Annotated in this window: 218 protein-coding genes, 7 tRNA genes and 2 pseudogenes (2 of these 227 only partly in view); 95 read left to right on the plus strand and 132 right to left on the minus strand. The window is 59.9% G+C overall.

The genetic code is table 11. The features are described 5' to 3' along the window. Window positions 1-365: the 5' portion of a copper resistance CopC family protein gene (locus tag HW450_RS01360; RefSeq protein WP_232843290.1), read on the minus strand. 175 nt of this gene lie to the left of the window's left edge; the window shows 365 of its 540 coding nt (coding positions 1-365); its start codon is at window positions 363-365; its stop codon lies off the left edge, out of view. Between the two features lie 180 nt (window positions 366-545). Continuing rightward, window positions 546-617: transfer RNA gene (locus tag HW450_RS01365), tRNA-Val, on the minus strand. Window positions 618-811: 194 nt separating this feature from the next. Between HW450_RS01365 and HW450_RS01370 the strand changes: the two genes are divergently transcribed. From HW450_RS01370 to msrB, 9 genes are all read left to right on the plus strand, one after another. Further along, window positions 812-884, plus strand: a tRNA-Gly gene (locus tag HW450_RS01370). A gap of 26 nt (window positions 885-910) precedes the next feature. Continuing rightward, window positions 911-982 (plus strand) — tRNA-Val (locus HW450_RS01375). A 22-nt stretch (window positions 983-1004) separates the two neighbouring features. Then, window positions 1005-1077: transfer RNA gene (locus HW450_RS01380), tRNA-Gly, on the plus strand. 47 nt (window positions 1078-1124) lie between these two features. Further along, window positions 1125-1195, plus strand: a tRNA-Cys gene (locus HW450_RS01385). Window positions 1196-1203: 8 nt separating this feature from the next. Further along, window positions 1204-1275 (plus strand) — tRNA-Val (locus tag HW450_RS01390). Between the two features lie 22 nt (window positions 1276-1297). Then, window positions 1298-1370: transfer RNA gene (locus tag HW450_RS01395), tRNA-Gly, on the plus strand. Between the two features lie 180 nt (window positions 1371-1550). After that, window positions 1551-2192, plus strand: coding sequence for a dihydrofolate reductase family protein (locus HW450_RS01400; protein ID WP_182386260.1), 642 nt, complete (start codon window positions 1551-1553; stop codon window positions 2190-2192). Window positions 2193-2336: 144 nt separating this feature from the next. Next, window positions 2337-3488: a glycosyltransferase family 87 protein gene (locus HW450_RS01405; RefSeq protein WP_232843291.1), complete on the plus strand. Its 1152-nt coding sequence runs from the start codon at window positions 2337-2339 to the stop codon at window positions 3486-3488. Then, window positions 3466-3879 (plus strand): peptide-methionine (R)-S-oxide reductase MsrB, encoded by a 414-nt coding sequence (msrB, locus tag HW450_RS01410; protein WP_182386261.1) that lies wholly within the window; start codon window positions 3466-3468, stop codon window positions 3877-3879. Before HW450_RS01405 ends, msrB begins: the two co-directional genes overlap by 23 nt. A 50-nt stretch (window positions 3880-3929) precedes the next feature. Here msrB and hemQ read toward each other — a convergent pair whose 3' ends face one another. Continuing rightward, on the minus strand, window positions 3930-4634 hold the full coding sequence (hemQ, locus tag HW450_RS01415) for a hydrogen peroxide-dependent heme synthase (protein WP_182386262.1): 705 nt from the start codon (window positions 4632-4634) through the stop codon (window positions 3930-3932). Between the two features lie 152 nt (window positions 4635-4786). On the opposite strand from hemQ, the gene HW450_RS01420 reads away from it, so the two are divergent. Both HW450_RS01420 and HW450_RS01425 read left to right on the plus strand, forming a co-directional pair. Further along, complete coding sequence (locus HW450_RS01420; protein WP_182386263.1) at window positions 4787-5404, plus strand: DUF3000 domain-containing protein; 618 nt, start codon at window positions 4787-4789, stop codon at window positions 5402-5404. Beyond that, window positions 5405-6604: an HRDC domain-containing protein gene (locus HW450_RS01425; RefSeq protein ID WP_182386264.1), complete on the plus strand. Its 1200-nt coding sequence runs from the start codon at window positions 5405-5407 to the stop codon at window positions 6602-6604. On the opposite strand, the gene dxs is transcribed toward HW450_RS01425, so the two are convergent. From dxs to dut, 4 genes are all read right to left on the minus strand, one after another. Beyond that, complete coding sequence (dxs, locus tag HW450_RS01430; protein WP_182387240.1) at window positions 6601-8511, minus strand: 1-deoxy-D-xylulose-5-phosphate synthase; 1911 nt, start codon at window positions 8509-8511, stop codon at window positions 6601-6603. The two genes, HW450_RS01425 and dxs, sit on opposite strands and share 4 nt — an antisense overlap. Window positions 8512-8637: 126 nt before the next feature. Then, window positions 8638-9849 carry a class I SAM-dependent RNA methyltransferase gene (locus HW450_RS01435; RefSeq protein WP_182386265.1) on the minus strand — a complete coding sequence of 404 codons (1212 nt, stop codon included), beginning with the start codon at window positions 9847-9849 and terminating at the stop codon, window positions 8638-8640. Then, window positions 9846-10631 (minus strand): DUF3710 domain-containing protein, encoded by a 786-nt coding sequence (locus HW450_RS01440; protein WP_182386266.1) that lies wholly within the window; start codon window positions 10629-10631, stop codon window positions 9846-9848. The genes HW450_RS01435 and HW450_RS01440 overlap by 4 nt, the downstream gene beginning before the upstream one ends. A gap of 25 nt (window positions 10632-10656) precedes the next feature. Further along, window positions 10657-11100 (minus strand): dUTP diphosphatase, encoded by a 444-nt coding sequence (dut, locus tag HW450_RS01445; RefSeq protein ID WP_232843292.1) that lies wholly within the window; start codon window positions 11098-11100, stop codon window positions 10657-10659. 31 nt (window positions 11101-11131) lie between these two features. Here dut and HW450_RS01450 point away from each other — a divergent pair, with 31 nt between their 5' ends. Next, complete coding sequence (locus tag HW450_RS01450; protein WP_182386267.1) at window positions 11132-11635, plus strand: DUF3093 domain-containing protein; 504 nt, start codon at window positions 11132-11134, stop codon at window positions 11633-11635. Between the two features lie 145 nt (window positions 11636-11780). On the opposite strand, the gene HW450_RS01455 is transcribed toward HW450_RS01450, so the two are convergent. Together HW450_RS01455 and HW450_RS01460 are read right to left on the minus strand one after the other, a co-directional pair. Then, the gene (locus HW450_RS01455) at window positions 11781-12074 is read right to left on the minus strand and encodes a DUF4193 domain-containing protein (RefSeq protein ID WP_182386268.1); all 294 of its coding nucleotides are present in this window, start codon (window positions 12072-12074) and stop codon (window positions 11781-11783) included. A gap of 160 nt (window positions 12075-12234) precedes the next feature. Next, window positions 12235-13071, minus strand: a complete 837-nt coding sequence (locus HW450_RS01460; RefSeq protein WP_407926261.1) for an inositol monophosphatase family protein — start codon at window positions 13069-13071, stop codon at window positions 12235-12237. A gap of 67 nt (window positions 13072-13138) precedes the next feature. On the opposite strand from HW450_RS01460, the gene ppgK reads away from it, so the two are divergent. Next, window positions 13139-13891, plus strand: coding sequence for a polyphosphate--glucose phosphotransferase (gene ppgK, locus HW450_RS01465; protein ID WP_182386270.1), 753 nt, complete (start codon window positions 13139-13141; stop codon window positions 13889-13891). 198 nt (window positions 13892-14089) lie between these two features. After that, window positions 14090-15646 (plus strand): RNA polymerase sigma factor, encoded by a 1557-nt coding sequence (locus HW450_RS01470; RefSeq protein WP_182386271.1) that lies wholly within the window; start codon window positions 14090-14092, stop codon window positions 15644-15646. Between the two features lie 62 nt (window positions 15647-15708). On the opposite strand, the gene HW450_RS01475 is transcribed toward HW450_RS01470, so the two are convergent. The 6 genes from HW450_RS01475 to HW450_RS01500 all read right to left on the minus strand — a co-directional run bounded on the left by HW450_RS01475 (window position 15709) and on the right by HW450_RS01500 (window position 21182). After that, window positions 15709-16752 carry a DDE-type integrase/transposase/recombinase gene (locus HW450_RS01475; protein ID WP_182386272.1) on the minus strand — a complete coding sequence of 348 codons (1044 nt, stop codon included), beginning with the start codon at window positions 16750-16752 and terminating at the stop codon, window positions 15709-15711. 158 nt (window positions 16753-16910) lie between these two features. After that, entirely contained in the window at window positions 16911-17366 is a 456-nt protein-coding gene (locus HW450_RS01480) for a hypothetical protein (RefSeq protein ID WP_182386179.1), read from the minus strand. Between the two features lie 284 nt (window positions 17367-17650). Beyond that, a complete protein-coding gene (locus tag HW450_RS01485; protein ID WP_182386273.1) occupies window positions 17651-17791 on the minus strand; it encodes a hypothetical protein in 141 nt (46 codons plus the stop codon). A 136-nt stretch (window positions 17792-17927) separates the two neighbouring features. Further along, window positions 17928-19193 carry a DUF418 domain-containing protein gene (locus HW450_RS01490; RefSeq protein WP_182386274.1) on the minus strand — a complete coding sequence of 422 codons (1266 nt, stop codon included), beginning with the start codon at window positions 19191-19193 and terminating at the stop codon, window positions 17928-17930. Window positions 19194-19245: 52 nt separating this feature from the next. Beyond that, on the minus strand, window positions 19246-20946 hold the full coding sequence (locus HW450_RS01495; RefSeq protein WP_182386275.1) for a DEAD/DEAH box helicase: 1701 nt from the start codon (window positions 20944-20946) through the stop codon (window positions 19246-19248). Next, window positions 20943-21182, minus strand: coding sequence for a DUF3039 domain-containing protein (locus HW450_RS01500; protein WP_232843295.1), 240 nt, complete (start codon window positions 21180-21182; stop codon window positions 20943-20945). The genes HW450_RS01495 and HW450_RS01500 overlap by 4 nt, the downstream gene beginning before the upstream one ends. 58 nt (window positions 21183-21240) lie before the next feature. Between HW450_RS01500 and HW450_RS01505 the strand changes: the two genes are divergently transcribed. The 6 genes from HW450_RS01505 to galE all read left to right on the plus strand — a co-directional run bounded on the left by HW450_RS01505 (window position 21241) and on the right by galE (window position 26554). Continuing rightward, window positions 21241-21675 carry a DUF3099 domain-containing protein gene (locus HW450_RS01505; protein ID WP_232843296.1) on the plus strand — a complete coding sequence of 145 codons (435 nt, stop codon included), beginning with the start codon at window positions 21241-21243 and terminating at the stop codon, window positions 21673-21675. 12 nt (window positions 21676-21687) lie between these two features. Further along, window positions 21688-23178, plus strand: coding sequence for a DUF7782 domain-containing protein (locus tag HW450_RS01510; RefSeq protein WP_182386278.1), 1491 nt, complete (start codon window positions 21688-21690; stop codon window positions 23176-23178). 2 nt (window positions 23179-23180) lie between these two features. Next, the gene (gene dtd / locus HW450_RS01515; protein ID WP_182386279.1) at window positions 23181-23615 is read left to right on the plus strand and encodes a D-aminoacyl-tRNA deacylase; all 435 of its coding nucleotides are present in this window, start codon (window positions 23181-23183) and stop codon (window positions 23613-23615) included. 82 nt (window positions 23616-23697) lie between these two features. Continuing rightward, window positions 23698-24687 carry a sigma-70 family RNA polymerase sigma factor gene (locus HW450_RS01520; protein WP_269149332.1) on the plus strand — a complete coding sequence of 330 codons (990 nt, stop codon included), beginning with the start codon at window positions 23698-23700 and terminating at the stop codon, window positions 24685-24687. Window positions 24688-24864: 177 nt separating this feature from the next. Beyond that, window positions 24865-25545, plus strand: a complete 681-nt coding sequence (locus HW450_RS01525; RefSeq protein WP_182386280.1) for a metal-dependent transcriptional regulator — start codon at window positions 24865-24867, stop codon at window positions 25543-25545. A gap of 25 nt (window positions 25546-25570) precedes the next feature. After that, complete coding sequence (galE, locus tag HW450_RS01530) at window positions 25571-26554, plus strand: UDP-glucose 4-epimerase GalE (RefSeq protein WP_182386281.1); 984 nt, start codon at window positions 25571-25573, stop codon at window positions 26552-26554. A 7-nt stretch (window positions 26555-26561) separates the two neighbouring features. Here galE and HW450_RS01535 read toward each other — a convergent pair whose 3' ends face one another. Then, window positions 26562-27662, minus strand: a complete 1101-nt coding sequence (locus HW450_RS01535; RefSeq protein ID WP_182386282.1) for a DUF4192 domain-containing protein — start codon at window positions 27660-27662, stop codon at window positions 26562-26564. A gap of 216 nt (window positions 27663-27878) precedes the next feature. Between HW450_RS01535 and HW450_RS01540 the strand changes: the two genes are divergently transcribed. The 4 genes from HW450_RS01540 to hrpA all read left to right on the plus strand — a co-directional run bounded on the left by HW450_RS01540 (window position 27879) and on the right by hrpA (window position 36527). After that, a complete protein-coding gene (locus tag HW450_RS01540; protein ID WP_182386283.1) occupies window positions 27879-28817 on the plus strand; it encodes a PAC2 family protein in 939 nt (312 codons plus the stop codon). 62 nt (window positions 28818-28879) lie between these two features. Continuing rightward, a complete protein-coding gene (locus HW450_RS01545; protein WP_182386284.1) occupies window positions 28880-31420 on the plus strand; it encodes a DEAD/DEAH box helicase in 2541 nt (846 codons plus the stop codon). A 248-nt stretch (window positions 31421-31668) separates the two neighbouring features. After that, window positions 31669-32598, plus strand: coding sequence for a LysR substrate-binding domain-containing protein (locus tag HW450_RS01550; protein WP_182386285.1), 930 nt, complete (start codon window positions 31669-31671; stop codon window positions 32596-32598). Between the two features lie 29 nt (window positions 32599-32627). Further along, window positions 32628-36527 carry an ATP-dependent RNA helicase HrpA gene (hrpA, locus tag HW450_RS01555; protein ID WP_182386286.1) on the plus strand — a complete coding sequence of 1300 codons (3900 nt, stop codon included), beginning with the start codon at window positions 32628-32630 and terminating at the stop codon, window positions 36525-36527. A gap of 6 nt (window positions 36528-36533) precedes the next feature. Here hrpA and nrdR read toward each other — a convergent pair whose 3' ends face one another. Both nrdR and HW450_RS01565 read right to left on the minus strand, forming a co-directional pair. Then, complete coding sequence (nrdR, locus tag HW450_RS01560) at window positions 36534-36989, minus strand: transcriptional regulator NrdR (RefSeq protein ID WP_182386287.1); 456 nt, start codon at window positions 36987-36989, stop codon at window positions 36534-36536. 58 nt (window positions 36990-37047) lie between these two features. Beyond that, window positions 37048-37374, minus strand: a complete 327-nt coding sequence (locus tag HW450_RS01565) for a hypothetical protein (protein ID WP_182386288.1) — start codon at window positions 37372-37374, stop codon at window positions 37048-37050. Window positions 37375-37696: 322 nt separating this feature from the next. On the opposite strand from HW450_RS01565, the gene lexA reads away from it, so the two are divergent. The 3 genes from lexA (at window position 37697) to HW450_RS01580 (ending at window position 40329) form a co-directional block, all read left to right on the plus strand. Further along, window positions 37697-38392 carry a transcriptional repressor LexA gene (lexA, locus tag HW450_RS01570; RefSeq protein ID WP_182386289.1) on the plus strand — a complete coding sequence of 232 codons (696 nt, stop codon included), beginning with the start codon at window positions 37697-37699 and terminating at the stop codon, window positions 38390-38392. 252 nt (window positions 38393-38644) lie between these two features. Next, window positions 38645-39424: a DeoR/GlpR family DNA-binding transcription regulator gene (locus HW450_RS01575; protein ID WP_182386290.1), complete on the plus strand. Its 780-nt coding sequence runs from the start codon at window positions 38645-38647 to the stop codon at window positions 39422-39424. Further along, window positions 39421-40329, plus strand: a complete 909-nt coding sequence (locus HW450_RS01580) for a carbohydrate kinase family protein (protein ID WP_182386291.1) — start codon at window positions 39421-39423, stop codon at window positions 40327-40329. Before HW450_RS01575 ends, HW450_RS01580 begins: the two co-directional genes overlap by 4 nt. On the opposite strand, the gene ptsP is transcribed toward HW450_RS01580, so the two are convergent. Further along, the gene (gene ptsP, locus HW450_RS01585; protein WP_182386292.1) at window positions 40326-42023 is read right to left on the minus strand and encodes a phosphoenolpyruvate--protein phosphotransferase; all 1698 of its coding nucleotides are present in this window, start codon (window positions 42021-42023) and stop codon (window positions 40326-40328) included. The genes HW450_RS01580 and ptsP overlap by 4 nt on opposite strands. 199 nt (window positions 42024-42222) lie before the next feature. Here ptsP and HW450_RS01590 point away from each other — a divergent pair, with 199 nt between their 5' ends. Genes HW450_RS01590 through HW450_RS01605 form a run of 4 tightly spaced genes read left to right on the plus strand, consistent with a single transcriptional unit; the run spans window position 42223 to window position 46297 of the window. Continuing rightward, complete coding sequence (locus tag HW450_RS01590) at window positions 42223-43017, plus strand: DeoR/GlpR family DNA-binding transcription regulator (RefSeq protein WP_182386293.1); 795 nt, start codon at window positions 42223-42225, stop codon at window positions 43015-43017. Continuing rightward, window positions 43014-43979, plus strand: a complete 966-nt coding sequence (gene pfkB / locus HW450_RS01595) for a 1-phosphofructokinase (RefSeq protein ID WP_182386294.1) — start codon at window positions 43014-43016, stop codon at window positions 43977-43979. The genes HW450_RS01590 and pfkB overlap by 4 nt, the downstream gene beginning before the upstream one ends. Further along, complete coding sequence (locus HW450_RS01600) at window positions 43976-45973, plus strand: PTS fructose transporter subunit IIABC (protein WP_182386295.1); 1998 nt, start codon at window positions 43976-43978, stop codon at window positions 45971-45973. Before pfkB ends, HW450_RS01600 begins: the two co-directional genes overlap by 4 nt. Window positions 45974-46030: 57 nt before the next feature. Beyond that, window positions 46031-46297: an HPr family phosphocarrier protein gene (locus HW450_RS01605; RefSeq protein ID WP_182386296.1), complete on the plus strand. Its 267-nt coding sequence runs from the start codon at window positions 46031-46033 to the stop codon at window positions 46295-46297. 57 nt (window positions 46298-46354) lie between these two features. Here HW450_RS01605 and HW450_RS01610 read toward each other — a convergent pair whose 3' ends face one another. Both HW450_RS01610 and hflX read right to left on the minus strand, forming a co-directional pair. Continuing rightward, window positions 46355-47629, minus strand: coding sequence for a uracil-xanthine permease family protein (locus HW450_RS01610; protein ID WP_182387245.1), 1275 nt, complete (start codon window positions 47627-47629; stop codon window positions 46355-46357). Window positions 47630-47681: 52 nt separating this feature from the next. After that, the gene (gene hflX / locus HW450_RS01615; RefSeq protein WP_182386297.1) at window positions 47682-49220 is read right to left on the minus strand and encodes a GTPase HflX; all 1539 of its coding nucleotides are present in this window, start codon (window positions 49218-49220) and stop codon (window positions 47682-47684) included. Window positions 49221-49299: 79 nt separating this feature from the next. Here hflX and HW450_RS01620 point away from each other — a divergent pair, with 79 nt between their 5' ends. Together HW450_RS01620 and HW450_RS01625 are read left to right on the plus strand one after the other, a co-directional pair. Beyond that, the gene (locus tag HW450_RS01620) at window positions 49300-50043 is read left to right on the plus strand and encodes a hypothetical protein (protein ID WP_182387247.1); all 744 of its coding nucleotides are present in this window, start codon (window positions 49300-49302) and stop codon (window positions 50041-50043) included. A gap of 39 nt (window positions 50044-50082) precedes the next feature. Further along, on the plus strand, window positions 50083-50631 hold the full coding sequence (locus HW450_RS01625) for a hypothetical protein (RefSeq protein ID WP_182386298.1): 549 nt from the start codon (window positions 50083-50085) through the stop codon (window positions 50629-50631). Here the strand turns inward: HW450_RS01625 and miaA are convergent. Continuing rightward, on the minus strand, window positions 50591-51511 hold the full coding sequence (gene miaA, locus HW450_RS01630; protein ID WP_182386299.1) for a tRNA (adenosine(37)-N6)-dimethylallyltransferase MiaA: 921 nt from the start codon (window positions 51509-51511) through the stop codon (window positions 50591-50593). The genes HW450_RS01625 and miaA overlap by 41 nt on opposite strands. Then, a complete protein-coding gene (locus HW450_RS01635; RefSeq protein ID WP_182386300.1) occupies window positions 51511-52113 on the minus strand; it encodes a hypothetical protein in 603 nt (200 codons plus the stop codon). The genes miaA and HW450_RS01635 overlap by 1 nt, the downstream gene beginning before the upstream one ends. A 104-nt stretch (window positions 52114-52217) precedes the next feature. Here HW450_RS01635 and HW450_RS01640 point away from each other — a divergent pair, with 104 nt between their 5' ends. Together HW450_RS01640 and HW450_RS01645 are read left to right on the plus strand one after the other, a co-directional pair. After that, window positions 52218-53579 (plus strand): DUF349 domain-containing protein, encoded by a 1362-nt coding sequence (locus HW450_RS01640; RefSeq protein ID WP_407926262.1) that lies wholly within the window; start codon window positions 52218-52220, stop codon window positions 53577-53579. Continuing rightward, window positions 53580-54665: a GNAT family N-acetyltransferase gene (locus HW450_RS01645; protein ID WP_182386302.1), complete on the plus strand. Its 1086-nt coding sequence runs from the start codon at window positions 53580-53582 to the stop codon at window positions 54663-54665. A 387-nt stretch (window positions 54666-55052) separates the two neighbouring features. Here HW450_RS01645 and HW450_RS01650 read toward each other — a convergent pair whose 3' ends face one another. Together HW450_RS01650 and miaB are read right to left on the minus strand one after the other, a co-directional pair. Then, entirely contained in the window at window positions 55053-55700 is a 648-nt protein-coding gene (locus HW450_RS01650; protein ID WP_182386303.1) for an Rv2732c family membrane protein, read from the minus strand. 45 nt (window positions 55701-55745) lie between these two features. Continuing rightward, the gene (miaB, locus tag HW450_RS01655) at window positions 55746-57266 is read right to left on the minus strand and encodes a tRNA (N6-isopentenyl adenosine(37)-C2)-methylthiotransferase MiaB (protein ID WP_232843297.1); all 1521 of its coding nucleotides are present in this window, start codon (window positions 57264-57266) and stop codon (window positions 55746-55748) included. A 165-nt stretch (window positions 57267-57431) separates the two neighbouring features. On the opposite strand from miaB, the gene gluA reads away from it, so the two are divergent. The 4 genes from gluA to HW450_RS01675 are packed head-to-tail and all read left to right on the plus strand — an operon-like array spanning window position 57432 to window position 60688. Continuing rightward, a complete protein-coding gene (gene gluA / locus HW450_RS01660) occupies window positions 57432-58160 on the plus strand; it encodes a glutamate ABC transporter ATP-binding protein GluA (protein ID WP_182387249.1) in 729 nt (242 codons plus the stop codon). Between the two features lie 9 nt (window positions 58161-58169). After that, window positions 58170-59048, plus strand: a complete 879-nt coding sequence (locus HW450_RS01665; protein WP_182386305.1) for a glutamate ABC transporter substrate-binding protein — start codon at window positions 58170-58172, stop codon at window positions 59046-59048. 15 nt (window positions 59049-59063) lie between these two features. Next, on the plus strand, window positions 59064-59747 hold the full coding sequence (locus HW450_RS01670; protein WP_182386306.1) for an amino acid ABC transporter permease: 684 nt from the start codon (window positions 59064-59066) through the stop codon (window positions 59745-59747). After that, window positions 59747-60688: an amino acid ABC transporter permease gene (locus HW450_RS01675; protein WP_182386307.1), complete on the plus strand. Its 942-nt coding sequence runs from the start codon at window positions 59747-59749 to the stop codon at window positions 60686-60688. Before HW450_RS01670 ends, HW450_RS01675 begins: the two co-directional genes overlap by 1 nt. A gap of 56 nt (window positions 60689-60744) precedes the next feature. On the opposite strand, the gene HW450_RS01680 is transcribed toward HW450_RS01675, so the two are convergent. Both HW450_RS01680 and recA read right to left on the minus strand, forming a co-directional pair. Then, the gene (locus HW450_RS01680; protein ID WP_182387251.1) at window positions 60745-61314 is read right to left on the minus strand and encodes a regulatory protein RecX; all 570 of its coding nucleotides are present in this window, start codon (window positions 61312-61314) and stop codon (window positions 60745-60747) included. 23 nt (window positions 61315-61337) lie between these two features. Beyond that, on the minus strand, window positions 61338-62447 hold the full coding sequence (gene recA, locus HW450_RS01685; protein WP_182386308.1) for a recombinase RecA: 1110 nt from the start codon (window positions 62445-62447) through the stop codon (window positions 61338-61340). A 212-nt stretch (window positions 62448-62659) separates the two neighbouring features. Here recA and HW450_RS01690 point away from each other — a divergent pair, with 212 nt between their 5' ends. Both HW450_RS01690 and HW450_RS01695 read left to right on the plus strand, forming a co-directional pair. Beyond that, complete coding sequence (locus tag HW450_RS01690; protein WP_182386309.1) at window positions 62660-62878, plus strand: transposase; 219 nt, start codon at window positions 62660-62662, stop codon at window positions 62876-62878. An 83-nt stretch (window positions 62879-62961) separates the two neighbouring features. Further along, window positions 62962-63885, plus strand: a pseudogene (locus HW450_RS01695) (IS3 family transposase); the annotation flags it as partial. 75 nt (window positions 63886-63960) lie between these two features. Here HW450_RS01695 and HW450_RS01700 read toward each other — a convergent pair. After that, entirely contained in the window at window positions 63961-64167 is a 207-nt protein-coding gene (locus HW450_RS01700) for a DUF3046 domain-containing protein (protein WP_182386310.1), read from the minus strand. Between the two features lie 132 nt (window positions 64168-64299). Between HW450_RS01700 and HW450_RS01705 the strand changes: the two genes are divergently transcribed. The 3 genes from HW450_RS01705 to HW450_RS01715 are packed head-to-tail and all read left to right on the plus strand — an operon-like array spanning window position 64300 to window position 66167. After that, a complete protein-coding gene (locus tag HW450_RS01705; protein ID WP_182386311.1) occupies window positions 64300-64863 on the plus strand; it encodes a biotin transporter BioY in 564 nt (187 codons plus the stop codon). Window positions 64864-64866: 3 nt separating this feature from the next. Next, on the plus strand, window positions 64867-65556 hold the full coding sequence (locus tag HW450_RS01710; protein ID WP_182386312.1) for an energy-coupling factor ABC transporter ATP-binding protein: 690 nt from the start codon (window positions 64867-64869) through the stop codon (window positions 65554-65556). Beyond that, the gene (locus HW450_RS01715) at window positions 65556-66167 is read left to right on the plus strand and encodes an energy-coupling factor transporter transmembrane component T family protein (protein ID WP_208767345.1); all 612 of its coding nucleotides are present in this window, start codon (window positions 65556-65558) and stop codon (window positions 66165-66167) included. Before HW450_RS01710 ends, HW450_RS01715 begins: the two co-directional genes overlap by 1 nt. A gap of 193 nt (window positions 66168-66360) precedes the next feature. On the opposite strand, the gene HW450_RS01720 is transcribed toward HW450_RS01715, so the two are convergent. From HW450_RS01720 to pgsA, 4 genes are all read right to left on the minus strand, one after another. Then, on the minus strand, window positions 66361-67191 hold the full coding sequence (locus tag HW450_RS01720; RefSeq protein ID WP_182386313.1) for a PspA/IM30 family protein: 831 nt from the start codon (window positions 67189-67191) through the stop codon (window positions 66361-66363). A gap of 89 nt (window positions 67192-67280) precedes the next feature. After that, window positions 67281-67580, minus strand: coding sequence for a helix-turn-helix domain-containing protein (locus tag HW450_RS01725; RefSeq protein ID WP_182386314.1), 300 nt, complete (start codon window positions 67578-67580; stop codon window positions 67281-67283). A gap of 28 nt (window positions 67581-67608) precedes the next feature. Then, complete coding sequence (locus HW450_RS01730; RefSeq protein ID WP_182386315.1) at window positions 67609-68127, minus strand: CinA family protein; 519 nt, start codon at window positions 68125-68127, stop codon at window positions 67609-67611. Next, on the minus strand, window positions 68120-68707 hold the full coding sequence (gene pgsA / locus HW450_RS01735) for a CDP-diacylglycerol--glycerol-3-phosphate 3-phosphatidyltransferase (RefSeq protein ID WP_182387255.1): 588 nt from the start codon (window positions 68705-68707) through the stop codon (window positions 68120-68122). The genes HW450_RS01730 and pgsA overlap by 8 nt, the downstream gene beginning before the upstream one ends. 19 nt (window positions 68708-68726) lie before the next feature. Here pgsA and HW450_RS01740 point away from each other — a divergent pair, with 19 nt between their 5' ends. Beyond that, on the plus strand, window positions 68727-69017 hold the full coding sequence (locus tag HW450_RS01740; RefSeq protein ID WP_182386316.1) for a YciI family protein: 291 nt from the start codon (window positions 68727-68729) through the stop codon (window positions 69015-69017). On the opposite strand, the gene HW450_RS01745 is transcribed toward HW450_RS01740, so the two are convergent. The 11 genes and pseudogenes from HW450_RS01745 to HW450_RS01795 form a co-directional block, all read right to left on the minus strand. Beyond that, window positions 69014-70063: a TerC family protein gene (locus HW450_RS01745; RefSeq protein ID WP_182386317.1), complete on the minus strand. Its 1050-nt coding sequence runs from the start codon at window positions 70061-70063 to the stop codon at window positions 69014-69016. The two genes, HW450_RS01740 and HW450_RS01745, sit on opposite strands and share 4 nt — an antisense overlap. Window positions 70064-70267: 204 nt before the next feature. Further along, a complete protein-coding gene (locus tag HW450_RS01750) occupies window positions 70268-73048 on the minus strand; it encodes an FtsK/SpoIIIE family DNA translocase (RefSeq protein WP_182386318.1) in 2781 nt (926 codons plus the stop codon). Window positions 73049-73288: 240 nt separating this feature from the next. Beyond that, window positions 73289-73888, minus strand: a complete 600-nt coding sequence (locus HW450_RS01755) for a TIGR03085 family metal-binding protein (protein ID WP_182386319.1) — start codon at window positions 73886-73888, stop codon at window positions 73289-73291. A 45-nt stretch (window positions 73889-73933) separates the two neighbouring features. Beyond that, window positions 73934-75793, minus strand: a pseudogene (locus HW450_RS01760) (ribonuclease J); the annotation flags it as partial. Window positions 75794-75954: 161 nt separating this feature from the next. Continuing rightward, window positions 75955-76851, minus strand: coding sequence for a 4-hydroxy-tetrahydrodipicolinate synthase (gene dapA / locus HW450_RS01765; RefSeq protein WP_182386321.1), 897 nt, complete (start codon window positions 76849-76851; stop codon window positions 75955-75957). A gap of 17 nt (window positions 76852-76868) precedes the next feature. Beyond that, complete coding sequence (thyX, locus tag HW450_RS01770) at window positions 76869-77621, minus strand: FAD-dependent thymidylate synthase (RefSeq protein ID WP_182386322.1); 753 nt, start codon at window positions 77619-77621, stop codon at window positions 76869-76871. 21 nt (window positions 77622-77642) lie between these two features. Next, the gene (gene dapB / locus HW450_RS01775; protein ID WP_182386323.1) at window positions 77643-78392 is read right to left on the minus strand and encodes a 4-hydroxy-tetrahydrodipicolinate reductase; all 750 of its coding nucleotides are present in this window, start codon (window positions 78390-78392) and stop codon (window positions 77643-77645) included. Between the two features lie 270 nt (window positions 78393-78662). Next, complete coding sequence (locus HW450_RS01780) at window positions 78663-80891, minus strand: polyribonucleotide nucleotidyltransferase (RefSeq protein ID WP_182386324.1); 2229 nt, start codon at window positions 80889-80891, stop codon at window positions 78663-78665. A gap of 486 nt (window positions 80892-81377) precedes the next feature. Next, the gene (gene rpsO / locus HW450_RS01785) at window positions 81378-81647 is read right to left on the minus strand and encodes a 30S ribosomal protein S15 (protein ID WP_182386325.1); all 270 of its coding nucleotides are present in this window, start codon (window positions 81645-81647) and stop codon (window positions 81378-81380) included. 131 nt (window positions 81648-81778) lie between these two features. Beyond that, window positions 81779-82714, minus strand: a complete 936-nt coding sequence (locus HW450_RS01790; RefSeq protein ID WP_182386326.1) for a nucleoside hydrolase — start codon at window positions 82712-82714, stop codon at window positions 81779-81781. After that, on the minus strand, window positions 82711-83667 hold the full coding sequence (locus HW450_RS01795; protein WP_182386327.1) for a bifunctional riboflavin kinase/FAD synthetase: 957 nt from the start codon (window positions 83665-83667) through the stop codon (window positions 82711-82713). The genes HW450_RS01790 and HW450_RS01795 overlap by 4 nt, the downstream gene beginning before the upstream one ends. Window positions 83668-83696: 29 nt before the next feature. Between HW450_RS01795 and truB the strand changes: the two genes are divergently transcribed. Beyond that, window positions 83697-84587: a tRNA pseudouridine(55) synthase TruB gene (truB, locus tag HW450_RS01800; RefSeq protein WP_182386328.1), complete on the plus strand. Its 891-nt coding sequence runs from the start codon at window positions 83697-83699 to the stop codon at window positions 84585-84587. Here truB and HW450_RS01805 read toward each other — a convergent pair. The 9 genes from HW450_RS01805 to rimP all read right to left on the minus strand — a co-directional run bounded on the left by HW450_RS01805 (window position 84584) and on the right by rimP (window position 93795). After that, entirely contained in the window at window positions 84584-85240 is a 657-nt protein-coding gene (locus tag HW450_RS01805; protein WP_182386329.1) for a 4'-phosphopantetheinyl transferase family protein, read from the minus strand. The two genes, truB and HW450_RS01805, sit on opposite strands and share 4 nt — an antisense overlap. Continuing rightward, on the minus strand, window positions 85230-86042 hold the full coding sequence (locus tag HW450_RS01810; RefSeq protein WP_182386330.1) for a metallophosphoesterase family protein: 813 nt from the start codon (window positions 86040-86042) through the stop codon (window positions 85230-85232). Before HW450_RS01810 ends, HW450_RS01805 begins: the two co-directional genes overlap by 11 nt. Window positions 86043-86069: 27 nt before the next feature. After that, window positions 86070-87368: an MATE family efflux transporter gene (locus HW450_RS01815; RefSeq protein ID WP_182386331.1), complete on the minus strand. Its 1299-nt coding sequence runs from the start codon at window positions 87366-87368 to the stop codon at window positions 86070-86072. Then, a complete protein-coding gene (locus HW450_RS01820; protein ID WP_232843298.1) occupies window positions 87368-88327 on the minus strand; it encodes a DHH family phosphoesterase in 960 nt (319 codons plus the stop codon). Before HW450_RS01820 ends, HW450_RS01815 begins: the two co-directional genes overlap by 1 nt. 3 nt (window positions 88328-88330) lie before the next feature. Then, on the minus strand, window positions 88331-88759 hold the full coding sequence (gene rbfA / locus HW450_RS01825; protein ID WP_182386332.1) for a 30S ribosome-binding factor RbfA: 429 nt from the start codon (window positions 88757-88759) through the stop codon (window positions 88331-88333). Window positions 88760-88875: 116 nt separating this feature from the next. Next, on the minus strand, window positions 88876-91710 hold the full coding sequence (gene infB / locus HW450_RS01830) for a translation initiation factor IF-2 (protein ID WP_182386333.1): 2835 nt from the start codon (window positions 91708-91710) through the stop codon (window positions 88876-88878). 127 nt (window positions 91711-91837) lie between these two features. Continuing rightward, on the minus strand, window positions 91838-92125 hold the full coding sequence (locus HW450_RS01835; RefSeq protein ID WP_182386334.1) for a YlxR family protein: 288 nt from the start codon (window positions 92123-92125) through the stop codon (window positions 91838-91840). A gap of 129 nt (window positions 92126-92254) precedes the next feature. Further along, the gene (gene nusA / locus HW450_RS01840; RefSeq protein ID WP_182386335.1) at window positions 92255-93244 is read right to left on the minus strand and encodes a transcription termination factor NusA; all 990 of its coding nucleotides are present in this window, start codon (window positions 93242-93244) and stop codon (window positions 92255-92257) included. Beyond that, a complete protein-coding gene (gene rimP, locus HW450_RS01845) occupies window positions 93241-93795 on the minus strand; it encodes a ribosome maturation factor RimP (protein WP_182386336.1) in 555 nt (184 codons plus the stop codon). The genes nusA and rimP overlap by 4 nt, the downstream gene beginning before the upstream one ends. A 42-nt stretch (window positions 93796-93837) precedes the next feature. Here rimP and HW450_RS01850 point away from each other — a divergent pair, with 42 nt between their 5' ends. Next, window positions 93838-94620 (plus strand): hypothetical protein, encoded by a 783-nt coding sequence (locus HW450_RS01850; protein WP_182386337.1) that lies wholly within the window; start codon window positions 93838-93840, stop codon window positions 94618-94620. A gap of 520 nt (window positions 94621-95140) precedes the next feature. Here the strand turns inward: HW450_RS01850 and HW450_RS01855 are convergent. Further along, the gene (locus HW450_RS01855; protein ID WP_182386338.1) at window positions 95141-96877 is read right to left on the minus strand and encodes a proline--tRNA ligase; all 1737 of its coding nucleotides are present in this window, start codon (window positions 96875-96877) and stop codon (window positions 95141-95143) included. A 23-nt stretch (window positions 96878-96900) separates the two neighbouring features. Between HW450_RS01855 and yaaA the strand changes: the two genes are divergently transcribed. Both yaaA and HW450_RS01865 read left to right on the plus strand, forming a co-directional pair. Then, window positions 96901-97608, plus strand: a complete 708-nt coding sequence (yaaA, locus tag HW450_RS01860) for a peroxide stress protein YaaA (RefSeq protein WP_182386339.1) — start codon at window positions 96901-96903, stop codon at window positions 97606-97608. A gap of 42 nt (window positions 97609-97650) precedes the next feature. Further along, a complete protein-coding gene (locus HW450_RS01865; protein ID WP_182386340.1) occupies window positions 97651-98154 on the plus strand; it encodes a thiamine biosynthesis protein in 504 nt (167 codons plus the stop codon). A 24-nt stretch (window positions 98155-98178) separates the two neighbouring features. Here HW450_RS01865 and pdxY read toward each other — a convergent pair whose 3' ends face one another. Then, window positions 98179-99060, minus strand: coding sequence for a pyridoxal kinase PdxY (gene pdxY / locus HW450_RS01870; RefSeq protein ID WP_182386341.1), 882 nt, complete (start codon window positions 99058-99060; stop codon window positions 98179-98181). A 24-nt stretch (window positions 99061-99084) separates the two neighbouring features. Continuing rightward, window positions 99085-99531 (minus strand): alternative ribosome rescue aminoacyl-tRNA hydrolase ArfB, encoded by a 447-nt coding sequence (gene arfB / locus HW450_RS01875; RefSeq protein ID WP_182386342.1) that lies wholly within the window; start codon window positions 99529-99531, stop codon window positions 99085-99087. A 32-nt stretch (window positions 99532-99563) separates the two neighbouring features. On the opposite strand from arfB, the gene HW450_RS01880 reads away from it, so the two are divergent. Together HW450_RS01880 and HW450_RS01885 are read left to right on the plus strand one after the other, a co-directional pair. Next, window positions 99564-100232 (plus strand): alpha-ketoglutarate-dependent dioxygenase AlkB family protein, encoded by a 669-nt coding sequence (locus tag HW450_RS01880; RefSeq protein ID WP_182386343.1) that lies wholly within the window; start codon window positions 99564-99566, stop codon window positions 100230-100232. Between the two features lie 3 nt (window positions 100233-100235). Continuing rightward, on the plus strand, window positions 100236-100544 hold the full coding sequence (locus HW450_RS01885; protein WP_182386344.1) for a hypothetical protein: 309 nt from the start codon (window positions 100236-100238) through the stop codon (window positions 100542-100544). Between the two features lie 175 nt (window positions 100545-100719). On the opposite strand, the gene HW450_RS01890 is transcribed toward HW450_RS01885, so the two are convergent. Beyond that, window positions 100720-100893 carry an antitoxin VbhA family protein gene (locus HW450_RS01890; RefSeq protein ID WP_182386345.1) on the minus strand — a complete coding sequence of 58 codons (174 nt, stop codon included), beginning with the start codon at window positions 100891-100893 and terminating at the stop codon, window positions 100720-100722. A gap of 306 nt (window positions 100894-101199) precedes the next feature. Here HW450_RS01890 and HW450_RS01895 point away from each other — a divergent pair, with 306 nt between their 5' ends. From HW450_RS01895 to HW450_RS01910, 4 genes are all read left to right on the plus strand, one after another. Beyond that, entirely contained in the window at window positions 101200-103167 is a 1968-nt protein-coding gene (locus tag HW450_RS01895) for a class I SAM-dependent DNA methyltransferase (protein WP_182386346.1), read from the plus strand. Beyond that, entirely contained in the window at window positions 103167-104381 is a 1215-nt protein-coding gene (locus HW450_RS01900; RefSeq protein WP_182386347.1) for a restriction endonuclease subunit S, read from the plus strand. Before HW450_RS01895 ends, HW450_RS01900 begins: the two co-directional genes overlap by 1 nt. Before the next feature lie 3 nt (window positions 104382-104384). Beyond that, window positions 104385-107648 carry a type I restriction endonuclease subunit R gene (locus HW450_RS01905; RefSeq protein WP_182386348.1) on the plus strand — a complete coding sequence of 1088 codons (3264 nt, stop codon included), beginning with the start codon at window positions 104385-104387 and terminating at the stop codon, window positions 107646-107648. Window positions 107649-107717: 69 nt separating this feature from the next. Continuing rightward, window positions 107718-108839: an AAA family ATPase gene (locus HW450_RS01910; RefSeq protein ID WP_182386349.1), complete on the plus strand. Its 1122-nt coding sequence runs from the start codon at window positions 107718-107720 to the stop codon at window positions 108837-108839. A 218-nt stretch (window positions 108840-109057) separates the two neighbouring features. Here HW450_RS01910 and cobA read toward each other — a convergent pair whose 3' ends face one another. The 6 genes from cobA to mqo are packed head-to-tail and all read right to left on the minus strand — an operon-like array spanning window position 109058 to window position 115098. Further along, window positions 109058-109786 carry a uroporphyrinogen-III C-methyltransferase gene (gene cobA, locus HW450_RS01915; protein ID WP_232843299.1) on the minus strand — a complete coding sequence of 243 codons (729 nt, stop codon included), beginning with the start codon at window positions 109784-109786 and terminating at the stop codon, window positions 109058-109060. Between the two features lie 11 nt (window positions 109787-109797). Next, complete coding sequence (locus HW450_RS01920) at window positions 109798-111141, minus strand: cobyrinate a,c-diamide synthase (protein ID WP_182386351.1); 1344 nt, start codon at window positions 111139-111141, stop codon at window positions 109798-109800. Continuing rightward, on the minus strand, window positions 111135-111740 hold the full coding sequence (gene cobO / locus HW450_RS01925) for a cob(I)yrinic acid a,c-diamide adenosyltransferase (protein ID WP_182386352.1): 606 nt from the start codon (window positions 111738-111740) through the stop codon (window positions 111135-111137). The genes HW450_RS01920 and cobO overlap by 7 nt, the downstream gene beginning before the upstream one ends. A gap of 46 nt (window positions 111741-111786) precedes the next feature. After that, on the minus strand, window positions 111787-112551 hold the full coding sequence (locus HW450_RS01930; protein ID WP_182387259.1) for a vWA domain-containing protein: 765 nt from the start codon (window positions 112549-112551) through the stop codon (window positions 111787-111789). Window position 112552: 1 nt separating this feature from the next. Further along, window positions 112553-113593: an ATP-binding protein gene (locus HW450_RS01935; RefSeq protein WP_182386353.1), complete on the minus strand. Its 1041-nt coding sequence runs from the start codon at window positions 113591-113593 to the stop codon at window positions 112553-112555. A gap of 5 nt (window positions 113594-113598) precedes the next feature. Next, the gene (gene mqo, locus HW450_RS01940) at window positions 113599-115098 is read right to left on the minus strand and encodes a malate dehydrogenase (quinone) (protein WP_182386354.1); all 1500 of its coding nucleotides are present in this window, start codon (window positions 115096-115098) and stop codon (window positions 113599-113601) included. Window positions 115099-115335: 237 nt separating this feature from the next. Between mqo and mtr the strand changes: the two genes are divergently transcribed. Next, the gene (mtr, locus tag HW450_RS01945; protein ID WP_182386355.1) at window positions 115336-116724 is read left to right on the plus strand and encodes a mycothione reductase; all 1389 of its coding nucleotides are present in this window, start codon (window positions 115336-115338) and stop codon (window positions 116722-116724) included. Between the two features lie 1025 nt (window positions 116725-117749). On the opposite strand, the gene HW450_RS01950 is transcribed toward mtr, so the two are convergent. The 5 genes from HW450_RS01950 to HW450_RS01970 form a co-directional block, all read right to left on the minus strand. After that, window positions 117750-119165: a cobyric acid synthase gene (locus HW450_RS01950; protein WP_182386356.1), complete on the minus strand. Its 1416-nt coding sequence runs from the start codon at window positions 119163-119165 to the stop codon at window positions 117750-117752. Further along, window positions 119166-120038 (minus strand): type I methionyl aminopeptidase, encoded by an 873-nt coding sequence (gene map / locus HW450_RS01955; RefSeq protein ID WP_182386357.1) that lies wholly within the window; start codon window positions 120036-120038, stop codon window positions 119166-119168. A 21-nt stretch (window positions 120039-120059) separates the two neighbouring features. After that, a complete protein-coding gene (locus HW450_RS01960; protein WP_182386358.1) occupies window positions 120060-121871 on the minus strand; it encodes a penicillin-binding transpeptidase domain-containing protein in 1812 nt (603 codons plus the stop codon). 87 nt (window positions 121872-121958) lie between these two features. Beyond that, window positions 121959-122597, minus strand: coding sequence for a response regulator (locus HW450_RS01965; RefSeq protein WP_182386359.1), 639 nt, complete (start codon window positions 122595-122597; stop codon window positions 121959-121961). Next, on the minus strand, window positions 122590-123735 hold the full coding sequence (locus tag HW450_RS01970; protein WP_182386360.1) for a sensor histidine kinase: 1146 nt from the start codon (window positions 123733-123735) through the stop codon (window positions 122590-122592). The genes HW450_RS01965 and HW450_RS01970 overlap by 8 nt, the downstream gene beginning before the upstream one ends. A 113-nt stretch (window positions 123736-123848) precedes the next feature. Here HW450_RS01970 and HW450_RS01975 point away from each other — a divergent pair, with 113 nt between their 5' ends. Together HW450_RS01975 and HW450_RS01980 are read left to right on the plus strand one after the other, a co-directional pair. After that, window positions 123849-124790 carry an ABC transporter permease family protein gene (locus tag HW450_RS01975; RefSeq protein WP_182386361.1) on the plus strand — a complete coding sequence of 314 codons (942 nt, stop codon included), beginning with the start codon at window positions 123849-123851 and terminating at the stop codon, window positions 124788-124790. Between the two features lie 11 nt (window positions 124791-124801). After that, a complete protein-coding gene (locus HW450_RS01980) occupies window positions 124802-125494 on the plus strand; it encodes an ABC transporter ATP-binding protein (RefSeq protein WP_182386362.1) in 693 nt (230 codons plus the stop codon). On the opposite strand, the gene ispG is transcribed toward HW450_RS01980, so the two are convergent. From ispG to dxr, 3 genes are all read right to left on the minus strand, one after another. Continuing rightward, entirely contained in the window at window positions 125484-126644 is a 1161-nt protein-coding gene (gene ispG / locus HW450_RS01985; protein WP_182386363.1) for a flavodoxin-dependent (E)-4-hydroxy-3-methylbut-2-enyl-diphosphate synthase, read from the minus strand. The genes HW450_RS01980 and ispG overlap by 11 nt on opposite strands. A 61-nt stretch (window positions 126645-126705) precedes the next feature. After that, window positions 126706-127890, minus strand: coding sequence for a M50 family metallopeptidase (locus HW450_RS01990; protein ID WP_182386364.1), 1185 nt, complete (start codon window positions 127888-127890; stop codon window positions 126706-126708). A gap of 19 nt (window positions 127891-127909) precedes the next feature. Beyond that, window positions 127910-129064, minus strand: coding sequence for a 1-deoxy-D-xylulose-5-phosphate reductoisomerase (gene dxr / locus HW450_RS01995; protein ID WP_182386365.1), 1155 nt, complete (start codon window positions 129062-129064; stop codon window positions 127910-127912). A 165-nt stretch (window positions 129065-129229) separates the two neighbouring features. Between dxr and HW450_RS02000 the strand changes: the two genes are divergently transcribed. Continuing rightward, window positions 129230-129643 (plus strand): DUF2631 domain-containing protein, encoded by a 414-nt coding sequence (locus HW450_RS02000; protein WP_182386366.1) that lies wholly within the window; start codon window positions 129230-129232, stop codon window positions 129641-129643. Between the two features lie 544 nt (window positions 129644-130187). On the opposite strand, the gene rlmN is transcribed toward HW450_RS02000, so the two are convergent. Continuing rightward, window positions 130188-131282 (minus strand): 23S rRNA (adenine(2503)-C(2))-methyltransferase RlmN, encoded by a 1095-nt coding sequence (gene rlmN, locus HW450_RS02005; RefSeq protein ID WP_182386367.1) that lies wholly within the window; start codon window positions 131280-131282, stop codon window positions 130188-130190. Window positions 131283-131358: 76 nt separating this feature from the next. Here rlmN and HW450_RS02010 point away from each other — a divergent pair, with 76 nt between their 5' ends. Then, window positions 131359-131700 carry a LapA family protein gene (locus HW450_RS02010; RefSeq protein WP_182386368.1) on the plus strand — a complete coding sequence of 114 codons (342 nt, stop codon included), beginning with the start codon at window positions 131359-131361 and terminating at the stop codon, window positions 131698-131700. Here HW450_RS02010 and HW450_RS02015 read toward each other — a convergent pair. The 4 genes from HW450_RS02015 to tsf all read right to left on the minus strand — a co-directional run bounded on the left by HW450_RS02015 (window position 131697) and on the right by tsf (window position 134894). Further along, a complete protein-coding gene (locus HW450_RS02015) occupies window positions 131697-132542 on the minus strand; it encodes a phosphatidate cytidylyltransferase (RefSeq protein ID WP_182386369.1) in 846 nt (281 codons plus the stop codon). The genes HW450_RS02010 and HW450_RS02015 overlap by 4 nt on opposite strands. Before the next feature lie 75 nt (window positions 132543-132617). Further along, complete coding sequence (gene frr, locus HW450_RS02020) at window positions 132618-133175, minus strand: ribosome recycling factor (RefSeq protein WP_182386370.1); 558 nt, start codon at window positions 133173-133175, stop codon at window positions 132618-132620. 43 nt (window positions 133176-133218) lie between these two features. After that, window positions 133219-133950 (minus strand): UMP kinase, encoded by a 732-nt coding sequence (gene pyrH, locus HW450_RS02025; RefSeq protein WP_182386371.1) that lies wholly within the window; start codon window positions 133948-133950, stop codon window positions 133219-133221. 125 nt (window positions 133951-134075) lie between these two features. Beyond that, window positions 134076-134894 carry a translation elongation factor Ts gene (gene tsf, locus HW450_RS02030; RefSeq protein WP_182386372.1) on the minus strand — a complete coding sequence of 273 codons (819 nt, stop codon included), beginning with the start codon at window positions 134892-134894 and terminating at the stop codon, window positions 134076-134078. 284 nt (window positions 134895-135178) lie between these two features. On the opposite strand from tsf, the gene HW450_RS02035 reads away from it, so the two are divergent. After that, window positions 135179-135808: a hypothetical protein gene (locus tag HW450_RS02035; RefSeq protein WP_182386373.1), complete on the plus strand. Its 630-nt coding sequence runs from the start codon at window positions 135179-135181 to the stop codon at window positions 135806-135808. Between the two features lie 20 nt (window positions 135809-135828). Then, on the plus strand, window positions 135829-136011 hold the full coding sequence (locus tag HW450_RS02040; RefSeq protein ID WP_182386374.1) for a hypothetical protein: 183 nt from the start codon (window positions 135829-135831) through the stop codon (window positions 136009-136011). Window positions 136012-136092: 81 nt separating this feature from the next. Here HW450_RS02040 and rpsB read toward each other — a convergent pair whose 3' ends face one another. Then, a complete protein-coding gene (gene rpsB / locus HW450_RS02045; RefSeq protein ID WP_182386375.1) occupies window positions 136093-136905 on the minus strand; it encodes a 30S ribosomal protein S2 in 813 nt (270 codons plus the stop codon). Window positions 136906-137220: 315 nt separating this feature from the next. On the opposite strand from rpsB, the gene HW450_RS02050 reads away from it, so the two are divergent. Continuing rightward, a complete protein-coding gene (locus HW450_RS02050) occupies window positions 137221-137685 on the plus strand; it encodes a M23 family metallopeptidase (protein ID WP_182386376.1) in 465 nt (154 codons plus the stop codon). Here the strand turns inward: HW450_RS02050 and HW450_RS02055 are convergent. The 9 genes from HW450_RS02055 to HW450_RS02095 all read right to left on the minus strand — a co-directional run bounded on the left by HW450_RS02055 (window position 137648) and on the right by HW450_RS02095 (window position 146396). Then, window positions 137648-138526: a tyrosine recombinase XerC gene (locus tag HW450_RS02055; RefSeq protein WP_182386377.1), complete on the minus strand. Its 879-nt coding sequence runs from the start codon at window positions 138524-138526 to the stop codon at window positions 137648-137650. The two genes, HW450_RS02050 and HW450_RS02055, sit on opposite strands and share 38 nt — an antisense overlap. Window positions 138527-138769: 243 nt before the next feature. Further along, the gene (dprA, locus tag HW450_RS02060; RefSeq protein ID WP_182386378.1) at window positions 138770-139933 is read right to left on the minus strand and encodes a DNA-processing protein DprA; all 1164 of its coding nucleotides are present in this window, start codon (window positions 139931-139933) and stop codon (window positions 138770-138772) included. Further along, window positions 139923-141407: a YifB family Mg chelatase-like AAA ATPase gene (locus HW450_RS02065; RefSeq protein ID WP_182386379.1), complete on the minus strand. Its 1485-nt coding sequence runs from the start codon at window positions 141405-141407 to the stop codon at window positions 139923-139925. Before HW450_RS02065 ends, dprA begins: the two co-directional genes overlap by 11 nt. Further along, on the minus strand, window positions 141394-141735 hold the full coding sequence (locus HW450_RS02070; protein ID WP_182386380.1) for a YraN family protein: 342 nt from the start codon (window positions 141733-141735) through the stop codon (window positions 141394-141396). The genes HW450_RS02065 and HW450_RS02070 overlap by 14 nt, the downstream gene beginning before the upstream one ends. A 154-nt stretch (window positions 141736-141889) precedes the next feature. Then, window positions 141890-142195, minus strand: a complete 306-nt coding sequence (locus HW450_RS02075) for a DUF2469 domain-containing protein (RefSeq protein ID WP_182386381.1) — start codon at window positions 142193-142195, stop codon at window positions 141890-141892. Beyond that, window positions 142192-142818, minus strand: coding sequence for a ribonuclease HII (locus tag HW450_RS02080; protein WP_182386382.1), 627 nt, complete (start codon window positions 142816-142818; stop codon window positions 142192-142194). The genes HW450_RS02075 and HW450_RS02080 overlap by 4 nt, the downstream gene beginning before the upstream one ends. Beyond that, entirely contained in the window at window positions 142815-143540 is a 726-nt protein-coding gene (lepB, locus tag HW450_RS02085; RefSeq protein ID WP_182386383.1) for a signal peptidase I, read from the minus strand. Before lepB ends, HW450_RS02080 begins: the two co-directional genes overlap by 4 nt. Before the next feature lie 153 nt (window positions 143541-143693). Continuing rightward, a complete protein-coding gene (gene rplS / locus HW450_RS02090) occupies window positions 143694-144035 on the minus strand; it encodes a 50S ribosomal protein L19 (RefSeq protein WP_182386384.1) in 342 nt (113 codons plus the stop codon). Between the two features lie 129 nt (window positions 144036-144164). Beyond that, complete coding sequence (locus HW450_RS02095) at window positions 144165-146396, minus strand: Tex family protein (RefSeq protein ID WP_407926263.1); 2232 nt, start codon at window positions 146394-146396, stop codon at window positions 144165-144167. Window positions 146397-146923: 527 nt separating this feature from the next. On the opposite strand from HW450_RS02095, the gene HW450_RS02100 reads away from it, so the two are divergent. From HW450_RS02100 to HW450_RS13205, 4 genes are all read left to right on the plus strand, one after another. Beyond that, entirely contained in the window at window positions 146924-148030 is a 1107-nt protein-coding gene (locus HW450_RS02100; RefSeq protein WP_182386385.1) for an asparaginase, read from the plus strand. Window positions 148031-148091: 61 nt separating this feature from the next. After that, entirely contained in the window at window positions 148092-148811 is a 720-nt protein-coding gene (locus tag HW450_RS02105) for an ASCH domain-containing protein (RefSeq protein ID WP_182386386.1), read from the plus strand. 82 nt (window positions 148812-148893) lie between these two features. Beyond that, entirely contained in the window at window positions 148894-149331 is a 438-nt protein-coding gene (locus tag HW450_RS02110) for an SDR family NAD(P)-dependent oxidoreductase (protein ID WP_407926288.1), read from the plus strand. A gap of 83 nt (window positions 149332-149414) precedes the next feature. Further along, window positions 149415-149525 (plus strand): SDR family oxidoreductase, encoded by a 111-nt coding sequence (locus HW450_RS13205; protein WP_407926264.1) that lies wholly within the window; start codon window positions 149415-149417, stop codon window positions 149523-149525. On the opposite strand, the gene HW450_RS13210 is transcribed toward HW450_RS13205, so the two are convergent. From HW450_RS13210 to rimM, 3 genes are read right to left on the minus strand one after another with little or no spacing between them, the layout of a single operon-like run. Continuing rightward, window positions 149522-149770 (minus strand): helix-turn-helix domain-containing protein, encoded by a 249-nt coding sequence (locus HW450_RS13210; protein ID WP_407926289.1) that lies wholly within the window; start codon window positions 149768-149770, stop codon window positions 149522-149524. The genes HW450_RS13205 and HW450_RS13210 overlap by 4 nt on opposite strands. Further along, the gene (trmD, locus tag HW450_RS02125) at window positions 149770-150567 is read right to left on the minus strand and encodes a tRNA (guanosine(37)-N1)-methyltransferase TrmD (protein WP_182386389.1); all 798 of its coding nucleotides are present in this window, start codon (window positions 150565-150567) and stop codon (window positions 149770-149772) included. Before trmD ends, HW450_RS13210 begins: the two co-directional genes overlap by 1 nt. After that, on the minus strand, window positions 150567-151052 hold the full coding sequence (gene rimM / locus HW450_RS02130) for a ribosome maturation factor RimM (protein WP_182386390.1): 486 nt from the start codon (window positions 151050-151052) through the stop codon (window positions 150567-150569). Before rimM ends, trmD begins: the two co-directional genes overlap by 1 nt. Before the next feature lie 218 nt (window positions 151053-151270). Between rimM and HW450_RS02135 the strand changes: the two genes are divergently transcribed. The 4 genes from HW450_RS02135 to HW450_RS02150 are packed head-to-tail and all read left to right on the plus strand — an operon-like array spanning window position 151271 to window position 157027. Then, window positions 151271-152254 carry an ABC transporter permease gene (locus HW450_RS02135; protein ID WP_182386391.1) on the plus strand — a complete coding sequence of 328 codons (984 nt, stop codon included), beginning with the start codon at window positions 151271-151273 and terminating at the stop codon, window positions 152252-152254. 8 nt (window positions 152255-152262) lie between these two features. Further along, window positions 152263-153303 carry an ABC transporter permease gene (locus tag HW450_RS02140; protein ID WP_182386392.1) on the plus strand — a complete coding sequence of 347 codons (1041 nt, stop codon included), beginning with the start codon at window positions 152263-152265 and terminating at the stop codon, window positions 153301-153303. Then, window positions 153304-155325, plus strand: a complete 2022-nt coding sequence (locus HW450_RS02145; protein ID WP_182386393.1) for a dipeptide ABC transporter ATP-binding protein — start codon at window positions 153304-153306, stop codon at window positions 155323-155325. Between the two features lie 31 nt (window positions 155326-155356). After that, the gene (locus HW450_RS02150; RefSeq protein WP_182386394.1) at window positions 155357-157027 is read left to right on the plus strand and encodes an ABC transporter family substrate-binding protein; all 1671 of its coding nucleotides are present in this window, start codon (window positions 155357-155359) and stop codon (window positions 157025-157027) included. A 58-nt stretch (window positions 157028-157085) separates the two neighbouring features. Here HW450_RS02150 and rpsP read toward each other — a convergent pair whose 3' ends face one another. Continuing rightward, the gene (gene rpsP / locus HW450_RS02155) at window positions 157086-157592 is read right to left on the minus strand and encodes a 30S ribosomal protein S16 (protein ID WP_182386395.1); all 507 of its coding nucleotides are present in this window, start codon (window positions 157590-157592) and stop codon (window positions 157086-157088) included. Between the two features lie 146 nt (window positions 157593-157738). Between rpsP and HW450_RS02160 the strand changes: the two genes are divergently transcribed. After that, a complete protein-coding gene (locus HW450_RS02160; protein ID WP_182386396.1) occupies window positions 157739-158323 on the plus strand; it encodes a class I SAM-dependent methyltransferase in 585 nt (194 codons plus the stop codon). A gap of 60 nt (window positions 158324-158383) precedes the next feature. Here HW450_RS02160 and HW450_RS02165 read toward each other — a convergent pair whose 3' ends face one another. Continuing rightward, entirely contained in the window at window positions 158384-159265 is an 882-nt protein-coding gene (locus HW450_RS02165) for a CPBP family intramembrane glutamic endopeptidase (RefSeq protein ID WP_182386397.1), read from the minus strand. Window positions 159266-159376: 111 nt separating this feature from the next. Between HW450_RS02165 and HW450_RS02170 the strand changes: the two genes are divergently transcribed. Beyond that, complete coding sequence (locus HW450_RS02170; protein WP_182386398.1) at window positions 159377-160501, plus strand: sensor histidine kinase; 1125 nt, start codon at window positions 159377-159379, stop codon at window positions 160499-160501. Further along, window positions 160498-161115, plus strand: a complete 618-nt coding sequence (locus tag HW450_RS02175) for a response regulator (protein ID WP_182386399.1) — start codon at window positions 160498-160500, stop codon at window positions 161113-161115. Before HW450_RS02170 ends, HW450_RS02175 begins: the two co-directional genes overlap by 4 nt. Window positions 161116-161181: 66 nt before the next feature. Here HW450_RS02175 and ffh read toward each other — a convergent pair whose 3' ends face one another. The 5 genes from ffh to HW450_RS02200 form a co-directional block, all read right to left on the minus strand. Beyond that, window positions 161182-162783 (minus strand): signal recognition particle protein, encoded by a 1602-nt coding sequence (gene ffh, locus HW450_RS02180; protein ID WP_182386400.1) that lies wholly within the window; start codon window positions 162781-162783, stop codon window positions 161182-161184. A gap of 182 nt (window positions 162784-162965) precedes the next feature. Beyond that, a complete protein-coding gene (locus HW450_RS02185) occupies window positions 162966-163304 on the minus strand; it encodes a P-II family nitrogen regulator (RefSeq protein ID WP_182387264.1) in 339 nt (112 codons plus the stop codon). Window positions 163305-163307: 3 nt separating this feature from the next. Continuing rightward, entirely contained in the window at window positions 163308-164609 is a 1302-nt protein-coding gene (locus HW450_RS02190; protein ID WP_182386401.1) for an ammonium transporter, read from the minus strand. A 106-nt stretch (window positions 164610-164715) separates the two neighbouring features. Continuing rightward, on the minus strand, window positions 164716-166245 hold the full coding sequence (ftsY, locus tag HW450_RS02195; protein WP_182386402.1) for a signal recognition particle-docking protein FtsY: 1530 nt from the start codon (window positions 166243-166245) through the stop codon (window positions 164716-164718). Between the two features lie 48 nt (window positions 166246-166293). Continuing rightward, on the minus strand, window positions 166294-167238 hold the full coding sequence (locus HW450_RS02200) for a cation diffusion facilitator family transporter (RefSeq protein WP_182386403.1): 945 nt from the start codon (window positions 167236-167238) through the stop codon (window positions 166294-166296). Window positions 167239-167380: 142 nt separating this feature from the next. On the opposite strand from HW450_RS02200, the gene HW450_RS02205 reads away from it, so the two are divergent. Beyond that, complete coding sequence (locus HW450_RS02205) at window positions 167381-167773, plus strand: ArsR/SmtB family transcription factor (RefSeq protein ID WP_182386404.1); 393 nt, start codon at window positions 167381-167383, stop codon at window positions 167771-167773. Between the two features lie 31 nt (window positions 167774-167804). Here HW450_RS02205 and HW450_RS02210 read toward each other — a convergent pair whose 3' ends face one another. The 8 genes from HW450_RS02210 to HW450_RS02245 all read right to left on the minus strand — a co-directional run bounded on the left by HW450_RS02210 (window position 167805) and on the right by HW450_RS02245 (window position 179924). Next, window positions 167805-171131, minus strand: a complete 3327-nt coding sequence (locus HW450_RS02210; protein WP_182386405.1) for a hypothetical protein — start codon at window positions 171129-171131, stop codon at window positions 167805-167807. A 24-nt stretch (window positions 171132-171155) separates the two neighbouring features. Further along, window positions 171156-174590 carry a chromosome segregation protein SMC gene (smc, locus tag HW450_RS02215; protein WP_182386406.1) on the minus strand — a complete coding sequence of 1145 codons (3435 nt, stop codon included), beginning with the start codon at window positions 174588-174590 and terminating at the stop codon, window positions 171156-171158. A 720-nt stretch (window positions 174591-175310) separates the two neighbouring features. Next, complete coding sequence (locus tag HW450_RS02220) at window positions 175311-175577, minus strand: acylphosphatase (RefSeq protein ID WP_182386407.1); 267 nt, start codon at window positions 175575-175577, stop codon at window positions 175311-175313. After that, on the minus strand, window positions 175574-177013 hold the full coding sequence (locus tag HW450_RS02225; protein ID WP_182386408.1) for an alanine/glycine:cation symporter family protein: 1440 nt from the start codon (window positions 177011-177013) through the stop codon (window positions 175574-175576). Before HW450_RS02225 ends, HW450_RS02220 begins: the two co-directional genes overlap by 4 nt. A 109-nt stretch (window positions 177014-177122) precedes the next feature. Beyond that, the gene (mutM, locus tag HW450_RS02230; protein WP_182386409.1) at window positions 177123-177956 is read right to left on the minus strand and encodes a bifunctional DNA-formamidopyrimidine glycosylase/DNA-(apurinic or apyrimidinic site) lyase; all 834 of its coding nucleotides are present in this window, start codon (window positions 177954-177956) and stop codon (window positions 177123-177125) included. After that, window positions 177956-178687, minus strand: a complete 732-nt coding sequence (gene rnc, locus HW450_RS02235; protein WP_182386410.1) for a ribonuclease III — start codon at window positions 178685-178687, stop codon at window positions 177956-177958. The genes mutM and rnc overlap by 1 nt, the downstream gene beginning before the upstream one ends. Then, on the minus strand, window positions 178684-179154 hold the full coding sequence (locus HW450_RS02240) for a YceD family protein (protein WP_182387266.1): 471 nt from the start codon (window positions 179152-179154) through the stop codon (window positions 178684-178686). The genes rnc and HW450_RS02240 overlap by 4 nt, the downstream gene beginning before the upstream one ends. 53 nt (window positions 179155-179207) lie before the next feature. Then, entirely contained in the window at window positions 179208-179924 is a 717-nt protein-coding gene (locus HW450_RS02245) for a DivIVA domain-containing protein (RefSeq protein ID WP_182386411.1), read from the minus strand. A gap of 201 nt (window positions 179925-180125) precedes the next feature. Here HW450_RS02245 and HW450_RS02250 point away from each other — a divergent pair, with 201 nt between their 5' ends. From HW450_RS02250 to rbsD, 6 genes are read left to right on the plus strand one after another with little or no spacing between them, the layout of a single operon-like run. Beyond that, a complete protein-coding gene (locus HW450_RS02250; RefSeq protein ID WP_182386412.1) occupies window positions 180126-181142 on the plus strand; it encodes a LacI family DNA-binding transcriptional regulator in 1017 nt (338 codons plus the stop codon). Between the two features lie 9 nt (window positions 181143-181151). Then, window positions 181152-182687, plus strand: a complete 1536-nt coding sequence (locus HW450_RS02255; protein ID WP_182386413.1) for a sugar ABC transporter ATP-binding protein — start codon at window positions 181152-181154, stop codon at window positions 182685-182687. Then, entirely contained in the window at window positions 182684-183649 is a 966-nt protein-coding gene (locus tag HW450_RS02260; protein ID WP_182386414.1) for an ABC transporter permease, read from the plus strand. The genes HW450_RS02255 and HW450_RS02260 overlap by 4 nt, the downstream gene beginning before the upstream one ends. Before the next feature lie 27 nt (window positions 183650-183676). Next, window positions 183677-184600 (plus strand): D-ribose ABC transporter substrate-binding protein, encoded by a 924-nt coding sequence (locus HW450_RS02265; protein WP_182386415.1) that lies wholly within the window; start codon window positions 183677-183679, stop codon window positions 184598-184600. Continuing rightward, the gene (locus HW450_RS02270; protein WP_182386416.1) at window positions 184600-185484 is read left to right on the plus strand and encodes a ribokinase; all 885 of its coding nucleotides are present in this window, start codon (window positions 184600-184602) and stop codon (window positions 185482-185484) included. Before HW450_RS02265 ends, HW450_RS02270 begins: the two co-directional genes overlap by 1 nt. A 15-nt stretch (window positions 185485-185499) precedes the next feature. Further along, window positions 185500-185874 (plus strand): D-ribose pyranase, encoded by a 375-nt coding sequence (rbsD, locus tag HW450_RS02275; protein WP_182386417.1) that lies wholly within the window; start codon window positions 185500-185502, stop codon window positions 185872-185874. A gap of 52 nt (window positions 185875-185926) precedes the next feature. Here the strand turns inward: rbsD and gdhA are convergent, their stop codons facing one another. Then, window positions 185927-187273 (minus strand): NADP-specific glutamate dehydrogenase, encoded by a 1347-nt coding sequence (gdhA, locus tag HW450_RS02280; RefSeq protein ID WP_182386418.1) that lies wholly within the window; start codon window positions 187271-187273, stop codon window positions 185927-185929. A gap of 358 nt (window positions 187274-187631) precedes the next feature. On the opposite strand from gdhA, the gene HW450_RS02285 reads away from it, so the two are divergent. Continuing rightward, window positions 187632-188711 (plus strand): glycerate kinase, encoded by a 1080-nt coding sequence (locus tag HW450_RS02285; protein ID WP_182386419.1) that lies wholly within the window; start codon window positions 187632-187634, stop codon window positions 188709-188711. On the opposite strand, the gene HW450_RS02290 is transcribed toward HW450_RS02285, so the two are convergent. Beyond that, the gene (locus HW450_RS02290) at window positions 188698-189051 is read right to left on the minus strand and encodes a hypothetical protein (RefSeq protein ID WP_182386420.1); all 354 of its coding nucleotides are present in this window, start codon (window positions 189049-189051) and stop codon (window positions 188698-188700) included. The two genes, HW450_RS02285 and HW450_RS02290, sit on opposite strands and share 14 nt — an antisense overlap. Before the next feature lie 31 nt (window positions 189052-189082). Between HW450_RS02290 and HW450_RS02295 the strand changes: the two genes are divergently transcribed. Together HW450_RS02295 and HW450_RS02300 are read left to right on the plus strand one after the other, a co-directional pair. Beyond that, complete coding sequence (locus tag HW450_RS02295) at window positions 189083-190447, plus strand: DUF4921 family protein (RefSeq protein WP_182386421.1); 1365 nt, start codon at window positions 189083-189085, stop codon at window positions 190445-190447. A gap of 13 nt (window positions 190448-190460) precedes the next feature. After that, on the plus strand, window positions 190461-191723 hold the full coding sequence (locus HW450_RS02300) for an amidohydrolase (protein WP_407926290.1): 1263 nt from the start codon (window positions 190461-190463) through the stop codon (window positions 191721-191723). Here the strand turns inward: HW450_RS02300 and HW450_RS02305 are convergent. The 16 genes from HW450_RS02305 to hisD form a co-directional block, all read right to left on the minus strand. Then, window positions 191704-192375, minus strand: a complete 672-nt coding sequence (locus tag HW450_RS02305; RefSeq protein ID WP_182386423.1) for a GntR family transcriptional regulator — start codon at window positions 192373-192375, stop codon at window positions 191704-191706. The genes HW450_RS02300 and HW450_RS02305 overlap by 20 nt on opposite strands. Window positions 192376-192401: 26 nt before the next feature. Further along, complete coding sequence (glgP, locus tag HW450_RS02310; protein WP_182386424.1) at window positions 192402-195005, minus strand: alpha-glucan family phosphorylase; 2604 nt, start codon at window positions 195003-195005, stop codon at window positions 192402-192404. Between the two features lie 51 nt (window positions 195006-195056). Further along, complete coding sequence (gene pyk / locus HW450_RS02315) at window positions 195057-196484, minus strand: pyruvate kinase (RefSeq protein WP_182386425.1); 1428 nt, start codon at window positions 196482-196484, stop codon at window positions 195057-195059. Window positions 196485-196517: 33 nt separating this feature from the next. Then, window positions 196518-197378 (minus strand): prolipoprotein diacylglyceryl transferase, encoded by an 861-nt coding sequence (gene lgt / locus HW450_RS02320; protein WP_182387268.1) that lies wholly within the window; start codon window positions 197376-197378, stop codon window positions 196518-196520. Between the two features lie 55 nt (window positions 197379-197433). Continuing rightward, window positions 197434-198243, minus strand: a complete 810-nt coding sequence (gene trpC / locus HW450_RS02325; RefSeq protein WP_182386426.1) for an indole-3-glycerol phosphate synthase TrpC — start codon at window positions 198241-198243, stop codon at window positions 197434-197436. A gap of 81 nt (window positions 198244-198324) precedes the next feature. Further along, entirely contained in the window at window positions 198325-198951 is a 627-nt protein-coding gene (locus HW450_RS02330; protein ID WP_182386427.1) for a TIGR02234 family membrane protein, read from the minus strand. Then, window positions 198939-199301 (minus strand): phosphoribosyl-AMP cyclohydrolase, encoded by a 363-nt coding sequence (gene hisI, locus HW450_RS02335; protein ID WP_182386428.1) that lies wholly within the window; start codon window positions 199299-199301, stop codon window positions 198939-198941. Before hisI ends, HW450_RS02330 begins: the two co-directional genes overlap by 13 nt. Further along, the gene (gene hisF / locus HW450_RS02340) at window positions 199298-200062 is read right to left on the minus strand and encodes an imidazole glycerol phosphate synthase subunit HisF (RefSeq protein WP_182386429.1); all 765 of its coding nucleotides are present in this window, start codon (window positions 200060-200062) and stop codon (window positions 199298-199300) included. The genes hisI and hisF overlap by 4 nt, the downstream gene beginning before the upstream one ends. Before the next feature lie 18 nt (window positions 200063-200080). Beyond that, window positions 200081-200866, minus strand: coding sequence for an inositol monophosphatase family protein (locus HW450_RS02345; protein ID WP_182386430.1), 786 nt, complete (start codon window positions 200864-200866; stop codon window positions 200081-200083). Between the two features lie 11 nt (window positions 200867-200877). After that, on the minus strand, window positions 200878-201615 hold the full coding sequence (gene priA, locus HW450_RS02350) for a bifunctional 1-(5-phosphoribosyl)-5-((5-phosphoribosylamino)methylideneamino)imidazole-4-carboxamide isomerase/phosphoribosylanthranilate isomerase PriA (RefSeq protein WP_182386431.1): 738 nt from the start codon (window positions 201613-201615) through the stop codon (window positions 200878-200880). A gap of 23 nt (window positions 201616-201638) precedes the next feature. Further along, on the minus strand, window positions 201639-202271 hold the full coding sequence (gene hisH, locus HW450_RS02355; protein WP_182386432.1) for an imidazole glycerol phosphate synthase subunit HisH: 633 nt from the start codon (window positions 202269-202271) through the stop codon (window positions 201639-201641). Between the two features lie 23 nt (window positions 202272-202294). Then, entirely contained in the window at window positions 202295-203599 is a 1305-nt protein-coding gene (locus HW450_RS02360; RefSeq protein WP_182387270.1) for an MFS transporter, read from the minus strand. A 60-nt stretch (window positions 203600-203659) separates the two neighbouring features. Beyond that, the gene (locus HW450_RS02365) at window positions 203660-203866 is read right to left on the minus strand and encodes a hypothetical protein (RefSeq protein WP_182386433.1); all 207 of its coding nucleotides are present in this window, start codon (window positions 203864-203866) and stop codon (window positions 203660-203662) included. Window positions 203867-203869: 3 nt separating this feature from the next. Further along, window positions 203870-204466, minus strand: coding sequence for an imidazoleglycerol-phosphate dehydratase HisB (gene hisB, locus HW450_RS02370; protein WP_182386434.1), 597 nt, complete (start codon window positions 204464-204466; stop codon window positions 203870-203872). Then, window positions 204466-205545, minus strand: a complete 1080-nt coding sequence (locus HW450_RS02375; protein ID WP_182386435.1) for a histidinol-phosphate transaminase — start codon at window positions 205543-205545, stop codon at window positions 204466-204468. Before HW450_RS02375 ends, hisB begins: the two co-directional genes overlap by 1 nt. Further along, complete coding sequence (gene hisD / locus HW450_RS02380) at window positions 205545-206849, minus strand: histidinol dehydrogenase (protein WP_182386436.1); 1305 nt, start codon at window positions 206847-206849, stop codon at window positions 205545-205547. Before hisD ends, HW450_RS02375 begins: the two co-directional genes overlap by 1 nt. A 175-nt stretch (window positions 206850-207024) precedes the next feature. Here hisD and HW450_RS02385 point away from each other — a divergent pair, with 175 nt between their 5' ends. Beyond that, a complete protein-coding gene (locus tag HW450_RS02385; protein WP_182386437.1) occupies window positions 207025-208068 on the plus strand; it encodes a YbjN domain-containing protein in 1044 nt (347 codons plus the stop codon). A 5-nt stretch (window positions 208069-208073) separates the two neighbouring features. On the opposite strand, the gene nadC is transcribed toward HW450_RS02385, so the two are convergent. Genes nadC through bioB form a run of 5 tightly spaced genes read right to left on the minus strand, consistent with a single transcriptional unit; the run spans window position 208074 to window position 211906 of the window. Next, window positions 208074-208946, minus strand: coding sequence for a carboxylating nicotinate-nucleotide diphosphorylase (nadC, locus tag HW450_RS02390; protein WP_182386438.1), 873 nt, complete (start codon window positions 208944-208946; stop codon window positions 208074-208076). Next, window positions 208946-209998, minus strand: a complete 1053-nt coding sequence (gene nadA, locus HW450_RS02395; protein ID WP_182386439.1) for a quinolinate synthase NadA — start codon at window positions 209996-209998, stop codon at window positions 208946-208948. Before nadA ends, nadC begins: the two co-directional genes overlap by 1 nt. A 33-nt stretch (window positions 209999-210031) precedes the next feature. Further along, window positions 210032-210619 carry a hypothetical protein gene (locus HW450_RS02400; RefSeq protein WP_182386440.1) on the minus strand — a complete coding sequence of 196 codons (588 nt, stop codon included), beginning with the start codon at window positions 210617-210619 and terminating at the stop codon, window positions 210032-210034. 12 nt (window positions 210620-210631) lie between these two features. Further along, window positions 210632-210892: a biotin synthase auxiliary protein BsaP gene (bsaP, locus tag HW450_RS02405; protein ID WP_182386441.1), complete on the minus strand. Its 261-nt coding sequence runs from the start codon at window positions 210890-210892 to the stop codon at window positions 210632-210634. A gap of 6 nt (window positions 210893-210898) precedes the next feature. Then, complete coding sequence (gene bioB, locus HW450_RS02410) at window positions 210899-211906, minus strand: biotin synthase BioB (RefSeq protein WP_182386442.1); 1008 nt, start codon at window positions 211904-211906, stop codon at window positions 210899-210901. 146 nt (window positions 211907-212052) lie between these two features. Between bioB and HW450_RS02415 the strand changes: the two genes are divergently transcribed. From HW450_RS02415 to HW450_RS13130, 7 genes are all read left to right on the plus strand, one after another. Then, complete coding sequence (locus HW450_RS02415; protein WP_182386443.1) at window positions 212053-212601, plus strand: TetR family transcriptional regulator; 549 nt, start codon at window positions 212053-212055, stop codon at window positions 212599-212601. 14 nt (window positions 212602-212615) lie between these two features. Further along, complete coding sequence (glgX, locus tag HW450_RS02420; RefSeq protein WP_182386444.1) at window positions 212616-214820, plus strand: glycogen debranching protein GlgX; 2205 nt, start codon at window positions 212616-212618, stop codon at window positions 214818-214820. Window positions 214821-214867: 47 nt separating this feature from the next. Continuing rightward, window positions 214868-216202 carry an exonuclease domain-containing protein gene (locus tag HW450_RS02425; protein WP_182386445.1) on the plus strand — a complete coding sequence of 445 codons (1335 nt, stop codon included), beginning with the start codon at window positions 214868-214870 and terminating at the stop codon, window positions 216200-216202. Between the two features lie 87 nt (window positions 216203-216289). Beyond that, window positions 216290-216928, plus strand: a complete 639-nt coding sequence (locus HW450_RS02430) for a hypothetical protein (RefSeq protein ID WP_182386446.1) — start codon at window positions 216290-216292, stop codon at window positions 216926-216928. A gap of 45 nt (window positions 216929-216973) precedes the next feature. Beyond that, window positions 216974-219382 (plus strand): malto-oligosyltrehalose synthase, encoded by a 2409-nt coding sequence (treY, locus tag HW450_RS02435; protein ID WP_182386447.1) that lies wholly within the window; start codon window positions 216974-216976, stop codon window positions 219380-219382. A 1-nt stretch (window position 219383) separates the two neighbouring features. Continuing rightward, window positions 219384-220382 (plus strand): GTP pyrophosphokinase, encoded by a 999-nt coding sequence (locus tag HW450_RS02440; RefSeq protein WP_182386448.1) that lies wholly within the window; start codon window positions 219384-219386, stop codon window positions 220380-220382. 50 nt (window positions 220383-220432) lie between these two features. Further along, window positions 220433-220561, plus strand: coding sequence for a hypothetical protein (locus HW450_RS13130; protein WP_256435297.1), 129 nt, complete (start codon window positions 220433-220435; stop codon window positions 220559-220561). A 645-nt stretch (window positions 220562-221206) separates the two neighbouring features. Here the strand turns inward: HW450_RS13130 and HW450_RS02445 are convergent. Genes HW450_RS02445 through HW450_RS02460 form a run of 4 tightly spaced genes read right to left on the minus strand, consistent with a single transcriptional unit; the run spans window position 221207 to window position 222911 of the window. Further along, window positions 221207-221572 carry an RNA-binding S4 domain-containing protein gene (locus HW450_RS02445; protein WP_232843300.1) on the minus strand — a complete coding sequence of 122 codons (366 nt, stop codon included), beginning with the start codon at window positions 221570-221572 and terminating at the stop codon, window positions 221207-221209. Between the two features lie 5 nt (window positions 221573-221577). Then, on the minus strand, window positions 221578-221811 hold the full coding sequence (locus HW450_RS02450) for a hypothetical protein (RefSeq protein WP_182386449.1): 234 nt from the start codon (window positions 221809-221811) through the stop codon (window positions 221578-221580). 10 nt (window positions 221812-221821) lie between these two features. Next, entirely contained in the window at window positions 221822-222466 is a 645-nt protein-coding gene (locus HW450_RS02455; RefSeq protein ID WP_182386450.1) for an IMPACT family protein, read from the minus strand. Beyond that, a complete protein-coding gene (locus HW450_RS02460) occupies window positions 222459-222911 on the minus strand; it encodes a hypothetical protein (RefSeq protein ID WP_182386451.1) in 453 nt (150 codons plus the stop codon). Before HW450_RS02460 ends, HW450_RS02455 begins: the two co-directional genes overlap by 8 nt. 53 nt (window positions 222912-222964) lie before the next feature. Here HW450_RS02460 and treZ point away from each other — a divergent pair, with 53 nt between their 5' ends. Next, window positions 222965-224674 (plus strand): malto-oligosyltrehalose trehalohydrolase, encoded by a 1710-nt coding sequence (treZ, locus tag HW450_RS02465; protein ID WP_182386452.1) that lies wholly within the window; start codon window positions 222965-222967, stop codon window positions 224672-224674. Here the strand turns inward: treZ and ilvA are convergent. Both ilvA and dnaE read right to left on the minus strand, forming a co-directional pair. After that, a complete protein-coding gene (gene ilvA, locus HW450_RS02470; RefSeq protein ID WP_182386453.1) occupies window positions 224667-225971 on the minus strand; it encodes a threonine ammonia-lyase IlvA in 1305 nt (434 codons plus the stop codon). The genes treZ and ilvA overlap by 8 nt on opposite strands. A gap of 72 nt (window positions 225972-226043) precedes the next feature. Then, window positions 226044-229601, minus strand: coding sequence for a DNA polymerase III subunit alpha (dnaE, locus tag HW450_RS02475; protein WP_182386454.1), 3558 nt, complete (start codon window positions 229599-229601; stop codon window positions 226044-226046). 230 nt (window positions 229602-229831) lie between these two features. Between dnaE and HW450_RS02480 the strand changes: the two genes are divergently transcribed. Then, window positions 229832-229984: a hypothetical protein gene (locus tag HW450_RS02480; RefSeq protein WP_182386455.1), complete on the plus strand. Its 153-nt coding sequence runs from the start codon at window positions 229832-229834 to the stop codon at window positions 229982-229984. A 39-nt stretch (window positions 229985-230023) separates the two neighbouring features. After that, window positions 230024-230686 carry the 5' portion of an EamA family transporter RarD gene (rarD, locus tag HW450_RS02485; RefSeq protein WP_182386456.1) on the plus strand. 195 nt of this gene lie beyond the right edge of the window, so the window shows 663 of its 858 coding nt (coding positions 1-663); its start codon is at window positions 230024-230026; the stop codon falls past the right edge of the window.

A 230686-nucleotide genomic window follows, 5' to 3' on the forward strand; every position in this document is an offset into this window, starting at 1 on the left:
GTAGTCATGCCACGAGTAGCGTGACCATCTGACGAGGTGATCTGAAATCCGATTTTGTAGTGGCCCGGGCCAAGGTCCACATCCTCCGGCACCGCAGCTCGAATAATCGGCCCATCAAGCGTGGGGGTGGCCGTGAACAACACGGTTCCAGAATCTTGGTTGCTCAAGGCAACTGTATTGAAGGTTTCCTTCGGAATACCCGAAAACTCAAGTTCCAACTCCGTCGGGGCTTGGCTAATAATTGCCCCATCTCCGGGATTGGCGCGCATGACCACGTCATGCGCCTGAGCTTCCGGTAAACCGCCCATGACCGGGGCGAAAAGGATTCCGGCACTAGCTACGAGTGCAGTGAATTGTTTTTTCACTTCCGTCCTTCCCTCTCCTTAAACATGGCAACATTGGCAGCCCCTCAATAAAAGGGCTACCAAAGTAACGGTCTGGGTAATAGTCGGAGAGGAGTTTAGGTTAGTTCCCAGCGCCTTTTGAGTGTACCCCCGCCCGGCGTAAGCGAAAAGCCCCTGCAGCATGTGCAGGGGCTTTAACTGTGGTCCTAGCTGGGATCGAACCAGCGACCTTTCCGGTGTGAACGGAACGCTCTTCCACTGAGCCATAGGACCGGTGTACGACTGCGGGAAGCAATCTGCGGATAACACTAGCACCGAGCTAACCAAAAAAGAAAATCGCCCCCTAGGCGCGTGAGTTACACAGCCGTAACTTTAAAAAATGCCCTTTAAGGTGGCGATTTGTGTTGGCCCGCCATTTACCGCTAATGTTTGTGTTCGCACCAAGCAACACAGGTTGCACGGAGCATGCGGATGTAGCGCAGTTGGTAGCGCATCACCTTGCCAAGGTGAGGGTCGCGAGTTCGAGTCTCGTCATCCGCTCTGGTTTATTTTCAAACCATTATTTCGCGCGTTTAGCTCAGCGGGAGAGCGCTTCCCTGACACGGAAGAGGTCACTGGTTCAATCCCAGTATCGCGCACAGATTCCTTCGGGAATCGAATGCGGATGTAGCGCAGTTGGTAGCGCATCACCTTGCCAAGGTGAGGGTCGCGAGTTCGAGTCTCGTCATCCGCTCTGGTATTTCTTTCCAGGAAATACTCGAGGCGGGAATTTCCTGCCACGGTGGAATGGCCGAGTGGTGAGGCAACGGTCTGCAAAACCGTGCACACGGGTTCGATTCCCGTTTCCACCTCACAGTTAGCGCGTTTAGCTCAGCGGGAGAGCGCTTCCCTGACACGGAAGAGGTCACTGGTTCAATCCCAGTATCGCGCACAGATTCCTTCGGGAATCGAATGCGGATGTAGCGCAGTTGGTAGCGCATCACCTTGCCAAGGTGAGGGTCGCGAGTTCGAGTCTCGTCATCCGCTCTCTGTGAAAGCAGGGCCCCGGTTCGTTTTGGACCGGGGCCCTGTGTCGTACCTACCCCGGTCAGCCCCATGCCCTACTTTTTAATCCCGTGAAACCCGGGAAATGCTTCCCGGGTTTTAGCAAAAACAATCCACCCAGCAGATCAATCCACCCCACACTCCCCGGTATGCTTAGCTGCCATGTTGTCTGAGATGATTGGTCCCCTCCGCCAGCCGGATGAATTCGAAGTGCGGATGATTGCTGTGGTGACTGCGGATGGCCAGATTTCCCATGAAGGGACGTCGGCAAGCCTGGGCAGCGCACTTGATGCTGAGCTGCTGTTGGCGCTGCGCGAGTGGGCTGATGTGGTGCTGGTGGGGGCCGGAACAGTGCGGGCGGAGGATTACGGCGGGGTCGGCGGAGATGATCCTTCCCCATTGGCTGTGGTATCGAGTTCGTTGGACTTTCAGGCATCGGCGAGGGTGTTCCGGGAAGCCCGAGTCCAGCCGTTGTTTTTGACGACCAATGACGATCCATCGGCGCACCACCGGATCGAAGCAGCGGGCGGCACGGTTGTGCCTTGTGATGGGGATTTCATCGACGTTCTTCGCGCCCGGGGCTTTCGCCGCATCGTGGTGGAAGGTGGCCCTTCGCTCTATCGGCAGGTGCTCGCTCGCGGTGAGGTGGATGTGATCCATTTGACTATTGATCCATCTCTGAGCTTGGCGTCCACTGCCCCGCTCCTGCCTAGCGACTCTCCGGATCGGGTCGCGTTAGACCTGGAGCACTGTGTCCACGATGATGAGGGCTGTGTTTTTCTACGCTACCGGGTACGCAACTGAGTGTTGGTAGCTCACCGGCTGCGCCCGGTTAGTTACTGTTAGCGGGTGATCACTGCGCTAACCACGAAGCTAGAAAATGTTTGGGTGTCTTCTCCCCCGGCTGTGAGCCGACCGACGGAGATTCGTCGTACTCCGTTTGATCGGGTGGCGAATCTCGCATTGTGGCCGCTTGCGGTGATGTTGGTGCTTCACCGTGTGTTCGTGCTTGCGGTCAATGGCAGTGTCACGGATGATTTTTCCACGGTGTACTACGCCCTGCGCCGGTTCCATGATGGTGTTCCGGTGTATAACGAGACCTATTATTTCGTGGACCCGCACTATTTGTATAGTCCTGGCGCCACGCTGTTTTTGTCGCCGTTAGGTTTGCAGACTGATTTCGAAACTGCGCGCACAATCTTCATTATCGCTAATGCGGTGGCGATCATTGTCGCGTTGGGCATTTTGACTCGGTTGTTTGGGTTTAGTTTGCGTAGTGGCGTATTTCCTGCTGCGGTGGCGCTCGCCTATTTGACCGAGGCGGTACACAATACGCTGATTTTCTCCAACATTAATGGTCTTTTGCTGCTTGCGCTGACTGGTTTTCTGTCCCTTTTTCACGCCGATAAGCGGTGGGCTGCGGGCGTTGTTCTGGGGCTGGCTATTTTGATTAAGCCGATTTTTGCACCGCTGTTGTTTTTACCGTTTGTGAAGGCTAATTGGCAGACTATTGTGTCGGCGTTGGCGATTCCGGTGGTGCTTAACGTCGTGGCGTGGCCGATTGTTCCGCAGGCCAGTGATTATGTGACTCGCACGATGCCGTATTTGGGACAGGTCCGCGATTTCGCTAATTCCTCCCTTCCTGGTATCGCAATTTATTTCGGGATGCCAGGTTGGCAGGAAAAGTTCTGGTTTTTCACGTTCGCCGCGATTGTGATTGCAGGGCTGTTGGCATTGTTGCGTTATCGCTACAGTGATCCTTTGCTATGGCTGACGGGGACGTCGTCGTTGCTGTTTGCGGGCGTGTTTTTCCTTTCTTCGCTGGGCCAAATGTACTATTCGATGCTGCTGTTCCCGCTGCTTTTTACGGTGTTATTGCCCCGCTCCCCGATGCATAATTGGCTAGCGTGGCTGGCAGCATACGGGTTTTTGTCCTATGACGATTGGAATTCCGTCGAATGGATTGATTCCAGCCGGTGGTTCAATTTCTTGCTTCCTACCGTGGGCTGGGCGCTGACGGTGGTCGTGATTTCGGTGTCCGCGGTAGTGTGGGTGATCATCGATGAAAGGATCGCTCATGACAGACTTCGCACTGCTTAACGACGACCAATGGCGCGCACGCCTCTCCCCGGAAGAGTTTCGGGTTCTCCGACGCGCTGGTACGGAAGCTCCCTTTACTGGCGAATACACCGATACCACTGCGGCGGGAGTGTATTCTTGCCGGGCCTGTGGCACAGAGTTGTTTCGTTCTGACACGAAGTTTGCGGCTCACTGTGGCTGGCCGGCGTTTTTTAGCCCACTCGCCGGGGATCGGATCATTGAGCGCGAAGATAATTCCTTAGGTATGCGCCGCGTAGAAGTGCTCTGTGCTAACTGCAAGTCGCACCTGGGACACGTCTTTGAAGGCGAGGGCTATGCTACCCCCACGGATCTGCGCTATTGCATCAATTCTATTTGCCTGACGTTTGAGCCTGATCAAATGGAAGAGTAAGGAAAACGGCGCCACTCCTGCTGGAGCGGGCGCCATTTTTCGTGTCATGGTTATGGCATCACGTCGATGATCTCTGCGATGTCAGCGACGCGGCGGCCGGAGAAGAACGGTACTTCTTCGCGGACGTGGAGGCGTGCTTCGGTGTAGCGCATTTCGTGCATGAGGTCGACGATGCGGTGCATCTCCGGTGCTTCGAACGCCAGGATCCACTCGTAGTCGCCAAGCGCAAACGCTGGGACGGTGTTAGCACGGACGTCTGGGTATTCGCGGGCTTGCATGCCGTGCTCGGCGAGGATGCGGCGACGCTCCTTCGGATCCATCAGGTACCAGTCGTAGGAGCGGACGAATGGGTAGACGCAGATCCAGGCTCCTGGCTCTTCACCCATGATGAACGATGGGAGGTGGGAGCGGTTGAATTCAGCTGGGCGGTGCAGCGAGGTGCCGGTCCAGAACACCTCGGAAACCTGGCCGAGGACAGTGGTGCGACGGAAGTCGTTGTAAGCCTTTTGGAGGTCTTGGAGCTCTTCAGCGATCCACCAGATCATGAAATCAGCTTCTGCGCGGACTGCGGAGATGTCGTAGATACCACGCACGGTGACAACTCCGGCCTGTTCCAGGTTGGCGAAAAAGGCGCGTGCTTCTGCGACGATGTCGGCGCGTTCTTCACCCAAGGCGCCGGTGAGCACCTTGAAAGTAACGAACTGGGAGTAGCGCTGCATGCTGTTGAGCTTGTCAAAATCCAACTTCTCAGCCATGGATACTGATGTCCTTTCTCAAATGAGTATTCTCGCCAACTATATCAATCTTTAGTTGGATGAGGATGACGACCCACGGCGTCGATAAGCCCCCGCCTTCCCTCGGCGCGCCTTCACCACTGTGCTAATTCCGGTGGCTAGCTTAATTGCTTGTGAGCGACTCCGAAATTCGAACCCTATCGTCCGCTAACTCCCAGCAGGATGCCACCCCGGTGGCGTTTCGGGATGCGGTCGACTCGATGCATCGTGCGAGCCTGCGATCCGAACTGTCGCTCGGGACGATTCGCCCGCCCCAGCGTCTTGCCCCGTTTAGTCACGCCATCGGTATTGAAGTGCTGCACCCGGAGACGGACTATATCTCCGAAACCAGTGACGGCGATGCCTTCGGGCGCCTCATTTTGCTCCATGACCCCAGCTCCGATGACACCTGGGACGGCGACATGCGTCTCGTCGCGTACATCCAGGCCGATATGGATGACGCTGTAGCAGGCGATCCCCTGCTGCCAGATGTCGCGTGGGAGTGGCTCAAAGAGGGACTCGACGACATCAATGCTTCTTACAGCAACCTGGGTGGTACCGTTACTTCCACCGCATCGGTGCGCTTCGGGGAAATAGGCGGCCCACCACGCGCGTTCCAGCTGGAACTGCGAGCCTCGTGGACCGCTAAGACTAATGACCTCACGCCACACGTGGAGGCCTTTGCGCAGGTTCTCGCCAACGTTGCTGGTCTGCCACCCGAAGGTGTTGCCGGGATCCCAGGTAGGGCTTAGGTGTCTGCTACCCCGCTGCTACGCCCTACCGACGGCATTCCCGAGGTTGCGCATACCCCAGCGGGCTTTCACCGCGCCGCGCAACAGATCGCCGCCGGCCGAGGCCCCATCGCGATCGATACCGAGCGTGCGTCTGACTACCGCTTCGATGATCGCGCGTTCCTCATCCAGCTTCGACGCCGCGACTCTGGGACCGTTCTCATCGCCCCCGAATCCGATCGCGGTGCGTGTACCGACGCACTAGCACCCGTTATCAATGGTCACGAGTGGGTTCTCCATGCCGCGCCGAGCGACCTACCTTCCCTGCAGCTGCTGGGGCTACACCCCGGCAACCTTTTTGACACCGAACTTGCCGGCCGGCTCCTGGGCTTGCCCAAGGTCAACCTCGCGGCCCTCACCGAGCACATATTGGGCGTCCTGCTGGAGAAAAACCACGGCAACGAAGACTGGTCCCAGTGGCCTCTTCCGGAATCCTGGCGCAACTATGCCGCTCTCGATGTCGAGCTGTTGCTAGAACTCGCCGAAGTGCTCGCTGAGCTTCTCGACGACGCCGGCAAACTTACCTGGTTGGAACAAGAATGCGCGCACATCATGCGCTCAGTAACCATCCCAGAGCCGCAGTGGACCGACATGAAGGGAATCGGCCGACTGAAAACCTCAGAGCAACTCATGGTGGCGAAGGCCCTTTGGGAACGCCGGCAACAGATAGCCCGCGAATCCGACCGGGCACCCCATAAGGTGTTGGCTACCAAGGCGCTAGTGGAGCTGGCCTACACACTGCCTACTTCTCGGCAGCAGATCCGGAGCGTCCTGGGTAGGCGCAGCAATACCAGCCAGGTCACCCGGCTATCCCGAGTACTCGGAAAGGCACGAGCTACCCCGAAGCTGCAGTGGCCGAGCAAACCGCGCATTGATTTCAATGACTTCCCAGCCCCACGCTCGCAGTGGAAGTCCGGGTTCCCAGAGGCGCAGGAAGCGCTCGATCGTTGCTGTGAACTGCTCTCGGAACTGAGCGAGAATTGCCACACTCCGGTAGAAAACCTCCTGCAACCAGCGACGCTTCGTCACCTGGTGTGGGACGTGACGGTGACCCGGAAACTCACCACGAGCGCGGACGTGGCGCAGTACCTTGCGGAAAAGGGCGCTCGGCAATGGCAGCGAGAACTTACTACCCCGCTGCTTGCCTCCGCACTGTTTTAGCTTTCTGCCGGTTCAGTGAGCTCTGCTACCCACCCGGTCACTTGCGCGATAATACCTGGGGCATCAAGCTGCAGTTCCGCCATGATCTGGCCACGAGAGGCGTGGTCCAGGAATTTTTCCGGTACGGCAATGTGCCTGACGGGAACGTCGATGCTGGCGGATGTCAACGATTCTGCCAGCAGCGCGCCCACACCGCCGTGCATCACGCCGTCTTCCACGGTAACCACCAGGTCATGGTCCGCGGCCATCGCAACGAGCGACGGCGCGATAGGAACCACCCACCGCGGATCAACCACGGTCACATTACAGCCGTCCGCCACCAGCTCCTCTGCCGCGACGAGCGCCTCCTTGGCCAGGGATCCGACCGCGACGATCAAAACGCTCGGGGTGTCCTCTGAGTCGTCCGCGTCGGCGTAGCGTAACACGTCGACGCCGTCGCCAAGCTGCTCCACAGCCTCGATTGGTTCTGGCAGATTGCCCTTAGGGAACCGCACCACCGTCGGGCCATCGTCCACGGTGAGGGCCTCAGCGAATTGTTCTTCCAGCTGTACCCCGTCGCGTGGTGCGGCGATGCGAATGCCGGGAACGATGCTGAGTAGCGATAGATCCCACACGCCGTTGTGGCTAGCGCCGTCATTGCCGGTGATTCCAGAGCGGTCGAGCACGAACGTCACCGGCAGCTTAGTCAAAGCAACATCCATGAGGACCTGGTCAAACGCGCGGTTCATGAACGTGGCGTAGATGGCGACCACAGGGTGCAGTCCGCCGAGCGCGAGGCCCGCCGCGGAAGCGACGGCGTGTTGTTCAGCAATGCCTACGTCGTAAAAGCGGTCGGGGAACTTCTCTCCAAATGCAGCCAATCCGGTAGGACCCGCCATAGCGGCGGTGATCGCCACGATGTCTTCGCGCTCTTCGGCGGCGGCGATGACAGCGCGAGAGAACACCCCGGTCCAGGATGGCCCGGATTCAGAGAGCGGATCGCCGGTGCGGGGATCGATCACGCCGGTGGAGTGCATCAGGTCGGCAGTGTTAGCCTCGGCGGGCGCATAACCACGCCCTTTTTCCGTCACCACGTGGACAATCAGTGGTCCCTCATATTCCTGCGCATATTCGAACGCGTTCTCCAGGGCTTTGAGATTGTGCCCGTCCACGGGCCCCACGTATTTCATTCCCAGCTCTGGGAACATTTCCGTGGTTATGACAGTGTTTTTCACTCCTTCTTTGAAGGCGTGCATCACGTCGAAGGTGCGGCGCCCCACCCACCCCATGGAATTTAGGGTGGATTTGCCCTGCTCCATGACGCGGTCGTAGAAAGGCTGCATCCGCAGCTGAGCGAGGTTGTCTGCGAGGCCTCCGATGGTTGGAGAGTAGCTCCGCCCGTTGTCGTTGACCACGATAACCACGTTGCTGTTTTTGTCCGCCGCAATGTTGTTGAGGGCTTCCCAACACATGCCGCCGGTGAGGGCCCCGTCACCGACCACGGCGATCGTTTTGGTCCCGATCTTACCGCGTCGGGCTGCTGCCTTGGATAGGCCGTCTGCTACCGAAAGCGCCGCTGAGGCATGGCTGGATTCCGTCCAGTCATGTTCGCTTTCCGCCCGGCAGGTGTAACCGGACAACCCACCTTGTTGGCGCAAGGTATCGAACTGGTCGTGGCGACCAGTGAGGATCTTGTGCACATAGCTTTGATGCGAGGTATCGAAGATAACCGGGTCCTCGGGCGAATTGAAAACCTTGTGCAGGGCGATGGTGAGTTCCACAACGCCGAGGTTTGGGCCCAAGTGCCCGCCGGTGGCCGATACCTTGTGGACCAAGAAGTCACGGATCTCAGCCGCTAGCTTCTGGAGTTGCTCAGGATCCAGCGCCTTCACATCAGCAGGCGACGAAATCCCTGCTAATAGCTTCATCTCATCCATAAAGACACCTCAGTCTCACCAATTTTTCCTGTTTGACGCTCTCGCAGTGGTGGCGCGGGCAGCGTAAAACCGTTTCTCGCAATGGTACGCGGTTGTACCGCACAGGTTCCAACTCCCCTAGATGCGTGTTAGAAATCCGAAGGTTTCGCTGTGATGCGTACCGGGGAACGCATTGAACAATCGCAAGCGCTTGAGCTGGTATCCCTGTTGGTTCCACGCGGCGACGTCGCGTGCGAACGTGGCCGGGTCACATCCGACATGAACGATGGCGGCTGGCTCTCGTGCAGCGATGGCTGCCGCAACGTCGGCGCCGGCGCCTTTACGTGGCGGGTCTAGGACCACAACGTCCGGAGCAGGCAGCTTATCGACGACCCGTCCCACATCACCCGTCACGAACTCGACTGCCTTGCCTGCCAACGCCTTCGACCCCGTCCGGGCCGCTGCCGGCCCGAGTTCCACCGAGATGACGTGCGCTCCAGCTAGCGCTCGAAGGATCGCTGGGACGAAGAGGCCAACGCCACCATAGAGGTCCCAAACTGTCGGTTCGCTGAGTGCGAGGGGCTCGAGCCAGTCAGTGACCGTGTCCGTGTATGCCTCGGGCGCTGCCACATGGGCTTGCCAAAATCCGAGCGGGTCCAGACGGAATTCGGTGTCTGCGACTCGTTGCGTCAGTTTCTTCGGCCCGGATACGTGCCTGATGACGCGCGATACGCTCCGCCCGCGGGCAGCTCGTTTCGTCTCTAGAACAGCGCGCTGCCCATCAGAATCAACGGCAACGACGAGCTCCGCGCCCGGGGTAAACCGCGCATCGGGCGCCAGGATATCGTCAAGAACACCCTCTGGGGCCTGCACACACTGCGCCCCCACCACGATGTCCGTGGACTGGGGTTTCCGAAATCCAGCGCGGCCCTGGGAATCGACGCCGAGGCGTAGTCGGGTGCGCCACCCATCTGCGGGCGCAAGGTCGACATAGTCGATATCCGGCAGGTCAGTAAGCTTGCCGATGCGACGCAGCTGATCCCGCAGCACCTCCTCTTTGAGGCTGCGTTCCAGCTCTGGGCTGGCGGTGGAGTAGTCGCAACACCCGGCGCCCTGCGCCGCTGCCGGGCAACGGTGGGAAACGCGACCAGAAGCGGGGTGTACGACATCCGTGATGGTGGCACGAGCAAACTTCTTCTTGGCGTCGTAAAGCCGTGCGGTGACGGTATCGCCAGGAAGCCCGCCCCGCACGAACACAACGCCGCCCTCGTGCCGGGCAATGCCTTCCCCGCCGTGTGCTGGCGCGGTGATGGTGAGGGTTAGTTCCTCCCCCACGGTGAGTCCTGTCATGGGTGTTCTGGGTTATCGGAGCGTTGCTGCATCTGTTCCAGCGCGGAGCCTTCGTCGTGGCTAAGGTCAGTGGTGTTCGGGGTCGGTGCCACTGGCGCGACGGGTTCCGGCGCTGGGGTCGGCGCCGGTTTTTGCGCTGCCGCAGCGCGTTCGGTCATGGCCTTTTGCACCTGTTCGACCAACGGCGCCGGCATGACCACGGGAAGCACGGTACCCGCCATCATCGGTTGTTCACCGCGGTACACGAAGGTCCGGGCGACTATTTCCCTACCCAATTCGGCGAGGTCAGTGGCAAATTCGTTTGGAGCAGCTAGGGTGACCCGCAACGTCCAGCGGTCGCCCTCCACACCGATCATCCGAATCGTAGCGTGCTCTGTGACGCCCACGACCTCTTCACCCCAAGGGCCTTGTTCGGTGGTCGCTTCCAAGCCATCGTTACGCATACCCGCGATGATGTCGGTCACCGACTCTTGCCACAACCCGCCGGAAGCGGTAGACGCGAACGCCACGGGGGTGATGCGTCCGACCTTCGTCACAATGTGAACCATGCGGGGGCCATCCGGCCCCATCTCCACTTGCACTTCGGAAGGGCGCGGCATTGGCACCTTGATCGAACCGAGGTCGAGGGTGCCGTCGGAAAAGTCTGAGAAGTCGAAGTCGGTGATCTCGACGCTATCGCCATTAAACGGCCCGTGGTCGGGCGTAGGGTCGGGCTCGGGGGTTAATGGTGCCTCTACGTCTGGTTCTTCCTCGGTTGCTGAGTTCTTTTTAAACGGCCACATTGAGCTCTCCTTCTTAAGTTACCTGCTACACGCCCGTTGAACCGTAGCCACCGGAGCCACGGACCGTCTCATCCAGCGAATCAACTTCTTCAAAGTCCACAAGCTCCACGCGCTGCACCACGAGTTGAGCGATGCGGTCACCACGCTCGACGGTGAAGGGTTCCCGCGGATCAAGATTGATCAGGCATACCTTCAGTTCTCCACGGTAGTCGGCATCGACCGTCCCCGGTGTATTAACGATCGAAATGCCGTGCTTAGCAGCTAGCCCGGACCGCGGGTGAATCAACCCCACGGTGCCGAGCGGCAGGGCGATAGCAATACCGGTACCAATGAGGGCACGCTCACCGGGGGCGATGGTCACTGATTCCGCAGCGTGCAGGTCTGCTCCCGCGTCGCCACGGTGCGCGCGCCGAGGCAGGGGCAGCTCGGGATCGAGGCGTTTGATTTTTATCGTTTCTGGGTAATCCACGGTCTCCACCCTAGCTTTCTTCGGTCTAGTAATGTTATTAGCCGTGAGTACTCCAGGATCTAATGCCACCGACAATGCCCCCAACGTTATCTACCGAGAGCAACAGTGGGTTCCCTGGTATTGGTGGCTCGCCGGCATCGGCGCCTCCTTGCTGACAGCCGCTCAGCTCGGCCACAACCGCTCCGTTTTCTGGTTCTGGATCCCACTCATCATCTTCACCACGTTGGCGCTGTGGGCGCTGTGGCAGCTGTCCAGCACGGTCATCACCGTGGAGAAGGACGCCGACGGGGTCACGTGGCTCACCGCGAAGGGCGCAAACTTACCGACGACCGTCGTCTCCCGTACCCTAGCCGTCCCAGCCACCGCGAAACGCAACGCGCTGGGACGTCAGTTGGATCCGGCTGCCTTCGTCGTCGCGCGCAGCTGGGTGCCAGAGATGGCTATGTTCGTTATCGACGACCCCGAGGACCCCACCCCTTATTGGCTGGTCTCCTCTCACAACCCGACCGAGCTCCTGGAGGCGTTCCACAGCTAGGTTCTACAGGTAGCCGAAATCGAGTGTACCGATGGGACGTTGCAAGTGGCGAAAAAATCCCAACCGTACGCTCGATTTCGCTTCCTCAACTAACTAAAGCCCTGCCAGAGGATTCCTCTGGCAGGGCTTTGTCGTGCGGTGCTTTCTATGCGCAGTCGAGACAGATGATGGTGCCGTCTGGTTCCACGTGAGAGATGCGATTGCGACGCTGCACTAGGAAGCAGCTGCCGCAGGTGAATTCGTCATCGCGACGTGGCACCACGGTCACGTTGAGCTCTTCACCGGAAAGGTCCAGTGCTGGCAGGTCGAATGGTTCGACGATGTCACCATCATCGTCCATATCGTTGACGGTGTTTTCCGCAGCCTTCAAACCTTCCAGAGAGTCGGTTTCCAGGTCGTCGTCGATGCGGCGGCGGGGAGCGTCGTAATCGGTAGCCATGACTGTTTGAGTCCTTGAGATATTCGTCAACCGCTGAGGTTGATTTTGTGCGTTATGTCGTGGCGGATATTAAAACAGATTTTTTGAATTGTCATCTTGCCACACCAAATTTTTTCGACACTACCCGTGACCAGGCGTTTTACTGCGAGTTTTTTGCCCCTCAGTGCACCCGAAACGGCTCGGTTCCGCCCGCCTGTGCCACAATTTCCCATAGCTGATCGAAAATCCCAGGCGCGGCGACAAATACGAGCTCCCCAAGTGCACCTGAGCTGGACAGTGGCGGCACATGAACTTCCGCCCCTGCTTCCGCAGCGATGAGGGCTCCGGCAGCATAATCCCAGGCATTGAGCCCATGTTCGAGGTGAGCATCGACCTGCCCGGAGGCGACGGCACACAGGTCGAGGGCAGCGCTGCCCATCCTGCGAATATCGCGCACTTGTGGCAACAGCTTTGCGACGAACTGTGCCTGCTGTGCTCGACGCGCAGCCGAATACCCAAACCCGGTCGCGAGCAGCGCCTTCGCGGGGTCCGTCACGGAGTTGCACGCGAGCTGCTCGGTGCCTCCGTCGCGCTGCACCATGGCCCCCTGCCCTTTCGCGGCACTAAACAACTCTCCCGTGGAGACATTAATCACAGCCCCCGCGATGACCTCGCCGTCCATGGCTGCCGCGATGGATACCGCGAATTGCGGAATACCGTACACAAAGTTCACGGTGCCATCGATGGGATCCACAATCCATGTCACGCCAGAGGTGCCTGCGGTATCGCTGCCTTCTTCTCCGACCAGCCCATCATCCGGCCGTAGCTGGCGCAACCGCTGCGCAATGACTTCTTCGGCATAGGTGTCCACCACCGTGACCGGATCGACAGGCGTGCTTTTGGTTTGGGTGTACCCCGCGATATCACCGAGTTCGGCGCGTTTGTTGCGGATCGCGGTGGCAGCTTCCAGTGCTACCTGTTCCGCAACGTCTTTCAGAGCAGCAAGGTGTGTAGTCATAGCTTTCATTGTGCTTGGTTTGCTGCCCGCGCGCCGAGCACCCGCAAATTTTCCTAGAATGGACGGCATGACTCAGCAAGGATTAGGTATCGATGTTGGAGGTTCCGGAATCAAAGGTGGGCTGGTCAATCTAGCCACCGGCGAACTAATCGGAGACCGCATCAAAATTGCTACCCCGCAGCCTGCGACCCCAGACGCTGTCGGTGAAACCGTTGCCGAAATCGTCCGCCAGGCAGAGTGGGACGGCCCCGTCGGCATCGCACTGCCGTCGGTGATCAAAAAGCAGCACGCCCTCACCGCCGCCAACATTGACCCAACCTGGGTCAACACCGACGTTCAGGAGCTTTTCGGCAAGCACCTGGCCGCCCGCGAAGTTTACGTGCTTAACGACGCCGATGCCGCCGGAATCGCAGAAGCAACCTTCGGCACGCCAGAAGCGTCCACCGGCTCCGCTATTTTGTTAACCCTGGGTACCGGCATCGGATCTGCCTTCCTGTTGAACGGTGAACTGTTCCCCAACACCGAGCTCGGGCACCTGATCATTGAGGGTAAAGAGGCCGAAAAGCGGGCCTCCTCAGCGGTCAAGGAGCGAAAGGATCTCTCCTGGGCACAGTGGGCCAAGCGCCTGGACAAAGTCTTGCGCGAATACGAGCGACTCTTCCAACCCGACGCATTCATCGTGGGCGGCGGCGTATCTCGTAAACACGAAAAGTGGGTGCCACTGCTTTCCGTCGACACTCCTGTTATCCCAGCACAATTGCGTAATCAAGCGGGAATCGTGGGGGCGGCAATGGCCGTCGAAAAGCGGCTTGCCCCTTAAAAACGTGGGGCGCTGACACACGGCGAGCACAAGTTGCTCTATACTGGCGTGTTGACCGTTGACTTCAGGTATGCATCGGCACGGACATCCCCACATCGCCCACAAGACGGCGACAACCTAACTGATAAGACACGATGTCCACGATGCGCTTGATTTCTGCACTAGCGCTAACGCCGTGGCAATAGCGTTTGGCGAAAGATGAATCATCAAGGTGAAAGGGCGTACGTGGTAGCCACTGACTCTCCTGATTCGGCGCAACCTGAAGGTGCCGCTGAGAAGAAGACTGTGAAGAAGACCGCAGTGAAGAAGGTCGCTAAGAAGGCGGCCCGCAAGGCAAGCCCGCGCGTGGCTAAAACAGCAACTGAGCCAGTCGCGGCTGCTCCTGTGGCGACTGCTCCTGCGCAAGATACCGAAGCAACCGACACCCCAGTGGCTGCTGCTGCTAAGAAGGCTGCCAAGAAGACAGCCAAAAAGGCCACTAAGAAAGCCGCTAAGAAGACTGCCAAAAAGGCTGCGAAGAAAACAGCTAGAAAGACAGCCGAGAAAGCAGCAGCAAAGCCAGCTCCAGAGACCAAGGACGAAGACGAACTCCTCGAGGATGATCAACTCGAAGACGACGACCTCGACCGTGACATGGACGGCGACGACCTCGACGGCGACATGGACGAGGACTTCGACGGCGACTTCACCGAACTCGGCGAAGAAGACGACGAAGACGACACCGAAGAGGAAGAAGACGAAGACGACGGCTCCTCCGTCTGGGACGAGGACGAATCTGCTGCGCTGCGCCAGGCCCGCAAAGACGCCGAGCTGACCGCCTCCGCAGACTCGGTGCGCGCCTACCTGAAGCAGATCGGCAAGGTCGCCCTGCTTAACGCGGAACAGGAGGTGTCCCTGGCAAAGCGCATCGAAGCCGGCCTTTACGCCACCTACAAGCTTGAGCAGCTAGAAGAAGCCTTCGCTGGCGGTGACAAGGATGCCAAGCTCACCCCTGCCGTGAAACGTGATCTGCGCGCTATCGCCCGCGATGGCCGCAAGGCTAAGAACCACCTCCTCGAGGCCAACCTGCGTCTCGTGGTCTCCCTGGCTAAGCGCTACACCGGCCGTGGCATGGCGTTCCTTGACCTGATCCAGGAAGGCAACCTTGGCCTCATCCGCGCCGTAGAGAAGTTCGACTACACCAAGGGCTACAAGTTCTCCACGTACGCCACCTGGTGGATCCGCCAGGCCATCACCCGCGCGATGGCCGACCAAGCACGCACCATCCGTATCCCAGTACACATGGTGGAGGTCATCAACAAGCTCGGCCGTATCCAGCGTGAACTGCTCCAGGACCTCGGCCGCGAGCCAACCCCGCTTGAGTTGGCGAAGGAAATGGACATTACCGAGGAAAAGGTCCTGGAGATCCAGCAGTACGCTCGCGAACCAATCTCCCTCGACCAGACCATCGGCGATGAAGGAGACTCCCAGCTGGGCGACTTCATCGAAGACTCCGAAGCAGTCGTCGCCGTCGACGCAGTCTCCTTCACCCTGCTGCAGGATCAACTGCAAGACGTGCTGCAAACCCTGTCCGAACGCGAAGCTGGCGTGGTGAAGCTCCGCTTTGGCCTCACCGACGGCATGCCACGCACCCTCGACGAGATTGGCCAGGTCTATGGCGTGACCCGTGAACGCATCCGCCAGATCGAATCCAAGACTATGTCCAAGCTGCGCCACCCTTCACGATCCCAGGTGCTGCGCGACTACCTCGACTAGATTCCAATACAAAAACCCGGCCGGTCGTTTGTGACCGGCCGGGTTTTGTATTGGGAATGGGTCTAGCGGCAGCTGAAACCCGTGAAACGATCGTTGTCAACTAGTTGTGAATCATTGAGGGTAAATGGGGGGTAGGTAGTAGTGGCTGTTAGGTCATCACTGTGTCGAATATTGTTTGGGTTGTGTGACTTTCGGGGGTATTGGTGATGTTGAACCTCACTTCTGTTGGTGGGGTGGGTGTGATCGGTGGCTTGTGCCTGTAGCGGGCGGGGTTGTTGTTGAAAAGTTTTTCTTTGGTGGCTTTCCGGTTTCTGCCAGACTGGTGCCCATGTACCGGTCAACACGTCATGCGGGGTGAAATACGCCAACCCGGAATGGACACGGGCAGTGTTATAGAACTTCACCCAGTCAGTCACCCATGCGGCTGCTTGGTCGATATCGTCGAAGACGTCTGGGTAGGTCAGATCGTTTTTCATCGTGGAAAACGATGATTCCATGTGAGCATTGTCATCGCTGACCCGTGGACGGGTAAAGGATTGAGTAATCCCGTGGGAGGCAAACAACTCTTTCAACACGTGTGATTTCATGGTCCGCCCGTTATCAGAATGGACGGATTCTACTGTGTGCCCGTGCTCATGGGCGAGGGTGATCACATCGTTAAACAGTGCTTTGGCTGTGGTAGCGCACGGGGATTCAGCCAGGATAAACCCAACAATGGCTCTGGAGTACAAATCCAGTGCCATATGCAACGCCACTGACTGCCCACGGTAAAGCAACGGCAGAATCGTAATATCCCACACGATGACTTGGAAGGGGCGGGTAGCATGCAGCTGCGGTGGGCGGGATGTGCTCTGGCCACGACGGACACGTCGTGACGGTTGTTGCGGTGCCCCTGCCAGACGGCCAGGACAAGCAAACGGGTCTCTAGCGATCCGGTAATACGATGACAACGATGCCACCACCTGACCTGTATCTAACGCTTCGTGATACGCCTGGAGTACTGTTTTACTGCAACCATCAGACAGTTGGGTGACAATCGTCGCTTTTTCTTCAGGTATCAAGGCCACGTCACCACGGCGTTGATCATAAGGGGTGGGGTTATCCACCGTTCGGTATCCAGGGTGAAGGCGTTGATACCGACTCGAAGACGCCAACCCCGTCAACCGGGAGACCTCCCGGTGACTAAAACCAGCATCTACTAGTTCCTGATACAGGCGTAGCTCATTGTCAACGAAAGAATCGAACTCTTCCTGCTGGTCGTCGGTTAGTTGTTTCCCGCCTCGCCGCGTGCCCCGCCAAGGTCGTGCAAGACGGTGATAGCTTTTCCCAACGCATCAGCCGCCTTGTCCAATTTGATGATCTCTGCGTCTTTATCAGCTAATTTCGCCTCGTATGCTGCGACAAGTTCTGCGTGTTTCTGCTCCTGTTGAGCTAACGCTTCAGCGTGTTGGGCATGTTGGTCATCTAGAAGCTTTTTCAGCCGTGTGATCTCAGCGACATCATCAGTAGTCATCTTTCCAGTCTTGCGTGGAATCAACCCGTTGTCGAGATCACCATCAGCACACGCAGCTACCCACGACCGGAGCGTATCTCCTGAAATACCGAGACGCTGAGCAAACGGGCCTTTCTGACCCCACGGCAAACCGGCATACTTCAACGCAATCTCACGCCGCTGCTCGGGGGTAAACCGGCTAGCCGAGTAATGAACTTTCGTACTCATGAATCCTCCTTAAAAGGCGTTTCACAAGTAGTCTGACAATTAACGAACCCGGGAAGCATAACCCGGGTTTCGGAAGAAAATCAGCTAAATAGCCCCTCTGCAGCCCGATTTTGTGCCGAGATCCGGGTTATGCTTCCCGGGTTTCACACGATAACTAATGCCCCTAGCAAAGACCCAGACCTCGAGGTAAAGCAGGCAAAACGTGTTGTCTAGTTTCCGTGGTAGAACCATGGTGGCTTATATTGCTTCGGATCGTATAACCGCACCTGTGCTAGCAGTTGCGGTTACCTATCTCCGGTGGCCCGGAACTTCACTATGTACAGACGCCACAATGCCCGGCCAGCGGCGACAGACTTTTCCTCCTCCAGGTCAGCGTCATCACGGTTGGTAGAGAGTGGTTGGTAGAGAGTTCGAGTGGAAAACAACCTCAACCCCATTGTGGCGCCACTTTCTCTCGAATTCTCTACTAACCATTCTCTACCAAGCGGCCTTAAGCCAATATCGTATTTCCTTCAACACCCAGACCTCGCCCCTCATACACCGAGGCGATCCCGCAAGGGGCTACGACTGAGCCCCCGCGGGTTGCTGATAGATACCAAGGGACCCGCTTGGCCCATAAGACAGGCGACGGTGCAGTGCCTCGAGTGGGCCCCGCTTCCCTGCTCGTTCGAGACCGTATGCCCCTACAACGCTGACCAGCCACACCACCACAGCGATGCCGGTAGTCTCTGCCGCGCCCAGGCCCTGGCCTAAACCGAGCCCGTAAGGCATAACGAAGATCATGAAGGCCACCGACTGGAACACATAGCCGGACATCGACCTTTTGCCCAGCGCTTGGATTGCTACGAGCGGCTCAGGGACCTGTCCTCCATTGGAGACGGCACGCTGCAGTCGCTGCACGGCAAGAGCAATCATTGCCACAATGCCAGGGCCGGTAAGTACTCCGACGCCCGAATTGATAAGGAAGAGTCCAGGTTCCCAGCTAGTAGGAAGCACACCTATACCAGACAGGCCAAGAGGCACGCCCATCCCGAGCATCACGATCACAGAAATAACCGCCCACCACACCAACATCCGCCGGTGCTTATCGACGTCCCACAGCACGCCACGGCGGGCAGCAACAAAGCCGACAATCATCAGCGGGCCGATCATAGGGATCAGCATTGGAAGGGAAAACGGCAGGGCAACCGCCGTGATACCGCCCACAATTAGCTGCCCGAGGTACGATCCGGTATCGAATGATCCAAAACTTGCGCCGATACCAGAGTTTCCAGACATGGCTTGCCCCATGATTTCAGAGTTCCCGAAAACCACGGCAAGGATTCCTAGCCCCGTCATCGCGAGGGCATTCAGTGCGAACAGCACTGCGGCGATGATGAGCAGAGTTTTATCTTTTAGAGTGAGACACAACGCAAGGATTATTGCCAGCACTCCGTAGGTGAGCATGATGTCGCCGTGGAACATGAAGACGCAGTGCACCAGACCAAAAAGCGCCAAGTAGCCGTAGCGTTTCATCAGCTTCTTCCGTGCATCGGATAGTGGGTATCCGCGTCGGTACAGGCTTAAGGAAATCAAACCCACACCAAAGCCCAGCATGGTAGCGAACATCGGGAGGCCACGGACGTGGAACAGCACTGCGCCGACCATGATGGCTATCTTGTCCCACACACTGTCATCGACGACGCCACCCATGAGCTTGCCAAGTGGCGCGTCCGAAACATTAGCCCATGTCGTGGTGATGTTTGCTCCTGCGATACCGAGCAAGGTTAAACCTCTGGCAAAGTCGGGAGCTAGCATTCGTCCTGTGCGTGGAGCAGGTGCAGTCATATTCGACGATAATCCTCACAAACCAATACGTAAACGTTGAACGGTTCCTAAGCTACCATTTACGCAAGTAGGCGATACGGTCGCGCAGCTGCTCCGCAGTACATAGCGCCGTCGGCGGGCCACCGCAGGCATTGCGGGCCTCGGTGTGGATCGCTCCATGCGGGCGACCGGTACGTCCCGAGGTGATTGAGACCAACGCGTTCAATTCCTTACGCAACTGTGGTATTTCATCAGCAGCGAGTTCCGAACGCTGCACAACCTTCGGTTTGTTCGCCTCAGCTGCCTGGTGTCGCTTTTCCTCGGCGGCCCGGGCTTCAATCTGCTCAGCTTGCCGTTGGCGCAATAAGGCGCGCATCTGATCGGCGTCGAGAAGCCCCGGCAACCCTAGGTAGTCAGCTTCCTCCGCCGACCCAGTGAATGCTCCCGTGCCGTAGGTGGAGCCGTCGTAGATGAGCGAGTCTAGTTCCGCCTCAGCGCCCAGAGATTCGTAGGACGGCACATCGTCCTTCTCGTTTTTCTGCTTGTTGGCGTCTGCGAGTAGCTCATCATCCCAACCTTCCTTCGGCCGGTCTGGCTTCCCCAGCACATGGTCACGGGAGGTCTCCAGCTTGGAGGCTAACTCCAGCAGGACCGGGACCGACGGCAGGAACACCGACGCCGTCTCCCCTGCCGCGCGCTTACGCACGAAACGCCCAATGGCTTGCGCGAAAAACAGCGGGGTCGACGCCGACGTCGCGTACACGCCCACCGCTAGGCGAGGCACATCCACGCCTTCCGACACCATGCGAACCGCGACCATCCACTCGTCGGTCCCTGCGGAGAAGCTCTCGATGCGTTCGGAGGCGCCGACTTCGTCAGAAAGAATCACTGATACCGGGGTTTCTGACAGCTGCTCCAAGATACGCGCATAGGCACGGGCCGTGGTTTTATCGGTCGCGATGACGAGGCCACCGGCATCGGGGATGGATTGCCGCAGCTGGCGCAGCCGGATGTGAGCTGCTTGCAGCACCGCCGGGATCCATTCCCCTCGCGGATCGAGGGCCGTTTTCCAGGCACGCGCTGTCTGTTCCGCATTCAGTGGCTCCCCCAGCCGTGCTGCGTACTCATCGCCCGCACTGTCTCGCCAGCGGGCTTCACCCGAATAGGCCAGGAACACCACGGGGCGCACCACGCCGTCTTTGAGTGCGTCGGAGTATCCGTAGGTGTGGTCAGATTGGGACACCAGGTGCCCCTCCCCGTCCTCCACGTAGCGCACGAAGGGGATTGCGGAGTCGTCGGAACGAAATGGTGTACCCGTGAGCGCCAGGCGCCGCTCGGCATCTTCGTATGCGATTCGAATGCCATCGCCCCAGCTGCGGGCGTCACCACCATGGTGGATCTCATCGAGGATCACCAGCGTCCGTCGCGCAGTGGAAATGGCGTGATGCTTGTAGGGGTGCATTGCCACCTGCGCATATGTGACACAAATGCCCTGGTATTGCGGGTTCACCACACCCGAACTGTTGCTAAAGTTCGGGTCCAAAGAAATGCCAAAGCGCGCCGCGGACTCCGCCCACTGCACCTTCAAGTGCTCAGTAGGAACCACCACGATGACCCGATCCACGGTTCGGTTGCCGAGCAGTTCGGAAGCCACCGTGAGCGCAAAGGTCGTCTTACCGGCTCCCGGCGTTGCTACTGCGAGGAAGTCCTGGGGCTTTTGGTCAAGGTATTTATCCAGCGCTGCTTGCTGCCAAGCGCGAAGCTTTCTACTCACTTCTTGCGCAGACCTCGGTAAATGCGTTCGCAGTCTGGGCAAACAGGGCTACCTGGCTTGGCTTGCTTAGTCACTGGGAAGGTCTCACCGCACAACGCTACAACCACGCGGCCGTTCACAGCAGAATCGAGGATCTGGTCCTTTTTGACGTAGTGGAAGAACTTCGGGGTATCGTCGCTAGTTCCGGTATCTTCCCGGACGTCGGTCTTTTCGATGGTCTTCGTTAACGTACTCACGTTACCTATCATGCCCCATCGTGCATGCAGATGTAGCAACGGGATTATGGTTGACGGTATGAGCAGGGATTCAAAGCAAAAACGGCGCCGCTTTGCTTTTCGACGCCCTAAAGCCACACTCATCACTGACGCACAGCGCTCTCCGCTGGAAAATTGGGAGCACCGTAAGCGCGTCTACAACTGGATTCAATTTTCCCGTATTCCGTTTCTCCTAGCGGCTGGAGCTGCTTATATGTGGCTACACAGTTGGATTCTGGCAACAATACTGTTCATCATTTCCATCCCGCTGCCGGGAATTGCCGTGATCATCGCAAATGGGGCTGGCGAGCCGAAAGATAAGCGGACCAAACAGGTATACAAGCCGCAGATGGCTCGGCACCACCACCAGCAGCTACAGGCCTTGTCAGAGCAAAAGCCGCAACGGCACCAGCTTGAAGCTGGGACGAACACCAACTCCGATCCCGAACCCCCTACCATCATCGACCACGACTAATCAGGAACCCTAGTGACCTTTTCCCCTTCTAACCTCGCCAGCATTGCCCCTAACCTGCGCGAGCTGTTTCGCACGCACAATTTCACGGTGAGCGGCATCTCGGATTACCTGGGCCCGGCAGCTACCGACGCGTGGCGGCGCGGCGAACCGGAAGCAGTGCGCCGCAAACTCGGTTCAGACCCACTCGGGGTGTTGATCGCTGCATTTATCCTGAAAGATCCTGTCACCGCGGCCACGGCTCAGCTAGTGGGTGAGGACGTTCTAGCGCAGCTCACAGATAACGGACGCGTGGCAGCGGACATCATGCCGCACGTCATTAATGACACCGACCACTGGGTGTTCTCCGACGTGGATGCCTCCCTCATTCAGCATGTGCCGGGCCCAGATCATGTTCTCGGGGTGGGGGCAGCGTCGTTGTCGTTGCTGGGTACGGTCCCACTCACTCCGGTTCAGACCTTGTTGGATTTAGGGACCGGGTCCGGGGTTCAGGTATTGGGGCAGCTGGGCGTCGTGAAGCAGCTCACCGGCACCGACGTTCATGGCCGCGCCCTCGACTACGCCCGGGCCACCCTCGCGGGCCACTCACATGTTGAGCTGTTGCAAGGGTCGTGGTTTGAGCCGGTTGCGGGACGACGCTTCGACCGCATCGTCGCCAACCCACCATTCGTGGTGGGCCTTCCCGAGGTCGGGCACGTGTACCGCGATTCCGGCCTCAACCTCGATGGGGCGAGCGAGCTGGTGATTTCGCAGCTCGTCGATCATTTGGAACCCGGAGGCACTGCTCACGTGCTGGCGGCGTGGGTTCATACCGATTCCGAGCGTTGGCAGCAGCGGGTAGCCAGCTGGTTACCCGATAACGGGGTGTGCGCTTGGGTCATCCAACGCGACGTGGTTGACCCCGAGATGTATGTGGGCACCTGGCTACGAGATGAGTCGATCGACCCCCGCTCCGAAGAAGCAGCGCAGCGCACCCGCGTGTGGCTCGACCACTTCGACCGGCACGGCGTGACCGGCATTGGCTTCGGCTACGTCGCCGTGCAACGCCTTGACGACGCCACCCCCTCCGATATCGTGGCCGAAGAAATGCCCCAGGCGTTCACCGACCCTCTCCGCGACGAAGTCACCGAGCATTTCCTTCGCTCCGAGTGGCTACGAACCGTATCCCCGCAGGACATCCTTGATTCTTTCTATCTGCTGCGACCGTCGGTGGCTACCGAATCCGTTGCCGTTGCCAACACAGACAGCGGTATGGGGCTCACAGACACCGTTCTTCGGCTGGTCCGCATGGACGGGCCGCGGTGGAGCCACGAAATTGACCAGCACTTGCTCACCATCATCTCCGGATTGCACCCCGCAGGCCTCAGCCTGGGCGACGTGATTGGCCTGTACTGTATGGCTAATGACCTGGATGAGGGGACTCTCACCCCGGCCGCACTGGGAGCGTGCATAGATTTGATTCGCCACGGGTTCCTCATCCCCGCCGCACTCATAGAAACGGAGTAACGATGAAAGCAGTGCTCACCCGCGTGACATCCGCCAGCGTCACCGTGGACGGCGATGTCGTCGGTGCCATCGACTGCCCCGAGACCGGCGGGTTGTTGGCGCTGGTAGGCGTCGGGCGGGACGACGCCCCGGATGCCTGGGAGACGATGGTACGCAAAATCGCGGAGCTACGGATCCTTGCCGGCGAAACCTCCGTCGAGGATGCGGGAGCCCCTGTGCTGCTCGTCAGCCAATTCACACTGCACGGCCGGACCGCGAAGGGGCGCCGGCCGTCGTGGTCGGACGCCGCGCCGGGCGATATTGCGGAGCCGGTGATCCAGAAGATTGCCGCGGGTTTGCGGGCGCGGGGCATCACTGTTCAGGAAGGCAAGTTTGGGGCAATGATGCAGGTAGCAAGTGTTAACGACGGCCCGTTCACCGTTTTGGTCGAAACATAAAAAACTTTTTTAGCGATTCGGGAACTATCCCGCAGCCTCGGCCGTTAGGAAGGATAGAACCTACGACGAGCAGGAGGCACTTATGACTCAAGCGTCCGCAGACTTTATGGATGACACGGAAGTTGACCGCGGTAGCCGTCGTGGTCATACGAATGATAATCCGTCCGCGGACTTGGTTCGCGTGTACCTGAACGGTATCGGCAAAACCCCACTGCTCAACGCGGAGGAAGAAGTCGCCCTCGCTCAAGATATTGAAGTGGGCCTGTATGCGGAGTATCTGCTTAAGCACGAGGCTGATTCCCTCACCCGCGCCAAGAAGCGTGACCTGAAGGTCCTCGCCAAGGAAGGTAAAAAGGCTCGCGCTCACCTGCTTGAGGCCAACCTACGCCTGGTGGTGTCCCTAGCCAAGCGCTACACCGGTCGGGGCATGCCACTGCTCGACCTCATCCAGGAAGGCAATCTTGGACTCATCCGCGCGATGGAAAAGTTCGACTACTCCAAGGGCTTTAAGTTCTCCACCTACGCCACCTGGTGGATTCGTCAGGCCATCACCCGCGGTATGGCCGACCAGTCCCGCACCATTCGTCTCCCAGTGCATCTCGTAGAACAGGTGAACAAGCTCTCCCGCATTAAGCGTGAGTTGTATCAGAACCTGGGACGTGAGGCGACTAATGAAGAGTTGGCAGCCGAGTCCGGTATCGACGAAGCAAAAATCGAAATGCTACTACGCCAGTCTCGTGATCCAGTGAGCCTGGATATGCCAGTCGGCGCAGACGAGGAAGCCCCGTTGGGCGACTTCATTGAGGACTCTGAAGCCACTGACGCAGAGACTGCCGTCGTTGCCTCATTGCGTCATTCTGATATCCGCTCCGTGTTGGACACCCTTGAGCAGCGGGAACAGGATGTTATCTGTCTGCGTTATGGCCTCGATGATGGCGTGCCACGCACGTTGGATCAGATTGGCCGCAAGTTCGGGCTCTCCCGTGAGCGTGTCCGGCAGATAGAGCGTGAAGTGATGGCAAAGCTCCGTGATGGTGAGCGTGCCGACAAGCTTCGCGACTACTCTCTGTAGCCCAACTCTTCCAGCCCCTTGTGGTGCCAGTTCCGCGCACGCACAAGGGGCATCAGTGTTTAGTGACTCACAATCGAAAATCATGCGCTAGGATAAGCCTACTGACGACCGGCACATTTCCTGGATCGCCGTGTGATACTGGCCACTTTCTGGGCCCTCAAAGAAAGGTCATCGTTCGTGAAGGACTTGGTTGATACCACCGAGATGTACTTGCGTACCATCTACGAACTGGAAGAGGAGGGTATCGTTCCGCTGCGTGCCCGTATCGCAGAACGACTCGAACAGTCCGGTCCTACCGTAAGCCAGACCGTCGCCCGCATGGAACGCGACGGCCTCGTCGTCGTCGCTAGCGACCGCAGCTTGCAGATGACTCCCAAAGGACGATCCCTCGCCATCGCCGTGATGCGCAAGCACCGTCTCGCGGAACGCCTCCTCACTGACATCATTGGCTTAGACATTGAAAAGGTCCATGCCGAGGCCTGCCGGTGGGAGCACGTGATGAGTGATGAGGTCGAGCGTCGCCTGGTGGAGGTGCTTGGCGAATCCACCACGTCCCCGTTCGGCAACCCCATTCCCGGCCTCGCGGAACTGGGCGTTTCTGATCCGGATGCTCCGCTGGGCCAACGTCTCATTGACCTTCCACGTGACCTCACCGTCACAGCGCGCGTGACCCAGATCAACGAAATCATCCAGGTCGAGGAAGAACAGATTGTTCGCCTGCGCGAGGCCGGGATCCGGCTAGGCGCGGAGGTCGTGGTAACTAACCGTGCCGACGGCGCCCACATCATTCACGGCGATCACGAGCTCACCCTTCCAGAGGACATCAGCCACGCGATCCGCGTGGAAGTCCACAAGTAACCCACAGTTGAGAAGGAAAATACCGATGAAGGTTTTGGTGACCGGCGGTGCCGGTTATGTCGGCAGTGTCTGCGCCCATGTTCTTGTGGAACAGGGGCATGACGTTACTATCCTGGACAACCTCACCACTGGTAACCGCGAGGCCATCGCGTCCGGAGCGCAGTTTGTGGAAGGCGACGTCAAAGACATGATCGACTCCGTACTCGCGGCTGACAGCTTTGACGCAGTGCTGCATTTCGCGGCTCGTTCGCTCGTCGGAGAATCCGTGGAAAAGCCCGACGAGTACTGGCACGACAACTTCGTCACCTCATTGGCGCTTCTCGACGCCATGCGCGCGCACGGCGTGAACAACCTGGTGTTCTCCTCAACCGCAGCCACCTATGGCGAGCCTGAGGTAGTCCCCATCACCGAAGACATGCCCACCTCCCCCACCAACCCCTATGGAGCCACTAAGCTCGCCATCGACTACGCGATTACTTCCTACGCCAACGCCTACGGTCTCGCTGCGACGAGCTTGCGCTACTTCAACGTCGCTGGCGCCTACGGCTTGGTCGGCGAAAACCGCGAAGTGGAAACACACCTCATTCCCCTCGTACTCCAGGTTGCTCTTGGGCACCGCGACAAGATCATGATCTTCGGCGATGACTGGCCCACCCCGGACGGCACTCCGGTACGCGACTACATTCATATCCGCGACCTCGCCGACGCGCACCTGTTGGCTATGGAAGCAAATGTTGCTGGCCAGCACCGCATCTTCAATCTTGGCTCCGGGGATGGCTACAGCGTTCGCCAAGTCATCGACGTCTGCCGTGAAGTCACCGGTCATCCGATCCCCGCTGAAGTTGCCCCACGCCGTGCCGGCGACCCCGCGACGCTGATCGCGTCCTCCCGCAAGGCACAGGAGGAGTTGGGCTGGCAGCCGCAGCGCACAGACCTAAAGACGATCGTGTCTGATGCGTGGGCATTCACCTCTCAGCTTGGTGATGCGGCGCATAGCGCGCGCCGTTAAGAGCTTGTCACGGGTTTTTCAGCGCCGCCAAGGCAAGCTCGGATCCCTCCCGGCAAGCCTGGTGGACCAGCTGCAGCCCGCCGCACTGCAAAGCTTGCATCATCAGATGGGAAAGCCGGTGGGCTGGATCTTCCTCGAACGCACACTGTAGCGCCTGTGGCACCCGGTGGCCCCGTTCCGAGAAGGACGCCGCCAAAGCTGCACAACACAACGCATTCACCCTGGTGACCCCAATGGTTGCGCGTGCAACAGCCACGCACAGCCGGAAGAACCCTTCGGCGTTATCTGACACTGCGAACTCAAGCAACGGATCGCGCAAGGCGGACCGCGCGAAAAATGGCGCTATTTGTTCGACGTGTTCCAGCTCGGCCACGAGATCCCGCACCGAAATGTCCTCGACTAGGATCTGGTCAACCAGTTCAAAGAGATCGTCATAGAGGTTGTCCACCAGGGTCTCTGCTTCCGCCGGCCCACTATTGGAGATCGCCCGCAGCAAAGAATCGGCGTGTTGTGTCGCGGCGGCTCCCAGCTGAGCGGCTTCCTCCACACTCACCAGCTTGTCATCGCGGGCGAAGAACTCCAACGCGTCATCCCTGCTGGCGTCGGGGAGCTCACCACGGCGTCGGAAAGCTGCCATGGCTGGTGCGGCAACAATCTCCCCGATGGTGCCCTCGTCCCAAAACGCCTTGCCACTGGTGTACGGCCCAAGGCTATCGGCGGATTCCCCACCAATTCGCACGTAACGAGCACCTGAGTACAGCTCCGGGACATGCCACATCGCCACCAGCGGAACTTCCAACTCGCAGCATTGCCGTTCGAATTCCAGAGCAGTGGCTTTGGTCCTCTCATCACCAATGACTGCTGCCATCACCAGATCAGGGTCCCAAGCGGCAATATATTCAGCGAATTCTGAAATAGCTTGCAGGTCTGGCATGTCCACCCGGAACATCGGGCCGAGGTGATACTCGCCTCGGCATTCGTCGGCGCAGTGGAGCTCGAGGAGGAACACCACCAGGCAATCGTCGGGATGGTATCCCAGAGCGCCGGGAATGTTGGACATCAGGAAACCTGGACTTACTTGTTGCATATTTTTTTGAGTGTTGGTCATGGCGCACAGTATGAAAGGCACATCCTCTGGCTGCACCAGGCGTATTTCGGATGTGGGCAAAAACTGTGGAATTTGCCAGTTATCCACAACCTGATCCGCGTCTTGCCACACAGCAACAGCAGAACATGGAATAATCGGGAACCTATACCTGTTGGAAGCAGTACGCGGAACATAGTCCGTATCCTGCTCCGCAGCAGTAATGAGGAGGTTAAAGAGATGAATCGCCGCGAAGCATCCATGTACGAACTTGAGTACCCGGCTCCCGAAGTCTCTCAAGAAGGGCCCCACGGTCCCACCCTCGTCGTTGCTTTGCAAGGCTACGCCGACGCCGGTCAAGCAGTAGAATCCGGTGCCCGGCACCTCCTTCAGGCCCTCGACCACCGCCCCCTGGCGACGTTTAACACCGATGAGTTGATCGACTACCGCTCACGTCGCCCCGTAGTGACCATCGAACACAGCGAGGTCATCGACGCGGACGAGCTCGAACTCAACCTCAACGTACTACGCGACAGCGCCGGCACCGCTTTCCTGCTGTTGTCCGGTCCAGAACCAGACCTGCGCTGGGAGGCCTTCACCACCTCCGTCGCTGACCTGGTGGAGCGGTTCGGGGTGCAACAAACCATCTGCCTCTACGCGGCGCCCATGGCAGTTCCCCACACCCGCCCCCTCGTGGTATCCGGGCATGGTAATTCGAAAGAGCTGCTCAGCCACCTGTTTTCCATTGATTCCCGGATTAATGTCCCTGGGTCTGCATCATTGCACCTTGAGCGGTTACTCAACAAGCAGGGGCGCAACGTGGCTGGCTTTACTGCCCACGTGCCCCACTATTTGGCGGCCTCGGACTACCCGGAGGCTACGTTCCGGCTGCTGGACGCGGTAGCACACGCAGCCGGGCTGCAACTGCCACTCGCAGCATTGGAAGCCGATGCGGAAAAGGTGCGCGAGCAAATCGAAGAACAAATCCAGGACTCGCACGAAATCCAAGCGGTGGTGCACGCCCTGGAAGGGCAATACGACGCAGAAATGGAGCGTTACCGCACCGAACATCGGGGCGAGATCCTCCCAGGGGAATCCAGCATTCCTTCCGGTGAAGAACTGGGCGCCGAGTTCGAACGTTTCCTCGCGGACTTAGACAGCGACCAAGAAGAGGACTAACAACTACCCCGGCGGGACCGTTTCCCACCCCTGATGGCGTGGCGCCTACTACTGTGGAGTAGGTGAACCTTAGCCAGATGTTGCCTGACCTTAGTGAAGTACCAGAGTCCCTATTTGACGAGTCGATCTTCGATTCTTTCCTGTCCTGGACTCGTGACAAGGGGATCTCCCTCTATCCGGCTCAGGAAGAGGCAGCTCTCGGGATTCTTGCTGGCGACAACGTCATTTTGGCCACGCCCACTGGGTCTGGAAAGTCCATGGTGGCCATTGCGGCGCATTTCATCGCTATGGCCCGTGGGCAACGCTCGTTCTACACCGCCCCAATTAAGGCGCTGGTGAGCGAAAAGTTCTTCTCGTTGTGCGAGATCTTCGGCCCGGAAAACGTTGGGATGATGACGGGCGACGCCACAGTCAATGGTCGCGCGCCAATCATCTGCGCTACCGCTGAGATCGTAGCGAACATTGCGCTCCGCGACGGCGCAGAATCGGACATTGACCAGGTGGTGATGGACGAATTCCATTACTACTCCGAGCCGGATCGCGGCTGGGCGTGGCAGGTTCCCCTCCTCGAGCTACCCAAAGCGCAATTCCTACTCATGTCCGCAACGTTGGGCGATACGACGTTCTTGGAAAAGGATCTGCACCGACGAACTGGACGAACCAGCAACGTCGTCTCAGGGGCCGAGCGCCCGGTTCCCCTTGAATTTTCTTACGTCTACTCCCCTGTGCATGAGACCATTGAGGATCTTCTTAAGTCCGGGAAGGCGCCCATCTACGTGGTGCACTTTACGCAGCGTGAAGCGACGGAACGCGCTCAGGCACTCACCTCCATGACGTTCCTCAACGCCGAGGAAAAAGAACGCATTGCTGCAGAAATCGGAGATTTCCGCTTCACCACGGCGTTCGGTAAAACCCTCTCCCGCCTGGTGCGGAAAGGAATCGGTGTGCACCACGCGGGCATGCTGCCTAAGTACCGGCGCCTGGTGGAAAAGCTGGCGCAAACCGGCTTACTCAAAGTCATTTGTGGCACGGACACGTTGGGCGTTGGTATTAACGTCCCGATCCGTACCGTCCTCATGACCGGCCTGACCAAGTTCGATGGTGCGAAAATGCGCATGCTCAAGTCCCGCGAATTCCATCAGATTGCGGGCCGCGCCGGTCGAGCTGGCTTTGATACCGTGGGGACCGTCGTCATCGAGGCCCCTGAGCATGAAATCGAAAACTACCGGCTCCGGCAAAAGGCGGGAACTGACCCGGCGAAGTTGAAGAAAATTCGCAAGAAAGTCGCGCGCCAGGGTGAGGTCACGTGGACCGCGAGCACCTACGAGCGACTCATCTCGGCAGATCCGGAACCAATGGTGTCGCAGTTCCGGGTCAGCACATCCATGCTGCTCAACGTGCTCTCCCGGCCTGGTGATGGATACGAGCACATGCACAAGTTGCTGCGTGACAATCACGACACCCGGGCCAAGCAGAACAAGGATATTCTCACCGCTATCGAGTTGTTCCGCGGATTGATGGCAGCGGGGATCGTCGAAAAGGCGCCTGCAGGGCGGGACGACGCCGGCCGCCGCTATCACCTGACCCAGGAGTTGCAGCGGGATTTTGCACTCAACCAGCCGCTCGCTCCCTTCGCGCTCGCCGCATTGGAGCTGCTGGACAAAGAGTCCGAAACCTTCGCCTTGGACGTGGTCAGTGTTTTTGAGGCGATTTTGGACGATCCGCGGCAGATCCTCATTGCGCAGCAAAAGGCCGCGCGAGGTGAGGAAATCGCGGCGCTAAAGGCCGAAGGAGTCGATTACACCGAACGCATGGCCATCGTTGAGGACATCACCTGGCCTAAACCTTTGGAAGATTTGCTGGAGGACGCGTACGAGACGTATGCCCAAGGCCATCCGTGGGTCCTTGAGTTCCAGCTGTCGCCGAAGTCCGTGGTGCGCGACATGATCGAGCATGCCATGACGTTCTCCGACCTCGTGTCCACCTATGGCGTGGGCCGTAGTGAAGGCGTGGCGCTGCGCTATCTCACTGACGCTTGGCGTACCCTGCAGCATTCCGTACCGCGGGAATACCTCACCGAGGAGCTTGAGGACATCATCGTCTGGCTTGGCGAGCTCGTGCGCCAGATCGATTCCTCGCTAGTGGATGAGTGGGCGCAGCTGGCAGATCCTGATGCCCCGATTTCGGCTGATACCGTTGCCCGGGAGCTGGCCTTCGGTGTGGAAGATCCTACTGCGCTGTCCGCCAACCCGCGGGCGCTGAAGATCATGATTCGCAATGCCATGTTCCGACTGGTGGAGCTGTTTGCGTACGAGAAGGAAGATGAACTCGCGGAGTTGACGTCCTATCTGGATGAGGTGCCAGATTTCGGCGCCGCGATGGACGATTACTTTGATGAGTACGCGGACCTGGATGTGGGCCCGGCCGCCCGCGGGCCCCAATATTTCACCTTGCGTACCACGGGACGGATGTGGCAAGCGGAACAAATCATCAAGGATCCAAATGATGACAATGCTTTCGCATTCGAGGCGACAATCGACCTCGATGAGTCTGACAAGGACGGTGAAATTCGCTTCGCAACTCTGAACATCCGTCAGAGTTAACCGTAAATTAATTCAATAGGCAGTTATAAAATCCGAGGTAGAACGCTATAAAACTGCAGTTACCCCCGGTTAGAGGGCATTCCTATGTGACTAGTAACTTAAAAAATGTTTAAATTGCAAAAGGAAACTCTGTAACTGAATCGTTATATATGAGAGTTCCGTGGGGTGGAGGTCACCCCTGTGTTCGATCATTTTCGGCAGGAAACCTCCCATCCACTGACCACCATAAGTTTGATGAGGAATACACCATGGCATCTCGCGGATACCGCCCTACCCTGGCACAGCTGCGAACCTTTGTAACGATCGCTGAAACCAAGCACTTTGGCACTGCGGCAGCAAAACTGTCGATTTCACAGCCTTCGCTGTCTCAGGCTCTTGTTGCTTTGGAGTCCGGTCTGGGAGTCCAGCTCATCGAACGCTCCACCCGTCGCGTCATCGTCACCCCGGTGGGTGAAATGCTGCTGCCTGAGGCAAAGGCCACGCTCGACGCCGCTGACAAGTTCCTCATGCACGCCCAGGGCGCGGACGGTTCCCTCTCTGGTCCCCTCACCATCGGCATGATCCCCACGGTTGCCCCATACATCCTCCCGAACTTCCTTCGGCTCATGAAGGAGCAGTTCACCGATCTTGAGCCCCGCATCGTTGAGGCTCAAACCGAGCAGCTCGTCGCCCAGCTCCGCGACGGCCACCTGGACGTCATCCTGTTCGCCATCCCATCCGGCAAGCAAGGGTTGGTTGAGGTGCCGCTCTACACCGAAAAGTTCGTCATCGCGCTACAGGAAGGCCACCCGCTCGCTGGCCGCACTGATCTCGACCTGAACGCATTGAAAGAGCTCAACCTGCTGCTCCTTGACGACGGCCACTGCCTCCGCGACCAAGTTGTGGACCTGTGCCGATTGGCTGACGTTCACCCCACCACCACTCGGTCTGCCGTGGCACAGGCCTCCAGCCTGGCCACCGTCATGCAGTGCGTGGCCGGTGGCATGGGCGCCACACTCATCCCAGAATCCGCGGTGGAGTGGGAAGCTCACCGTCCGGGGATCGCGATCGCAGAATTTTCCCCTAAGGTGCAGGCCGAACGCACGATTGGCCTTGCGTTCCGTTCTTCTTCGCACCGTGCGGAGGAGTTCAAGGAATTCGGCAGCGTGATTGCCAAGGCCTTCGAAGCAGCGCGCTAGTCACCTAGTACTACACTGGTGGGTTAGCTATGAATACCCCACAGTCCCCCACCAAGCGAGAGCTGTACGAGCGCCTCAGTGAGGTCTCTCTCACCGCCGAAGCAGCTTTCCGACGCCGCTTAGCCAAAGCTAAGTCGCCACGCGCTTTCACAGCCATTGCCCGCGATATCGATGAGGCTCAGATTGCGGTGGCAATGCGTCGTGAAGCTGTGCCCACTATCACCTACCCAGAGCAGCTTCCCGTTAGCGCACGTCGCGACGACATTATCTCAGCGATCCGCGACCACCAAGTGGTGATCATCGCTGGTGAAACCGGGTCTGGCAAAACCACGCAGATCCCGAAGATGTGTCTGGAACTCGGTCGCGGCACGCGGGGACTCATTGGGCATACTCAACCCCGCAGGCTCGCCGCGCGCACGGTTGCGGAACGCATCGCCGAGGAACTGGATCAAAAGATCGGCGAGAGCGTTGGCTACGCCATCCGCTTTGATGATCGTGTCTCCGACACCACTTCCGTCAAGTTGATGACAGACGGCATTCTGCTTGCCGAAATGCAGCGCGACCGCCTACTTCGCGCTTATGACACCATCATTATCGATGAGGCGCACGAACGCTCCCTGAACATCGACTTCCTGCTGGGATACCTTAAGGCGCTGCTTCCAAAGCGTCCGGACCTCAAGGTCATCATCACCTCCGCGACGATCGACCCGGAGCGCTTCGCGGAACACTTCACCGAAGCCGATGGCTCCCCTGCTCCCATCATCGAGGTGTCCGGGCGCACCTATCCGGTAGAAATTCGCTATCGGCCGCTGGAAGTCGTGCATGGTGATCGCGTCACGGACATCGACCCCATTGACGGCGTCATCATGGCGCTGGAAGAACTGATGAGCGAAGGCGACGGCGACATCCTCTGTTTCTTCTCCGGCGAACGCGACATCAGGGACGCCATGGAGGCCCTCGACAAGCGTCGCTTCTCCGGGGTCGAGGTCATGCCCCTGTTTGGCCGGCTTTCTAACGAGGAACAGCATCGGGTGTTTGCCCCGCATTCCCGACGACGCATTGTCTTAGCCACCAACATCGCAGAGACCTCGCTGACCGTGCCCGGGATCCACTACGTGGTGGACACGGGCCTGGCCCGCATCTCCCGCTACTCCACCCGGACCAAGGTGCAACGTCTGCCGATCGAGCCCATCTCGCAGGCCAGCGCCAATCAGCGCTCTGGCCGATGTGGCCGTGTCGCTGACGGCATCGCCATTCGGTTGTACTCCGAGGAGGACTTTCTCTCACGGCCGGAGTTCACCGATCCGGAAATTTTGCGTACCAACCTCGCCAGCGTCATCCTGCACATGGCGTCGTTACGCCTGGGCGATATTTCCGAATTCCCCTTTATCCAGCCGCCGGACCCGAAAGCGATCCGTGATGGCCTGCTGCTACTCCACGAATTGGGCGCGATGTCCCAACAAGAGAAGAATGCAGCGCCGGTGTTGACTGATATCGGACGCAAGCTCGCCCGCATTCCCGTCGATCCGCGGTTAGCACGAATGCTGGTGGAGGCGGATCGCAATGGCTGCTTGGACAAGGCGCTGATCATCGTCGCAGCCCTCACCATCCAGGACGTGCGCGAACGCCCTCTCGAACACCAGGCACAAGCTGACCAACTGCACGCCCGCTTTAAAGACACCACCAGCGATTTCCTTAGCTACCTCAAGCTCTGGGACTATCTTTCGGAGCAATCCCGAGACTTATCTGGTAACGCCTTCCGCAAACTGGTTCGCAAGGAATACCTGCACTACCTACGTATCCGGGAATGGCAGGATCTCGTCCGGCAACTCCGCGGGATCACGAAGGATCTCGGCTGGGCAACAGAGACCACACCTATCAACAGTGATGCTCTCCACCAGTCCCTTCTTGCTGGTTTGCTCTCCCACATTGGACAACGGGAAGGTGACTCCAAGGAATTCATGGGTGCCCGCGGCGCTAGGTTCATGGTGTTCCCGGGCTCAGCCCTGGCAAAGAAGCCACCCCAGTTCGTCATGGCTGCGGAGCTGGTGGATACGTCGCGGCTGTGGGCCCGCGACGTGGCAGCGATTGACCCTGCGTGGGTAGAAAAACTCGCCGGTGATCTGCTCCGCCATCAGTATTCGGAACCCCATTGGTCAACGAAGCGTGGCGCTGCCATGGTGTATCAAAAGTCCACGTTGTTCGGGGTGACGATTGTCGTCGATAAGCTTGTGCCCTATCACCGCGTGGACCCGGTGGCCGCGCGAGAGATGTTCATCCGCAACGCGCTCATCGAAGGCCAGTGGAACACCCACCACACGTTCTTCCACCACAATGCACAACAGCTCGCAGAGGCCGCGCGGCTGGAGGAAAAGGCACGCCGTCGCGACCTGGTCGTAGATGAGAACACCTTGTTTGATTTCTACGACAAGAAACTGCCGGAACGCATAACGACGGCCCGTCACTTTGATTCCTGGTGGAAAAGCGAGCGCCAGCGCAACCCCGAACTTCTCAACTTTGATCCAGCGAAACTGCTCAGCGCAGAGGCCGACACTATCGCCGAGGAGCAATTCCCGGACGTTTGGCGCCAGGGCTCACTCGAGTACGAGCTCAAGTACCACTTCGAGCCGGGGCACAAATTCGATGGCGTCACAGTCCATATTCCTATCCCGCTACTCGCAGGCATCACCGATGAAGGCTTCGATTGGCTGGTGCCCGGGCTTCGCCACGAACTGGTCACGGAATTGATCCGCAGTCTGCCAAAACCACTCCGCAGAACCGTTATCCCCGCGCCGGATTTCGCGGCGCGGGCCCTTCCGGAGCTCAAGCCTCACTTTGGGGATCTGCTGCAGCAACTCGCCACAGTCTTGCGTGGATTTGGAGCGATAGGAATTGATCCGAGCGATTTTGCAATCGACAAACTCCCACCGCACCTGCGCATCACCTACGCTGCGATTGACCGACGCGGGAAGATCGTCGACTCCGACAAATCTTTGGCGGCGCTCAAGAGCCGTAGTACGGAGAAAGTTAAGGCCTCCGTCAACAAGGCGGTACGACGTGGAAAGCAAGTGAGCGACACCGCGTTGACGTGGGATAACGACGCTCTTGGGAGCCTCCCTACAGAGGTAGTGACTAAGGTCGATGGTCAGGACATTGTGGCCTACCCTGCCTTAGTGGTGAGCTCGGATGGCGTTGCCGTGCATGCGCTACCAACCCAGGCGGAAGCCGACGCTGCGATGCTCACCGCCACCCTTGCTTTACTGCTCAAGGAGATTCCGACGCCAGGCAAGAACATGCTCAATGGTCTGCCACTGAAACAACGCGTGGGAGTAGAGCACTATCCGCACGGGAAAATGACCGGCCTGTTGGAGGACGCAAAGGTTGCGGCGGTGCGCGATCTGCTGCTGGCCCACGGCGGCCCCGTTCGTTCACCGGAGGCTTTTGCTGACCTGGTAACGAAGATCAAGCCGGAGGTGCCCGGAAAAGTCCGTGCGACAGTGGTCACGCTGGCACCGGCGCTGGTGGATTATTTGGCGGTAAAAGATGAGCTAGACCAGTGGACTGGCGAGGCTATCGACGACATGCGAGAGCAGCTAGCGTTCTTGCTGCCGCAGCACGCCATTAGCATTCATGGGATGGACCATCTGCGTCACTTGCCCCGGTATCTGCGGGCGATGCTTATTCGTCTGGATGCGATGGACAGGGATCCCGACCGGGATGCGGATCTGCAGGATGAAGTCACTGCCTGCCAGGACTTGCTGAAGCAGAAGCTCCGTAGTTTGCCTCGAGGCAGGGAAAAGACTGCTGCAGTCAAGGATATTAATTGGCAGCTGCAGGAGTTGCGGGTTAGCTTGTTCGCTCAGCAACTGGGAACCGCGCATTCGGTGTCGGTGCGCCGGATCGAGAAGGCGATCGCTAAGTTACGGTAGCGGGAGCTAAGCGTTTCGGGCTCGACGACGCATGAGACGAATTTCGGACTCAAAATCGTCTGCGCTTTCGAAGGACTTATACACCGAGGCGAAGCGCAGGTAGGCCACCTCGTCCAGTTCTCGGAGCGGTTCCAAGATGGCTAGGCCAATGTCGTTAGCGTTGATTTGACTGCTGCCGTGGCTGCGTACCGACTCTTCTACTTCTTGAGCTAGTCGCTTAAGGGCATCGTCGGACACGTCGCGTCCCTGGCATGCTCGTCTCACACCAGTGATGACTTTTTCACGACTAAACGGTTCCGTCACACCGTTTCGCTTAACAACCAAGAGCACCGCCTTTTCTACGGTGGTGAACCGGCCCTCGCATTGAGAGCATTCTCTTCTACGCCGAATTGCGGCGCCGCCATCGATGACGCGGGAATCAATCACGCGGGATGTCGTGTGATGGCAAAAAGGACAGTACATAGGATCAGGTACGCTCCGGGCAATAGTCGTGGCGGGAACGTTTCTGATTCTAGTGCCCTTACTTCACATTCATGGAAGCGAAGTGCGTGGTGCCCGTGGCTGGCGTTACTACGTCATCAGCCGGATCTACCGCCAGCATTCCAATCACAGCGGTGAGCCCTAAGACCGCGCCCATTGCTAGCTGCCCAAGAGCAAACCGACGCGGGGAAGCGCTGCGCCGAGTGCTAGTCACTCCCTGTGGCAGTAGCGCGCGCCCTTGAACAACGCGAGTATGGCTCGCTGTAAACCGGGAATCTCCCCCATTCCAGGTTGCCGCAGGAGGTACTACCGCGTGAGACGCGAAGCTGTTGTGAGCGTAAGAGCGTGGAGTGCTGACGGTGGTCATCGGGTCTACCTTCCTTTCTTAGTGGACTGGTTGTGCACTCTAGGAGATCGTGCCGACACGGCAGCCCTCCCTCGAAGCATTTTTCATAGCCCACATGTTCGAAATTCGTTGCTATGTTCGATTTGTAGCACGATCATTTTCGAATGTCTAGCGTTGGCCCACATTTTCGAAAGAAATTTTTTCTCAACACTCGAAAATTAACATGACACCACGTGTTTTAGCTGGTACTGTGTGTGGCAACAACACAGCCACTACCATTATTCGAAAACAACAACGTCCGTTCCTAAGTTAATTTTCGAACAAGCACCATAAGGGACTTACCATGTCACCAGCTAAGAAAAATTCGCCACAGCCGAAGCTCACCGAACGCCAGCGACGAATCCTAGAAGTTATCCGCGATGCCGTGGTACTTCGGGGCTACCCTCCGAGCATTCGCGAGATTGGCGACGCCGTAGATCTGCAGTCCACCTCCTCTGTGGCATATCAGCTACGCCAGCTTGAGGAAAAAGGCTTCTTGCGCCGAGACCCCAACAAGCCACGCGCGGTAGATGTCCGCCACCTACCGGAGGTCACTAAGTCAAAGGCCGGTCCAAAGCCTGGGCGAAAGAAGCAAGTGGAAACCCCGGCCCCTTCGGAGGCGGTAGCTACCAACTTTATCCCGGTTGTGGGCAGCATTGCCGCCGGCAATCCCATTCTTGCCGAGCAGAACATCGAGGAGTACTACCCGCTGCCCGCCGACATTGTTGGCGACGGCGAGCTGTTTATGCTGCAAGTGGTCGGCGAATCCATGCGAGATGCAGGCATCCTCAACGGAGACTGGGTTGTTGTCCGTTCCCAACCAGTTGCAGAGGAGGGTGAATTTGTTGCAGCCATGATCGACGGCGAGGCAACGGTCAAAGAGTTCCACTCAGACTCCACTGGTGTCTGGCTCCTTCCCCACAACGATGCCTTCTCCCCAATCCCTGCCGAGCATGCGGAAATCATGGGAAAGGTGGTCTCCGTCCTGCGCAAGTTGTAGCTAGGGGCCTGCTATGGGGTAACCACAACCAGGCATTGTTTCCATTACAAAACTTTCCTCCTCCCAAATCGGGGGTAGTTTCGGTAGCTTTTGCGACACATTTTGTTTGCTTTGCCCGATCGGACACCAACTTTGTGGGATACTGGACTGGATTTATTCAGATACTCTGCAACAACAGTGACTCCAGTTATAACCGAATGCTGGGGTCACGTTTTAGTGTGGTACACCGCTGCTTTATCCCTAGGAGTATGAATGTACGCAGAAGAACGCCGCCGCCAGATTGCGTCCCTCACCGCTATTGAAGGCCGCGTCAATGTCACCGACCTGGCGCAACGTTTCGATGTCACCGCCGAGACGGTACGACGCGACCTCGCCGTACTCGCTCACGAAGGAATCATCCACCGCGTCCACGGTGGTGCAGTAGCCACCCAAAGCTTCCTCACCACCGAGTTCACCCTTGACACGCGTTCAAAGTCCGCCTCTGGCGCCAAAAGCGCTATTGCTCGAGGGGCGCTGGAGTTCCTTCCAGATCGGCACGGTGGTATTTTCCTCGATGCTGGCACAACGGTCGCGGCATTGGCAGATATGTTGGCTGAAGATCCACAGGCGCACCACTGGTCCATCGTTACCAACTGCCTGTCTATCGCACTGAGCTTGGCCAACGCCGGACTAGACGAGGTTCAGCTGCTGGGAGGCACGGTCCGCGCTATCACCCAGGCGGTAGTCGGCGATACCGCATTACGCACCTTGGCCCTGATGCGTGCGGAAGTCGCGTTCATCGGTACCAATGCTCTCACCCTGGACCACGGCCTGTCTACCGCCGATTCCCAGGAGGCCGCGGTGAAGCGCGCCATGATCACCAATGCTCAGAAAGTGGTCGTGCTGTGTGACTCCACCAAGCTCGGCAATGACTACCTGGTGAGCTTCGCCGGGATCGACGACATCGACGTGGTAGTCACTGATGCGGGCGCCCCAGAATCCATCGTCGAAGCCCTGCGCGAACGCGAGATCCAGGTAGTTATCGCATCATGATCCTTAACGTCGCAACCACGCCCGAGCTGTTCCGCACCTCGCGGCTGTCCGAGGAACTGTCCTGGGAGCACACCAACGCCCTGTCCGAAGTAGCCGTGGTACCAGCAGGAGGCGGGGTCAATGTAGCCCAAATGCTCTACTGCGCAGGCCAGGATACCCGCGTGCTGGTCCCAGCCCCCGAGGTCAGCCAGTTCATCCGCATGCTATCGCTGCAGGGGCTGCCCTACGAGATTGTTGACGTCCCCGGCCCCATCCCCGTGCGGTACCTCATTGATTCGCCCGCTGGTCGCCAGCTGCAATTTGTTGACCCTCCGATGGAATTGAAAGTGTCGGAACTGGCGATCCTGCGGGATATGTGCGTAGCGGCAGCAGAAACCGCCGAATGGGTCGTCCTCGCCGGTGTGCTTCCTGACATCGCTCATGCCTCCTGGTACGTCGATGTCATGCGCGCACTTCGCCTCTACCACCCAGGTGTGAAGATCGCGGTCTCTACGTCGGGCCAGCCCCTTGGCGCGGTGCTACGTCAGGTGTACACCACCAAACCAGATGTGCTCGTGATTGACACCGCAGAGTTCGACAGCACCGAGCAGCGCGACACAGCGATAAGCACGCTTACCGACGCAGCAGTCCCCCACATCTTGGTGTGCCACAGCAGAACCCATTTTGAGCTGTTTTCCGGCGCCACTGGCGCAAGTTACTCCGCTGAGTTCGTCGGTGATCCAGGCAAACAGTGGTTGCCCTGGCAGGATGCTGCCCTCGCGGGACTGCTCCTAGCGGACGTGGCAGCTGATCCTCAAGCTGCGCTGATCTCGGCGCTTGCGTATGCCAACGCCCCGATCGGCGATCCGGCCCGTGCCGTTCCGACTCCAGATGTTCTGCAGCCGGAACTGGTTCAGGTTCGTTAGGACTGGGCGTCGAAAAGCGCCTGTACGGCGGCCCGGGCTTCCTGAGCCCCGGAAGCGCACATCGCAGCGTCGGCCGCTGCCAGGCAGAAATTAATGTCCACCTCAGCCAAGTGCGCACCCACTGCGGCTACGGAGTTCGACGCCGCAGACAACGAAGACACGCCCAGCCCAGTCAACACGATAGCCAGGTTTGGATCTGCTGCGGCTTCGCCACACACGCCGACTGGAGTTTGCGTGGTCTTGGCTACTTCACAGGTGTGCTGGATCAGACGCAGCACTGCAGGCTGCCATGGATCCGTGAGGTAAGCCAGCTCTGGGGAGAGTCGGTCGGCAGCCATCGTGTACTGGGTGAGGTCGTTGGTGCCGATAGACACAAAGTCGAGGTGAGGCAGCAGGTGGTCAGCCATGAGTGCCGCGGCTGGCACCTCGATCATGGCACCAGCGGTGAGTCCGCGTTCGCGACACAAGCCTGCGAACCACTGGGCCTCGTACGCCGTTGCCACCATCGGGGCCATCACCCAAGTTGGGACGTCTGGTCCGCGACCTGCTTGCTTGGATGCCAGTGCAATAGCGTCGAGCTGACGGGTGAGTAACTCTTCGTTTTGTCGAGCAATGCGCAGACCACGCACACCCAAGGCAGGATTGTCCTCGTGCGCGAGCGAGGCGAATGGGACGGGTTTATCCGAGCCGGCGTCCAGGGTACGCACCACCACTTTGGAGTCCGGGAAGGCTTCAAATACCTTTTGGTACACCTCAGCTTGGTTTTCCACCGAAGGTTCTGACGTTGCGGACAGGAAGCACAATTCCGTGCGGAACAAACCGATGCCTTCCGCCTGGGTTTCCGCTGCTTTCTTTGCCGCGTTACCGTCCTGCACATTGGCGAGGAGTTGCACGCGGTGGCCGTCCTTGGTTTGGGAAGGCCCGCGCCAGCTCTTGATCTTCTCTGCCTTGGCGCGCGAGTCTGCCACCAGCCGACCAGCTTGCTCTGGGTCTACCCCGGTGGTTACGGTGCCGGCGCCACCGTCGACGAGGACTGCGGTGCCTTCGCTGATGGTCTCAAGTTGTGAGCCAGCTGCTACGATGCACGGCACGCCGAGCTGTCGCGCGATGATCGCAGTATGGCTGGTGGGCCCACCAAGGCGGGTGACGAGCGCCGTGAAGATGGAAGTATCCAGGACTGCGGTGTCGGCGGGAGAGAGATCGTCGGCGAGCAGAACAACTTCACGGTCGGCCTGTGGCAGCCCTGGTTCCGGTTCGCCTCGCAGTTCAGCGATAACGCGGTCACGAATATCGCGCAGGTCAGTGACGCGTTCCGCCATGAGTCCGCCAGCCTTTTCGAACATGGCGATGAAGCTGCCCGTAGCTTCGACCACAGCGAATTCTGCGGTATGGCCGGCATTGGTAGCCTTGCGTACTGCCTTGCGCCAACCACGGTCGCGCACCATTCCTGCGGTGGCTTTGAGCACCTCCGCAGCATTGCCCGTGACAGCGGCTGACCGCTCTTCCAGCCGGACTGCAACGGCATCGGCGGCGACGGTAAAGCGCTCTAATTCTTCGGGTCGTTTGTCCTCCGGTAACGGTGTGGAGGAGGTGGGCAGTGTTGGGCGCGGAGCCACCCACACGGCCGGGGCGAATCGGACACCATCTACCACCGCGGTGCCTTTAACTGTCACTGATTGTGCTGCGTCGGTCACTACTTCTCACCCGTCTTTACGATTGCGATTGAGCTTACTTAAAGCCTAACACCTCGATGTTGTTTTATGTCTGGAATCCTGGTCACACCTGTTGACATTCCAACACCGCGTGGTATTAAGCTGTTACTTAGTACTAGCTGGTAACAGCTTATAGCTTAAGTCACTTTATTTCCTTCACTAGCAGTCAGAGCGAGGCATCATGCTTTCTGCACTTGAACGCCAAGCAGAAATTGCGCAGACCACACAATCGGCTGGTCATGTGAGCGTTTCTCAGCTGTCATCACACTTTAATGTCACGCCAGAGACAATCCGGCGCGATCTTAAAGCGTTGGAGAAAAGAGGGCGGCTGGTCCGGGTACACGGTGGCGCGGTGTCTGTTTCTCCCAACCACAACGTGGAGATGGAGTATGACTCCAACACCATGGTGAACATCGACAAGAAAAAACGGATCGCGGCGGCGGCGTGGAACCGGCTGCAACAGTTACCACAGCTCAATGCCATCACCATCGATTCTGGCACCACCACGTTGGAATTCGTTCGCGCGCTGGCCAGTGGCGGTAAGACATCCCACACGTCATCCATGACGATGATCACCAACTCTCTTCCGGTGGCAAACCTCACCACTGATTACGGGCTCACGGGGGTTCACCTGGTGGGTGGACGGATCCGACCGATCACCCGAGCTATCGTCGGGGACCAAACCGTTCGCGAGCTGCAACAGCTTCGTGCCGACGTGGCCGTGCTGGGGGCAAACGGGTTGTCCCTTAATCACGGTTGTTCCACCCCTGACCCGTCAGAAGCCGCGGTGAAAGCAGCGATGGTTCAGAGCGCGCACAAGGTAATGGTGCTGTGTGATTCCACCAAGTTCAAAAAGGACTTTTTGGTTACTTTCGCCCCGCTGGATTCGATAGACATTGTGGTCACGGATTCCGGGGTGATCCCGCAGCATTATGAGATCTTGGAGTCGTTGGGGATCGAGGTAGTGGTCGCATGATTTTGACCTTCACCCCCAACCCGAGCATCGACTGCACGATGGACCTGTCAACTCAGCTCCGCCGGGGCGCAGTCCACCGCCTGAACACCGTCACTCGCGCGGCTGGTGGCAAAGGCATCAATGTTAGTGTCGCGGCTCATCTGGCGCGCCGACCGACGCTCGCAGTGTTCCCTGCCCCGCACAATGATCCGTTCATCCGGTTGCTGCTTAAGAAGGACGTCAACTACGAGTTCGTCACGAATGACGACGCAGTACGCACGAACGTCACCATCACGGAGCCTGACGGCACTACCACAAAGTTAAATGGTCCGGGCCCTCAGCTCACGGAATCGGCCCTGCAACAGTGCGAGCAGCTCCTTGTGTCTAAAGCCAAAGGCGCATCCTGGGCGGTTCTCGCGGGGTCTTTGCCGCCGGGGGCACCAGTCGATTGGTATTCGCACCTGGCAGAGCTGCTGCACACCGAGAACCCCGAACTGCGCATTGCTATTGATACCTCTGACGCTCCCCTGCGCGCTGTGTTAGAAAACATCGATCGTGCCCGCCCGGCTCTGATCAAACCCAACGGCGAGGAACTGGGGCAGGCCGTTGGTGTGGATGGAGCGGCCTTGGAAGCGGAGGCCAAAAGTGGCGACGTTACGGCCGTCGTTAAGGCAGCGCGTCAACTGCAGGAACGCGGTGTGGACAATGTGCTGGTGACGCTGGGCGCTGCCGGCGCAGTCCTGGTGCGCGCCGATGGCGCCTGGTCTGCATGCCCGCCTCCTATCACCGCAGTGTCCACGGTGGGCGCGGGAGATAGCTCCCTCGCGGGCTTCGTCATGGCATCGTGCACTGATGTTTCCCCTGCTGAAGCGCTGCGTCACGCCGTGGCATACGGCTCCGCCGCTGCTTCCCTGCCCGGCACCCAATTACCGACCCCCGAACAACTCCAACTCAGCAACGTCACTGTTAAGGACATTTCATGAGTACTCCCGTCATCACTCCGGAGCTCGTCAGTCTCGACCGCAATCTCGGCCACAGCTCCAGTGAGGTCATTGAACGTCTCGCCGCGCTGCTCGCCGAGGCCGGCCGTACCAGCGACCCCACGCAATTGCTTCACGACGCCAAAGCCCGCGAAGCCACCTCCCCCACCGGTTTCAAGGGACGCATTGCCATTCCGCACTGTCGCACCGCCGCTGTCGAGGATCCGACACTGGGATTTGCGCGGCTGGAACCAGCCGCTGATTTCGGTGGCCCCGACGGGGACGCTGACTTGGTGTTCCTTATCGCGGCCCCGGAAGGAAGTGGCAAGGCACACCTAAAGATCCTGTCAACGCTGGCCCGCGCGCTGGTTAAGGATGAGTTCGCGTCAGCGTTGCGCGCTGCCACTAGCGAACAAGAAATCGTCGACCTCGTCCAAGGCATTCTTAATCCAGCACCGAAACAAGCCACAGCGGCCGAAGAAAAGAACAACGGGGCCGTCAGTATCGTCGCCGTCACCGCCTGCCCGACCGGAATCGCCCACACCTACATGGCCGCTGATTCCCTCACCCAAGCAGCCGGGAAGCGCGATGACGTGACCATCCAGGTGGAAACCCAAGGTTCCTCGGCAGTCACCCCGCTTCCATCGGCTACGATTGCCGCGGCGGACGCCGTTATCTTCGCCACCGACGTGGGAGTGAAGGAACGCGAACGCTTCGCCGGTAAACCTGTGATCGAATCCGGGGTCAAACGCGCGATTAACGAGCCAGACAAAATGCTGGACGAAGCCATCAAGGCGGCCCACAACCCACACGCCCACCGGGTCTCCGGAACCGCCGCGGCCACGGATACGGAAGAAGAAAAAGGCCAACTTGGTTGGGGCAAGCGGATTCAACAAGCTGTAATGACCGGCGTGTCCTACATGATCCCCTTCGTCGCGGCTGGCGGTTTGTTGCTCGCCCTCGGATTCCTCTTCGGCGGCTATGACATGGCCAATGGGTGGGAAAACATTGCCACGGAGTACTCGCTGACCAACCTGCCGGGCAACACTATCTCTGTCGATGGCGCTGAAGTTACGTTCGAACGCGCTGGACTGCTCCTGTATCTGGGCGCTGTGTTCTTCGCCATTGGACAAGCTGCGATGGGATTCATCGTCGCCGCACTCTCCGGCTACATCGCCTACGCTCTCGCCGGTCGCCCTGGTATCGCCCCAGGTTTCGCCGGTGGCGCTATCGCAGTGACCCTCGGCGCGGGCTTCATTGGTGGCCTGGTCACCGGCATCCTGGCCGGTTTGATTGCCTACTGGATTAGTAACTGGAAGGTCCCGCGCGTGGTGGCATCGCTCATGCCTGTGGTGATCATCCCGCTGGTGACCACCTTGCTTGTTGGCGTGTTGATGTTCCTGGTGCTCGGACGCCCGCTGGCCGCGATCATGATGGGGCTACAGGACTGGCTGACCGGAATGAGCGGGTCTTCCTCCATCCTGCTCGGCATCATTCTTGGCCTGATGATGTGCTTCGACCTCGGTGGCCCGGTGAACAAGGCAGCGTACTTGTTTGCCACCGCTGGCCTGTCCACCGGCGACGAAGCCTCGATGAAGGTGATGGCCGCTGTCATGGCTGCCGGTATGGTGCCACCGATCGCGCTGTCCATCGCTACCTTCCTGCGCAAGCAGCTGTTTACCCCTGCAGAGCAGGAAAACGGCAAATCGGCCTGGCTGCTGGGGCTTTCCTTCATCTCCGAAGGCGCCATCCCATTCGCCGCAGCAGACCCGTTCCGTGTCATCCCGTCAATGATGCTCGGCGGCGCAGTAACCGGTGCAATTTCGATGGCGTTCGGCGCCGGGTCCCGCGCGCCACACGGTGGTCTATTCGTATTCTTCGCTATCAGCCCGTTCTGGGCATGGTTGGTGGCCATCGTCGCCGGGTCGCTGGTGTCTGCTTTCGCTGTCATCGCGGTCAAGCAACTGTGGCCAAACAAGACCCTTCACACCGTCTAAGCACAGTTTTCACTACACTGGGACACTACGTTCCACCAACAGAAAAGGATTGATCTTATGTTCTCCACCACCGTCACCGTAGGTTCCGCAGTCGGCCTGCACGCTCGCCCGGCAACCATCATCGCAGAGGCTGCAGCAGAGTACGACGAGGACATCTACCTCGCTCTCGTTGGTGAGGAAGACGACGAGCCTACCGACGCCGCCTCGTCCCTGATGATCATGGCGCTCGGCGCAGAAAAGGACGACCAGGTTGTGGTCTCCTCCGAAAACGAGGCCGCAATGAAGAAGATCGCCGAGCTCATTGAGAAGGATCTCGACGCTTAAGGTCTCTTAACCAAAAATGGCCGGCAGGTATCAACCCCTGCCGGCCATTAGTGCGTTTTAAAACTTTCCAGCCAAACGTCCTTCACCAACGTGCGTGTACAACCACCGCAGGATCGGATACACCACGATGATGCCTGCTGAACCCCAGGCGATGCCTTCCAGCTCCACTCCGAATACGGTGAGCGTCAGGTTGCCGATACCCGCAACCAGGGCCACCGCTGCTGCGGTGAGGTTCACTGGGTCATTGAAATTGATGTTGTTGTCTTGCCAGATGCGCACGCCGAGCATACCGATCAAGCCATAAAGCACGATCGTCGCTCCGCCCAGCACCCCGGTAGGAATGGTGAGGATCAAGGCGCCAAACTTAGGGATAAACGCAAGCGCAATCGCGGTGCACGCTGCGACCCAGTAGGCCGCCGTCGAGTAGACCTTGGTTGCAGCCATCACGCCCACGTTCTCGGCATAGGTGGTAGTGCCGGAGCCACCAAAACCACCGGCCAGTGTCGTAGCCAGACCATCCGCGATCAAGGCGTCGCCGGCGAGATCATCGAGGTTACGGCCCGTCATCGCGGACACCGCCTTCACGTGCCCGACGTTTTCCGCCACCAGCACAATAATCACCGGCAGGGTGACCAGGATGACCGAGAGTTTAAACTCCGGAGCGTGGAAGGTCGGGAAACCAATCCAGGCAGCCTGTGCGATGGTGTCAGCCGCACCTTCCTTCAAATTGCCCGTCACGGCAGCAAACACCCAACCAACGATAACGCCGATGAGGATCCCCAGACGTGCCACCATCCCGCGCCCGGCAACAGTGGCCACCAGGATCGCAGCCAACGTCACGCATGCCACCAGCGGCTGGGTGGCAAAGTTCGAGGCGGCCACTGGGGACAGATTCAGACCGATCAGGGCGACGATTGCACCAGTGACCGTCGGTGGCATCACCGCATCGATCACGCGACGCCCCGCCACCTTGACCACCACACCGATGAGTGCCAACACCAGGCCGGCGACAACAATGCCGCCCAACTGGGTGCTGATACCTTCGCCTTGGGTGGCGACGAGCGGTGCGATGAACGCAAAAGAACTGCCCAGGTAGGACGGCAACCGGTTCCGAGTCAGCAGCAGGAACAACATGGTTCCGAGCCCGGAGAACAACAGTGTGGTGTTCACCGGGAAACCGGTCAGGGTGGGGACCAGCAACGTCGCACCAAACATAGCGATGACGTGCTGCATACCGATGCCAATGGTCCGGCCCCAGCTCAAGCGCTCTTCCGGAGCAACAACCGCCCCAGGCTTAATAGTTTTACCGTCTCCGTGGACAGTCCAGCTCATGCTTTTGATCACGGTTAATCATTATCCGTGCCCAGGCCCTACACACCAAACGCTAGACGTCAGGCTCTACCACAAATTCGGCCAATTCCGCGGCCAGGGATCCGGGCAGTCGGACGTCGAGAAGCGTGCCGTGCTCGTTGTACTTCTCCGACAACACCGTGGCGTGGCTGTGCAGGCGTGCCACCACGTCGCCGCGCGTGAATGGAATAAGCATGTGGACGTGCGCATCGAGGGAATTGAGGAACAGCTCGATGCGGGCTTCCAGCTCCGGAATACCCTCGAGGGTGTGAGCGGAGACGAACACCGCATCATCGAGCGCGTGACGCAGTTCCGCGAGGGTGAGCGGATCAGCTTTATCGATCTTGTTCACCACGATGATCTCCGGTGGCGCCTCCTCGCCGGTTTCCCGGACGATCTCCAGGATGACCTTGTTCACCGCCTCGATCTGCTTGAGCGGGAACGGGTCGGAACCGTCCACTACATGCAGCACCAAGTCCGCATCCACCACTTCTTCCAGGGTCGAGCGGAACGCTTCCACGAAGGAGGTCGGTAGGTGGCGCACGAACCCGACGGTGTCGGTGAAGGTCACAGCACGGCCATCAGCGAGTTCCGCGCGGCGTGTCGTGGGATCCAGGGTGGCAAATAGCGCGTTTTCCACCAGCACACCCGCGCCAGTCATCGCGTTAATCAGCGAGGACTTGCCCGCGTTGGTGTAGCCGGCAATGGCGATCTGTGGTGTGGTGGAGGCGCGTCGCTTCGCGCGTTTGGTTTCACGCGTCGTCTTCATCCCTGCGATCTCTTTGCGCAGCCGAGCCATGTCGGCGCGGAGACGACGTCGATCCGCCTCGATCTTCGTTTCACCGGGGCCACGCAGGCCTACACCACCATTAGAACCGGCACGGCCGCCCGCCTGGCGGGAGAGATTGCCACCCCAACCACGAACGCGGTTGAAGAGGTACTCCATCTGCGCTAATGCGACCTGAGCTTTACCTTCTTTGGATTTGGCGTGCTGGGCGAAGATATCCAGAATCAGCATAGTCCGGTCAATAACCTTGACTCTAAGGGCTTCTTCCAGCGCGATCATCTGGCTGGGGGTCAGCTCACCGTCACAGACGACCGTGTCCGAGTCGGTCGCTGCGATGATGTCCGCCAGCTCCCGGACTTTGCCCGACCCAATGTAGGTACCGGGATCTGGTTTGTCGCGCTTTTGGTACAGCACTTCCGTCACTTCCGAACCGGCGGTCTCCGCTAGCGCTTGGAGCTCGGCCATGTTCGCTTCAATTTCGGCGGTGGTCCCTTCCGTCCACACACCTACCAACACAACACGCTCCAGACGTAGCTTGCGGTATTCGACCTCGTAACCTTCGCGGTGCTCGGTGTCACGCACGGTACCGCCACGGCTGAGTTTACGCAGCGAGGACCGCGCCTCCAGGTCAAGTTCGCCGACTGTCGGAGCGTCTTCTGAAGGGGCGAGCAGCCCCGATTGATCGATCCCGTTTGAGTTAGCAGCAGGTGCTGATGTGTGATCCTTAAAAACCTCAGAAAGGAGGTCATCATGATTGTTTTTCGTCATTAGCTGCCATTGTGTCATGCTCACCGCTTCCACCACTAATAACGCGATTATTCTTAGCTCCAGCACCGCACTAAACTAAGAAACCATGACTGAAATCATGACCCGGGATTTGCTCAGCATTGGCATGAATTTTCCGCGATGGCAGGACGCCGTGGAGGCCGCTATCGCTTCAGAAAAGCTCCAGGTGATTGGAGAGGTGCGCGGCGGGCAGCTCATCGAATTCACCGATCCTTCCGGCGCACAGATGTTCATTTTGGCAGCTGAACCCTTCACCACGTTCGCCGGTTTCAATTCCAGTACGGTCCATGACGCCCACGTCAGCATGATCAACGACGTATTAGCGCTGTGTGACCTGGTCAATGATGAAGGCTTCCACGTGGCTTCTGTGGCCGCCAACTTGGCGCAGGGCCCCCTGCTCGTCGATGAGCCGACGCAGCAGTGGCAGCACCTCAAGCTCAGCGCTATCAGCATCGACTCCCAGGTGTTCGACAACGCCGCGCAGGCAGAGGCCGCTGGTCTGACAGTGGGAACTCTGGTGAGCCACGGCGAGCGGATCGTCAACTCCGGCGCCGCCCAGACCCCTGACGCCTCTGCCACACTGGCCGTAGAAATCCACGACGCCACCGTGCTCACCAACGAGCTGACCGGCACCAAGTTCATCCGCACCCGCGTCAACGCACCCGTTGCTTTGGATTTGTGCCTGCCGCTTACCGACGCCGTCCCCGCCGATGGTGCCGTCGTCGCCGGCACTTTCCTGCTCGCCGCGGAAATCAAACCACCCGCAGGTTGCGGTGGCGATGGCGGCTGCGGTTGCGGGTCCGGCGGCTGCGGTGGCCACTAAAGTGATTCTCGCTACACTAGGCTGTAAAAATTCGAGGAGGTGAGCGCGCTCAGTATGCCGGAGTACCCAGATTTTTCAGTGCCGCGTCGCAACTCGTCACTGCCGTGGTGGCTCATCGCGCTCTCCCTTCTCGGCTGCATGTGGCTGATATTCACCCTCAAAACCGTGGGTTTGCTGCTCAGCCTCGGTATCATCGGCATGCTGATGGTGGCGAGCAGGCGTCGCCCGGACGCGGTCGAGATCGATGCGCTTCGCGCCTCCATTTTGCTCAGTGCCCAAGACATCACCGATGTGTTGGACGAATTCGACCAGTTTTGCACCAGCCCCGACGCCCAGCACCTGGAAGACCGGACGCTTCTTCGACCAGCGTTGCTGGAGCGCGACAGCGTCAATCCTGACATTGCTGGCTTCCACGAAGACTGTGCGAACGCCCAACGTTTCCTGCACCGGCTTCCCGCGAGGATCAACGCTCCCCTGTCGGTGTCTCAGGCTGAACGGCTCCTCGCCATTACCGATGACCGGGCCGCGAGTTTGCGGGAGAGCTGGATTACGGCTCGTCGTGTCGCTCGCGGGCTGCCAGGATCTTAAGCGCCTGGGCTAGCGTGTCACCCGCAGCATCAATCCAGTGGATGCGCGGGTCTCGGTTGAACCATGCCCGCTGTCGGCGCACGTAACGACGCGTCCCAGTGATCGTGCGTTCCACGGCTTCGTCCCACGTGAGCTCCCCCGCCTGCGCAGCGAGCACCTGGGCATAGCCGATCGCCCGTCCAGCGGTGGAATCAGCGACAAGCCCCTGCTGTTGCAGGGCCGTCACCTCCTCTACCAGTCCACGTTCAAACATCAGCTTTGTGCGCAGTTCGATTCGGGGGTTCAGCCAGTCACTGGTTGTGCGCAGCCCTAGCAGCGTGGCTCCCCACCGTGGGGGCTGGTTAATCGGTGGTTGGCTCGCCGCGTATGGCTTACCGGTCAGTTCGATGACTTCCAACGCCCGCACGGTACGACGCGGATCTGCGTCTTCGATGATCGCTGCGGCTGCTGGATCGATCTCCGCCAATTCGGCGTGCAACGCCGCAACTCCGATCTGAGCCAAGCGGTCTTCGTACTTGGCCCGCACCTCGGGTGATGTCGGCGGAAATTGCCAATCGTCCACTAAGGATTGCACATACAGCATGGAGCCGCCTACGAGGATCGGCACATTACCGCGCGTCATGATCGCTTCGACATCAGCCACCGCATCCCGCTGGTAGCGCGCCACTGACGCAGTTTCGGTCACATCCCACACATCCAACTGGTGATGTGGAATCCCCTCCCGTTCCGCTATCGTCAGCTTCGCGGTGCCGATGTCCATCCCCCGATAGAGCTGCATGGAATCGACGTTGACGATCTCCCCACCAAAGTGGTGCGCCAATGCCACTCCCAGCGCAGACTTGCCCGAAGCCGTGGGCCCCACAACCGCGATCGGTCGCATCAGTGCATTTCCTTCCATTGGGCAACATATCGCCCTACTCCGTGTTCTTCTTCCACTGCCACCAGCTCGGCACCGACTACCTTCGATCCTCGCAAGGCCCACCAGGGGTCGGGGTCGATGATGCCGTCGATACGCAGCTGTTTCAGGTCAGCTGGCCAGTGGACGTCTTCGCCGCGCAGCAGTTGCTGGCACCATTGGTGCCGCAAAGGGGCCCCGGGAACCTTGGCGAGTGGAGCCTTATCAATCAGTCCCGCTGGACCGTCGAGCGGATAAATCACTAGTTCGCCATCATACGGTGGGTGCCAGGTTCCCGAGGTGATGGGCAGGGGGCACGATCCGAGCAGGTAGCGTGCCACCAATTCAGGAAGGTGATTGCCGCCTCCTACTGAGACATCCGCACCCCATGCGCGAAAGCTCCCTGTGTGAGCGGTGTACGAGTCAGGATCGGTGCTGCCCACTATGGTGACCTGGGGGCAACGCGGATCGGACAGGGCAGCGTCGATGAGCGAGCGCGCCGCGTCGCGCAGCCGTACGCTCGACGCGTCACCTATCCCAAGTTCTGGGACGAGCGCTGGAGAAGCTGGAATAAAAATCACGGGCACGCGCTTAACTCTAGCCTGGGATAGTGCCCACACTCATCCAGTGTTCCGGCTAGAATGTCTGTTTAGCGTTCATTCACCGTGAACCGCAGCTTTTATTGGCAGCCGTGTCGCGCGGCACAACACCCGAAGGACGTCCCATGACCACTCCAACTCCGAAGCCAGGCCCACGCCCAGGACCTCGTCCGGGACCTCGACCAGGAGCGCAAGGTATCAAGCCAGTTGTGCCGGCCGCAGCACATGCGGTGCACAATGACCCAGCACAATGGGGCCGGGTCGCGGACAACGGTGACGTTTTTGTCAAGACCGCTGACGGTGAACGACTCATCGGTTCCTGGCAGGCCGGAACCCACGCGGAGGGTCTCGCCCACTACGGTGCCCGCTTCGACGACCTGGCTACCGAGGTTGAGCTTCTCGAATCCCGCCTGGTCGCCCACCCGGAAGATTCTGGCAACATCCGCCTCTCCGCTGTTGACCTGAAGAAATCTCTTACTGAAGCCGCGGTTATTGGCGACCTCGCCAGCCTGGAGCAGCGCCTGGACGGCATTATCAACTCGTCCGAGCAGGCCGGCCTGGCCGTCAAGGAAGCCAAAGCAAGGGCGCGTGCCGAAGCAGTGGCCCGAAAGGAAGCCCTGGCCGCCGAAGCCGAAACCATCGGCGAATCCTCCACTGATTGGAAGGCTGCCGGCGACAGGTTGCGCGCCATCTTGGATGAGTGGAAAACCATCCGGGGCATCGACCGCAAGACTGACGACGCCCTGTGGAAGCGCTACTCCCGCGCCCGGGATGCCTTCAACCGTCGTCGTGGCTCCCACTTTGCTGAGCTCGATCGTGGCCGCGCAGCAGCCCGCAAGGCGAAGGAAGCCCTGGTTGCCCGCGCCGAGGAACTCAAGGATTCTACCGACTGGGCGGAAACCGCCCGCGCCTTCCGTGATCTGATGACGGAGTGGAAGGCCGCCGGCCGCGCCCCACGCGAGATCGACGACAAGCTGTGGGCAGCGTTCAAAGCAGCTCAGGACTTCTTCTTCGACGCCCGCACCGCCGTCAATAACGAACGTGACCGCGAGTTCCAGGGCAACGCGGAGGCGAAGGAAGCGCTCATCGCCGAGTACACCCCGCTGATCGACCCAGACAAGGACCTCGACGGCGCCCGCCGTAAGCTCCACGAGCTGCAGGAAAAGTGGGAAGAGATCGGCTTCGTTCCGAAGAACCGCGTCCGCGAATTTGAGAACAAGATTGGTGCGCTGGAGAAGCTCGTCGCTGACGCCACCGACGCGCAATGGCGCCGCACCGACCCCGAAGCTCAGGCCCGCGCCGCCCAGTTCACCGCGCGAGTAAAAGACTTCACCGAGCAAGCGGAAGCTGCGGAGGCAGCGGGTAAGAACAAGCAAGCAGAGGAGCTTCGCGCCCAGGCCGCCCAGTGGCAGGAATGGGCAGACGCAGCGCTGGGTGCGGTGGAAGACCTGTAAATGTTTGTTTATCAGTGTGCGGGGCCCGTCGTCGGTGAGGAACCATCAGACGCGCTCCGCACGTTGGTCTTTATGGCCAACCTCGCCGCGCAGGAAACCACCGGCAGTGCCGACGCCTCACGGGGGATTACTGAGCTTATCGACGCCCTAGCCACCCCGTCCCCCACTGCCCACACTCACATCTTCGCCGTCACCACCGATCCGTGGGCCGGTGCCCTCGGCGACTCCCAGTTCGGGTATCCCCAATTCTCCGCCACCGGGGATGAAGCAGAACCGCCCGCTGTCGGGTGGCTCATCGTGACGCAACCGCTCGCTGACAACATCCATAGCCTCGATATTTCCCTCGTCCTGGATGCCGACTTCCAACCCATCCCAGGCACCCCGCCAAGCGATGCTGCCCGGGAACTGGTCGTCGATATGCTCGGCATCAGCGACGACATCGCCCGTCGCTTTGGCCGCAGCGTCATCCACCTATGGGACCAGCACGCCCTCGGCGCCGCCTCCCCGTTTGCAGCCACCTTCCGGGACGCCGGCTACACCCGCGCCCTCGCACAAACCGAATACGTTATCCCCGCGCGCCTGGCAGACCTCCTCGCCCGCCCCGACATCGAGGTATTCGCCAACACCGACTTCCCCGAGGATCTCCTTCCCGGCGTTGCCGAACTCTACACCGCGGCCTCACTAGACCAACCACTCGGCGCCCTCGACATTCGACGCGCCGAATGGGACACTGCCCGATTGGCAGAAAGCACCGCACACTTCCGGGCCCTGGGCACCGAAAACTACCACGCCATCGCCACCACAGACACGGGCGACGTTGTCGGAATCTCCGAGATTTGGATCCACGAGGGATTCTCCCCAAAAGTCGCCATCCAAGGACTAACCTACGTCCGCTCTGAACACCGGCACCGCGGCCTCGGCACAGCCCTCAAATCACACGCGCACAACGCAGCGCTCACTGCACACCCCGAACTAGCACGCATCTATACCAGCGTCGCTGACGACAACACCGCCATGATCGCCCTGAACAAAGAACTAGGTGCCACCGCTATCAGCCACGTCACCGCCTGGCAAAAGCAGGTGTAGGTTTTTCGGAAGGCCGCGGCATTGACCTTGTACTGCCGCATAGGTTTCTAAGGCAAGGTAACCGCCCGCGTTTTCTCCCCGACATTACCCTCCCGAAGTTCGGGGTTTTTGGGGTGATTTTGGGGTGATTTTGGTGCATTGTCGGGGGCATAATGTCGGGGGGCGTAATGCTTACCATCGCAGCATTCTCAACTGCCTCACTGGTCTCAAAGGTCGCTTTATCGCAACGTGGCCGGAGCCGTCCCACGTTCACCCCGACATTACCCTCCCGAAGTTCGGGGTCAACAGGGCATTTTTGGGGCAACCTCGGGGGCGTAATGTCGGGGGCGTAATGTCGGGCCAAAGCCCACCAGTCCCTCACCGCGGGAATCGGGGTCACCCTGTTGCTTAGGAGTCTTGCTGCCGCTGCTGGGCGCGACGCTGCGCATTTCGGGCGCGACGGTCGTCGATAGGCCCGCGTTCATCGGCGCTGTGGGCATTCTTGCCTTCGAAAGCCTCAGCCTGTTGCTGCGCCACCGGGTCGAGGTACACCTCTTTGCGGCGCAGTTCGGCGATTTCTTCCTGTTCTTCGGTGCGCATGGTCACCACGTTGTACAGGCCATACACCACGAACAGAACTGCGATGGCTGCGAGGATGAGGCCGACGCCGGCCCCGGAGCCTTGGTCGCGGGTTTGTCGCATCCAGATGGCGAAGATGGAAAAGAACATCGCGATGCCGGACAGCGCCCAGGCCAGCTGCGCAAGCATGGTGGACTTTCGGAAGTAGGCGATGAGGGTGAGGGCTACGGGGCCGAGGACGCACAGCCAAACGAAGATGCGTTCTGGAGTGGAGATTCCGTAGTCGAAGGATCGCTCGGTGAGGAAGGCGATGTCCAAGGCCGTCATGTTCCCGGTGTAGGGCAGCAGCCAGCTTGCCACGATAGCGAGAGCACCTCCGATGAGCGGGGCTCGGTAGCCGGACATGTCGATTCGGCGGGCCGCGTGTCGTTCGCGTTGGGCTAGCTCGTGGGCGGTGTGCTGGGATGTTTCACTCACGGTCTGTCGTTCTTCCTTGGGGCTCGCTAAGTTCTTTCACCTAATCTAGTGGGTCGTGCAGCAGCCGTCGGTATTGGCTGCCGGTGCCCCCACGGAAAGGGTCGGTTTGCCGATCTTTGGCAGGCCAAGGCCAACGCCGATCGGTGCGGTCGTAGGCACCTTGCCGATTTCGGACATGTCTCCTGCCTTGGTGCGTCGGTGGGTACCGACGCCGGAATCAGCGAGGAGGAAGAAGGGTGCGGCTGCGGTGATGGTGACGGTGATGACGTCGCCAGGCCGAATGTGTTGGTCAATGTTTCCGGTAGGGGCGAAGTGGACCAGACGGCCATCGCGGGCGCGACCGGTCATCCGGTGGGTCTTGTCGTTCTTGCGTCCGCCACCCGCCTGGACGAGCAACTCAACCTCAGTACCGACTAACTTGTTGTTTTCCTCCAGGCAGATGCGTTCTTGCAGCGCGAGAAGGCGATCGTAGCGCTCTTGGACAACTTCCTTTGGAATTTGGTTGTCGTAATCTGCGGCCGGCGTGCCTGGGCGCGGGCTGTACTGGAAGGTATAGGCGCTGGTGAAACGCGCTTTTTCCACCACGTCGAGGGTGGCTTGGAAGTCTTCTTCGGTTTCACCCGGGAAGCCGACGATGATGTCAGTGGTGATCGCTGCATGAGGGATTTTCGCCCGCACTTCGTCGAGGATGCGAAGGAATTTTGCGGACCGGTAGGAGCGCTTCATTTCTTTGAGCACTTTGTCTGAACCAGATTGCAGTGGCATGTGCAGCTGCGGGCAGATGTTTGGGGTTTCCGCCATGGCGTCGATGACGTCGGAAGTAAATTCCGCTGGGTGTGGGCTGGTGAAACGCACACGCTCGAGGCCTTCTATGGTGCCGCAGGCGCGCAGCAGCTTAGAGAAAGCGCTGCGGTCGCGTTCGAGTTCCGGATCGGCAAAGTTCACGCCGTAAGCATTAACGTTCTGACCGAGTAGCGTCACCTCAGACACGCCCTGATCGACGAGGGCCTGCACCTCAGCGAGGATGTCGCCAGGCCGGCGGTCGACTTCCTTGCCGCGTAACGACGGCACAATGCAGAAAGTACACGTGTTGTTGCAGCCCACGGACACACTAACCCATCCGGCGTAGGCTGATTCTCGCTTCGCCGGCAGGACGGACGGGAATTGCTCCAGGGAGTCAACGATTTCCACCTGGGCTTTCTTGTTGTGCGAAGCGCGGTCAAGCAGGGCAGGCAGCGACCCGATGTTGTGGGTGCCGAACACAACGTCCACCCAGGGCGCTTTCTTAACGACAGCGTCCTTGTCTTTCTGGGCGAGGCAGCCGCCAACAGCAATTTGTAGGTTCGGGCGCTGCTCTTTCACGCTCCGCAGGTTCCCGAGGGTGCCGTAGAGACGCTGATCTGCGTTGTCGCGGACTGCGCACGTGTTGAAGACAATGAGGTCTGGTTCCCCGTTTTCGGGCACAGGTGAGTATCCGGCTTCCTCTAAGAGACCGGAGAGTCGTTCGGAATCGTGCACGTTCATTTGGCAACCGAATGTGCGAACTTCGTACGTCTTGTTTTTCATTTTTTCCTCGACCACGATTGCACAGTCTATCCCCCTCATTTGCGGTTCCTAAATCGTGCCTCTTCGCATTATTCGCATCACAACTTTGCAAATTTAGACTGAGAGTTTTAAATGTGACCCTGGTTACCTTATAGTGTGCTTATGACTAGTGACGCGAACCACACCATGATTTCGATTCACGGCGTGAACAAGTACTTTGATGACTTCCATGCTCTCAAGAACATCAACCTGGATATCCCTAAGGGCCAGGTCGTTGTAGTTTTGGGCCCATCCGGCTCCGGCAAATCAACCCTGTGCCGAACCATCAACCGCCTCGAGACCATCGACGAGGGCACCATCCACATCGACGGCAAGCTGCTCCCAGAGGAAGGCAAGGATCTTGCCAGCCTCCGGGCCGACGTTGGCATGTGTTTCCAATCTTTCAACCTCTTCCCTCACCTGACCATTAAACAAAATGTGACGTTGGCTCCGATCAAGGTTCGCAAGCTTTCCAAAGCCGAGGCAGACAAGCGCGCCATGGAACTGCTCGACCGCGTCGGCATCGCGAACCAGGCCGATAAGTACCCAGCACAGCTGTCTGGTGGTCAGCAACAGCGCGTCGCCATCGCCCGCGCCTTGGCCATGAACCCCAAGGTCATGCTGTTCGACGAGCCAACCTCCGCACTGGACCCGGAAATGGTCAACGAAGTGCTCGACGTCATGACCAGCCTGGCTAAGGAAGGCATGACCATGGTCTGTGTTACTCACGAAATGGGCTTCGCCCGCAAGGCAGCTGACCGCATCCTGTTCATGGCTGACGGCGAACTCGTCGAAGATACCGATCCAGAGTCCTTCTTCACCAACCCACAGTCCGATCGTGCCCGCGACTTCCTGGGCAAGATCCTGGGCCACTAGGGGGACGCCATGAAGAAAGCTCTAAAGAAGATCGCGGCAGCGGTCCTGGTTTCGGCGGGCGTGGCGTCGTTAAGCGCCTGCGGAAGCAGCGAACCCCGCAGCCTCCTCGACAGCATCGAATCTGGCGAGGTTATCCTCGGCACCAAATATGACCAGCCGGGCCTCGGGCTGCGACACCCGGACAAATCCATGGCCGGCCTCGACGTGGACGTTGCCACATATGTGGTGAATTTCATCGCCGAGGAAAACGGCTGGGCCTCCCCTAAGATCAAGTGGCGCGAGACGCCCTCTGCGCAGCGCGAAACGCTGATCAAAAACGGCGAGGTGGACATGATCACCGCGACGTACTCGATCAACGCGAGCCGCGCGAAGTCTGTGAACTTCGCCGGCCCCTACCTCGTTACTCACCAGGCGTTGTTGGTGCGCCAGGATGACACCACCCTGCAACAACTCTCCGACCTGGAAAACGGCCGCAAGCTGTGCTCGGTGACCGGCTCTACCCCAGCACAGAAAATCAAGAAGGAACTGCCTGGCGTACAGCTCCAGGAATACGACTCTTACTCTTCCTGCGTGGAAGCCCTTCACCAGAAGAAAGTCGACGCCATGACCACCGACGCCACCATTCTCTACGGCTTCGCATCCCAGTACGAGGGTGAGTTTAAGGTTGTCGAGATGACCAAATCCGACGGCAAACCGTTCACCAACGAACGCTACGGCATCGGCCACGCCAAGGGAGACACCGAATCCACCGAGGCTATCAACCGCGCCCTGGAAAAGATGTACTCCGACGGCTCATTTGAACAATTCCTCACCGCAAACCTTGGCGACGACGCCCAAGTTGTGGAACAGGGAACTCCCGGCGATTTGTCCTTCCTGGACGCGAAGTAGAAACGGAGCATTCCCATGAACGAAATGTGGACTGAACTACAACCCGACCTCCTGGGCGCGTTCTGGGTCACCATCAAGCTGACCTTCTTCTCCGCGCTCGGTGCAATGATCCTCGGCACCATCCTCACCGCGATGCGTGTCTCCCCGGTGGCGTTCTTGCGCAGCGTAGCGACGCTGTACATCAACACCGTCCGCAACACTCCCCTGACGCTGATTATCCTGTTCTGCTCGGTGGGTCTGTACCAGAACCTGGGGTTGACCCTGGCACCTGAGAACGACAACTTCATCAAGAACAACAACTTCTGGATCGCCGTCCTCGGCTTCGTGCTCTACACCTCCACCTTCGTGGCGGAGTCCCTGCGCTCCGGTATCAACACGGTGCACTTCGGACAGGCAGAGGCCGCCCGATCCCTGGGCCTAAGCTTCCCACAGATCTTCGGCAACATCATTTTCCCGCAGGCATTCCGCGCCGCGATCGTGCCACTGGGCAACACCCTGATCGCACTTACCAAGAACACCACCATTGCATCCGTGATTGGTGTGGCGGAAGCGTCCCTGCTGATGAAGTCCACCATCGAAAACAACGCCAACGAGCTCTTCCTCGTCTTCGGCATCTTCGCCCTGGGCTTTGTCATCCTCACCCTGCCGATGGGCCTCGCCCTCGGCTCACTGGCTAACCGATTGGCGGTGAAGAAGTAATGTCCGCAGTACGCGCAACAGTACTTTATGATGCTCCCGGCCCGAAGGGTCGACAGTTCAACACCATCGTCACGGTGGTCTCCCTGCTCATTGCTGCGCTCGCCGTGTTCTGGGCAGTGAAAATCCTCGGAGACAACGGCCAGCTGGTCGCTGATAAATGGACCCCATTCTTAAAGGGCACCACCTGGACCACGTACCTCCTGCCGGGCCTATTCGGCACGCTGAAAGCTGCTGTGTTCTCCGTGATTCTGGCACTGGTGATGGGTGTGGCGCTTGGCCTGGGCCGCCTGTCCGAAATCGCGCCCGTGCGCTGGGTGTGCGGCGTGATCGTCGAGTTTTTCCGCGCCATCCCGGTGCTGATCCTGATGATCTTCGCGTACCAGATGTTCGCCCAATACGCGGTGTTCCCGTCCTCTCAGCTGGCGTTCGCCGCGGTGGTGTTCGGACTCACGATGTACAACGGTTCGGTGATCGCCGAGATTCTGCGTTCTGGTATTAACTCCCTGCCGAAGGGACAGGTAGAGGCCGCCCGTGCACTGGGTATGACGCACCGTCAGACGATGTGGTCGATTTTGCTGCCGCAGTCGATCGCAGCAATGCTCCCGGCTCTGATCTCTCAGATGGTAATCGCGCTGAAGGACTCCGCTTTGGGGTACCAGCTGGGTTATATCGAAGTGGTCCGCAGTGGCATGCAGTCTGCGTCGTACTACCGCAACTTCTTGGCTGCGCTGGTGGTTACCGCGATCATCATGATCATCATCAACTACGCGCTCACTGCATTAGCTGAGCGTATTGAGCGTCAGCTCCGTGCTGGCCGCGCCCGGAAGAACATCTTGGCGAAGGTTCCTGAGCACCGCGATCAGGGCCTGGAGACCAAGGACCAGGTTAACGTTGACTGGCACGATCCTTACCACAAGGATCTGCGTTCTACGGCGGAGTAATCCTTTAGATAAGGGCCTGACACCGAGCTTTGTACTCGGCGCCAGGCCCTTTCGCGTTAGAGCTGGCTGATGCGCTGGTCTAGCGCCTGCTTTGCGACGCCATAGCTCATCGATTCCCCGTACCCTCGCCGGGCTAGCACTCCCACTACTTTCCGGAGCATTTTGGTGTATTCCGAGTAGTTGGCCGGTGCGTGTGTGATGGTGCGGGCTTTCTTTTCCGCTAGCGCGGTGGCTTGCGACTCTTCCGATTCGGCGCTGATGCTCGCCAGTGCGTCGGCGGAGACTGCTGAGCTTATTCCTTTTTCCCGGAGTTCGTGCTCCAAGGCCCTGCGGGATTTTCCGCGGTGGGTGTGCCGTTGGCGGACCCATTCGGCGGCGAAGGTTGCGTCATCAATGAGGTCACAGCGCTTGAGGTCCGCCACAACGTCCGCCACGATGGGTGGCTCGAAATCGGCGTCGAGCAATCTGGTGGTGATTTCGTGTTCGGAGCGAGCACGCTGGTCCAGGAGTAGGAGCGCCCGGTGGCGGACTTTGGCTTTGCGTTTTTCGTACTCCACATCGATTTGGGGCGCTGCGTCGAGGCTCGCGAGGCTTTCGCGCAGCGCCGCGATCTTTGTGGCTCGGATGGAGTCAGGGGCCGGGGTGGCCACTACTTTTCATCCAGGTCGATGTCGTCGAAGTCGACGTTCGGTATCACGTCGATGGGTTCGTCGGGTAGCTCCGTGTCCTTGTTGGCGTATTTGCCAAACCCGATCTTTTGGTAGATCTTGTCTTCCAGTTCGTCAGCCAGGTCAGGGTTTTCTTTCAGGTTGATGCGGACCTTCTCCTTGCCCTGGCCCAGCTGTTCCCCTTCGTAGGTGAACCAGGAGCCCGATTTCTTCACCACACCGTTTTCTACCGCGAGGTCAATGAGGGAGGATTCGCGGGAGATACCTTCGCCGTAGATGATGTCGAATTCTGCGACCTTGAATGGTGGGGAGACTTTGTTCTTGACCACTTTGAGGCGGGTGCGGTTGCCGATCGCGTCCTGGCCGTCTTTCAGGGTTTGGATGCGACGCACATCGCAGCGCACGGAAGCGTAGAACTTCAGCGCTTTACCACCGGTGGTGGTTTCTGGGGAGCCGAACATGACGCCGATCTTTTCGCGCAGCTGGTTGATGAAGATCGCGGTGGTGCCAGAGTTGTACAGTGCACCGGTCATCTTGCGTAGCGCCTGAGACATCAGTCTCGCCTGGAGGCCGACGTGAGAGTCACCCATTTCACCCTCGATTTCTGCCTTCGGGGTGAGGGCAGCGACGGAGTCGATCACGATGATGTCGATGGCCCCGGAACGCACCAGCATGTCGGCGATTTCCAGTGCCTGTTCGCCGGTGTCAGGCTGGGACACCAGGAGTTGGTCGGTATCGACACCGAGTTTGCGGGCGTAGTCCGGATCGAGGGCATGTTCGGCGTCGATAAATGCAGCAATGCCGCCGTTGCGCTGCGCCTGCGCGATAGCGTGCAGAGCAACGGTTGTTTTACCGGAGGATTCCGGTCCGTACACTTCCACGATGCGGCCGCGTGGGAAACCACCGAGGCCGAGGGCGATGTCGATCGCGGTGTTGCCGGAGGAAATGACCTGGATAGGTGGGCGGGTATCGTCGCCCAGCCGCATAATCGCGCCCTTGCCAAAGTCCTTTTCGATCATGGACATGGCGGCTTCAAGGGCCTTCTCCCGATCGTTGCCAGCGGTGGCTGTCTTTGATTTCTTGGTTGCCATTGTTGATCTTCCTTGAGCTAAATAACTGAAAGGGGTCTATTAAGTTAGACTGGCGAACCCGCCCAAAAGGTTGCACCTAAAGCGGAAGTTCTTGGTTGCCACACTAACTGGCACACCCGACACTGTTCGATAATACACAAACAACTGTTCGATAGCTGAGCTGTCATGATTCTTGTTGACGGTGAAACCCTCAACGACAAGGATGTGTGATTATGCCGAAGGCTTATCCAAAAGAATTTCAACAGCAGTGCGTGGATGCGGTTCTCGTGTTGGGCAAGACACGCGAGGAAGTCGCTGCCGAGTACGGGATCTCCTCCTCAGCTCTGGGCCGGTGGGTGGCCAAAGCCAAAGGCACCCAAGGCACCGGCCGCGGCTCTCACCTGCGCAAAGCAGACCCCAACTCCCAAGACCCAGCTGAAATGACCAAATGAATCCGGGAGCTGGAGCTTGAAAACGAGTTCTTAAAAAAAGTCAGCGCCTTCTTTGCCAAGGAGCAGTAGAAGACGACTTCTTCCGCGTCATCTACCACTTCGACAAAGAAGGCACGACCAAGCCCAGATACTCGGTCACCATGATGGCACGCGTCCTTAACGTCAGCAGAGCCGGCTACTACGCCTGGAAGAAACGCCACCACACCCCTGTGGCTGCATCTTCTCCCAGGGGGCGCAGGCTTGCCATCAGTGCCCGCGTCACAGAGCTTTTCACGACCAAGCACAAAGGGTTTGCCGGTGCTCGCACCATTTTTGCTGACCTGGTCGCTGAAGGTATTGACACCACGTTGTACGCGGTGCGCACCATCATGGCGCAGAACAATTTAGTCACGAAGTACCGACGCAAGAAGGTACGCACCACCATTGCGGATCCTGACGCTGACCTGCGCAAAGACTACCTGCGGCGGATGTTTTATCCCCCAGTGCCCACCACGGTCTTGTGCGGAGATATTACGTACCTGCGCACCCGTGAAGGCTGGATGTACCTGGCCACAGTCATGGATCTGGGCACCCGGATGGTGGTGGGCTGGTCGATGGCCGATTCCATGCGCTCGAAGCTTGTGGTGGATGCCTTGACCATGGCCCATGATCGAGGCTTCGTTGCTGGTGATGCGATATTCCACTCGGATAGAGGCAGTCAGTACACCTCAAAGGTGTTCGCTGACTGCGCCGAAGAACTCGACGTTCGCTTGTCTGTCGGCTCTGTTGGCGTGTGCTTGGACAATGCGGTGGCGGAATCCTTCTTTTCCACGCTGAAACTTCACCTGCTGCATGAGCGCAAACAATTCGATTCCAAGCAGCACGCCCGCCTAGAGACACTGTCGTGGATTGAGACGTATTACAACCGACAGCGCCGCCATAGTGCGACCGGCCTCATTCCCGCTGAGGCGATGGCCGATTTCCTGACCCCCAGCCCCGAATTACTCCCCGAGGCCCTTGCAGCCTAACCAAAACAAACGGGTCTAACCGTCAACAAAACTTGACACAGCCCAAGCAGTACGAAACGCAGTTACGGGGAAATTTTAGTAATCCTCACCCAACCAGCGACTTTCTGGCACGTCAAAGTCACGACATAGCTGCCACCATACCTCCCGAACATCAACCCCCTGTTCGATTAGTTCGGCGGGGGTCTTTCCAAAGCCCGTCAGCACGTGTGATTCGATGTGCATCCGCCCCAACGCGGGACCGAATTCGTCGCTGACCAACTGGTGAAACTGTGCTAACCGCATGTCTTCCTACCCTAGCGAACGCCCCCATTTTGGAAGCGTTAGCAACGCCATATCCTTTCCAGGGATTTGCCAGTGTTAAGGTGAAGTCCTAAACATTGTTCATTCTCCCTGCTTGAAGGAGCACCTGTTCCCGTGTCTGCTACCTCTGCCCACAATCCCATGCGCGATGTGGCCTATGTTGCGGTGTTCGCCGCTTTGATCATCGTGTTCGCATTTTTCACCATTCCTGGTGCCGCGGGCGTGCCGATTGTGCTGCAAAACGCCATCGTCATTCTGACGGGCTTGGTGTTGGGCCCAAAGCGTGGCACTGCAGCTGCCGTGTTGTTCCTGCTGCTGGGGTTGTTAGGCTTCCCGGTTTTGGCTGGTGGGCGTTCGCTGCTGTCTGCGCTCGCCGGACCTACCGTGGGCTACATAGTCGGGTATGTGATCAGCGCTTTTGTTGCCGGCGCGATTGCTTACCAGGCTAAATCCGCAAGTTCTCGTTACTTACTACTGATTGTCGGAGCGTTCGCTGGCCTTGCGGTTCAATATGCATGCGGCGTGGTGGGTCTGATGTTGGTGGCGTCCATGGATTTGGTAGGGGCGCTCGGCGTGCAGGTGCCGTTTTTGATCCCTGATGCGGTTAAGGTGGCGATCATGGTGGCCATCGCTTCTGGCGTACACGCTGCGTTCCCCGATTTGATGCAGCGCAAGTAGCCGATGTCTCGTATCCAGTTTGACCAGGTCGCGGTGGAGTTCGGCGACCGCACCGTCCTCCGAGACATTTCCCTCACCCTCACCGAGCGCCGCATCGGCATCATCGGTGCAAATGGTGGTGGCAAGTCGAGTTTGATTAGGCTGATCAACGGCCTGGGCGCTCCCACCTCGGGGCGCGTGCTTATCGACGACCTGGACGTCGATAAGCACGCCCGAGCCGTGCGCCGAAAAGTCGGGTTCGTCTTTTCTGATGCGGAAAATCAGATTGTGATGCCAACGGTCGCGGAAGACGTCGCATTTTCGTTGCGACGATTGAAGCTGTCCAAAGCGGAGCGCGAGCGCCGAGTAACTGAGATGCTCGAGCGCTTCGACCTTGCCGGCCACCGCGATGCCTCGCCGCACACACTGTCGGGCGGGCAGAAGCAACTGCTGGCACTCGCCGCAGTCCTTGTCATGGAACCCGAGGTGATCATTGCAGACGAGCCCACGACCCTGCTCGACTTGCGCAATCGCCTCAAGATCGCCGAGGTGTTCCGCAAGCTGGAGCAGCAACTGATAGTGGTCACGCACGACCTCGACTTCGTGCGTGACTTCGACAGGGTGCTGTGCCTGGATGGGGGCGCCGTCGTCGCCGATGGAGACCCAGCCACAGTGATCGACCACTACACCGCATTGATGTTGGAGCAGCCCTGATGCTCGCTGTCCCCCTCGGTACCTACGTGCCTGGCACCACTGTGCTCCACAGAATCCGACCAAGCTGGAAGCTCAGTTTCCTCGTCGTGTTCATCATCGGCACCTCAATGCTCGTAGACACCGTGCCAGGTGCCCTTGTGACCTTGTGCGTCCCCCTCATCGGTTACGTGATCGCCCGGGTCCCGATTCGCATCGCTTGGCAACAGCTCTGGCCAGCAGCCCCCGTGCTGTTGGCGTTATTTGCCTTCCAATGGTGGCAGCTCGGCCTCACCCGAGCAACAGTCATCGTGTTGGTAATCTACGCAGCCATCGCCGCCGCTACCCTTCTCACCCTGACCACCCAGATCAGCGAAATGATGGACTCCCTAGAACGAGGCCTGGCACCCACCCGCCGCTTCGGAGTCCCCGTAGACACCATCGTGCTGGCCATCAGCCTCACCATCCGCCTGATCCCCCTCCAACTAGCCACAGTTTCCGAAGTCCTGGACGCCAGAAAAGCCCGAGGCGTGGATTTTTCCATCCAAGCCCTCGGCACACCAGTACTCATTCGTTCCATCAAGCGCGCCCGCAACATCGGCGATGCCTTAGTCGCTCGAGGCGTGGGAGATTAGGCGTGACCTAGGTGCCTTTTACTGAGAAACCCGGGAAGCATTCCCCGGGTCTCGGCGCAAAAACACCCACAACCCACCCGGAAAGCCTATTTCTCACCCGAGACCCGGATTTCACTTCCCGGGGATCCGCACAGCCCCAACCAAAAATCCCCGAGCACCAACGTGGTGCTCGGGGACGAATGGCTACAGGTGGTTACTCGCCACGCAGTTCGCGCATTTTCTGCGCGACGGCGTCGTCAGCTGCGGCGGATGGAGCTCCGGAGCCAGCTTCCAGGGACTGTTGTGGGTTGCCGCTGGTCAGTTCGCCGGACATTTGGGCACGGATTTGTTCGAGGCGGGAGTGGCCGGCCATTTGGATTCCGGCTTGCTCGATTTCTACCATGCGACCCTCGACAGAGTTTTGTGCGAGTTCTGCTTGGCCGAGGGCGTTGGCGTAGCGGCGTTCGATCTTTTCGCGCACCTGGTCCAGGTTCGGGGTGTTGCCGGAGGCGGTCAGGGAGTTCATGGACTTGATGGACTCGGAGACCTTTTCCTGCATCTTGGCCTGTTCCAGCTGGGACAGCAGCTTGGTGCGCTCGGCTACCTTCTGCTGCAGGGACATGGCGTTGCGTTCCACAGCCTGCTTGGCCTGTGCGGCCTGCTGGAGGGCTTGGTCGTGGAGCTGCTTGGTGTCTTCGACGGACTGCTCTGCGGTAACGAGCTGCGCTGCGAACGCTTCGGCAGCGTTTTCGTATTCGACTGCCTTGGCGTTGTCGCCGGCGGCGCGGGCCTTGTCGGCAAGCTGCAGCGCCTGGCGGGTGTTGCCCTGGAGCTTTTCGATATCGGCGAGGCGACGGTTGAGCTGCATTTCTAGCTGGCGCTGGTTGCCGATAACCGCTGCTGCCTGTTGGGACAGCTCTTGGTGCTGGCGTTGTGCGTCCTCAATTGCCTGCTGGATTTGGACCTTTGGGTCGGCGTTTTCTTCGATCTTTGAGTCGAAGAGAGCCATCAGGTACTTCCATGCCTTGACAAATGGATTAGCCATCGTGAATTAACCTTCCAAGTTTTGTTGTGTCAGCGGCCGCTAACTTTTTCAATACTCCCAGTGTACAGGTGACGCGTGGAAGTGCAGGGCTAAAAGTGTACGAACTCTTGATCGGCGGACTGGATTGCCATGGATCCGGCAGCTTCGATGAGGACATCGGCGACGCTCACGCCAAGTGCGTGACACACTGAGGCGAGGAGTTCGGAGGACACTTCCTTCCGGCCGCGTTCCAGTTCGGAGAGGTAGCCGGGGGAAACGCTCGATTTTTCAGCCAGTTCGCGCAGCGTAATGCCACGGTCGGCACGGAAGGCGCGAAGTGCGGCGCCGAGGGCCTCGCGCAGTAGCGGTTCAGCTACTGGCTTTTCTAGTAGTGCAGTTTGAGTAGCCATCACTGTTTATAACGCGTGGGGGACGTTTTTAGTTCCCGGCGAGGATATTTTCCAGCGTTTCGATCGCAAAATTGGCGCTGTGCTGGCAAATTTCTACTCGATCCCCGTCCACGACCTCTTCTGGTTCTGTGGCTCCAGGGCGCAGCGCCCAGCGAGTGTGTCCTTCTGGGAGCACCCGAATGCTTTTGGATCCCTCGGGCCCTGCAATGCCAAGCCACACGACACCCACCGGGTTGTCTTCCTGCAGTGCTGGCCCCGCCACACCCGTCAGGGCGAGTGCCCAGTCAGTGCCGAGCTTTTCTCGCGTCCCCACTGCCATGGCTTCGGCACACTCCGGGGAAACGGCGCCATGGTCGTCGATAAGCTGCGCTGGCACGCCCGCCAGCTGCGTCTTCAGCTCGCTGGAGTAGGTGACGAAGCCGCCGACGAACAGCTCGCTGGCGCCGGGCTGCGCCGCAATTAACGACGCCAACCTGCCCGCCGTCAAGGACTCACAGGTGGAAAGCGTTTGCCTGCGTTCGGTCAAAGTGGTGAGGAAATTAGCCACGGTTTTCCTTTCGCGAGTCCAACAAGTACTGCACGCCGGTCACCACGGTGACCGCCACTGCTGCCAGCATAACCAACCACACCGGCAGATCGGCCCACGAAGGTAGCGGCATGAGGTACAACGCGATAGCGAGCGTTTGCAGGGTCGTCTTGATTTTCCCACCCTTGGACGCCGGAACCACCTTGCCATGGCGCAGCTGGATCATCCGCCAGAAGGTGATGCCAAGCTCTCGGAAGATGATCACGACGGTGACCCACACGGGCAGTGCCCCGACGATGTTCAGCGACACGAAGGCGGCGATCATCAGGGCTTTGTCCGCGATCGGGTCGGCGATCTTGCCGAAGTCGGTGATCAGGTTGTGTTTGCGGGCAATATCGCCATCCAGTTTGTCCGTGATCATCAACGCGACGAAGCACCCGAAAGACCACCACATCCATTTGTGGTCTGTGTTATCAGCGCGCAGAACTAGCCATACAAATACCGGCACCGCGATAATGCGCAGGCTGGTTAGCACATTGGGCACATTCCAATTGGACGTCTTTTGATCACCACTCACAAGGCAACACCATACACGGGTTATTCCACCTAGACTAAGGGCTATGAAATACTTTGCCGTTCACTACCGCTACCCCGCCGACTCCGAAGACATCGCCCGCGTGCGTCCCGTCCATCGGGAATTCCTCGCTACGTTGAAAGAGCAAGGCGCTCTCGTTGGCTCGGGCCCCTTCCTCGACAATACTGGTGGCGCGTTGATCATCATCCGGCTCCCGGAGCCAGCTACCTGCGCCGACGCCGAGCAGCTCATGGATAAGGACCCCTTCACATTGGAAGGGGTCCTTGATGGGCGCGAGATCCGGGAGTGGAACCCGGTTCTCAATGTGTTTAGCTAACGCTCGTCCTCGTAAACCTGCTTTGCCGGGTTCCAGTTTGGCATGACGCCACCTTGGGCTTCGTCACGCTTCGTCTTGAGGATGGAGGCGCCCGCGGTGATCGCGAGGACGCTGACGATTACCAGCAATGACGCCAGCGTTGGAATTTCTGGCACGTGCACGTTTTCGCCACCGTTGATGAACGGCAGGTTGTTTTCGTGCAGCGCGTGCAGGACAAGCTTGACGCCAATGAAGCCGAGGATGATGGCCAAGCCGTACGGCAGGTACACCAGGCGGTCGATGAGGCCATCGAGGAGGAAGTACATCTGACGCAGGCCGAGCAACGCGAAAGCATTGGCCGTGAACACAATGTACGCCTCCTGGGTGATGCCGTAGATAGCTGGGATGGAGTCTAGCGCGAACATCACGTCGACCATGCCGATAGCAACGAGGCAGACAAACAGCGGGGTGAGGGCACGCTTTCCGTTGACCCGGACAGACAACTTGTCGCTCTCGTAGCTTGGGGTGACATGGATGACCTTGCGCAGGGTTTTGATCACCCACATATCGGAAGGGTCCGTCTCTGGCTGATCAGACATCTCATCGATGATCAGCTTCACGGCCGTGTACAGGATGAACAGACCAAACAGGTAGAACACGTCCGACCACGCGTTGATTACCGCGGCACCCAGCAGGATGAACACCAGGCGGAAAATCAGCGCCAACACGATACCGATCAGCAGCACCTTCTGCTGGAACTTACGGGGCACCTTGAACGAGCCCATGATGAGAGCGAACATGAACAGGTTATCCACACTGAGCGCCAGTTCCGTGACGTAGCCGGTGAAGAATTCCATGCCGTGCTGATGCGGGTTGCCCGGTTCGCTCCAGGTGAACCACAAGAAAATGCCAAAGATGGTAGACAGCGCCATGTAGAACGCCATCCAGTAGGCGGACTCTTTCATCGTCGGCTCGTGCGGCTTGCGCACGTGTGAATAAAAGTCGAATACGAATAGCCCAAGCACCACCAGTCCGGTGATGCTCCAGGTAAGCAAATTAACTTCCATGCAAAAGACCTCCGGTCTTATCGGTTGAACGAAAATGACCGGAGGTCTCCCCCGCCCGCTCAGCGCGCTGTAGCGGGTGGCACGACCGGGAGCCCGCGAGAGGGGCTGCCGTGCTGACGATCTGTGCCGACTAGGGTGGGGTACTCCCCTCCAAGACAAAGCCCTACTTTAGCCTATTGAGGGTCCCAGAGCACAACACACGCTCTAGAACACGCCACCGTTAGGGTTTGCCTCGACCACGGTGACGTCGTCCTCCTCCTTCGGGGCTTCTGCCGGGTCGGCGCCCTTGAGCATCCAGAGAATAGTGTCCAGCTCTTCCGGTTTCACCAGAACCTCACGGGCCTTGGAACCTTCGGATGGGCCAACCACGCCACGGGTTTCCATGAGGTCCATCAGGCGGCCCGCCTTGGCAAAGCCGATGCGCAGCTTGCGCTGCAGCATGGAGGTGGATCCGTGCTGCGAGGTGACCACAATTTCCACTGCTGCCAGGAGGTCTTCCAGATCGTTGCCGATTTCCTCGTCGATCTCCTTCTTCTCGCCTGCCTTCTCCTCAGTCACGCCTTCGGTGTAGTTCGGCTCCGCTTGGTCCTTAGCCGCTTCAACCACCGCTTGCACTTCTTCATCCGTGACGAAGGCACCCTGCATGCGCACCGGGCGGCCACCCTGTGGGATGAACAGCCCGTCGCCCATGCCGATGAGTTTCTCTGCGCCACCCTGGTCCAGGATGACTCGGGAGTCCGTGAGGGATGAAGTGGCGAAGGCGAGACGGGAAGGCACGTTGGTCTTAATCAGACCGGTAACCACATCCACAGATGGGCGCTGGGTTGCCAGCACCAGGTGAATACCGGCTGCACGCGCCTTCTGGGTGATGCGGACGATGGATTCTTCAATTTCCTTCGGTGCCGTCATCATCAGGTCGGCGAGCTCGTCTACCACACACACGATGAATGGGTACGGACGGTATTCCCGCTCAGAGCCTGGAGGTGCGGTGATCTCACCCGAAGCGACCTTGCGGTTGTAGTCCTTAATGTGGCGCACACGCGCGGACTTCATGTCCATGTAGCGCTGTTCCATCTCCTCCACCAGCCAGTTCAGTGCGGCAGCGGCTTTCTTTGGCTGGGTGATGATCGGCGTGATCAGGTGCGGGATGCCTTCGTATGGGGTCAGTTCCACCATCTTCGGGTCCACTAGGATCAGGCGCACTTCGTCCGGGGTAGCGCGGGTGAGCAGCGACACGAGCAGAGAGTTGACGAAGGCGGACTTACCGGAACCCGTGGAACCTGCGACGAGTAGGTGTGGCATTTTCTGCACGGAGTGGGAAATGAAATCGCCTTCAATGTCCTTACCGAGGCCAATGAGCATCGGATCATGGTTGGCCACGGTTTCAGGCGCATTGAGGACGTCGGCAAGCCGCACCAGTTCGCGGTCGGAGTTCGGCACCTCGATGCCGACGGCCGATTTACCGGGGATCGGTGCGAGCAGGCGCACGTTGTCGGTCGCCGCTGCGTAGGCCAGGTTGGACTGCAGGTTCGTGATCTTCGAAACCTTCACGCCAGGCCCGAGCTCGACCTCGTAGCGGGTCACTGTCGGGCCACGCGAGAAGCCCGTGACGACGGCGTCAACATTGAATTCCCGGAACACGTCAGTGATCGCTTCGATCATGCGATCGTTCGCAGCGGACCTCGTCTTCGGCGGCTCGCCACCAATAAGCAACTCTGCAGCATTCGGGAGGACGTAGTTGGAGTCCACCTCACGTGGCGCCGGCGGCGGAACGTCCTTCTTCAGCTCGCTCTTAGGTACGCTGGCCTGCACCTTCGCGGGGTCAATGCCGGAGCGGGCGATGATGGCTTCGCGCATGGCCTCCCGGCTGGCGGCGACGGCATCGGGCGCCTTATCGACGGCTGATGGCACCGAACGAAGCTGGACAGTAGCTTCGGGCTCCGGCTCGTCCACAACCGCGGGGAACTCGTCGGTATCGGCTGGCGCTGGTTCGTCGTAGAGATTTGCAGCGCGTGCGGGCTTCTTTGGTTTGCTAAACAGCGATGGCTGCGGATCGTCCTCTGGTTCTTCGTCCAGCGGGTAGTTATCGATCGGACGCGACGGACGGGGTTGGCGTGGCCGCGGGCTGCGCGCCATGGACTCGATTTCCTGGTCGGCGGAGCTGTAAATATCGTCGTCATCGTCGTCTTCTACGTCCACGTTGTCGCGGAATCCGACCGCGCCGATGATGTAGTCCACGAATTCCCGCACTGCAACGCCCGTGACCTGCAGTGCGCCGTAGATAATGACGAGTGCCAAGATCGGGATAGCCAGGTAAGCACTAAAACCGGCTGCCAGCGGACCACCGACGATATAGCCCAACGCACCGCCAGCGGTCTTTCGGGCAGCCCAGTCAACAGGAGTTCCCGCGAAGATGTGCACGAGGCCGAGCATGCTCAGCACGATCAGCAGCGTGCCCACCACGACGCCGGTTTCCCGTTCTGGTTCTGGCTTGACACCCAGCATCAGGGTGATGGCCAAGGCAAACAGCGCGACCGGAAGCACTAAGGCACCTGCGCCAATGGTCAAGTGGGCGACATTGGCAATCCACTCCCCGACGGGCCCCGCGATATCGAACCAGACCGTCGCACCGAGCACCACAGAAAGCCCAATAAGGGTGAGGCCGATGCCGTCGGCGTGCTCCTCAATCCCCAGACGCCGTGGCGATTGCTCCTGAAGTTGAGGTGCGTCTTGATCGGGATCTTTCCGAGCAATCATTCGCGCTGTACCTCCAATGCCTTTAGCCGTAGCGCCGAACATCGCTCCCAGACCCGAACCCACAGCACGAAATGCGCTGCCGGTGCGTTCGTGGGACGTATCGGCAGCGCGGGAAGCGGTTCGCGAGGAAAGGTTCGCTGAGGATGGTCCTCTTCGCGAACCAGACTGCGGACCAGTGTTCTTCCGGCGCGCCCGGTTAGACGACTTCGGCTTGCTAGAGACAGACATGCCTCAAACTCTAGTCGCTATTAGCACTCCAGTCACATGCGCCACACCGATACCAGGCGGGTTTTGTGGCACTCCTGCCGAAACCCGGGAAGTGAAACCCGTATCTCGGCACAAAAACACCCAAAAAGCACTTCTGCAGCCCTATTTCCACCCGAGATCCGGGAAATGCTTCCCGGGGATTCGCCCGATAGGAAACCTACTGTGCACTACCCAACTAGAGGCACAAGAACGTAGCCACCCCTATAAGGAAGTGAGTTTGATCTTCTCCACATCACCCACAAAATCAAGCCCCTGAGCTGGACGCCCGTAGAGGTAAAGGAGGATCTCTCCCACCTGGCCACTTATCACCACGCGTTCCTCACTATCACGCTGACCAGCGGCAATAGCCGGGAACCCTTCGGGGCGCAGTTCTACAGCCACCCGACTAGCACGCAGCAAAACTTTAAGGTTCCGAAGAGCGTCATAGAGTTCGCGGGATTCGGCCGTCGTGAAGCTGCGTGGGCCAAGGCCCTGCGCCCGCCTAACGTCCTCGTGGTGCACGAAATGCTCGGCCACATTTGCCTTACGGTCCAGCAGGCGCCACAGCCCGCGCGGTCCCCTCCCCCACTGCGCCACAACCTCCGCAAAGGGCCGGTCGAGCTGGCGCTGCATCGCTTTGTCGGTCACCCCAGCAAGCGGCGATAAGAACATGCCTGCTGTCGCAAGCGGTGAGGTTTCCCGCAACAACAGGTGCGCGGCCAGGTGGTGCGCCGTCCACCCTTCGCACTCAGTCGGGGCGTGCGGCCCCACTTCACGGAAAGTGTCAACCAGGCGGGCGCGTTCTGTGCGTGAAAAAGACATAAGCCCAAGTGTAGGAGAAATGTCCTACCCTTGGGCTCGTGGTGGTTACAGGCTTGGGCGCGTGTTCTCGACGTCCGTGTCTTCCACCGGCTGGGTCTCCGCCGTCATCGGGACCACCGTCGGCATGACCAGCGGCTTACGACGCCACTTCTGCTCCACGAAGCGCGCCACCTTACGACGCACCTGCTGCGCAATACGGTACGGATCATTCTCACCCTCACCGGCCTGCTCGATCATGATGTTCTCCACCAGGTCGGCAACCTCAGGCATCATCGCGACGGCATCCTCGGAGAAACCGAGCGCACGTGCCGTCGGGCGCTCCAGCAGGCGTCCGGTGCGGTTGTCGATGACCGCGGTGATGTCAATGACGCCGCCTTCGCCCATGGAGGTACGATCCTCCAGGACCTTCGCATCAATGTCGCCCATGGTGACACCGTCCACGTACAGGTTACCCACTGGGATCTGGCCCACGACCTGCGCGCGACCATTGACCAGTTCGACCACCACACCGTTCTGTGCCAGCACGACGCGGTCACGCTGAACACCAGTGGAGATCGCCAGTTCCTTGTTCGCACGCAGGTGACGCCACTCGCCGTGCACCGGCATCGCGTTGCGCGGGCGCACCGCGTTGTAGAGGAACAGCAGCTCACCGGAGTAACCGTGGCCGGAGGTGTGGACCTTGGCGTCGCGGCCGGTGATCACGGTGGCACCAATCTGGGCCAGCATGTTGATCACGCCAAAGACAGCTTCTTCGTTACCTGGGACCAGTGAGGAGGACAGGACGATCAGGTCGCCATCGCGCACCGTGATCTGGCGGTGCTCGCGACGCGCCATGCGGGACAGCGCAGCCATCGGTTCACCCTGTGTACCCGTGGTGATCAGCAGCACCTTGTGTGGCGCGAGCTTCGCAGCCTCATCCATCTGCACAATCGTGCCACGAGGCGCCTTCAACAGGCCCATCTTCTCCGCGATCTCCATGTTACGGATCATGGAACGGCCGTTGAATGCGACCTTACGGCCAGAGGCCACGGCGGCATCGATGGCAGCCTGGACGCGGTACACGTTTGAGGCGAAGCAAGCGATGATGACGCGCTGCTTAGCGTCCATGACCAGGCGCTTGAGCGTCGGGCCGATCTCGGATTCAGAGCTGGATACACCAGGGGTGGTGGCGTTGGTGGAATCGCACAGGAACAGGTCAACGCCTTCGTCACCCAGACGAGACATCGCAGGCAGGTCAGTTGGTCGACCGTCCGTTGGGGTCTGATCCAGCTTGATGTCGCCGGTGTGAACAACCAGGCCAGCTCCGGTCTTGATCGCGATGCCGAGGCACTCAGGGATGGAGTGGTTCACGGCGAAGAACCGCAGGTTGAATGGGCCGTGATTGACATCGGACTTTTCGTTAACCTCGATCAGCTTCGGGCGCTGACGGTGCTCCTTGGTCTTGGCCGCGATGAGGGCCAGGGTGAAGCGGGACGCCAGAATCGGAATGTCATGGCGCTGCTTGAGCAGCCATGGGATGGCACCGATGTGGTCTTCGTGGCCGTGGGTGACCACGAGAGCCTCAACCTTGTCCCATTTGCCTTCCATGTAGGAAAAGTCTGGAAGGATCAGGTCGACGCCTGGTTCGCCGGAGGATGGGAATAGGACACCGCAGTCGACAATGAGCAACCTGCCCTTGTATTCGAACACGGTCATGTTGCGGCCGATTTCGGAGATACCGCCCAGGGCGACGATACGGAGGCCGTCCTTCGGTGCCTTCGGTGGCTCTGGGAGACGCTCGGTCAGGTCGGCGCCCTGCATGGACTTCACGACGTTGCGGCGCCCCCGGTTGTTACCGCCGTTGCCGCCGTTTCCGCCTCGGCCGCGTCCACGGTTGCTGCGTCGGCTATTCCCCGAACGACCGCGGGAGCGCTGTTCGCCCTCACCGCTGTCGTTGCTGCGCTGCGCCGGCGCGGAATCGCTGTCCGCGGTAACCTCTGGGGCTTGGAATTTCATTGCTTCCACGGTCTCTGGTGGGCCAGCCTTACGAGTTACCTTGCGGGCACGATTGCGTGGTTCGGTCATATCTAAAGGACTCCAGCCTTCTCTAAGTCGGTACGGAGTTCCTCCACCTGGGCAGCGTCTGCTGCTACTTGTGGCAGGCGGGGATCTCCTACATCTATGCCCTGCAGTCGCAGAGCAGCCTTACTCATGCTGACCCCACCGAGTCGAGCTTGTGCTTGAAACAGCGGGAACAGCGTGGCGTTGATTTCCCGCGCGCGGGCGAGGTCGCCTTCCTCGAAGCTTGTGTAGAGCTCACGCAAAGCGCGTGGAGCTGCATGTCCTACCACTGAGATGAAACCGGAGGCGCCGAGGGTGAGCCACGGCAGGTTCAGGGGATCATCTCCCGAATACCAGGCGAGACCGGTTTGAGCGATCAAATCGGTGGCGGCACAAAGGTTGCCCTTGGCGTCCTTCATCGCATGGATATTCTTATGGTCGGCTAGACGTCTGATCGTATCAGAACTCATCTCAATCGACGATCTACCTGGAATATCATACAGGCACACGGGAAGGTCTGTCGCGTCGGCAACAGCATTGGCGTGTTGCACCACACCTTCCTGTGATGGCTTGGAGTAGTACGGAGTGACTAGCAGCAGTGCGTCGGCCCCAGCTTTTGCGGCGTCTCGGGCGAGCTGAATAGAGGCGCGGGTGTTGTTGGTTCCGCAGCCGGCGACGAGCTTCGCACGGTCCCCTACCTCGGCGCGCACCTCAGTGATCAGGGTGCTCTTTTCTTCGTTTGTGGTGGTGGGGGCTTCGCCGGTGGTTCCGGAAAGAATCAGGCTGTCAATGCCGTTTTCTACCAGGTAGGCTGCCAGCTGGCGCACAGAGGCTACATCTAGATCCCCGTTGGCGTCGAACGGCGTCACCATGGCGACGCCCACTGTGCCGAACATGTTGGCACCAAGTTTGGTTACGTTCATGACTACTCCTTGTTTAGTTAAAAGTCTGTGACGTAGGGACTCGTGGCCATCTGCGTACCATCATGCAGCGTGGCGATGTCAAAGTCACCGAACACGACGGGAGCTTGCTGCTGCAGTACCTTCAAGCATTCCACTGCAACCCGCCGGATTTCCACATCGGCGTGTTCGGTGGCACGCATCCCGATGAAGTGTCGCCAGCTCCGGAAGTTTCCCGTGACTACGATGCGGGATTCGGTGGCGTTCGGTAGGACGGCGCGGGCGGCCTGGCGGGCTTGTTTTTTCCGCAGCAGTGCGTTCGGTTCACCCGCGAGTTTTTCTTCGAGTGCGTCGAGCAGTTCGTCGAAAGCGAAGCGGGCTTCGTCGATGCTGCGGTTGAACAGTCGCAGCAGGTCTTCATCTTCGGCGATGAGGCCGGGCACCACCACGTTGGATTCTTCGGGGTGGACGAACCGTTGGGACAGTTGCGAGAAGGAGAAATGACGGTGGCGAACCAGCTCGTGAGTGGCGCTGCGGGAGATGCCACGAAGGTACAGCGTGGCGGTGGCGTGCTCAAGCAGCGCGGTGTGCCCCACTTCCAAGATGTGCCGCAGGTAGGCAGCATTGGTAGCGGTGCGCGGGTTGGGCTTGTCAAAGCTTTCGTAGCAGGCACGACCAGCGAACTCGATCAGGGCTTCCCCACCGCGAGCATCGGTGTCCCATTCAATGTCGCTGGGCGCATGAAATTGCGAGCACGCAATCAGCGTGACACTTAAGGGTACGGCTTTCGCCATGACATTCTCCGCTTCTAATTGTTAAATATCGAGGTAGTGTTCCAAGCCGACAGTCAGTCCCGGCTTGTTTTGGACCTCGCGCACTCCCAACAACACACCTGGCACGAAAGACGTGCGGTCGTAGGAATCTTGGCGGATGGACAGCGACTGCCCCTGGGTACCGAAGATCACCACTTCATGGGCGACGGTGCCCTGCATGCGGACGGCGTGGACGGGTACGCCGTCGACAAGCGTGCCACGCGCGCCCTCCAGCGACTGTTCGGTGGCGTCGGGCTGGGCGCCCATACCTGCTTCACGACGCGCATCCGCAATTCCCTGTGCCGTATGAATTGCGGTTCCCGACGGTGCGTCCAACTTGTTCGGATGATGCATCTCAATGACCTCCGCGGACTCAAAGAACCGGGCGGCCTGCTTAGCAAACTCCATGGTCAACACGGCGGAGATCGCAAAGTTTGGGGCAATCAACACACCCACCCCAGGGTTGTTTTCCAGCCATTGACGCACCTGGTCCAGTCGCTCCTGCGTGAAACCCGTCGTACCAACCACACAGGAAATGCCGTTGTTGATGCAGAACTCCAGATTCCCCATCACCACCTGTGGCGCCGTGAAGTCGACCACCACCTGCGCACCACTATCGACGAGCAGCTGCAGGCTATCGCCTTTATCCACCTCAGCGACCAGCTCCAGCCCAGTCGCTGCGGTTACCCCCTCAACTACAGCTTGGCCAACACGGCCCTTAGCTCCCAGGACACCTACTTTAATGTCAGTCATGGTTCCATACCTTTCACACGGGGTTGAGGGTTCCAATTTTAGGCCGATTTTCGCCACCACAGGCGCAGGCTCGACTAACGAATCATCATAGCGCACAGAGTGAAGGAATACTAAAGGGGGTTTAGGGGGGTTTAAGTAACCGACGCCGGATTTAGCGTACGGATGGGACGATTCGAGCCGTGAAAATCCCATCGGTACGCTAAATCTCCGGCGCTGAGAAAACTAAACACCCCGCAACACTGTGCGGGGTGCTTAAGCAACGGCTGGAGCTTAGGCTTCGTCGCCTACTGGGACCAGGGAGATCTTGCCACGGTTGTCGATGTCGGAGATTTCGACCTGGATCTTGTCACCAACACTCACCACGTCCTCAACCTTTTCGATGCGCTTGTTGCCACCGAGCTTGGAGATGTGGACCAGACCGTCGCGGCCTGGCAGCAGCGAGACGAATGCACCGAAGGCGGTGGTCTTGACCACGGTGCCCAGGTAGCGCTCGCCTACCTTTGGAAGCTGTGGGTTTGCGATCGCGTTGACCTTTTCCAGTGCGGCTTCTGCTGCTTCGCCGGTACCGGAGACGTAGACGGTTCCGTCTTCCTCGATGGAGATGTCTGCGCCGGTTTCCTCGGTGATGGCGTTGATGGTCTTACCCTTAGGACCGATCAGCTCGCCGATCTTGGACACTGGCACCTTCACGGAGGTAATGCGTGGTGCCAGTGAGTTCATCTCGTCTGGGGCGTCGATGACCTCTGCCATGGTGTCCAGGATGGTGATACGGGCGTCGCGGGCCTGTTCCAGAGCTGCGGCGAGTACCTCGGATGGGATGCCGTCAAGCTTGGTGTCTAGCTGCAGCGCGGTGACCAGTTCGCGGGTGCCGGCGACCTTGAAGTCCATGTCGCCGAAGGCATCTTCTGCACCGAGGATGTCGGTGAGAGCAACGTAGCGGGTTTCGCCGTCGATCTCATCGGAGACCAGGCCCATGGCGATACCAGCAACAGGGGCCTTCAGTGGCACGCCGGCGTTGTACAGGGACAGCGTCGATGCGCACACCGAGCCCATGGAGGTGGAGCCGTTGGAGCCCAGCGCCTCGGAGACCTGACGGATGGCATATGGGAAGTCCTCGCGGGAGGGGATCACTGGGACCAGTGCGCGCTCAGCAAGGGCGCCGTGGCCAATTTCACGACGCTTCGGGGAACCAACCCGGCCGGTTTCACCGGTGGAGTATGGCGGGAAGTTGTAGTGGTGGATGTAACGCTTCGACTTCTCTGGGGTCAGAGAGTCAATCTGCTGCTCCATCTTGAGCATGTCCAGGGTGGTCACGCCCATAATTTGGGTTTCGCCGCGCTCGAACAAGGAGGAGCCGTGCGCGCGTGGGATCAGGTCGACCTCAACGCCCAGGTCACGGATGTCGGTGACACCGCGGCCGTCGATACGGAAGTGGTCGGTGAGAATGCGGTGGCGGACCACAGACTTCATCACGGCGTTGTAGGCCGCGCGCACTTCCTTTGCCTCGTCCTCGTCGAACTTCTCCACGATCTCTTCCATGTGGGAGTTCGTGGCCTCTTCGCGTTCCTGCTTGCCCTTAATGGACATCAGCTTCTGGATCTTTTTCGAGGCCATCTTCTCAACATCCTTGTAGATGTCGTCCGAATAGGCCGGGAACAATGGAAACTCTTGGGTTTCCTTGGCAACGGCGTCGGCAAGCTTGGCCTGGGCGCGGCAGAGCACCTCAATAAACGGCTTGGCTGCCTCAAGGCCCTCAGCGACGACAGCCTCCGTCGGAGCCGGAGCGCCCGCCTTGACGCGGTCGATGACGCCCTCGGTGGCGCCTGCCTCAACCATCATGATGGCGACATCGTCGACGGTCTTGCGGCCGACCTTCTTGGACACGATGCGACCAGCGACAACGATCTCAAACAGCGCCTGCTCGTGCTGCTCATGGGTTGGGAATGCCACCCACTGGCCCTTCGGATGCGCCTCGTCCGCGATCAGCGCCATGCGCACACCACCGACCGCACCGGAAACTGGCAGGCCGGACAGCTGAGTCGCGGCGGAAGCGCCGTTGATGGCGAGGACGTCGTACATGTCCTTCGGATCCATCGACAGCACCGTCACCACAACCTGAACCTCGTTACGCAGGCCCTTGACAAAGGTCGGGCGCAGCGGGCGGTCAATCAGTCGGCAGGCCAAAATTGCCTCGGTAGAAGGCCGGCCTTCACGACGGAAGAATGAGCCCGGAATGCGACCCGCAGCATACATCCGCTCTTCCACATCCACGGTCAGCGGGAAGAAATCGAAACCTTCCCGAGGCTGATTCGACGCCGTCGTCGTCGCAAGCAGCATGGTTTCTTCATCAAGGAAAGCAGTGACCGCGCCATCAGCCTGACGAGCAAGCTGGCCAGTCTCCAGGCGAATCGTGCGGGTACCGAAATCGCCGTTATCAATGGTGGCAGTTACGCCGTAGACGCCATAGTCAGGTTCAGAATAAAATGCAACATCGCTCATCTAAGCGAGTTCTCCTCAAATACTTCTTTGTTTAGCGACGGTCGTCGGTGCCGTCATCTCGAGGTCCAGTTGTCAGACTGTGCTACATAATATCAGATCTGCGCACGTCAACATCGGTGTCACCGGGATTGTGATGGGGTTGCTCGCAAACTCGAGACCTGGAACTCGAGTCTCGGTGAATAAAACCCACTTTTTGCCCGAAACGAGCCCGCTCTACTCCCAGTCTCGAATTCCAGGACTCGCACTTATGAGAAAACCCGCCCGTACCCCACCCCTCAGATGCCACAGCCACCCACTTCCCCCGCAAACTCGAGACCTGGAACTCGAGTCTCGGTGAATAAAACCCCCAAAACCCCCGAAACTAGCCCGCACTACTCCCAGTATCGAATTCCAGGACTCGCACTCAACCCCAAAACCCAGGCCCCGCAAACACAACGAACCCCACCTGCCAATAAATCAGCAGGTGGGGTTTGCCGTGAAAAAGTCTTATCGACGCAGGCCGAGGCGACCGATCAGGTCACGGTAACGCTCGACGTTGTTGTCAGCGAGGTACTTCAGCAGGCCCTTGCGGCGACCAACGAGAAGCAGCAGGCCACGACGGGAGTGGTGGTCGTGCTTGTGGAACTTCAGGTGCTCGGTCAGGATCTGGATGCGCTTGGTCAGCATTGCAACCTGAGCCTCTGGGGAGCCGGTGTCGGTCTCGTGCAGGCCGTACTCGGCCAGGATTTCCTTCTTCTGCTCAGTGGTAAGAGCCATGGAGTGTTCTCCTCGTAGTTATTTCAGTCCGCATGAAAAATCGCCTTGCTGCTCAGAAAGCCAAGACGGGTTGAACTGCTGCGAACCGCAGTACAGACCACGGTGCAATCTACCACGTGCAGGCCGGAAAATTAAAATCCCGCCACTAAATTTCGGAGACGAGTTACGAAGGTGGTGTGGAATCGCTCTGATTCTACGCCGACGGCAACGCGCGAGGTGGCCCCTTCTGGCCCTACTCGATCCCCAGCGCCGATGGTGCGTCCTCGGGTGGGTTCAGTGAGATCCACTGTCAGGTGAAGTGGCAGGCACATGACCAGGGTGGGGTCTACTGCTACTGCTGCTGCGAGGGGATCGTGCAGCGCGCAGCCTCCGAGGTGGGGCGCGGTGGTTGCGTAGGCGCCGATGTAGTAATCGGCGATGTCTGCGAGCAGGTCACCTGGAGTTGATAGCCCACGCCACTCTGCGGTGTCTGCGCGGGTGAGCACGGCTTGGTGAGTGACGTCGTGGCCGATCATGGTCACATCCATTTCGGATCGGAAGACTATGTCAGCGGCTTCTGGGTCTTGGTAGATGTTGGCCTCACTCCACGGGGTGACGTTTCCGGGGACGGTGAGTGCTCCTCCCATGACTACTACTTGAGCGCGGGTGAAGTCGGGCGCGAGCTGTACCGCGTCAGCGATGTTGGTCAGGGGCCCTGTGGCGACGATGATCAGGTCCGGGTGCTCGCGCGCCGCCTCGACCAGGAATGGGGCGGCCTCCCCCGCTGCGTCGGATTCGGCTGGTGGCAGGACGACGCCGCCGACGCCGTTGTCGCCGTGGATGAAGCGGGAAATCGGTAGCACCTCAAACGAGGTTGCGGTCAGGGCATGGGGCCTGCCGGCGTACACCGGGATGTCGCTGCGCCCAAGCATTGCGAGCAATGCCCGGGTATTGGCCACGCCTTCTTCGACCGTCACATTGCCAAATGTGCCAGTGACAGCGAGAAGTTCCACTTCCGGTGAGGCCAGAATGTAGGCAAGGGCGAGGGCGTCGTCAATGCCGGTGTCGAGGTCGAGGATTACTTTCATTTCAGGATCTCGCGGGTCCGGGCGACGTCGTTATGCATTGCCGCTAACAGTTCATCAACAGACTCGAACTTCTTCATTCCTCGCACGCGCTCCACAAAGAGCACGGTGCAGTCGTGTCCGTAAAGGTCAGCGTGTTGGTCGAGGATGTAGGTCTCCACGCTGCGTCGGGTGTCGCCGAAGGTAGGGTTGGTCCCCACCGAAATTGCGGCTGGGTAGCGGACTCCGCGTTCCATGTCCCCTTGGATCGGCGCGGTGGAGCCGATAACAAACCAACCTGCGTACACACCGTCCGTGGGCAGCGCTCGCTTTTGTGGGAAATACATGTTGGCCGTCGGAAAGCCCAGCTCTTTGCCGCCGCGACCGGCGCCACGCACGACAGTTTCGGTGACAGAGTACGGCCGGCCGAGCACCTTGGCAGCTGCGGCGACGTTGCCTTCGGACAGGAAGCGGCGCACGGTGCTGGAAGAACAGCGAACTCCAGAGTCCGTCAGCAATGGCATAACAACCACGTCAACGCCGTACTTCGCGCCCAGCTCCTGCAGGGTATCCGTGTTACCGGCGGCGCGCTGGCCAAAGGTGAAATTAGCACCGACGATCACGACGGCCGCCTTCAGAGTATCCACGAGCACGGAGGTAAAGAACTCTTCCGGGGTGAGCTGCGCTAGGTCGCGGGTGAATGGCAGGGCCAGCATGGCGTCAATGCCGAGGTCGGAGACCATCGCTGCCCGTTCTTCCATGGTGCCGAGCATCGGTGGCATCTTGTCAGGGCGAATCACAGCCGCCGGGTGCGGGTCGAAGGTCATGAGCACGCTCGGCAGGTTCAGCTCCCGGGCCCGCGCGGTTGCCTCCGTGATCAGGCTTTGGTGCCCACGGTGTACGCCGTCGAACACGCCGATGGTGACCACGCTGCGGGTCGCTACTGACACTTGCTCTAGTCCTTGCCAAATATCCACTGCACTAGATTACGTCATATGCTTGAGCAATGACTGACTTGCTCGACCGTTCTGGACTTGTGATCGTGGATAAGCCCGCGGGGATGACATCGCATGATGTGATCGCGCGGCTGCGGCGCTTCTTTGGCACCCGGAAAGTGGGCCACTCCGGCACCTTGGATCCGATGGCTACTGGTGTGCTTGTGGTCGGCTTGGAACGTGGCACCAAATTCCTGGCGCACCTGGTGACGGACACCAAAACGTATCAGGCGACGATCCGCCTCGGCCAGTCCACAACGACTGATGACAAGGAAGGCGAGGTCCTTACCACTACCCCATCCCACGCCAGCGTCGAGGATATTACGGCCGAGGTGGCGAAACTGACGGGCGAGATCATGCAGCGCCCCAGCTCGGTGAGCGCGATCAAGATCAACGGCAAGCGCGCCCACGAGCTGGTACGCGCCGGTGAGAAGGTGGAGATCCCGGAGCGTCCCGTGACGGTGCATCGCTTTGACATTCTGGATATCCGCCAGGAGGGCGACTTCCAAGATATTGATGTGGAGGTGTTCTGCTCCTCGGGCACGTACATCCGTTCGCTCGCCCGCGATCTGGGGGCGGCGCTGGGCGTCGGTGGGCACCTGACGGCGCTGCGTCGCACGACGGTGGGTCCGTACACCTTGGACGACGCACAGACGTTAGAGCAGCTGGAGGACACTCCCCGCCTGTCGCTGTCCCTGGATCAGGCGTTGGCGAAAGGGTTCCCGGTGCTTGAAGTGACGCAGCAGGAGGGCGCGGATTTGGCGATGGGTAAATGGCTCGCCCCGCGTGGTGTGAAGGGGGTGCATGCGGCGGTCACGCCGGAGGGGCATGCGGTGGCGTTGGTGAAAGAAAAAGGCAAGCGCTTATCGACGGTCTTTGTCGCCCGACCCTCGACCCTCTAAGACACCGCGGTGGTGGCGATCACGTAGCCGTCCTTGATCGCCCAACGCCCGGAGATAAATGGCACCGGTGTCGGCCTGACCAGCAGGTATGAGACGAAAGTACCGTCGTCCCGCAGGTCAATCTCGGCCTGCTCAAAGCCGAGCCAACGGTGCGTCAACGGGAACCACGCTTTGTAGGTGGCTTCCTTGGCGCAGAACAGCAGGCGATCGGCGCAGTCCACGCCGTTGCCTTTCAGCCGTTCGAGTTGGGCGTGTTCCCCATCGCGCGCGATCGAGCCCAGCACCCCGGTGGGTAGGGGTTCGGCGGGTTCGGCGTCGAGTCCCATGGAACGCACCAGCAGCCGCGGTGCGACGACGGCCGCCCGGAATCCATCGGTGTGGGTCAGAGATCCGCTGACTGAGGCCGGCCACAGCGGCATTCCACGTTCACCGCGCAGGATCGGCGCGCCGGTATCACGACCGAGCTCTTTGAGGGCTTGGTGGGCGCACCAGCGGGCATCGCCAAATTCAGCTTTCCGCACGTCCAGGGAGTGCGCCACCAGCGCGCGCTCCAGCGGGTGCAGGTGGTGGAAGTGATCCAGGGCGTGTTCCGGTTCCCCGGTGCGGAACGTGCAGAATTTCGCCGATGGTGGAAACAGGGAGCTATCCAGCATGTTCCACCTCCAGCACTGGGTATGGCCACGGGCGGTCCGGCGGGTAGGACTCCCATTCCCGCGGATAGCCGAGGGAGACCTCAATGTGGGGAATCCCAGCGACTTCGGTGATGCCCGGCATGTGCAGGTGCCCGAAAATGACCTGTTCAGCGCCGTAGCGCTGCGCCCAGGTTCTGGTGTGGCGGGTACCGCACCACAACCCGATTTCCGGCCACGGCATCTTCCCAATCGGTTCGTACACCAACGGCCAGTGGTTAATCAGAATGGTGGGTCCACTGACGCGACCGAGTCGCTTGATGGAATACGCGAGCCGGTCCCAGCACCAGGCCCGCACATCCACGAAGGGTTTGATGGCAAACTCGTCCGTCATCACCACTTGGACGTCGTGGGCGGCCTGGACGGCCTGCTCCACGGTGCGACCTGGCGCCCTGAAGGAGTAGTCGTACAGTGTGAACAGCGGAACGATGGTGCGACCCGCAAAAACCGGGTACGGGTCTTCGGGGGTCAGGACGTCGATAAGCCGGCAGCCCTCCACCAGCTCGTCGTACTTGTCGCGGCCTTTCGCGCGGTCGCCGCTGCGGCAGAACAGCTCGTGGTTCCCCGGCACCCAAATCACGCAGGCAAACCGACGCCGCAGCTTGGTTAGCACCTCCAGCACCAGCTCGGTTCGTTCCGCCACGTCGCCCGCCACGATCAACCAGTCGGAGGGGTGCCGCGGCTGGATGGAGTCAATCTCCGGGCCGTTCGCTTTCACAGCGGCGTGCAAGTCAGAGACAGCCCAAAGCGTTTGGGTGTATGCCATGGGTGTCTCCTTTCCTGCCAAGTGCTTTTAAATAGTAGCCCACTTCATACTCTGGAAACGTAGTAGCACCGCGATGGCGCGCAGAACTAGGAAGCTCATCAGGCCGCACCACACGCCCAGCAGCCCCCAGCCGAACGCCAGCGACAGCCACACCAACGGCAGGAAACCCGCGACAGCTGCCAACATGGTGGCGTTGCGCAAAAACGCGGCATCCGACGCACCAAGCAGCACACCATCGAAAGCGAATACCACGCCGCCGATCAAGACCATGGCGCACATCAGCCACCACGGGCCGTTGATCGTCTCCCGCACGTGCGGATCCGTAGTGAACAGCGCCGGGATCACGGTGCGCCCCAGCAGCAACGCCAGGGCCAATCCCCCAGCAAGCAGCATGGAGTACTGCACTACCTTCACGCCGACCCGTCGCGCCATTGCCACCGAGGACGCGCCAAGCGCCGAACCGATGAGTGCCTGCGCCGCGATAGCCAGGGAATCCAGCACGAGCGTGAGGAAAGACCACAGTTGCAGCATGATCTGGTGCGCCGCAAGCGAGACCTCACCAAACCGCCCCGCCACCGCCGCGGCCGAGACAAAAGACACCTGCATCAGCGCGGAGCGAGCGATCAGATCCTTACCCAAGCCAAGCTGGCGCTTGATCACCGCCAGGTCAGGCCGCCAACTACCGCGGTGCGCGCGCACCAAGGCGAGGAAAAAGCCCAGGAAGGTGATCGTTTCCCCGATCAGGTTGGCCCACGCCGAACCGACGATGCCGAACCGATGCACCAGGATCGGAACCAATATCGCGCTCGGGATCACCCCGGCCAGGGTGAAGAGCAGCGGTAGTCGGGTGTTGTGGAGCCCGCGGAGCCAGCCGTTTCCGGCCATCGTCGCCAGAATCAGCGGAATACCGAGCGAGGCGACCCGCAGCCACAGCGCAGCTTCCGCCGCCACCGTCGATTGGCCGGAGAGCCACAGCGAGAGCGTCGGGGCGCTCAGCCACACTGTCACGGCTAGCAGCAGACCAACGGCGAACGCCACCCAGGTGGCCTGGACTCCTTCCGCGACGGCTTCCGCCCGCTTCCCCGCCCCGAACAATCGGGCGGACCGGGCGGTGGTGCCGTAGGACAGGAACGTCAATTGCGTGGTGACCTGCGCCTGGATCGTGGTGGCCGCTCCGAGCGCCGCGAGGTCGGTGGCCCCCAGCCTGCCCACGACAGCCGTGTCGAGCAGCAAATACAGCGGTGTTGCGGCGAGCACGCCGAGCGCAGGCAGTGCCAACCCGAAGATGGTCCGGGCGTCTACCCGCACCTGCTTTTCGACGGCCATCAGTTCAGAACCGCGCCCACCGCAGCGAGCAGTTCCTGATGAACCTCGGCAACGGTGCCAGTAGTGGTGTAACCGGCGGCGCGCACGTGTCCCCCACCACCTATGCGCGCAGCGATGGCGGAGACGTCGATGTCCTTGGTAGTGCGCAGTGATACCGCGAACCAGCCCGGTCGGTATTCCTTGAACACGGCCCCGACGTCCGCAGCGCCCACGCCACGGACGTAGTCAACGAGGCTTTCCACTTCGTTCATGGCGCAGCCTTGGATGAGGTCGTGGGTGGCGGTGAGGATTGCGACTCGATGTCCGTCGATCTCCGGTACAGTGATCGCAGACAGCACCTGCCCGACCATGCGTAAACCGGGGATGGAGACATCATCCATGAGTGCGCCGGCGATGCAGCGGGTGTTGATGCCAGTGGCCACCAGTTCGCCGGCCAGCTCATGCATCGCGGGGCGACCCCAGCGGAAACTTCCCGTGTCCGTAACCAGGCCCGCGTAGATGCTGTGCGCGATGCTAGTGGTCAGCTCCACACCGAGGTCGCGCAGCCACGCCCTGAGGATCGTGGTGGTGGATTCCGCGGTGGGATCCAGCAGCTGCCAGGTGCCAAAGCCGGTGTTGGAGGCGTGGTGGTCCACCATGATGATCGGAGTGTCGGTGTCGCTGAGCGCGCTGGAGAACGCGCCGGTGCGATCCAGGGATCCGCAGTCTAGCACCACGTAGAGGTCCGCTTTGGGTAGTTCGGTAGCACAGGTGATCTGGTCTGCCAGCGGGATGCTGAGCAGATTCGCGGCAAAGGCCTCCGGCTGACCGATCCAGCCGGAGGCAGTTTTCCCAAGCTGGTGCAGTGCCTGCAGCACGGTGGTCACGCTGCCGATGGCGTCGGCGTCTGGCCGGATGTGGCCCATCACGGCGATGGTGCTGGCCTCAGTTACCGCTGCGGTGGCTGCACGAAAATCCACGGTTTACTCGTCCTTATACGGGTTGGCGTCACCGGCAGGAGTGGCGTTTTCGGCGAGCTTGCGCAGTTCTTCGTCGCGCTTGCGGGCCTTGGCCAGCAGGTCTTCCATATGGGCGGAGCTTTCCGGCACGGTGTCGAGCTTAAAGGTGAGGGTGGGGGTAAACCGCACACCGAGCTGATCGCCGACGATCTTGCGGAGCTGGCCGCGGGCGCGGTGGAGGGCTTCCGCAGCGGCGGCGGTGTCTGGTTCATCATCGATGGAGGCACCGCGGACCGTGTAGTAGACGGTGGCGTCGTGCAGGTCGCCGCTGACGGTGCAGTCAGTGATGGTGACGTATTCGAGTCGGCGGTCCTTGATCTGCAGTTCGACGGCGGACGCGACGATCTGCAGGATGCGCTTGGCCAGTCGTGCCGAACGGGCGTTGTCAGCCACGTGAGGCCTCCTTCAGTTGGGTATTACTTGTGCGGTACCAGCTTAACTAACATGCGTGTGAGACGAAAACAGGCACCCAAGTTTTCCCTGGGTGCCTGCGTTTCACTTTCGCGTTTTTAGGTGCGTGGAATTTCAACCATTTCGTAGACCTCGATGATGTCGCCTACCTGGATATCAGGGTAGGACAGCACCATACCGCACTCGTAGCCTGCGGAGACTTCCACCACGTCGTCCTTTTCACGACGCAGCGAGTCGATGTTGGTCTTGTCCGCCACGACGTTGCCGTCGCGGATGAGACGGGCCTGGGCGTTACGACGCACCTTGCCGGATTCCACCATGCAGCCTGCGATGAGGCCGACAGCGGAGGCCTTGAAGATCGCGCGGATCTCAGCCTTACCCACTTCGCGCTCTTCGTAGATCGGCTTGAGCATACCCTTGAGGGCCTGCTCGATCTCTTCGATGGCGCGGTAAATGATGGAGTAGTACCGGATTTCGACGCCTTCGGCGTTTGCTTCCTCGGTGGCCTTGCCTTCAGCGCGAACGTTGAAGCCAATGATCACGGCGTCGGATGCAGCTGCCAGGGAGACGTTGGTCTGGGTGACGGCACCAACACCACGGTCGATGATGTTGAGCTGTACTTCGTCGTCCACCTCGAGGCCAAGCAGCGCTTCTTCCAGTGCTTCCACGGAACCGGCGTTGTCGCCCTTGAGGATGAGGTTGAGGGTGCTGGTTTCCTTGAGCACTGCGTCCAGGTCTTCCAGGGAGACGCGCTTGCGTGCCTTCGCTGCCAGTGCGTTGCGCTTGCGAGCGCTGCGCTGGTTAGCGATCTGGCGTGCCACGCGGTCGTCTTCCACCACGAGGATGTTGTCGCCCGCGCCTGGGACAGCGTTGAGGCCCTGGACCTGGACTGGGCGGGATGGGCCTGCCTCTTCCACGTCCTCACCGTATTCGTCGACCATGCGGCGGACACGACCGAAGGCGTCGCCAACCACGATGGAGTCACCGATGCGCAGCGTACCGCGCTGAACCAGGATGGTGGCCACTGGGCCACGACCACGGTCGAGGTGGGCTTCGATGGCCACACCCTGTGCGTCCATGTCTGGGTTGGCGAGCAGCTCGAGGGAAGCGTCGGCGGTGAGCAGCACGGCTTCCAGCAGCGCTTCGATGTTCTGGCCCTGCTTTGCGGAGATGTCCACGAACATGGTGTCGCCACCGTATTCTTCTGGGACCAGGCCGTATTCGGTGAGCTGGCCACGGATCTTCTCCGGCTGAGCGCCTTCCTTATCGATCTTGTTCACTGCAACAACGATCGGCACGTCTGCTGCTTGAGCGTGGTTAATTGCTTCCACGGTCTGTGGCATAACGCCGTCGTCAGCTGCGACAACGAGGATCGCGATATCGGTGGACTTGGCACCACGGGCACGCATAGCGGTAAACGCCTCGTGACCTGGGGTATCCAGGAAGGTGATGGTGCGGTCCTGGTCTTCCAGGTGGACTTCCACCTGGTAAGCGCCGATGCCCTGGGTGATGCCGCCGGCTTCACCCTTACCCACGTTGGCCTTACGGATGGTATCCAGCAGGCGGGTCTTACCGTGGTCGACGTGACCCATGACGGTGACCACTGGTGGACGCTGGGCGAGATCTTCCTCGTCACCTTCGTCTTCACCGAACTGTAGGTCGAAGCTCTCCAGGAGCTCGCGGTCTTCGTCCTCTGGGGAGACGACCTGAACCTTGTAGTTCATTTCCTCACCGAGCAGCATCAGGGTCTCTTCGGACACGGATGCGGTTGCGGTGACCATCTCGCCGAGGTTGAACAGTGCCTGGACCAGAGCTGCTGCGTCGGCACCGATCTTCTCAGCGAAGTCGGACAGGGAGGCACCGCGGGCAAGACGCAGGGTTGCGCCACCGCCGTCGGGCAGGCGTACGCCACCAATGACGTTTGGTGCCTGCATTGCCTCGTATTCGCTGCGCTTCTGACGCTTCGACTTACGACCCTTGCGTGGTGCGCCACCTGGGCGTCCGAATGCACCGGCAGTACCGCCGCGACGTCCGCCGCGACCGCCACCGCCGCCACCGCCACGGTTGAAGCCACCTGGGCCACCGCCTGGACCGCCGGAGCCACCACGACCGCGTCCGCCACCAGCTGCACGGGATGGCATCTGGCCTGGGCTTGGGGCGTTGTGTGGCATCATCGCTGGCGATGGACGACGTCCGCTGCCCTGACGCTCCTCGGAACCGCCCTGTGGGCGTGCGCTGCCGCCACGGTTCTGGCCTGGGCGTGCGCCACCTGGGCGTGGGCCACCCTGGCCTGGACGTCCGCCACCTGGGCGTGGACCGCCCTGACCTGGGCGTGGACCGCCCTGACCTGGGCGTGGTGCTGGTCGTTCGGAGCCACCGCCGGTGGAGAATGGGTTGTTAGCTACGCGTGGTGCTCGACCACCTGGCTTCGGACCAGGCTTGGCCATTGGGCGTGGCATGGCCTGCTCGCCCGGCTTGGCACCTGGCTTCGGGCCTGGCTTTGCGCCGCCCTGCGCTGGGCCCGGCTTTGGGGCACCAGGCTTCGGCGCGCCAGGCTTTGGTGCACCTGGCTTCGCGACGCCAGGGGTTGGAGCCTGGAACTGTGGTTTTGCGCCTGGCTTTGGCGCTGCGGGCTTAGCTGGCTCAGCAGGCTTCGCTGCAGCTCCCGGCTTTGGTGCGCCAGGCTTTGGCGCAGCTTTAGGAGCTGGCTTTGGTGCAGCTTTGGGGGTTGGTTTTGCTTCTTCGGCAGGCTTTGCGGCTTCGCCACCGTTCTTCTTTTCGTAGAACTGGGTCATCTTCTTGACCACAGGTGGCTCAATGGTGGACGAAGCCGTCTTAACGAATTCGCCCTGTTCCTTCAGGGTTGCGAGCAGTTCCTTGCTGGTAATACCGAGCTGTTTTGCCAACTCGTGTACACGTAGCTTTCCGGGCACTTTTCTCCTCTATGTTTTCTAGAAGTCTCCAAGGCCCTTGCCAGCAAGGTGCTTGAAGCTTCTAGGTGTCTACTGTGACGTTCATCGCTGATGCTTCATCGTGTGCTCATCAGTGTGTAGTCTTCCTTTAACTTTCTTCGGGTCCAGCAACAAGTGCTGTGAGGTACTTACGTACAGGACCTGTGTCTGGCGTGCCAGACACCCTAAGCGCCCTCCCGAAGGCTCGGCGCTGTTCAGCGGTGTCCAACGCAGTGAGCGTTGGGGTAATCCATGCGCCCCGGCCTGGACGTTTCCGTTCCGGGTCGGGTACCACCACGTCGCCTGCTTCCCTGCTGAGCACGACTCGGAGGAGCTGTGTGTCAGGGAGAACCTGTCTTGTTGCTATGCATGTCCGCAGCCGGATCGCTTTGGTCATGCATCACTACTTTCTGGTCTGTTGCGGTTGTGGTGGCGGAAAATGGCAACACAAAATCGCCGCCCCGCACACGGGCCGTCATCCACTCTACGCGAAGAGGGCTAAAAAGTTAACCCAGGGTTCACCCTTTTACTGTGCGTCGGAGCGGATATCGATCTTCCAGCCGGTCAGTCGCGCGGCCAAGCGGGCGTTTTGCCCTTCCTTTCCGATAGCCAAGGACAGCTGGTAGTCCGGCACGGTGACCTGGGCATGCTGTGCTTCGGCATCGATGATCTGCACATTGACCACCTTGGATGGGGCCAGGGCATTGCCGACGAACTTCGCTGGATCCTCGTCGTAGTCGATGATGTCGATCTTCTCACCGCGCAGCTCGTTCATGATGTTGTTCACACGCTGTCCGCGAGGGCCAATGCAGGCACCCTTGGCGTTGAGGCCTTTCACCGTGGCGCGAACGGCGATCTTGGTCCGGTGACCTGCTTCGCGAGCGATACCCATGATTTCGACGGCGCCGTCGGCGACTTCTGGGATTTCCAACTCGAAAAGGCGCCGCACGAGTTCGGGGTGCGTACGAGAGAGGGAGATTTGGATCTTACGGGACTGGCGGGCGACCTCCACGATGAAGGTCTTGACGCGGTCGCCGTGGGCGAGCTTCTCGCCGGGGATTTGTTCGCCGGGCAGCAGGAGGCCGTCTTGACCTTCGAGTTCGGTGCCCAGGTTGATGACCACGATGCCGCGTTCGTTGGCGATGGCGTCGGCTTCAACGACGCCGGAGACGATGGTGCCTTCGAGGCCGGAGTACTGGTCGTATGCTTGGGACGCTTCGGCTTCGCGCAGCTTCTTCACGATAGCGTCGCGCACTGCGAGGGCGCCAACGCGTCCGAAGTCTGCGGGGGTGTCGTCGAATTCGCTGGTGACGTTGCCGTCTTCATCAAGTTCGGAGGCGATCACGGCAACATTGCCGGTGACCTGGTCGATATCGATGCGGGCGTCGACACCTTCGTTGCCGGGGGTGGAGCGGTAGGTGTCGAGCAGCGCCTGCCCGATCGTGACGATTAGGTCCTGAACTGGGACTTTCTTGTCCTTTTCGATGGCCTCCAACGCCTTGATGTCAATATTCACTTGTTGTCCTCTCGCCATGCGATGGCTTCGTCATAGGTCAGGCCGGCGAGTTCTTTTTCGTCGGCGGGTACTGTTGAGAATTCAATTTCTACCACCGCGACCGCACCTGAGGCCAATTCCAGGTTCTGAATGCCCAGCTTTTTCCCATCGCGGGTGATGAGGATTACGTCGGTTTCGGCGTCGTTAAGCGCGCCAATGCGTGCGAAGCTGCGCTGCCCGTCGCGAGTGACGGCCACCTTGCGACCACGGTTGCGGCGCCAGTGGCGAGGTTGCATGAGCGGCTTGTCGACGCCAGGCGTGGTGACCTCGAGACTGTAGCCAGGACCGAAGCTGACGTCGCCCCGAGATTCCGCCTGGTCGAGGGCGGCGCCGATGTCGTTGGAGATGACTTCGAGGAGGTCGAGGTCGGGGCGCTCGTCGCGGTCGACGGCGATGGCGACGACGGACTTGGCGCCCGCCTTCGTGATCTTCATGCCCTCAAGATCCATGTTGTAGCTGCTCAGCACGGGCGTGATCAGCTCGGTGATTTTATCTTCGGTCGGAAAAGCCATGGCTACCACAATAGCGCGCCCAGGTCGGTAGACTAACCCGCTGTGAAACTACGTCTGCTTGCCGTCGCTTCCCTGTTCGCGTTGACCGGATGCTCCATCATCCCACCCACTCCAAACGCCACACTGGTAACGCTCGGCGAGGCAGCGCTCGGCGACGCCGCCGGCTCCCCAGACTCCGACTACGCGACACTGCGCTCCGCCCAGGCACAAGCCCTCTTCGCCGAGGTCGCCCGCCTGTGCGGAAACACCTCCGACGGCACCGTACCCGACGCCTGCATCTACCCCACCGCCGACGCCACCCCTAGCTCGAACAGCCCTGCGGAAGCGATGGCTAGCGTCCGCGACGTATTCAGCAAAATCCCGGCGGAATCCCAGCCCCGGCTCGCCGTGATGTACGCCCAACTCGCGATGCTCTCCCCCGCCACCACCTTCGCCGCCACCGATTCGCCCCCTTCCGGAATGCGAGATTGGGAACAAGGCGTCCTCTTCGGCCTCGACCACGCCCACGCCTACACCGGCGAACCCATCACCCGCCTGATCAGCGCGCACTCGGAAGTACTGGCAGCACTACCCGCCGGGTCCACACCCAGCCCCATCGCCTTCGACCTCAGCAACTACCCGCAAGTAAGCTCCGCGGACACCGCACGCGAGTTCGCCCTCGCCATCGAATCCGACAGCGCACAACGCTGGCTCATCGCAGCCACCGAAAACCCAAATGACCCCTTTGCCCTCATCCAGGCAGGTAACGCAGCCTCCAGGTACGCCGACCTCGCCCGCGAATCCGGACTGGACCCCATGGCAGCCGAGTTTTTGCAGCTCGGGTAAAGGGTGCGGGGGTTATCGGTGATTTAGTGGCCACGCTCCCGCCCCAACGCAAAACTCGAGTCCTGGAATTCGAGACTCGGTGAATAAAACCCTGGATTCCAAGCTTTTGGACCCGGCCTACTCCCAGTCTCGAATTCCAGGTCTCGCACTTTACTCAGACCGTGGCTGGGAGCACACTCAAAGATTGAATGCGCGCGTTGCCCCAGCCAGAAATATCCCCAGCGCGTATTCGCCAGTCAAATTTGCCCCATGTTAGGAAAAGTACTCTTCCCACGACCAGGCATTTTGATGTAGCACTGTGTCTAACATGGGGCAGATTATCTGAAGCATGTCCTCAATAGGGGATGGACCCACGCAGACAAACCAATCGACACCTGGAATTCGAGACTCGGTGTATAAAACCCCCAAACCCCCGCAAAACACCCACATCTACTCCCAGTCTCGAGTTCCACGTCTCGAACTCAAACCCAAAACCCCATCAAAAAAGCCCCCACCCAACAGGATGGGGGCCGACTAGAACTTAGCCCAGCAGCTCTTGCACCTTAGCTAGTGCGGAGTCGTAGGCGATTTCGAGGGTTTCGCCGCCGCGGATGCGGATTTCTACGTTTCCGTCGGCGAAGCTGCGGCCCAGGATGACGACCAGTGGCATGCCGAGGAGTTCGGCGTCTTTGAATTTGACGCCTGGGGATACTTTTGGACGGTCGTCGAAAAGCACGTCAATGCCAGCGTTGGAGAGCGAGGCGGCGAGGGACTCGGCGGCTTCGCCCGCGGCGGCGTCCTTGTTGGCGACGGCGATGTGGACCTGGAATGGCGCAACTTCTGCCGGCCAGACGAGGCCCTTGTTGTCGTGCATTTGTTCTGCGAGCACTGCTACCAGGCGAGAGACGCCGATGCCGTAGGAGCCCATGGTCGGGATGGCGGTTTTTCCGTTTTGGTCGAGGATCTGCACGTCCATGGCGGTGGTGTACTTGCGGCCGAGCTGGAAGATGTGGCCGATTTCGATGCCGCGTTCCAGGGTGAGGGTGCCCATGCCTTCCGGCGCTGGGTCACCTTCGCGGATTTCGGCGACCTCGATGTACGCGTCGATGGTGAAGTCGCGGCCACAGACCATGTCCACGGCGTGCTTGTCGCGGGCGTCGGCGCCGGTGATCCAGCGGGTGCCTGACACAACACGCGGGTCGGCGAGCACGCGGACATCGTTTTCTTGCAGTGCCCGTGGCCCGATGAAGCCCTTGACCAGGAATGGGTACTTGGCAAAGTCCTCCTCTGACAGCAGCTCAACCTCGGCTGGTTCGAAGGAGGCTTCGAGGCGCTTCATGTCGGCCTCGCGGTCGCCTGGCAGGAGCACGCCGGTGAGTTCCCAGTCCTCGCCCGGCTGGCGAACCTTCACCGCAAGACACTTGAGGGTGTCGGCAGCGGTCACATCAAGGTCTGCGGATTGCGCCCAGTCCACCAAAGCTGCGATGGTCACGGCACCGGGGGTCTCGTGTACGACGGCCTCTGGCTGCCCGTCGATGGGTTGCTCCACGCCCGGCTGCGTCACCACGGCCTCGACGTTCGCGGCGTAGTTACCTTCGGTAGCGGACACAAAGGTGTCTTCGCCGTTTTCGGAGATCGCGAGGAATTCCTCGGAGGCGGAGCCGCCCATGGCGCCGGAGGTTGCAGCGCAGATGGCGTACTTCACGCCCAGGCGGTCGAAGATCCGCTGGTAGGCCTTGCGGTGCGCCTGGTAAGAGGCCTCGAGCCCCTCATCGGACATGTCGAAGGAGTAGGAGTCCTTCATCACGAATTCGCGGCCACGGAGGATGCCGGCGCGTGGGCGCTCCTCGTCGCGGTATTTGGTCTGGATCTGGTACAGCGTGACCGGGAAGTCCTTGTAGGAGCTGTACAGGTCTTTGACTGCCCAGGTGAACATCTCTTCGTGGGTGGGGCCGAGGAGCATGTCTGCGTCCTTGCGGTCCTTGAGGCGGAAGAGGGAGTCGCCGTATTCGGTCCAGCGGTTAGTGATTTCGTAAGGCTCGCGTGGCAGCAGAGCCGGGAAGGCGAGTTCCTGGGCGCCGATGGCGTCCATTTCTTCTCGCACGACGGCCTCAATGTTGCGGAGGACTTTCAGTCCGAGCGGCAGCCAGGAGTAAATGCCGGGGGCGACGCGGCGGATGTAGCCGGCGCGGACGAGCAGCTTGTGGCTTGGGACTTCGGCGTCTGCCGGGTCTTCGCGCAGGGTGCGAAGGAACAAAGAGGACATGCGAGTGATCATGGAACGCTATTCTATACGGCGTCATGATGATTATTCTTCCGCCCTCCGAAACCAAGGCGCATGGTGGCGTCGGCAAGCCACTGCTTCTCGACGCCCTATCCTTCCCTTCCCTGAACCCGACCCGCTCGGCGATTGCCCGCGACCTGTCTGAGCTGGACGTTGATACCGCATGTCAGGCGTTGAAGCTGTCCGATAAGTTGCGCCCCGAGGCGGAGTTGAACCAGCAGCTATTCACCTCCCCCACGATGCCGGCGATCCAGCGCTACACGGGCGTGCTGTACGACGCCCTCGATCCCACCACCCTGCCCGCCACAGACTCGCTCTTCATTTGTTCCGCCCTGTTTGGTCTGGTGCAGGCAAGCGACATGATCCCCCACTACCGACTCTCGGGCGGCACTAAACTCCCCACGGTTGACGGAGCAGCTCCGACCATGAAGGCACGGTGGGGTTCGCTGATTACGGATGCGATCACGAGCCACGATGGCCTGAAAGTTGACCTGCGCAGTGGCACATACCAGCAGTTAGGACGCGTCAAAGATGCTGTAACGGTGCGGGTGGAAAAGGACGGCAAGGTCGTCAGCCACTTCAACAAGCATTATCGCGGGCTGGTGGCTCGGGAGCTGGCGCTGGCGGAGCCGTGCGGCTCCATCGCTGACGTCATGCGGACGCTCAACACCGCTGGGATGCAGGTCGAGCAGCGTTCGGAGACGGAGCTGTGCCTCATGGTGTAGCAATTACCCGCAGCCGCTTAGCTTAGACTAACCTATCTAACTATGACTAAAACATCACGCATCGTCCGGGCAGCTAGTGTGGTGGCAATGGGCGTCGTTACGCTCGCGCTTGCTGCTTGCGGCACTGACGCCCCAGAACCCGCACCGACCACCACCCCGGCCACGCCAACCCCCCAGGTAGCCGAACCGGCCGTCACAGCGGACAAGACCGAGAGCCTTAGCGAGGGCGACACCATCACCGCGAAGGCCACCGGCCTGAACCCGAAGCGGGGCTACTACGCCGCGATCTGCGCCACCTCCGGCCCAGCCGGCGCTCCCCCGCTGTGCACCGGCGAGCGCGCCGATACCGCAGCGCAGCAGTGGCTGACCAACAAGCCGGGTGGCACCGTCCCGCTTCACGACGATGGTTCCGCCGAATTCACCCTCAAAGCCGTATCCACCGGCCCTGACCTGGACTGCAAGGCCACCGAATGCGTGCTCAAGGTGTTCGGCGACCACACCGAGGGCTTCACTCCGGTAGCTGAGGTGCCGGTGTCCTTCTCTTAACCGCCCTGTGCGGACGCCCAGCTCTTACGCGATCTTGGTTACCTCGAAGCGGCACTGTGGGTACGCGAACGCTTCCTGGGCCTTGATCAGCTCCAGTTCAGCGGAGCCGGATTCGTAGGTCACCTTCAGCAACTCGTACACGCTGGCGGCAGTGTTGCCGAGGGCGATAGACAGATCACCAGCGATGCCAGCTCCGCGTACCAGGTTGCCTGCAAACAGGGCCGCGGTCACGTCGCCCGACCCGTTGCGCTTGAACGGAAGGTACGGCGTGGACACCAGCCAGGCGCCCGCGCTGTTCACGGCCAGCATCTCGATGGTGTCCTCTGGGGCTTCTGGGCGCAGCACGCTGGTGACCAGCACGGCCTCCGGCCCCATCTCGCGGGCGGCGTGAGCTGCTGCGATGGTGGATTCCAGGTCAGAAACCTCGCGGCCGGTTAAGTATCCGAGCTCGAACTGGTTCGGGGTAATGACGTCCGCGACTGGCACCACCTTGTCGCGCAGCAGTGGCGGGATGTCGTCGGAAACGTGGCAGCCACTCTTGGCGTTGCCCATCACTGGATCGCAGGAGTAGATGGCCTGTGGGTTGCGCTCCTTGACCAGGGCGACTGCCTCAACGATGGCGTCCGCGATGTCGCTGCCACCCTGGTAGCCGGAGATGATGGCGTCGGCGTCGCCCAGGCGGCCAAGCTCGTCGATGCCCTGGATCACAGCGCGCACGTCAGTGGCAGGGATCAGCGGGCCGCGCCACTTGCCGTAGCCGGTGTGGTTAGAAAAGGCGACGGTGTGGACGGGCCAGACTTCAAAGCCCGCGCGTTGCAGCGGGAATACGGCAGCGGAGTTGCCAACGTGGCCGAAGCTCACGTGCGACTGGATGGACAGGATCGACGGGGTGTGTTGTTCGTTCATTCGTCTATTGTGCACCGCGGGCAGTTAGAAGCCCGACATAGGCCTGCGTCTATTCGCTTTTATTTCGGATCGACGTTGCTTTGCTGCTTTACGACGCCGCAGCGCCGCCCGCGTCGGCCTCGTCGGCCGGCGTTTCGGAGGTGGCGGAGCGACAGCCTCACGCAGCAGCTCCCCGAGACGCCGCCGGGCTTCCGCGCGGTTGCGGACTTGGGAGCGTTGCGCGGCGACCGAGACTGTGAGGACCGTGCCGTCGAGGCGCGCCGCGAGGTTGCGCAGGGCGCGGCGGCGGTGGGCGTCGGAAAACACGGTAAGGGTTGCGAGGTCTACGGAGAGCTGCACCTTACTGTCGGTGGTGTTCACGCCCTGACCGCCGGGGCCACCCGAGCGAGCGAAGCGTTCCCGCAGCTCGGCGGCCGGGATGACCAGGCCACGCGGGAGGCCCGGGCCCGGTGCGATAGTCAAGGGGTCCATGGGGACCAGTGTAAGGGGCTACACTTGGCCCCATGCTTTTCGACGCCCTCCCCCGCACCAACACCCAGGTCACCCCGGGCGTCGTTCACTTGCCCAATTGGTTGCCGATTGATCAGCAGGCAGACATTATCGGCCAGCTGCGAGCCATTGCCCGTGCGCTCTCCGGCACGCCGTTGGCCATGGCACGCCCACAGCTGAAAAGTGGCCGCATGCAGGTGTTTATGCTGCACCTGGGTCGCTATTGGGCGACCAATCCGTATCGCTACGTCACACACGTCGCAGGCCAGCCCGTGCCGCCGATCCCCGCGAATCTGACGAAGCTCGCCATGGACGCGCTTGACGAAGCCTCGCACTACGACAGCTCACTAACCACCACGTCCTTCCGCCCCGACATGGCGCTGGTGAACTACTACCCGCCCGGCGCCACCATGGGCTTGCACCAAGACCTGAACGAGGATTCCCCCGCACCCATCGTGTCCCTCTCCATCGGCGACGAAGCACTGTTTCGGATCGGCGGCACCGAGAATAGGAATAAGCCCTGGGACGACGTCACCCTGACCAGCGGCGACATCATCGTCTTCGGCGGCCCGAAACGCCTCGCCTTCCACGGCGTGCCACAAACCCGACCGGGCACGCTCCCCGAAGGCTGCGGGCTTAGCGACGGCCGGATCAACATCACCTTTAGGCAAGTGGAGGCATAGACGATGAGTAACGATTTTAACGCCGATGCGACATGCAAGCCCTCTCTCACCGAGGCCGCTTTACGGTACCCCAGGCGGTTCGGTTGGGGTTTTACAGCGCTGGCGGCAATCGCGTCGTATGTGCAACTGCTCCTTCCCTATCGCTGGAGGAACGTAACCGAGGTTGTTCTGGGCATTATTGTCGTTGCCACATTCGTCGCGAATTGTTATTTGGCTGCTAAAACGAAGCGCGCGGAACTCTGGTTCGCTGCAGTACTGGCTTTGGCATCGCCATTGTTAGTGATAATCATCGCGATGCTGATTTTCCTTTAAAACCGCAGCACGTCTATCCCATTGAACCACGAATCAGAATCTCCGAGCTGAACGGTACGTGCATTAACGAGGTCAGCCTCAGCTGCAGCAGGGTCCCGCGAATCACGTAATCCAAGAAGATTCTTCAGCGTCGAAGTTCCTGGCTCGATATACGGGTCAAGAGGCGCCACATTTTCTAAGCCAACCCGAATCGTGCGCGAGTGCGTTCCACTAACTGCGTCGCTGAGATTTCGCCGACGACATAGCGCTCAGCGTCTTCGTTGTAGGCCCTACTTGTGATGAGACCCTCCAACATATTTGAATGTTTTGCCTGTTCAACGCTATCTTTGCGCAGTTGTTGCAGATTCATTTTGGGCTCCTTTACTTCCAAAACTCTACCCACATCGTCGTTGACGATGGCAGTACGTACACATGGGAGCACTCAAGCAGAGGTCAATGTGGGGTCATCGTGATCTAAAGCAGTTCCCCAAACAGGTGCACCACAGCTTCCATGTCGCATGGTTCGTCTTAGCTTTTCTGTTCGACGTGACAGTTACGTGTCCTCCCCGGATGTAATGCTGTGTTCAGCAGAGCAAACGCCGCGGAAAACACCGAAAAATTGGCTTTTACCTGCTACGATATTGAATTTGCAAGATTGTTGATTGAACGGAGAGCCATGTCCCCTACCCCTGAGCAGATCGCCCAGGCCCGCAGCACTACAGCCAACGCAGTGTGGAATACGGCGGATCGTTATTTGCGCAGCGTGGTCGAACCGGAGGAATACGGCGACTACATCATCCCGTTCGCAGTCCTGCGACGCATTGAGTGCATGTTGGACGCCAAACGTGAAGCGTTCAACGAACTGTACAGCAGAATGTCTCAGGGCGGCACTAAGGACATCAACCCGCGGATGCTGAGCTTGCGCGCGTCCCACGAGCTGCAGCTGTCCTTCTATAACACGTTCCCGCTCGATTTGAAGGCCATCGGCAGTAATGATGACAACGTGGATGTGGCCCTCAAGAGCTACATCGATTCTTTCTCCGACAACCTGACAGACATTTGGCGCGCATTTAAGTTCCACGACAAAATCGACACTTTGCATGCCGCTGGCCGTCTGTTCGGCGTGGTCCAGCACTTCGCAGGTATCGACATGCACCCTGACCTGCTGCCCGACACCGCGATGGGCGACATGTTCGAGGACATCATGTACCGCGCGTTCAACACCAAGGGCAAGAGTGCGGGTGCGTTCTACACCCCGCGTGACGCAATCTCCCTCATGGTGGACATCTTGTTCTCCTCTGATGACGAGGGCTTATCCGGTAAATCTCCCAGCCGTACGATTTACGATCCGTGTGCCGGAACGGGTGGCATGTTGCTCGTGGCGAAAAATGAGCTGCAAGCATTCAACCGGAACGCCCAAGTTTCGCTCCACGGCCAGGAGTTGATGGATTTCGCGTACGGTATCGGTAAAGCAGACCTGATTATGCTCGGCAACAAGCCGGAGTCCATTCTCCAGGGCGATACGCTGGTCAACGACCGTTTCGAGGGCCAGACCTTCGACTACATCCTCACCAACCCACCGTATGGTTCCGACTGGTCTGCGGTCTATGACGATGTGGCTCGCGAAGCAGCCCGGGAGGGTTCCCGCTTTAGCCACGGGCTGCCCGCCAAGTCCGATGGCCAGATGTTGTTCCTGTCCCATGTGATACACAAGCTAACGGATCCACACGGTGAGACCGGTGGTGGGCGTGCGGGCATCGTCCTCAACGGCTCGCCCCTGTTCACGGGCGCTCCCGAGTCCGGCCCTGACCGTATCCGTGCATGGCTGCTTACCGACGACCTGGTGGACGCGATCATCGCCCTGCCCACCTCCATGTTCTACGGCACCGGCATTGCCACCTACATCTGGATTCTGGATAAAAATAAGGAGCCGCACCGCCGGGGCAAGATTCAGCTCATTAACGCAGCCGACCAGTGGTCCCCAATGCGTAAAGGTATGGGTGACAAGCGACGTGAGCTTTCCCCGAAGGATCGTGAGATCATCACCAAGGCGTACGCAGCTTTCGAGGAGTCCGATATTTCCAAGATCGTCACCGCAGACGACCTTGGGTTCAAAGACGTGCCGGTCTACCGCCAGGAGCGATACATCACGGTGTTTTCCGACGAGGCGGTGGAGCAAGCCCGCGCCCAAAAGTCCTTCACCGACGCACACGTCGAGGTCATGCGCGAAGCAGACGGCACGACGTGGAATGACCTACCTGACCTACTAAAAACCAAAGCTAAGGTACGCGGGCTCAAAATGCCCGTCGGCCTCATCACAAAAATCATGCAGGCCATGGCCGTGCATGACGACGCCGCCCCCGCCGCAGTCGATCACAAGGGCCAGCCCGTCTCCGTGGCGGGTTGGAAGATGACCGAGCGTATCCCGCTGACGGAGGACGTGGACGAGCACATGCGCCGCGAGGTTATACCGTTCGCGCCGGACGTGACCTGGGACGAGTCCGCGGCCAAGATCGGGTACGAGATTCCGTTCACCCGTCTGTTCTACGTGCCGGAGGAGGTACGTCCGCTGGCCGAGATCGACGCCGATGTCCAGCGTGTGATGGGCGAGCTGATGGACATGTTCCAGGAGGTGAAGCGGTAATGGGAACAGTGCAGAACAAGTGGCTGCGCAAGGTTAACCCGGATTGGAAAATCGTCCCGTCCTACCTGTTATTTTCTGATCGGCAGCAGCAATGTCTGCCAGGTGACGAACACCTCACCCCATCACAAAAGTACGGAGTAGTTCGTCAAAGCGACTTTATGGAAACTACAGGTAACCGTGTAGTCCTCAATCTGTCCGGTGCTAACAAAATGAAGCACGTCGAGCCGGGCGATTTCGTAATTCACCTGCGTAGTTTTCAGGGCGGGATTGAGTACAGCACTCTACGGGGAAAGGTAAGTAACGCTTATACTGTGCTATCACCGAGCGAAGATGTCCACCACGACTTCTTCCGATGGTTCATGAAGTCCGACCTGCTAATTTCCGGCTTGGAAACGCTGACTGACCAACTACGGGACGGTCAAACGATCAATTTTGCACGATTCTCCCGCTTGTCTTTCCCCCTCCCACCGCTCGACACTCAGCGTGCCATCGCGGACTACCTCGACCGAGAGACGGGCGAGATTGACGCGATGCTGGACAAGCTCAATGGTCTGGGCCGGTTGCTGGAGGAGCGACGGAAAAACGAAATCACCCAATCGTTTTTGTCTGAAAACACAGCCGAGCTTTGGCATTTTTGTGAGGTCAACCCTGTTACACCTGAATTTCGGAGCCTGACTGACGGTACTCAAGTCACCTTCATGCCCCTCGAAACAATTTGGTCGGACAAGCGAGCTGACTTTTCTCGAACAATTGAATGGTCGAAAAAGGTTGGTTCGTACACTGAATTTCGTTCCGGGGACGTGCTCATTCCTAAGATCACCCCGACTTTCGAGGCAGGTCGTTCAACGGTGGCGGACATTCCACTTCCTATCGGCCTGGCAACCACAGAAGTCCACATTGTGCGTACAAGGCCAGAAAGAGCCCTTTCCCAATGGCTAAGTTATGCTTTCCAAACTTCCATGTTCCTCAAAGAAGGCGAATCAGTACTCCAAGGGGTGGGAAATCTCCGGCGTATTAGCCCTCAGTGGTTGCAGTCGTTTAAGGTTCCAGCTTTGTCGCTAGACGAGCAGGAGCGCATCTCCCAGCACCTGGACGAGACCACCGCACGTATTGACGCGATGCTGGCTAAAACCCAGCAACTCAAAGATTTGCTCACCGAGCGTAGGTCTGCCCTGATTACCGCCGCCGTCACCGGACAGATAAAGGTGTACTAAGCCATGAACCACACACTTGAGCACGGGTTTGAAACCGCTATCTGCCAGCATCTTGCCACCTCGGGATGGACGTACGTGGACGGGGCGCGCGACACCGGGTTCGACCCCGACCTCGCCCTGTTCCCTGGGGACGTGCTGGACTGGCTAGCCACCCAGTACCCGACTGAATACGCCAAAGTCTGCCCACCGGACTTGGGAGAGGTAGCGACCAAGGCCGCGCAACACCGGCTGCTGATCTACCTGTCCAAGTTGCTGGGTAAGGCGCCGCAGAAGAACCATACCAAGGGTGGCACCATCGGCGGCCTGCTCGGCGTGCTGCGCGACGGGTTCAGCTACATGTCTGCAGCTCACGGTAAAGCCACCTTCGGCCCCATGGCCGGGTTCTACCCCACCAACCCACTGCTCACCGAGGTGACCGAGCGTGCTGACGCGAACCGACTGCGTGTTATCCGGCAAGTGCATTTTGACACCCGCCCGGGCAACAACGAGACCATCGACCTCGTGCTGCTACTCAACGGAATCCCAGTGGCCACGCTGGAGCTTAAGACAGACAACACCCAAACCATTGAGGACGCGATCCGCCAGTACAAGAAGGACCGCAAACCTGGCAAAACCCGCACCCTGCTGCAACCAGGACGATGCCTCGTGCACTTCGCCGTGTCCAACACCGAGGTGCAGATGGCAACTGCACTTGCAGGAGACAAAACATTCTTCCTCCCCTTCAACCAAGGCAACGGCGAAAGCGCAGGCAACCCGCCGTGTGCGGACGGCTCCGAGACCTCGTACCTGTGGCGGGACGTCCTCGCACCCCGCAGCCTGCTCCAAATCTTGTCCACCTACGCCATGTGGCAGCCCTCGGACAAGGGCGGATACTTGGTGTTTCCCCGCTTCCACCAGCGCCGCGCGGTGGAAAACGTCATCCGCGACATTGAGGTCGCGGGCGTGGGCCAGCGCTACCTGATTCAGCACTCGGCGGGCTCGGGCAAAACCAAAACCATCGCGTGGCTGGCTCACCGCCTGGCCCGGCATTTTAGCGGCGAGATCAAAACTTTTGACTCGATCATCATTATCTCCGACCGGCAGGTGCTCGACCGCAACCTCGCGGACGAAATCAAACTCCTGCCCGCGTCGGCTGGCCTGGTGGTGAACGTTGATGCGAAGCAGGGCGCGAAGTCGCCGCAGCTCTCGAAAGCATTGCGGGAAGGCGGCCATATCATCACCTGCACATTGCAGACCTTCCCCGTCGTGAAGCAGCTGCTTGATAGCGATTCGAGCCTAGCCAATCGCCGTTGGTGCGTGATCGTGGACGAAGCGCACTCTTCCCAAAGCGGCAGTTCCAGCTCCGCATTAAAAGAGCTGTTGGCGCAGGTCACAGGCGCTGATGTTGCCGATTTGAACGAAGCTGATGACTCCGACTCTCCAGTCGAGGCACGTTTGGAAGAAACCCTGGCTGCACACCGCTCGCCAGTGGAACAACTCATCGAGGCAAAGCTAGCTGCGCAAGACCAGGCGGCCAGCGCAGCCACCAACATCACCTTTGTTGCGTTCACCGCCACGCCGAAGCCAAAGACGATGCGCATTTTCGGCACCTACGATCCAGAGACGGACACGTGGAACGCCTTCGATCACTACACCATGGCTCAGGCTATCCAAGAGGGCTTCATCCTGGATGTTCTGACCAACTACACCACGTACAGCAATTACATCCGTATCGCGGACTCCATGAGCCGCGATGAAATGGTGAACAAGGGTGAGGTTGTGGGTGAAATCGTGCGCTACGCCCGCGAGCACCCCACCAATATTGCCCAAAAGGTGGCGGTCGTGGTTAACCACTACCGTGATAATGTCGCTGGGCTTCTTGGCGGGCAGGCACGAGCCATGGTGGTGGCGGCCACGCGCGAGTCCGCGTTCCACTGGTGCAACGAGATGAACAAATACATTGCCAAGAACAACTGGCAGGACGAATTCAAGACTCTCGTAGCATTCTCCGGTTCGCTCGATGTTCCTGCCCCCAAAAAGCCAGTGCGTACACCTGAGATGACGGATGAGCAGTTTGCCCAGCTAGTGGAAGATTACGAACTCGATCTTGCCCAGCGCGAGGGACGCGCCACCGCCGATGGAACGTACACAGAAGCCTCGTTTAACGGACTATCCGATACGGAGGGCGCTTACAAAGATTCGGATAGTCCGTACCGGGTGCTGATCGTGGCCAATAAATTCCAGACCGGCTTCAACGAGCCACGCCTGTGCGCGATGTACGTGGACAAAAAGCTCTCGGGTGTTGCAACCGTGCAAACCCTGTCTCGTCTCAACCGCACGTTCCCGGGTAAGACAGACCCGATGGTGCTGGACTTTGTCAACGATGCCGATTCGATTCTGGCTGATTTTCAGAAGTTTTACACGGCCGCCACCTTGTTCGGCGATGTGGAACCGTCAGCATTGTTCGAGGTTGCCGAGCGTATCGACGGTGCCGGTTTTTACACCGCTTCCGACATCGAGGCAGTTGCGGTAGCTGCCACCGGAGATGAGGTAGACCACGAGGTGTTCCGCTCGACCATCTCCCCGATTGTCCATCGCTGGAATGAGGGACTGCGTCAAGCGCGACTAAGCGGAGATGAAGACGAAGTCAACCGCCACAAGGCCTTCCGATCTGACCTGCACACCTATGTAAAGTCCTGGGAATTCTTGTCGCAGATCGTCAATTTCCAAGACACCACCATGCGCAAGCGCGCCATTCTGGCATCCTATGTGTTGCGTAACCTTCGATTGGGCCTGTCCGATGTCATCGACGTGTCCTCGGTAGACATCATTGGCATTGCGGTGGCCCCGAAGTCAGTGTCCGAAAACCTGGGCCTGACTGACGGTGACGGTCAGCTGGAAGTACCGACCTTAGGAGGAGGAACCGCGCCGGCCGATTCTTCCCTGGGTATCGCTTTCACTGAGGCCGTGGATGAGGCCAATGCGATTCTCACCGCTGCGGGCATTCCTGCATCTAACAAGGCAGTGCGCGGGTTCGTCATGCAAGTGTGGGGCACCTTGGCACCTAATCAGTCAGTGGCGAAAATGGCTGCTGAGAACACAGCTAGCCAGCTGGAGCACGCTCCTGCGTTTGAGCAGGCAGTGGTCGGTGCTTTGATCGAGGTCATGAACGAATCGCGGGAGATCCAAGAACTGTTCCTCAGCGATGATGTCTCCCTCAAGGGCCTGAAAAAGGTACTGGCAGGACTCGCCCACAATGCAGTGCGGCAGGAGGAGTCACAGAGATAAGTCTCGAGCCAGACAATTATCAATTTATCAACCCGTGCATTTTTATCAATTTATCAATACACTTGCGGTATGTCTCACAACCCGTTCCGCCCGACCTTCGGCGCTTCGCCACGCTTTTGGGCTGGCCGCCGCACGGCTCTGACCCAGTACCACGACGCCATCCAGGGCCCTGCCGGCCACCCGGACCGCTCGATTGTCATTTCGGGTTCTCGTGGCATCGGCAAAACGGTGCTGCTCACGGAGCTAGAAGACATTGCCCGCAGCCACGGCTGGCTGGTGCTGCGCGTCCCCAGCGCCCCTGGTTTGGTTGATCGCCTGGTCAATTCGATTATCCCCACTGCCCGCCAGGAGTTCCGCGGCCGCCAGTCCAACACCCGCGTCACTGGGGTGAAGCTGCGCATGCTGGGGGTGGATACCGAAACGTCCTTTGAGGACGCACCAGTGCCCACCCTGTCCTCTGAACTGCGGGGACTGCTCGCGGAGCTCACTCCGCACGGCACGGGCGTGGTTATCTCGGTCGATGAAATCCAGGACTGCGACCCCGCTGACCTGCGCGAACTCGCCACCGCCTACCAGGATCTCATTCGCGATGATCTGCACGTCAGTCTTATCGTTGCGGGGCTCACCCATGGCGTCGATAAGCTGCTTGACTTGCCCGGCACCACCTTCATGCGGCGTGCGCGCCACTTCGAGCTCGGCCCGCTTACCGACGACGATTCCCGCGCCATCCTCGTCGAATCCGCCACCGGCACCTCCCACGAATTCACCGCAGCTGCTGCCGACGCCGCCGTCGCCCTTGCGAAAGGCTACCCCTACCTGCTGCAACTCGTCGGGTCGCTCGCCTGGGAACGCGCTACCGGCAGCATCATCGAAGACGACGTCGCCGCAATCCGCACCGAAGCCATCGCCACCATGGGTCGCCAAGTACACCAGCCCGCCGTCAAAGGCCTCCCGGAACGACAGCTCGAATTCCTCCACGCCGTCGCACACCTCAGCAACGACGGCGCACCCGTACGAACCGCAGAAGTAGCCTCACTCTTGGGACGCCCCATCACCGCGCTCAGCGATACACGCGCCAAACTCATCGCCCGCGACCTGCTCGAATCAGCGGGCTGGGGCAGCCTGCAATTCGTCCTCCCCTACTTCCGGGAATTCCTGCACACCGGGTCCCGGCCGACCAGAATTCAGTGACCATTTTTTGATGAGGGTTCGCCGGCTAGGGAAACCTCTTCCCTGGGTGCAGGCCTAGGTGGGTAAAAAGCTAGGCCCCGACATTACGCCCCCGAGAATGCCCCAAAAGCACCCCAGAAACCCCGAACTTCGGGAGGGTAATGTCGGGGACAACGCGGAACAGCCATTCCGCTACCGCCACAATTTTCTCCAGTGAAATGATCCCAGCCAGTTCCCTACTACAGCCCGGCCACATCCCCGATCACGATGACGGCTGGTGGCTGCACGCCTTCTGAGACCAGCGAGGCTCCCAGTTCTCCCAAGGTGGTGCGAAAGCCCGTTTGCGCAGCTGTGGTGCCTTCTTGGATGACGGCTACGGGGGTGGATTCGGGGCGGCCGGCGTCGATAAGCGCGCTGGCGATGGCGCCGCCGTTCTTTACGCCCATGATCACGACGAGGGTGCCGCCCGTTTGTGCGAGCGCCTCCCAGTTGTTCAGGGAGGTCGGGTGTCCGGGTGGGACGTGGCCGGAGATGACGGTGAAGGAATGCACCATGCCTCGTTGGGTGACCGGTACACCGAACACGGCAGGGACGGATATGGCAGATGTGACGCCAGGGACTACCTCGACGGTGATGCCAGCCTCCGCGCAGGCTTGGATCTCTTCAAAACCGCGGCCAAAAACGAACGGATCCCCGCCTTTCAGTCGCACCACCTTCTTACCCGCCTGGGCGTGTTCCACCAGCATGGCGTTGATTTTCTCCTGCGCCACCTGCCGCCCGTAGGGCAGTTTGGAGCAGTCGATCACTTCTTTGGCGGACAGGTCGCAGAGCTTGTCCAGTTCGGCGGTGGGACCCAGGTGGTCGGCGAGGATCACGTCGGCGTTTTGCAGCGCGTGCATGCCACGTACCGTGATGAGGTCCCACGCTCCGGGACCGCCGCCAACCAAGACAACTGGGTGTTTTTCCATAGCCACTAATTTTACTGCGCGGTTTTCGCCGCCACGCATTGGGCAACGAAACGCTCGATTGCCTGCGGGCAGGACGCCGGGTGCACGTGCAGATAGGAGGCATGGATCGTCTCCGAGACGAACCCTTCCGCCCGGTTGGATCCGTCCCAGGCGCGCCAGCCCCACGCCGGGGCGAAACCGGCTACCGATTCCTCGGTGAGCGCGGTGTGGTGGAACTCGTGCCCGGTGACGCGCTCCCCCGCCTGGTACAGCACGCTGTCGGTCAGCGCGACGGCCTCCCGGTACCCGAGGGTGAGTCGCCGACGCATCGCGGCGTGCGTGGGGATCAACCCGACCATGGGGTGCGCGTCGAGGGTCTCTACCAGCCACAGCAGTCCGGCGCATTCGCTGTGAATAGGCTTGGTGCGGACGTGCGCGCGGACAGCGTCGCGCAGGTCAGCGCGAGCACTGAGCTTTTCGACGTGCTCTTCCGGGAATCCACCCGGAATGATCAGCCCGTCGCATTCCGGGAAATCATCCACCAGCGGGTCAAAGTCAATCACGGTCGTCCCAGCGGCGGCGAGGATCTCCCGGTGCTCGGCGTAGGCGAAGGTGAAGGCTGGGCCCCCGGCGAGCGCAATGCGCGTCTGTTCAAAGGTGCGCACTCCCGGAGTCCAGGCTGGCCCCTCATAGCTGCAGGCGGCAAGTTCCACAATCGCGCCCAGGTCGCAGTGTTCGGCCACCAGGTCGGCCATGCGATCTACCGCGTCACGGGCTTTTGCCCCGTGTTCCTCGGCAGTAATCAAACCTAGGTGTCGGGAAGGAACCTCCACCTTGTCTACCCGCGGGATGGCACCAACGACGGTAATGCCCGCTGCTTCCACAGCGTCACGGCACACGGCGGCGTGCCGCTCCGAACCGACCTGATTCAGGATCACGCCTCGAATCGCGATGTCGCTGCGTTCCTGGGTAAATCCCCGTACCAGGGCCCCGACGGACTGACTCATGCCGCGCACGTCCACGACCAAAATCACTGGCAGGCCAAGCTCGGCGGCGATGTCGGCTGATGACCCGGCGGGGTGACCGCCGATCCGGCCGTCGAAAAGCCCCATGACGCCTTCCACCACGGCAATGTCCTTGCCGGCAGCGCCGTGCGCGTAGAGCGGTCCGATGAGGCCGGGGCACATGACCATGTCTAGGTTGCGGCCGACCTGCCCGGTAGCGAGGCTGTGATAGGACGGGTCGATGTAGTCCGGCCCGACCTTGAACGGCGCCACGGTGCGGGTCCGGGCCAGCGCCGCCATCAGGCCGGTCGCGATCGTGGTTTTGCCCGTCCCGGAGCCGGTGGCGGCGATGAGGATGCCCGGTGTTACCACTCGATGCCCTTTTGTCCCTTGCGTCCCACGTCCATGGGGTGCTTGATCTTTGTCATCTCGGTGACCAGGTCCGCGACCTCGATCAGCTTCGGGTCTGCGTCCCGGCCCGTGATCACCACGTGCTGCGTGCCCGGACGGTTGCGCAGTGTCTCCACCACATCGTCCACGTCGATCCACCCCCACTTGATCGGGTAGGTGAACTCGTCCAGCACATAAAAGTCGTGTTCCTCGGCCATGAGGCGGCGTTTGACTTCCTCCCAGCCATCGCGCGCATCCTGGGCGTGGTCCTCATCCGAGCCCTGCTTCTTGGCCCACGACCAGCCCTCGCCCATCTTGTGCCACTCGACGCTGCCGGGCTCCAGCTCACCAAGGCGCCTAAACACCGCCTCCTCGCCCACCTTCCATTTCGCGGACTTCACAAACTGGAACACGCCCACCTTCATGCCCTGGTTCCAGGCACGCATGGCCATGCCGAACGCTGCGGTGGACTTGCCCTTGCCGGGGCCGGTGTGCACGGCCGTGATCGGTAACAGTCGGCGCTGCTTGGTGGTTAATCCGTCATCAGGGATGTTCGCGGGATCTACTTTTCCTTGCGGCATGGCCACACTCCTTTTCGTTAGTAACGCTCGAGTTTACCGATACCCGCTACAAGGCATCGATCACGCCGACCACATTGTCGGCGCTGAGTTCAGACAGGCGCAGGCACACTGCGTTCATCTGCTTCGCCAGTTCCCGCGCCAGGCCCAGCTGCACGCGACCTGGTTTCTCGCAATCGATCACCACGGGCGCGGCGAGCCGGCGGGCCGCGATGGTGTGCGCGGCCTGGCGAGCTCCCTCGAGGCCGGAACCGCCGGTGGCGCGCCCATCCGAGATCACGATCAGGATCGGTCGCCTCCCTGGTTCCCGCCGGTGCTCACGTTCCATCAATTCATGGGCTTTGAGCAGGCCCTCACCCAATGGGGTGCGCCCGCCGGTGGGGAGGCCATGCAGCCGGCGCACTGCCACATCAATGGACGAGGTAGGCGGCAGCACCACTTCGGCGTCCGCGCCACGTACCGTGATCACGGCGACGCGATCTCGGCGCTGGTAGGCGTCGCGAAGCATGGAGTGCACTGCCCCGGTGACGGCTGCCAACCGGTCCTGGCCCGCCATCGACCCGGAGGAGTCCACCACGAACACAATCAGGTTCGCCTCCCGGCCGCGCCGCAGCTGCCCGCGCAGGTCCTGGGGCCGGAAATCAATGAGGCCTTCCACCACCCGGCCACCGCGGTTCGCCGCGGCGAGCACCGTGCCCACCACGTGTAGCCCATGGCCGCCCTTGACCGCGCGCACGCTCGCGCCCTGCGGAGTGTACGCATAGGAGCGACGGCCCGGCACCCCTTCCGCGCCGGTGCCGGCGCGACGCACCAGCCTAGGAGCGAAACTGAGCGCCAGTCTCGGCGCTACCTACCTTCCCATCCGACGGCGGTTCCTCGGGTTCCTTCTCGGGCTGCGCTGGTGGCTCGTTGGGTTCCGGTTCTGGCTCCTCAGGTGTGTCCTCGCGGGCGTCATCCAGGGCTTGGTCCAGTTGCTCCTCGTCCAGGCCGGGCTCATCAAACGGGTCACGGCGCTTGCGATGCGGCAGCGTGAGTTCGGCGGCGGCCTTGATGTCCTCCTCGGCAACCTCAGTCGCGCCACGCCAGGCCGCGTGGGCCTTCGCTGCCCGGGCAATGACCAGGTCAGCGCGCATTCCGTCCACATCAAACGCAGCACAGACATGGGCGATGGTGCGAAGTGCCTCATCGCCGAGCGTGACCTCCAGCGACTTCGCCTTAGCGATCCGCGCACTCAGCTCCGCGGTCTCCTGCTGCCACTGCGCAGCAAACGCCACGGGGTCTGCTTCAAAAGCGAGGCGCCGCCGCATAATTTCAGCACGCTTGTCGACGTCCCGAGACGCCACCACCTCTACCGCCAGGCCGAACCGGTCCAACAGTTGCGGGCGCAGCTCCCCCTCTTCCGGGTTCATCGTGCCTACCAGCACAAACGACGCCGGGTCAGAGTGGGAAATTCCATCGCGTTCCACTGTGACGCGGCCGGTAGCGGCGGCATCGAGCAGGGCGTCGATGAGGTGATCTGCCAGGAGGTTCACCTCGTCCACGTAAAGCACACCGCCATGAGCTTGGGACAGCAATCCCGGCTGGAATTCGGTGTGGCCGGTGGTGAACACCTTTTCCACGTTGAGGGACCCCACCACGCGATCCTCGGTAGCGCCGAGCGGCAGGTTGACTAATGGGGCGCCTTCCAAGAGGGCAGCGAAAGCGCGGACGGTGGTGGTTTTGGCGGTTCCTTTTTCGCCGCGAACGACGACGCCCCCGATCCGGGGGGAAATCGCGTTGAGGATCAAGGCCAGCTTGAGCTGATCTTGTCCAACAACTGCCGCGAAAGGGAACCCCGGATCAGGGGTGAGAGTCACTGTGATTAGTCCTCCAGCTTCAGGGTCTTCTGGGTGCGCTCCCAGACCTCGTTGAACAGCTTCGGATCACCGGAGAGCTTCACACCGTAGGTAGGAACCATTTCCTTCAGCTTTGGACCCCACTCGATCATGCGGTTGCCGAAGCAGCGCTCCAGCACCTCGATCATGGCGGATGGGGCGATGGAAGCACCTGGGGATGCGCCGAGCAGGCCGGCGATGGTGCCCTCTGGGTTGTTGATTAGTGCGGTACCGAACTCCAGGGAACCGAATCGTGGGAAGCCGGCAGGCTTGATGATCTGGACGCGCTGACCTGCGATAACCAGCTCCCAGTCCTCCGCCTTCGCGGTTGGCATATACTCGCGGAGGGACTCCAGGCGAGCAGCCTCATCCTTCATCACTTCGGTGACCAGGTACTTGGTCAGGCCCATCTCCTGCACGCCAACGCCCATGTAGGACGGCAGGTTGCCTGGGCGGAAGGACTTGAACAGGTCCAGGTAGGAGCCCTGCTTCAGGAACTTCGGGGTCCAACCAGCGTATGGGCCAAACAGCAGGCCCTTCTTGCCGTCGATCACGCGGGTGTCCAGGTGAGGAACAGACATTGGTGGGGTGCCCACGGAAGCCTGGCCGTAGACCTTCGCGGCGTGCTGCTCAATGAGCTCCTCGTTGGTGCAGCGCAGCCAAGCGCCGGACACTGGGAAACCGCCGTAGCCCTTGATCTCCTTGATGCCGGACTTCTGCAGCAATGGCAGTGCCATGCCGCCAGCACCGACGAACACAAAACCAGCCTTCACGGTCTGGATGTCACCGGTGTGGACGTTCTTGACGGTCACCTTCCACTTGTCGCCGTCGGCCTTGATGTCCTTGACCTCGTGGCCGTAGCGGACCTCAGTGCCACCCTTTTCAGCTGCGGCCAGGAACTGCTTGGCCTGGGCACCGTAGTTAATGTCGGTGCCCTCGTCGAACCAGGAAATGTTGACCTTTTCAGCGTCAAAGTCACGGCCCTTAGCCATCAGTGGCAGGAACTCGGCGAACTTCGAGTCATCGTCGGAGTACTGCATTCCCTGGAACAGGGTGTGCTTGGAGAGCTTTTCATAGCGCATCTTGATGTACTTAACCTGGTCATCACCACGGCCGAAGGCGACGTGAGGAACCGGGTTAATGAACTCGCGAGGGTCGGTCAGGATGCCATTCTCAACCTGGTGAGACCAGAACTGACGAGAGACCTGGAACTTCTCATTGATGTTCACAGCCTTGGAGATGTTCACTTCACCGTGCTGCAGTGGCGTGTAGTTCAGCTCGCAGAGCGCGGAGTGACCGGTACCCGCGTTGTTCCACGGGGAGGAGGACTCCTGAGCTGGGACATCCAAGCGTTCAAAAATGATCTGAGACCAGGTTGGCTCGAGTTGTTTCAGCATCGCACCCAGCGTGGCGCTCATGATACCTGCGCCGATGAGGACAACATCCGCCTCGTCAGTTACCTTTGCGCTTACTTTAGCTTCGGACACTGTAACTCAACTTCTTTCATCAACTGTGCGTATGTATAGAAACCCCGGACTACTAGTGCCCTGAGGTGGACTTCCCATTCGTGTTGCCAGCCCAAAAGCCGGACAAACAAGTCCGTTACCAAACAAGCTTACGCGCAAAAATTGCAGCTTTGGTAAAACTTCCCCCACAAATTGGGAATTTTCACCCCAATGGGAATATGCAGTCCGGTCCGTCATTGCTAGGCAAATCTCACTACTATGCCTACCAGGACCCCAACACTTAAGAAGGAGCGCTACGTGGGCAAGCACTACGACATCATCATCATCGGCACTGGTTCCGGCAATTCCATCCCCGGCCCCGAATTCGATGACAAGTCCATCGCGATCATCGAGAAGGGTACCTTCGGCGGCACCTGCCTCAATGTCGGCTGCATTCCCACCAAAATGTACGTCTACGCGGCGGATATTGCCCGCACCATCGAGGAATCCGGCCGTTACGGAATTAAGGGGCAGTTCGAGGGGGTGGATTGGGCGTCGATAAGCAAGCGCGTCTTCACCGACCGCATCGACCAAATCGCCGCAGGTGGCGAGGCTTACCGACGCGGACCTGAAACCCCCAACATCGACGTCTACGACCAACACGCGCGTTTCATCGGCCCCAAAACCATCCGCACCGGATCTGAGGAAATAACCGGCGACACCATCATCATCGCCGCGGGGTCGCGCCCCCAAATCCCCGCGGCTATCGCCGAATCCGGGGCCCGCTATTACACCAACGAAGACATCATGCGCATCCCTTTGCTCCCTAAGCGCATGACCATCGTCGGCGCCGGCTTCATCGCCTGCGAATTCGCGCACGTCTTCTCCTCCCTCGGCGTATCCGTGACGCAACTGGTGCGCAGCGACCGCATGCTCCGCGGCCTCGACGACGACATCGCCGCCGCCTTCCAACGCGCCGCCGAAACCCAATGGGACGTCCGCTACGAAGTCGAAGTCACCGCAGCCACCGACACCGGCGTCACCCTCAGCGACGGCACCGAGCTGGAACACGACATCCTCCTCGTCGCCACCGGACGCATCCCCAACGGCGACCAAATGGACCTCCACCTCGGCGGCATCGACATGACTGAGGGGTCTATTAAGGTGGACGAATACGGGCGCACCACCGCCGACGGAGTCTGGGCACTCGGCGACGCCTCCTCCCCCTACCTCCTCAAGCACGTCGCCAACGCCGAAATGCGCACCGTGCGACACAACATCCTTCACCCCGATGACCTGCGCCCCATGCCACACGACCACGTCCCCGCCGCCGTGTTCACCCACCCCCAAATCGCCTACGTCGGACTCACCGAAAAAGAAGCACGTGAAAGCTACGACGTAACCGTGAAAGTCCAAAAATATGGCGACGTCGCCTACGGGTGGGCAATGGAAGACACCACCAACTTCGCCAAACTCATCGCCGACAAAAACACCGGATGCCTCCTCGGCGCCCACATCATCGGCCCCCAAGCCTCAACCCTCATCCAGCAACTCATCACCGTCATGGCCTTCGACCTCGACTGCCGCGACGTAGCCACCAAACAATACTGGATCCACCCCGCACTGCCGGAACTCATCGAAAACGCGCTGCTGGGGTTGGAGTTTTAGGGTTCTTGGGACTTTTCGAGACCTGTTTTTCGAGACTCGGTGAATAAAACCCCTAAAATACCCCAAAACATCGACGCCTGCTCCCAGTCTCGAATTCCAGGACTCGCACATTGCCCGAGAGAACACCCACAAGCCAAGTTGCTTGCGTTGGCACCACAGGAATTGTCCCCAGCGCTTGTTCGCCAGTCGAATTTGCCCCATGTTAGGAAAAACACCCTTCTCGCGACCAGGCATTTTGATGTAGCACAGTGTCTAACATGGGGCAGATAATGTGAAGCACGACCTCAACATGGAAAGGCCCCGCACACACAAACCATCTGACACTCTCCCCCACAAAACTCGAGACCTGTTTTTCGAGACTCGGAGAATAAAACCCCCAAAACACCGCTTTGGGCCCGAACCACTCCGAGTCTCGAATTCCAGGACTCGCACATTCCCCAAACCGCGGCCGGGAGAACACCCACAAGCCAAGTTGCTTGCGCTCACACAACCAGAAATGTCTCCAGCGCGTGTTCGCCAGTCGAATTTGCCCCATGTTAGGAAAAGCACCCTTCTCGCGACCAGGCATTTTGATGTAGCACAGTGTCTAACAAGGGGCAGATTATGTGAAGCATGACCGCAATATGGAATGGCCCCGCACACAAACCATCTGACACTCTCCCCCACAAAACTCGAGACCTGTTTTTCGAGACTCGGTGAATAAAACCCCCAAAACACCGCTTTGGGGCCTGAACCACTCCGAGTCTCGAATTCCAGGACTCGCACATTACCCAAACCGCGGCTGGGAAAACTCTCAGAGATTGAATGCGTGCGCTGACACGCAGCCAACTAAGCCCCAAAGCCTCAATTAGCAGATCCCCGGGAAGCACAACCCGGATCTCGGGCGTAAAACTAGCTGCACAGCTGCTATTTTTCCCTTTCTGCCCCGAAACCCGGGGAACGCTTCCCGGGTTTCACAAGAAACACACACAAGGAACACACAAGGAACACACACCAAGAACCACACCTAGACCACACAAAAACAACTACCCCAGCAATCCGTCCAGATTCCAGTGCTGCTCAAGTGTGTCGGCAATGAGGTCGAGTTGGCGGAGTCGTTCGGCATGGAAGGACATGTCTGGGTCGACGACGAACCCCTCTTTCCCCACGGCGGCCGCGACCCACGTGAGGAAGTCTTTCCGGAACGCATCGTTTTCGAGCTGTCCGTGCCGGTGGGTCCCTCGAAAAACGCCTTGAGCTGCACCTTCATCGTCGATCCATGGTGCTTCGGTGGTGCGAGTTACTTGTCCGTGGTGGACTTCGTAGGCGCCGCCGTCGTGCCTGATGAGGGTTTTTTCGGGGGCGAAGGTGATGTCGGTGTCAAAAATCCCGAGTCCTTGTTCGGTGCCGATTCCTTCGACGGGGTCGTCGATAAGCGTGCACATCATTTGGTAGCCGCCGCAGATGCCGATGGTGGGCTGGGTGCGTGCGGTGATCGCGTCGGCGATGCCGGTTTCCCGCAGCCACCGCAGGTCAGACAGGGTCGCTTTGGAGCCGGGCAGCACCACGAGGTCGGCGTCGGCGATGAAGTCGGGGTCCACGGACCAGGTGACGCTGACGCCGGGTTCGCAGGCGAGGGCTTCGACATCGGTGGCGTTGGAGATGCGGGGCAGGCGCACGGCCGCAACCCGCAGCCGCTGATTACCGACGCCCCGAGTCGCGGGCCCAATCGTCGTCCCGGCTGCTGATTGGAGGGAGTCCTCGGCGTCCACCCACAGCCCGTTGATGAAGGGCAGCACCGCGACGGTCGGGATGCCGGTCAATCGCTCGAGCTCGGCGAGTCCTGGGTCCAGGATGGTTTGGTCGCCACGGAACTTGTTGATGATAAATCCCTTGATGCGTTCGCGATCCTTCGGCGCGGAGATGAAGTAAGTGCCGTAGAGGTGCGCGAGGACGCCGCCGCGGTCGATGTCACCGACGAGGTACACGGGAAGATCGGCGGCTTCGGCGAGCCCGAAATTCGCGACATCGGTTTCTCGGAGGTTGATCTCCGCCGGCGATCCGGCGCCTTCACAGACCACGATGTCGAACTGCGATTCCAATTCCGCAAGGCAAGCGGCTGACACTTCCCGCAGGTGCGCGCGATGCTCGACGTAATTCTTCGCACTGACGTTACCGACCGCCAGCCCCTTAACCACCAACTGGGAGGTGCGGTCTGATCCCGGTTTGAGCAGCACTGGATTAAACCGTACATCGGGTTCCAGTCCACAGGCGAGAGCTTGCAGCCCCTGGGCGCGGCCGATCTCACCGCCGTCTGGGCACACCACCGAGTTGTTGGACATGTTTTGTGCTTTGAAGGGCGCCACTTTGAGGCCGCGGCGGGTGAGGGCGCGGCAGAGTCCAGCAACGACGATTGATTTTCCGGCGTCAGAGGTGGTGCCGGCGATGAGGAGGGCTGTCATTTAGATGTCTTCGTCGGGGATGGTGAGGATTTCGTTGCCGTTGTCGGTGATGACGATGGTGTGCTCGAATTGGGCGGTGAACTTGCCGTCGCGGTTTTGGACGGTCCAGTCATCGTCCCAGATGTCGTAGTCGAGGCTGCCGAGGTTGATCATCGGTTCGATGGTGAGGGTCATGCCCGGTTCGAGGATGTCGGTGTAGGCGTCAGAGTCGTAGTGCAGCACGACGAGCCCGTTGTGGAAGGTGGGGCCAACACCATGCCCGGTGAAGTCGCGCACGACGTTGTATCCGAAGCGCTTGGCGTAGGACTCGATGACGCGCCCGATCACGTTGATTTGTCGTCCCGGTTTCGCCGCCTTGATGCCACGCATGGTGGCTTCCTTGGTCCGCTCGACGAGGAGCCGGTGTTCTTCGGCGACATCGCCAGCGAGGAAAGTAGCGTTGGTATCGCCGTGAACGCCGTTTTTGTAAGCCGTGACGTCGATGTTGACGATGTCACCGTCCTCAATCACCGTGGTGTCGGGAATGCCGTGGCAGATGATCTCATTGAGGGAGATACAGCAGGATTTGGGGTAACCACGGTAGCCGAGGGTAGATGGGTAGGCGCCGTGGTCGCACATGTACTCGTGGGCGACGCTGTCCACATAGTCGGTGGTGACGCCCGGCTGTACTTCCCTACCCGCGACGACGAGGGCGTTGGCTGCGATGCGGGAAGCTTCGCGCATCGCTTCAATCACCTCAGGGGTTTGGATGAGGGGTTCGCCCATGGCTTCCTGGACGCTGTTTTTCCACGCGTACTCCGGTCGTTCGATGTGCTTGGGAACTGTTCGGATGGGGGTTGGGGTGCCGGGAGTAAGTTTCGTGGTTCTAGTCATGCCCCTTATGTTAACGCCGTTTTATTTTTGTCCGTCGATGAGCCGGAAGAAGTGGTCGGTGACCGCGACGGACGTTTCCGACCCGCCACCACCGACGATGAGGGTGGCGAAGGCGATGTCATCGCTGCGGTAGCCAGCAAACCAGGCGTGGGAACCGCCGTTGAATTCGGCTTCACCGGTCTTGCCGTGCAGCTCGCCGCCGGTTTGCTGCATGCCACGGGCGGTACCGGAGGTAACCACGGAGCGCATCATGCCGCGCAGATTATCGACGACCACAGGGTCCGGAGCCGGGACCTCCTCACTGACCTCGGTGCGGTGACCCGCGATTAGGAATGGCATCGGTGTCTTGCCCGCAGCGGCGGTTGCGGCGACCAATGCCATCCCGAATGGGCTCGCTAGGTCGAGGCCCTGGCCGTACCCCTCGTCGACACGCTGCATGAATTCCTCACCACGGGGCACCGCGCCGGTCATCGTGTCCAGGCCAGGGATGCGATAGTCGACGCCGAGGCCGAAGCTTTTCGCCATGTCTTGCAGCTGGCCAGGTTGGAGTCGGCTGGAGATGTCCGCGAAGGTGGTGTTGCAGGACTGGGCGAAGGCATCATCGAGTGAGGTGTTGCCACGGGAGAAGCCGTTGTAGTTGGTGACGATGCGAGGCCCGACCTCCATCGTGCCGGGGCATGGCACGGTAGACCCCGGGTTGATCCCTTCATGAGCCATGCCGGCAGCGGCGGTAATCATCTTGAACGTCGAGCCTGGTGGGTATTGGCCCATCAGGGCAGGGTCGCCGTCCTCATCCGCGAGTTTCGTTTGCGCCACAGCGAGAATCTCGCCACTGGATGGCCGGATAGCCACCAGCATGGTTTTGCGATCCTTGCGCAGGTCAACTGCCTGCTGCGCCGCTTGCTGCAAGTGGTGATCCAGGCTAATGCGCACCGCGGGCGCGAGCTGAGGTTCATGCCGCTCCAAAGAATCGATCGCCGCGCCGTTTTGGTTCACCACCGCTACGTGCCAGCCATTCGCTCCTTCGAGTTCGTCGGCAACGATCTTTTCCACCCGCGACATGATCTCCGGGGCGAACGTCGGATCCGAACGGACCATCGCGGCTTCCTCGTTCACAATCACACCAGGAATACCGCGCAGCTCATCAGCCACCCGCTTCCCTTCCGGGCCACCAACGACGGCCACCGAATAGGTTCCCTTGAAATCCGCGAGGTTCCGGGCCAACACGGACTGGTTGATCTGAGGAACCGCTTCATTCGCCGCCCGGGCCTCATTGATGACCGTTGCGACGCGAGCCGCTACCCCAGTCAGGTTGCCCGCTTCTGACGTGTTGATCAGCACGCGGGCCACGCTGCCCGGCTGCAGCACATCAGCGCCGTCGGCGCTGACCACCCGGGACTTTTTCGCCTCCAAGGCCCGCAGTTCCAGGTGCTGGTTATTGCCGAGTTTCGGGTGGATGACCGTCGGCAAGAAGCGCACCTTCCATTCACCCTTCACCTTCGTGAGCGTGATCTGGGAGCTATAGGCGAAATTGCGCTCGCGAGGCAGTCGCCAATCCATCTGTACATCCGCCGTCGCGAGAGTGTCTTGATTGCTGACCTTCGTCACGGACGCGTCCAAGCCCTCCGCCTGCATGCCGTCAATCGTCTGCCGCAACATCAGCGTCGTCTGATCAGGGTTATCCGTAAGAGACGCCGCCTTTTCGATATCCCCCTCGGCCATGGACTGCACAAACTCCTGTGCCACCGGATCCGCAATATCCGGCTTCGGCGTGCACGACGCAGCGCACGTGGCAACCAGTGATGCGACGACAACAGCAGATAGGGCTCTCATGAAAACCAAGCCTAACAGCGAGGCCACCCTATCTTGGGGAGGCAGGGCGAGCTCTTTGGGAGGGGCTGCGGTTGGCCCCAAACCCGCCTAGAAGATCCCCCGCTTGCGCGCTTCCACGACGGCGGCGGTCCGGGAGGTGACGCCGAGCTTGGTGAATGCATTGCCGAGGTGCGATTTGATGGTGGCTTCGGTGAGGAAGAGCTCTTTGGCGATGTCTCGGTTCGATTTGCCTTCGCTCACCAGGCGCAGCACTTCCATTTCGCGTGCGGTGAGGTTGACGCTGGGGTTGCGCATGCGGCCCATGAGGCGGGTGGCGACTTTCGTGGAGAGCACCGACTCCCCCACCGCCGCTTGACGCACGCCTGCTACCAGCACTGATGGGTCGGAGTCTTTGAGTAAGTAACCGACAGCACCCGCGGAGACGGCCCCCACGACATCGGCGTCGGTGGAATAGTTCGTCACCACGAGTACTTGTGGCGCGTTGGGTTGTTCGCGGATCATCCGGGTGGCGCGCACTCCGCCGGATTCGGCGTCTTCGCCCGGCCCATCGCCGAAGCGTAGGTCCATGAGCACGAGGTCGAGGTCGGGGTGGGCTCGTACAAAGGACACGGCTTCTTCTGGGGTGGCGACTTCGCCTACCACCGTGATGTCGTCATCGTCTTCCAGGACTGCTTTGAGCCCGGCGCGGATGACGGGATGGTCGTCGGCAAGCAGCACGCTAATCATGTGACACCTCCATCGGGATCCGCACGCTCACACCCGTGCCCCCGTCCGATTCGATAGTAACCGTCCCACCCAGCTTATCGACGCGCCGCCGCACCCCCGCAAGCCCGTAAGAATTCGGGCCCACCGACGCCGGGTCAAAGCCCACCCCATCATCCACCACGTCCAGGGACACCGCGTCCGAATCAAACGTCAGCGTGACATTCGCACGGGTAGCATGCGCATGGGCAACCACATTAGCCAGCAGCGTTTGAGTAATCCGCACGAGCGCACTTTCCAGCGGCTCCGGAAGTTCCGTCGCGGGCCCATCCACATGAAAGCGCACCGCGTTGCCCATCGGAGTGGTAGAACACACCCGGGCTAGCGCCACCGGCAGCGACGACCCGGCCAGCGGCTCGGGCTGCAGGGCCGCGATGATACGACGCGTTTCGCTCAGATTCTGCGCCGCCGTCTGACGCGCCAATTGCAAGGTCTCAACCAGGGCGGAATCACCCAGCTCGACGGCTTTCTTCTCAGCCGAGTGCAACAACAGCTGAATAGAGCTCAGGCCTTGGGCGACCGTGTCATGGATATCCCCGGCCAGCCTGGTGCGCTCGCTCAATTCGCCGGCGGCGCGGGCCATCTCTGTCGCTTGAGCCTTGGTTTCAATCAGTTCAGAGATCGCATCGGCGCGGGCCTGCGACTCTGTGATCAACAGCCGGAACCCCAGTCCCACCGCAAGCGCCACACCAGCACCGATCGCAGGACCGATAATGGAACCGATCCCCGGCCCTGAGTGCCGCAACAACACTAGAATCGTGACCAGGGTCAACACACTCACGTACGCCACACTGCGCCAGCCACCGTAAGCGTGCGTGATGGCGAAGAACAGGGGAAATGCTAGGAAAGCCGCGTCCTCGCTGTAGTAGAGAAAAATCGCAAAGGCCGCCACCGTCACCAACATGAGTGCCGGTGACCACGTCTTGCCCAGCACTCGCGACCACTCCCACCCCGCCAGCGAAAAAGTAAAAATCACTGCCGCTACAATCGCCGCTCCGGTTGCCCCGCGAACCACCGCAAGGATAATCAGCGCAGCGACCAGGACAAACATGAACGCGTGCAACCAACGCCACGCGGAGTGTAGGAGGTGTGTCGTCGCCATGACACTCAAGCTTAATCACAAGGGGTAGGAAAGAAACCTAGACAAAAGTAGCAGACGAATTCCCTCCGTCTCCCCGATGTAGACACATCACCTTCGGAGCCACAATAGGAGCCATGTACCAAGGCTTTAAAGAACTCCGTCGCGCGCCCGGACGCAGCGCACTGATCACCACCACCATCGGTCTGATCGCCGTGCTCGTGAGTTTCCTGTCCGCACTCACCGCAGGGCTGTCTCACCAGTCGATCTCCGCACTGGAATACCTCACCGAGGGCAAGACCATGATCGTCGCCGACAACGGCGCATCCACGCTCTCGGGTTCTCGGGTCCCAGCGACACTCGCGGACGAAGTCGGGGGAACCCCGCTGTATGTCGGCCGGGATCGGGTTGGTGACACCCCGGTCGCCATCATGCCGGATCCAAGCTTGAGTGGTAACGAAGCCAAAGTCAACGGCACCCTGGACGCCCCAGTCGACCTGACCCTGGCCGACAAGGACGTCCACGTTGAAGGCACCCAAGACCTGTGGCTCGACCACGTCCCAGTGGTGCTCGTTTCTCCCGAAAACGCAGCTCAGGGCGAGCCTGCCGCGATCCTGGTAGACCACGAGGTCACCGCACCGGAAGGCACCAAGGTCCTCACCGGCAAGGACATCCTGAAAACCTCCGCAAGCTACACCGGCGAAAACCTGTCCCTCACCACCATGACCACTCTCCTGTTTGCCATCTCGGCCCTCGTGGTTGGCGCGTTCTTCACTGTGTGGACGATCCAGCGTCTCGGCGGCATCGCCATCACCTTGGCGCTCGGCGCGGCCCGCAAAGTCGTCATCTCTGACGCCCTCACCCAGGCTCTGCTCGTGCTGGTCGGTGGCGTGGCAGCCGGCACCCTCCTGACCATTACGGTTGCTAGCTTCGCCCCAGACAGCCTCCCGGTTTCCCTCACGTGGTCCACCACCGCACTGCCCGCCGCGATCCTCATCGCCTGTGGCCTCGCCGGTGCCGCGTTCTCCCTCTTCCCGATCTTCCGCGTTGACCCACGCAGCGCACTCGCCAACGCTTAAAGGAGTCTCCCATGCTTCAGTTTTCCCACGTCAGCCTCGATATTCAAGATGGCAGCACCACCCGGCGCCTCCTCGATGACGTTTCCTTCTCCGCCGCTCCCGGCGAAGTCCTCGGCATCACTGGCCCTTCCGGCTCCGGCAAATCAACGCTGCTTGCCATTGCTGGGCTCTTGCAGCCACCAACCACGGGTGGTGTGTGGCTCGATGACACCTCCCTCACCGTCACCGGTCGTGAAGCCGCCAAGATTCGCCGCGAAAAGATCGGTATTGTGTTCCAGCGTCCTAACTTGGTGTCGTCGTTAAGCGTGCGCGAGCAGCTCCTGCTCATGCCGCACCTCGGTCGCGTCCTTCCACTGCCACGGTCCGTGAAGCGGGCTGCGGCAGAGCGCGCGGAGGAGCTGCTGGACGCGGTGGGCCTCGCTGGGATGGGCGACCGCCGCATCAGTGAGCTGTCCGGCGGGCAGCAGGCGCGCGTCAACCTCGCGCGGGCACTGATGAACAGCCCTGAGCTGCTGCTTATCGACGAACCAACGGCCGCACTCGATTCCCACAGCGCCGATCGTGTCACCGACCTCATCATGGAGCTCGTGCACGAAAATCAGATGCCTGCCCTGTACGTGTCCCACGACCAGGAGCAAATAGCAAAACTCGACCGCACGATCACTGTCGTGGACGGCCGAGTTCAGGTGCCAGCTACTGTGTGATGCTGACTGTAGGAGCGCCGGTGACCGTGGTATCACCCATGGTCTCGGCGATTTTCATTGCCTCGTCAATGAGGGTCTCCACGATCTGAGACTCAGGGACGGTCTTAATCACCTCACCCTTGACAAAGATCTGGCCCTTGCCGTTACCGGAAGCAACGCCAAGATCGGCGTCGCGCGCCTCACCAGGGCCGTTAACAACACAACCCATGACGGCCACGCGCAATGGCACATCCATGCCTTCCAGACCAGCCGTTACTTCTTCAGCCAGCTTGTACACGTCTACCTGGGCGCGGCCACAGGATGGGCAGGACACAATTTCCAGCTTGCGGGGGCGCAGGTTCAGGGACTGTAGGATCTGATCGCCGACCTTGATCTCTTCCTTCGGATCGGCGGACAGGGACACGCGGATGGTATCGCCAATTCCCTCGGCCAGCAGCGCACCAAACGCCACAGCTGACTTGATAGTGCCCTGGAATGCTGGGCCGGCTTCCGTCACGCCGAGGTGCAGCGGGTAATCGCACTGTGCGGCCAGCTGGCGGTATGCCTCCACCATCACCACCGGGTCATTGTGCTTCACGGAAATGGCGATGTCGCCAAAGCCGTGCTCTTCAAACAGACCTGCCTCCCACAACGCGGACTCCACCAACGCTTCCGGGGTCGCCTTCCCGTATTTGTCCATGATGCGCTTGTCCAGGGAACCAGCATTCACGCCGATACGGATCGGGATGTTCGCATCTCCTGCAGCCTTGGCTACTTCCTTCACACGGCCATCGAATTCCTTGATGTTGCCGGGATTCACACGAACGGCGGCGCAACCAGCGTCGATGGCGGCGAAAATGTACTTCGGTTGGAAGTGGATGTCAGCGATCACCGGGATCGGGGACTTCTTCGCGATGACGGGCAGCGCCTCCGCGTCCACCGTCTTCGGGCACGCCACGCGCACAATGTCACAACCCGTGGCAGTCAACTGCGCGATCTGCTGCAAGGTGGCATTGACGTCATGCGTCTTGGTGGTGGTCATGGACTGCACCGAAATTGGGTAATCGGAACCGACACCGACCTTCCCCACCATCAGCTGCCGGGTCTTACGCCGCGGCGCCAACGTTGGCAGTGGTGCGTCTGGAATTCCGAGGCCGATGGGAGTTGACACGGTGAGTGCTCCTTACACAAAGCGCATGAAAATAGTGGCTACAGTCTAGCACCGGCAGCGCTTAGCCGAAGAGCCTCACCGGGTTGACAATGTCCGCCAGAATCACGATCACACCCAGCACCAGCAACGTTCCCGTCATCACCACGGTCAACGGCATGAGCTTGGTGTAATCCGCAGGGCCTGCTGGCTGCAGCCCGCGCAAGCCACGCACCCAATCCCGCAGCTTCTCCCACAGCACCACCGCGATGTGCCCGCCGTCGAGCGGTGGCAGCGGGATCAGATTAAATAGTGCGAGGAAGAAGTTCAGGCTGGCGAGCATCATCAGGAACGTTGCCCATTGGGCGCGCTCCACCATCTCGCCACCCACGCGGGAGGCACCGACAACACTCATCGGGCTGGTGTCGGCGCGTTCCGCCCCGAAGATCGACGCCAACACTCCTGGCACCTGCGCTGGCAACGACGCCAGCCCCTGCACCGTAGCTCCTAACATGTTTCCAGTGAAGGATGCGGTGGCGGGGAGGGCGTCGATAAGCCCGTATTGCTTGATCGCGTCCTTCGGCGGCGCGGAGACGATGCCGATGGCGCCCACCGTGACTTTCTGGCCGTCTTGGGTTTCCCGCTCGACGGATGGGACGGCCACGGTTACCGGCGTGACGCTGCCCGCCCGCTCCACGTCCAGAACAACGTGCTGGCCAGGCTTTTCGATAATCACCTTGCGCACATCCATAAACGATTGTGCCGGCACCCCATCGACGGCAAGAATCCGGTCCCCAGCCTTGATTCCAGCAGCAGCCGCCGGCCCCTCGTCCGTGCACCCCAGCGTGACGCAGGTGGTTTCCGCCACGGTAGCGGTGAAATCGGCCTTGGGGTTCGGCAGGCCCGCGCTCACTGCCACCACATAAAGCACCAGCATGCCGACGACTATGTTCATCGCCACGCCACCCAGCAGCGTCGCCACCCGAGCCCACCACGGCTTGTCTACCATGGCGTACGGCTTTTCCTCAGGGGTAATCTCATCGACCGCCGTCATTCCAGCGATGTCACAGAACCCACCCAGGGGCACGGCCTTGAAACCGTAGGTGGTGTGTCCTCTGGTGAATTGGAACAGCGTGGGGCCAAAGCCGATGAAGAAGCGGCGCACCCGCATGCCACAGGCCCGCGCCACGCTGTAGTGGCCCCACTCGTGCAGTCCAATGGTGATCGCGATTCCCAATGCGAAAAGGGCTACGCCCGCGAAATAGCTCACCGTCCGTGTACTCCCCTGCTTAGTTAGCTAGCCGGTCCACAACCTTGTTGGCTCGGCGACGTGCCTCGTCTTCTGTGGCGATAACATCGTCGACGTTAGACGGTACACCAGCGAACTCGCTCGCCCCACTGAGCACCTCAGCCACCGTGTCCACGATGTGCGGGAACTTGATCCGACGCTGCAGGAACGCGGCTGCGGCCTCCTCGTTTGCGGCGTTATACACCGCCGGGAACGTGCCCCCCTGAGCCACTGCCTCGCGCGCCAGTTGCACCGCCGGGAATGCGACATCGTCCACTGGCTCAAACGTCCAGGTGTGCGCCTGAGTGAAGTCCAAGGCAGGCTGCGCTTTCTTCACCCTCCGGGGCCAATCCAGCGCCATGGAGATCGGCAGCTTCATCGACGGTGGCGACGCCTGCGCGATGGTAGCGCCGTCGTGGAAAGTGACCATCGAGTGGATGATCGACTGCGGGTGCACGGAGATGTCGATAAGCTCCGGGGCCACGCCGAATAGCAGGCTCGCTTCAATAAGCTCCAATCCCTTATTGATCAGTGTGGCGGAATTAAGCGTGTTCATCTGCCCCATCGACCACGTCGGGTGCTGCGCCGCCTGCTCCGGAGTCACATCCCACATCTGCTCCCGGGTCCACCCGCGGAACGGGCCGCCACTCGCCGTCAGCACAAAACGCGACACTTCCCCACGCTCACCAGACATCAGGCACTGCGCCATCGCAGAATGTTCGGAATCAACGGGCACCAACTGACCCGGCTTCGCCTTTTCCAACACAATGTGCCCACCAGCCACCAAGGACTCTTTATTAGCGAGCGCCAGCGCCGCGCCCTGCTCCAGCGCACTCAGCGTCGACCGCAACCCCATCGACCCGACCAGCGCGTTGAGGACGGTATCGCAGGGGACGGCGTCGACAAGCTCGTGCGCCTGCTCAACGACGGCGCCACCCAGCGCCTCACCGACCTCCCGCGCAGCAGCAGGCTTAGCGACGCACACCTGCCCCGGCCCCAACCCCCACGCTGCCGCTTGCTGAATGATCAACTTCGGGTCGGAGCCGCCCGCAGCGATACCGACAACCTCGAATTTATCGCGGTTATCGGCAATCACCTCCAGCGCCTGAGTGCCAATCGAACCAGTGCTACCAAGAATCAGAACACGCTTTTTCACGCCCCCATTGTGGCACCCGGAAACGTGACATTCTCGCAGGACTCACCACTTTTGGGTGTAACTTCCTTCTCGCAGGTGGGGTCGGTGTCGAGAAAGAACGCCCCGCCAACTACAATGTGCAAAGATACTTAAGAAACAGTTTGCTTACATGAAGGAGCTAAGAACGTGGCTGGTTCTCACACGATTGAGCCTGAGGTTCACAACGGCGTGTCTACCCTCGACGAGCCATCCGCAGCATGGGGCTGGCACGACATCGGACGTGGCCCAACCCAGATCGCTGGCTGGATCTCCGTCGCATTCCTCCTCGGCATGAACTTCGGTAACCACCGCGGCCACGTGGAAACCATCTGGCTCTGCGCCATCGCAGCCCTCATCGCCATCGGCCTGCTCATCCAGCTGTTCCAGCCAAAGCTCTCCCAGGTTCGCACCGTCACCGCCCACAACAAGGCAGAAGGCCACGTCGAACCACACTGGACCTACGAGCAGCAGACCCTCCAGGGCTCCCACGCAAACCTCACCGACGCGCAGCTGCGCGCCCTCAACGTCGATCCTTCCACCGTAAAAGGTGAACTGAACTAACAGGATTACTACAAAAACCCTGCTCCCTACTTGGCGAGCAGGGTTTTTGGTTTTGTTTCCTTGGTTTCCTGATTCAGGGCAGAATGCGAGACCTGTTTTTCGAGACTCGGTGAATAAAACCCCTAAAACACCGCTTTGGGGCCCGAACCACTCCGAGTCTCGAATTCCAAGACTCGCACACTGCCCGAGAGAACACCCACAAGCCAGGTTGATTGCGTTGGCACCACAGGAAATCTCGCCGTCGGGTTCTCCACCAGCCGAATTTGCCCCACGTTAGGAAAAACATTCTTCCCGCGAACAGGCATTTTGCTGTAGCACAGTGTCTAACATGGGGCAGATAATGTGAAACATGACCTCAACATGGAAAGGCCCCGCACACACAAACCATCTGACACTCTCCCTCACAAAACTCGAGACCTGTTTTTCGAGACTCGGAGAATAAAACCCCCAAACCCAATCTATTGGGCCCGAACCACTCCGAGTCTCGAATTCCAAGACTCGCTCTTTAACCCGAACAAACAACCCAAGCCCCAGAACCCGCGTTTTACTTCTCCTCAGCTGCGAGCTGGCCACAGGCTGCGGCGATTTCTTGGCCACGGGTGTCACGAACGGTGCATGGCACGCCTTGTGCGATGACGCGTCGCACGAATTCGTCTTGGCGTTCCTTCGGGGAGGCATCCCATTTAGACCCCGGCGTTGGGTTCAGTGGGATGAGGTTGACGTGGACAAGTGGGCCGAGGGCTTTGTGGAGCTTTTTGCCGAGCATGTCGGCGCGCCAGCCTTGGTCGTTGATGTCCCGGATGAGGGCGTATTCGATTGAGACGCGGCGGCCGGACTTTTCGGCGTAGTACTTGGCTGCGTCGAGTACTTCCGAGACCGACCAGCGGTTGTTAACGGGAACGAGGGTGTCACGGAGTTCGTCGTCGGGGGTGTGCAGGGATACGGCGAGGGTGACGGAGAAGCCTTCGTCGGCGAAGCGTCGGATAGCTGGGGCGAGGCCGACCGTGGAGACGGTGACATTGCGTTGGGATATGCCGAAGCCTTGCGGGGCTGGGGCCGTGATTTGCCGGACGGCGCTCATGACGCGTTTGTAATTGGCCAGCGGCTCGCCCATGCCCATGAACACGATGTTGGAAAGGCGGGAGCCTTCGGCGGCCATGGTGGCGGCTGCTGCGCGGACTTGATCGACGATTTCGCCCGTCGATAGGTTGCGGTCAATGCCGCCCTGCCCTGTTGCGCAGAACGGGCACGCCATGCCGCACCCTGCTTGGGACGAGATGCAGAGGGTGGCGCGGTCCTTGTAACGCATGAGGACTGATTCGAGGAGGGTGCCGTCGTGAAGCTGCCACAGCGTTTTTGTGGTGTCGCCGCCGTCGGTGGAGATTTGCCGCACAGGGGTCATGAGCGTTGGGAAGAGGGCGTCGCGGACCTTCTCGCGGGCGGCGGCCGGCAGATCCGTCATGGTGGTGGGGTCGGCTTCGAGGCGGCCGTAGTAGTGGCGAGCGATCTGGTCGACGCGGAACTTCGGGAGCCCAAGCTCCTGCACCGCCGACACCCGCTCTTCGTGGGTGAGGTCGGCGAAGTGCTTCTGGGGCATGCCACGCTTCGGGGCATCAAAAACGAGTGGAATTTCAGCCATAGTATCCCCCATCTTTCCACGTCTTTGTGCATAGTCCAATTGGCATTTTTGCTGCGCACCGCGTTCAATAGATGACATGACTACACCGCACCCTGAAGAGCAGCCTACGCTTAACGACGCCCCCGTCCCCGCACTTCCCGAACCAGAACCAGAAACAGAGACCAAGGTTCGAGGCTCATTAGCTGGGGGAACCTGGATTGCCCTGATTTCCGGGGCACTGCTCCTTATTTTGCTCCTGGTATTTATCCTGCAAAACCAGCAGCAGGCTGATCTTCACCTGTTCGCGTGGACATTCCAGGTCCCAACCGGAGTGGGAGTTCTGCTGGCAGCCATTGTCGGCGCCCTTATTATGGCGATCGTCGGTGGGGTACGGATGCTGGAATTGCGTCGGCAAGTTAAGCGCGCGCAGCTCGGCTAAGTCAGGCTGAGCAGCAACCACGTCACCATCGCCGACGGCAGCATCCCGTCCAGGCGATCCATGATTCCGCCATGCCCAGGCAGCATGGCGGACATGTCTTTAATGCCCAATTCGCGTTTGAATTGGCTTTCCACCAAATCACCGAGCGTCGCGCAGATCACCAGACCAATGCCGAGGAAAATGCCCATCCACCACACGCCGTGCAGCAAGAAATGGATCGTGAGCATGCCCACGACACTGCCGAGGATCAGCGAGCCGGCGAAACCTTCCCAGGATTTTTTCGGGCTGACAGCCGGCGCCATCGGGTGCGTGCCAAACATCACGCCAGCAATGTATCCGCCCACATCCGAGGCGACCACGCACAGCATGAACGTGACAATGTACATGCCATAAAGCACACCGTCTTGTTCAATCTTCGACAGCATCGCAGCGAACGCACCGAACAGCGGGATCCAGGTGAGCACAAAAATACCGAGGGACATATCCCGCAGATAATTCTGTGGCGCTACGTGACGGCCATGGTGGAACAACCGACCAAACATCAATGCCAGCACGCTGGCCACATAAGCGGCAATCAGGCCAGTGGTGCCAAACGGCCACGACAGCCACACCATCGCCTGGCCCCCCACCAAAAGCAGGGCGCGTTGCAGCAGGTAGCCGTGTTCTTTCAGTCGTGAATGAACTTCCCAGGTGGCAAGGAAAACAGCGGCTGCCACCAGTGGATACCAGCCAAAGGGGATAACAAAAATGGCAAGCAGCACCAGGGCGCCAAGACCGACGCCCACTGCGATCGCTTGCTTTAGGTTACGACCCGCTGAGTTTTTAGGCCGGATGTGATCCACTGTGACAACTCCTACATAGGAAAAGCGCTGCCGGAATCAACAGCGCTTGCAAATAAAAGGGCATGGCGAAGTCGGCTAGACCTCCATGAGCTCCTTTTCCTTTGCTGCCACCAGATCGTCCATCTGAGCGACGTACTTCTGGGTGACCTTATCCAGTTCCTTTTCGGCTGCGAGCACCTCGTCCTCACCCGCGTCGCCGTCTTTTTGCAGCTTCTTCAGCTGATCCATGCCCTTACGACGCACGTTACGGATCGCAATCTTGCCGTCTTCGCCCTTGGACTTCGCCATCTTGACCATGTCACGACGGCGTTCCTCGGTCAGCTGTGGTACGGTCACGCGCAGCACCTGGCCGTCGTTGGTTGGGTTGACACCCAGGTCAGAATTGCGGATAGCGTTCTCGATCTCGTTCATGACGGACATCTCATATGGCTTAATGAGCAGCATGCGAGGTTCCGGTACCGAGATGGTGGCCATCTGGGTAATTGGAGTAGGAACACCGTAGTACTCAGCCATTACGCCGTTGAACATCGCTGGGTTAGCGCGACCGGTGCGGATGGTGGTCAGGTCTTCGCGGGTGTGGTCCACGGAGACGCCCATACGCTCTTCAGCTTCAAACAGGATTTCGTCGATCATTTAGGTCCCTTAGTTGAAAGTGGTTCTTCGTATTCTTAATTTATCAGGAACGAACCAGCGTTCCGATTCGCTCACCCCGAACGGCACGTGCGATATTGCCGTCGGTAAGCAGGTTGAACACTAGGATCGGCATCTTGTTATCCATGCACAGGCTGAATGCGGTGGAGTCTGCGACCTTAAGGCCCTTCTCAATTACCTCTTGTGGCGTGATCTCCGTGAACATGGAGGCATCTGGGTTCGTGCGCGGATCACTGTCGTACACCCCATCGACGCCCTTGGCCATGAGCAACACCTCGCAGTCGATTTCCAACGCACGCTGCGCCGCGGTGGTGTCCGTGGAGAAGTACGGCATGCCCATGCCTGCTCCGAAGATGACCACGCGTCCCTTTTCCAGGTGACGCTTCGCACGCAACGGCAGGTACGGCTCGGAAACCTGCGCCATGTTGATCGCGGTCTGCACGCGCGTCTCGACGCCCTCCTTCTCCAGGAAATCCTGGAGCGCGAGGCAGTTCATGACGGTTCCAAGCATGCCCATGTAATCAGAGCGTGCTCGATCCATGCCGCGCTGCTGCAGCTGCGCGCCACGGAAGAAGTTGCCACCGCCGATGACAACACACACCTCAGTTCCAGCCTGATCAATTTCAGCGATCTGCCGGGCCACGTTTTGGACAACATCTGGGTCAATGCCCACGTTGCCGCCACCGAACATTTCACCGCCAAGCTTGAGCATTACTCGTTTGAAACCTTGGCGTTGCTTACCGGAATCCTCCGACATTGAAGGTACACCTTCCTGCTGTGACATATTTTCTCCCAACAGCTTACATGGTTTTAGGCATGAAAAAGCGTTCCGCACGTGGGGTACGGAACGCTGTAGTAATTGCACCCTACCGGGTTAACAGCCTAGTGCTGGCCAACCTCGAAGCGAGCGAAGGACTTCAAGACAATGCCTGCCTCATCCATGAGCTGCTTAACGGACTTCTTGTTGTCGGAAACAGAAGCCTGCTCCAGGAGGGTGACGTCCTTGAAGAAGCCGTTCATGCGACCCTCAACGATCTTGGCGATAGCAGCCTCTGGCTTGCCCTCTTCGCGGGTGATTTTCTCCTGGGTTGCGCGCTCCTTCTCCACAACGTCAGCTGGGACGTCCTCGCGGGAGAGGTACTGTGCCTTCATAGCAGCAACCTGCATTGCAGCGGCCTTAGCGGCAGCCTCGTCGTCGCCTTCGTAGGCAACCAGGACGCCCACTGCTGGTGGCAGGTCAGCGGCACGGTGGTGCAGGTAAACAGCGACCTTGTCGCCTTCCAGGGTGATAGCGCGACGCAGCTCGAGCTTCTCGCCGATCTTTGCAGACAGCTGCTGGATTGCTTCCGCAGCGGTCATGCCGTCGACCTCAGCAGCTGCGAGCTCTTCTGGGGTGTTTGCCTTGACGGCAGCAGCAGCGTCGGCAATCTTTGCGCAGAAGTCCTTAAACTCAGCGTTCTTTGCCACGAAGTCGGTCTCAGAGTTGACCTCAACCATGGTGTTGCCGGAAACAGCGATCAGGCCTTCAGCAGCGGTGCGCTCTGCACGCTTGCCGACGTCCTTAGCGCCCTTAATGCGGAGCAGTTCAACAGCCTTGTCAAAGTCACCAGCGGTCTCTTCAAGAGCCTTCTTGCTGTCGAGCATGCCAGCGCCGGTCATTTCGCGCAGCTTCTTGACGTCTGCAGCAGTGTAGTTCGCCATGTGGGGCGATCCTCCTTGTTTATAGAAGAAGATTTTCCTTGATGAATTCTAGCGTAGTGCGCTCGTTTATGCGCGCACCGGGGTGTCTGTTTTGTAACGCGAGCGTTTCTTCTTGCTGTAATTTAGATTGAAAAAGTAGCATCAGCGAACCGGCAGTGCTGACAGCTTACTGTTATCGCATTGATACCAGTTTTAAGGACATTGCCTTTCATTTTCACTAGTGTCAATTCATGTAGTGCCAAGAGCCACCACAGTCACCTAGAAGAGATAGGATCCTCAAACCTATGAAAGCAAAAAAAATCAGCTCTGCCTTGGCTGCGTTAATCTTATCCGTAGCTTTGTCCCCTTGCACAAATGCTGAGCCCCTCAACCACAATGTTGCAAGCAACAAAACACATTCTGGCCAGCAAACGACTGATGCTCTCACCGAAGATCTACTAGTGCTAGATCGTTACACATATCCTGACACAATGGTCTTTGACCTTGATGGAGCTCTAGCACAAGATGAAGATCTTGAAGCTGAAGCTCTCGAGCTAGCATCAGTTCTCGAAGCTTTTGGATGGAGCATTCAGAGCACCAACCCGGAGTATCTTGAGAATGTTTCCGTGAAATCTTCAGCCCAAGCCGGTATCGTTCAACCTTTCTCTAATTGCAATGGTAAAAATGGCTCCCAGCTGGTACCGCCTGCAATTCTTCTGGACAGCTGCGCGGCGAGTGCACTGCAAAATGCAATCACTGGAGGAGCCACTGCAGTCGAACTTGCTGGAACGTTGACAGCCATCACCGGAGTTTCCCTCGCACTTGCAACCCCCATAGCTATTGGCCTTGTCGCGCAAGCATCACTCATTGGTATTTGTGGTTCATGGGGCAATGGCATTCGACTATTCCCCAATGGCATGTGCTGGTCCCAATAGACACTGGAAAGGAAACTGCCATGCGAATCAAGATCCTAGTTATCTTTGGCTTCGTTTCTCTCGGCCTTTGCCTCTTTGGCGTTTTCCAGCCAAACTCCCAAATCAGCCGTATCGCAGCGCCGGTCGCAACTCTCTACATTTTGCTGTCGATCGCCTTCTTCATCTCAGAAAACGAGAAAAAACGCAGCAGTGATAAGGGCTGATCTATAGGCCGCACAGTCTTTACTGTGGGGCCTTCAAAACGCGAAAACCTCCCCGAAGGGAGGTTTGCTCAAAGTAAAGAATTACTCAGCAGCTGGTGCTTCTGCGGCAGCCTCTTCGGTTGCCTCAACCTTTGCTGCAACCTCTACCTTTTCAGCTTCTGGCTTGTCGCCAGCAGCTTCCTTAGCAGCGGCGAGCTGGCGCTCTTCGCGTGCCTTCTTGCCCTCTTCCACTGCGGTGGAGATGACGCGGGACAGCAGTGCGGTTGCGCGGATGGCGTCGTCGTTGCCTGGGATTGGGAAGTTCACAACGTCTGGGTCGCAGTTGGTGTCCAGGATGGCCACAACTGGGATGTTCAGCTTGTGAGCTTCGGAGATCGCGATGTGCTCCTTGTTGGTGTCGATGACCCACATTGCGGAAGGAAGCTTGTTCATGTCTGCGATGCCGCCGAGGACGCGCTCCAGCTTGGTGCGCTCGCGGTTCAGCATGAGGATTTCCTTCTTGCCGCGACCTTCGTAGCCGTTCTCGGCTGCGTCCATGGCCTGCAGTTCCTTCATGCGGTGCAGACGCTTGGAAACGGTCTGGAAGTTGGTCAGCATGCCGCCGAGCCAGCGGTGGTTGACGTATGGCATACCAACGCGGGTAGCTTCGGTAGCAACTGCTTCCTGAGCTTGCTTCTTGGTACCAACGAAGAGGATGGTGCCACCGTGCGCAACAGTTTCCTTGACGAACTCGAATGCTTCGTCAATGTAGGTCAGGGTCTGCTGCAGGTCGATGATGTAGATGCCGTTGCGATCGGTGAAGATGAAGCGGCGCATCTTTGGGTTCCAACGACGGGTCTGGTGGCCAAAGTGGACACCGGCGTCGAGAAGCTCGCGCATGGTTACGACTGCCATGGGTGCTCCCTTTCAAAGTAGAAGTTTCGGTTTTAACAATGTGCAGGTTTTTCTCCTGCTCCTAGCATCCTGGCCGTTACGCAACACCCTGCGGTTTTACCCGTCGGGACCTCGTTGCGCGTGACACTTGTGGACGCGCGTAGTCAGCGTGCGGACACACTGCTGGGTCGATCATAACGGCTACCGGCCATCTTTCCAAATGGAGACGCTAAGTTATCCCCAGGTCAGGCTACTTTAACCCCACTGGCACCACTATCCACAGGGCATTGCTTACCGGCGCCCTCCCCCACGCCCCCATCCACCACCATGGCACCTATGAAAAAGATTCTCCTTCTACTCACCCTTGCACCCTTGCTTTCCGCGTATGTTTCTCCGACTACTGGGGCCGACCACGCCTCTGGAGTAACGAGGGCGTTTGATAAACCCGCGAAGAATTGGCTTAAGGGGCACCGGGGCGTCGACTTGGCAGCTGAGCCCGGCGCGACGATCGTGGCCGCGGGTGAGGGCGTGGTGAGTTATGTTGGCGTGATTGCTGGGACGCCGATTGTGTCTATTGAGCATCCGGATGGGATCAAGACGACGTATCAGCCGGTGCATGCCGTGGTGGCACGTGGTGATGCGGTGGCAGAGGGGCAGCCGATTGGTAGGTTGGCGGGCACTGAGGGCCTGCACTGGGGCGCTTTGGTGGCGAAGGATGACTACATTAATCCGCTGTCATTGCTGAAGCGGCCGACGATTCGGCTTAAGCCCGTGGGTGGGCTTGATCGAAGGCGGCTTTGAGGCGGGCGGCGTTGACGTGGGTGTAGATCTGGGTGGTTTGTAGTGAGGCGTGTCCGAGCATCTCTTGGACGACGCGCAGGTCCGCACCACCTTCCAGGAGGTGAGTTGCGGCGGAGTGCCTGAGGCCGTGGGGGGTGAGGTCGCGAACTCCGGTGATTTTAGCTGCGCGTTCGACGACGCGGCGGACTTGTCGCGGGTCAATGCGCTTGCCGCGGATTCCTACAAAGAGAGCTTTTTCTTGGGGTGTGGCGAAGTGGCAGCGGCCGTCGTTAAGCCAGCGTTCGAGGGCGTCTGTGGCTGCGTCGCCGAAGGGGACGACGCGTTGTTTGTTTCCTTTTCCCGTGACTTTTGCGACGCGCCTGTTTAGGTCAATGTCCGTTGCGTTGAGCGCTACCAGTTCGCCGATGCGCAGTGCTCCGGCGTACATCAATTCGAGGATTGCGCTATCGCGGAGGAATTCCGGTTCAGTGGTGGAGGCGGCGTTACCCATGAGTTCGCCTGCCTCCTGCTTGGCGAGGACGCGGGGCAGGTGGCGGCCTGCTTGGGGCGTGACCAGGCGTGCTGCGATATCTGTGTCAATTTCCTCGTGTTTGACGAGCCAGGAAGAGAAGCTTTTCAGGGCTGCGGTACGGCGGGCGAGGGTGGCTTTCGATTTCCCTTCGGCTACTGCGTCGGCGAGCCAGGCGCGCAGGTTGGCCAAAGTGAACTCGGCGGTGGTGGAGATGCGTGCGGTGAGCAAAGTGAGGTCGCTGCGGTACGCCTTCACGGTGGCTGGTGATTTTCCGTGCACAAGTGCGAGGGTGTCGCAGTAGTCGTCGATAAGTGCGGCGATTGAGGTCATACCTGCACGCAACAAAGCGGTGCGACGTGATGCCGCACCGCTTTGCCTTTCAACTCACCCATAACGCATAACCTTAGCGCTTTGCGGATTGTCGCGCAGTTGGAGGTGCTACAAGACCGATCCGCAAATTCAAGTTTGGTGGGGCCTGTCATTGTCCTGAACTCCAGGCCCCGTCACTTAGGCTTGCCTAACCTATTTTAACGGCAAGCTCTCATTAACGCAAGGGTTTTGTTGCATATTTTTTTACTCACTCAGTTCCGACCGGCGAAACTGTGCACCATCCCGGACAACAAGACCTCGTTTCACCAGGTCAACAAGGAGATGCACGGTCAAGGCAACCGTCAGGCCCGCCGCCTCTGCCACCTGTTGCGCCGGCGTTGCTTTCTCCGACAGCGCATCAAACACCCGCATCTCATTGCGCGACAACGACTGCACCGCGTTCTTTGCAAAGAGCATTTCGTACTGCCCATCCACATCAACCTCGCCTACCGAGGACACCAGCTGACGAATTTCATCGGCGCTGACCACCAGCTGCGCTCTGCCCTGCCGGATTCGGTCATGGCATCCTAAGGACCCCATGCTCGTGATCGGCCCCGGCACAGCCATGGTTACCTTGCCCAGCCCCTCGGCCCACGTCAGCGTATTAAGCGCACCGGATCGCCAGGCCGCTTCCACCACTACCGTTCCGGCTGATAGTGCTGCTGCCAGCCGATTCCGGGTCAAGAACCGATGCCGAGCCGGAGTTACCCCAGGCGGATACTCACTAATCAACGCACCCGTATGGGTGATTTTTTCAAACATGTGCGTATGAGCTGCCGGGTAATGCCGATCAAGTCCACACGACGCCACCACGACTGTGCGTCCCCCAGCATCCAGTGCCGTTTGATGTGCAACTGAATCAATGCCCAGCGCCCCACCGGACACGATGGTCCACTGGTGCGACACCAGACCTGAAACCAACGACCGGGTCGCGGCAGCGCCATAACTACTCGACGCGCGGGTCCCGACAACCGTCACGGACTGGGCCACCAACGAATCGAGTCGCTGGCCCCGCACCCACAACGCGTGCGGTGGCACCGCATCGTCTTGTACCGAACGAGCATGTTCACTGCTTCCCGACGCCGCGAACCCAAACGCCTGGGCAAACTCGGATCGTGGCCATTCATCGTCCTCAGGCGTGATCAACCGCCCACCAAGTTTGTCGATCGTTTCCAGATCCCGGGCAGCGGAATCCACTGTGAACCGGGACTGCGTGACTTTGAGCAACTCCCCGACCCATGCCTCCCGGTTCTTCACTCCCTGGGCGATCTCCTCCACGTCACGCCCCTGCCCCAACAGTTCTTGGAGGTGTCGATTAGGCCCCTCGATACATCGAGAGAGATACGCCCACGCCTGGTTACGCTGCATGTGCCCCCACCCCATCGAAAGCGTGCAGCTCTATGGCTCGAGCGATGTGATCCAAACCTGGTCGAGGAAGGCCTTCCAGGTCCGCTAGGGTCCAAGACACCTTGAGTGTCCTGTCCACCCCGCGTTGACTGACCTGCCCGTCGGCAAGCAAGGCTGCAAGGTAGGCCATTCCCGCTTCGTCGGCGGGGAAATCACGGCGCAAACGACGCGGGTCAATTCGGGAGTTCACCTCGCCCCACCGCGCGAACGCCCGCTCCCGAGCAGCTATTACCCGCTGTCGAATCACCTCCGACGGCTCAGCCTCCCCAGAAATCGCCGCTCCCTGCGAATGCATCGTGACCAGCACATCAATACGGTCCTTGAGCGGGCCGGACAGATTACCTAAGTACCGGCGCCGCACCACTGCGCTACACGAGCACGCCACCGGATCTTCGGCCCCGCAGCGACACGGGTTCGCAGCAAGCACCAACTGGAACCGCGCAGGAAAGACGATCTCCCGGTTCCCCCGGAGCAACCGAACTTCCCCGCCCTCCAACGGCACCCGCAAACCATCCAAGATATGGGCGGGGATCTCGCTCACCTCATCCAGGAACAACACACCGTGGTGTGCCAAGCTGACAGCGCCCGGTTTCGGTCGGCCCGATCCACCGCCGAGCAACGCCGACGCCGACACACTGTGATGTGGCGCCACGTACGGGGCCACGACCACGGGTCCCGACGTGTGGTCAGCGACCGAGTGCACCGCTGTGGCCTCAATAGTTTGTTCTTCCGTAAGGGGCTGCATGATGCCGGGCAGTCGGGCCGCGATCATGGACTTACCGGAACCCGGCGGACCGATCATCATCAGGTGATGTCCGCCGGCCGCCGCGATTTCTGCCGCCAGTTTCGCATCCTGCTGCCCAACTACATCGGCCATATCCAGCTGACGTGGTTGTGGGGTTTGGAATGCGACCGGCCGATCCAGGGGCTTGTTGCCGAGCAGCCACCCGGCAACGTCAGCGATATGGTCCGCCACCAGCACATGAGGCGAGCTCACCAACGACGCTTCCTGCTCATTTCCTGTGGGAATGACAACCGTCTCCACCCCGTGTTCCTTAGCAGCCAGCAACGCGGGCACCACCCCTGGCACCGGCTTGATACTGCCATCCAAACCGACCTCCCCGAGAAACATGATGTCGCTCGTGTTGATTCCCGCGGTTGCCGACATAACTGCTGCACAAATCGCGAGATCAAAATGGCTGCCACTTTTTCGCACATCCGCCGGAGAGAGGTTGACCACCAGCTTCGTCTTCGGCCACGGAAGATGCGCATTCATCATGGCGGTCTTTAATCGGTCTTTGGACTCGTTCGTCGCAGCGCCTGCCAATCCCACCACGTACATCCCGGGCAAGCCCGGGCCGATGTTTGCCTCGACCCCCACCACCAGTGCCCGGACGCCTTCAACGCTGACGGATAGAGTTTTAGCGAGCGCCACAATCAATCCCCTCGTAGTGGTTAACCTCGCCTTTGTCCAAGACGTATTCCAAGACATCAAACCGCACTGGCCGATAGGGTTGCCCCTCCAGCCAGGAAGCTGCCGCGCGTTTCATGCGGGCAAACTTCCGGGGAGTTACCGCCTCCGCGGCCCCAAAATCCCAGCTGCTGCGGGTTTTCACCTCAACAAAAATGATCTCCCCACCGAGCTGCACAATTAGATCGATTTCACCGCAGCTATATCGCACATTCCTGCCGACAATAATTCCACCCAATGACACGAAATAGCGCGCGGCTTCCTTCTCACCGTGGACGCCCAGTTCATTCATAGCTCCCCCTTTAATCCGGTTATGTGACTGCACTGTCCCACACCGATTAAGAACCGCCCACCGGGCACAAGAAAAAGCTGTGGATAACTGTCGTTATCCACAGCTTCACGCCACATCTAGGATTGTCTGCTTGACAGCTCCAACCAAACGAAACCTAGTCCGGAATGATCATCTCCGGCTTATCCAGCTCCTCAATGTTGACGTCCTTATAGGTGATCACGCGTACGAAACGGACAAACCGGGCAGCGCGGTACATATCCCACACCCAGCAATCGGACATGCGGACTTCGTAGTACACGTCCCCGCCGGTGGTGTGCGGGATCAACTCAACGGCGTTGGCCAAGTAGAAGCGTCGTTCCGTTTCCACAACGTAGGAAAACTGGCTGACGACATCGCGATATTCGCGGTACAGGGACAGCTCTACTTCAGACTCGTAGTTTTCCAGCTCTTCAGCGCTCACTGCGTATCCCTTTCCTTTTCCCATTCGCCATGTGCACGGGCAATATTGGCATAACTATAGCGATGAATCGGGCTGCCTCCTTGACGGCGCACCGCATCAATGTGAACCTTCGTGCCATATCCTTTGTGGGATTCAAATCCGTACCCGGGATAGTCGGCGGCGTAATCAAGCATGAGCTGGTCCCGTGAGTGCTTCGCCAGGATACTGGCGGCGGAAATGCAGCGTGCAAAGGCATCCCCACCAATGATCGGCAGTTGCGGTTGGGTAAGGCCTGGGACGGGGAAGCCGTCGATAAGCGCGTAGCTAGCGGCTATATCCAGCCCGGCGACGGCGCGGCGCATGCCGGAAATGTTGGCGTGTTGGATACCGAAGCGGTCGATCTCCTCGGCGGAGATATGGACGATATGCCAGCTCAAAGCGTGTTCTTGGATGAGGGGGAACAGCTTGGCGCGTCGGGAAGCGGTGAGCTTTTTGGAGTCGTCGAGCCCCGCCAACTGCGGGGGCAGAACCTGCGGGAGGACGCAGGCGGCAATGGTGATTGGTCCTGCGCAGGAACCACGGCCGGCCTCATCGACCCCGACGATGGGGCTGAAACCGGCCGCATGAAGAGCTGCTTCGATCACTGTTGGATGTCGTAGTCCTCAACAGCACCGATGCGGTTAAACGGGAGCACAATCGCCTGCACCTTGCCAATGATGAGGCCGCGAGGCACTGTGCCCTGGTACTGATCCCCCAGGTGGTAACGGGAATCAGCGGAGTTGGTGCGGTTGTCGCCCATCATGAAATAGTTGTTCGCCGGAACCTGGATCGGCCCGAAATAGTCGCCACCACACGCCTCAGACCCGGTCTCAGGGTTCACCGGGTAGGTCAGCGGCTGCAGCTGGTAGGACGAATCGATGACCTTGCCGTCAACCTTCACGCCCTCGTCGCCCGCCTGGCATTCCACCACCTGACCACCGGTAGCGACGATGCGTTTGACCATGTCATTGCCATCAGTCGAGGTCAGCCCCACATAAGAACCCAGCTTCTGCAACCCAGACAGCGCGCCCCCGGACTGCTTCGTGCGGAATGCGCCCTGCCACGACTCTGGAGCCTTGAACACCACCACATCACCTGGTTCGGGGTCCCCAAGCTTGTAAGCAATCTTGTCCACGTAAATACGGTCACCCGTACAGCCCGGACACCCATGCAGCGTCGGCTCCATCGACTGACTCGGAATCACATACAGCCGACCGATAAACGTCTGCACCAATGCGATGATCACAAAGGTCACAATCACAACGAGGGGGATCTCGATGTACCAGGGGGTTTCCTTCTTCTGCTTGTCAGCAGGGGCTTTCGTCATAGCCACTCAGTGTAGCGCTTTGAGTCATATGACACAGGCAATGACACAAAGCGGGCATAATTTCTCCCATCGGTACGCTAAATCTCCCTTGGTCCTAACATGAGAAAACCCCGGCCGCACCAACGTGCAAAACCGGGGTTGACCAGGTAAAACTTAACGCTTTTCCTTGATCTTGGCTGCTTTGCCGCGCAGGTTGCGCAGGTAGTACAGCTTCGCACGGCGAACATCACCGCGGGTTACAACCTCGATCTTCTCAAGGTTTGGAGAGTGTACTGGGAAGGTACGCTCAACACCGATGCCGAAGGAAATCTTGCGGATGGTGAAGGTCTCGCGGATGCCAGCGCCCTGGCGGCGGATAACAACGCCCTTGAACAGCTGGGTACGGGTCTTGTTACCTTCGATCACCTTTACGTGGACGTCGAGGGTGTCACCAGCGCGGAACGCAGGAACGTCGTCGCGCAGGGACGCTGCATCGAACTTGTCGATCTTGTTCATGAAACAAATCCTTTAAATCACCGAACAGAGGAACCTGGCGGCGGTTAGGCTCTACCGGTTCGTATTCACTACATGGTTCGCCGCTGCCATAGAAGACAGTCAACCTAAGCAGTATGCCACTTCAGGCACCTAGCGACCAAATCCAGCTTTCTTCAACGCTTCCGCCATAGAGCCAGCAGGTGCAGGCGCTTCACGACGTCCACTGCTTCCCTTCTTGTTGCCGCGCGGTTTCCGGGTGTGCTGCGGGGTTTCCTCCAGCTTCATGGTCAACGAGATTCGTTGCCGTTGTTCGTCGACCTCCAGCACACGCACCTTCACCACCTGTCCGGATCGCACCACCTCGTGGGGGTCGGAGACGTACTTGTTGGCCAGCTGGGAGACGTGGACCAGGCCGTCTTGGTGAACTCCCACATCCACGAAGGCGCCGAAGGCAGCCACGTTGGTGACAGTGCCTTCCAGGATCATTCCTGGTTTCAGGTCCGACACCTTCTCCACGCCTTCTTTGAAGGTGGCCGTTTTGAATTCGGGACGCGGGTCGCGGCCCGGTTTATCGAGCTCAGCGATGATGTCGGTCACCGTCGGGACGCCGAAGGTATCGTCGGCAAAATCGTTCGGGCTGAGCTCGGCCAACACTTTCGAGTTCCCGATGAGGTCGGCCACCGAAAGCCCGGTCGCTGCCGAAATCTTCTTCACCACCGGGTAAGCCTCCGGGTGCACGGCCGACGCATCGAGGGGATCCTTACCGCCGTTGATTCGTAGGAAGCCGGCGCACTGCTGAAATGCCTTCGGCCCCAAGCGGGGCACCTTCTTTAGCGCGGTGCGGGACGCGAAAGCGCCATGCTCATCGCGGTAGGCCACGATGTTGTCTGCGATCGTGCCGTTGATTCCAGCCACTCGGGTAAGTAGCGGTGCGGACGCAGAGTTCAGATCGACGCCGACCGCATTCACCGCGTCTTCCACCACGTTGTCCAGGGCGCGAGCCAGCGCAGTCTGGTTCACGTCGTGCTGATACTGCCCTACCCCAATCGACTTCGGATCCACCTTCACCAGCTCGGCGAGCGGGTCCTGCAGGCGACGCGCGATGGACACTGCGCCACGCAATGAGACATCCATGTCGGGGAATTCTTCTGCTGCAATCTTGGACGCCGAATACACCGAGGCACCAGCTTCGGAAACCACCACCGGGGTCGGCTTCTTGCCGCCGGCGTCGGCAATCATGGAGGCGATCTCCCCAGCGAGTTTCTCGGTTTCGCGGGAGGCGGTGCCGTTACCGATTGCCAGCAGGTCTACCCCATGGGTTGCCACCAAACCTGCTAACCTCTGCACTGCCTGTGACCATTGATTTTGTGGCTGGTGCGGGTACACGATCGTGGTGTCCAAGACTTTGCCGGTCGGGTCGACCACGGCGCATTTCACGCCGTTTCGGTAGCCAGGGTCCAGGCCGAGGGTGGCGCGCTGGCCAGCAGGCGCAGCCAGGAGAACGTCGCGCAAGTTCTTCTTGAACACTTCCAGCGCCCCTTCCTCAGCTTTATCCTTCAGGCGCATGCGGGTGTCCAGACCTGCGGAAATATACAGTTTCGTTTTCCAGCCCCAGTGCACGGCATCATTGATCCACTGGGTATCTCCCAACCCGAAACGATCCTTGATCAGGCCTTCAAAGAACGCGTCGTCGGCGTCCAAATTCAGGTGCAACACGCCTTCGGACTCGCCGCGCAGCAATGCCAGGATACGGTGCGACGGCAAGGATTCGAAGGACTCCGAAAACTCAAAGTAATCCTTGAACTTGGCGCCCTCCTGTTCTTTGCCTTCTACCACGCAGGCCTGCATGGATCCGCGCTGATACATCTCGTCGCGGACCTCGCCCACCAGGTCGGCGTCCATGGCGAAACGGTCCGCTAGGATCGCCCGCGCCCCTTCGAGTACTGCCTTGTCGTCCGCGAACCCCTCGGTGTAGAACGCAGCGAGGTCAGGTTCCTCGCCAGCCACGAGCCGATCAGTGAGCGCCTCAAGCCCTGCTTCACGGGCAATGTCCGCCTTGGTTTTGCGACGCTTCTTAAATGGCAGGTACAGGTCTTCGAGACGAGCTTTGGTGGTCACGCCGTCGATAAGCGCGCGCAGGTCGTCGGTGAGCTTGCCCTGCTCATCAATCGCCTTGAGCACCGCGGCTTTGCGGTCTTCGAGTTCGCGCAGGTAGGTGAGGCGCTCTTCGATGGTGCGCAGTTGGGTGTCATCGAGGCCGCCGGTGACTTCCTTGCGATAACGCGCGATGAACGGGACGGTGTTTCCCTCATCGAGGAGTTTCTGGACGGCTTCGACCTGGTTTTCGGAGATTCCGAGTTCGATTGCAATGACCTTGATCATTCCGGCCAGTTTAGTGCACCGCTTCACGACGCCGTTGTTAGCTCCCCATGCCCCAGCGGGTTTCACGGCGGTAGCTGGCACGCCGTGGCTGGAGCATCCTGAGGCTTCACGGGTTTTGACGATATTGCTTTGACGATGATCCCTGGATGTCAGTGGTTTTCAATAACGCCACCTGGAAACATCGTCAATCCAACATCAGCACAACCCACAGTCACCCAACCAGCAATAGGCCCCAGAGGAAACGACAAGGCTACAGCGAGCGCTGCGACAAGCCCACCCCACCCCGACACCGACCTCCAGCAACCCAAGCCATGACGATAATCCTTTGACGATGATCCCTGGATGTCAGTGGTTTTCAATAACGCCACCTGGAAACATCGTCAATTCAACATCAGCACAACCTGGAACCACCCAATTAAGCAACAGTAAAACAGTTCCCGTTAATGAAATAACTCTCAACCCCTGTTACCCATGTGTCGAACGGGATTAAATCGTAGGTGAGCTTCACTGTATAGAAAGGAAACAGGATGAGTAGCCACGGGTTTTCTCGTCGGCATTTCCTCGCCGGCAGCGCGCTAGTCACCGCTGGGGGTTTTCTCGCAGCGTGTAATTCTGGCGCCTCGTCGACCACGGAATCCTCAGCGTCTACCGAGGCCAAGGATAAGAACAAGGACAAAGACAAAGTCGACTACAAGTCGATCTCCGGCAAGCTCGTGATGCTGGCCACCGGCGGCACCATCGCCAGCCAGAAAGATGCCTCCGGAGCGTTGGTCCCCACCGTCAGTGGCGAGGAGCTACTGAAAAAGGTGTATGAGAAGTTCGATAAGGACAAGCTCTCCATCGAGGTGCGGCAGGTCAGTCAGCTAGATTCTTCGGCGATGACGCTCAAGGACACCGACGGCATCCTCAGCCAGGTCCATGACACCCTGAAGGAGGATGGGGTCACCGGCATCATCGTCTCCCACGGCACGGATTCCATGGAAGAAACCGCCATTGCAATTGACACCTTCCTGGACGCAGACCAGCCCGTGGTGCTCACAGGTTCGATGTTCCCCTTTGACGATCCTGACACCGACGGCCCTGATAACCTCACGCTGGCGGTCACTGCAGCCACGGATCCCAAAAACAAAGGCAAAGGCGCCTTTATCGCCTTCGGCGGGAAGATCCTGCGGGCCCGCGGCGCCTACAAGATGGACGCCTCCAGCAAGGATGGCTTCGATACCAATGCATCAGGCGAGATCAAGCGCCCGAAACCACTGCCACTGACGAAGCTGGATGGCACACGCGTGGACATCATCGCAGCCTACCCCGGCGCGCCCGGCGAACTGGTCATAGCCGCGATCGACTCTGGCGCGAAAGGCTTGGTCATCGAGGGTATGGGCTCTGGAAACGTAGGCGGCGACATTGCCGATGCCATCGTCGAGGTTGCCGAGAAAGGTATCCCGGTTGTGATGTCTACCCGCGTGGACAAGGGCTTGGTGGAAGGAACTTATGGCGGTGCTGGCGGTGGCGCCACACTGGCTGAGAAAGGCGTGATCGGTTCGGGTATCCTCCGCCCGGGCCAATCCCGAATCCTCGTCGTTGCTGCGCTCGCCACCGGCACCGACGTGAAAGAACTATTCCCTCAGGAATAAAGCAAGGCCCCTCCCACTCGGCTGGTATCCCCGGGCGGGAGGGGTTTGCAATAATGCATCCATGATTTCTCCTGAAGAAAGAAACCTTATCCGCGTCGTCCGCAGCCATGCGGAGCAGACGTCTAATGGAGATGCAACAACTGTGGCAGCCGGTCTACTCACAGCCTCTGGGCAGATCATCCTCGGTGTGAATGTGTACCACTTTCTCGGTGGCCCCTGCGCAGAAGTCTCTGCGCTCAGCAAACATGCAGAAATTGCTGCCGACGACCCTGTTACAACTGTCGTGGCTGTATATGGACCGGCAGGTGACGTCCTCTCGCCGTGTGGGAAGTGCCGTCAGATCCTGTTTGACCTTGATCCCAACATCAAGGCAATCGTGCGCACTCCTAATGGGTTCGTGAGCTTTGCAATTCGTAAGCTCCTTCCTCACCCATATGATTGGCGCGCAGCTGAAAACCCTCAGTGCCTATACATGTGGGAGGGGTATGAAGGCATGATCCGTTCGGGAGTAAAACAACAAACCATTCGTGTCGATGACCCGTTTGTACCAGGCCCTGCCACGATTGTGTTTGAAAAAAGTGACGGCTCGGTGGTGGAACTTGCGGCCACAGTAAGCAGTTCCCGCACGATCTTAAGACACGAGCTGACCGACGAGATAGCTCGCGCCGATGGGTTTATGAATCTCAAGGAACTCAACGCTGCCCTCGATATTCATTATCCGGAATTAGAAGAAAATTCGGAGGTCGACGTCGTAAGTTTCGAGTTGGGCCCGATGCGCTAACATTAATAACTTTTCCGCCGAGAGCGGAATCCCGCATCTGCCGAAGCAAACCGGCCCACAATGGGGCGTATGGAAAAGCGGAATTGGGCGGGCTATCGTGCAGCGCCTCGCAGCTGACGGTTACCATGTGACCTTCACCTGGCATAGCAATGAATCTGCAGCTCCCACGGCGATTCAAGCGGACCTTAGTACTATCAAAGGAATGGATCAGTTTCTTGACCAAGTGAAGGGCAACAGTTTCGATGTTGTAGTTAACAACGCCACTACAGTTACTGAGATTTCCCCGATAACAACCACATCCCTGGAGTCTTGGCAGGAAAACTTCGCGATCGGCGTCACCGCCCCTTTCATGCTCATTAAGGAGCTTGGGCCTCTGATGCCATCGGGCGCCTCGAACATCAATATCTCTTCGCTCAACACACTCATGCCCCAACCCGGTATTGCTGGATACTGCGCGGCGAAAGCAGCTTTGGAATCTCTCACTCAGGTAGCAGCAAGGGAGTTACTGTCAATGCGCTAAGACCTGGCCCCACTGACACGCCGGGCAACCATGCTGTTAACCCAGATCCCGCGGTCCGGGAACAGATCGCAGCCAGGATCCCAATGGGACGTTATGGCCAGCCGGAGGATGTGGCCAATGTGGTGTCGTTCCTTGCGAGCGCTGCTGCCCGTTGGGTTACGGGCCAGGTACTTTCCGTATCCGGCGGACTTTAAGCCACCAGCGAAAGTTGTGGCGTATCTGGCGCCATTGCGCGCTTCAGTAACTGGTCTAATTCCATACCCAGGGCGTGAAGTATCCCCCGGATAACCTCGGAAGAGCCTTCTTTTTCACCTAGCTCTAGATCTGACAGATGCGATGGAGAAATCGCAGCCTTGCGCGCTACCTCCTGCAAGGTTCGGCCTTGGGTCCTTCCGTTCCTCCCGCAGAGCTTTGCCGATCCGCTTCCGCAACAAATCATCACCCATTAGGACAATCCTCCAACAGATCCGGCCTACGCTCCCTGGTCCGCGCCAAAGACTGCTCGCGGCGCCACTCGTCCACTAGTTTGTGATTCCCAGACAGCAGCACTTCGGGTACTTCTAGCCCGCGCCATACCCGTGGTTTGGTGTAGGACGGGCCTTCCAGGAGCCCGTCGGAGAACGAGTCTTCTTCGTGCGAGGATGCGTTGCCGAGCACGCCGGGTATTAGTCGGGTGATTGCCTCCGCCATGACGAGCACGGCGACTTCCCCACCGATGAGGACGTAGTCGCCGATGGAGACTTCTTCGACGCGGTACCGATTGGCGGCGTCGTCGACTACGCGCTGGTCAATGCCCTCGTAGCGTCCGCAGGCGAACACGATGTGTTCTTCGTTGGACCAGCGTCGCGCCATTTCTTGCGTAAAAGGCCGGCCGGCGGGTGTGGGCACGATGAGCAGGGGTTTGTCCCCGGTTTCGCCGGCGTAGCCCGCAAAGTTGCGGCCGGTGAGGTCGTCATGCCGAGGCTTGTCGACGTGCGGAGCAGCGGACTCCAGTTCAGTACCAGTAACCCCGGCAGCGACGTCGTCAAGTGCTGGCCCCCACACAGTCGGTTTCATGACCATGCCCGGGCCGCCGCCGTATGGGGTGTCGTCGACGGATTTATGCACGTCCGTGGTCCAATCCCGCAGGTTGTGCACGCCAACGGTCAGGATGCCTTTTTCAATCGCCTTGCCAAGCAGCGCGTGCCGCAGTGGCTCCAGGTATTCGGGGAAGATGGTGATGACGTCGAGGCGCATTACAGATCCAGCAGCCCTTCCGGTGGCGTAACGGTAAGGGTGCCAGCCTCCAGATCAACTTCTGGCACGATCGATTCGACGAACGGGATCAGCACATCACCCATTTCGAGCAGCGATTGTGCCGGGCCGTGAGTCACTCCGGTGATCTCGCCGATGTCGGTGCCGTCGTGAATTACCCGCAGCCCGATCAGTTCGTGGTCGTAGAAACCTTCGTCATCGTCGTCGATAAGCGGCTCGGCCCAGAACTTGGTGCCCCGGAGGGAGTCGGCGGCGGTGCGGTCAGGAACTTCCGCGAACTTAATCAACAATCGGCCTTGGTGGACACGCACCGCGTCGATGGTGAGCGTATGCTCCTTCTTCCCCTGCTTGCCGCGAAGGACCTCGCCCAGGGCGTAGCGGATGTCAGGGTCATCAGTGGTTGATTCGACCACGACCTCGCCGCGGATGCCGTGCGACTTGACCACTCGACCAATCATCAATTCCATGCGGTTAGTGTACAGCAGCACCGAAGCTGTGTATTGGAGCTAACACCCCACCTAGCACTCACGCCACGGAAGTAACACGAAAGAACCAGCGCACCTGGGAGTATAAGCGCGATTTGGCTTAACTTAAAACAATTATTCCGATTTCACTGTTAGCACGCTCACAGTCGGTTTATACTATGCCCCAACACACATTCGATTAGTTGGGGACGATATGAACCATGTTTAAGTTCCTTGTGAAGAAGACAGCCGGTTGGGTGGCGATGATCGTTATCGCTGTCAACCTGACCTATTTCCTCGCCAACGCCTTCCTCGACCCACGAAGTAATTACGAGGGACGCCGCCCGCCTATCCCTGAGGAGCGCGTCGATGCAATTCTGGATCCGTTGAACCTCAACGACAAGCAGCCTATTTTCCAGCGCTGGTGGAACTGGATCACCGACATCGTCCTCCATTGGAATTGGGGCGCCTCGCCGATCGGCGATTCGGTGAACGACCAGATTTCCTACCGCATTTGGGTGTCCGCTCAGCTTTTGTTGCTTGCCACCATTATTTCTGTGGTCCTTGGCGTGGGTATCGGCGTGTACACCGCTTCCCGCCAGTACAAGACGGGCGACCGTATCTTCCAGACGCTGTCTATCCTTACCATGAACATCCACATCGTCGTTGCGTCGATCGGTGTGGTCTGGGCAGCGATTGAGATTAACAAAGCAGCTGGCACCAACATTTTCTTCGTCACCGGAGCAAGTTCCACGGGTGTCACCGGGTTCTTCCCACGACTGATCGATACCGCTCAGCACCTCGTCCTTCCGACAATATCCCTCGTCATCATCTCCTATGCGGGATACCACTTCATGCAGCGTTCGATCTTGCTGGACAACATCGACGCCGATTACGTCCGCACCGCCCGTGCGAAGGGGCTCACGCGGCAGCAGGCGATCCGTCGTCACGCGCTGCGTACCTCGATCATCCCGGTTGCTACCTCGGTTGCCTTTTCCATCCCTGGCATTTTCACCGGCGCGATCATGACCGAAGCCATCTTCGGGTGGCAAGGCATGGGCCAATATTTCATCCAGACGATCACGAAGAATGACATTCACGGGACGGTCGCTTTCGCGGCGTTCGGCGCGCTCATGACCGCCGTCGGCGCCCTGCTATCTGACATCTTCGTTGTCATCCTCGACCCCCGCGTGCGCGTGAACTAGGAGCCAACATGCAAAAGGATTATCGCAACGCAGGCAATGACCACACCGAAAACCTCGCAGAGGGTGTCGCCGCGACAGGTGACTACACCGCCGGGGCCGTGCCCTTGCCTGCGACCGGACTAATTAACGCCCGCGAAGAAGAAGTGGTCGCGGCCCAGGAATTCGAGGAAACTACCCGCATCGCTACTAAGCGTCCGATGAAGAAATTCCAGCTGTACCTGCGCCGATTCCTACGCAACAAGCTGGCCGTCGTGGGCACCATTATCTTCCTTTGTCTGGTAGTGATCGCTTTGTTCGGCAGCTTTGTCACTCCGTGGGCTTTTGACGAACCCGACTTTCTGGCGCTGTCCGAGCCACCGAGCTCCGAGCACTGGTTTGGCACCTCGTCCTCCGGCACTGACCTCTTTGCCATGGTGGTCCACGGCCTCGGTCGCTCTCTCACCATTGCTGTGATCGTCTCTTGCGCTACCACAGCCATCGCAGCCTTCGTCGGCGCAGCAGCAGCCCTGCTAGGCGGGCGCCCGGAGCGCGTCATCCTCAGCATCATCCACTTCCTGCTCGTGATCCCATCGTTCCTGCTCATCGCACTGATGGTGTCCGGTTCCGGTGGCGACTGGAAGGTGCTAACCGTCGTCCTCATCCTGTTTGGATGGGTGTACTACTCCCGCGTGATCTGGTCCATGTGTATTTCGCTACGTGAACGCGAATACATCAAGGCCGCGCGGTACATGGGAGTCTCTCCTTTCCGCACGGTGGTCCGCCATATGATCCCGAACATCGGATCCCTGCTCATCATCAACCTAACGCTGGGTGTGGTCTCTACCGTCATGAGCGAGACGGGCCTGTCCTTCCTGGGCCTGGGTGTGAAGATCCCCGATGTTTCGCTGGGTACTCTGCTGTCCTCGGGAGCCAACTCCTTGCAGTCCTCGCCGTGGGAGTTCTACTTCCCTGCCGCAGTGCTCACCTGTCTCACCGTGTCCATGGCATTTATCGCAGATGGTCTGCGCGATGCCCTCGATCCCAACTCCAACGCCGGAGGTCGTGCGTAAATGTTGCAGGTAACTGATCTTCGAGTGTCCTTCCCGTCTGAAGCTGGCGTGGTCAACGCCGTTCGTGGCGTTAACTTTGACCTCGCACCAGGTAAGACGCTGGCGATCGTTGGTGAGTCCGGCTCAGGCAAGTCCGTGACCTCCATGGCGATCATGGGCCTTTTGCCCGGCTACGCGCAATGCACCGGGTCCGTCAAGCTCAACGGTCGCGAACTGCTGGGCCTATCCGACCACGAGATGGCCCGAGTGCGTGGCAACGAAATCGGCATGATCTTCCAGGACCCGCTATCTGCCCTCACCCCTGTGTTCACCGTCGGTGACCAGATTGTGGAAGCGATTCTGGCCCATAACAAGGTCTCCAAGCAGCAGGCGTGGAATCGCGCCGTAGAGCTGCTCGATCTGGTGGGTATCCCTGAGCCACAGCGCCGCGCCAAGTCCTTCCCACACGAGTTTTCTGGCGGCATGCGCCAACGTGTGGTCATCGCCATCGCGATCGCGAACAACCCCCAGGTGCTCATCGCCGACGAACCAACCACGGCCCTCGACGTCACCATCCAGGCACAGATCCTGGACCTGATCAAGGTGGCGCAACGCGAGACCAACGCAGCCACCATCATGATCACCCACGACATGGGTGTTGTCGCTGGCACGGCCGACGACGTGCTGGTGATGTACGCGGGACGCCCAGTCGAGCACGCGGATGTGGATACGCTGTTTAGCAATCCGAAAATGCCGTACACCATCGGCCTGCTGGATTCGATCCCGAAGCTCGATTCCCCATCAGGCGTGCTCACCACTATCAAGGGAAACCCGCCGATTGTGGTGGATCTCCCCGACGAGTGCGCTTTCGCCCCGCGCTGCCCTATCGCCTCCGAGGAGTGCCTGGTCAGCGAACCAAAGCTGCGTCCAGTACCGGGCTCGCAAGCTCATCAGATCGCCTGCGTCAAGGACCTAACTGACCGCGCGATTTACCCAGTCCCTGAACTCGCGAGCGACACCCTCGCCAAGGTCCCGCGCGAAGAACGCGCGGACGTGCTGCACGTGGAAAATCTGAACAAGACGTTCCCGATCATGAAGGGATCCCTGCTCAAGCGCCAGGTAGGCGAAGTGCAGGCCGTTAACCAGGTCAGCTTTGACATCAAGGAAGGCGAGTGCTTCGCCATCGTGGGCGAGTCCGGCTCCGGTAAGACCACTACGCTGCTGGAGATCATGGAGCTCGCGCCTGCCGACGGCTCCACTATTGTCCTCAGTGGCAAGAACGCAGCCGAGTTCTCCAGGGCTGCCCGCAAGGCCGCTCGCAAAGACATCCAGATTGTGTTCCAGGATCCGATGGGCGCCCTCGATCCGCGTCTGACGATTTCCGAGATCCTCAAAGAACCGCTGCAGGCCCTCGGCTACCAGGGTGATCACGACGAGCGTGTCTCCGAACTAATGGAGCTCGTCGGGCTCAACCCGGCACACATCGACCGCTTCCCCGGCCACTTCTCCGGTGGTCAGCGCCAGCGCATCAATGTCGCCCGTGCCCTCGCAGCTAAACCGAAACTGATTGTCCTCGACGAGCCGGTCTCCGCCCTCGACGTCTCCATTCAGGCTGGCCTGCTCAATCTTCTTGCAGATCTTAAAGCCCGACTCGGCGTCAGCTACCTCTTCGTAGCGCATGACCTGTCCGTCGTCAGGCACATCTCCGACCGCGTGGCCGTGATGTACCGCGGCAGCTTCGTCGAACAGGGCGAGACGCACGCGCTTTTCGACGACCCCCGTCACCCTTACACCCAGGCGCTGCTCTCTGCTATTCCGCTGGCTGACCCGGCGGCTGAGCGCTTCCGAAAGCGCATCATTTTGCAGGAAACCACCGTGTCCGCGACCAAAGCTGCGACGGACGCCGAGCCTGGCTGCCCGTTCATCTCCCGTTGCCCGCTGCACCAGACGCTGGCACCTGATGAACAGGCAGTGTGCCAGCGCCCGGTGGCTATGCACCAAGTGCCGGGCATGGACCAGTTCGTGGCTTGCCATCACCGTTAGTTTTACCAACCCTAAAGAAAGGACGACGCTTATGCGACGCACACTCACCCGCCCGCTGGCGGCCCTCATCGCCGTTGGCGCCCTCTCCCTCACTGCATGTGGCGGTGGCGGCGATGCGAACAATGCCGAGAAGGTGGACATCACCAAGTCCACCAACGAGGTGGTAGCTTACGAGGACATCAAAGATGGTGGCATTATCACCACCGCTATCGAAGAGATCTCCCCGCAGCAAAACCCGTTCCACGCAGACGGCACCCGCTACACCTCGGATCTGTGGACGTGGTACAACCCGCAGCTAGCACTGTTCGATGAAAAGGGCGAGTACTCCTTTAACAAGGAGTACCTGACCGACGTCAAGGAAGAAAAGGACGGCGACAACACGAAGGTGACCTTCGTGTTCAACGACAAGGCCACGTTCAACGACGGCACCCCTATCGACTGGCGCGCTATCGAGGCAACCTGGAAGATCTCCAATGGCCAGGACCCGGCGTACACCCCAAGTTCTACTGATGGTTACGAGCAAATCAAGTCCGTGACCAAGGGCGCATCCGACAAGGAAGCTGTTGTTGAGTTCGACGGCGCGTACCCATGGTGGCAGGGCCTGTTCAACACCGTGGTTCACCCAACGGTCGCTGAGCCTGCAAACTACAACGACTACTTGAAGAAGGTCCACCCAGAATGGGGCGCTGGCCCATACAAGGTGGAGAACGTGGACTTCAACAAGGGCGAGGCCACCTTTGTGAAGAACGAAAAGTGGTGGGGCCGCCCTGGCAAGCTGGATAAGCGTGTGTTCCGTCAGATGGAATCCAGCGCTTCCCTCAACGCCTTCAAGAACGGCGAAATCGACGTCACCGGCAACGGTAACAAGGAACGATACTCTGCGCTGAAGGATATGCCGAACACCACACAGATCGTCGGCCCTATGGCTTCCACCTCGCTGTTCACTTTGAACGGCCAGTCCCCAATGCTCAGCGACATCAAGGTCCGCGAGGCCATCGCCAACGCTCTTGACCGCGAGCAGATCGGCAAGATCCGCTTCAATGGCATCCCGTACGAGGAGAAGGCCCCTGGCTCCCTGCAGCTCTACCAGTTCCAGACTGACGTCTACAAGGACAACTTCGGCTCCATCGTCCCGAAGGCCGACCCTGAAAAGGCCAAGAAACTGCTGGAAGAAGCCGGCTACACCATGGGTGCGGACGGCATCTACGAAAAGGACGGCCAGAAGCTCACTATCCGCTACGTGCTGATTGGCGACGCTGAGGTCTTCCGTGCAATGTCCCAGGCGACCCAGAAGATGCTCAAGGATGTGGGCATTGACCTGCAGATCCAGCAGCGCCCATCCAACGAGTTCTCCCAGGTGTCGAAGGAACGCGACTTCGACCTCTTCCCAATGGGCTTCTCCGCTGGTGACCCATACGGCATGGCGTACTTCGGCCAGACCTACCTGGCTAACTCTGAGCTGAACAAGTCCGGTACCGGCACGCCAGAGCTGGATGAGAAGATCCGCGAGATGCAGAAGCTTCCAACCCAGAAGGAACAGATCGACCGCGGCAATGAACTCGAGGTCGAAGCGCTTCAGCGCTACGGCATCATCCCGATGTACAACGGCCCAACCATGGCCATCACCAAGGAAGGCCTGGCCAACGCTGTCAAGACGGGCTTCCAGGTGACCCCTGTGGAAACCGTTGGCTGGAAGAAGTAGCCAATAATAAAAGACCGCATCTGTTAACAAGATGCGGTCTTTTTGTTATAACAGGAATTTACTCTGCAGCTTCTTCTGCAGCAGCCTCTTCGGCGTCAGCTTCCTTCTCAGCTTCCTCGGCAGCAGCCTTCTCAGCAGCTTCCTTCTCAGCCTTTGCCTTAGCCTCAGCTTCTTCCTTCGCCTTGCGCTTCTTCTCGGTGATAGCCTCAGCAGTTGGGCCCTCAGCAGCCTCAGCAAGAGCCTGGTTGAACAGGTCCAGCTTGGATGGCTTAGGCTCAGCAACCTTCAGGGTGCCCTCAGCGCCCTCGATGCCCTTGAACTTCTGCCAGTCACCGGTGACCTTCAGCAGAGCCAGAACAGCCTCGGTTGGCTGTGCGCCAACGGAAAGCCAGTACTGAGCGCGCTCAGAGTCGATCTTGATGACAGATGGCTCAGCCTTTGGCTCGTAGATACCGATGTTCTCGATAACCTTGCCCTGACGCTTGGTACGGGAGTCAGCGATAACAACGCGGTAGTGCGGGGTACGGATCTTGCCCATACGCTGCAGCTTGAACTTAACAGCCATGTATATTCCTTCTAGTCACTGGGCAGTACAGACACCGTGTTCTTTTAACACGGCCGGTTCAACCCTTCATTTGGTCTGCGTGTGACGTCTCCGTTCGGCCAGGGCCGGGGGCGGAAATTACGCAGGACTCAACTAGTCTAGACCACATGCTCACTGGGAACCAAAACGCCCCTTTCTGGAATCACAACTCGGCCTTCTACCCTGAGATAGTGCGCGCGATGCCCCGCGATGGCGCCCGCACCCTCGACGTTGGATGCGGCACGGGAGCCCTGCTAGGCCAGCTTCTTTCCCGGTCCGATGACCTATGGGGCATTGACCCAGATCCTGTGGCCCTGGCTTCGGCAGCGCAGCACGCGACCACGTTGCATGGCGACTTCCTCACCATGGAGCTCCCGACGTTTGACTACATCGTCGCCGTCGCATCGCTGCACCACATGGACACCACCGCTGCCCTGACGAAAATGATGGGCCTGCTTAACGACGGCGGGAAGGTCTACATCCTCGGGCTACACCGGATTGCCACTCCCCTGGATTGGACCCTCGCCGTGCTGGGCTGGTTGCCCGAAACCATTGAGACAGCTGTGCGCGGCAAATCCGACCCGCCGGTGGCCATGACAGACCCTATCGAAAGTTACGCAGAAATCAAACGCCAAGCCGAAAGGGTTTTGCCCGGCGCCCGGATTCGGCGCCGTCGGCACTACCGCTACAGCATCGAATGGGACAAACTCTAATCGAACCTCAATCTAAATAGGTCGACGTTCTCCATGTGCTTTGGCATCTTTTGTCCGTGATTATTGATCGGCTCCTCGTACCCGGTAGTGAGGCTGCCCATTCCCCGTGTTTCTCACAGACCTATTCTGAAACGCTCGATGAATGTAAAGCAACACCGCGGTAGCGACGGTACAAAACACTGCGTCGATACCAGCTTCGACGGCTGAGACTTGGGATTGGTTGAGATCACTAAGCCCCACCGCGCCAAACATGAAGAAGCCTAGATTGTTTCCCACATGGAGAGCCATGGGTGCTGCTAACCCGCCGGTCCGCTGCGCTAAAAAGCCAGCGCACAACGCAAACCACGCGATAGCAAGCAATCCTATCCAGGAGTACTCATGCCCAACAACAAACAATGGGAGTGGAATGACCACGGCTGCAATCCACGATCTAGCCCACTTGCCGCAGGCTTGCCCGAGCACCCCGCGGAAGACAATCTCTTCCGCCATCGATTGCGCTGGTACCAGCGCTATGCAGGCCAGGAGCAGTGGAACGTTAACGCTCACTGAGCGCGAAGGCCCCGCAAGGCACATCGCGCTCACGGATAGCAAGGCCAAGGGCAGTACCACGCACACCCCGGTAAGGAATAGCTTCCAGTCAAACGAGCCGGTCATCCCGAAAATGCTCTTCCACCGCCGACGGCGCACTATCCGAGCCGCAAGCATCGAAGCCGGCAAACCAGCCGCCAGCATCACTAGCATCGCGGTACAGACTTCTACTTGATACATATCCATTGGCTCTGCAAAACCACGATCGACGAAGCCTCCGGCACCAAACTGCCAAGCAACGAGTTCAATACCGCCGAGGCTAATCGTCACGAAGATCGGCCAAAGTACGAGCACCAACAAAATCTCTACCAAAGGATGCCACCAACGTCGGTGGGCTTGAATGAAATAGGACATGTTCTAAAGGTTCGCAGGCTATGCTCATCCACGACATCGGGCAAGTGTCCAGTCTTTTTCGTACTTTCGGCCGACACCGACGAAACCGCGCACCGGCTAAAGTTATGCTCCATGACCGCCCCTGCCCTCCGCCCGCCGTGGGTGATGGCCACATTCACTTGCATTATTTTCGGCCTTCTCACCTATTTGTTCATGTGGCCGGCGACCTTTGATTTTCAGGACCTAGGTGCCTTCCCCGATTCCTACACGGTTCCGCGAATTGCGTATCTCACGTTGCAGATACCTGCCGGTCTACTCAGCCTGGCCGGCCTGCCTTTTGTACTTCGTGGTGTACGCAGCGAGCATCCCGCTCAATATGTAGTTGCCACCACCACGATCTTCCTCGGTACTTTCGGGGCACTCGGTGTCTATGCAGGCTTATTCGCCATCATTGAGCTAGCTTCTCGACGTTCCATGCGGTGGGCAGCACTTGCCGCGGCAGCTGGAGTCTGCGGGGCAATCGGCAGCCTCATCGCGGACCCGGACAAATCCGAAGTTATCCCAGCTTTCGGCTTGAGTTGCGTGGTGATTATGGTATGCCTGCTGATTGGGATCGGCAGAGGTAAGCGTCGAGAAGCAGAAGAAGTGGCATGGCAGGAAGCGCAACTGAGCGCGCGCCACGACGAGCGGCTGCGCGTCGCTCGGGACATGCATGACTCGCTCACTCACCGACTCAGCCTCATTTCGGTGCACGCGGGGGTGCTCGAGATGCGGCCGGACCTGGACGAGCAGGATCGGGCACGCGAAGCTGCGACCATCCGGGAACAAGCAGCGGCGGCGGTCGCTGACCTGCACGAAGTTTTGTCGGTACTCCGCACGGAACCAGAAGCTGTGGATCCGCGACTGAACGCAGAAGACGTGGTGGCGCAAGCGCGCAACGCCGGAATGGAAGTCTCCTTGAGCATCGATTCGGAAGGCAAACAAAAGCTGGCGAGCCTCAGCACTACCTCACAGCACACGGTGCATCGCATGCTGCAAGAATGTCTCACCAACGCCCGAAAGCACGCTCCGGGCGCCCCAGTGCATATTTCCATTACTTCGGTGCCACAACTACGCGTATCAGTAAGCAATCCTGGAGCAGCAGCTGAAGGACCACACGGTGTTGGTCTCATTGGTCTTACTGAACGAGCAGAATTGAGTGGCGGTAGTCTTGCCGTGAGCACGAATCCATTCACCGTTACTTTGGAGCTGCCATGATCCGGGTGGGCATTGCCGACGATGAAGAGCTCATGCGCCATGGCCTGCGGATGCTCGTCGACTCCTCACCCGATCTCGTGTGTAGTGGAGAGGCCAGCAACGGCAAAGAAGCTCTCGCATTAGCGCGCGAATGTGACGTGCTCTTACTGGATCTACGCATGCCTGAGATGGATGGTTTGGCAGCACTCCCCCGCATCAAGGCTACCTTCCCGGATACTGAGGTCCTGGTTCTGACGGCTTTTGATACCCAAGCGAACGTGCTGGCTGCCCTTCAAGAAGGCGCAATTGGTTTTCTGCTGAAGACGACTCCGCCCCGCCAATTGCTAGCTGCAATCCATGCAGCAGCTGCCGGACAAACGCTGCTATCCCCTGCCGTGTTGCAAGACTTACTTAACCAAGCACAACCCCGTCCGGTTGATCCTGGAGTGTCTACCTTGAGCGAACGGGAACGGGAAGTTACCCAGCTCATTGCTGCAGGGAAGACCAACCAAGAAATATCAGCTGAGCTTTATCTGTCGATGTCCACCGTGAAGACGCACATCGCTCGAATCATGGAAAAACTCGACTGCACCAACCGCGTGCAGGTGGCTATTAAAGTATTGGCGGATTTTTGACTCTGAGATGTCCTTAAAACTGCCTGCAATGGGACAACTTCGAGTCAAAAATCCGCGTGGGCCTGCCTAGTCGAACTTCAGCTTGCTCAGGTCGATGTTTTCCATACCCTTCGGCAGCTTCGGCATTCCAGGCATTCCCGGCATACCAGGCATCCCGGCGCCACCCATCTGTTCTTGCATTTTCTGCAGTTCTTCCATGGATGGCATACCGCCAGGCATTCCCGGCATACCGCCCCGGTTCCGGTTCTTGATTGGCTTCTTCTTGCCGCCCTTGCCCTTGCGGGTCTTGCGCTGCTTCTTGGTGGCGGAGCCACCACCAATGCCGGCCATGCCCATTTGGCCGACCATCTTGCCCATCATTTTCTTGGCTTCGAAGAAGCGCTCGACCAGGTTGTTGACGTCGGAGACGGACACACCGGAGCCGTTGGCGATGCGCTTGCGCCGGGAAGCGTTGAGGATTTTCGGGTCTTCGCGCTCGGCTGGGGTCATGCCACGGATGATGGCCTGGATGCGGTCGAGTTGTTTCTCGTCCACCATGTCTGCCATCTGGGACATCTGTTTTCCGCCGGGCAGCATTTTCAGGATGTTGCCGATTGGGCCCATCTTGCGGACCATGAGCATCTGGTTAAGGAAGTCATCCAGGGTGAGCTCGCCGGTGCCCATCTTCTGGGCGGTTTGCAGCGCTTGCTCGTGGTCGAGGGTCGCTTCGGCCTGCTCGATGAGGGTGAGCATGTCGCCCATGCCGAGGATGCGGCTGGCCATGCGCTCTGGGTGGAAGACGTCGAAGTCTTCCAGCTTTTCGCCGGTGGAGGCGAACATAATGGGTTTGCCGGTGACCTCACGGATCGACAGCGCCGCGCCACCACGGGCATCGCCATCAAGTTTGGTGAGGACTACGCCGGTGAAGTCAACGCCGTCGCGGAACGCCTCAGCGGTTTGGACTGCGTCCTGACCAATCATGGCGTCGATGACGAAAAGGACTTCATCTGGGTTGATAGCGTCGCGAATCCCCCGCGCCTGCGCCATCAGGGTTTCATCGATACCGAGGCGACCTGCGGTGTCCACGATGACGAAGTCACGCTGCTGATGCTTGGCCTCTTCGATACCGCGACGGGCAACGTCAACTGGATCACCATGGGAGGTACCCATTTCGTGCTCGAGGGTGTCAATGGCGGTACCTGGATCAGGGGCGAACGTCGGCACGCCAGCGCGTTCACCGACGATCTGCAGCTGCTGCACCGCGCCCGGACGCTGCAGGTCACAGGCCACCAGCATCGGAGTGTGGCCCTGCTTCACCAGGTGCTTGGCGAGCTTACCTGCGAGGGTCGTCTTACCGGCACCCTGCAAACCAGCAAGCATAACGACGGTCGGTGGGTTCTTCGCCAGGTTAATACGACGGGTCTCGCCGCCGAGGATCTCGATGAGCTCCTCATTGACGATCTTGATGACCTGCTGCGCAGGGTTCAGTGCCTCAGACACCTCGGCGCCAGCGGCGCGTTCCTTGATGCGCTTAATAAAACCGCGCACCACGGTGAGTGAGACGTCGGCTTCCAGCAGCGCGAGGCGAATCTCCCGAGCGGTGGCGTTAATGTCGCTTTCGGAGAGCTTGCCCTTGCCCCTCAGGCCCGTGAGGGCTGTTTGCAGGCGGTCGGACAAAGATTCAAACACGTCTAAGGCTCCCTAGTACTCATAAAGCTATGTCGTCACTATGGTAGTCGGCTTAGCCAGTCAAGCGGAAATGCGAGACCTAGAATTCGAGTCTCGGAGTGAAAATCCGCTCTAGCGACCAAATAGCGCTAGTTCTACTCCGACTCTCGAATTCCAGGTCTCGCATTCAGCCTGGAAAACCGCTAGAGCGCTTCATCCCCCCGCTCTCCCGTGCGCACCCGAATGGCTTCGTCAACGGGGGTGACCCAGATTTTCCCGTCTCCCACTTTCCCAGTGCGGGCGGAGGCAATAATAGCTTCGATCACTTTTTCTGTGGCCTCTGCGTGTACCAAGATTTCTATTTTTGTTTTGCTAACGAATCCTGGGTTGTAGTTTTCCCCGCGGTAGACCTCTGATTTCGCTTTTTGGGCGCCGAAGCCTTGTACTTCGGTAACTGTCATGCCGTGGATTCCCAGCTGGCTCAGTGCTTCTCGGACGTCATCGAGCATGAATGGCTGGATCACTGCGTTTATTAGTTTGATCATTTATTTTCCTTCCATCCCGAGGGCGTCGTAGGCGGTTTCGCCGTGAACGTGTGCGTCGATGCCACCGTGCTCTACCGCGCGGTCGACGCGCCAAACCAGGGTCTTCTCTAGCGCGAACCCAATCACAGCGGTCATCACTCCGGTATAGAGCATCGTCACCGCTGCCACCACTGTTTGCACGATGAGCAGCTTGAAACCATAGGAAACATCACCGGTGAAGATTCCGTTACCGTGTGCGAACAGCGCTAATCCGACGGTGCCCCATACTCCTGCGACCAAGTGGACGCCGACTACATCGAGGGAGTCGTCGAACTTGAAGCGGAATTTCAGCGCCACTCCGAAGGCTGCGAGGAATCCACCGAAAAATCCCAGGATCAGGGAGGTGACCGGGGTGAGCACTCCGGCAGCGGGCGTAATAGCCACCAGACCAGCGACAACGCCGGAAGCGGCGCCGAGTGAGGTGGCATGGCCGTCGCGAAGCTTTTCGGCGAGTAGCCACCCGAGAATGCCTGCGGCGGCTGCGGCGGTGGTGTTGAGCGTGGCCAACCCCGCGGACCACCCCGCCTCGTGCGCCGAACCGCCGTTGAAGCCGAACCAGCCGAACCACAGCAGCGCCGCGCCGAGCATCACGAAGGGGAGGTTGTGCGGGCGGTGCGCGGAACGCATAAAGGTATGCCGCTTACCGACGAGTATTGCCAGCAGGAGCGCAGCCGTGCCAGCGGAGATGTGGATGGCGGTGCCACCGGCGAAATCCACTGGTGGTACTTTGGCTTCGCCGTCCTCGGCCCCGAACATCCAGGCGGCTACCGAGTGTGCGTGCTCGGAGAGTACTCCCCCGCCCCAAATCATGTGGGCGAGCGGGAAATAGACGAACGTCGACCACAGTGCTGTGAAGGCCAGCCAAGTCCCGAACTTCACACGGTCCGCTAACGCTCCTGAGATAAGCGCACAGGCGATAACCGCGAAGGTGAGCTGGTACCCCACTTCAATTACGGTCGGGTATCCAAACGTGGAGATCACCGGGGCGTCGGCCGTACCGATCGAACCACGTAGCCCAAAGAACTCGAACGGGTTGGAAAACAACCCTGCAATGTCCTGTGTGCCGTAGGACATCGACCAGCCCCACAACACGTATATAACGGTGACGACGCCCAGCGAGCCGAACGACATCATCATCATGTTCAGCACGGACTTTTGGCGGGACATTCCCCCATAAAACAGCGCAAGCGCCGGTGTCATGATTAACACCAGCGCTGTCGAGACCAACATCCAACTTATGTTGGCAAACATTTCCGTATCCATATGACGGGCCTTCTTTCATCTCATCAGGGGCCCATCATTAGCCCTATGTGAAACAGCCTAAACCCGTCTGGATCGCCAGTTGGAAGTTTTATTCACACTGTTGTGGTTAGGCGAGCAGAGCGTCCACGAAGCTTTCCACCTCGAACGGTGCAAGGTGATCTGCGCCTTCGCCGAGGCCAACCAGCTTGACCGGGACCCCGAGTTCTTCCTGGACCTGGAACACGATGCCACCCTTGGCCGTGCCATCCAGCTTGGTCAGCACTACGCCGGTGATGTCCACGACGTCGCGGAACGTACGGGCTTGCATGAGGCCGTTCTGGCCGACGGTGGCGTCGAGAACGAGCAGGACCTCGTCTACCTTCGCCTTCTTCTCGACCACGCGCTTGACCTTACCCAGCTGGTCCATCAGGCCGACGGAGGTGTGGAGGCGACCTGCGGTGTCGATCAACACCACATCGGCTTGCGTTTCGACGCCCTTAGACACCGCATCGAATGCGACGGATGCTGGGTCAGCACCTTCTGCACCACGCACGGTCTGGGCGCCCACCCGACGGCCCCACGTCTCCAACTGATCAGCCGCCGCAGCACGGAACGTATCCGCCGCTCCCAGCAGCACCTTGTGCCCCATGGACACCAGCACACGAGCGAGCTTGCCGGTCGTGGTGGTCTTACCGGTACCGTTCACGCCCACCACCAACACGACGGCCGGCTTGCCCTCATACGGCATCGCCTTGATCGTGCGATCCAGTTCCGGCTTGCCCACCTCAATCAGCGTCTCTCGAAGCATCGCGCGAGCCTCGTCTTCGGAATTCACACCGCGCTCGGCGATCTTCTCCCGCAGGGACTCAACCACCGTCATAGTGGTCGCGGTCCCCAAGTCAGCCATAATCAGCTGATCCTCGATCTCCTCCCACGCGTCCTCATCCAGGTCACCAGCGGTGAGCATGCCCAGGACGGACTGCCCCAGGAAGTTGTTGGACTTGGCCAGCTTGCCACGCAGCTTACCCAGACGGCCAGCAGCAGGCTCGATCTCTTCCACTGGGGCAGGCGCAGGTTCCGGCTCTATTTCGGGTACCGGGGTCTGCTCCAGGGCAGCCTCCGCTGCATCAGCTGTGACGGCCGCCGCTTCAGCTGCCTCCTCGGCTTCTGCAATGACTTCCGGTTCGGAAGGCTCAACAGGTTCTTGGGCAGGTTCGTCAGCAGGTTCTACTGCTGGTTCCACCGCCAGTTCCTCTGCCACTTCCTGGGCAATCGGGGTATCCGCGACAGGTTCCGCAATAACCTCAGGCTCTTCAACTGGTTCTTGAGTCACCGGGGTTTCAGGTTCTACCTCCGGTTCCACAACGGGTTCTGGCGCAACGGGAGCGACAGCCTCAACAGACTCCGGCGCTGCGGGTTCCGCGGGTTTGAGTTCCTGGCCGTCGAGAAGCTCTGGCTCTTTTGCCGGGGCGAAGTTAAACCCGCCGGCAGCGGTGTAATTACCGCTCTTTTCCTCGCGGGTCAGCTCCTTCGGCTGTTCCTCCTTAGTAAAGGAAACAGTCTTGTCTTTTTTCCGTTTGTTGCCGAGCACGACCAGCAGCACAACGAGCAGGAGTAGGACGACGAGGGCGCCAATGAGGAGAGAGGTAATATTCATGGCTTCCATATTGGCAGTAACCCAGCGCCTCCTGCCACTCGAATACCCCTAGGCGGGCAGCAATCGAAGTTCTTCTAGGCGAGGGATTCTGCTCTTCATGCGCTCCGAAAGTTCGGTTTGCATATGACGCAGCTTCTCGACACTCACCCCAGATTCCAGTTCCGCCAGCACATCCATAACCAGCTCGTGCCCGAGCCAGCGGGCCCGCACCCCCGAAACCCGGAGAATGCCCTGTTGGTCTGAGGCCACGTGGGTCGCGGTGTCGATGAGATGTGGGTCTACGCCGTCAAGAAGCCTGCTGACCACGCTCTTCATGGAGCTAACCAGCACCCCCACCACCATCACCCCGATGAAGAGGCCCACGATGGCGTCGATCCGGCCGTGCCCGAACATCGCCCCTACCGCGCCGATAACCACGGCGAGGGAGGTCAGTGCGTCGGCGCGCGCATGCTGCCCCTCGGCGATGAGCGCGGCGGAGCCGACTTTCCGTCCCGCCCGGATGCGATATTGCGCGACAAGTTCGTTGCCGAGCGCACCGATGATCGCGGCGGCCAGCACCCATCCGATGTTGGTCATGTCGCGTGGGTGGCGCATGGCGTCGATGACATCAACAAAAATCATCCCGGCAGATGCTGCAATGACCAGGCCAATGAACAGGCCCACCAAGTCCTCCGCGCGCCGCAGGCCAAAGGTGAAGCTTTTCGACGGAGCCCGGCGCGCCAACCGCAACGCAATAATTAACGGAATGGTGGTGACGAGGTGGCCGAGGTTGTGGATCGTGTCGGCGAACAGCCCGACCGAACCACTGATAGCCACGATGACAATCTGAAGCGCAGCCGTCACAGCCATTCCTGCGAGGCTAATCCAGGCCGCCCGCATCGCAATTCTGTAGGCATCGGCAGAATCGCTGATCATATGCGCGTGATCGTGCGAATGCGGCACGATCGCATGTTTCACGCTGTGCCACAGACCGTGGTCATGGTGCTTATTCATCCTTTAAGTATCTGCGCAGTTATGCAGATATGCAAGTAGTTGCTCGGGATTTAGCGTACCGATGGGACTTTTCAGCCCCGAAAAATCCCAAACGTACGCTTGATTTTGGATCGCACTTTAATACCGGCGTTATAGTAATTCCATGCACAAAAAGGATACGATCCACGCCCCCGACCTCATGCACGCTAACCTCGCTGCAGAGTCTTTCCGCATTTTGAGTGACCCAACCCGTATCCGCATCATCTGGCTGCTGTTGCAGGGCGAATTCAACGTCAATCAGCTGGCCGAGACTTTGGAGGTCACCCCATCGGTGGTGAGCCAGCATCTGGCCAAACTCAAGACCGCGCAGCTGGTGAACTTCCGTAGGGAAGGCACCTTCATGTTCTACTCTGCCAAGGACGAACACTTGGAGCTGTTGCTGAGTGAGGGGCTCTCTCACGCCGAGCACGTCGCTGGTGACGTCGCTGGTAACGGCCCCCACTCATACCGGGACGCAATGCGGGTTAAGAACTGGCACGCAGCCCACGAGGACTAGCAGCCCGCTGCCACGAAAAGCAGCCGCCACGTTACATCCCTGGGTACTTCACTGCCAGCACCATTGCCTCAGCGGCGACGAGGTCACCGGTAACCAGCTCCGGTACCACTTCCGCTAGCTCGGCCCATTCGGCAGCGGCCTTGAGCAGCAGCTTCGGCTTACCCATGAGTCCATGGGCATGCATGCGCGCCGCGAGCGCGAACACCATCGAGGCCACTGGCACGAGAGCCCAGTGATTTTCGCGGGCGTCGGTGTCCACGCCGTCGAGCTTGTCGAAGCGGACGCGAGCGGAAGCGTACACGGCCTTGCTGGATCCCTTGAGCGCACGCAAGGTGCTCACCATCGCTTGAACGAGCTGCTCGTCGATGAGTTCGATGAGCGTGGCCCGCTTGTGGAACGCCTCCATGACTGCCAGCAGTCGGGAAGAATCATCCATGATGGCGCCTGGGACAATATCTCCCTGCGAGAAAAGAACCCCGAGCAACGCCTGCTGCTGAGCCTCGTCCATCATCGCCAGCTGAACAGTGGAACGATCAATGCACGCGGTGTCCAAAGTATTGTCGCGACCGGTGGAAAGCGCCTCTACCAGACGTTTTCCGGCCAGCGCCTCAAGTTCCTTGACCAGCGGACGCACCGGCTGTTCGTTTTCGATCAGTGCGGGCAGCTGCCCCATCAGTTCCAGCGCGCCGATCCACGGGGAGCGATGCGCGGCAGCGGAATTGGAAGAGGAGAACGGCCCCAAGATCAGCCCGGAGGAAATGATACGGCCCGGCTGTTTCTCCGCTGCAACGAGAGATCCGGACAGCGCGTCGAGCGCGGCGCTCGGGTTGGAGCGCAGCGCGGTGAGCACTGCTTCCCTATCGCTGTGCTCGCCCTTCCACGATGACAGGTAGTCCCACAGCACTGGCATGAGGCGCGGATCTTCTGGCGCCACGTCTACCTCGCCGGCAAGGAACGCGGAGAGTTGGGCGAACGCCGGGTCTGGGTCGGCATAAAAGCCTTCTTGTTCCAACCGGATTGCTGCGTCGGTAGGCGCATAAGGGGCGCGCAGGATATTGAACGGATCGTTGGTGTGCACGTCCACAATGAGGTCACCAGCCCCCACCAGCTCGGCCGGTAGTTCAGTGGCGCGATCCAGGGTCAGCGATTGCGCGGGAACCCACGGTGCGGATGCCAGCCAGATCCAGGCTGCGAGCCCATCGCCGTCGACAAGCAGCTGCGTGCCGTCGAGGGTGAGCGTGGTGAACGTCGGCGTGGCGGTGATATCGGCGAGGTTGACAGAGGCGCGTTTCTTACTGCGCGGGTCGGTCCATTCCAGTTCGAGGCGGCCGCTCATCATGGTGGTGGCGGGCAGGAGGGCCTCGTAGGTGGTCTCGTCGGAAGAGGTCATCTTCACCGTACGCACCGGGGCGCCGTGCTGGTTACGCAGCGAGATCGTTGGCCGCCCCAGGCCCTTACCTGCGCGGATACGGATCGGCCGGGTGGGGTCAAGGTCGGCGGCACGGCACGCAATACGCGTCGTACGCCACACCGCTGGCTTACCGACGAGCGGAAGCTCAAACTGCAGTCGCGGCGGAGTAAACCGCAACGGAAGTTGATCCCCCACCTCCGTGGTGATGGCGAAGGTCGCCTCGGCAGCATCGGGCGCCACAGAAATCTCGGCAGGGGTGATCTCGAATGGCTTAAAGGTCGGCTTCACCAAGAGCACGGCCTCACTGAGGCTACCAGCAGCCGGAATACGCACAGAACGCACCAGACCGACGAAATCGGTAGAAGCGGCCATGCCCTCCACGATGGCGTACTCGTGGCGGAACGACTCGTTGCGTGGGCCGCGCAGTCGCACCAGGTACTCTCCCACCCACGGATCGTCGTAGGCCTCGGGGTCGAAAATGTCAAAGCTACCGCCCTCAGCCGGCACCTCCAGGGGCTCTTCCTGAGCCACTTCCTCACCCGCAGCACCGGCGCCACCGAACGAGGAAATAGACAGATACCAGGTCTCATCCGCACCAGAGAGCGTAGGCGGAAAATCAGCGATCAAACTGGCGCTATGCACCTGCAGACCCGAAGCCGTGCGCACATTGTCTACCGGTTCGGACGGATCCCGGAAGGTCACCCGCTGGCGCGGATTAATCGCACGTACCGGCCGCACCGGAGAGATCTGCTGATTCGGGCGCACCAACTGGATGGAATCCGCCGCGGAGGTATCCAGCACCCGGCAGATCCAGGAGTCCCAGCCCTCAATGGCAAAAGTCTCTACCTCTGGAAGCGCCTTGGACGTCACCACGTCTACCAGCTCGGCATCCGCAGGCGCCACGACAGACAGGGCTGCGTAGTGAAGCGTCTTTTTCCCGGAGATATCGTGGCCCTTGGGGCTGAACACCAACATGGGGTCCTCAGAGTCCACCACTGGGACCGTCCAGGTGATGTTGTTGGTGGAGTCCACCACGGTCAGCTCACGCAGTGGCCTATCGAGGGTGATATCCAAGGCCTCGGTGAAAGGCGAGGTGTCGCCCCACGGGCGTCCGGTCCGGAAAATCCGGGTCGTGCCCTCCATAGACACCCGCCACACGATCTCCGTTCCTTCACCCACGTGCTGCTCTGGCAGGCGTAGGCACACCTTCCTGCGGGCAGCATCGAGGATCACGCGGGGTCGCAGCTCACGAGTGGCAACACCGACCGCCATACGACGGTTCTCGGTACCGGCGGGACGTTCCTTCAACTCCTCCACCACTGAGTCATTCACCAGGGGCGCGAGCTCCAAATGGGAACGGTCTCGGTCGAGCCACGATTTCGGGTGTTCGAGGGAAAACGCGCGCACCGCAGCGATGTCCTGGAAGAGCTTGTCGTGGAACTGGCTCAGCGGAATATCGAGCTCAGCGGGGTCAAAGTCCCCATCCATGGCTTCGAGCACATCAGGGATCTTGGCGCTGGTCACACCGGTGTGCAGTTCCAGTGCGAGGACAGGATCCTCGGAGCCAACGAATAGGCCAGTCTTGTCCAGCAGCTCGAACACTTTCGCTGCGGGGACGTCGGCAAGCGCTGCGTCCAACTCGAGGCCGGCACAGTATTCGACAAAGAACTGTCCGCGTTCAACCATGCGGGAGGCACGCTTAATCAATGTGGTGGTGGTGAGGGCGGGCATGACGTCGATAAGCGCAGCAAAATCGGCGCCAGCGGACAGCTGACGGCGCACGAAGGTGCCGAAGAACCGCTCGATGCGCTGCAGCTCGTCGCGGGACAGCCCAGAGTCTGGGAAGAAGGAAATATCGGCGAGGGTTTGGGCGAGCTCCAGTTCCGTCTGGGATGCCCACCCCAGTAGAGAATCCTGCAAATCTGCAATCGGTTGGCCGCCGCTCAATGTTCTTCCTTTCGTTGGTAACCCTTAATTTTTAGCAGGACTCATCCGCTGGCTGATGACCCGGGTGACGCCGTCTCCTCGCATGGTAACCCCGTACAGCACATTTGCCACGTCCATGGTGGGTTTTTGGTGGGTAATCACGATGAGCTGTGATGTTTCCCGCAGTTTTTCAAACAGTGCGATGAGGCGACGCAGGTTGGTGTCGTCCAGCGCTGCTTCCACCTCGTCCATGACGTAGAACGGGCTCGGGCGCGCCTTGAAAATGGCAACGAGCATCGCTAGCGCCGTAAGCGACTTCTCACCGCCCGACAGTAAGGTCAGGCGCTTGACCTTCTTGCCTGGCGGGCGCGCCTCCACTTCAATACCCGTGGTCAGCATGTCCTCCGGCTCCGTGAGTACCAACCGGCCCTGACCACCGGGAAAGAGGGTGCCGAACACAGCCGGGAATTCGCGCTCCACGTCATGCCATGCGTCGGTGAACAACTGCAGGATTTGGGCGTCGACGTCCTCGATCACGCCATTCAGATCGGCGCGCGCTTTCTCCACGTCGGCGAGCTGACCGGCCAGATACTCGTAGCGTTCCTCCAGCGCCTTGAATTCCTCCAGTGCCAGCGGGTTAACCTTACCCAACGAGGCCAGCGCTTTTTCAGCCTTTTTCAGGCGCGCTAACTCCGCGCCCTTGTCAAAGTCTTCATCCGGGGCATAGTCGCTGAGCAGCACCGCAACGGGGACTCCCAGTTGGCTTTCCGCTTGGGCCTGCGCTTCCTCAATGCGCACCTGGGCCTGGGACCGCGCGATATCCGAGGCGTGCTTGGAATCGCTGAGCTTGTTCAGCTGCTGCTGGAGTTCCCGCACCTCGTCCTTTGCTTTGCCAAGCTCAGCGCTCACTGTGGACTTGGTCGAGGCTGTGCGGGCGCGCTCTTGTTCTGCATTGGTGAGCGCATCCGCCACGCGATCTTGGATGAGCAGCGCGTTGCGCTCCACTGCCTTGGCAAGTTCCCTAGCAGCTCGGCGGGAGGCCATAGCCTGTTCGTGGCGGGCCTTGGCTTGGCGTTCATGGGTTGCTTGGCGGCGGAGCTGGTCGGCCCGGCCGCGGGACTGTCCAGCGCGTTCCTCGGCGGTGCGTAGCGACAGGCGGGCTTCCATGTCCATGGCTTTGACCTGGGCAAGGGCGGCTTGGGCTGCGTCGCGCTCTTCGGTGGAGGGTTCTTCTTCCTCCTGGTCCTCGACGCGGGCGAGGCGGTCGAGGGTCTCGTCGAGTTGTTGTTGTGCTTCAATGGCGCGCAGCTCGGCTTGTTGGACGCGGGCTGCCATGCGTTCGTGTTCGTTTGTGCTGGCCAGGGCTTGTTTAGCGAGGCGTTCGGCATCGCGGGCGAGGGATTCGAGGTGGGTATCGTGTTCGCGGAGGGCAGACTTGGCGCCGGCGGCGTCGATGCGAGCTTCTTCCGCAGCCTGGATGGCGCCTTGGAGGGTGCCGGCGATGTCGGCGAGATCCGCTTGAGCGCGGGCGAGTTCCTCAGCGGCTTCGGCGATGTGGGCGGCGGTTTCCACGGCCAGGGTGCCAGAGCCCACTGCGACCCAGCCTTCGCCACGCAGGGTGCCGTCCGGAGTGACAGCGCGCAGCCGGGGGTCGTGTTCGATGACGGCGGGGGCGGTGGCGGCGTCGGTGAGGACGACGTCGGCAAGCAGCCGGGTCAGTGGCCGTGCATAACGCTTATCGACGTCCACGTGATCCAACAACCACGAGGCGCCTTTCGGCAGTTGCGCGTCCATGCGCCACTCGGTGGCGGTGGATGCTTCGATGAGTACTGTTCGGGAGATGTGTTCCGCGTCAATACGTTCCAGAGCTTGGGCCACATTGTCGCCACTAAGAGCTTCGGCGGTGGCGCCCAGTGCCGCGGACAGCGCTTTTTCCATACCCTTGTGCGGGGTAATGAAATCAGTAATGGGGTGCCAATCATCCAGTTGAACGGCGTGTTTTGGGGCGGTCTGTTTGAGCGTGTCGATGCGGGATTCCCACCGGGAGACCGCGCGTTCCAAGTCTCGCTGCTGAGTACGCAGTTGTTCGAGGCGGGATTCAGCGGCGCCAGCCTCGGCAGCAGCACGGGTGTGCTTGTCCTCCAGGGGAGCACGCTCTGCGGTGAGCCGTTCGATGTCCTCGAGCAGAGTGGCGTGCTCGCTGGTTGCTGTGTGTGCACGCTCAAGCGTGAGTTCGAGTTCCTCTTCCAGACGCTCGGCTTCGGCTTTGCTTGCTGTCACCTGCGCTCGGTGGGATTCTTCTGCGGCAAGCAGCCTGACGACCCCTTCCCGGCGGTCTGCGATAGCCCGGACTCGCGCCAGGTGTTCCTGGTCTGCTTGTTTCAGGGCGTCTTCGTGTTCCTCGACTTGCTCGCGGATGGATTCGAGGCGTTCGCGGGCGATCTCAACGGCCTGGTCGAGTTCGGCTTGCTGTTGTTCGGCCTGGTCGGCACGTCGTTCCAGGTCATCGGCGTCTGGGCCGTTGTAAGGGATGTCAGGGCTGGCTGTGGCACGATCAGCGGCGATGCGGACCGTAGCGGACACGCGCTCAGCGAGCGCGGACAGCTGAAACCACAGCTGTTGTGCAGCGTCTGATTCTTTGGTGGCGCGCTCCAGCATCGCTTCAAGTTCCACGGTGGTGGCGGTGGCTTCTTCCAGGCGCTCGGTCAGGTCTTCGACCTGTTCGGCGAGGATCCTCGCTTGTTGGTCCACGTTGGTGAGTTTTTCCTGCAACTCGACCAGATTAGCGCCGGCGATGCGCAGCCTTGCATCCCTCACTTCTGCCTGCACGGTGGCCGCCTTTTGGGCGGTTTCGGCCTGGCGAGCCAGTGGCTTGAGCTGCCGCTTCAGCTCCCCAGTAAGGTCCGTCAGGCGATCCAGATTCGCCTGCATGTTAACCAGCTTGCGCTGCGCTTTTTCTTTCCGACGCCGGTGCTTGAGCACACCCGCGGCCTCTTCAATAAAAGCGCGTCGCTCTTCCGGTTTGGACTCCAAGATTTGAGCTAGACGCCCCTGTCCCACGATCACGTGCATTTCCCTGCCGATACCAGAATCGGACAGCAGCTCCTGCACATCCATCAGGCGCGCCTTCGCACCGTTGATTTCGTATTCGCTGGCGCCGTCGCGGAACATCCGACGCGTGACTGACACTTCCGTGAAGTCAATCGGCAGCGCCCCATCGGAGTTATCGATGGTCAGGGTCACTTCCGCGCGACCTAAGGGTTTCCGATCCCCCGCACCCGCGAAGATGACATCTTCCATCTTCCCGCCACGCAGCGTCTTCGCGGAGTGCTCCCCCATCACCCACGCCAGCGCATCCACCACGTTGGATTTACCCGAACCGTTCGGCCCCACCACCGCACAAATCCCAGGTTCAAATTTTAGGGTCGTTGACGAGGCAAAAGACTTGAATCCTTTGAGAGTCAGCGATTTAAGGTGCACCTAGCGATGATAACACCCGACGTCAGCCAACCTGTGGCTAAGTTTTCGACTAGGAGGGGCACATGAGAATCGCAGTTTCCCACGCCAGGGAATTGAATCCTGGGAGTGGCTGCACGGAATTTGGTTTCGGGGTCGCCATTGCCCGCCTCCTAGAAGGGGTGTGCCGCCACACTGGGGTATGCCTGGTTGTTTGTGCATTGGCCCCGACATTACCCTCCCGAAGTTCGGGCTCATCGAAGCGTTTTTAGGGCAATCTCGGGGGCGTAATGTCGGGGCCATGGTTCTGGCAGGGCAATCTCAGCAGCGTAATGACAGAGCCACAGCCACAATCACCACAACAACCCCACAGGGCTCAACAAACACCCCGCTCGATGACAACAACGGCTCTACAGCAATCTCCCCGGCATTACCCTCCCGAAGTTCGGGCTCATCGAAGCGTTTTTAGGGCAATCTCGGGGGCGTAATGTCGGGGCCATGGTTGGGACTGCGGACGTTTTCTTGGAAGGATTTACGCGGCGCTAAGCCCGGTGCCCACACCGGGAGAAAGCCTTACAGCTATGCCTATTGACCAACCTGTTACTTCTCGACGTAAGTCTTTAATTCCATCGCCACTGTTATCGGGACCTATCTTCACAATCACACCGCAAGGGCCACCACCATGGCGCAGAATTTAGCCCCGAGGGCAAACCCCACACGCTTCACCTGGCTACAAGCCGAAAACTAGCGCACCTCAAACCCTGAGAGGCCCCGGGGATCCGACCACTGATCAATGACAGTGGTGACAGAACCGGGCGTCGTCCCGCTGCGAAGCCAGGCGAGCAGAGATTCGCAGGCTGCAGCAGGTCCTTCGGCGACGACGCACACCCGGCCATCGACGAGGTTGGTGGCGCTGCCGGTGAGGCCGAGTTCCAGCGCTTTGGCGCGGGTGTGCCAACGGAACCCCACGCCTTGGACGTGGCCATGGACGAACGCGGTGAGGCGGTTCATCGGCGGGTGATCGGGTCAGAGCCATCCCAGCATTCCATGCCTTCCCAGCCACGGATGCCCTTGACATCATCGCGGTGGAACACTGGGTTTTCGCCACGGGCGCGCTGTTCAGCGAAGTTCTTCAGCAGCGCCACCGCAATGCCACCCATCGGGATGATAGCCAGCAGGTTCACGGTAGCCATCAGACCGGAGAAGGTGTCGGCCAACGCCCACACCAGTGGCACGGAACCAAGCGCGCCGCCGAATACACATAGGGCTACCAAAGCTCGGTAAATTGCCAGAACAGCCTTGGACTGGGTGATGAACTCGATGTTGCTCTCGCCGTAGTAGTAGTTACCGATCACGGAGGAGAACGCCAGGAAGACGATCACCACGGTCAGGAAGTGGATACCCCACGCGCCCACGTTGGAGGCCAGCGCGTTCTGCGTCATCTCCATGCCTTCGAGCCCTTCATCAATGTCGCCGCGGGCCAGCAGGATGATGAACGCGGTGATAGAGCACACCACGATGGTGTCAAAGTACACGCCCAAGGTCTGAATCAGGCCCTGCTTCACAGGGTGAGACACCGACGCGGTGGCGGCAGCGTTCGGGACGGAACCCATACCAGCCTCGTTAGAGAACAGACCACGCTGGACGCCCTTCATAATCACGGTGCCAAGGGTTGCACCCGCGAACTCACGAATACCGAACGCATGCTCCCAAATGGACATCACCATGCCAGGGATCTTGTCCGCATTCAGCGCGAGAACGATGATGCCGACCGCGATGTACATCGTCGCCATCGCCGGCACCACCACCTGCGTGACGTTCGCGATACGCTGCACACCACCGAAAATGATGGCAGCAGTTAACAGCGCCAACACCCCACCGACGATCAACTTGATCTTCCTCGGATCAGCGTCAAAGGACGTCACCATCGCAGAAGAAATAGAATTCGACTGCACCGCATTAAACACGAAACCGTAGGTGACGGTGATCATAAAGACGAACAAGGTGGCCAGCCACTTCAGGTTCCACACCTTGGTGATGTAGTACGCAGGGCCGCCGCGGTACGACGACTTGTCCCGCACCTTGAACGCCTGCGCCAACGTGGATTCCACGAACGATGTTGCGCCGCCGATCACAGCGAGCATCCACATCCAGAACACGGCGCCTGGACCACCGGCAGCGATGGCGACGGCAACACCGGCCACATTGCCGGTGCCGACGCGGGATGCCGCGGAGATCGTAAATGCCTTAAACGCGGAAATGCCCTTTTGGCCATCCGAGATGTCCGAGGGCTTTTCTGCGACCGCTTTGAACATGTCAGGGACATAGCGGATTTGAACCACAATCGTGGTGATGCAGAACCACAGGCCTGCGCCAACTAGGAGGACGATCATGAACTTCCAGTACTGTTCATTGAACGCCTCAACGTATGTAAGGAGGTTTTCCATAAAGGTAGAGTAACTGGAATTTAACGATACTTAATAACTCGAGCCCCGAAATTCTTCCCGCCTGTTACCTTATGCGACTCGGCAGATAACACATGTCTCGTTGCACCCCTCAGCGCAATCGCTGGCACTTCGGGCAAAAGTGCGATCCTCGGTTCGCGAACTGCTCCCGCACCATCAGCGTCCCGCAGCGCGGGCACGGCTTCCCCTGCTGCCCGTACGCATTGAGCGAGCGGGAGAAATAGCCCGACTGCCCGTTGACATTGATATACAAGGAATCAAAGGAGGTGCCGCCCTGCGCCAGGGCCCGCTGCATCACATCGATACCGGCGACGAGCAATCGCGTGACCTCTTCATCGGACAACGAGGACGCTAATACTTCACCGTGTATCTGGGCTTGCCACAGCATTTCATCGGCGTAGATATTGCCGATGCCTGAAACGACCGTCTGATCCAGCAACACCCGCTTGATCCCCGACCGCTTAGCGCGAATCCGCGCGACAGTCTTGGACATGGAAAATGCCGGTTCCAGCAGGTCAGGTGCCACATGGGTCACCAATTCCGGCACCCCATCCACTAACTCGCCGATGTGCCAGTATCCGAAGGTGCGCTGGTCAACGAACCACAGCTCATTACCGGAATCCAATTTTGCTCGTGCCCGCAAGTGCGGATGCGGGTTGGCGCCAGCAGATTTGATGAGCATCTGCCCGCTCATCCCTAGGTGAACAAGCAAGGCGCCGGAGTCAAGCACCAGCCAGAGGTATTTGCCACGCCTATCGACGCCCGTGACCCGCGCACCACTGAGCCGGGCTGAGAGTTCGACGCCACCGCCGATCTGGCGGCGCGCCGTCCGGGGATGCAGCACTTCGACCGTCGTCAAGCGTGTGCCAACGACGTGGTCCAACAGACCCCGCCGCACCACCTCTACTTCTGGCAGCTCCGGCATTAGCGGATCGCGAGGAACGCCTGGTGAGCAGCTTGTTGTTCGGCGAGCTTTTTGTTCGTGCCCGTGCCGGTACCCTTGCGCTCGCCGTTGATGAGCACGTGGGAAGTGAAGATCTGCTCGTGTTCCGGGCCGGTCGCTTCGGACTCGTACACTGGCGCCGGCAGGCGTTTCTCGGCGACCTTTTCCTGCAGCGTGGTCTTCCAGTCCTGGTGCAGGCCGACGGCGGACGCGGTATCGATCTTGTGCTTGAACAGGCGTAGCACCACGTCGCGGGCTGGTTCGAAGCCATGTTGGATGTACAGGGCGCCGAGCAGGGCTTCGGTCGTGTCCGCCAGGATGGAATCCTTTTCGCGGCCGTCGGTGGAATCCTCCCCCTTGCCCAGCAGGATGTGCTGGCCGAGGCTAATTTCTCGGGCGATGTCCGCGAGGCCGTACCGGCTCACGATCGAGGCGCGCATCTTAGAGATGTCCGATTCCGGCCGGTCCGGGTACTGGTGGTACAGCTGCGTCGCCACGGACAAGCCGAGCACGGCGTCGCCGAGGAATTCGAGACGCTCATTGTTTGGCAGCATGCCATTTTCGTTCGCGAACGAACGGTGGGTGAGGGCTAGGCGCAGGTGTTCGTCGGCAAGCTCAATGCCCAATTTCTCCAGCAGTGGCGCGTGGTCCACGGCGTTGAACGCGGCGTCGAGGGCTTCCTGCCCGGTTAGACGCCCCTTTTTGCGGTTCACTTAAACTTCTCCAGTCCAGCCCAGCGAGGGTCTGGGCGGTCGTCTTCCTCACCCGAAATTCCATCCGGGGCGGGGACATCCTCGGCCCCGCACTGGAGGTCAAAATACTCGCACACCGGGTTGAATGGCAACTCTAGGCCGGCGGCATCGATGATGCTTTGCAGCAGGTCAATCTGGTCGCCTTCCACCATTGGCACATCGTCTTCGTCAGATTCATCACCTTGGATGAAGTCGGCGGACACCGCGAACACTTCGTTGATGTGGAATTCCTGCGTGGGCGCGAGGGGGTTCAGGCAGCGAACGCACTGTCCGGTCAGCGGCGCCTTGACGACGGCATCCACCATGATCCCCTCCCCCAGCGGCGTGAGGGTGGCGTCGACCACCACGTCTTCCCCTTCGGCAATCGCAATCATTTCGGCGCCGATGCGCTGCGGGGATGGCCCGGTTTGGGTGCGGTGTTCCGGCATCGTGGCTCCGCGAACGAGCGTCGCCACGTTGAATTGAAACGGTGAGGTGGCCACTAGTGGTCCTCTCGGCGCGGTGCGGATCCGGTAGCTCCCGCACCGCGACGAATTGCGGTGCGGTCACGCGAGACGGCGCGCAGCGTGGCGCTGAGGGACTCTTCAAATTCTGCGAGTTTGCCGTCGACGTACATATCGCATTCCTGGCGAAGGCGGTTGGAATCCGCATGCGCCGCATCGACGACGCGGTGGGCTTCCTCGTTCGCACGGCGCACGACCTCGGCCTCGGAGACCAGGCGGTGCTGTTCGGCGAGCCCTTCTTCGACCGCACGATCGTAAGATTCCCGAGCCTGCTTGTCCAGGCGCTCAGCTTCCGCGGTGGCGCGATCGACCAGGGCAGTGGCGTCGCGACGGGCATCTTCCACGATCCGATCCGCGTCATCCTGAGCCTTGGACACCATCGCGTGAGCGCGATTTTCGGCGTCACCGAGCATGGTGTCGGAGTCGTGGCGGGCACGAGAGATGAGGTCAGTGGCCTCAGCGTCTGCGTCGCCCACAATTTCAGCGGCACGTTCTTCGGCACCGCGAATAATCTCGTCTTTTTGGTCAAGCACATCCTGCGCGTCATCAATTTCGACAGGGAGTGCGTTGCGGAGGTCGTCGAGAAGCGCCAGCATGTCATTGCGTGGCACCATGCAATTCGCCGTCATGGGCACGCCGTAGGCCTGCTCGACGGTCTGAACCATTTCATCCAAAGCTTCGAATACGCGGTACATGGTTCCCCAGCTTACTTGGGGTTTTGGCTAGCGGGTGGTTCTGCCGTGCGTGTTCGGGTGGAAAATGTGACCCACGCCAGGTCTTGACACACAATCACAGCAAAAGGTGACCCAAAACACTTGACATAACCACCCATCGGCTTTTAAATTGACCTTATTCCGTTACGCAAACGTTTGCATAGCCGCTGTCGAGGACCCGCCATGAACACCCCCGCGAACCTGAAAGATGTCGCCGAAGCCGCCGGCGTGTCCATCTCCACGGCCTCCCGCGCTTTGGCAGGAAAAACATCCATCTCTGAGAAAACCCGCTCGCGCGTGCAACAGGTGGCCCGGGAGCTCAACTACCAGCCCAACGTGCAAGCCCGGGGCCTACGCAGCGCCCGCACCAACATCATCGGGCTCACCATCCCGTCGCTCACCAACCCCTACTTCGCCACCATGGCCGCGACCATCCAGGAACGCGCCGCCGCCAACGGCCACACCACCCTCATCACCACCAGCAACGAGGACCCGGAGCAGCTCAAACAAGCGATTTATTCCATGTCGCAGATGCGGGTGGACGGCATGATCGTCGTCCCAAGCGAAAATTCCAAGTCGCTGCTCATGAACATCCAACGCGCAGGCACCCCGGTCGTACTCATCGACCGCGAACTGCCAGGCACCCCACTTCCCAGCTACGCGTCGCAGGCCCTGCCCGGTATCACGGCGGCCGTCGCTGAACTGACAGCGCGGGGCCACACCAGGATCGGTTATCTTTCCGGGCCAGTGGAAACTTCCACGGGCGCGCAGCGCCTAGCCGCTTTCGAGCAGATCTGCGCACACACAGGGACCAGTAACGACTTCATTTTCCGTGGCGGCTACGACGTCAAAAAGGGCTGGGACGGTGCGCAAGCTCTCCTCCACCGTGGTATCACCGCGCTGATCGCCGGAGATTCCATGATGACCTTCGGAGCGCTGGACTACTGCTACCAACACGGCATCAACATTGGCACGGACCTAGCCTTCGTCGGATTCGACGATCTGGTCTATATGTCCTTGCAACCAGCGCCAATTTCGGTGATCGACCAAAACGTTGTCGCCATGTCAGAGCATGCCTACGACGGGCTCGTGCGCCTCATCGGAGGCGCCGATCCGCCTGACCAAGCTGTTGTTTTGGACACGACTTACATTTCCCGGGCGTCGACACGCTGCACGCCACCCACAACCACCAGGAGGTGAATTCTCCACATGTCACAACCAGCACCCATCATGCGACTTGAAAACATCTCAAAGTCCTTCGGGCCGGTGACCGTGATCAATGGCGTCAGCCTGGATGTGCGCCCTGGTAAAGTACAGGCTCTCCTCGGGGAGAACGGCGCTGGCAAGTCCACACTGATCAAGATGATGGCTGGCGTGTACCAGCCAGATTCCGGACGCATCATTGTGGATGACAAGGAAGTGCATCTGCCCACCACTAAGTCCGCGGAGGACCTCGGCATCGCCACGATTCACCAGGAGCTCAACCTGGTGCCCACGATGTCGGTGGCCGAAAACATCCTGCTCGGGCGCACGCCCTCACGCTTCGGATTGGTGAATTTCAGGCACCTCCGGGCTGAGGCAAAAGCAGCGCTGCGAATGATTGGCCTGGACGTTGACCTTGATACCCCGGTGGGTGACCTGGGCATCGCCCGCCAGCAGCTAGTGGAGATTGCCAAAGCGCTGTCCATGAACGCCCGCATCCTTATCCTCGATGAGCCCACCGCAGCTCTCACTGGCAAAGAGGTCGACCAGCTTTTCAGCGTGGTGGATCAGCTGCGGGACAAAGGCGTGGCGATGGTGTTCATCTCCCACCACCTGGATGAGCTCGCCCGCATCGCTGACACGATTTCCGTGCTGCGTGACGGCAACTTCGTCGCAGAGGTCCCCGCCGACACCCCGGAAAACGAGCTGGTCCGCCTCATGGTTGGCCGCGACATCGACGACCAGTACCCGCACGAACCTCAGGAGCCCGGCGCGCCACTGCTGCACGTCAGTGGTCTGTCGTCTGAAGGCAAGTTCAGCGATGTCAGCTTCACTGTTCACGCCGGTGAGGTGGTGGGGCTTGCCGGTTTGGTGGGCGCAGGACGCACCGAGGTGGTGCGAGCTATCGCGGGCGCGGACAAGGTGGACTCGGGCAGTGTGCTTATCGACGGCCGTCCCCTCAAACTCGGTGACGTGGCGACGGCGATCAATGCTGGTATCGGTCACGTGCCAGAAGACCGCAAGGGCCAGGGCCTGGTCCTGGATGCCACCGTTGGGGAGAACTTGGGGCTCGCCACGCTGCGCTCCACTAGTCGCCTAGGGATTGCTGATCGGTCCGGGCAAACGAAGCGCGCCTCGACGGTGGCTGAGAAGTTACGTATCCGCATGGCCTCTATTCACCAGCCCATTCGGGATCTATCTGGCGGCAATCAGCAGAAAGCGGTGTTTGGCCGCTGGGTTCTGGCAGGTTCGAAAGTGTTGCTGCTTGATGAGCCGACCCGTGGCGTAGATGTGGGCGCGAAAGTGGAGATTTACAACATCATCAACAAGGTAACTGCTGCTGGTGGTGCCGTGTTGATGGTCTCTTCTGATCTGCCTGAGGTGCTCGGTATGTCCGATCGCATCCTCGTCATGTCCGGCGGGAAGATCGCCGGAGAATTACCGCCCACCGCGTCCCAAGATGACGTGATGACGTTGGCGGTTGCCAACCTCACCAGTGCTGTTCGCCCCGACGCTGATCCACAACAGGAGCTTTCCTCATGACCACCGCAACTACTCGTACACCAGCATCACGCCGGGCCATCAACTGGATGATGGACAACGGTGCTCTTGTTGGCCTCATCGCGCTGTGCATTACCCTGTTCATTGCCACGCCACACTTCCTTACCGTAAATAACTTCGTCAACATCGGCATCCAAGCTGCGACGGTGGCGATCCTCGCCTTCGGCATGACGTTCGTCATCATTACCGCTGGCATCGACCTCTCGGTGGGGTCCGTGGCGGCCCTGGGCGCCATGGTGTCCGCCTCCTTCTTCACCGAGGTGGGGCTGCCTGGTTGGCTCACGCTGGTGATCGGACTGTTGATCGGTGTCCTCGCCGGTTCGATCTGTGGCTGCGCCACGGCCTTTGGCAAGATCCCCTCTTTCATCGCCACCTTGGCAATGATGTCGATCGCGCGTGGCGCAACCTTGGTGATCTCCCAGGGCTCCCCTATGGCCACCGCTGATGAGGTGAACTTCCTGGGTTCCACCGTCGCTGGCGTACCTGTTCCGATCGTGATGATGATCATCGCTGGCCTGGTGTGCTGGTTCATCCTGGAACGCACGGTGCTGGGCCGGTCCATGTACGCCATTGGCGGCAACTTGGAAGCAGCTCGGCTCTCCGGCCTGCCGGTGAAGAAGATCCAAATCACCGTGTTTGCCTTGTCCGGTTTGTTCGCCAGCTTGGCTGGTTTGGTGATGGCTGGCCGCCTGTCGTCGGCCCAGCCCCAGGCCGGCGCTGGCTATGAGCTGGATGCCATCGCGGCTGTCGTCATTGGTGGCGCGTCATTGGCCGGTGGCTCCGGCAAAGCTACGGGAACTCTCGTCGGCGCCATGCTCCTTGCGGTGATCCGCAATGGTCTGAACCTCCTCAATGTCTCCTCCTTCTGGCAGCAGATCGTCATCGGCCTGGTGATCGCTCTCGCGGTCGGGTTCGACGTCATCCGAAACAAAACTGCCAACTAACCTCCTAAAAGATAAGGACTCCCTCTCATGTCTCTCGCACGTAAAACCCTCGCCATCGCTTCCGTCCTGGCTTTGAGCTTGTCTGTCACTGCCTGCAACCGCGGTGAGAGTGGCGCTGAATCCGTCACCTTGGCGTTGTCCACCCAGTCCAACCCATTCTTCGTGGAGCTGCGTGATGGTGCGCAGCACAAAGCCGATGAACTGGGCGTCAAGCTCAGCATCCAGGACGCCTCCGATGATGCCTCCACCCAGGCCGATCAGCTGAAGAACGCTGAAACCTCCGGCGCTGGCGTTGTGATCGTGAATCCGACTGACTCCGATGCCGTGGGCCCTGCTGTCAAATCCCTCAACAACGCGAAGATCCCGGTGATCGCTGTGGACCGCTCCTCTAATGAAGGCGAGATTGCGTCCTACATTGCCTCCGACAACATCGCCGGTGGCAAGCAGGCCGCTGAGGCACTGGCTAAGTCGATCGGTGAGGAAGGCGAGGTGCTTGTGCTGCAAGGTATCGCGGGTTCCTCCGCTTCCCGCGACCGCGGCAAGGGCTTTGAGCAGGGCATCGCAGCGTTCCCGAACATCAAGGTGGTGGCTAAGCAAACGGCCAACTTCGACCGCACCGAAGGCCTGAACGTGACCACGAACCTGCTCCAGGCTCATCCAAACGTGAAAGCAATCTTCGCAGAGAACGATGAGATGGCGCTCGGCGCAATCGAAGCCCTCGGCGCAAAAGCCGGGAAGGATGTGAAGGTCTTCGGCTTCGACGGCACGGCTGACGGCGTCGCCGCCGTGAAGAAGGGCACGCTCACCGGCACCATCGCTCAGCAGCCAGCGGAACTGGGTGCGAAGGCCGTGGAGCAGGCGAAAGCTCTGCTGGAGGGCAAGACTGCCGAGAAGGAAATCCCCGTTGAGGTTGTCACCGTCGACGCCACGAACGTTGCTGAGTTCAAGTAATGAATACCCTCTGTGTGGTTGGTTCTATTAACGCCGACCTGTTCGTTCACGTGGATCGCCACCCCACCCCTGGGGAGACCCTGTTGGGCAGTGGTGGCGAGGTCCTTCCCGGTGGCAAGGGTGCAAACCAAGCAGTCGCCGCTGCCCTGCAGGGCGCCAACGTCGCCTTCGTGGGCGCGGTCGGTGATGATGCCTACGCCTCCCCTGCTCTGTCGCTGCTTCACCAGGCCGGTGTTGACGATACCCACATCTCCACGGTGCCCGATGTGAGCACCGGGCTCGCGGTGATCACGGTGTCCGCGGATGGCGAGAACACCATCGTGGTGGTGCCCGGAGCAAACGCCACGGTCACAAAGTCGTACGTGTCCTCGATCGACCTTCCCGGCGACATGCTGCTGTTGCAAGGCGAAATCCCCGCGGATGGCTTTGCCGCTGCGGTGCAGGGGTTCGACGGTCGCGTGGTGGTGAACCTGGCCCCCGTGGTGGACGTTCCTCACGAGCAGCTGCTGCGCGCCGATCCGCTGGTGGTCAACGAACACGAGGCGGGGCTGGTTCTCGAGCAGTTCGGGGTATCGGCGGGGACGGCGTCGGAAAGCGTGCAGGCCCTGCTTGACGTGGGGTTTACCTCAGTTGTTCTCACGTTAGGGGCGAAGGGCGCGCTCGTTGGCACGGCCGATGGTTTGCGCGAGATCCCTACCCCAGTCATCGAGGCAGTTGACACTACGGGCGCCGGCGATGCGTTCACGGGCGCGCTGGCTGCGCGGTTGTTGGCTGGCGACGACCTGGTGGTGGCGGCGACGCACGCGGCACGCGTCGGGGCCTATGCTGCTTGCCGACGCGGAGCTCAGCCCTCATATCCTTCCGTGCACGATCCACTCCCCTAAGGAAGGTGATACGTCATGCGTAAAGCAGGCATTCTCAATGCCGAACTAGCCGCCGCGATCAACCGACTCGGGCATTCGGACACTTTTGCGGTCGCGGACTGTGGCCTGCCCATCCCTGATGAGGTCGAGGTCATCGATCTCGCGTTGATATTCGGTGTCCCCTCGTTCGAGTCGGTAGTTCGCGCGGTGCTGGCGGAGGTGGTAGTCCAGGAGGCCACCATCGCGGACACAACCCCAGACGCGGTCCGTACGCTCATTGCCGCCCCTGCTGTCCAGGAGGTCTCACACGAGAAGCTCAAGGCGCGGATCGCTGACGTGAAGTTTGTCATTCGCACCGGAGAAACCACTCCGTTTGCCAATGTCATCTTCACTTCAGGCGTAGCTTTCTAGCACTAAACCCGCTCTCCTGTTATAAGGAAAGCGGGTTTATTCGTACTAGTGGTTAGATAACACCCTGTGCGAGCATGGCGTCAGCGACCTTCTTGAAACCAGCGATGTTAGCGCCGATAACGTAGTCACCCTCGTGGCCGTACTCGGCAGCGGTCTTCGCACAGTTCTTGAAGATGCCAGACATGATCTCATGCAGACGCTGATCGGTGTACTCAAAGCTCCAGGAGTCTCGGGATGCGTTCTGCTGCATTTCCAGTGCGGAGGTAGCCACGCCACCGGCGTTAGCAGCCTTACCTGGGCCAAAGTGGATACTACGCTTGCGGTATACCTCGATGGCCGCTGCAGTGGAAGGCATGTTCGCGCCTTCGGCCACGAACTCACAACCGTTATCGGCCAGCATGGTTGCGTCCTTGCCACCGAGCTCGTTCTGAGTAGCACATGGCAGGGCAACGTCACATGGCAGGGACCAGATGGAGCCCTCGGTGTGCAGCTTAGCGTCAGGGACCTCGTTGACGTAGGCGGATACGCGCTCGCGTCGAACTTCCTTGATCTCCTTGAGCTTGGCAACATCGACGCCGTTCGGGGTCTCTACCCAGCCGGAGGAGTCGGAGAAGGCGATGACAGTAGCGCCGAGCTCCTGCGCCTTTTGGATGGCGTAGATAGCCACGTTGCCGGAACCGGAGACGATGACCTTGGAGCCTTCGAGGGAGGCGCCGTGTGCTGCCATCATTTCCTTGGTGAAGTACACCAGGCCGTAGCCGGTGGCTTCGGTACGGACCAGGGATCCACCCCAGGTCAGGCCCTTGCCGGTGAGGACGCCGGACTCGTGCTGGTTAGCAAGGCGACGGTACTGGCCGAAGAGGTAGCCGATTTCACGGCCGCCGACGCCAATGTCACCGGCTGGGACGTCGCGGTACTCGCCCACGTGGCGGTACAGCTCCGTCATGAAGGACTGGCAAAAACGCATGATCTCGGCGTCGGACTTGCCCTTAGGGTCGAAGTCGGAACCGCCCTTACCGCCACCGATAGGAAGGCCGGTCAGGGAGTTCTTGAAGATCTGCTCGAAGCCGAGGAACTTCACAATGCCAAGGTTCACGGATGGGTGGAACCGCAAGCCACCCTTGTAGGGGCCAATTGCAGAGTTGAACTGAACTCGGAAGCCACGGTTGACCTGAACTTCACCCTTGTCATCAACCCACGGGACACGGAACATCAGCTGACGCTCTGGCTCGCAGAGACGCTGAATGAGACCGTAGTCCGCGTAGTGAGGATCCTTTTCCAGCACAATCTTGAGGGAGTCGAGTACTTCGGCTACAGCCTGGTGAAACTCAGGCTCGCCCGCGTTGCGCAGCAAAAGCTTGTTGTAGTAGTCGGAGACCTGTGCCTCGATAGACGACATGCTGCATTCCTTTCAAAAGTTACATCTTAAGTACCTGTCCGCATTAACCCAATGCGTCTGCGACAGGTATGAAAACGATGTAGTTCGGATAAAACGACCACCTGCAAGTGAATTACTTCCCTATACAATGTGACGGTGGAGACTTTATCAGAATATGCTTAATCCATTCACCCCTCGAGGAGTCCCACCCACCAAAAACCATACTTTTGAGACGGGAGTCACATTTTCAACTACCTGGCTTTTCTTAAAAAATGACGCTGACCATCTCAAATAGTGAGTGGTTTTGCTCAACAAAACAGGACCGCCGGTGAATAAAACTAAGCCTGCAAATATACAATAGAGTGAGAAATATACAGCCATGAAGATTCTAATTGCCCCTGACTCCTTCAAGGGAACCGCCACCGCACACCAGGTAGCCGAGCAACTCGCCACCGCCATTGCCCAAGAATTCCCGGACGCCAACATCACCACTGTTCCCCTTGCGGATGGTGGCGAAGGCACGGCTGCCTGCTTCGCCGGAACCCCCATCACGCTACCCACCACCGACGCCGCGGGACGCCTCACCGAAGCCACCTACGTCTACAACGAGGACTACCCCGAGGCCTTCATCGACATCGCCGCTGCCTCCGGGCTTCCCGCCGTCGCAGACCACCCCGTCCCCACCACCGGAGATACCTATGGCACCGGTGTGCTCATCGCCGACGCGGTATCCCGAGGCGCACGCCGCATCACGTTAGGACTCGGCGGCAGCGCAACCGTTGATGGCGGAACAGGCATCCTCGTGGCCCTTGGCGCCACCCCCATGAATAAATACGGCCACCCCCTCCGTCAAGGCGGCGCCGCCCTCGTGGACTTCGACCACTTCGATACCGCCCAGCTCAACATTCCAGCAGCCTCAGTGGAATGGGTCCTGCTCGCGGACGTGGACTCCCCTGCTACCGGCCCCGATGGCGCAGCAGCGGTGTTCGGTCCGCAAAAGGGCGCCAGTGCAACGGACGTCGAGAAGCTCGATGCTGCGTTGGCTACCCTGTGCGACCGCTGCGGCATCGACCCAGCACGCCCCGGGTTCGGCGCGGCCGGCGGCACCCCCATCGCCCTCACGTGGCTATCGACCATGCTGCACGGAACCGAAGCCGCCATCACGTTGCTGCCCGGCGCGCAGGTCGTCGCGGCGTCGATGGGGCTGGATGAGCAGCTTGCCGACGCCGACCTCGTCATCACCGGCGAAGGCTCATTCGACTCTCAGTCACTCTCCGGGAAAGTGACGGGTATGGTGCTCGATCGCGCTGCCGCGGCCGATACACCGGCGATCGTGGTGGCAGGAAAAGTCAAGGACGCTCCAGATGGGGTGCACACCATCGAGCTGATTGATGGGGGCATCGCCGCGCAGCTTGCCGACGCCGGTCGCCGCATCGCGGAGTACCTTAAGGCTGAATAACCACCGTCCACGGGTAGTCAGCAGCTACCTCGAACGCTTCCTCATTTTCCAACGCCACGGGCTCCGGCGGCAGGTCCGCATGCGGGGTAAGCAGCCGAGCGAACGTCATCGCCGTCTGGTTGAGGTTGCTCGCTGCGTGAATGACGAACCGCTGCATGTAAAACTCCGAGGAGTCCCCGTCCAGCTGCTCCCGGAGTTGACGTTCCACCTCGGGGTCAACCTGCACGACCCCTTCCGACGTGACGCTCACGTTCATGGCCGTGGCCAGCTGCTCAAACCGGGCCTGCAACCGCGGGACGTGGGAAGTGGGCACCAGGGCATCGAAAATTATTTCAGGCATAAACACAGCGTAGCTAATACGCTGGATAGGTATGAGCACACCGTTACATCACCGCCCAACTCCCCTGATCACTATGGCCGATGGGACCTTGAAGCAGGTTAATCCCCTCACCGGTACAGAAGTGTGGACCGTGCCGGGGCGCGGGAACCGGCCGCTTTCCACCCCGGTGGCGGATCCCCGCGAGCTCGCGCCAGAAGATCACACCCGCGCGTGCGCATTCTGCAGCGACAACCTGCTCAGCACCCCGCCGGAGAAATCACGGATGGTGAAAGATGGCGACGTGTGGTTCAGCCGCCCCGGCGTTTTGCCGGCGCAGCTCCACCAGACCACCGCGGAGTTTCGTCGCGTTCCCAACCTGTTTGAGATCGTCTCCTACGACTACTGGCGGGAAAACTACGGTTTTGAGATGGACGCCGACGTCGCCGCCCACATGCAGGAATATCTCGCAGATGAGCAGGGCCGGGAGCATGTCCTCGCGATTGTCCGCACGAGGCTCAAGGCAGCCGGCACTCCCGCTGAAGTGCTGGACACGATGACGCAGGAAGAGCTCCTCGGGAAGGCGGGCGGATACTTCGGCGGTGGCCATGACTTGATTATTGGGCGACGCCACTTCGTTGACGGGGCCACGCATGACAACCAGTTGGCGTCGTCAGGCACGCTCAGCGTGGACGAACACCGGGCGCTGATTCGCTTTACCACCGAAGCTATCGCAGACCTCTACGTCCGCAACCGCTACGTGCCTTATGTGGCAGTGTTCCAAAACTGGCTGAAACCGGCCGGCGCTTCCTTCGATCACCTGCATAAACAGCTGGTGGCGATCGATGAGCGGGGCGTCCACGCGGAAGAAGAAATCAGCCGACTGCGCGCCAACCCGAATATGTACAACGAGTGGGCTGTGGACTACGCCAACTACCACAACCTCATCATCGCCGAAAACGATCACGCAGTCGCGTTCGCTGGTTTCGGGCACCGCTACCCCACCGTGGAGATCTACTCCAAGTCCGCAATCCCGGAGCCCTGGTTGCAGTCGGCGGACGAACAGGATGCGATGAGCGACCTCATGCATGCGATTCATGCTGCCACCGGCCCGGAAGTGCCGTGCAATGAGGAGTGGCATCACAAGCCTATTGACCTGGATATCCCCATGCCGTGGCGCGTAATGATCAAATGGCGCGTGTCCAACTTGGCCGGTTTCGAAGGTGGAACCAAGATTTACCTCAACACGCTGTCCCCGCAGAATATTAGGGATCGGATGGTACAGGGACTCTACCGACTGCGGGACGAAGGACGCATCGCGCCCACCATCCGCATCGCCACCGAGGCCAACGTCGCACGAAATAGCTTGCGGTATAACCCCGTCCTCAATGTGACGCCCGCTACAGTAGTAACAAACTAACCGGAAAGGACGGATAACCCACGTGACAGACATCTCCACACTGCTCGCCACTGCCACCACCGACCTCGAATGGCAAGGCGAGTTCTACCGCGATCTTCATTCCCACCCGGAACTGTCCATGCAGGAGCAGCGCACCGCGGCGCAGATCAAAACCAAGCTCGCGGACTTCAACTGCGACGTTGTGGACAACATCGGGGGCTATGGCATTATCGCGATCTTCCGCAACGGCGAGGGCCCTACGGCGGTGATGCGCGCCGACTTCGACGCCCTCCCCGTCGAGGAAGCCACCGGGGTTGAATTCGCCTCTGTCGCTGAAGGCATCACCCCGCAAGGTATCCGCACCAAGCTGATGCACGCCTGTGGCCACGACATGCACACCACTGCCCTGCTCGGCGCCTGCGCAATTCTCGACGATCACCGCGAACACTGGCGTGGCACCTTCGTAGCCTTGTTCCAACCTTCCGAAGAAAACGGAGCCGGGGCACTCGCGATGGTCAACGACGGACTTGCCCACCTCATGCCGCAACCAGACGTGGTGTTCGGCCAGCATATCGGCCCTGGCGCCGCCGGAACGGTGATGTCCATGTCCGGGCCGGCACTCGCCGCTGCCGACACTATTCGGATTCGGATTTTCGGGCGCTCCTCACACGGGTCCATGCCACACCTTTCCATTGACCCGACGTTCGTCGCGGCAATGGTCGTCGTCAGGCTGCAGGGCATCGTGGGTCGTGAGGTTCCTCCGTCCGAATTCGCGGTGGTGACCGTCGGAACGCTGTCCTCCGGAAACTCCAACAACACCATCCCCGCCACCGCAGACCTGGTGCTCAACTGCCGCACCTACAGCGACGAAGTCAAACACCACCTATACCAGGCCATCGAGCGAGTGGTACGGGCTGAATGTGCTGCCTCCGGGTGCCTACAAGACCCAATCTTCGAATACACCGATCATGCCCCGCTAACGGATAACTCCCCCGAGGTGTTCGCCAAGGTCCGCCCCCAGTTCGACGCCGTGTTCGGAGCAGACTCCCTCGACGGCTCCCCCTGGACCGCTTCCGAGGATTTCTCCCAGGTGCCACGCGCCTTCGGGGCGCCCTACCTGTACTGGATGGTCGGCGCTACCCCACGCCCGCAGTGGGAGGCAGCTGTAGCGGCAAACCGGGTAGTAGAAGACATCCCAAGCAACCACATGAGCACCTTCCTGCCGGACTTCACGCCAACGGTGACCGCGGCAACCCGGGCGGCGTGCACCGCGGTGCTCAGTTACCTAGCACGCTAGGCAGATCTACGTGCTGTAGCGCGTGGAAGACCTGGGACACATGCTGCTTGTTCAGCTCGACCAGGCCTTCCACGTCGCCAGCTTTCAGCGCTGCGACGAACTGAGCGTGGTGCTCGTTTTCTTTCTCTAGCAGGCGGGGATTGTGCGCGAGCGCCACCGCCACATAGGGGGACGACGCCACGATAAGTGTCTGAGTCAGCCGCGCTGTCCAGGATTCATCAATCCCCATGACCACTCGGTGAAACTCCAGGTCAAGGTCAGAGAACTGAACAGGATCGTTTAGCTCCTGCATTTTCGCGTACAGCTCCGCCGCGTGGGCAGCCCTCGAAGGCGAGCTCTCAGCCACGCGACGGAACTGCATCGGATCAAGGGCCTTACGCAGGGACACAATCTCCGCTGCCCGATCAATGCTAAACGGGTTGACCGTGGTGCCCTTATGGGCCTCCGAACGCGCCAACCCGTCCTGTTCCAACCGGCGGATAGCTTCCCGAATCGGGGTGATAGACACATCGAGGCGAGCTGCCCACTCCGACTGAACAATGTGGGCACCGCCGGGAAGCTGCCCCGTGGTGATTGCGCTACGCAGCTCGTTGTATGCGTATTGCGCCTGAGTGAGGGGCATAAGAGGCCTGCTGACTTGCAACGGGCTCATATGCCCCACCTACCTTGAATGTCGATTTAGTAGAACTTGATCAACCCAAGTTCTGCTGGGCTCGGAAGCAACTGGTGCTGTGGAACTACACGCACAGTGTAACCGAGATTACCCGGTTCGTGAATGGGCAGCTCTGCCCAGTAGCGGCCCTCGCCGTTATCGGCCATCGGCGTGATCACAGGATCAACGATGTTGCCATCCCGATCCGTCCGGCCGGTCACCGCCTGGACCTCTACGTCACTGTCGGTGAGCATGCCCAGGTCCACATCCACGGAGATGTGGGCCGGTTCACCGGAGGTGACGGCACGCTCAGAGTTCCTGGCGTTCGCGATCTTGAGGTCCTCCAGGCGGATGTTTGGCCAGGCCTGGTACACGCGCTCCTTCCAGTTCACGAACTGCTGGGCGGCGTCGTTATCGCGAAGCACCAGGCGAGCACCGTGGTTAGCGGGACGGTAGTACTGCTCCGTGTAATCACGGACCATGCGGGTGCAGCTCACCTTCGGCGACAGTTCCGTCATGGAGCGACGGATCATGCTCAGCCACTCGCGTGGCAGGCCGTCCTCGTCACGGTCGTAGAACATCGGCACGATCTCGTGTTCAAGCAGGTCGTACAGTGCTTCTGCTTCCAGCTGGTCGCGGAACATCTGGTCGTCGGTTTCAACGGTAGGGATGGTCCAACCGTAGCCTTCTTGAGGCATCTCGTCCCACCAGCCGTCAGAGATGGACAGGGTCAGGCAGCCGTTCATCACGGCCTTCATACCGGAAGTACCGGAGGCTTCCTGCGGACGCACTGGGTTGTTCAACCAGATGTCCGAGCCGGAGACCAGGTAGCCAGCGAGTCCGATGTCGTAGTCCGGTAGGAACAGGAAGCGATCGCGCAGGCCAGCTTCATCCGCGAAGCGCACGATTTCCTGCATGAACTTCTTGCCACCCATGTCGTGTGGGTGCGCCTTACCGGCGATGACGAACTGCACTGGGCGCTCTTCGTTGAGGAGGATGGAGCGCAGTCGCTCTGGGTTCTTCAGCATCAGAGTCAGACGCTTGTAGGTAGACACGCGGCGCGCGAAACCGACGGTGAGAACGTTCGGATCCAGCACGCGGTTGGTCCAGTTCAGCTGGGCTTCGTATTGGCCGCGTTTCAGACCGGACTGCTTCATTGCCTTACGGGCAACACCCACGAGGTCTGCGCGCAGCTTGTTACGGGTCTGCCACAGTTCCTCGTCAGAGACGGCGTCGGCGTTGGTCCATTCATCAGCAACGGCCAGATCCTGCCCATCAGACAGACGCTCGATGATGGAACGCATCTCCGGCTTGGTCCAGGTAGGCAGGTGCACGCCGTTGGTCACAGAACCGATCGGGACTTCGGCAGGCTCGTAGCCTGGGTACAGGGAGGCGAACATGTGACGGGACACGTCGCCGTGCAGCTTCGCGACGCCGTTGGCATGCTGCGCAAGTCGCAAGCCCATGTGTGCCATGTTGAAGCGGTGTGGGTCTGCTTCACCGCCTAGGTCCAGGCAGCGATCCAGTGGCACACCTGGCACCACACGCTTGTCCTCTGGTAGGCCTTCGCCCAGGTAGCGGCGCACCAGGTTCATGTCGAAGCGGTCAATGCCAGCTGGAACTGGGGTGTGGGTGGTGAAGATGCTTGCCGCACGGACCTGAGCCAGTGCAGCGTCGAAGGACAGCCCTTCCTGCATGCGTTCGCGGATCCGCTCCAGGCCGAGGAAGCCAGCGTGGCCCTCGTTGAGGTGTGCCACGCGTGGGCGGGCGAGGCCACGAGAGTCACAGAATGCGTTGACGGCGCGGACACCACCGACGCCCAGGACCATTTCCTGGCGCACGCGGTGCTCGCTGTCACCGCCGTAGAGGCGGTCGGTAACGTCCTGCATCTCTGGCGGGTTGTCTGGGATGTTGGTGTCCAGCAGCAGCAGCGGGATACGGCCCACGGCTGCGACCCAGAGGGCGATCACGATGTCGCGGCCCTCAGGGAATGCCACCGTCACCTTGAGCTGGTACCCCTTTTCATCGAGCACAGGCTCGACAGGAAGCAGGTGAGGGTCGTGGTATTCGTAGTGCTCTTCCTGCCATCCGTCGCCGGAGAGCGACTGGGTGAAGTAGCCGTAGGAGTACAGCAAGCCGACGCCGATCAGTGGCACGCCAAGGTCAGAGGCAGACTTCATGTGATCGCCGGACAACACCCCCAAGCCACCGGAGTAGATCGGAAGCGAAGGGTGGATACCGAATTCCATGGAGAAGTAGGCAGCGATCGGATCGGCTGGTCCGAGGTCGCTCTCTCCTACGGTCGCCTGATCAGCAACCTGGTGCTGTGCGTGGGTGTTTTGGTACCAGAAGGAAGACTGCAAGTAGTTGTTGAGATCTTCTTCTTCTGACTGGATCTTCGCGACGTACTGCGGATCGGCAGCCAATTCACGCAGCCGATCAGCCGATGCTTCCATCAGCATGCGGCGTGGATTTTCGTCGAAGTCGCTCCACTTTTCAGGATCGATCTCACGGAAGAGATCACGGGTTTCACGGCGCCACGACCAGCGCAGATTCATTGCGAGGCGCCACAGCGGTGCGAGGGCAGCCGGGACGCTTTGGACAACGGATACAGAGTTGGAAGGTTTCACCCTTCCAACTCTGCCATAAAGCGCCAATTTCGCGACTTGTAAGGGGGAATATTAATACTTGATCTCGGTTACATCTTCCCCCAACATGTGAACGTGGATCATGTTTGTGTTGCCGGGCTCTCCTGGAGGGGTGCCCGCAACCACGACCATGACGTCGCCCTCGTTGTATTCCTCCATGTTGAGAAGGGCCTTGTCCACCTCAAACATCATCTGGTCCGTGCTGGATACCTTCGGGCAGAGGAAGGTCTGTGCACCCCAGGTCAGTGCCAGCTGGGACCGTACCTCGGGCCGTGGGGTGAACACCAGCAGTGGCAGCCGGCTGTGCAGGCGGGCTAGTCGCTTAGCGGTGTCACCGGAGGTGGTGAAGGCCACCAGTGCCTTTGCGTTGAGGCGCTCGGCGATGTCACGCGCGGAGTAGGACAGCACGCCACGCTTGGTGCGTGGGATGTGCGTCAGAGGTGGCGTCATGCCGTTGGCTTCCGCAGCGGAAACGATACGGGACATGGTGCGCACCACGTTCTGCGGGTCGCGCCCCACCGACGTCTCGCCGGAGAGCATGACCGCATCCGCGCCGTCGAGCACGGCATTAGCGACGTCCGATGCCTCCGCACGGGTAGGTCGGGAGTTCTCAATCATGGAGTCCAGCATCTGCGTAGCAACGATCACTGGCTTGGCGTTCTCGCGCGCGATCTGAATAGCGCGCTTCTGCACACCCGGAACGTCCTCGAGTGGCACTTCCACGCCGAGGTCACCACGAGCCACCATGATGGCATCAAATGCGAGCACGATGGATTCCAGCGCTTCCACTGCTTCCGGCTTTTCCAGCTTGGCGATGACCGGAACGCGTCGGCCTTCCTCATCCATCACCTTGTGGACTAGCTCGATGTCCGCAGGGGAACGCACGAAGGACAGCGCGATGAAGTCCACGCCGAGTTGAAGGGCGAAGCGAAGATCCTTGACGTCCTTTTCCGACAGCGCAGGCACGGAAATGTTCATGCCCGGCAGGGACACGCCCTTGTTGTTGGACACCGGGCCGCCCTCGACCACTTCGCAGACCACGTCGTTACCTTCCACGGCAACGCACACCAGGCCGACCTTGCCGTCGTCGACAAGCAGGCGATCGCCTGGCTTAGCGTCCTTGGCCAGTTCTTTGTAGGTGGTGGAGACGCGATCGTGGGTGCCATCAACATCATCGACGGTGATACGGATTGTCTCGCCAGTCTCCCAGACTGTGGCGCCGGTGGTGAAGCGCCCGAGGCGAATCTTAGGGCCCTGTAGATCAGCCAACACGCCGATAGCATGGCCGGTCTCGTCCGTGGCCTCACGGACCCAGCGATAGTTTTGTTCATGATCAGCATGATCGCCGTGCGAGAAATTCATTCGCGCAACATCCATTCCAGCCTGCGCCAACCCAAGGATGCCTTCCTTGGAAGCAACTGCTGGACCGAGCGTACATACAATCTTTGTTCGTCTAGTCACGCACCCCACCCTAGTCCTTGTGAGGCCTAGCTGCTACAGAATCTGCGCTTCGCGTGACGGATTGTCCTTCGTGCGATTCTTACTGAGCCACATCACACATGCCACGGAGATGATGAACAGCACAGTGGAGGTGATGGTGTTAACCCGCAGGCCGTAGATCAACGTCGCGTGATCGGTGCGCATCAGTTCGATCCAGAACCTCCCCAACGTGTATCCGGCGACGTAGAGCCAAAACACCTTACCGCGATCGAGGTTGAATTTTTTGTCAGCCCACAGCAGGAGCACGCACACCAGCACATTCCAGATCATTTCGTATAAAAACGTGGGATGCACAATGGCGATAACTTCACCCGTCGAATGCCCCGTCAGCGGTGCTAGCGCCCCATTTTCATTAACTCGATAGAAGATCTTGAGCCCCCACGGCACCGTGGTTTCGGCGCCGTAGAGTTCCTGGTTGAAGTAGTTTCCAAGGCGCCCGATTGCTTGTGCCAAAATGATTCCGGGGGCTGCGGCGTCGGCAAGCGGGGCGATGGGCAGGCCCTTTACCTTCATCATCACCCAGACCATGAGCACACCAAGCGCTACCGCACCCCAAATCCCCAGGCCACCGTTGGTGATTTTCAGGGCGTCAATCGGGTTGCAGGACTCGCAAAAGTACTGGTCGTTGTCAGTAATGACGTGGTAGAGCCGTCCGCCTACAATGCCCGCGGGGACCGCTACCAACGCAGCATCCATCACCACATCAGCGTTACCGCCTCGCGCCACGTACCGACGCTTGGTGAGCCACACAGCAACGAGAATGCCCGCGACGATACACAGCGCGTAGGCACGAATGGGGATTCCGGCGAGATACCACACGCCCTGAGGCGGTGATGGAATGTAAGCGAGGTTCATCACGCATACAAGTGTGCCCTACAATGAAAAACTTCGCTGCCACTACCCCACGTTGTTACCGAGCCGTCGGGGTTGCCGGATGCTGCCCCACCGCCACCATGGTGCGCACCAGCGTCATAGGTTCCGGCGCGGTGACCAGGGATTCACCGATGACGACGGCGTCCGCGCCCGCGCTGGCATAACGACGCAAATCCTTCGCATCGCGCACCCCAGACAGCGCAATCCGGATGGTGTCTCGAGGCAGGCCTGGTGCGATTTCCCCAAAGGCGCTCGGGTTCATCGTCATCGAATGCAGGTTTCGGGCGTTCACACCCACTACCTTGGCGCCGGCTTGGATCGCGCGGGATGCGTCTTCAGGGGTGTGGACTTCGGCGAGCGCCGTCATCCCCAGTGATTCGATTCGATCCAGCAGGGATTCCAACCGGGCCTGGTCAAGCGCGGACACGATGAGCGGCACCATGTCCGCCCCGTAGTAGCGGGCCTCATGGATCTGGTACGGGTCTACGATGAAGTCTTTGCTCATCACCGGTACCGACACGGCAGCTTTCACAGCGGCGAGGTCTTCCAGGGACCCCATGAAACGGCGTCGTTCCGTTTGGCAGCCAATCATGCGAGCGCCACCGGCTTCAAACTGCTGCGCGAGCTCCGCGGGGTGGTCGATGCGAGCGATCTGGCCTTGGCACGGGGACGCGCGCTTAATTTCAGCGATCACGCCACAGCCGGGCTGCTGCAACGCTTCGAGTGCGTTGCGTGGCGGGGTAACCTCTCGCGACATCGCTTTGATGTCTTGGAATGGCACCTTGGCCTCTCGGGAGGCCACATCCTCCACGACGCCTTGAATGATCTGCTCAAGAACGGACGTCACTGGTCGACCTCCGTCTGCAAAACCGCGACAACTTTGGTGCACGGTTCTTAAGGCTAGTCGCTCACACTAAGGAGAGAAAAATCACGTGTCTTTCTCCGTGGGATCCACATCTGCATCGAGGGCATCCCACATCAGCCGTGGCGAGTCCGGATCGGCGGCTAGGTCGTCGGCAAGTTTCTCCTCTCGCGCCTGACGGGTTTCATAGGCGTTACGCCGCGCCTTATCGACGCCCGGGCGCATCACAAGCAAAATTCCAGCGAGCAAACCCACTGCGCAGCCGACGAGGGCGAGCAACGGTCCCGCGTTCATCACCTGGATGTTTTCCACCGTGGCCCATTGCGTGACCGTGACAGGATCTGATTGCCGCTGCGATGCAGCGCCGCTGGTGAGCAGGTCTTTCACTCGCATGGGGTCTGCGCCGTAGAGGACAATGTCGAGCGGTTTCCAGCTGGCAGCAGCTGCTGCTAGCGCGGCGATCCCGGCGACGATTCGGCGTGCGAGGCGCCGAAGCACCAAAATCGCGACGACAGCGGCGAGCAGCACCAGCACGATAGCCGTCATTTCCGTAGACCACACCGCTCCCACTAAATCGTGCTGGGCGGCGCCGGATTTGTCGTCGAAAATGTCCACCCGCAGCCAGGTGAGGCGGGAACCGATCCAGATCACTACCGCCGAGAGTGCGAGCAGCGCCGTAGCTATTGCGCGCATGGCAGCTTCCTATCGTCGAAGCAGGTGCGAGTTCCAGTGTGGCAGGCCGCCCCTGTCTGGCGTACCACCATGAGCAGTGTGTCCCCATCGCAGTCGGCGGCGATGCTCACTACTTCCTGGACGTGGCCGGAAGTCATGCCCTTGATCCAGTACTCATTCCGGGAGCGGGAGAAGTAGGTGCCCTTCCGGGTAGCCAGCGAGTGCGCCAGGGCGTGATCATCCATCCACGCCATCATCAGCACTTCCTTGGTTCCCTCGGCCTGCACGATCACGGGGATTAGGCCGGCGTCGTTGAATTTGAGCTTCGCTGCTAGCTTCGGATCCAGGTCGAACCTTGCGGGATCGCTCATCGTCGCACCTCAAGCCTTGCCTCAGCGAGGGCATCCTTAACCTCCGACACTGCGACGGTTCCGAAGTGGAACACCGAGGCAGCTAGCACCGCGTCGGCGCCTGCTTCCACTGCTGGTGGGAAGTGCTCTGCCCGTCCGGCGCCGCCGGAGGCGATCACCGGGATATTCACGGCTTCCCGAACCTTCGTGATTAGTTCAATGTCAAAGCCATCTTGGGTGCCGTCGCCGTCCATGGAGTTGAGCAGAATTTCCCCGGCTCCGAGTTCGGCTCCCCGGCGCGCCCATTCGATGGCGTCGAGGCCAGCGGACTTGGTCCCACCGTGGGTGGTGACCTCAAAACCGCTTGGCTGATCAGCTGCGCGTCGTGCATCGACGCTGAGCACGATGCACTGCGCGCCGAACCGCTGCGACAACTCAGAAATGAGTTCCGGGCGGTTAATCGCGGAGGTGTTGATGCTGACCTTGTCCGCGCCAGCGCGCAGCAACTCGTTCACATCGTCTTCGCTGCGCACGCCACCACCGACGGTGAGCGGAATAAACACCTGGTCAGCGGTCCTGCGTACCACATCCAGCATTGTGCCACGGCCCTGCTTCGAGGCGCTCACGTCCAGGAAGGTCAGTTCGTCAATCCCCTCTTGGCCATAACGAGCTGCCAGTTCTACCGGATCACCGGCATCACGCAGGTTGTCGAAATTCACTCCCTTGACCACTCGGCCGGCATCCACATCCAAACAGGCGATAACGCGCACTGCCACGGACATCAGTCACTCCCTCGTCAGCTAATCCATAATCTGGTTGATGGTACCCAAAATCTCTTGATGAGTGGCAGGGGTGCCAGCTACTACCCCACTGGAACCAATGAACCACTGGCCACCTTCTAGGTCTGTGGCCTCACCCCCTGCGGCACGAACCAGAAGCACTCCCGCAGCGTTGTCCCAGGGAAACGGGCTAAATGTCACGGTGGCAGCGAAAATCCCCAGTGCGGTGAATGCTAGGTCGATCCCCACCGACCCGGTTACCCGCAGTCGGGTGTAGTCATCCGCGAGGATCCCTAACAATTCATGACGCAACTTGCTGTGGAAGCCGTGTTGCTTGCTCGCGATCAATGACCCAAAACCTATCTGGGCAACGTCCTTGTCCGGCTCCGCGATCGGCGGCTGAGGCTGACCATTGAGCAGCAACGGAGATCCCGCGTACGCGGTGAGGCGCTTGCCGAAGGTCGGCATGGAGCACAGCGCCACGATCGGCTCCCCTTCGTACAGCAGGCTCACCAGGATCGCGCACATCGGGTTGCCGGCCGCGTAGTTGGATGTCCCGTCGATCGGGTCCACCACCCACACGGCAGGGTCATCTAAACTGCCGCCACCCTCTTCGCCGTACACCGGGATCCCGGTGAGCGCCGTGAGTTGCTGGCGGAGCATGAACTCGATCTTCAGGTCCGCGGTGGTGGCGAAATCGTGGGCTCCTTTGGAAACCCGTTCCGCCGTACCGAGCCCCGCCAGGAATACCTGTTCGCAGTCATCGACCACTGCCTCGGCTATCGCCAGCAGCATGCGCGCGTCCATTGGCCCAGCCCCTACTTAGCTGCCACCGCCGCCAAGGCTTCAGGCAAGGTGAATCGGCCTTCGTACAGGGCCTTGCCAATAATGGCCGAATCGATTCCCTCATCCACGTACTGCGCAAGGGAGATGACGTCGTCAAGCACGCTAATTCCACCGGAGGCCACGACGGGCGCGTCGGTGGCGGCGGCCACGTCGCGCAGCAGGTCAATGTTCGGGCCGGTCAGGGTGCCGTCTTTCGATACGTCCGTCACCACGAACCGGGAGCAGCCCTGCGCGGTGAGACGCTCGAGGACCTCCCACATGTCCCCACCATCGGAGACCCAACCGTTGCCCTTGGCGCGCCACTCGCCATCTACTTCGCGCACGTCCAGGCCGATCGCCACCCGGTCGCCGTACTTCTTAATGACCTCAGCGCACCACTCCGGCTTCTCCAACGCCGCCGTACCAATATTGACGCGGCGCGCACCCGTTCCCAGCGCACGCTCGAGCGACGCATCGTCCCGGATACCACCCGTGAGCTCGACGTTGATATCAAGACGACCGACTACTTCCGCCATCATTTCATGGTTGGAACCGCGCCCAAAGGCCGCATCCAAATCCACAAAGTGCAGCCACTCGGCGCCCTGTTCTTGCCACATCAACGCGGACTCAAGCGGAGTTCCGTAGACCGTTTCGCTGCCGGCTTCACCTTGGTGCAGGCGAACCGCCTGGCCATTAACAACGTCTACTGCTGGGAGAAGTGTAAAAGTCATGCGTTAAATTCTATCCCGTTTGCTTACAGGCTTTGCACCCAGTTGCGGAGCAACTTCAGCCCCACGTCACCGGATTTTTCCGGATGGAACTGGGTGGCCCACAGCGCGCCGTTGTCCACCGCTGCCACGAAACGGTCATTCTCGTGCGTTGACCAGGCAACTTTCGGGGCGGTGGTGAGCCCATCGCCGGTCAGTTCCCAGGAGCGCACCCCGTAGGAGTGGACGAAGTAGAACCGGTCCTCAGGGGTAATCCCGGCGAACATCTCGGAATCTTCCGGTGTCTCCACCGTGTTCCAGCCCATGTGCGGCAACACCTTAGCCTGCAGCTTTTCGACGCTCCCAGGCCACTCACCACAGCCCTGCGAGGTCACCCCGTGCTCAATGCCCGTGTCAAACAGGATCTGCATGCCCACGCAGATCCCCATGACCGGTCGGCCACCCGCCAGACGCTCGCCGATGAGGCGTGGCCCGTGCACTGCCCGCAATCCCCGCATGCACGCATCAAAGGCGCCGACACCGGGGACCAGCAGCCCATCGGCTTCCAGCACCGTCGTGGGATCAGAGGTGACAGTCACCCGGGCCCCAACATGTTCCAGTGCACGTTGTGCAGAGCGAATGTTTCCGGAGCCGTAATCGAGCAGGGCAATGTTCTTCATGCGGAACATTGTAGCCAGTAGGGTTACTTCGTCTTCTTCGCCTTACCCCTGGAGGTGTGCCTGCCAGGAAGTGGCAGACGCTTCACGCTCGGCACGCGACGCAGGCGGGTCTTGATGTTGTCGTAGTCCGTCACGCGGTGCTTACCCAAGTAGGTATCCAGTATTGTTGCCAGCAGGCCAAAGGCCATAATTCCGGCGGCCGCTGCGAAGGCTCCCGAGTAGGCGAACGACGCCGCAACGAAACCAAGCGCGAACGAACCGACACCGGTGCCGGAGTCGAAGGAAATGTTCCACAGCGCGGAGGCCTCGGATACCCGGCTGCGTGGCAGGCGGGTAAACATGGTGAGCAACGCTTCGTTCTGGGCGGCACCGAACCCGCCGCCGTACAGCACCGCCGCCAAAAACAGCAGCCACACGGACCAGTGGTTGGCCACCGTCATTGCCATGATAGCCAGGCCCAACGCGCCAATCAGCAGCGCCGGGGCCATCGTGGCACCAGCGTCGCCGCGTCGGTCAGCCACGACGCCTGCCAGGTATCGGAACACCATCTGGGCTCCGCCCACGATGGAGAGCACCACGCCCGCGAACAACGCACCGTTCACCGCGTCAGCTTCCCGTACCGCGGCTGGCAAGAAGGTGGACACCGTACCGAAGCCCATGGCAGCGACAAAAATACCGATCGCAGGGACGGTCACCAGCTTCCACGTCGCCACGCTCCGGCGCGCAGGTTCAGCAGTGGTGGTATCCGCAGCGGCTTCCGCCTCGTCCGGCACATCGGGCGCAATGTTCGGAATAAGCAAGCAGCACACCGCGGCGACCAGCGCCACGGCGGCTCCCAGCACGTACACCAGTTCAAAGCTAATGTTTTCCGCCAGGTACAGGCCCATGGGCAAAAACAGCAGCTCCGAGGTGCCCACCGCCAAGCCAAGAGTTCCGGAGGCTTTCCCCAGGAAGCGCAATGGGACAAGTTCCGCGATCAGCGCCGATTCGGCCACGGTCAGCGCACCGAACCCGACGCCCCGGATAGCGGAGATCAGCAGCACCGGCAGCATCTGCATTCCCAGCAGGTATCCCACAGCGGGAACGCCCAACAGGAACGCGGACACGCTCATCACGGGAATGTAGCCGAAGCGCCGACAGAGTCGCGGCGTGACCACCTGGGTCAGGACGGTCGCCGCCATGAACACACCGGTGGTGGCACCAGCGAAGGCATCTGAACCGCCCGACTGAATGACAGCCAGTGGTACGACGGGGAGCAATAGCGACCAGCTACCGAAGGCCGCCCCCACCGCGATGATGGTGGCTAAGAACCCGGGGCTACGCCACATGCTGGGAAGCTGTTCCAGTTCCTCTCGGGTGAGCCGACGGTTCGAAGCCTTCAGTACCACTTAGGTCATTTCTCCAATCAGCCACAATAATGCGGCGGCCAGGGCGATCGCAGCGCAGATCGCCAATCCGAATGTCGCTGTCCGATTCTCCGCCTTATAAGCAGACCACGCCCCACCAACGAGGAGGCCAGCGATGATGAATAACACGTACACCAGCGCGTAGCGCGGTTCGGAAGCACTCTTAGCTACTGTAACAAGTTTTGTCATCTGCTACAGCGCACCCTTGGTGGAAGGGATCCCGGTCATACGTGGGTCATATTCCACAGCCGCGCGCAGGGCACGAGCCACGGCCTTGTATTCCGCTTCCGTGATGTGGTGCGGGTCCCGCCCATAGTGGCAGCGAACGTGCAGCGTGATCCGGGAATTAAAGGCCAACGTTTCAAAGAAGTGCTCGTTGATCACTGTGGCATAGTGCCCACCGATGACCTGGTGCACCATGTGCTCCGGCTCGCCGGTGATCACGAAGTAAGGGCGACCGGAGATATCGACGATCGCCTCGCACAGGGTCTCGTCCATCGGGAGCATCGCGGAGCCGAAGCGTCGGATGCCTTTCTTGTCCCCGATGGCGTCCAGCAGCGCCTGTCCCAGCACGATGGCGGTGTCCTCCACGGTGTGGTGCGCGTCGATGTGGGTATCTCCCTTGGCGTGAACCTTGAGATCAAAAGAACCGTGCACGCCGAAGGCGGTGAGCATGTGATCGAAGAAGGGCACCCCGGTGTCGATATCCACCTGGCCCGACCCATCTAGGTTGATCTCCACCTGGATGTCGGACTCGGAGGTGGTGCGAGTGGCGGTTCCGATGCGCATTAGATGATCTCCTTCGCGGCACTGAGCAGGGCGTCGTTTTCTGCTGGCAATCCGATGGTAGCCCGCAAATGCCCGGCAACGCCGACGTCGCGGATCAGCACACCATGGGCCAGGAATTGTTGCCAGGATTGCTGCTGATCCTCAAACGGCCCAAAGAACACGAAGTTCGATTCGCTCGGGACCACCTGGTAGCCGGCGTCGGTAAGGCCTGCGACAACGCGGTCGCGTTCGACAGCCAGCTTCGCGACGGTCGCGAGGGTGTCTTTCCGGTGCCGCAGCGCAACAATCGCCGCTGCCTGAGACAGCGTGGACAGGTGGTACGGCAACCGCACCAGCATGACAGCTTCGATGAACGCCGGGTCCGCGACGAAGTAGCCCAGGCGCCCGCCGGCAAAGTCGAAGGCCTTGCTCATGGTGCGGGAGACAACGAGTTTGTGCGGGTACTTCGCCAGCAATGTGGTGGCTGACGGCGACGGGGAGAATTCGCCGTAGGCCTCATCGATGATGACAATCCCCGGAGCTGCCTGCAGAATTTGTTCGATGTCCGCCAGTGACGTCACATCGCCGGTCGGATTGTTGGGGGTGGTCACGAACACGACGTCCGGCTGGTGCTGTTCGATCGCGGAGAGGGCCACGTCCATGTCGATCCGGAAGTCGGCGCCTCGGGGCACCGCGATGAACTCGGTGTAGGTGCCCTGCGCCAGGATTGGGTGCATGGAGTAGCTCGGGGTAAAGCCCATCGCGCTGCGACCGGGGCCAGCGAAAGCCTGCAAGAGCTGCTGCAGGACCTCGTTAGACCCATTGGCAGCCCACAGATTGTCCTTGGTCACTGCGACGCCGGTCTGTTCCGTGACGTAGTCTGCCAGCGCGGTGCGCAAGTCCACTGCGTCGCGCTCTGGGTAGCGGTTGAGATCAGCGGCGAGCTTGGCTACTTCGGCGACCAGGTCGTCGATGAGCGCCTGCGATGGCGAGTAGGGATTTTCGTTGGTGTTGAGCCTGACGTCGACGCTGAGTTGAGGCGCGCCGTAGGCAGACTTACCGCGCAGTTCTTCGCGCAGTGGAAGATCAGATAGAGCCATTAGTTGTTCTCCAGACGTGCCTTGATTGCTTCGCCGTGAGCGGGCAGGCGCTCGGCGTCGGCGAGGGTGATGACGGTATCGCCGATCCCGGCGAGTCCTTCCTTGGTGTATTCCACAAAGTGCATGGCTTTGAGGAAGGTATGGGTGGACAGCCCGGAGGCGTACGCAGCGGAGCCGGAGGTGGGCAGCACGTGGTTGGAGCCGGCCGCATAGTCACCGAGAGGCACCGGGGCGTATTCCCCGACGAACACCGCGCCAGCGTTCCTGATCTTTCCAGCAACGTAGGCGTCGTCCTTGGTGTGGATTTCCAGGTGCTCGGCGCCGTAGGCGTTGGCAACGTGGATGGCGTGGTCCAGGTCGTCGACAAGCACGATGCCCGACTGCTGCCCCTTGAGCGCCTGGGCGACGCGGTCGGCGTTGAGGGTCACTCCGTAGCGCGCCTCGATTTCCTTATCCACCGCCTGTGCGAACTCCACCGACGGGGTGATCAGCACCGACGCTGCCATGACATCGTGCTCGGCCTGGGAGATCAGGTCATAGGCCACGTACACCGGGTTGGCTGTCTCATCCGCGACGATCGCGATTTCTGTAGGACCTGCCTCGGCGTCAATCCCGACGACGCCGCGCACCAGGCGCTTGGCTGCCGTAACGAAGATGTTGCCCGGCCCGGTGATCATGTCCACCGGTTCGAGGTCCGCATCACCGTACGCCAGCAACGCTACGGCTTGCGCCCCACCGACGGCCCATACTTCCTCCACTTCAAGCAGCTCGCAGGCCGCCAGGATGGTGGGGTGCGGCCAGCCCCCGAACTCCTGCTGCGGCGGGGAGGCCACCACGAGGGTCTCCACGCCGGCCTCCTGCGCCGGCACCACATTCATGATCACCGAGCTTGGGTACACCGCCTTGCCACCCGGAACGTACAGGCCCACGCGCTGCACCGGCAAGAATTCCTCCCGCACGACGGCGCCGTCCGCCAGAGTGACGGTGCTGCCACTCGGCTTCTGCGCTGCGTGCACGGTGCGTACCCGCTCGATGGCAGTTGTCAAGGCCTGTTTGATGGCGGGGTCGAGGTTGTCCGCAGCCTGCTTAACGACGTCCCGTGGCACCGTTACCGATTCTGGAGCGATACCGTCGAACTTGAGTCCGTATTCCAGTGCAGCTGCCGCACCGCGGTCCTTCACATCGGCGACGATGGGCTGTACCGTGGTGAGCACTGCATCCACATCCATCTGCCCGCGCGGAAGTGTCCGGCGCAATACGCTCATGCTGGCCTGTTGTCCGCGCACGTCAATGGTATTGAGCATCTTTGGTTCTAGCCTCCTTGGCAAATGGATGGAATCGGTGTTTATTCTAGGTGTTTGGACGGGTCATCCCTTAAAATCTTGATATTCTTGCCCATTTCAGGGCTAGCAGACACCACCAAGAAATAGTTTTCACTCTGATGAAAACTATACAAAGTGCGGGGAGAGGAGGAAACAAGTGGGCATCGCAGCGGAGGATCGCGGAAAGATCCTCATGTTTCCCACCATCGCCACCCTGGCCGAGGCCGCAACTGAGGTGGGACTGAATTTCATTGAAGGCGCGGACCGTCTGCTGTTGCCCTGGGATTTACACCGCCAGCTCTTCACGTTCACTGCGCACCCACGACCTGCGCTGGTGTCTTTCGCCCAGGTACGACGCGATATCAGCATGGGCCTGCTCCGCGATGTCTCAGAGTTCATCGACAACTGGAACAGCGAGCGTATCAACCCCACAGCGTCTTTTCGGGTGACTGACGAAGGTGACCTGTCGGTGGCCTTCAGCGCGTTCATGCCCGTCGGTGCCGGCCTCAGCTTCGAGCAACTCACCGACTTCATCTACCGTAGCTGCGATGTCACGGACATGGCCGTTAATGCACTCGCGGACCACCTTGGTCCGGACGTCGTCTCTGGGCTCAATGACTTCGCGCGCACCTATGAAGACGACAAAGCGCTGCGCGCTCCGCTGTTTCGCCCGCGCAACCTTGACGGCGATCCCGGCCGAGAAATGGACGAGCACACCGCACTGAATCTGTTCCTCGATTCTTCCGAGCAGCCGGCAATGTTTGCCGATGAGCTCTCCCCCATCACCATCGATCGCATCGCCGACACGTGGGCCACCCGGGGCATCACCAACATGGAAAAGCATGAGGATTTCATTGTCACCGGAATCAACAACATCCTCATGGCGGTCTTTATTGACAACGGCCCCTCCCTACTCATGCGAGGACACTGGGATTGCTTCGTCCCCGAAGCAGACCTGCTCAAGGCCTTCCTCATCGCCAACGACTGGAATAACGCCCCCTCGCTCACCCGGGCCCTATGGGTAACCGAGGAGCAGGCGCTCCAGCTCCGTGTCGAGGCAGCGCTGCCCATCACGCACGGTATGTCCAGCGAACAGTTAGACGAGGTCATCACCACCTACACCCAGGAAATCCTCAGGGCGATTGATTCCCTCAGTATGGACATCAGCGGCCACTCGCCTGTGCATTGGCCGGACCAATAGGGGCGTTATTCGAAGTCGAGCCCCAGGTCCAAGGCGCGAACCGAGTGCGTCAACGAACCGACCGCCAGGAAATCCACACCGCACTTGGCGTAGTCGGCCGCGTGTTCCAACCGCAGGCCACCAGAGGCTTCCAGCAACGTCGACGGCGATAGTGCATTACGACGCTGCACAGCAATCTGCACCTCCCACAGGTCAAAGTTGTCCAGCAACACCTCGTCAGGAGACTCTGTCAAAATTTCATCCAACTGCGCGAGCGTATCTACTTCTACCTCGCACCACACGTCCGGGTACTCCAGACGAACGCAGCGCAGCGCTCCCACCACGGACCCGGCAGCCACCACGTGGTTGTCCTTGATCATTGCGCGATCCCCCAGCCCCATGCGGTGGTTTTCGCCACCGCCGGCCCGGACTGCGTATTTTTGTAGTTTCCGCATCATTGGCAACGTCTTGCGGGAGTCACGAATTTTCGCGCCAGTGCCGGCGACAGCGTCCACCCACTCCGCGGTGGCCGTGGCTACCCCACCGAGGTGCGTCAGCAAGTTGAGCATCGTGCGCTCAGCGGTGAGGAGAGTTCGGGTCGGACATTCAATCGTGGCGACTGCGGTACCTGGCTCCACGCGATCGCCGTCGGAAAGGTGCAGTTCCACGCGGTAATCTTCGGTGGTGCTGACTTCGGAGAGGACGGCGTCGATAAGCGCGAGCCCGGCGACGGTGCCGTGCGCGCGGCTGACAATTTTCGCGGTGGCACGCTGCGTCTCGCCGACGGTGGCGCGGGTGGTGATGTCCGGTCCGTAAGCGAGGTCCTCGTCGAGTGCGACGCGGATGACGGCGCGGGCGTCGGCAAGGTCAAAAGCAAGGTCAGGGCCAAAATCAGACATTATTCGCCGTCACCAGGCTTTCCAATCGTGATCATGCGCGCGACGCTGGCGCGGGCCTTGTCGGCCACATCGGCGGGGACGGTCACCTCGTCGGTGCCGTCGGCCAGGCACTTGAGCAGCGCTGCGGGGGTGATGCGCTTCATGTAACCGCATTCGGCGCGCTCGTTGACCGGCTGGAAGTTCACCTCTGGGGCTGCCTTGTGCAGCTGGTGCAACATACCCAGCTCCGTGGCCACCAACACGGTGGAACCGCCGGACACCTCACGGGCGCTGGTGAGCATATCGCCAGTGGACAGCATGTGCACTCGTTCTTTTTCGATCGTGCCCTCGCCCGCCAGGTAGATCGCGGAGTTCGCACACCCGCACTCAGGGTGAATGAACAGCTCAGCGGCCGGATTCGACACCGCCGCCTCCTCCAACTGCCGGGAGCTAATCCCCGCGTGCACGTGGCATTCCCCCGCCCAGGTACGCACATTGTCCCGGCCGGTCTCCCGGATCACGTGGGCGCCCAAGAACTGATCCGGGCAGAACAGAATTTCGGTGTCCGGGTCGATGGATGCCACCACATCGACAGCATTGGACGAGGTGCAGCACACGTCAGTCAGCGCCTTTACCGCCGCGGTGGTGTTGACGTAAGAAACGACCACGGCGTCCGGGTGCTCATCTTTCCATTCCTGCAGCTGCTCCGCGGTGATGGAGTCCGCGAGCGAACACCCTGCTTCCTCGTCCGGGATAAGAACAGTTTTGTCCGGGGACAGGATCTTCGCGGTTTCCGCCATAAAGTGCACGCCACAGAACACGATCACGTCTGCGTCCGTTTCCGCTGCAATGCGCGACAGGGCCAGGGAATCGCCTGTGAAGTCGGCGATGTCTTGGATCTCCGGGAGCTGGTAGTTGTGGGCGAGGATTACCGCGCGGCGTTCCTGCTTGAGGCGGGCAACTTCCCGACGCCATTCATCCGAGGCCTCGATCCCGGCATACCCTTCCGGGGTGCTCACTACCGATGCGCGAAGTGGCGATTCGATCGGACCAAGTTGGCTTAGTGCAGACAATGTGCATGCCCCTTATGTTGTTTTGAACTAAAATTAACTGGAAAGACTAGCACGCTTAGCGTCGTGTTCTTGGTGGGGGTAACTGCTGAATACCGCAAGAAGCCACATCATCAAGACAAAGACGAAAGGCGCCACGAGCACGGCATTAGCGATCCCCACCGAGGGCAGATAGTCGATGTGCGCACCTACCTGTAACTCGTCCTCCGCGGGGGTACCTACTTTCAGCAAGGCGAATTTTGTCCCGGCCAGAAAGAAGGTGAGGGAGCCGAGGACCATCGTGACGGCGCCCCACAGCATCATGCCGATACCGGCGTAGTCCTGGTGTCGCAGCCACGCGTAGCAGCCGAGAATAATCCCCAGGATGAGGAAGCACACCACCATGACGCCGAAGGTTTGGAACTCTATGTTCGCATTGAGCAGCTCGGGATCGGTGACCTCTACTCCCCCGTTGTCAGTAATCACGCCAGAGACCGCCGGGCGCCAGGCACCCCAGGCAAGCCCACTAAGCCCAAAGGCGAGCAAGCTGATGAGCAGTACCTCGGCGTACGCCCCCACAACACCAGGAATAAGCCGTGGTCGCAGTGTGTGGGGGTGATCGGCGCCAGGAGCGGTCATAGTCATGAACTACAGAGTTTAGCGTTCCAGGTATTTCGAATCGACAGCGCCATGGCGGGAGCAGATGGCATCCCAGCCATCGGGGCGGATCTGCACGACGATCCGGCGCCCGCAAATTTGGCAGTAGCGTGGCGCTTCCAAGCCAGCGCGGGCGCTCGGTGACAGAGTGACTGTCAGCTCCCCGTCCTCTGGGATTTTCTCGCCAGTGTTGGGGTGGTAGATCGGCGCTGCCCCGGTGAGCAGCGCTTCCAACAGCTCAGTGCTTTCGGGAGTTTTCATCTGCGGTTAGACGGTAGCGTTCAGAGCCTTGATCGGCAGGCGCAGCTTGCCCATCATGTCCAGGTCCTGTTCCTGCGGGCGCCCCAGGGTGGTGAGGTAGTTGCCGACGATGATGGCGTTGATGCCACCGAGCAGACCTTGCTCGACACCGAGGTCACCCAGGGTGAGCTCACGGCCACCGGCAAAGCGCAGGATGGTCTTAGGCAGCGCCAGGCGGAAGGCGCCGATCGCGCGGAGGGCGTCCTGGGCCGGCATGACTTCCCGGTCAGCGAATGGGGTGCCTGGGCGCGGATCAAGGAAGTTCATGGGCACTTCGGTAGGGTTCAGTTCTGCCAGGTCCTGCGCAAACTCGGCTCGCTGTTCCAGGGTTTCCCCCATGCCGAGGATGCCACCGGAGCACACTTCCATGCCTGCTTTGGCCACCATGTCGAGGGTTTCGCGGCGTGATTCCCAGCTGTGGGTGGTGACCACGTTCGGGAAGAAGGACCGGGCAGTTTCCAGGTTGTGGTTGTAGCGGTGGACGCCGGCCTTGGCCAGGCGGTCGACCTGCTCCTGGGTCAGGATGCCGATGGAGGCTGCGACCTCAATATCCACTTCGGACTTGATGGCTGCGACAGCGTTTTCCAGCTGCTGCATCAGGTTCTCGTCCGGCCCCTTGACAGCCGCGACGATGCAGAACTCGGTGGCGCCGGTCTTGGCGGTCTGCTTGGCAGCGTCCACGAGGGCAGGGATGTCAAGCCATGCGGAGCGCACTGGAGAGTCGAACAAGCCGGACTGGGAGCAGAAGTGGCAATCTTCTGGGCAGCCACCGGTTTTTAGGGAGATGATGCCTTCCATCTCCACTTCTTCACCACACCACTTCAGGCGGACTTCGTGCGCCAGTTCCAGCAGTTCAGGGATGCGATCGTCGTCCAGCTGGAGTACCGCGAGGGTTTCTTCCTTGTTCAGGCCTTCGCCTCGCTCGAGAACCTTTTCGCGGGCAAGGTCAAGGATGTCATTCTGGACGGTGGTCATGGTAGGTCACGTTCCTTACAATCACGTTGGTCAGCACATCGTGCGGGCTTGTTGTGTATAGGCTCACACTACACCGCACCTTAAACGCCGTTCAAAAGAAAGGGGGTAACAACACTTTTTGTCGCGCGAGTTCTATTGTGGAGGTCGTGCAGTTAACCCGAGAGAGCATCATTAGCGCAGCCATTGACATCCTCGATTCCTACGGGCTGGCGGACATGACCATGCGCCGACTCGCAAAACACCTCGAGGTGGTACCCGGCGCGCTCTACTGGCATATCCCTAATAAGCAGTCGCTGATCGAAGCCATCGCGGAGGAGATTCTTTCACCCGTATGGGAGGCTATCGCCGTCGGTAAGCACAGCGCCTCCGAGCTGTGCGAGGTGCTCCGCGCGGCCATGATTCGGCACCGCGACGGCGCTGAGGTGGTCGGTGCCGCCCTGCCCGTCGGTGACATTACTGAGCGCATTATCGCTGCGCTTATCGACGCCCTCACCACCGAAAACGCTTCCCCCGAGCGGGCACGGGTGGCGGCGGGCACGCTCCTGAACTTTACCGTCGGAGCCACGTTGCATGAGCAGTCGCGTCAGCAGATGGATGCTGCGCTGGACCGCCCAGGGGTGCCCGCTGTGCAGTCGGCGCGTGATTTTACTGACGGCCTGTCGCTCATCATGTCCGGAGTTTCGGTGCAACGTTAAGTAAGGTGTTGAGCATGACTCAACAAAATGGCAATGTCCGACAGATCTGGCCGGGAGACGCATACCCGCTTGGCTCTACCTACGACGGCGCCGGCACCAACTTCGCCCTCTTTTCCGATATCGCAGAGAAGGTCGAACTCTGCCTCATTGACCGTGAGCAGAACGAAGAACGCATCGAACTCGAAGAAGTCGACGCCCACATTTGGCACTGCTACCTGCCAGGCGTCCAGCCAGGCCAACGCTACGGCTACCGCGTGTATGGCCCGTACGACCCGGCAAACGGCCACCGCTGCGACCCAACAAAACTGCTGGTAGACCCGTACGCTAAGGCCTTCGACGGCGAGTTCGACGGCCACCCCTCGCTGTTTAGCTACGACATCACCAACCCTGATGATCCGAACGCCCGCAACACCGAAGACAGCCTGCACCACACCATGCGCTCTGTGGTGATTAACCCCTTCTTCGACTGGGCCAATGACCGCTCCCCCAAGACTCCGTACCACGAGACCGTGATCTACGAGGCTCACGTCAAGGGCATGACCATGACGCACCCGGACGTCCCGGAACAGCTGCGCGGTACCTACGCAGGCTTGGCGCACCCGGCCATCATCAACTACCTCAAGGACCTGGGGGTGACCGCCATCGAGCTCATGCCTGTGCACCAGTTCCTGCAGGACGATCGCCTGCGCGAGCTGGGGTTGCGCAACTACTGGGGGTACAACACCTTCGGGTTCTTCGCACCGCACCAGGACTACGCAGCGGCCACCAAGCCTGGCGGCGCCGTGTCCGAATTCAAGGGTATGGTGCGCGCCTTCCACGAAGCAGGCATCGAAGTGATCCTGGACGTGGTGTACAACCACACCGCCGAGGGCAACCACATGGGCCCCACCATCGCGTTCCGCGGCATCGATAACGCTGCCTACTACCGCCTGGTGGACTCCGACAAGCGCCACTACATGGACTACACCGGCACTGGTAACTCGCTGAACGTGCGCCACCCGCACTCCTTGCAGCTGATCATGGACTCCTTGCGCTACTGGGTCTCTGAGATGCACGTCGACGGTTTCCGCTTCGACCTCGCCTCTACCCTGGCTCGTGAACTCCACGACGTTGACCGCCTCTCGGCGTTCTTCGACCTCGTGCAGCAGGATCCGATCGTGTCCCAGGTCAAGCTGATCGCAGAGCCGTGGGACATTGGCGAGGGCGGCTACCAGGTGGGTAACTTCCCACCGCTGTGGACCGAGTGGAACGGTAAGTACCGTGACACCATGCGCGATTTCTGGCGCGGTGAACCTGCCACCCTGGGCGAGTTTGCTTCCCGACTGACCGGCTCGTCGGACCTCTACGCCAACAATGGTCGTCGACCAACCGCGTCCATTAACTTTGTTACCGCCCACGACGGCTTCACCCTCAATGACCTGGTCAGCTACAACGAGAAGCACAACATGGCCAACGGTGAGGACGGGCGCGACGGCGAATCCCACAACCGATCCTGGAACTGTGGCGTGGAGGGCCCCACCGACGATCCGGAGATCCAGCAGTTGCGCGCCCAGCAGCGCCGCAACTTCCTCACCACGTTGCTGCTCTCACAGGGCACCCCGATGATCGCCCACGGCGACGAAATGGGCCGCACCCAGCAGGGCAACAACAACGTCTACTGTCAGGATTCCGAGCTGTCGTGGATCAACTGGGACCAGGTGGAAGAAAATGCAGACCTGGTGGCGTTCACCAAACGTCTGCTGGAAATCCGCCGCGACCACCCAGTGTTCCGCCGTCGTCGCTTCCTCGCCGGTGGCCCGCTTGGCGATAACATGCCGGAGCGCGACATCGCATGGCTCACCCCTGAAGGGCGTCTGATGACGCAGGACGACTGGGGTTTTACCTCCGGCAAATCCATCATGGTGTACCTCAACGGAAACGCCATCGCGGAACCGGACGAGCGTGGCCAACGTGTCACCGACGATTCCTACTTGCTGTGCTTCAACGCCTACCACGAGGACATCGATTTCACCCTGCCGAATTCTGCCTTGGGCGGAAGCTGGAAACTGCAGATCGATACCACCGATAAGACCGGTATCCCGGCTGATGAAGAGATCTACCAAGCCTCAGGACACCTGGTGGTTCCCGGCCGCAGTGTCATGCTGCTGAAGCAAATGACCCCACCGGAGCCGGTGGAAGCAGAGGAGCCAGTTTCTCCGGAAGCTGACGCAGCCAAGTAGACTCACTGTAGTCCTCTTGGCCGGCTCAACTCGAAAGTGATGAAGCAGTGATCGCAGCGCACGGTGCCCACCTCAATGTCACCCCTACCAGTGTGGATGTGCACTATTCTCCGCTGCTCACTGCATTGCAGTTTCAGTCGCGCAGCATCTCGCTCGCCGAGGTCACCGGCACTGAAGTGGTGGCCCCCACCAGCGTGCTCGGGGGTCGGGTGACGTTGCTCGGGGTGGGAATCGACGTCACCTTCAGCCCTGGTCAGGCCTCGAACGCCCAAGAGTTCTGTGCAGCCGTGGAGGCGGCGTTATCCGGCGAGACGATCCCGTCCTCGGGTTCCGTCCCTGGGTTGAACTTCATCGCCTTCGATGTCGAAACCGCGAATGCGGACTGGGGTTCCATCTGCCAGATCGGCGCGGTGCGCTTCCAGGACGGCCTCCCCACCGACTCGGTGTCTTGGTTCGTCTCCCCGCCACCAGGGCTCGAGCACTTCGATCCCGACAATGTTGCTATCCACGGCCTAACGCAAACTGATGTGGAGTCCGCTCCGGCTTTCCCCCAACGGCTGACTGAACTCACCGACTTTGTAGGCGAGCTGCCGATGGTGGCGCACAACGCCCAGTTCGATTTCACTGCGCTCTCCCGCGCGAGCATGGCCTGTGGCATCACCCCACCTCGATTTGTGTTCGGTTGCACTCTGCTGATGGCGCGAGCTGCGCAGTTAGGTTTTGACAACAACCGCCTGCCCACCGTTGCCAGTGGCCTGGGGGTTGAGCTGACCAAGCACCATGACGCAACCGCGGACGCTGCTGCGTGCGGTGGTATCGCGGTGGCGCTGGCCCGGCGCGATGGCTTCACTGGAAGTTTCGTGGACATGTGTTTTAGCCGTGGCTTCACCATGGGGCTGCTGGAACCACACCGGGTGTACCCGGTGCTGCGGGATCGTAGTGGCGCAGGTGTTGCCGTGCAGCGTACCAAGTTGGGGCTGGCTCCGGAGACCAAGGAGTCTCCAGTTTCGGATGCCACGCCTCGTCCCCGGGACACAGGTAGGTCGGCGCCGTGGGCCCGAGTGGCCACCCCGGAGGTGATTCCAGACCCGAATCCCGATGCCGATCCTGCTGGCCCGCTCTTCGGCCAGAATGTCACGTTGACCGGTGATTTTGCCCCGTTTGAGAAGGGTGATTTGTGGGATAGGATCACCGAGCGTGGTGGCTCCGTAGGCAAGAATGTGACAAAGAAAACCACCATCGTGGTGTGCGGACCGTGGGCGACAGTCACATCCAAGCAAAAGCGTGCCGAGGAGCTGATGGCTCAGGGGCAGGAGATCTCGTTGTGGGATCGGGACCGGCTTTATGAGGCGCTGGGGCTCAATGAACAACCCCCGTTTTAAAAATTTTTTCTTCCTCCAATGGAACCTTTTGGCCGGGTGTCGCAGTCTATATAAGTGAGACAGTTTTTCGCTTAATTGGGGGTTTAAGTGACACTCGAACTTTCGTTAGGATTGCGCCGCACCACAGACCTTGACCTCGCCACGCTCGGCTGCTCTGGTTTTTCCGCAGCTCCTGCGACGGTCGCGCTGTCGGAAGACATCCGCACAGTGCTACACCAGGGCGGGCGGCCACTCGGCCATGGCGAATTATCCGCGCACGGCCTCACGACGCTCACGGCATGGAATGCCACCGCACGTCGGCTTCTCGACGCCGCAAGCGATGATTTCGGTTGCAGCTTTTTGGTCCGGCATCTCCATGATCCGCGACTGCCACGTACCATTCAGATCCGCCCCAAAGCCGGGACCGCGTCGGAGTGGCTCGGCCACCCGTTGTTGTTTACCCGACTGCATGCGGCAGCGTGCCAAGTCTTTGGCACGACAGACGCGGTGTTTCACTGTCTATCCGAGGACTGTGTGGTCGCCACATGTGGCCCTGTGCTCAGTGCGGAACTAGCCCCGGCACTGCACAGCCTGGGTGTGACTGTGGACTCCGACTATTCCTTTACAGATTTGTCATTTCACCAGGGCTTTCCGGTCACGCTTGGGCTGTGGGATGAGGAGCCAGCGAAGGAACCGCGCGTGACTGTGGCGGTGGAACAATCGGCGCGGGCACGTATTTCTCCCTAGACTTAATGCGGTACACGACTATTTCAGGAGAAGTGAGTTAGCACTATGCGACGCCCCATTACTGCCACCTACCGCTTTCAACTGCGCGGCCCCAAGGCTGACGAATCAGGGCGGGCGTTCAGCTTCGCGGAGGCCACGGCGCAGCTGGGTTACCTCAATCAGCTCGGGGTGTCCCACGTCTACCTGTCCCCGATTCTGACCGCGCTCCCGGAGTCTAACCACTCATACGACGTCACCGATCCAACCACCATCAACCCGGAGTTCGGTGGCATGGAGGGCTTTACTGCCCTGGCGGAAAAGGCCCATTCCTTGGGGATGGGTGTGATCATCGATATCGTTCCAAACCACGTGGGCATCGCTCAGCCAGAACTCAACCCGTGGTGGTGGGATGTGCTGCGCAACGGCAAGGATTCCCAATACGAGCACTTCTTTGACATTGATTGGCATGAGGACAACGGCGCCGGAGGAAAACTTGGCCTCCCGGTGTTGGGTTCTGCCGGAGATGAAGACAAGCTCACCCTTGATACGTACGAGGACCAACAGGTCCTGCGTTACTTTGACCACATCTTCCCGGTCCGGCCTGGTACGGAGGGCGACGACCCACGCGAGGTCTACGAGCAGCAGTCCTACCGTCTGATGTATTGGCGTGACGGAGTCATCGGCTACCGTCGCTTCTTCTCTGTGAACGGCCTGGCGGGCTTGCGGCAGGAAGACCCACTCGTTTTCGAACACACCCACCAGGTGCTCCGCGAGCTGGTAGCGCTGGATCTTATCGACGGTGTCCGCGTGGATCACCCTGACGGTCTAGCTAACCCCTTCGGCTACATCACCCGCCTACGAGAGGTCATTGGCCCTGATCGTTGGCTGATCATCGAAAAGATCCTCGGCGTGGAAGAACCGCTGGATCCCCGCCTTAGCGTCGACGGCACCACAGGTTACGATGCTCTTCGCGAGTTCGACGGTGTCTTCGTCGCCCGCGAGGGCGTGGACACCCTGTCTATGCTGGCTATGCAGCACACCGGTTCCCCGTGGGATCAGGCCTCTCTCGTCGCTAACGAGCACTCCCTGAAACGGGAGGTGGCCGAGAGCGAGTTGGGGGCGGAAGTGCGTCGATTAGCGCGGGCCATGCGCCGCGACAACTTCTCCACCGCAGGCCCACACGTCTCCGACGAGCAGCTCATCGACACCATCGTCGAGCTCGTCGCCTTCATGCCGGTGTACCGCGCCGACTACATCTCCCTGTCCCGCGTCACTGCCACCGTGATCGCCGAGATGGTGCAACGCTTCCCATCCCGCCGCGATGCCCTCGACATCATCGCCGCTGCACTGCTTGTCGACGGCGAAGCCGCCACCCGCTTCGCACAAGTCTGTGGCGCCGTCATGGCCAAAGGCGTGGAAGACAAAATGTTCTACCGCGCATCCCGCCTGGTCGCGCTCCAGGAAGTGGGTGGCGCTCCGGGTCGCTTCGGTGTCTCGGCAGCGGAGTTCCACATGGTGCAAAACGAACGTTCGCTGCTGTGGCCACGCACCATGACGACGCTGTCCACTCACGATACGAAGCGTGGCGAAGATGTCCGCAGCCGAATCATCGAAATCTCCGAGGTGCCGAGCGAGTTCGCGGAATGCGTCAACAAGATCACTGCCATCACCCCGCCGCCGGACGGCGCCACCGGCCATTTCCTGCTCCAAAACCTGATCGGTGTGTGGCCTGCGGAAGGCACACCGTCGGATTCGCTACGGGAGCGCTTCCAGGCGTACGCGTTGAAGGCGATTCGTGAGGCTGGTGTACACACCACGTGGACGGAACCTGACGCGTCCTTTGAAGAGGCCATCTCGCACTGGATTGACGCGCTGTTTGACGGCCCGGCTACGGCGCACCTCAGCACCTTCGTGGAGACTATCGCCCCAGCCTCTGTCTCCATCTCGCTGGGACGAAAGATGCTGCAGCTCATCGGCGCCGGCGTGCCTGACATTTACCAGGGCAACGAATTTTTCCTCGATACGCTGGTGGATCCGGATAACCGCCAGTTCGTGGACTACACCTCCCGGAGCCAGAAGCTGGCGATGTTGCAGGAGTCGGGCCCGCTCACTGCAGAACACACTGGGGACGACGACCTAACGAAGCTAGCCGTGGTTCACGCGGCGCTGCAGACGCGTCAGAACCATCCAGAAAGCTTCGTGGGGGGCGATTACCAGGCGGTGTATGCCGTGGGGTCGATGGAGTCGCACCTGGTGGCCATGGCGCGCGGTACGTCGCAGCGCGATCTGCGCGTGATTGCTGTGGCTACCCGCAAGCCAATCCAGTTGGAGCGTGGCGGCGGCTGGGCGGACACTACCCTCACGCTGCCGGAAGGCCAGTGGCAGGAGCAGCTCACGGGGCGGAGCTATTCGGGTGAGGTGCCGGTTGCGGAACTCCTCGACATCACCCCCACCGCCCTGTTGGTACGTTCATAACATGAGCAACAAGCGGATCGCGACTCTCGGAGCTACTTACCACGAGTGGCTCCGGGCCAATCCCTCCCTGGCGAGCGATTTTCGGGGCGCCATCGAAGAAATCCTCGTTGATGCGGGCGTGTCCTTCGACCGCGTCGCTGCCCGGGTCAAGACGTGGCGCTCGCTCAAATCAAAGGCAATGCAGCGTCTGGACGACGGTTCCTTCCGCTACCCTTCCCCGTGGACAGACATCAAAGACATCGTCGGTATCCGCATCACCACCTATTTTTCCGCGGATATTCCGGTGGTGCTGGATGTGCTGGGCAAACAGTTCACGGTCCTCAAAAGTGTGGATAAGACGGCGGAGACCCGCATCTCCGGCGGGTTCGGCTACGGTTCCCACCACTTGATTGTGCAGGTACCCGACACGTCGGATTATCTGGCGGCGTATCACGGTGTCACTTTTGAGGTGCAGGTGCGCACGGTGCTCCAGCACGCGTGGGCGGAGTTCGAGCACGACATCCGCTACAAGGGCGCTGATGCTCACGACCCCCGCATCGACCGCGCCTTCACCCTGGCAGCAGGGCTGATCGAACTCGCCGACCAACAATTCGACCAGATCGCCCGCATCCAGGGAGAGGCCCCCTTGGCTTCCGATGAGGTTGACCTCACCGCGGAAACGTTGCCGGGGGTGCTGGCCATGCTCGTGGGCAACCGCTTCCCACGATCCCGCTCCGACTACTACAGCTGGTTGGAGGAGATCCTGGCGGTCAACGGCATCACTACTGTCCGCGAGCTGCGCGACCTCCTCGATGACTCCGACATCAACGCAGTGGAGTCCGCCCTGAACTACCCATTCGTCCCCGGGCAGGTGCGCATTATCGACGACCTGCTGCTGCGTCGCTTCGGCCCCCTGCACATCGAACGCACACATGCGTCTGGACACCACCCCGCGCAACGCGAAGCACGACTAAAAAAGCGATTGGCGGCCATGACTAAAGCCGGCATCGTAGGAAAATAAGATAGGTTGGAAGAAATGAACACCGCTACAACAATCAAGGAGTGCTTCGCATGGGCTCGTTCCTGCACCAATTCCCGCAGATCGCGGACTTCATTCACGTATGGGCACTTTCCATCGCTAACTTCTTCCGCGAGTTTGGCATTAACTTCCCGCCACCTCATTGGGGACTGAACATGTAGCGATACCAGCTGGCCCCTTTTTTCTTTCGGCTTTTCTTTCGGCGCCCTGGGCTGCGCACACCTGATTAAATCGGTCTAGATTCCACGCTAAAGTTTTTAGAACCGCACAAACCTTGTTCAATGTCGCACCTGGTGACTAAGACCGGTGCCGCGATTCTCAGGTGGAACGACACCACCAGAGGTCTACAACAGTTGGTAGAGAACGGTTGGTAGAGAGTTCAAGTGGAAAACAACCTACGTTTAGGTTTGACGCTACTTCCTCTCGAATTCTCCACCAACCGTTCTCTACCAACCGGCCCCGATGCCCCGCATACGTTGAGATGGCACACCGGGAATACTTTCCTGACTCGCTACCAACACACCATCGAGAAACAACAATCCGCTGCCGGCGAAAAAGCAGCTAGGGAACAAAAAGAGTGCCTATCTCCGGGCCCACCTACCAGGCCAAAAGCAAGACCAACGGCACCCCCGACCAGACACACATTGTGCTACTTAACCCCGCACCCCTAAGAAGGCGTCATGCTATGTGGGTGGTGGGCCAGAGGCTTGATCCCTCCCAGCAACACCCGAAATCGAGCGTACGGATGGGACGATCCACGCATGAAAAATCCCATCGGTACGCTAAATTTCCGCGTCCCTAAACTACTAACTACGCCCCATGAGCCGGTCGATCTCGCGACGCTCTCGTTTTGTTGGTCGCCCTGCCCCTCGGTCCCGGCGTGGGATCGATGCGATGATTTCTTTTGGTGGCGGTGGTGGTGAGTGGTCGATGTAGGCTGCGCGCGCGAGGGGTGCTCCGACTCGTTTACGCAGGGTTTCCACAACTTCCACGTCGTATTGGCGGTGGTCCACCCATACTCGGACGCGATCGCCCGGGCTCACGGTTTGTGAGGGTTTCACCGCGACTCCATTGAGTTTGACGTGCCCGGCTTTGCAGGCTTCTGCCGCGGCTGTGCGGGTCTTGACGATGCGTACTGCCCAAATCCAGGCGTCAATGCGCGTGGATGACACGGGTTTTAGTATTCGTCGCGGTGGTTGACGATCTTCTGCACGCGCCGGTAGTTCACAAAACCACCGACCACGGCGACGATGAGCCCGAGAACGAGGAATACTTCAGCTCCTGCCAGCAGCCACAGCGCGGTGCCACCGGCGAGGCCAGAGGTGACAGCGATGACGCCGTTGCGACTGTATTTGCGCACGGCCATCTTGCGTTGTTCGATGGGGTTTCGTGGGTAGCGTTGCATCGTCATGGCACTAACTCTAGCAGTGTGTTTCAATCCACTCGGTGCCGATCAGTTTCGAGGCGATTCCGCCGTGGGTTGCTTCGGCGAGGAAGGCGTCGAGAAGCGGGCGCTGCCCTGGTTCGACGCCGACGGTGAAGTCGACGCGCGCGCCATAGGCGGTATCTACCACGGTGAAACCCCGGCCGCGAAGCTCGGCGTCGAGGCGTCCGGCAACATCATGGCCGACGGAGAAGAGGTAGAGCTCCCGCAGCGCTCGTTCCACAGTTCTCACGGAGGCGAGGGTCTGGGTGACGGAGTCTGAGTAGGCGCGTACGAGTCCCCCGGTCCCGAGTTTGATGCCCCCGAAGTAGCGGACGCTCACGGCCACTATGTCGAGAAGCCCGCTGCCTCGGAGCACGTCAAGCATGGGCAGGCCCGCGGTGCCGGAGGGTTCGCCATCGTCGCTGGAGCGTTCGACGGGGTTCGCGTCGGGAACATGGTAGATGAAAGCGCTGCAGTGATGCCGGGCGTCTGGGTAGCGAGATTTGAGGGTGGCGATAAAGTCCCGGGCCTGAGCTTCGTCGGTGGCGCGGGTGATGAATCCCAGGAATTTGGAGCGTTTGATCTCAAGTTCGCTGGTGAAGACCTCGTCGGCCACCGGGCGGGAATATGTGTTAGGCAACAACGCTATAAAGGTCCGTTCTGTGAGGGTGGTCGACGTAGCTTTCCCAGGTGGGGCCGATGGTAGCAAGGCCCTGACCCGCGATCCGGGCGCTGAATTCCGCCCATGCTAGTGGCAACTGTTCCTGGGGCCCGCGGTAGCTGAGCCGGGCGAGGGGGCCTCCGGGAAGTTCCGAAACGAGGAGGTTCGGGTCGACAGCGGTGAGCACGCCGGGCACACCGATGTCTACGTCCATGGTGTCGCCGAGGCTTCGAAAGAGGCTAAAAGGTGGCCCATGCGCAATGACGTCGCCGAATTTGGTGGCGGCGGAGATGCGGGCCAATGCGGCGTCGTAAAGCTGCGGCACCTGTGCCCCACTGACCGCCCGCCGCCGGACGACGACGGTGGCCACTGGGGCGACGTCGAAAACCGAAAAGTCATCCGGGTGGGGGTCGGTGAGGTACATGCAGCTCACCTTACCGGCTGCTCGCAGCGCGAAAAATCGTTAGCCTAGGTAATATGTCTGTTTTTGAAGTCTGGGCACCCAACGCCACCAAAGTCCGCGTCCACGTCGATGGCACCGCCACCGACATGTTTGCCACCCAGCAGGGCTGGTGGTCCTGCGACGTAACGAAGGTGCCCGGCCAACGCTATGGCTTTTCGCTTTACGACGGCGAAGCCTGGTCACCCGTGGTCCCTGACCCACGCACCACCGAACAACCCGACGGCGTGCACGGGCTTTCCCAAGTCAGTGACGAGTCCTACGAATGGACTAATCACTCCTGGACCGGCCGTATTCTGCCATCCCAAGTCATTTACGAACTCCACGTGGGAACATTCACCCCGGAGGGAACCTTCGACGGAGTGATCTCCAAGCTGGACTATCTCAAGGACCTCGGCATCACCACAATCGAACTAATGCCGGTGCAACCCTTCGCCGGTGATCGCAACTGGGGTTATGACGGAGTGCAGTGGCACGCTGTTCACGAAGGCTACGGTGGCCGGCGCGGACTGAAACGTCTGATTGATGCCGCGCACAACGCCGGATTAGCAGTGATCTTGGACTGCGTGTTCAATCACTTCGGCCCGGAGGGCAACTACACCGGGATGTTTGGCCCATACACCCAAGGTGGCAACACGGGCTGGGGCGAGCTGATTAACCTTAACGGTTTCGGCTCCGACGCGGTGCGTTCCTACATCCTCGACGCGGTCCGGATGTGGTTCGAGGAATTCCACGTGGACGGTATCCGGCTCGATGCGGTGCACGCACTGTGGGATCCGGGCGCCATTCCGCTGCTGGAGCAGATGACGTATTTGAAGAACGAGGTCGAAGCCACCACGGGTATCCCGCGGGTGCTGATCGCGGAGTCAGATCAGAACGATCCGCGCCTGGTGGGAGCGCAGCAAGCCGGTGGCTATGGGCTCGATGGCCAGTGGATCGACGATGTCCACCACGCCCTGCACACCCTGGTTTCTGGTGAGCAACACGCCTACTATGCAGACTTCGGCAGCACCGAAGTGCTCGCTGAAACGCTGAAAAATGTGTTTTACCACGCAGAGACGTTCTCCACGTTCCGTGGCCGCACCCACGGTCGCCGGCTGGACACCACGATTGTGCCGGCGTCGAAGTTCGTTACCTACACCACCACGCACGATCAGGTGGGCAACCGGGCGCAGGGTGATCGCCCGTCGATGAATCTGTCGCCAGCACAGCAGGTACTCAAGGCAGCCGTGGTGTACTGCTCCCCCTTCACTCCGATGCTGTTTATGGGTGAAGAATTCGGTGCAACAACGCCGTTTTGTTTCTTCGTCTCCCACTCGGATCCGGAACTGCTGCGGCTGACCCGTGAGGGCCGTATGAACGAGTTCAAGCGCAGTGGTTGGAACCCGTCCGAGGTCCCAGATCCAGGTGCAGTGGAAACCTTCGAGCGTTCCCGCCTCGACTGGGAGTTCACCGAGGAGCAACAAGAAATCCACGCCGCTTACCGACACCTCCTCCAGCTGCGCCACGAACTCCGCCTGGCTCGCCCCTACTTAGAGCACATGGACGTGGAATATGGCGATCAGTGGGTGATGTTCGGCTACGACGATGTGCGCTTCGTGGCGAATTTCTCCGCTGAGTCAGTAACCGTCCCGTTCGGAGGCGAGCTGGTCTACTCCTTTACCGACCCGGTGGTATCGGAGACCGACACCACCTTGGACGGTTGGGGTTTTGCGATCCTTAGGTAAGGAAATCGTATTCGGGGGTGCCTGGGCGCAGCTGCTGACAGTAAATCTTGGAGGCGTCCATGCGCTCCAGGAGAGCCGGCAGCTCGCTCGCCTTACCTAGCTGGATGCCGACCAGCGCGGCGCCGGTGTCGCGGTTGTTGCGCTTGAGGTATTCGAAGCGGGTGATGTCGTCCTCCGGGCCCAGTACCTCGCTGAGGAAGTGGCGCAGTTGGCCTGGTTCTTGCGGGAAGTTCACCAGGAAGTAGTGCTTCAGGCCCTGGTGGACCAGGGAGCGTTCCACCACTTCGTTGTAACGCAGCACGTCGTTGTTACCACCGGAGATGATGCAGACGATAACGTCGCCGGGGCTGAAGGACATCGCTTTCAGGCCCGCGACGGACAGCGCACCAGCGGGTTCCGCCACGATCCCCTCGTTTTGATACAGGTCCAGCATTTCGGTGCACACCGCCCCCTCGGAGATAGCGAGCATGTGCAGGCGGGACCGCTGCTTATCGACGACCTGGTAGTTCAAATCCCCAACCCGCTTGACAGCGGCACCATCTACGAACGGGTCAATGTCCTTGAGTGTCACTGGCCCGTTGTTGTCCAGGGCCGCTTGCATCGATGCTGCGGTGGCTGGCTCAGCGCCGATAACCGCGGTGCGGGGGGACATGTCGTGCAGGTAGGACAAGACACCGGCCAACAGTCCACCACCGCCCACGGGGACAACCACGGCGTCGGCATGCTTGCCGAGCGCGGTGAGCTGCGAGAGGATCTCGGCCGCGACGGTGCCCTGGCCGATGATGGTGTCCCGGGCGTCAAAGGGTTCTACCAAAGTGGCTCCGGTCGCGGCTGCATCTTCGCGAGCTGCAGCAGACGCTTCATCAAAGTTCGCGCCCACCAGTTTCAGCTCCACCGAGTCCTTGCCGTGGACCAGGATGCGGCTGAGCTTTTGCTTGGGGGTGGATTCTGGGACATAGATGCGCCCCTTGATGCCGAGGGCGTTGCAGGCGTAGGCCACGCCTTGGGCGTGGTTGCCCGCGGAGGCGGCGACAATTCCGGCTGCACGTTGGTTGTCGTCAAGCTGCACGATGCTGTTGTAAGCACCGCGGATTTTGTAGGAGCGGACGTCTTGCAGGTCTTCGCGTTTGAGATAGATCTGGGCGCCGGTCGCCTCAGACAAGCGGGGGCAATATTGCAGCGGTGTGGGAGCGATCACCGCGGAAATTCGTGCCTGTGCCAATTGAATGTCTGCCGCACGGATGGCGGTTGTTTCTGCTGGGTAAGGCTGTTTTTCCTGCGTTGCGTGATCGGTCATGGCATTATTCTACCCCGCCACCTCGCCCGCATAGTGAGACGGGTGTCTCAAGTATGCGGGTGTGGTGGTCTGCTACCCCAGGATCCCCGGCCCCATCGTGGCTTTCAGATCCCCCATCAGACTTCCGGTGCGATTCACCCGTAGGTGCTCCCCGAGCACCATCATGGTGGAGTTTTCTCCATCAACCAGCTTGAGGTACACGTCGGACTCGCCAGCGTTGGAAAGCAACACCTCCTTGAGGCGGGCGATGTTTTCCATCGTGCACTGGTCAGTGCGCATTACCAGTTTCAGTGGCAGACCGGATCCATTGCCAGGCCCAAGTTCTGGGGCTTTCAGGTCATCACAAAACAGGCTCATGCGATCATCGCGGATGGAGATGTGCGCCTTAGCCAAGATGATGTTGTCCTCTACCAGCTGCGTGGCTACAAGGCTGTAGACCTTATTGAAGACCAGCAGTTCCACCGAGGCGCCATTGTGGTCTTCCACGGTGACGATTGCCCATGGGGAGCCGTCTTTCTTGCTAAAGCGCCTATCGACGGCCGAAATAATTCCACCAATCACCACCTCAGTTCCGTGGCGGAGCTCGCCACCCAAAATGGTGGTCAGTGCGGTATCGGTCTGGGCGGCCAGTGCTTCGTCAAACCCGTCCAGCGGGTGGCCAGACACGTACAGCCCCAACATCTCTCGTTCGAGAGCGAGTTCGTGCTTGCGGTCCCAGTTCTCATCCGGCACCTGCACTGCAAAGAACTTTTCTGCTTCTGCTTCTTCACCACCAAAGCCCGCGAAGAGGTCGAACTGACCTTTGTCGGCTGCCTTCTTAGTCGCGATAACAGAGTCGACCGCGTCCTCGTGCACCAGCATGAGACCTTTGCGCGGATGCCCGAGCGAATCGAAGGCACCGGCCTTGATCAGAGATTCGGTCACGCGCTTGCTGCACGGCAGCGTATCGATCTTGTCCAAGTAGTCCGAGAAGTCTCGGAAGTGTCCTTTTTCTGCGCGGGAGGCCACGATGGACTCCACGACGTCTTCACCGACATTGCGCACCGCCCCGAGCCCGAAGCGGATGTCCTCTCCGACTGCGACGAAGTCGAGCACGGATTCGTTAACGTCCGGCGGCATCACCTTGATGCCGAGGTGGCGACAGTCAGCGAGGTAGATCGCAGACTTGTCTTTCTTGTCCGAAACCGAGGTAAGCAGCGCCGCCATGTATTCCGCGGTGTAGTTGGCCTTGAGGTAGCCGGTCCAGAAGGATACCAGGCCGTAACCTGCCGCGTGGGATTTGTTAAACGCGTAGGCTGCGAACGGTTCGATGGTGTCCCACAGCGCTTTGATCGCCTCGGAGGAGAACCCGTTGGACTTCATACCCGATTCAAAGGTGACGAATTCCTTCGCCAGCACCTCGGGTTTCTTCTTACCCATGGCTTTTCGGAAGCCGTCTGCTTGACCAGCGGTGTAATTGGCTACCTTTTGGGAGATACGCATGATCTGCTCCTGATACACAATCAGGCCGTAGGTATCGCCCAGGATGTCCTTGAGTGGCTCCTCGAGCTCGGGGTGAATCGGTTTAATTTCCTGGCGACCGTTTTTTCGGTCGGCGTAATCCAGGTGTGCGTTTACACCCATCGGACCCGGTCGGTAAAGCGCCAGTGCGGCGACGATGTCGTCGAATCCCGTGGGTTCCATGCGCTTGAGGAGCTCGCGCATGCCACCACCATCGAGCTGGAACACGCCCAGGGTGTCGCCGCGTGCGAGGAGTTTGTAGGTTTCCTCGTCCTCCGTGGTCAGGCCTTCCAAGTCAAGGTCAATGCCGCGGTTTCGTTTGATGTTTTCCAGGGCGTCGCCAATGACGGTGAGGTTACGCAGCCCCAGGAAGTCCATTTTCAGCAGGCCGATGGCCTCACAGGCGGGGTATGGCCAGCCGGTGATCAGCGCACCGTCCTGCTGGCGTTTCCACATCGGGATGCAGTCGAGCAGTGGCACGGACGCCATAATGACGGCACAGGCATGCACACCCGCCTGCCTGACGACGCCCTCCAGCCCCCGCGCGGTGTCATAGATTTTCCGCACGTCAGGATCAGTTTCGATGAGGTTACGCACCTCACCAGCTTCGCCATAGCGCGGGTGCTCCGGATCCATGATGCCGGACAGCGGGATGTCCTTCGCCATGATAGCCGGCGGCAGCGCCTTGGTGATGCGGTCGGCGATTTGGTAGCCGGCTTGACCAAACTGGACGCGTGCGGAGTCTTTCAACGCCTGCTTGGTTTTCACGGTGCCGAAGGTGATCACCTGGGCAATCTTGTCCTCGCCCCAGCGTTCCGCCGCATAGCGGATCATTTCGCCACGCCGACGATCGTCGAAGTCAATATCGATATCGGGTGCGGAGGGGCGCTCTGGGTTGAGGAAGCGCTCGAACAGCAGGTCGTGTTCGATCGGGTCAATGTTGGTGATGGTGAGGGCGTAAGCCACCAGCGCACCGGCAGCCGATCCACGGCCCGGCCCCACGCGAATACCGATGGAGCGTGCGTGCTTGATCAGCTCCGCCACGATGAGGAAGTACGAAGGGTACCCCTTCATGTCAATGACGTCGATCTCGTACTTCGCACGGTCGATGTATACCTGCGGGACATCCTTTCCTGGGAACCTGTCCTGCAGGCCTCGCATCACTTCTTTGTACAGCCACGAGGTGGGGGTTTCCCCCTCTGGCACGTCTGCGATGGGCATGCGATCGTGTGGATGTTCGGCCCACACCTCGCTGTAATCTTCAACGCGCTCGGCGATCAGTAGTGTGTTGTCACAGGCGCCGGGAACCATGTGATCCCAGGTTGCGCGCATTTCCGCCGCGGTCTTGATGAAGTATCCGGTTCCATCGAACTTGAATCGGTCTTCATCGTGAAGCGTCTTGCCCGTTTGCACGCAGAGCATTGCTTCGTGAGCCTGCGCCTGGGATTCGAGGACGTAGTGACAGTCGTTGGTCACCAGTGGTGGCAAGTCCAGCTTACGGCCGATTTCCAGGAGCTCGTTGCGGACCCGGTGTTCAATGTCCAGCCCGTGGTCCATGAGTTCTAGGAAGTAGTTGTCCTTGCCGTAGATGTCCTGCCACATCGCGGCCGCTTCGAGCGCCTCATTGAACTGGCCTAGGCGGAGGCGGGTCTGTACGTCACCGGAGGGGCAGCCGGTGGTGGCGATGATGCCGGAGGCCCGCTCCGCAATGATCTCGGCGTCCATGCGAGGCCACTTGCCCAGCTGACCTTCATAGGAGGCCATGGAGGACAGATAGAACAGGTTACGCAAGCCCTCTACGTTTTCCGCGAGCATCGTTTGGTGCAAGTAGGCACCGGAGGCGGAGACGTCATCGGACTTTTGGTGTGGCTCGCCCCAGCGCACGCGTTGCTTGTTGAAGCGGGATTCCGGGGCCAAGTAGGCCTCAATGCCGATGATTGGTTTGATGCCCACTTCGGTCATCTTGCGGTAGAACGCATCGGAGCCATACATGTTGCCGTGGTCCGTGATGCCGACTGCGGGCATACCTTGGCGGATCACTTCGTCGGCCAGCATGTCAATCTTCGCCATTCCATCGAGCATGGAATATTCGGTGTGATTATGCAGGTGTACAAACGAAGAATTGCCCATAGCTGGAGAGTGTACTGAAAATGGGGTGCAGATAACAGCCGGAGGAAAAACCCTTCCGTTACCCCGGTCACGATCCCGGTTCAGGGTAGCGAAAAACACGTCTCACCTTGCCAAACAAGCATAGTTAATTGTTGAACGTTTTATTAAGATGGGCTGTAGGGTTTGAAGTTCGGTCCCCGGGAGCAGCATGCAACGACCGAACTAGGTTAGAAACATTGCAAGGACCACTCATGCTTAGCTTCGTCACTCCATTGGAAAGCAACGCCAACCTCTTCACTGAGTACCAGTTCACTACCACCAGCCAGAACATGCATGCAGAAATTGGCTTCGGTCACGACATCGAGGACGCCCTCCTCGACGACGGCTACCGCATCGCCAGCTAACTGCCCCCACTCACAGCCAGCACGCTAAGATACTTCCCCATGGTCTACGCGTTGCTGGCTTATCTCATGTGGGGCGGTTTTGCCGCCTTTTTCCCGCTACTCAAACCAGCCGAGCCGGTTGAGATTCTGGCGCACCGCGTGGTGTGGACGGCCGCGTTCATGCTCGTCCTCATCGTCTTCCGTGGCACTATCCGGGAGCTGCGTCGCGCGGATCGCGCTACGTGGTTCCAGGTGCTGCTCGCCTCGGCGTTCATCGCGGTGAACTGGCTCGCCTACGTTATCGCCGTCAATTCTGGGCATGTTGCCGAAGCAGCCCTGGGGTATTTCATCAACCCGCTGGTCAACGTGCTGCTGGGCATGCTGGTGCTGGGCGAGCGGCTGCGACCGCTGCAAAAGATCAGCGTGGCCATCGCCGCATTGGCAGTGCTGCTACTGGCCACCTTGTCCGGCCAGCCACCAGTACTGGGACTTACGCTGGCGTTCTCGTTTGGCATCTATGGCCTCATCAAAAAGCGCATCCAGCTCTCCCCCGAGGCGTCTCTGACAGCGGAGACCATCGTCCTCTTCCCTTTCGCCGCTGGCTACCTGGCATACTTGGTGATCACGGGAACTTCCACTTTCGGTGGGCACGGAACGAGCCACATGCTCCTGCTGATTTCCTCCGGCATCATCACCGCCACCCCACTGCTGCTATTTTCCAAG

The sequence above is a fragment of the Corynebacterium hindlerae genome (assembly GCF_014117265.1).
Taxonomy (GTDB): Bacteria; Actinomycetota; Actinomycetes; order Mycobacteriales; family Mycobacteriaceae; genus Corynebacterium; species Corynebacterium hindlerae.

What these genes read in the sequence shown, in the direction of transcription:
- HW450_RS01965 (WP_182386359.1), bottom strand. Translation starts at nt 122,597, where the DNA reads ATGATTAGCGTGCTGCTTGCCGACGACCATCCCGTCATCCGCGCCGGG.
- HW450_RS01745 (WP_182386317.1), bottom strand. Translation starts at nt 70,063, where the DNA reads ATGGAAGTTAATTTGCTTACCTGGAGCATCACCGGACTGGTGGTGCTT.
- HW450_RS02200 (WP_182386403.1), bottom strand. Translation starts at nt 167,238, where the DNA reads ATGAATAAGCACCATGACCACGGTCTGTGGCACAGCGTGAAACATGCG.
- HW450_RS02270 (WP_182386416.1), top strand. Translation starts at nt 184,600, where the DNA reads ATGAATACCCTCTGTGTGGTTGGTTCTATTAACGCCGACCTGTTCGTT.
- nadC (WP_182386438.1), bottom strand. Translation starts at nt 208,946, where the DNA reads ATGTCTGATTTTGGCCCTGACCTTGCTTTTGACCTTGCCGACGCCCGC.
- HW450_RS02245 (WP_182386411.1), bottom strand. Translation starts at nt 179,924, where the DNA reads ATGTACCGCGTATTCGAAGCTTTGGATGAAATGGTTCAGACCGTCGAG.
- dapB (WP_182386323.1), bottom strand. Translation starts at nt 78,392, where the DNA reads ATGACTGACATTAAAGTAGGTGTCCTGGGAGCTAAGGGCCGTGTTGGC.
- glgX (WP_182386444.1), top strand. Translation starts at nt 212,616, where the DNA reads ATGACTCAACAAAATGGCAATGTCCGACAGATCTGGCCGGGAGACGCA.
- HW450_RS02035 (WP_182386373.1), top strand. Translation starts at nt 135,179, where the DNA reads ATGAAAGCAAAAAAAATCAGCTCTGCCTTGGCTGCGTTAATCTTATCC.
- HW450_RS01580 (WP_182386291.1), top strand. Translation starts at nt 39,421, where the DNA reads ATGATCCTTAACGTCGCAACCACGCCCGAGCTGTTCCGCACCTCGCGG.
- recA (WP_182386308.1), bottom strand. Translation starts at nt 62,447, where the DNA reads ATGGCAACCAAGAAATCAAAGACAGCCACCGCTGGCAACGATCGGGAG.
- rimM (WP_182386390.1), bottom strand. Translation starts at nt 151,052, where the DNA reads ATGGAATTGATGATTGGTCGAGTGGTCAAGTCGCACGGCATCCGCGGC.
- HW450_RS02040 (WP_182386374.1), top strand. Translation starts at nt 135,829, where the DNA reads ATGCGAATCAAGATCCTAGTTATCTTTGGCTTCGTTTCTCTCGGCCTT.
- HW450_RS02225 (WP_182386408.1), bottom strand. Translation starts at nt 177,013, where the DNA reads ATGGAAAACCTCCTTACATACGTTGAGGCGTTCAATGAACAGTACTGG.
- HW450_RS02295 (WP_182386421.1), top strand. Translation starts at nt 189,083, where the DNA reads ATGAGCACACCGTTACATCACCGCCCAACTCCCCTGATCACTATGGCC.
- HW450_RS02165 (WP_182386397.1), bottom strand. Translation starts at nt 159,265, where the DNA reads ATGTCCTATTTCATTCAAGCCCACCGACGTTGGTGGCATCCTTTGGTA.
- HW450_RS01865 (WP_182386340.1), top strand. Translation starts at nt 97,651, where the DNA reads ATGACTAAAACATCACGCATCGTCCGGGCAGCTAGTGTGGTGGCAATG.
- lexA (WP_182386289.1), top strand. Translation starts at nt 37,697, where the DNA reads ATGTCACCAGCTAAGAAAAATTCGCCACAGCCGAAGCTCACCGAACGC.
- nrdR (WP_182386287.1), bottom strand. Translation starts at nt 36,989, where the DNA reads ATGTACTGTCCTTTTTGCCATCACACGACATCCCGCGTGATTGATTCC.
- HW450_RS02135 (WP_182386391.1), top strand. Translation starts at nt 151,271, where the DNA reads ATGTTTAAGTTCCTTGTGAAGAAGACAGCCGGTTGGGTGGCGATGATC.
- HW450_RS01880 (WP_182386343.1), top strand. Translation starts at nt 99,564, where the DNA reads ATGCTTTTCGACGCCCTCCCCCGCACCAACACCCAGGTCACCCCGGGC.
- HW450_RS01460 (WP_407926261.1), bottom strand. Translation starts at nt 13,071, where the DNA reads ATGACTACACACCTTGCTGCTCTGAAAGACGTTGCGGAACAGGTAGCA.
- cobA (WP_232843299.1), bottom strand. Translation starts at nt 109,786, where the DNA reads ATGGAAAAACACCCAGTTGTCTTGGTTGGCGGCGGTCCCGGAGCGTGG.
- rpsO (WP_182386325.1), bottom strand. Translation starts at nt 81,647, where the DNA reads ATGGCTCTTACCACTGAGCAGAAGAAGGAAATCCTGGCCGAGTACGGC.
- HW450_RS01535 (WP_182386282.1), bottom strand. Translation starts at nt 27,662, where the DNA reads ATGACCAACACTCAAAAAAATATGCAACAAGTAAGTCCAGGTTTCCTG.
- trmD (WP_182386389.1), bottom strand. Translation starts at nt 150,567, where the DNA reads ATGCGCCTCGACGTCATCACCATCTTCCCCGAATACCTGGAGCCACTG.
- HW450_RS01520 (WP_269149332.1), top strand. Translation starts at nt 23,698, where the DNA reads ATGACTCAAGCGTCCGCAGACTTTATGGATGACACGGAAGTTGACCGC.
- HW450_RS01720 (WP_182386313.1), bottom strand. Translation starts at nt 67,191, where the DNA reads ATGGCTAATCCATTTGTCAAGGCATGGAAGTACCTGATGGCTCTCTTC.
- hisF (WP_182386429.1), bottom strand. Translation starts at nt 200,062, where the DNA reads ATGTCCGTGGCAGTGCGCGTTATCGCCTGTTTGGATGTGGATGCCGGC.
- HW450_RS01885 (WP_182386344.1), top strand. Translation starts at nt 100,236, where the DNA reads ATGAGTAACGATTTTAACGCCGATGCGACATGCAAGCCCTCTCTCACC.
- hrpA (WP_182386286.1), top strand. Translation starts at nt 32,628, where the DNA reads ATGAATACCCCACAGTCCCCCACCAAGCGAGAGCTGTACGAGCGCCTC.
- HW450_RS01855 (WP_182386338.1), bottom strand. Translation starts at nt 96,877, where the DNA reads ATGATCACTCGCATGTCCTCTTTGTTCCTTCGCACCCTGCGCGAAGAC.
- HW450_RS13210 (WP_407926289.1), bottom strand. Translation starts at nt 149,770, where the DNA reads ATGATTTGTTGCGGAAGCGGATCGGCAAAGCTCTGCGGGAGGAACGGA.
- ilvA (WP_182386453.1), bottom strand. Translation starts at nt 225,971, where the DNA reads ATGACCGATCACGCAACGCAGGAAAAACAGCCTTACCCAGCAGAAACA.
- dprA (WP_182386378.1), bottom strand. Translation starts at nt 139,933, where the DNA reads ATGCAGCGTAACCAGGCGTGGGCGTATCTCTCTCGATGTATCGAGGGG.
- galE (WP_182386281.1), top strand. Translation starts at nt 25,571, where the DNA reads ATGAAGGTTTTGGTGACCGGCGGTGCCGGTTATGTCGGCAGTGTCTGC.
- gluA (WP_182387249.1), top strand. Translation starts at nt 57,432, where the DNA reads ATGATTTCGATTCACGGCGTGAACAAGTACTTTGATGACTTCCATGCT.
- pyrH (WP_182386371.1), bottom strand. Translation starts at nt 133,950, where the DNA reads ATGTCGGAGGATTCCGGTAAGCAACGCCAAGGTTTCAAACGAGTAATG.
- hisI (WP_182386428.1), bottom strand. Translation starts at nt 199,301, where the DNA reads ATGAGCGATCCCGCAAGGTTCGACCTGGATCCGAAGCTAGCAGCGAAG.
- frr (WP_182386370.1), bottom strand. Translation starts at nt 133,175, where the DNA reads ATGATCGACGAAATCCTGTTTGAAGCTGAAGAGCGTATGGGCGTCTCC.
- ppgK (WP_182386270.1), top strand. Translation starts at nt 13,139, where the DNA reads ATGACTCAGCAAGGATTAGGTATCGATGTTGGAGGTTCCGGAATCAAA.
- HW450_RS02010 (WP_182386368.1), top strand. Translation starts at nt 131,359, where the DNA reads ATGACTACACCGCACCCTGAAGAGCAGCCTACGCTTAACGACGCCCCC.
- gdhA (WP_182386418.1), bottom strand. Translation starts at nt 187,273, where the DNA reads ATGTCGTCTATCGAGGCACAGGTCTCCGACTACTACAACAAGCTTTTG.
- hisH (WP_182386432.1), bottom strand. Translation starts at nt 202,271, where the DNA reads ATGAAGAACATTGCCCTGCTCGATTACGGCTCCGGAAACATTCGCTCT.
- hemQ (WP_182386262.1), bottom strand. Translation starts at nt 4,634, where the DNA reads ATGGCTGAGAAGTTGGATTTTGACAAGCTCAACAGCATGCAGCGCTAC.
- HW450_RS01835 (WP_182386334.1), bottom strand. Translation starts at nt 92,125, where the DNA reads ATGACCAAAGCGATCCGGCTGCGGACATGCATAGCAACAAGACAGGTT.
- HW450_RS02205 (WP_182386404.1), top strand. Translation starts at nt 167,381, where the DNA reads ATGCACAAAAAGGATACGATCCACGCCCCCGACCTCATGCACGCTAAC.
- treY (WP_182386447.1), top strand. Translation starts at nt 216,974, where the DNA reads ATGCGACGCCCCATTACTGCCACCTACCGCTTTCAACTGCGCGGCCCC.
- HW450_RS01750 (WP_182386318.1), bottom strand. Translation starts at nt 73,048, where the DNA reads ATGTCTGTCTCTAGCAAGCCGAAGTCGTCTAACCGGGCGCGCCGGAAG.
- HW450_RS02460 (WP_182386451.1), bottom strand. Translation starts at nt 222,911, where the DNA reads ATGTACCTCACCGACCCCCACCCGGATGACTTTTCGGTTTTCGACGTC.
- HW450_RS02450 (WP_182386449.1), bottom strand. Translation starts at nt 221,811, where the DNA reads ATGACGATGCAACGCTACCCACGAAACCCCATCGAACAACGCAAGATG.
- HW450_RS02170 (WP_182386398.1), top strand. Translation starts at nt 159,377, where the DNA reads ATGACCGCCCCTGCCCTCCGCCCGCCGTGGGTGATGGCCACATTCACT.
- HW450_RS02100 (WP_182386385.1), top strand. Translation starts at nt 146,924, where the DNA reads ATGAGTAGCCACGGGTTTTCTCGTCGGCATTTCCTCGCCGGCAGCGCG.
- HW450_RS02050 (WP_182386376.1), top strand. Translation starts at nt 137,221, where the DNA reads ATGAAAAAGATTCTCCTTCTACTCACCCTTGCACCCTTGCTTTCCGCG.
- HW450_RS01540 (WP_182386283.1), top strand. Translation starts at nt 27,879, where the DNA reads ATGAATCGCCGCGAAGCATCCATGTACGAACTTGAGTACCCGGCTCCC.
- HW450_RS01550 (WP_182386285.1), top strand. Translation starts at nt 31,669, where the DNA reads ATGGCATCTCGCGGATACCGCCCTACCCTGGCACAGCTGCGAACCTTT.
- HW450_RS02265 (WP_182386415.1), top strand. Translation starts at nt 183,677, where the DNA reads ATGTCTCTCGCACGTAAAACCCTCGCCATCGCTTCCGTCCTGGCTTTG.
- HW450_RS01610 (WP_182387245.1), bottom strand. Translation starts at nt 47,629, where the DNA reads ATGAGCTGGACTGTCCACGGAGACGGTAAAACTATTAAGCCTGGGGCG.
- HW450_RS01670 (WP_182386306.1), top strand. Translation starts at nt 59,064, where the DNA reads ATGAACGAAATGTGGACTGAACTACAACCCGACCTCCTGGGCGCGTTC.
- pdxY (WP_182386341.1), bottom strand. Translation starts at nt 99,060, where the DNA reads ATGAACGAACAACACACCCCGTCGATCCTGTCCATCCAGTCGCACGTG.
- HW450_RS01490 (WP_182386274.1), bottom strand. Translation starts at nt 19,193, where the DNA reads ATGACTGCACCTGCTCCACGCACAGGACGAATGCTAGCTCCCGACTTT.
- HW450_RS01440 (WP_182386266.1), bottom strand. Translation starts at nt 10,631, where the DNA reads ATGTGGCCGTTTAAAAAGAACTCAGCAACCGAGGAAGAACCAGACGTA.
- HW450_RS01780 (WP_182386324.1), bottom strand. Translation starts at nt 80,891, where the DNA reads ATGAGCGATGTTGCATTTTATTCTGAACCTGACTATGGCGTCTACGGC.
- HW450_RS02330 (WP_182386427.1), bottom strand. Translation starts at nt 198,951, where the DNA reads ATGCGCGCAATAGCTACGGCGCTGCTCGCACTCTCGGCGGTAGTGATC.
- HW450_RS02360 (WP_182387270.1), bottom strand. Translation starts at nt 203,599, where the DNA reads ATGTGGCGTAGCCCCGGGTTCTTAGCCACCATCATCGCGGTGGGGGCG.
- ftsY (WP_182386402.1), bottom strand. Translation starts at nt 166,245, where the DNA reads ATGAATATTACCTCTCTCCTCATTGGCGCCCTCGTCGTCCTACTCCTG.
- hflX (WP_182386297.1), bottom strand. Translation starts at nt 49,220, where the DNA reads ATGACACAATGGCAGCTAATGACGAAAAACAATCATGATGACCTCCTT.
- HW450_RS02240 (WP_182387266.1), bottom strand. Translation starts at nt 179,154, where the DNA reads ATGCCGGAACACCGCACCCAAACCGGGCCATCCCCGCAGCGCATCGGC.
- HW450_RS01400 (WP_182386260.1), top strand. Translation starts at nt 1,551, where the DNA reads ATGTTGTCTGAGATGATTGGTCCCCTCCGCCAGCCGGATGAATTCGAA.
- HW450_RS02255 (WP_182386413.1), top strand. Translation starts at nt 181,152, where the DNA reads ATGTCACAACCAGCACCCATCATGCGACTTGAAAACATCTCAAAGTCC.
- HW450_RS02440 (WP_182386448.1), top strand. Translation starts at nt 219,384, where the DNA reads ATGAGCAACAAGCGGATCGCGACTCTCGGAGCTACTTACCACGAGTGG.
- HW450_RS01905 (WP_182386348.1), top strand. Translation starts at nt 104,385, where the DNA reads ATGAACCACACACTTGAGCACGGGTTTGAAACCGCTATCTGCCAGCAT.
- yaaA (WP_182386339.1), top strand. Translation starts at nt 96,901, where the DNA reads ATGATGATTATTCTTCCGCCCTCCGAAACCAAGGCGCATGGTGGCGTC.
- HW450_RS01605 (WP_182386296.1), top strand. Translation starts at nt 46,031, where the DNA reads ATGTTCTCCACCACCGTCACCGTAGGTTCCGCAGTCGGCCTGCACGCT.
- hisD (WP_182386436.1), bottom strand. Translation starts at nt 206,849, where the DNA reads ATGCTCAATACCATTGACGTGCGCGGACAACAGGCCAGCATGAGCGTA.
- HW450_RS02140 (WP_182386392.1), top strand. Translation starts at nt 152,263, where the DNA reads ATGCAAAAGGATTATCGCAACGCAGGCAATGACCACACCGAAAACCTC.
- HW450_RS02145 (WP_182386393.1), top strand. Translation starts at nt 153,304, where the DNA reads ATGTTGCAGGTAACTGATCTTCGAGTGTCCTTCCCGTCTGAAGCTGGC.
- HW450_RS02480 (WP_182386455.1), top strand. Translation starts at nt 229,832, where the DNA reads ATGCTTAGCTTCGTCACTCCATTGGAAAGCAACGCCAACCTCTTCACT.
- map (WP_182386357.1), bottom strand. Translation starts at nt 120,038, where the DNA reads ATGACTAGAACCACGAAACTTACTCCCGGCACCCCAACCCCCATCCGA.
- HW450_RS01470 (WP_182386271.1), top strand. Translation starts at nt 14,090, where the DNA reads ATGAATCATCAAGGTGAAAGGGCGTACGTGGTAGCCACTGACTCTCCT.
- treZ (WP_182386452.1), top strand. Translation starts at nt 222,965, where the DNA reads ATGTCTGTTTTTGAAGTCTGGGCACCCAACGCCACCAAAGTCCGCGTC.
- HW450_RS01900 (WP_182386347.1), top strand. Translation starts at nt 103,167, where the DNA reads ATGGGAACAGTGCAGAACAAGTGGCTGCGCAAGGTTAACCCGGATTGG.
- HW450_RS02400 (WP_182386440.1), bottom strand. Translation starts at nt 210,619, where the DNA reads ATGACTATGACCGCTCCTGGCGCCGATCACCCCCACACACTGCGACCA.
- HW450_RS02220 (WP_182386407.1), bottom strand. Translation starts at nt 175,577, where the DNA reads ATGAACCGCCTCACCGCGTTCGTCCATGGCCACGTCCAAGGCGTGGGG.
- HW450_RS01455 (WP_182386268.1), bottom strand. Translation starts at nt 12,074, where the DNA reads ATGGCTACCGATTACGACGCTCCCCGCCGCCGCATCGACGACGACCTG.
- HW450_RS01815 (WP_182386331.1), bottom strand. Translation starts at nt 87,368, where the DNA reads ATGGCCGTCGAAAAGCAGGTGCGGGTAGACGCCCGGACCATCTTCGGG.
- HW450_RS01600 (WP_182386295.1), top strand. Translation starts at nt 43,976, where the DNA reads ATGAGTACTCCCGTCATCACTCCGGAGCTCGTCAGTCTCGACCGCAAT.
- HW450_RS01890 (WP_182386345.1), bottom strand. Translation starts at nt 100,893, where the DNA reads ATGAATCTGCAACAACTGCGCAAAGATAGCGTTGAACAGGCAAAACAT.
- HW450_RS02175 (WP_182386399.1), top strand. Translation starts at nt 160,498, where the DNA reads ATGATCCGGGTGGGCATTGCCGACGATGAAGAGCTCATGCGCCATGGC.
- lepB (WP_182386383.1), bottom strand. Translation starts at nt 143,540, where the DNA reads ATGACGAAAGCCCCTGCTGACAAGCAGAAGAAGGAAACCCCCTGGTAC.
- HW450_RS02305 (WP_182386423.1), bottom strand. Translation starts at nt 192,375, where the DNA reads ATGAGCCCGTTGCAAGTCAGCAGGCCTCTTATGCCCCTCACTCAGGCG.
- HW450_RS01675 (WP_182386307.1), top strand. Translation starts at nt 59,747, where the DNA reads ATGTCCGCAGTACGCGCAACAGTACTTTATGATGCTCCCGGCCCGAAG.
- HW450_RS01665 (WP_182386305.1), top strand. Translation starts at nt 58,170, where the DNA reads ATGAAGAAAGCTCTAAAGAAGATCGCGGCAGCGGTCCTGGTTTCGGCG.
- HW450_RS13205 (WP_407926264.1), top strand. Translation starts at nt 149,415, where the DNA reads ATGGGACGTTATGGCCAGCCGGAGGATGTGGCCAATGTGGTGTCGTTC.
- HW450_RS01710 (WP_182386312.1), top strand. Translation starts at nt 64,867, where the DNA reads ATGTCTCGTATCCAGTTTGACCAGGTCGCGGTGGAGTTCGGCGACCGC.
- priA (WP_182386431.1), bottom strand. Translation starts at nt 201,615, where the DNA reads ATGACTTTTACACTTCTCCCAGCAGTAGACGTTGTTAATGGCCAGGCG.
- HW450_RS01810 (WP_182386330.1), bottom strand. Translation starts at nt 86,042, where the DNA reads ATGGCATACACCCAAACGCTTTGGGCTGTCTCTGACTTGCACGCCGCT.
- HW450_RS01980 (WP_182386362.1), top strand. Translation starts at nt 124,802, where the DNA reads ATGCTTCAGTTTTCCCACGTCAGCCTCGATATTCAAGATGGCAGCACC.
- HW450_RS01805 (WP_182386329.1), bottom strand. Translation starts at nt 85,240, where the DNA reads ATGCTGGATAGCTCCCTGTTTCCACCATCGGCGAAATTCTGCACGTTC.
- HW450_RS01960 (WP_182386358.1), bottom strand. Translation starts at nt 121,871, where the DNA reads ATGAGAGCCCTATCTGCTGTTGTCGTCGCATCACTGGTTGCCACGTGC.
- HW450_RS02250 (WP_182386412.1), top strand. Translation starts at nt 180,126, where the DNA reads ATGAACACCCCCGCGAACCTGAAAGATGTCGCCGAAGCCGCCGGCGTG.
- bioB (WP_182386442.1), bottom strand. Translation starts at nt 211,906, where the DNA reads ATGACCACCGTCCAGAATGACATCCTTGACCTTGCCCGCGAAAAGGTT.
- HW450_RS02190 (WP_182386401.1), bottom strand. Translation starts at nt 164,609, where the DNA reads ATGGATACGGAAATGTTTGCCAACATAAGTTGGATGTTGGTCTCGACA.
- HW450_RS02105 (WP_182386386.1), top strand. Translation starts at nt 148,092, where the DNA reads ATGATTTCTCCTGAAGAAAGAAACCTTATCCGCGTCGTCCGCAGCCAT.
- rimP (WP_182386336.1), bottom strand. Translation starts at nt 93,795, where the DNA reads ATGGCTTTTCCGACCGAAGATAAAATCACCGAGCTGATCACGCCCGTG.
- mutM (WP_182386409.1), bottom strand. Translation starts at nt 177,956, where the DNA reads ATGCCGGAGCTGCCAGAAGTAGAGGTGGTGCGGCGGGGTCTGTTGGAC.
- miaB (WP_232843297.1), bottom strand. Translation starts at nt 57,266, where the DNA reads ATGAAAAACAAGACGTACGAAGTTCGCACATTCGGTTGCCAAATGAAC.
- HW450_RS01910 (WP_182386349.1), top strand. Translation starts at nt 107,718, where the DNA reads ATGTCTCACAACCCGTTCCGCCCGACCTTCGGCGCTTCGCCACGCTTT.
- HW450_RS02055 (WP_182386377.1), bottom strand. Translation starts at nt 138,526, where the DNA reads ATGACCTCAATCGCCGCACTTATCGACGACTACTGCGACACCCTCGCA.
- rpsB (WP_182386375.1), bottom strand. Translation starts at nt 136,905, where the DNA reads ATGGCAGTCGTAACCATGCGCGAGCTTCTCGACGCCGGTGTCCACTTT.
- HW450_RS01590 (WP_182386293.1), top strand. Translation starts at nt 42,223, where the DNA reads ATGCTTTCTGCACTTGAACGCCAAGCAGAAATTGCGCAGACCACACAA.
- hisB (WP_182386434.1), bottom strand. Translation starts at nt 204,466, where the DNA reads ATGCGCATCGGAACCGCCACTCGCACCACCTCCGAGTCCGACATCCAG.
- HW450_RS02150 (WP_182386394.1), top strand. Translation starts at nt 155,357, where the DNA reads ATGCGACGCACACTCACCCGCCCGCTGGCGGCCCTCATCGCCGTTGGC.
- rpsP (WP_182386395.1), bottom strand. Translation starts at nt 157,592, where the DNA reads ATGGCTGTTAAGTTCAAGCTGCAGCGTATGGGCAAGATCCGTACCCCG.
- miaA (WP_182386299.1), bottom strand. Translation starts at nt 51,511, where the DNA reads ATGCGACCGATCGCGGTTGTGGGGCCCACGGCTTCGGGCAAGTCTGCG.
- HW450_RS01975 (WP_182386361.1), top strand. Translation starts at nt 123,849, where the DNA reads ATGTACCAAGGCTTTAAAGAACTCCGTCGCGCGCCCGGACGCAGCGCA.
- HW450_RS01740 (WP_182386316.1), top strand. Translation starts at nt 68,727, where the DNA reads ATGAAATACTTTGCCGTTCACTACCGCTACCCCGCCGACTCCGAAGAC.
- HW450_RS01690 (WP_182386309.1), top strand. Translation starts at nt 62,660, where the DNA reads ATGCCGAAGGCTTATCCAAAAGAATTTCAACAGCAGTGCGTGGATGCG.
- pfkB (WP_182386294.1), top strand. Translation starts at nt 43,014, where the DNA reads ATGATTTTGACCTTCACCCCCAACCCGAGCATCGACTGCACGATGGAC.
- dtd (WP_182386279.1), top strand. Translation starts at nt 23,181, where the DNA reads ATGAAAGCAGTGCTCACCCGCGTGACATCCGCCAGCGTCACCGTGGAC.
- arfB (WP_182386342.1), bottom strand. Translation starts at nt 99,531, where the DNA reads ATGGACCCCTTGACTATCGCACCGGGCCCGGGCCTCCCGCGTGGCCTG.
- HW450_RS01645 (WP_182386302.1), top strand. Translation starts at nt 53,580, where the DNA reads ATGTTTGTTTATCAGTGTGCGGGGCCCGTCGTCGGTGAGGAACCATCA.
- mtr (WP_182386355.1), top strand. Translation starts at nt 115,336, where the DNA reads ATGCCTACCAGGACCCCAACACTTAAGAAGGAGCGCTACGTGGGCAAG.
- HW450_RS02095 (WP_407926263.1), bottom strand. Translation starts at nt 146,396, where the DNA reads ATGATCAAGGTCATTGCAATCGAACTCGGAATCTCCGAAAACCAGGTC.
- HW450_RS01950 (WP_182386356.1), bottom strand. Translation starts at nt 119,165, where the DNA reads ATGACAGCCCTCCTCATCGCCGGCACCACCTCTGACGCCGGAAAATCA.
- HW450_RS02160 (WP_182386396.1), top strand. Translation starts at nt 157,739, where the DNA reads ATGCTCACTGGGAACCAAAACGCCCCTTTCTGGAATCACAACTCGGCC.
- dnaE (WP_182386454.1), bottom strand. Translation starts at nt 229,601, where the DNA reads ATGGGCAATTCTTCGTTTGTACACCTGCATAATCACACCGAATATTCC.
- HW450_RS02365 (WP_182386433.1), bottom strand. Translation starts at nt 203,866, where the DNA reads ATGACAAAACTTGTTACAGTAGCTAAGAGTGCTTCCGAACCGCGCTAC.
- lgt (WP_182387268.1), bottom strand. Translation starts at nt 197,378, where the DNA reads ATGAACCTCGCTTACATTCCATCACCGCCTCAGGGCGTGTGGTATCTC.
- HW450_RS01505 (WP_232843296.1), top strand. Translation starts at nt 21,241, where the DNA reads ATGAGCAGGGATTCAAAGCAAAAACGGCGCCGCTTTGCTTTTCGACGC.
- HW450_RS01715 (WP_208767345.1), top strand. Translation starts at nt 65,556, where the DNA reads ATGCTCGCTGTCCCCCTCGGTACCTACGTGCCTGGCACCACTGTGCTC.
- HW450_RS01725 (WP_182386314.1), bottom strand. Translation starts at nt 67,580, where the DNA reads ATGGCTACTCAAACTGCACTACTAGAAAAGCCAGTAGCTGAACCGCTA.
- rbsD (WP_182386417.1), top strand. Translation starts at nt 185,500, where the DNA reads ATGCGTAAAGCAGGCATTCTCAATGCCGAACTAGCCGCCGCGATCAAC.
- HW450_RS01620 (WP_182387247.1), top strand. Translation starts at nt 49,300, where the DNA reads ATGACCCGGGATTTGCTCAGCATTGGCATGAATTTTCCGCGATGGCAG.
- HW450_RS13130 (WP_256435297.1), top strand. Translation starts at nt 220,433, where the DNA reads ATGGGCTCGTTCCTGCACCAATTCCCGCAGATCGCGGACTTCATTCAC.
- HW450_RS01435 (WP_182386265.1), bottom strand. Translation starts at nt 9,849, where the DNA reads ATGACAGGACTCACCGTGGGGGAGGAACTAACCCTCACCATCACCGCG.
- HW450_RS01575 (WP_182386290.1), top strand. Translation starts at nt 38,645, where the DNA reads ATGTACGCAGAAGAACGCCGCCGCCAGATTGCGTCCCTCACCGCTATT.
- HW450_RS01700 (WP_182386310.1), bottom strand. Translation starts at nt 64,167, where the DNA reads ATGCGGTTAGCACAGTTTCACCAGTTGGTCAGCGACGAATTCGGTCCC.
- HW450_RS02345 (WP_182386430.1), bottom strand. Translation starts at nt 200,866, where the DNA reads ATGGACGCGCGCATGCTGCTGGCGATAGCCGAGGCAGTGGTCGATGAC.
- cobO (WP_182386352.1), bottom strand. Translation starts at nt 111,740, where the DNA reads ATGCCGCAAGGAAAAGTAGATCCCGCGAACATCCCTGATGACGGATTA.
- HW450_RS01565 (WP_182386288.1), bottom strand. Translation starts at nt 37,374, where the DNA reads ATGACCACCGTCAGCACTCCACGCTCTTACGCTCACAACAGCTTCGCG.
- dxs (WP_182387240.1), bottom strand. Translation starts at nt 8,511, where the DNA reads ATGAAGCTATTAGCAGGGATTTCGTCGCCTGCTGATGTGAAGGCGCTG.
- truB (WP_182386328.1), top strand. Translation starts at nt 83,697, where the DNA reads ATGACTGACTTGCTCGACCGTTCTGGACTTGTGATCGTGGATAAGCCC.
- msrB (WP_182386261.1), top strand. Translation starts at nt 3,466, where the DNA reads ATGACAGACTTCGCACTGCTTAACGACGACCAATGGCGCGCACGCCTC.
- HW450_RS02070 (WP_182386380.1), bottom strand. Translation starts at nt 141,735, where the DNA reads ATGAATGAACTGGGCGTCCACGGTGAGAAGGAAGCCGCGCGCTATTTC.
- HW450_RS01755 (WP_182386319.1), bottom strand. Translation starts at nt 73,888, where the DNA reads ATGTCTTTTTCACGCACAGAACGCGCCCGCCTGGTTGACACTTTCCGT.
- rlmN (WP_182386367.1), bottom strand. Translation starts at nt 131,282, where the DNA reads ATGGCTGAAATTCCACTCGTTTTTGATGCCCCGAAGCGTGGCATGCCC.
- rplS (WP_182386384.1), bottom strand. Translation starts at nt 144,035, where the DNA reads ATGAACAAGATCGACAAGTTCGATGCAGCGTCCCTGCGCGACGACGTT.
- bsaP (WP_182386441.1), bottom strand. Translation starts at nt 210,892, where the DNA reads ATGAAAACTCCCGAAAGCACTGAGCTGTTGGAAGCGCTGCTCACCGGG.
- dapA (WP_182386321.1), bottom strand. Translation starts at nt 76,851, where the DNA reads ATGAACGTAACCAAACTTGGTGCCAACATGTTCGGCACAGTGGGCGTC.
- HW450_RS01480 (WP_182386179.1), bottom strand. Translation starts at nt 17,366, where the DNA reads ATGAGTACGAAAGTTCATTACTCGGCTAGCCGGTTTACCCCCGAGCAG.
- HW450_RS01970 (WP_182386360.1), bottom strand. Translation starts at nt 123,735, where the DNA reads ATGGCGACGACACACCTCCTACACTCCGCGTGGCGTTGGTTGCACGCG.
- thyX (WP_182386322.1), bottom strand. Translation starts at nt 77,621, where the DNA reads ATGGCGAAAGCCGTACCCTTAAGTGTCACGCTGATTGCGTGCTCGCAA.
- HW450_RS02290 (WP_182386420.1), bottom strand. Translation starts at nt 189,051, where the DNA reads ATGCCTGAAATAATTTTCGATGCCCTGGTGCCCACTTCCCACGTCCCG.
- HW450_RS01450 (WP_182386267.1), top strand. Translation starts at nt 11,132, where the DNA reads ATGTTATTAGCCGTGAGTACTCCAGGATCTAATGCCACCGACAATGCC.
- HW450_RS02285 (WP_182386419.1), top strand. Translation starts at nt 187,632, where the DNA reads ATGAAGATTCTAATTGCCCCTGACTCCTTCAAGGGAACCGCCACCGCA.
- HW450_RS02260 (WP_182386414.1), top strand. Translation starts at nt 182,684, where the DNA reads ATGACCACCGCAACTACTCGTACACCAGCATCACGCCGGGCCATCAAC.
- HW450_RS01790 (WP_182386326.1), bottom strand. Translation starts at nt 82,714, where the DNA reads ATGAAAGTAATCCTCGACCTCGACACCGGCATTGACGACGCCCTCGCC.
- tsf (WP_182386372.1), bottom strand. Translation starts at nt 134,894, where the DNA reads ATGGCGAACTACACTGCTGCAGACGTCAAGAAGCTGCGCGAAATGACC.
- HW450_RS02375 (WP_182386435.1), bottom strand. Translation starts at nt 205,545, where the DNA reads ATGGCTCTATCTGATCTTCCACTGCGCGAAGAACTGCGCGGTAAGTCT.
- HW450_RS01895 (WP_182386346.1), top strand. Translation starts at nt 101,200, where the DNA reads ATGTCCCCTACCCCTGAGCAGATCGCCCAGGCCCGCAGCACTACAGCC.